Source organism: Rhizobium sp. RSm-3 (assembly GCF_001854685.1).
Taxonomy (GTDB): domain Bacteria; phylum Pseudomonadota; class Alphaproteobacteria; order Rhizobiales; family Rhizobiaceae; genus Rhizobium; species Rhizobium ecuadorense.
In genome coordinates this window covers 1-225,624 of record NZ_MAWZ01000035.1, presented here as the reverse complement: position 1 = coordinate 225,624, position 225,624 = coordinate 1, and the positions used below count along the sequence as shown (strand labels likewise).

Genomic DNA, 225,624 nt, shown 5'->3' with positions numbered 1-225,624 from the left:
GTCTCGTCAACCAGTTCAGCGATCTTATCGTGGAACTCGCGCTTGCGGCCGGAACGACCGCCGACAAGCTCCGTCTCGTCGTTCTCGGCAGTCCCGGCGTGCTCGATCCGGCCACCGGCCATATCAATGTGGCGCCGAATATTCCCGGCATCGATGCGATAAATCTGCGGCAGGTCTTCAGCGACAGAATGAGCATACCGGTGATCGTCGAAAATGACGTCAATCTGGCGGCGCAAGGCGAGAAATGGCGGGGACACGGTGTCGAGACCGGCAATTTTGCTTTCGTCGCTCTCGGAACCGGCGTCGGCATGGGCATCATCGCCAATGGCGCTCTGTTGCGCGGCGCGCGTGGCGCGGCCGGAGAAATCGCCTACCTTCCGATCGGCGGAGATGCCTTCGATCCCGGCGGGTTTACGCTTGGAACCTTTGAGAGCGCGGTCGGCAGCGTCGCCATGTTACGCCGCTACACCGGTTTCGGCGGGCGCAACGCATCCACCGTGGCCGATCTCTTCGCCGCGTTCAATGCGGGAGATACCAGCGCCGTCGCCGCCATCGAAGAGACGGCGAGGCTGGTGGCGGTCGCCATTGCCGCCATCGGAGCGACTCTCGATCCCGAACTGGTGATCACCGGCGGCAGCATCGGCGCCAGACCGGAACTCGTAGACGCCATCCGGAGGTTCCTGCCGCGCTGCACGCCCTACCCGCCGCGCATCGAGATCAGCCGCTTTGGTAACCGGGCCGCTCTCATGGGAGGTATGGGGATCGCGGTCGAGCGCATGCACGACGATCTGTTCGGCGTGAAATTGAAGGACGCTTGATCGGCTCGCGCCACTTGAGAAGTGCGGTAAATGCGCTAGATTTTCCGCCATGATAACAGCAACGCAGATACGCGGCGCGCGCGCCATGATCGGGATGAGTATCGAAGAGCTTGCCGCCGCAAGCGGCTTGCCCGTGGAGACCGTGACGGCGCTGGAAAACGGCGAATTCGCAGGCGAGCCGCACGCGCTGTTCGATGTGCGCAGCACACTCGAGGCGCACGGGATCATCTTCCTGTCGAGCGGCAATCAGGATGAAGGCGGCCCCGGTATCCGGCTACGCGCGCGCACCATGAGCGACGACGGCATCCGGCCGGAGAATCTCAACGCCGCCAACGACGACTGACGGAACCAATCTGGTGCTTGGCCGTTTCCGCTGTCCTATCAGGTATTTGGGGGCAGTCATTTGAACCGCAGCAATGGTCTCTACGTCATCATCGGCGTACTCGTCGTCGCCGTCATCGGCCTCGGCGCCTATATCTACCGCGAGGAAAACAAGCCGCAGGGGATCGAGATGAGCATCGGCAAGAACGGTGTCTCGATCGAGCAGAACTGAGCGTCAGAGATAGGTCTTGGCGAGATCGGCGAGTTTGCCGCCGTCCTTCACGCCCTGCCTGTAGAGCTGAATGATGACCGCACCGATCCGCTCGGCCTCGGGTGTCGTCCTGGCGAGGCCGCGTTCGTCGCAGACCTTGTCGAGCACCTGGGACAACAGATCGAGATCTTCCGAAAACAACGGCAAATCATGCGGATGAATTGATGATCGTAACATCACGCCGCATTCCCTCCGAGGGCAAACGCATCCACGCTTGCATTGCCGGCCGCCCTCCGCAACCGGCAAAGATGATTATGCGCGAGGGCCCGAACTTTAGCAACTATGCAAATTTCCACAGAACAAAATTCGGGAACAAAATTTCGCCCCGCGCGTTTTAGGCGCGTTTGCAGCAGGAATGAGCGAGTGCAGACGTTGACTGAAATACGCTTTCCCTCCCCGGTCCGGGTCGTTTCTCAAAACCGCAGCCTGATCGTTTCCACCGTTTGGGAAGCCGTCGAATATTTGAAACGATGGCCGAACAAGCGTGGGCGCGACTATCGCGTTGCGCGCCAGCATTGCCTGGATGCGCTCGACGGGCTACGCAGCCCGCGCGCCGCACAGGCTTCTTTCATCACGGCGGCGAAGACGGCGGGATTATTGCTGTGAGATCAGCTGCCGTGGCGGCCGGCGGCGGCGAGCTGCGGGTGAATGGAGCCTTCCATGATCACCTTGGCGGTTACCTCGATCACCTGCTCCTCGGCGAGCTCAGCAAGCGCGAGGGCGACATCGCCCTCCGGCCAGCCAGCCTTAACGGCCTCGTCGGACAAAGCCTGGAATGCGCCGGCGAGGGCTTGTCTGCAAGTGAGATTCTGCTTCATATCCGCCATGCGCTCGCACTAGGCTAATTGTGACAGGGACGTTTTAAGCTATACATATTGGCATGAATACGAAGAGGTTTCACGTTATTTAAATTCGAAATTGGATATTCCACATTCAATCTTGGTATAACCTTAACAAAAAACAACAAATACCGCCTCCTATAATTGGAGCAGCGCCAAAAAGAACTAATAGATTTATTTGAGACCACACCCTCAAGGGGTATTTCATTACGCTCTTTACTGCAAATGGCCGCAGTATCGGAGTCGAAGCAGCGACTGCTTTCCCCCGCCCGACCAGACGAAATCCGAATTGCGGCACGGTTTCATCATCTTCCCTGCACCCTGTCAATCGGCTTCGACATCTACCAAGGCGAGCGCCCGGCGGACATGGTTCATGAGGCAACGGCGCGCCCGGCTGAATGCGCATATCGTCAACAATATCCTCAGCTGCCACGAGCGCCTTCGGCTAATCACTTTAATACCACAACGACACCACACTGCCGTCAAAGTCCGCCGTACGATTGTGCTGCGTATTATTGGGTTGGCGGGCCCACTTCTCCAGGAGCTAAGCTAAAATGTCTATCGAACTAGACGCGACGACCTATGTGCATGCCAAACCAGCGACCGCGCATTCTTATATTTTGCCGGCCGTTGTCGATGTTCTTGAGAACAGTTTTCACCAGGCAAACGAAACGTCTGTCTTCGACCTCGGTTGCGGTGCCGGCGGTGCCGCAGCCGTGCTTGCGGGAAAAGGCTATGATGTCATCGGCGTCGATCCGTCCGAGGACGGCATCGCAAAAGCGCGAACGGCCCACCCCGATCTGCCGCTGGAAATCGGCTCCGGTTACGAAGATCTTTCCAGCCGCTACGGGACCTTCGATGCGGTGATCAGCCTCGAGGTCGTGGAGCACGTTTATGATCCCAAGGCGTTCTCGGCCACCATGTATGATCTGGTAAGGCCCGGCGGCATCGCGGTCATGTCGACGCCTTTTCACGGTTACTGGAAAAATCTGGCCTTGGCCGTAAGCGGAAAGATGGACGACCATTTCATGCCTCTCAAGGACCATGGCCATATCAAATTCTGGTCTCCGGAAACGCTGAGCACGCTGCTGCACGAAACAGGTTTCGAAGACGTCGACTTCGAATATGTCGGGAGGATTCCGCTCCTGGCCAAATCGATGATCGCAATCGCGCAGAAACCGCACTGAAGACCCACCGTTCTCCGCAATGGCCGCCAGAGCGGCCGCCACATGAAACGTGATGTTCTGACTGGATTTCAAGGGGATAAATGGTCGGGGCGACTGGACTCGAACCAGCGACCCCTTGACCCCCAGTCAAGTGCGCTACCGGGCTGCGCTACGCCCCGACCTGCCGAAACGGCTTGCTTCGTTTAGTTTTTCGGCGCGTGCAATGCAAGCGGAAAAAACTCGCCTCCGACAAAAAGGAGGCGGTTTGTCGGATTGATTAGATCGCCGCGAGCTTCAGCTGGCCTTCGGCGGTGTGGCGGGGCTGCCATGACTGGTAGTTGGCGATGGAGAAATGCGGGGTTTCGAAGGGGGTGGCGTGGGTTTCGGTAATGACGGCGACATCGGCACCGGCCGCTTCACCGGCGAGGATGCCGGCGACGGCGTCTTCGAAGACCAGGCATTTCGCGGGATCGACACCGAGGCGGCTGGCGCCGAGCAGATAACCCTCGGGGCTGGGCTTGCCCGATTTGACCTCGCCGCCGCTGACGATGACCTTCGGCATCGGGATGCCGGCGGCTGCCATGCGGCGTCTGGCGAGCTCGATCGGCGCCGAGGTGACGATCGCCCATTTGCCATCTGAAATGGCGGAGAGGAAGCGGATGGCGCCGGGGATTTCAACGATGCCGGAGACATCCTCCATCTCCTCGGCGAGCAGCAGGTCCGCCTCATGGGCCGGGTCGACGCCGGGAAGGCCAAGCCCGCGGATGACGTCGGAAGCGCGGATGCCGTGGATCGTCTTCAAGAAGACTTCCGGTTCGAAGCCATGGCGCCTTGCCCATTCGCTCCAGACGCGTTCGACGACGGCGATGGAATTCAGCAGCGTCCCGTCCATATCGAAAAGGAAGGCGTCATAGGATCTGTCGAGGATATCGTGGAGAGCGGGCACGGGGCGTTTCCTTGCGGGGGCGAGGCCGGGGCGACCCCTGCACAGGCGAGTAGCGGAGAGCGGCCGCGGCGTCAACGTCAGTCGCGACGTCGACGTCAACGCTAGTCGTTGACATCGGGATGGGTGACGTTGCGAACGTCGGCCAGACCGCGGGCGGCGTCGCGGCTGCCGGTCGCGGCAGCAGCTTCGAAGATACGGGTCGCGTCGCCATACATTTTAAGATTGAGGTAGCTATAGCCGCGCAGCACCATCAGGTCGATGCGTTCCTGCTGCAGTTGGGCGCGCTGATCGAGATAGATCAGGGTCTCGCGATAACGCCCGGCGTCGAAGGCCGAAAGCGCACGGTCGGCGAGGATCGCCACCTGGAGCTCGGCAGCGCGCTGCCGGTTCTGCGGTGCCTTGGTGGCGGCCACAGCCGCATTGCTGGAAAGGCCGGCGCGCAGATAGGCAAGGCTCTGGCCGTAGGCTGCGTCTTCACGATCCTTGCGGACGGGGCTCTGCAATGCCGTCTCGAAGGCCGAGATCGCCTCCATCGGCCGGTTGATATCCATCAGGCACCAGCCGCGCGACAGCGCGTTTGCCGGGCTGAGCTGACCCGCATCGATGGTTGTCGAGCAACCGCGCGTCTGGCGTGAACCGCGCTGAACGGTCACCGTCTGCATCGCCGGCCCTGCCGGGCGAACGGCAACATCGGGCGCCGGCTGCAGCGGGGTGCGGCGTTCAGCCGGAAGCGGCTCGGCCGCCGTGGCAGGGCGTTGCGCCGGCTGCGTCGGCTGAACCGGCTGCTGCGGGGCAAGCGTGCCCTTTTCCGGCGGCTGGACGCTCCCATTCGGCATCAGCGAGGCGGTGTCTTCGAGATTGGCGATCCGGGTCGACCGGCCGGCCCAGGCGCGCTGCAGGTCGAGCACGCCCTTGCGGTCGTTCAGCTGCTCGCGGGTGACGGCAAGGCCATAGGCCGACGGCTCGTCATCGGGCTTCCAGGCAAGCGCGGTCTCGAACCAGCGTGCGGCGGTCTGGAACTGGTTGAGCGAGCGGGCATACCAGCCGAACTGCTGCGCCGTCGGCACATATTTTCGGGCGATAATCTCGGCGGCGATGCGATGCAGCACGTCTTCGGCGAGATCGGCCGGCGGCTGCAGCGCCATCAGATTGGCGGTTGCGGCGAGATAGGTGGCGGTCGCATCGTCGGAGTCGGCACGCCAGCGGAACATCACGTCCTCGGCCTCCTCGGGCGCCTTGCGGGCGATCAGCGCCAGCGCCAGCCCCTGCGAAGCCGTCGCCGTATCCTCCTTGGCTCGGGCGGCGCGGAACCACTTCTCCGCCTCGGCATCGTTGTTGCGGCGAAGCTGGTACCAGCCGAGCAGCAGCGCATCCGAGGCAAGCCCCTCGCTGCCGGCGAGTTTTTCGAGGCGGGCGACGTAATCTGGCGCGATGGCGAGCTTCGGATCGTCATTGCCTTCGGCCATGAAGCGCCGCGCGAGATTGTCGCGGATCGCGTCGAATTCCCTGCTGCCGTCGGCAGCAGGCTTCTCCAGCGCCAGCAGCGCCTGCATCGGCTGATAGGCAAGCAGTGTCGAGGCCTTTTCGATCGTCGCCTGCCGCTCGGCCGGATTGGGGCAGTTCTTCAGTATATAGCTGTAGGCGTCCTGGCCACGCTGCACCCTCGCCGTCTGAAGGAAGGCTTCGGCGACACGCCAGAGAACGTCGACCTCGCTGCAGGTGAGCAGGCTCGGCGTTGCGGCGGCGATATCAACCACGGTCGCATATTGCTTGAGGTCCGAAGCGTTGATGAGGCGGGCGCGGGCCTCGGCGACATCGAGCCGGTCGAGCAGATCGGCCGGCGGCTGCCATCCGGCATCGGCTGCCTGACGGTCGGCGACCGCCTTGCGCAGCTCGGCATAACGGCCCTCGGAATAAAGCTGCCACATGGCCTCGAGCTGTTTGTCGCCATTTTGCGGCACGGCGAGCGGATCGGCCGGCGGAACCCAGTTCGGGTAGAGCGCCTGAAGGCGGGAGATCTCGGCCTGCAGGCGCACCTTGTCGCCGCGGCTGGCGAAATAGCGAAGTGCGCTTTCATCGACGGCAGGCTGCTGCGGCGGCGCGGCGGCCTGTTGCGGCGCTATCGGCTCGGACACGATGGGAGGCGTGACCGGTGCCGGCGGAGCCGCCGGCTGAGGTGTAGGTTGGGGCGCAGATTGAGGCGCGGCGGATGGCGGCGCTGCAGGCTGCTCTGCGACGGCATTCGGATCTGAAACATCCGACGCTGGCGGCGGCGAGGAGGTGATTGCCTCGATCTTGTCGGCGACGAGCTGCGCATTGAAGTCGGAATTACCGGCAGGCGCATCAGTCGGCTTGATGCGGCCCATCATCATCAGTTCCGGCGGCGGCTTGCCGGCAGAGCCAAGGCCGAACTTTTCCTGCAGAGCGGCACGGTCCTTCAGCCCGGTGACGAGGCTCGCCACTACCACTGCTGCTGAAACCGCCACGAGAGAAGACTTCACAGACACTCCGGATGCTTCTCCCCGATATAGGCCAGCCCCAGCAGTTGAAGGGTGGACGGATAATAGAGTGCGGGGGCAAACTGCAGCGCCGAGCTTGGCAGCCTGGTCCCATCGACAACACAGGCCACAACATCGTTAACAATTCTATAACCGGGATCCGACAGCACGGTCTTCGGCCGGCCGGTGGTCAGATCGATGATGGCGGGAACGCCGTCTTGCGACATGCCCTTTTGCAGGCGGATGAGCAGCGCCTTGTCGGTGATGCCGCCGCGGGCGAGATAGAGCGGGATGCGGATGGCGTTATATGAGAATTCGGCGTCGAACCCTTCTGCCGGCCGCGGCTTATCCCGCAGGCTCACCCATTCGGCGGGAAGCTTGCGCGGGCCGAATTGCATCGTCTTCAACAGCTCCACGCCGTCGTCCGACAGTTTTTTCCAGGCATCCGACGGAGCGAGTGCCGACATCACCGGGATCGCTTCATAAATCCAGTAGGACGGGTTGACGACCGGACCATCGTCTCGGTCGCTGCCGGTAAAACCTTCGGTTCCCGGCATCAGCAAAGTGCGGCCCTGCGAGCGGCCGACGGTTTCGGCAAGCAGTGCCTGCGCCATGCGGGAGGCGGCGAGGATGTAGTCTTCTCGTTTCCATGCCGTGCCGGCCAGCGCCAGCGCGTAGGCGATCAGCATATCGCCGTCCGTGGCATTGTTGGTGTCGGCCACATGCGGCCTGACGTTCGGATCCCATTTCCAGACGGCCAGTCCGTCGTCGCGCAGCAGCAGCTCGGTGCGGGTAAAATACCAGATCTGCTCAAAATCGGCGGGGCTCGCAGCGAGGTAGGCGAGCAGCAGGCCATAGCCCTGCCCTTCACTGTGGCTGATGTTGCCGTTGCCGTTGTCGACGATGCGGCCGGTCGGATCGAGAAACTTCGCCTTATAGGCCGACCACGCGCCGGCATTGATCATCGCCTGCTGGGCGGTGGCCGGCAGGCCCGGTGCAAGCGCGACCGATGCCGCCAGCAGGAGCGCGCGCCACCGCCTCATTTCGACCGACCCAGCCTTTTGAGCATCTTCGACGTGGTGATGCCGATCAACAGCACGAAGACGACCAGCAGCGAGGCGTAGGAGAGGATATTCGTCGACAACCAATTGGCGGCGATCAGCCGGTAGTTGGCGATCGACCAGGGCGTCGACGGCACGAAATCGAAACGGGTGACCGGTACCGCCTCGATCTTGCCGGTCTTGCCGGAATAGGTGGTGATGTGGCCTGATATCTGCGGCCAGTTCAGCTGCGACGTCAGAACCTCGACCCCTTCCCGCAAGTCCTTCGCCGATGGCGCCGCCACCACGGTCCAGGCCCCGGCTCCCGCCGGGCTGGAACCCTGCCCTACCAGAAGCGAGGCGGTGTTGGGCGGCGTAAAGATTTCCTCGGCGCCCGGCACGAATTGCAGCGAACTGCGGGAAATATCGAAATTGCGCCACAGCCACTCGCGGAACGCGGTCATCCGGCTGCGCAAGACACCGCCGCTGACCTTGGAATTCCATTCCTCGAAGGCCGCATCGGTGTCGACGACGCCCGTCTGCGCATCCGTCACCGGACGCCACGAGGCCTGGCTCGCCGTGGCGATATTCGTTTGCGACAGAGCGGTTGCCGGCATCTGCGAGATGGAACCGATGAAGATGGCGTCACGATCACCGATCGTATTCGGCGAGGCGACGGTTTCCACAGGGATCGGATGGCCGGCCATGATCGCCATCTGGCCAAGCAGGGTGGCGGCGGCCGAAAGCGTGTCGGCATCGACGCGGTCGATGAACAGCGGCGTCGGCTCCGTGGCCCGGCCATAGGGATAAGCGGTGCCGGCCATGGCGGCCAGATTCGGCCGCTGACCGACGCGGGCGAAATCCGGCATGTGCAGCTCGGAAGTGTCGAACAGGGCAAAGCGGGGACTGGCGCCGGCGGTGGCGCCCGGCGCGCAAGCCGCATCGTCCTTGGTCATCAGGATCGCCTCGATCGCCACCGTATTCAGGCCGGGCTTGAAGTGGCGCATCGTCACGCGGATCGGCAGATGACGCAGAATGCCGCCTGCTGTGGTGGTGATCGGCACGGTCGAGGCGATATTGTCGTTGACGTAGATATCGATGTGGCTGCCGGGCAGCACGTTGTCGGTATAGGCGGCGTCGAGCAGCACCTTCGCCTCGCCATAGGCATTGGCATAAAAGTCCGCCGGCACGGCGATATTGAAGCTGGTCCGCAGCCGCCGGCCGGAGAATTCGGTGGTCTTCACGCCGAGCTGAGACAAAGCGATGCTGGTATCGGAAAAGACCAGCGGCGCATTTGGCGCGCTCCAGCGTTCGGTGGTCAGCACGTCGCGGCGGATATCTTCGGATCTGTCCGTCGGTGAGACGATGGTATCGATGGCCGAGGACACCGCCTGCCAGGAGGGGCCGCTGATCAGAAGCACCGGTGAGCCGCTGCGCGGATCGGTGACGAAAGCGGCCAGTGCCGCACTTTCGGCGCCGGGCGGCAGGCCGGGAAAGAGCGGCCGAAGTTCCGCCGCGGTGCCGACGAGCACACTGAGCTTGCCGGCGCCGCCAGCCGGCAGCGAAGCGGTGCTGAAGGCAAAGTTCTGGTTCGGCATGCTGCTCAGCACAGAAAGCCCCTGCGCCAGCCGCAGCAGCGGCCTGGTGGTTCCCGGCTGTTCCAGCGCCGGGACGACGATGTCGAACTCGGTCCTGCCGGCGCCGTCGACACCGATGGCGCGGATCGCATCGGCACTCGCCGGCTCAGCGACCTCGCTGCCGGCAAAGCTCAGATAGGTGCCGGCCGTATCGATATTCGACCATAATTCATAGGTGGACTGGATGCTGCAATCGGTGCGGTGGCGCTGAGCGGCTTCGAAGCTGACGACATTGGCGCCCGGCTGCAGCAGACCTGGCGGAACCTTGAAGGTGACAGCCGACGCGCCGTCCGGCGAGCCGATACGCTGCTGGCCGATCGGGCGATTGTTGAGATAGACGGTCAACGCCGAGGCCTCGGGGGCGACGACGATCGCATTCTGGTAGGCGAAGGTGAAGCTTGCCTGGGCGGCCGCCTGTTCCGGCGTCAGATAAACGGACCATGACCGCCGGTCATATTCACCGTTGAGACCGAGCTTCGAAAAGGGCACGACATAACGGCGGACGCTCTCGGGGCGCTGAGCCGGCGCCGTATCTCTCGCGGCCGCCTGCAGCGCCTGCGGCGGAACGGTAATCGGCGGGGGAACCGGCGCAGGTGCCGAAGCCGGGGCAGGAGCAGGAGCAGGAGTCGCCTGGGGTGCAGGCGCCGGCAATACGGAAACCGGAGGCGTGACGGGAACCGGCGCGGCTGCCGGCGGGGTCGGCGGTGTCAGTCTCGGGGTAACGGAGGCGCCGGGCGGCCGCTCGCCGGACATATCGAAGGGTGCCGTCTGCGCCTGGGCGAAGGCGGAGGCGTTCAGCAGGAAAAGCGAGGCGGCGATGATGCTTCTCATCCGGCGTTGACCTTTGCCGCCTGCTGCTGGGCTTCGCGCTCCGGCCGCATGCTGCGGAAGAAATAAACGAGGCCGCGGCTGGTCTGATAAAGCGCCGTGCCGAGGAACCAGATGGTGCCGCGGATCAGGCCGGGATTGCGGCGGCGCGAGGCCTGGAACTCGGTCCACTGGCCTGAGTTGGCAAACATCAGGTCGGCGATCAGGCGATGGTCGAGCGCGCTTTTCGGCACGTACTGGCAGCCGACATTGCTGATGTCGCCTGACGGCTCGATGTTGCGAACGATCAGCGGCAGGGTTTCCAGTTCCGCGCCGCTATAGGGCCGGAAGCGGATTTCGCCAACAGCACCGACCAGCATCTCGTCGAGCTGCTTGTTGAAGATGTGAAGCCTGGCGCCATGGACGGAGACGTCCTCGATCGAAGCAGCATACCACTTGCCGTTGGCGCCGAATTCGCAGCGCCGGTTGACGCGGACGCGGCGGGACAAGGCGCGCTCGCCGCGCTCCGACACCACACCGAGCGCGCAGCCGGCCATGATCAGGTTGATGAGGTTCCAGCCGCCGACGACGAGTGTGACGTCGGCCTTATAGGGCTCGGCATAGATCCTGTAGATGGTGATGACGAGCGCGATGATCTGCACCGCAAAGATGACGAAGAACGGCCGGCTGATCTCCGACAGGCGGCTGACGGCGATCGATTCGTCCTTGGCGGTGACCTTGAAGGTCGGCTTCCTCGGATTGAGCATGACGGAGATGACAGCCGGCAGCAGATGCACGGTCTGGACATATTCGTAGAGCTCGGAAATCCATGGCCAGCGGAACGACCCGTAGAGGTAGTTCTGCATCATCAGGTTCACCAGCATGTAGGCAAGCGTATAGGCGAGGAACTCGCCGCCCGACGCGGTGAAGATTTCCAGATCGAAGAACAGGTAGAAGAGCGGCGCAAACAGGAAGATCGTGCGCGGGAACGGGAAGAGCCAGAAAAGCGTGGAGGACATGTAGCAGAGACGCTGCGGGATCGACAGGCCGCGCTTCAGCAGCGGGAAGCGGAAGCGCAGGATCTGCATCATGCCCTGCGCCCAGCGGCTGCGCTGGCCGATGAAGCTTGCGAAGGTGGCGGGCTGCAGACCGGCGATCAGCGGCTTGTCGACATAGATGCTGTTCCAGCCGGCGCCGTGCAGCGCTAAGGCCGTCTCGCAATCCTCGGTGATGCTGATGCCGGAAAAGCCGTTCTGGGAGTCGAGCGCCCTGCGGCTCAGAACCGCGGCCGAGCCGCAGAAGAAGGCGGCGTTCCATTTATCGAGGCCGCGCTGGATGATGCCATAGAACATTTCGTTCTCGCTCGGCATCTTGTCGAAGGTGCGCAGATTGCGCTCCAGCGGATCGGGATTGATGAAGAAGTGCGGGGTCTGGACGAGGAAGAGCTTCGGGTCGTCTTCGAAGTAACCGACGGTCTCGAGCAGGAAATCGCGGGCCGGCGCGTGATCGGCGTCGAAGACGGCGATGAGTTCGCCGGTCGAGTGTTTCATGCCGTTGTTGAGATTGCCGGCCTTGGCGTGTTCGTTGCGGTCGCGCGTGAGGTAATGGACGTCGAGATCCTGGCAGAGCTGCTTCAGCTCGATATGGCGGGCAGCGGCGGCCTGGGCCTCGAGCAGTTTGCCGGAATTGCGCTTCTGCAAGGTGCCGCCGTCGTCGAGCAGCCAGACATGCAGCTTCTCGGCCGGGTAATCCATCGCCTTGGCGGCCGCCAGCGTATTGCCGAGAAGCCCGGCGTCTTCGTTATAGGACGGCACGAAGACATCGACATGCGGCAAACGCCCGGGATTGGCGGCACGCGAGGGGCGCGACGGCAGCGGTGTGGCGACGATGAACAGGCTGAGCGCCAGCATGGCGACGCTGTACATTTCGGCGAGATAGAGCAGCAGGCCGGGAATGAAATTCTCAAGCTGGTTGACAGGCGGCAGCGTGTTGGTGGTGCGCCAGTAAACGTAGCGCAGCACGATCGAGGTGCCGAAGGCGAGCGCCACCAGGCGCCATGTCCCCTCGCCCTTCAAGACCTTGATCAGCGCCATCACCGTCACGACCGTGATGCTGGTGATGAGCTGGGTCTGCAAATTGACCGGCAGCGTGATCAGCACGATCATGCAGAGCGAAACCACGGCCCATATGAAGACACTGCGGGCTTTGCGCATCGACGTTCCTTCGAAATTGCTCAACCGAGGCGCCGTTCGGCACTTCGGGCATGCTCACTAGAACAGGCATGACGTCGTCCGAAAACCGCTCACACTTTTCGGCATCATGCTCTATCTCCGGCAGGCGGCCGTCATGACCGCGTCGCCTATGCAGTCCGGCGACGGCACGGTGACGCCGATCGCCCTTGCGGATTGTTCAACCGGCTGTTCGGGCGGGGCTGCCGCATCCGGCATAACCCTCGCCTGCGGCGCTTCGCCGGGCAGCGGCACGCGCGGGCCGATGGGCGCGGGCATCGGCGCGGCACCCTGTGCCGGTTGCGAAGCGCTGCGGGCGGGAGCTACCCGCGGCCGGGTGACAATGGCAGGTGCAGGTTCATAGCCGATCGGCATCGGGCTGGCGCGGTAGCCGCCCTGGTCAGGATAGATCGGCTCGCCGGTGCGCCCGAGCGCGGCATCGGCGGGCGGCGGATTGCCGTAAGGGTTCCAGATCTCCCCGTCGAAGGCGCCCGATATGGTATAGCCATAGACGATGCCGAGCAGCTGACGCTCGCTGGCGTTGGCGTCGCAGAGACGCAGGCGCAGCTGGATCATACCGAAATTGCGCGCCTGGGTGTTGGCGTTGACGCTCGAGCGAATCTGCTGCCAGGCATAAATGCAGGTGTCGCCGGCACGGCTGCGGCCGGCGGCATAACCGAAGGGGCCATAGCTGTTCTGCAGGAAGGTCGCCGACGTCGCCATCGGCACGCCGGGGGCCGAGCGCGCCACTTCGCGGGCGATGCCGCTCTCGTTGATCATGCTGAAGCCGGCATTGCCGGTGCCGGGGTTGGCCCCGGACGCGCCGAAGAACTGAACCTTCAGGAAGTTCTGGCCGGCGACGGAGGATGAGGTAAACAAGGAGACCGTCTGCTCGACGCCGTTGCCACGCTTGCGCTCGACGACGCTGACGATCGACGGGCCACCCGGCGGCGGCAGGACCAGCGCCTTTTCAGGCGCCACGGTCTCCGGCCCGGAGGGCTGGCGCACACCGCCTGTCGAGGTGCAGCCGGCCATCATGCCCACTACGGCCACCAGCGATATCGTCTTCCGCAAACGCATGTTTCGAGCCGCCGCAATCGTCTTTCCAGATATCCATTCGCAAACCGAAACGCGACGGACCTTCGAATCAACGACCACGCGGCCGTTCACAGGGTATAAATCGCCAACATGGTTAACGAACGGTAAACACCCGCGGCCCCTGACGAACGCGCACCGACAGTGATTCGAACAGATCAACCGTATGGTGCATAAATTGATATAGCAACACTTCCATTGCGCTCATGGCGCGCAGCCTTGAACGCGGGAGCGGGAACTATGCCCCATGGCCGGCGTTGCCTTGATGTCTCAGGTTAAAAAGGAGAACATCCCATGCGCAAGATCATGATGGCTGCGGCCGCCATGCTGACGATCAGCTCCGCCGCCTTCGCGCAGAGCACCGTCATCATCACCGATCCCGCCCCGACCGGCTCCGTCGTGCTGCCGGGCGAAGTTCGCACCTATGTGATGGAGCAAAACACGCCGTCCGTCGTCTATGAAGGCGATATCGCCGTCGGCGCGACGCTGCCCGATACCGTCGAAATACATACGGTGCCGAATATAGACGGCTATGGCTATACCGTCGTCAATGAGCGGCGCGTCATCGTCGAACCGAAGACGCACCGCGTGATCCAGGTCCTGGAATAGGGCCATCAGAAACAGTGGACGTGCGGCCGCCTGGCACAGGATGGCCCGGTTAAAGGAGCGGCTTCACGTCCTCTCGTCTTCCATTCTCGCCGGCACATTCAGAAGTTCGCGGATCTTGTGGGCGAGCTGCTCCAGGCTAAAGGGCTTGGCAAGCAGGGAGACGCCGTGATCGAGCACCCCGTTATGGACGATGGCATTGCGGGTATAGCCGGTGGTGTAGAGGATCCGGATCGCCGGCCATTTTTCCTGGACGATATCGGCAAGCTGGCGCCCGCTCATTTGCGGCATGACGATATCGGTGAAGATCAGGTCGACCTCCCGATTTTCTTCCAGAACGAGAAGAGCCTCCATGCCGCTTGCCGCCTGCAACACGGTGTAACCGAGTTCATGCAGGCTTTCGGCGGTCATGATGCGGACGTTCTCATCATCCTCCACTACCAGGATCGTATCGTTGACGCTGCCCTGAGGGATGGGCTTGGCGCCTGAGGCACTCAGCCTGGCGTCCGTCGCGCCGACATGACGGGGCAGATAGATCTTCACCGTCGTGCCCCTGTCGATCTCCGAATAGATCTTGATGTGGCCGCCGCTCTGCTTGATGTAGCCGTAAACCTGGCTGAGGCCGAGACCGGTGCCCTTGCCGGGTCCCTTGGTCGTGTAGAACGGGTCGAATGCCCGCTCGATCACGTCGGGCGACATGCCGGTGCCGGTGTCGGTCATGCTGATCATCACATATTGGCCGGCTTCGACCTCCGAATGCATGCGGGAATATCGCTCGTCGAGTTCAGTATTGGCGGTCTCGACGGTGAGATTGCCGCCGCCAGGCATGGCGTCGCGGGCGTTGACGGCAAGGTTCAGGATGGCGTTCTCAAGCTGGCTCAAATCGGCAAAGCTCGGCCAGAGGCCGCCGGCCAGCACTGTCTCGATCCGGATCTGCTCGCCGAGTGTACGCCGCAGCAGTTCCGACATGCCGCCGACCAGCTTGTTGAGGTCGATCACTTCAGGGGCGAGCGGCTGCTGACGCGAAAAAGCGAGAAGACGGGCGGTCAGGACCGCGGCCCTCTGGGCGCCGTCTTTGGCATTCTGGATGGAGTTCAGCAGGCGGGGATCCTCCTGTCCGGTCATCCGCCGCTGGGCGAGATCGAGATTGCCGATGATGATCGCCAGCATATTGTTGAAATCATGAGCGACGCCGCCCGTGAGCTGGCCGATCGTCTCCATCTTCTGCAACTGACGCACCTGCGCCTGCGCGGAAGCATTCTCTTCCATCTCGTGCCTGAGTTCGGCGGTACGCTGGACCACCGTCTGTTCAAGGCGGGTGTTGAAACTGTTAAGCTCCTCGCGGAGGCGGCTCTGCCGACCATGCGCGATGATGATCATTTCCATCAGGCCGATGATGATCACCGCATTGATGAGATAGGTTGAAAGCCCAACCCATTGGCCGGCGCTGACCGGCCAGAAGATATCTTGCGGCTCGACGAAAAACTGCTGGACGATGAAAGCGGCCAGTATCGCTGCGACGAAGCCCGGCCCCGCGCCGCCTATGAAACTCGCCAGCAATATCGCCGGAAGGAAGCTCAGGAAGGGAAAGCCGGAGAGATAGTCGCTGACGGCAAGCCTCAGAAGAAACGTCAGGCCCACGAAGGCAACGGCCAGCGGATATGTATAACCCGGCCTATGACGCAGCCAATCCGTGGCGCTCAGCAAATCCATTCCAGACCCCTCCTTACGGCATCGCGTCTTTTCAGACCTGCAAAGAACGCCGTAACACTTTGAATCACTGCATAGTTTTATCCTAAAATCGAATCCGATTTAAGAATTATGCAGTCGCCGTTGCGCAGACGGCATCTCAGCTTTTACACATCGAATTTCACCCGGCAATATGCTGTTTCTCGCACTGCCGGGCACGACGTCTTGACGAGCCGTGCCAGGAGTCCACATAAATCCGCATGCCCGGCAAGGGGAAATGGGTGGACGGGAACATGAAAGACATATTCATCGTCGAAGACGACGCGCTGATTGCCATGCTGCTCGAGGACATGCTCGCCGATCTCGGCTACCGGGTTTGCGCCAGCGCGCCCGATCTGGAACGGGCGCTGGCCGCCGCCAGGGACACGGAATTCGACGCTGCGATTCTCGACGTCTCGCTTGCAGGGCAGAGCTCGCTGCCGGTTGCAAAACTGCTCGACGAACGCGGCAAACCCTATGTCTACGCGACGGGATATGGCGCGCCTCCTGCCGGCAGCAGCCCAAGCACATTGCCCGTGCTGCAAAAACCCTTCCAGCTCAGCGAACTCGAACAGACGATGAAGCGGCTTACCGAAGCCTGATGCCCGTTGCCGGAAGCGTGCCGCGGTTCCGGGACAACCATAAGAGTTCCGGTCAGCGCACCTGATCGAGCAGACGCTTGCATTCCAGCAGGTCGTAGAGCGCCTCCTGCAGCAATGCCCTGTCTTCCTTGCCGACGCTCGACTTGCCGATCGAGACTTCCTGTTCGTCCTCGCCAGCCACAAAATTGAAGAAGCGGCGGGTAATCGGCGGCTTGGCGCGGCCGACAATCTGATCTTCGTCGGCCATGCCGACGCGTGGTTCCCCGGCACTCGTCTCCTGAACGCCCGATGCAAGCGCCTCGACGCTGGCGAGATCGCCGTGGCCAACCGAGATGACGAACTTGTTGCCGTTGGTTTTCAGAAGCTTCTGCACACCCTTGATCGTATAGCCGTGATCATAGAGCAAATGCCGGATACCCTTGAGGAGATCCACATCCTCGGGCCGGTAGTAGCGACGGCCGCCGCCGCGCTTCATCGGCTTTATCTGCGGGAAACGCGTCTCCCAGAAGCGCAGCACATGCTGCGGCAGATCAAGATCGTCTGCGACTTCGCTAATGGTGCGAAAGGCATCGGGGCTCTTGTCCAACGTCATACTGCTACGCGACCTCGCGGCTCGATCTTACGGCGACTCATCATATTTCAACGGTTTGGCGCCGACAATTCAAGTCATGTCTCGACGTTGCGCACAACGCAGGACAGTGCGAAGGGAAAAAAGCCGTTCAGAAACGGCAAGCCGATGATCAGGAGGCCGGATTCTGCGGCTTCAGCTTGACCTTGCGAGACACATGCGCCTTGAGGATGCGCGTCTTCAGCACGTTCGACGCCTTGAAAGTCATGACCCGGCGGGGAGAAATCGGAACCTCTTCGCCAGTCTTCGGATTGCGGCCGATCCGCTCGTTCTTGTCGCGCACCTGGAAAGTGGCGAAGGAGGACAGCTTGACGGTTTCACCGCGCACGATGGCGTTGCAAACTTCGTCGATGACGGTTTCCACAAGTTCCGCAGATTCGGTCCGGGAAAGCCCGACCTTTCGGAAAACGGATTCCGCCAGGTCTGCTCGCGTCACTGTTTTTCCGGTCATGGTTTCCCCGCCCATTACAAATATTTTGTGAAATCGCGCAAAGAGTATTTGTCTTGCGCCTTACGGTCAAGCTCTTGTTCGCCGTCAGTTTTTTTTGGATTCGTGGTTACCAGCGCAGCAGAACGGCGCCCCAGGTGAAACCGCCGCCCATCGCTTCGAGCATCACCAGGTCGCCCTTCTTGATGCGGCCGTCGCCGGCAGCGGTCGCGAGCGCGAGCGGGATCGAGGCCGCCGAGGTATTGCCGTGCAGATCCACGGTGACGACGACCTTCGCCGCATCGATGTTCAGCTTCTTGGCCGAGCCGTCGATGATGCGCCGATTGGCCTGATGCGGCACCAGCCAGTCGAGGTCCTCGGCGGTGGTGCCTGTGGAATCGAAGGCAGCCTGAATGACATCGGTAATCATGCCGACGGCGTATTTGAAGACCTCGCGGCCTTCCATGCGCAGCTTGCCGACGGTGCCCGTCGTCGACGGTCCGCCATCGACATAGAGCTTTTCCTTGTGCGAGCCATCGGAACGCAGATGCGCGGTCAGCACGCCGCGATCGGCAACGGTGCCCTCGCCTTCGGCCGCTTCGAGCACGATCGCGCCGGCGCCGTCACCGAACAGCACGCAGGTGGTGCGGTCGTTCCAGTCGAGAATGCGTGAAAAGGTTTCAGCGCCGATGACGAGAACGCGCTTGGCAAGCCCGCCGCGGATATAGGCATCCGCCGTCGTGACCGCATAGACGAAACCGGTGCAGACGGCCTGAACGTCGAAGGCGAAGCCGTGGCTCATGCCGAGGCGGTTCTGGATATTGACCGAGGTTGCCGGAAAGGTGTTATCCGGCGTCGATGTGGCGCAGATGATCATATCGATATCGGCGGGCGTCAGTCCGCCATTGGCAAGGGCGGCACGCGCGGCGGCCTCCCCCAGCGAGGCCGTCGTCTCGTCATCACCGGCGACATAACGCTGGCGGATGCCGGTGCGCTGGACGATCCATTCGTCCGACGTGTCGACGATCGCCTCCATGTCACCATTGGTCATCACGCGCTTCGGAAGTGCGGCTCCGAACCCGCGAACCACTGAACGGATCATATTCGATTGAACCCCATTGCTCATGCAGCTTCCGGGCCCATCGGGGGCAGCCGCTTGGCATGATATTTCTTAAGATCGTTTTCTATTTTCTGATTGAGGCCGTTCTTGGCCATATCATAGCCGACTTCGATGGCCGCTGCGATGCCTTCGGCATTCGCCCCGCCATGGCTCTTGATGACAATGCCGTTCAGGCCGAGAAACACGCCACCATTGACCTTGCTCGGATCGAGCTTCTCGCGAAGCAGGTCGAAGGCGCTTTTTGCAAAGAGGTAGCCGATGCGGGCAAGCAGCGTGCGCGACATGGCGGCACGCAGATATTCGGCGATCTGCTTGGCGGTGCCTTCGGCGGTCTTCAAAGCGATATTGCCTGAGAACCCTTCGGTGACGACGACGTCGACCGTGCCCTTGCCAAGGTCGTTGCCCTCGACGAAGCCGGAATATTCGAGCGAATCGATGTTCGCCTCGCGCAGCAGCCGGCCGGCCTCCTTGACCTCTTCCTGGCCTTTCATCTCCTCGACGCCGACATTCAGAAGGCCGATCGTCGGACGCTCGACCTCGAACAGCGCCCGCGCCATGGCGCCGCCCATCAGGGCGAAATCCATCAACTGCTGCGCATCGGCGCCGATCGTCGCGCCGACATCGAGCACGATGCTCTCACCCTTCAGCGTCGGCCAGATCGCCGCGATCGCCGGGCGCTCGATATTGGCCATGGTGCGCAGACAGAACTTCGCCATCGCCATCAGCGCCCCGGTATTGCCGGCCGAGACCGCGACATCGGCCTCCCCGGTCTTCACCGCCTCGATCGAGCGCCACATGGTGGAGATATAACGGCCGCGGCGCAGCGCCTGGCTCGGCTTCTCACCCATGCTGACGGCAAGCTCGCAATCGTGAAAAAGCGATTTTTCCTTGAGTTTCGGAAATTTTGCGAGAACCGGATCGCACTGTTCCTTGAGACCGTAGAAAACGAAGAAAATATCCGGATGCCGGTCCAGCGCCTTGGCGGCGCCTGGGATGACAACCTGGGGACCAAAGTCGCCACCCATGAGGTCGAGAGATATTCTGATCACGCGTCCCTGATCCTTCTTTTCGCCGAGGGCGAAATTTCGGCCAAAATACCGGTTTTGGCGTCGCTTACAACTGAATTATGTCAAATGCCAGAGGCGCTTCAGTCCTTTTTCCAATCCTTGAGGGCAGCGAAAGCCGAGGGCTTTTTGTCGTCCTCGCCGCTATCCTCGATATGGCCTGCGAATTCGATGCCCCCCTTGCGCGGATAGGGATCGATCGCAAGAGCGGCGAATTCGACAACCACCTCGCCGGCATCGATCGTATCGCCGACAAAGGTTTCGGGCAGATCGGGACCGTCGGGATCGAGCAGCATCTCGCCGGCATCATTGCCGGCCTGACGGGCAAGCTTGGAACCTTCAGGCACGAAGATCTGCTCGAAGCTCTCGTCGATGGCGGATTCGACCGGCTCCAGCGTCACGACGCAGGACTGGACGATTTTCGCCTTCACGCGGCCCTTGATGCGCACGCCGTCGCGCTTCCAGCGGGCAATCTGCAGATCGGCGCTGAGATCGTCGACGGAGACGACGTTCCAGCTCTCGGCAAGCGCCTTCAATTCGCTGGCGTCGGCCTCGACATGAACCTCGACGGGATTGGCCGAGATATGGCCGACCTTGACGTGATAGGAGAAGGGAACATCGTCCCGATGGCTCTTCATGATTTCCTCCTTAAGCAACTGGCGGGAGCGTTGCCGAACCGGTGGCGATCTCCTCTTCGGCGAGAGCCGACAGATGCGATTCCGCGGCGATCATCCAGCTTGCGAGGCCGGACATATCGGCCGGCGCCGGGCTTTCCGGATAGATATTGCGCGTGAGCGCCAGGGCCAGCGCTTCGGTATCACCCGTGTCCATCGCCTTCGAATAGGCTTCGAGCCGGCCGTAAAACATGCCGGCGAGCTTCTTCATGCGCTTCGGCACGCTGTTATCGCCAATGCCGAGTTCGCGGATCGAATAGTCGATATCCTGGAAGAAGGCGTCGACAATCTCCTGGGCGATCTCCTGGCCGCTCACGGCGGAGCTGCGCGTGCGGCGGAAAAACAGAATCATGGCGATCGACAGCATCTCGAAACGGCCCATGACCGTATCCGGCACATTGAGCCGCTCATAGATCTCCGGCATGCGCGCGGCCGCCGTCAGCAGCGCATATTGCCTGTCGACGATTGCCTGATTGTTGTTTTTCCTACGGAACAGCCCGAAGATCATTGTTTTTTCCGGAAATGCCTCATTCTTCACGCCGGCTGGCCTCTGGCCTTGTTGCATGATTTCGAAAGCTGGTTTACCGAAGCAGGCGCGAATTGCAATGCTGATCGTGGCCAGTTTCGGGACGACGCCCTCGATGCGTCAGCGAAGCGAATTCGGGATATTCGACCCGGAATGGCCACAATGGTTTTGCAGGAGGTAAAGCGTGCAAGGCCCCAAATGGCTGCTATCGACACTCAAGGGAGTAGATGTCGTTGAAGAAACGGTATTTCAAGTCTGACGTGAAATTCTTCAGCAGTGCGGCCATTGCCTTTATAATCGCCTCCACCACAGCTCTTTCCGGTTGCCAGACCAGCACCGTGCTCAATGGCGGATACGTCGCCGATCAGCAATCGCTGAACCTCGTTCCTGAGGGATCCAGTCGCGAGCAGGTGCTGCTTTCGCTCGGCACCCCGTCGACGACCGCGACCTTCGACGGCGAAGTCTTTTATTACATCTCGCAGCGGCGCACGCGTGCGGTCGCCTTCCAGAAGCTGAAGGTCGTCGACCAGAGCGTTCTGGCGGTCTATTTCGACAAGGACGGCGTCGTCAGCCGCCGCGCCAATTATGCGCTGCAGGACGGCAAGGTGTTCGACACGATCGGACGCGTCACGCCGACCGGCGGCAAGGAACTCACCTTCCTGCAGCAGATGCTATCCGGCGGCAGCGCTGCAAGTGCTGCCCGCAGCCTGTTCGGCGGCGGCGCCGGCGGCACACCGCAGAATCCGAGCAGCCTGCGCTGATCGGCTGCAGCGCCGCGCGCCATCCGAGACGCGCAAAGGACGCTGTCACTCTTTGAATCTACGCATCGGCCCGATGCGTTAGAGACCTCCAATAAAAAACCCGCCTTCCGGCGGGTTTTTTATTGGTCAGGGTATGGCACCGCGGCGAACCGCTGTGCCTGGATGTATCAACCGGCGAGAACGGCGAGCAGCAGCAACGCGACGATGTTGGTGATCTTGATCGCCGGGTTGACGGCAGGGCCGGCGGTATCCTTGTAGGGATCGCCGACGGTATCGCCGGTGACGGAAGCCTTGTGCGCATCCGAACCCTTCATGTGACGCACGCCGTCCTTGTCGACGAAGCCGTCCTCGAAGCTCTTCTTGGCATTATCCCAGGCGCCGCCGCCCGATGTCATCGAGATGGCGACGAAGAGACCGTTGATGATGACGCCGAGCAGCGATGCGCCAAGCGCGGCGAAGGCCGAGGCCTTGGAGCCGGAGATGAGCAGCACGCCGAAATAAACGACGATCGGGGCCAGCACCGGCAGCAGCGACGGCACCAGCATTTCGCGGATGGCGGCCTTGGTCAGAAGGTCGACGGCCTTGCCGTAGTCCGGCTTGTCCGTGCCCTGCATGATGCCCGGCTTCTCCTTGAACTGACGGCGCACCTCTTCAACGATCGAGCCGGCGGCGCGGCCGACGGCCGTCATGGCGATGCCGCCGAAGAGATAGGGGATCAGGCCGCCGAACAGCAGGCCGGCGACGACATAGGGGTTCGACAATTCGAACGAGATTTCGCCGATATTGGCGAAATAGGGATATTGGTCGCCATGGGCCGCGAAATACCTCAGGTCGTTGGCGTAGGCGGCAAAGAGCACCAGCGCGCCGAGACCGGCCGAGCCGATCGCGTAGCCCTTGGTGACAGCCTTGGTGGTGTTGCCGACGGCGTCGAGCGCGTCGGTCGACTTGCGCACCTCAGGCGGCAGATGCGACATTTCGGCGATGCCGCCGGCATTGTCGGTGACCGGGCCGAAGGCGTCGAGAGCGACGATCATGCCGGCAAGGCCGAGCATGGCGGTGACCGCGATGCCGGTGCCGAACAGGCCGCCGAGCTGATAGGTGGCAAGAATGCCGCCGACGATGACGATGGCCGGCAGGGCGGTCGATTCCAGCGAGACCGCCAGGCCCTGGATGACGTTGGTGCCGTGACCGGTCACCGACGACTGGGCGATCGACACGACCGGACGCTTGCCGGTGCCGGTGTAGTATTCGGTGATGACGACGATCAGCGCGGTGACGACGAGGCCGACAAGGCCGCAGACGAAGAGGTTCGTGCCGGTCACGTCGGCGCCGGCGACGGTGCCGAGCGAGCCCCAGCCAACCGTCAGCGAGGTGGCGGCGCCGAGACCGACGATCGACAGCAGGCCGGTGACGATGAGCCCCTTGTAGAGAGCGCCCATGATCGAGCCGTTCGAGCCGAGCTTGACGAAGAAGGTGCCGATGATCGAGGTGATGATGCAGGCGCCGCAGATCGCCAGCGGATAGATCATCGCGGACTGGAGGATCGGTGCGCCGGCAAAGAAGATAGCAGCGAGAACCATGGTGGCGACGACGGAGACCGCATAGGTCTCGAAGAGGTCGGCGGCCATGCCGGCGCAGTCGCCGACATTGTCGCCGACGTTATCGGCAATCGTTGCCGGATTGCGCGGATCGTCCTCGGGAATGCCGGCTTCCACCTTGCCGACGAGGTCGCCGCCGACATCGGCGCCCTTGGTGAAGATGCCGCCACCAAGACGGGCGAAGATCGAGATCAGCGAAGCGCCGAAGCCGAGCGACACCAGCGCATCGATGACTTCGCGCGAACCGCTCTCATGGCCAAGGCCAAAGGTCAAAATGGTATAGTAGATGGAGACGCCGAGCAGGGCGAGGCCGGCCACCAGCATGCCGGTGATCGCACCAGACTTGAAGGCGATGTCGAGACCGGCGGAGAGGCTGGCGGAAGCCGCCTGGGCGGTGCGCACATTGGCGCGGACGGAGACGTGCATGCCGATGAAACCGGCAGCCCCGGAAAGCACGGCACCTATCAGAAAGCCGATGGCGGCCGTGGCGGAAAGAAGCAGCCAGGCTGCGATGAAAACAACGACGCCAACGAGGGCAATGGTTCTGTACTGGCGCGTCAGATAGGCTTGGGCGCCTTCGCGGATATAGCCCGCGATCTCCTGCATGCGGCTATTGCCCTGATCGGCGGCAAGCACCGACCGGGTTGCCCAGGCGGCATAGACCACCGAGAGCAGACCGCATGCGATTACGCATAAAAGAATCGTCATTTCGCTCTTTCCTCCCATAGGCCGGAGATCACTCCTCCTCCGGCAGATACGCCGCCGAATCGCCTTCCTCTCCACAGAAATGCCACAGCTAAGCGGTGCGGAGATTGCGTGGTCGATCACGTGGCGTCAAGACCGCAACCGGCGAAAACCGTTGCAGTGCGAAGAAAGACTTAGGGAGATTGTTTGGCGGCTAAAGACTTACTTCTTCGTCTCGCCGCGAACCTGCTTGGCAATGCGGTCGAGCACCGCATTGACGAGCTTCGGCTCGTCGTCGTCGAAGAAGGCCTGGGCGATCTCGACATATTCGGTAACGATGACCGCCACGGGCACGTCCTTGCGGTCGGTGATCTCGAAGACGCCGGCGCGCAGAATGGCGCGCACGGTACTGTCGAGGCGCGACAAGGCCCAATCATCCTGCAGGGCTGCGGCAATCAGCGGATCGAGACGGGTCTGATCGCGCACGACGCCGGAAACGATCGAACGGAACCAGCCGGCATCGGCCTTCAGATAGGTCGCGCCGTCGAGTTCCTGGCCAAGACGGTGCGCCTCGTATTCGGCGACGATTTCCAAAACGCCGGTGCCGCCGACATCCATCTGATAAAGTGCCTGAACGGCAGCAAGACGGGCAGCGCCCCGCTGGTTTGCAGTCTTGACCGGCCGTTCCGTCTTGTCGTCGTTCATTCTTTATGCACCCAGTTTCTGCTTCAGCTCGATCATCGTCAGAGCCGCGCGGGCGGCAAATCCGCCCTTGTCCTTGTCCGAGCGGCGCGCACGCGCCCATGCCTGTTCGTCATTTTCGACGGTCAGAATGCCGTTGCCGATGGCAAGCGACTCGCTGACCGCAAGATCCATCAATGCGCGCGAGGATTCGTTCGACACGATATCGAAGTGATAGGTCTCGCCGCGAATGACCATGCCAAGGGCGACATAGCCATCATAATGCGTTCCGCCATTGTCGTCTCCATCGAGCGACATGGCAATCGCCGCCGGAATTTCCAGTGCGCCGGGAACGGTGACGACCTCGAAGGTGGCGCCGGCCTGTTCCAATGCGAAGGTCGCGCCTTCGAGCAGGGCGTCGGCCATGTCGTCGTAGAAGCGGGCCTCAACGATCAAAATATGGGGAGCGGTCTCTCTCGGCATGGTTCACCTTCGTTTTGTGGGGCGTTTTCCACTCGGCAGCCCGCGGTCAAAACATGCCTTCACCAGAATGGCAAGCACTTTCGCCCGATGCCGCAGCACCAAAGAGGAAATATCCGCAAGGGGATAGCCGCGCCACGACCGCACCGCTCGGCAGGCCTTTCGAACCAGTTTTTCCGCATGCCTGGAAAACGGCAATTCGAAGGCGGATTTCATGAACAATTCTTAATGGGTTTTCAGTGACTTAACCTATTGAATCGCGCGGAGAAGAACGCCAATTCCATGTCGTGACAGACGATCCCCTGCAACGACAGCCGACCGTCAAAGCAGATGAAAGGATATAATCATGAACCGCGTTGTCACTATCACCCTCGCTGCAGCCCTCTCCTCCCTCGCATTTGCCGGCGTCAGCCGGGCCGAAAGCCTCGGGATGAATACTGCCCAGGGCATCGAGCAGACACTCCGGACCTTCCACGGCAGTGATTTCAACGTCGAGCAGGTCCATAACTGGCGCAATCTCGACGACGAGAGCACCGGGCCGCGCTCGGCGCCGGAACGTTCCGGCCAGGCCGTTCATGCCATCCAGGCCTCGATCGACGCCAACAGGTCGCTGGCCCATCGGCTCAACAACGAGGGCGTCGACGTCCGCAACATCGTCAATGCCGAACAGGCAGCCGACGGAAGCCTGACCTTCTACGTCCGCTGACGCTTCAGCGCATCGCGTCCCTTTCGGTGCGCGGCGCTCAAAGCATGGGCGGCGGTCTCCTCTCCGCCCATGCTTTTCTCCGCCTATGCCTTTCTCCGCTTATGTCGGCGATTTTCCAGAAAACCATTGAATTTTCACAGGCGATGATGGTTTCTCTTCCTGCAACAGGAGGACATCATGGCCAGGGAATCGAAGGCGGTGATCAATATCGCCGATCTCAAGCTCGACCACTGGCAACAGGGCGCGCTCTATGAAAGCCTCGACACTTCGTTCGGCACCCTTCTCGGCCTGACCGGCCTCGGCGTCAGCTACAACGAGGTGCCGCCGGGCAAATCCGGCTGCCCCTTCCACAATCATCATGTCGAAGACGAGCTTTTCTACGTGATATCGGGCACCGGCGAATACCGCTTCGGCGACGAGCGCCATCCGATCGGGGCGGGAGACGTGCTCGGCGCCCCGTCCGGCGGGCCGGAGACGGCGCACCAGATCATCAACACAGGCACGGCTCCGCTCGTCTATCTCGGCATCTCGACGATGGCGAAGACCGAGATCGTCGAATACCCCGATTCCGGAAAGTTTCTCGCCAAGACCAACAGGGGCGATAGCAAACCTCAACGCTTCCGCCATATCGGCCGGCCGGAAAGCGATCTCGACTATTGGGACGGCGAGCCCGGCGCCTGAAGGACCCGATATGACCGACATTCCAACTCTCGAAACCGAGCGGCTGACGCTCCGCCCTCACCGCCTCGACGATTTCGAGGCACATGCGGGACTCTGGGCGGACGAGCATGTGGTTCGCTTCATCAGCGGCATCCCCTCGACGCGCGAGCAGAGCTGGAGCCGCATGCTGCGGATTGCCGGCATGTGGCATCATATGGGCTTCGGCTTTCTCGCAATCGAGGAAAAGGCGAGCGGCCGGTTCATCGGCGAAGCGGGATTCATGGAATCGCGCCGCGAGATGGAACCGTCGATCGAGGGAACGATGGAACTCGGCTGGGCGCTGATGCCCACAGCGCATGGCCGCGGTTATGCCACCGAGGCGCTGACCGCGCTGATCGGCTGGGCGGAGCGCTATTTCCCGGGGAAGCCGATGCGCTGCATCATCAACCCGGAGAACCAGGCTTCGCTCAGGGTCGCAGCCAAACTCGGTTTTCGCGAAACCACGCGCACGCAGTATAGCGGCGAGATCATTCAGTTTTCGCGGTAGGGAATGCCGCCAAGGGGCAGCGTGGCGCAGAGCGTCCACCGCACCGGCCCGATGCTCGTGGAATGCGGAGTTGCGAATGCCCGAGGGCGCGCTACTTTCTTTACATCAGCGCTTCTTCGATTTGTGCAATTCTTGCTCCAAGCTGAGGGAACGAATTCTGCCAGTACCGGTAGATATTCAGCAGGTTGCGATATGAGGTAGGCAGGTCGCTTGCCGGCAAATAGCCTTTTTCAAACGCAAAATTTAGCACGTCCTCATAGTAAGTGATTGCATAGATGAACTTCCAGTTGACCTGCGGGTTCGAGGTGGCGTTCTCATGGCGCCTGAAATAGGAAAGCGGTGTAGGATGAATGACGAAATCGCCGAGCTGCGCCAGTTCCACCCAGGCTGACAAATCAATCAAGCCAGGAAAGAGATCGCCTTCCATCTTATACAATCGGAATTGACCATTGCTATCGAATGCGTCCTCCTTCCGAAATAAAGCCGTTGTGTACTCTCCAACCAAATTGACGTGGTTGAGAGCCGTCAACCGCAAGAAGTCGTCGCCAGAAACGATCTTGAGGCTATCTCCGGAAGCGTTGAAGTGGTTGATGAAGCCGGTAGTGTGATTTTTCCCGTCAATCAAATAACGAGGAGAAAACGAAAGGCGCGTGTTTCTTTCCTTTGTCGACTCTAGCGCCTCTAGCAGGAACTGTATGCAGAAAGGGTGTAGCACGTCGTCATCAAATAAGAATTTGATGTATTCGCCGCTCGCAATTTCTACCAGTCTGCGCACATTGCTTTCGGGACCGGGATTCGGATTGCGGCTGTATTGGACAAACCCGTCGTAGTTCCTGCAGATCGCTTGAATTTCATCAGTCGGACAATCATCCGACACCAGAATTTCGACATCGGTGAAGCTTTGAGCTAACGCGCTTCGCAGGCACAGTTCGAAATAGTCGGCCTTGTATGCGGGAATACAGATCGATACGCGCGGCATCGGACATCCTTGGAATTCAGAAGTTGAGTTCGGGTAAAGCGCAGCCTATTGCGCTCGGCCGGCTTCACACATGAGAAAGATGCTGGCGCAAAGATCCGGATAGACTTGCCCCAGCTGATAGCAACCCTCCAGATATTCACTGGAAATGATGTCCGTCTGAAGTAAGCGATCCCACTGGAAATTTGCCAGAGCTTTGAAGAAAACGCCGGACCGATGCACAACGTTCAATCCAGCCAATCTTGCATCGCGCTCCAGGGTATCCAGTGAATATGTGATGCGGTGACCATGCTCCGCTTCCGCTTTCGTGATTGCGGAATTATGGCTTATCAAACCCATTTTGACAGCGATCTGGCGGGACGGGGCATTCGCATTCGGGCATACCAGGAAGAGCCTGCCCCCATCCGATAGCCATTCGTCATTGATGCGCTTCAGCACGCCTACCGGATCGTCCAAATGCTCGAGAACATGAGTCAGCAGGACATTGTCATAGCGCTTGGGAAGCTTCGCGTCTTCGAACACGTCATTGATAAATGTCAGGCCGTCGCCAAGTTCGTTCTGCGCGACAGCTATTGCCTCATCGGAGGCTTCTACACAGGTGATATCGTCGAAATAGGGAACAATCCTTTTCGTGAAATCGCCCCGGAAACTTCCGAGTTCAAGCAGGCTTCCCGAGCGGAAAAAGGGCATGAAAGACTTCAGCATATAATGATGCATGACGTCAAAATCGAAGTTGTATGCGTAGCGATGATCACTAGCATCCTTGATTTCACTATTATAATCGCGCTTCTTCTCAGCCATCTTCTACCCCAAATCTCGCTTCATCGTCAGCATTGACTGTTCGCTATCCAGCACCACGAACCCATATCTGCGATAGACAGCGACGGCGGTCGTGTTTTTCGCCTCGACCTCGAGGCGTATCGTTTCAAACCTCTTCTGCCTGGCCAAAGCCATGCTCCGCTCAAGCAACGCTCCCGCTATCCCCCTGCCGCGCCATTCTTCAAACACACTTAGATTCGTAATGAATGCCGATGTCTGTTGGGGATCGTTGCAATATATGGCCAGAAGCCCGATCAACCTACCGTCAGACCACGCCTCAAAGCGCTCGGCATTGAGCAGGATTTTTAACGCATAAGCGTCGATGTCCACGCGTGCGCGAAGCCCCTCGGCGAAAACGGTTCCGCATTCATTCAAGTGGTAGGCGATGTCGCTTGCCGAAGCGAGGTTGTGGCCCCAATCCGGCGTCATGCAGCACGTTCCAATATTGCAGCGCCGAATCCATGCCGGCCAAACTGGTTTCCGTTATAGAGTATGTAAATTGACCCATCCGCCTCAAAGACGTGTGGATAGCACAACATGTCGGAATCCCATTCGCCGTCCGTTCCTTCAATCCCCAATTCAAGGTCATCGCGTGACCAGTTGATCAGATCGTGGGAATAGGCGTGGCCGATTTGATAGCCGCGTTTCCTGTTAGTGCGAAAATCCGACGATTGCCGATAGCAGAAGAACATATGATAGCGATCACCGATCCGGATGACGGTCGGCAGAGCTTGGCTCTCGTCGGCACCAAGCCGATCCGATATGATTTGCCTGCCTTCCTCCTTCTGCCAATTGATGCCGTCTGGCGAGGTCGCATGACCAATTTTATAGGTGCGATCCGGAGGCGCGCCCGGGGAGTATTCTTTCCACCCAGTCCCGAAAATGTACCACATGTGAAAGATGCCATCGATGAACTTCACAAAGCCGTCGCCGACCAGGCACGGCTCGTTGAGAGACGCCGACAAAACCGGCCCATCGCCGATCCTCTTGAACGTCATCCCGTCGTCGTCACTGAGGGCAAGCCCAATTGCGGTATCGACCGAGACCGCAACCCTTCGATTCCAGCCGCATGTGTAACCGTAGATCTTCCCTTCGTGTCGCAACACATTCATCGGGAAGATGCCATGCTCGTCAAAGCAACCGAGTTTGCCGAGTTCAATAACCGGCCTGTCGGAAACGCGAATGGCCCGCTCGAGAGTCTTATCCATATCGACGAAAGCGACATGGCTGAGATATTTGCCGTTCACGTCAGTTGCGCGCGTTGAGAAGTAGATTCTTATAAAGTCATCGAAAACGAGCGCCTGGGGCGACTGCGCAAACTCGACACAGCCTGCGGGCAGATGATGCTGCGTGGGATCAAATATCTTGCCCAGTTTCTTCCATCGCATCTTGGTCATGCGTCACCGAGCTTTCCGTCGAGAACAGCAAGGCCGAAGCCGTTGCGCCCGACCTGATTGCCGAGATAGGCCATATAGGTCTTGCCATCCAACTCGAAGACATGCGGGTAGCTAACCATCTCATCATCCCACCCTGTGTCGGACACTGTCAGCCCCGCTTTGCTATCGTCACGTTGCCAGTTGACCAGATCGTTGCTCGAGGCGTAGCCGATCCGGTATCCTTTTTCCTTGCCGCGATAGTTCGTGCTGTGGCGATAGCAGAAGAACATGTGGTAGCGTCCCCCGGCAAAGATCACATCGGGGCTCGCCTGTGCCTCATCGGCCTCGACGACAGATTCGATCAAATCTCTGTTCGCCTTCGTCCAGTGCACGCCATCTTCAGAGGTGGCTAGACGGATTTTGTACACAGGCTCCGCACGCCCATCGGCCATGATCCACTTCGAACCAGAGATATAGAACAGATACCACCGGTCGTTAAAACGCCGAATCTTGGGACCACTCAGGACGAAGGGTTCATCCGGCGAGTATGGCACGACGGGTCCGCAGCCCGCCTTAGAGAAGGTCCGGCCTTCGTCCGTGCTCAAGGCCAATCCTATACCGACGTTGAAAGGCACGGATTCGCATCGCGTCCAGCCGGCATAGTAAGCGCGTATGAGATCGCCATCCCTCGCTACGGAGATCGGATAAGTACCAAATTGATCGAACTCGCCGAGACCGCCCAATTCCAGGACCGGGCGTTCGCTGATCCGTATGATCTTAAACAAGTCGGCCCTATCCACGTCAACATAAGCAGAATGCGAGACATATTGCCCGGCCTGATCTGCTGGTGGGCGGCAGGAAAAGTATATTCGCACAAAATCGTCGAAAAGCAGCGTTGCGGGCGCTTGAGCAAACTCCTTAAGCCACGGACGATCAGTCACCTCCTGCGGTGTAAAAACCTTGCCTAACTTCTTCCATTTGAACATTGCTTCACCGATATCTTCTTCTTGGCAGACCGCCGAAAGGAAACACTTGTCCGCATCTAAGGTTGAATGAGCTCATACGCACCCAGCATATTCCCCTGAATCTCTTCCACCGAATTGAACATGATGACATCCACCATTGACAGCCAGGGCACGAAATCAGCGCCGAACTGAGAATATTCCACACACTTCGACTTGATGAATTTCAGCTCTATACCGCGCGCAGCAAACGCGTCTTGAGAGTAAAGTTCCATCCCCCCTATTGCATTCACATAGACCTCCGCGCCCGCTGTTTCGCAAAGTGCCAAAACCTTTTCCTGGGCCTTGAGATCGTGATTTATCGCTATTTCAGAGGAAACGGCGAAGTCCGTCCTAATGCCAAGGTAGCCGCAAATTTCTCTGATTGAGTTGAAAATATAGAAAAAAAGATTGTCGTCCGGGAAGCCTATCGCCTGCTCGATCACCGGGAAAGCACGGGAAAAAAATGGCGCACGTCGATAAGCGCCTTGAATTTGATTCAGCAGCTTGTTGCGGTCGAAGTCTGGCGACAGGCTGCGTTCGCACACGTCTAAACTATCCGGCGCGGCCTTCAGCGGCAGAGAGAATGTGGCGTCCCGGCCGTCACGCAACATGCGGTTTCGGTTAATCCAGCCTTTTTTCGTGTATTTGATATTGTCGTAGACGATGAATTTATCGACCGCACTGATCAGCTGAAAGTAGCCAATGTAAGGAAAGAAATACGGCTGCATAATAGCCAGTTTCATTTCATCCATCCCTAAGAAGCAATGATCGCGCAGACCTTGTCGACGATCTCCATTTCCATATCGGGATAGATGGGAAGGCAGAGCACCTGTTGTGCGGCTTCGGTTGCGACCGGCAGATTCGCGGGCTGCGCGGAAGGCAGGCTGCGGTACATCGAAAAGCTTGAGATCAGCGGATAGAAATAACGGCGCGGATGAATGCCGTTTTCCTTCAGAAGCTCATAGAGCCCATCGCGTGAAATGGGATAGCCAGGGCGTACGAGGATCGGGAAATAAGAGAAATTGGAAACCGTCTCGCCGGAACGGTCCAGACATTCTATGCCCGCAACGCCGCGGAGCCGCTCACGGTATGCAGCATCGATGATCTCACGCTTTTCGAGTACGAAGTTGATGTATTTCAGCTGCAACAGGCCGAGCGCAGCGTTGAATTCGCTCATCTTGCCGTTCGTGCCTGGCGCCACCACGGTCACTTCATCGACGTAACCGAAATTCTTCAGCTGGTCGATGCGGGTCTTCGTCTTGACATCAGGGCAGATGATGGCCCCGCCCTCGAATGTGTTGAAAACCTTCGTCGCATGGAAACTGAGGATAGAGAGGTCGCCGTGATTGAGAACGCTTCCCCGTTCGTCTTCCACGCCGAAGGCATGGGCGGCATCATAGATGACCTTGAGATTGTAGAGATCGGCGATCTTCTGGATCGCATCGACGTCGCAAGGGTGGCCGTAGCAATGCACCGGCATGATCGCCGTCGTCTGCTGCGTGATCGCTGCCTCGATCTTCGCTGGATCGAGATTGAGCGTCACCGGATCGATGTCGACGAAGACGGGCTTTAAGCCGTTCCAGAGAAGCGAATGCGAAGTGGCCACGAAGGAATAAGGCGTGGTGATGACTTCGCCGGTGACGCGGAGGGCCTGAAGCGCCGTCAGCAACGCAACGGTGGCGTTCGAAAACAGGCTGATGTGCTTCACGCCGAGATGGCTGCAGAGCTCCTGCTCCAGTTGCTCGTGGAAAGGCCCGCCATTGGTCAGGATGCGATTGTTCCAGATAGCTTCCAGCGAAGGAATGAATTCTTCGAGCGGCGGCAGGCTGGGCTTCGTTACATAGATCTTTTCGTTTTTCATGACGCCGTCCAAAGTTGGGCACTAGCACGCAATTGGCCTGGCGCGAACATCACGGCTTAACCTGTTCCCAGGCTGACCAGCGAAATTCCTGCCCAACAGTGTGGCGCAAGCTTCACGTCCAATAGTCGACACCAGAACCAGCCCGAATGCCGTTTCGTGAATCACGAAAACGGTAGCCATGCGCGAAGGACGACGCCTTGACGATCAATCAGCCCATTTCTTCTTTGCCGGCCGGTCTTCCTGATCTGGCGCTTCTCACGGAGAAAGCGGCCGGCACGGGATCCGTCATTATCTATCAGCCTTACCTCGATGCTTCGCAACGCAGCCAGCTCGACGCGGCGGCCATGCCGTTGGACATCTCGTTCAATACGCAGGCGACGACCCGCGAATACGAACTCTTTCTCACGCTGCATCAGCATCATGAGGCGATCGGTCTCGGCGACGACGTGTTCTGGGGGCTGCTTTCGAGCAAATTCGAGATGAAGTCGGTGACGAGCTTCCCGTCCTTCGTCACGGAAGCGGAAAAGGCCAGGGAGGAAGGTGCGGACGCCTATCTTTACAATCCGCTGATCGGCCACGCGGCGATCTACAGCAACGTCTGGGAACATTCGCTGCTTGGCGGTCATCCCGGCATGGAGCCGATCTTCCTGCATCTCCAGGAGCTCGGCTATCCGATCGCGCCGCCGCAGGACAAGATTGCCTTCCTGTTCTGCAACTATTTCTGCGGCAACCGGAAATTCTGGTCCGGCTATTTCGCCTTTTGCGAACGCATTCTCGAATCGCTGGAAAACCAGGCGCGCGCCGGCACGGCGGCGGGCAACGCCTATTCCGGTACGGCTCACTACTCACGCGATGCCAACGCGAAGATGCGCCCCTTCGTGATTGAGCGTCTGCTCGGCCTTTATGTTCAGCAGGCTATCGCCTCCGGATTGAAGATCGCCGCCTTCGTGCCGACCCTTGCCGATTTCGAATGGAAGTTCGGTGTCCGCCTCGGCCGGATGCTGCATGGCCTCTTCGCCGCCAAGGAAGCCTTTCTGCGGAGCCGTGAAGATGCTCTCCTGACCGCGTGGCAGCAAGGCCGCCAGCCGCTCATCAAGCAGCCGCATCTGATCTGGGGGGCCGATGATCCGCCCGCCTGGATGCCGCGCGGCCAGTTTATTGGCGGCCGCGAATTGACGCGCGCCTATGCTGCGCAGGCTTCCGGCGCCTCTCCGGTGCCGCAGCAGCCGGTAAGGACGGAAAGGCCCGCTATACCGGCCGCGCCGAAAATCGAGCAGCCGCTCGGCAACCTGTTGCAGCCCTTTGCCGGCGGATGGCAGGCACACAAGGACCGTCATTGCATCTGGATCGTGACGCCGGAAAACTACAATCACAGCCACGCCTTCGACGAAGTCGCGCTCGGCCTGCAGGGCGCCTTCGAGGAACTCGGCGGCTCGGCGCCGATTACCCGCGACATGAACGCATTCGCCGGCCGTGCACCGATCATCTACGGCGGCAACCTTCTCGCGCCCGAAGTCGTCAGCCATCTGCCGAAGGACAGCGTCGTCATCAATCTCGAGCAGGTGTCCGAAGAAAGCAGTTGGATCAATTCGCGTTACACCTCGATCCTGAAGTCACTTCCGGTTCTCGACTACAGCCCGCGCAACCGGCAAAATCTCGCCGCCAAGGGCATCGATCACGCCGGCGTGCTCGAAATCGGCTATAGCCGCTGCCTTAGCCAGATAAGTCACGCCGCCGTCAAAGATATCGACGTGCTCTTCTACGGCTCGATGAACGAACGCCGCCACCATATTCTGAAGACGCTGAAGGACGGCGGGCTCAAGGTCGCGCATCTCTTCAACATCTATGGTGCGGAACGCGATGCGGCGATTGCGCGCTCCAAGATCGTGATCAACATCCATCATTATGCGAGCGGCGTCTTCGAGATCGTGCGCATTTCCTATCTGCTCGCCAATCGCGTCTGCGTGCTGACGGAAGGCGACATCCGCGATCCGGACCTCCAGCCCTTCATCGGCGGCTTGGCAATCGAGCCCTATGACGACATGATCGAGCGCTGCTACAAGCTGATCGCAGATGCCGACGAGCGCGATGCCATTGCCGCAGCAGGTCTTGCCGCCATGCGGAGCCGCTCGCAGGCGGACATGCTGATGAGCGTCATGAAGGCGGGCGCCTGATGAAGGCCACAGAAAAGGTACGTCATGCGCATTGAGACCGCGGCCATCGAGGGCATCGTTGCAATCACCCCGCCACGCTTCGGCGATCACCGCGGCTACTTTTCCGAGGTCTTCAAGGATGCCTGGTTCCGGGAAAATGTGGCCGACGTCACATTCATCCAGGACAATGAATCGCTCTCGGCGCAGGCCGGCACCGTCCGCGGGCTGCATTTCCAGATCCCACCCTTCGCACAGGGCAAGCTGGTGCGCTGCCTTGCCGGCCGGATCATGGATGTCGTCGTCGATATCCGCGTGGGATCACCGAGCTTCGGCAAATGGCTCTCTCAGGAGCTCTCGCCGGAGACCGGCATGCAGCTCTGGATACCGGCCGGTTTCGCACACGGTTTCGCAACGATCGAGCCGAACAGCGTCATCAGCTACAAGGTAACCGCGCCCTACAGCCCGCAGCATGATCGGGGCATCGCATGGAACGATCCGGCGATCGGCATTCGCTGGCCCTTCGATGAGAGAGAGATGGTATCATCAGACAAGGACAAGACACTGCCGCGGCTCGCCGATCTGCCAGGCCATTTTTCCTATACAACACAGCAACCCCAGGATTGATCGACGATGCGCATACTGGTCACGGGCGGAGCGGGTTTCATCGGATCGGCATTGGTGCGCCATCTCGTCAGCGAGATCGGCGCCGAGGTGCTGAATGTCGACACGCTGACCTATGCCGGCAATCTGGAATCGCTGAAATCCGTCGAAGTGGCGCCGAATTATCAATTCCTGCGCGCCGACATCTGCGACAGCGCCGGGATGCAGGAAGCATTCGCGTCCTTCCGTCCGGACATTGTCATGCATCTCGCGGCAGAGAGCCATGTCGACCGCTCGATCTCGGGCGCGGCCGATTTCATTCAGACCAATATCGTCGGAACATTCAGCCTGCTGGATGCCGCACGGCACTATTGGGATGGGCTTGACGCTCGCCGCAAGAGCGCCTTCCGCTTTCTGCATGTCTCGACGGACGAGGTCTACGGCTCGCTCGGCGACGAAGGCCTCTTCGAGGAGACGACGCCTTACGATCCGTCCTCGCCCTACTCCGCCTCCAAGGCTGCGAGCGACCATCTGGCGATCGCCTGGCACCGCACCTACGGCCTGCCCGTCGTCGTCTCCAATTGCTCCAACAATTACGGCCCGTTCCATTTCCCGGAAAAGCTCATTCCGCTGATGATCCTGAACGCACTGGAGGGTAAGCCTCTTCCGGTTTACGGCAATGGCGTGAATGTCCGCGACTGGCTCTATGTCGAAGACCACGCCCGCGCGCTCTTCACGATCGCATCCAGAGGGCGCCCTGGCGAAAAATACAATGTGGGCGGCCGCAATGAGCGCAGGAATATCGATGTCGTTCATCGCATCTGCGCTATTCTCGACGGCGTCTACAGTGACAAGGCACCGCATGCGCGTCTGATCACCAATGTCACGGACCGCCCCGGACACGACGCACGCTATGCGATCGATGCCTCGAAACTGGAAGGCGAACTCGGCTGGAAGGCGCAAGAGACCTTCGAAACCGGCATCGAGAAGACCGTGCACTGGTATTTGGAAAACGAATGGTGGTGGAGGCCGCTGCGCGAAAAAGTCTACTCCGGCGAACGCCTCGGCGTTGTCAAGGGGCGATAGGATGCGCATTGCCGTCACCGGCAAACAGGGCCAGGTCGTTCAGTCGCTGCTCAGACGCGGCGGCGAAACGGGCGTCGAAATCAGCGCGGTCGGGCGCCCGGAAATGGACCTCGCGAATCCTGCAAGCATCGCAGCCGCCTTCTCGGCCCTGCGCCCGGATGTGATCGTCTCGGCCGCCGCCTATACGGCGGTCGACAAGGCCGAGAGCGAAGCCGAGCTTGTTTTTGCCGTCAACGCAGCGGGTGCCGGGGCGGTTGCCGAGGCTGCCGCGCGGATCGGGGTCCCGGTCATCCACATCTCGACCGACTACGTCTTCAGCGGCGACAAGGCCTCCCCCTATTCCGAAGAGGATGCGACGGCGCCGATCTCCGTCTACGGACGCTCAAAGCTCGCTGGCGAGACGGCCGTCGCGGCGGCGAACCCGAACCACGTCATCTTGCGCACCGCCTGGGTCTACTCGCCCTTTGGCACCAATTTCCTGAAAACCATGCTGCGGCTTGCCGAGACGCGCGATCATCTTCGCGTTGTCGCCGATCAGACAGGATGCCCGACTTCGGCACTCGACATCGCCGACGCGATTCTTGCGATCGCAACCCGTGTTGCAGCGGACCCCGCGCCATCACTCCGCGGCACCTTTCACCTGACCGGCAGCGGCGAAGCAAGCTGGGCCGATTTCGCCGAAGAGATATTCGCGGAGCTTTCTAAATCCGGCGGCAAAAACGTCGGCGTCGAGCGCATCCCGACGGCGGACTATCCGACACCGGCGAAGCGTCCCGCCAATTCCCGTCTCAACGGCGACAAGCTCGCCAGGACATATGGAATCCGGCTCCCCGAGTGGAAGCAGTCTATGACAATTGTCATGCAAGACCTTTTGAACAAGGGTCTTTAAGGAGATGGGCATGAAGGGCATTATTCTCGCCGGCGGCACCGGCACGCGTCTGCATCCGATCACGCAGGCGATCTCGAAACAGTTGATGCCGGTCTACGACAAGCCGATGATCTACTATCCGCTGACGACGCTCATGCTCGCCGGCATCAGGGAGTTGATGATCATCACCACGCCTCACGACGTCGAAGCCTTCAAGCGCCTTCTCGGCGACGGCTCGCAATGGGGAATTTCGCTGAGCTATGCCGTACAGGCGAGCCCGGACGGTCTCGCCCAGGCCTTCATCATCGGCGCCGACTTCGTGCATGGCGACAGCTCGGCACTCGTTCTCGGCGACAATATCTTCTACGGGCACGGACTGCCGGAAATCATGAAATCCGGCACGGGTCGGCGGGAAGGCGCGACGGTGTTCGCCTATCACGTCACCGATCCGGAACGCTATGGCGTCGTCGGCTTTGATGAAAAGATGAATGCGCTGTCGATCGAAGAGAAACCGAAAGAGCCGAAATCGAACTGGGCGGTGACCGGCCTCTATTTCTACGACCAGCAGGTGGTCGATATCGCCGCCAATCTGAAGCCGTCACCGCGCGGCGAATTGGAAATCACCGATGTCAACCGCACCTATCTCGAACGCGGCCAGCTTTTCGTGGAACTGATGGGCCGGGGCTATGCCTGGCTCGACACCGGCACGCCTGATAGCCTGCACGATGCCGCCGCTTTCGTCAGCACGCTGGAAAAACGCCAGGGCTTCAAGATCGCCTGCCCCGAAGAAGTCGCCTGGCGCATGGGCTACATCTCGCAGGGCGACCTCGCCAAGCTCGCGGAGAAGCTCGGCAAAAGTGCCTACGGCCAGTATCTGAGGAAGCTATCCCCGGATTGGTGAGATATCTGGCCGACGCGCCCCCTGGAAACCGGTACAGGTTTTCGATTCAGGCGCTCGGGAATTCGGCCAGCCGGGCGGCGTAACGCGCCATGGTGTCGACTTCGAAATTGACGAAATCACCGGCCTTGCGCTCTCCCCAGGTGGTGACCTCGAGCGTGTGGCGGATGAGCAGGACGTCGAAATCCGTGCCGTCGACCGCGTTGACGGTCAGCGAGGTGCCGTCAAGCGCGATCGATCCCTTGGGGGCGACGAATTTCGCCAAATGTTCAGGCGCCCGCAGGCGGTAACGGGTGGCGTCGCCCTCCGATGTTACCGAGAGGATTTCCGCCTTGCCGTCGACATGGCCGGAAACGATGTGGCCGCCGAGTTCATCGCCGATTTTCAGCGACCGTTCGAGATTGATGCGGCTGCCTTCCCGCCAGGTGCCGATCGTCGTCAGCCGCAGCGCCTCTTCCCAGGCCTCGACCTCGAACCAGCGGCCGTTGCTGCCTTCGTCAGGAAGCGCGGTGACGGTGAGACAAATTCCGGCATGCGAGATCGAGGCGCCCATGTCGATCGTCGTGGGATCATAGGCGGTGGCGACCCGCAGCCGGATGCCTTCCTTCAGCGGGGAAACGGATTCGACCGTGCCGACATCCGTGACTATTCCGGTAAACATCAAAGCCCTCTTTCGTATTCGTCCAGGCGATCTTCGCCGAACATCTGCGTGCCCGTATGGACAAAACCCGATGGTATGTCGGTTATCTCAAGCGGCGATTCAATACCGCCCTCGCCGATCACGACAGGCGCCTGGTAAAGCTGGATGCGATCGACGAGGCCAGCCTCGAGGAAAAGCCGCGCCGTCTTGGCGCCGCCTTCGACCAGAAGCGAGGAAATACCACGTGTTGCCAAGGCCGGCAGCAGGATTTCCGGATGATAGGGATTGCAGTAGACGATCTCGACACCGGCGGCTTCGAGAGCGGTGCGGCGGGATTCGAGGTCCGAGCGAGTGGGCGGGGCACCCCCCTCTGACCCTGACGGCGAAATCTCCTCACTCGCCACCACGATGACAGGCACCTCCCGCGCGGTCGCAACCAGCTTGCTGGTCAGCGGCAAGGCCAGCAACGGATCGAGCACGATGCGGATTGGCGACTGCGCCTCCAGACCTGGTGTCCGCACCGTCAGCAGCGGATCATCCGATATCGCCGTGCCGATGCCGACGAGGATCGCGTCGGTTTCGGCGCGCAGCGCCTGAACCTCGGCGCGGGCCTCCGGGCCGGTGATCGCCACCTGTCCCGCCCCCTCGCGGCCAATCATGCCGTCGGCGGAAACGGCAAGTTTGAGAGTCACATAAGGCCGGTTCTTCGTCTGGCGGGTGAGGTAGCCGGCCAGTGAACGCCGGCCTTCCGCCTCCAACACGCCGGCATCCACCTCAATGCCGGCTTCCCGCAGCATGGCGATCCCGCGGCCGGAGACGCGCGGATCGGGATCGGTGACGCTGATGACGACGCGGGCCACGCCAGAGGCGATCAGCGCCTCGGAGCAGGGCGGCGTCTTGCCGTGATGCGAGCAGGGTTCGAGCGTCACATAGGCGGTGGCGCCGCGGGAAAGTTCTCCTGCCTCGGCGAGCGCCTGCGTCTCGGCATGCGGGCGGCCGCCGACGGCGGTGATCGCCTGGCCGACGACGACGCCGTCCTTGACGATCAGGCAGCCGACGGACGGGTTGGTGGCGGTGCGGCCGAGATGCCGGCGCGACAGGCGGATCGCCGCCGCCATGAAACTCTCGTCATGCGGCGTGACGCTCATGGCTCACCTGTCCAGCGGGTCGCGGGCGATCTTGGCGTTGATTTCGGAAATGACCTTCTCGAAATCCTCGGCAAGCGAGAAATCCCGATAGACCGAGGCGTAGCGCACGAAGCCGACATCGTCGAGGCTCTTCATGGCTTCGAGCACCTGCAGCCCGATCTGCTCGGAAGAGATTTCGGTCTCGCCGGAGCTTTCAAGCCGGCGGACGATGCCGGAGACGGCACGCTCGATGCGGTCACGCTCGACAGGCCGTTTGCGCAGCGCCACTTCGAAGGAGCGTACCAGTTTGTCGCGATCGAAGGGCACCTTGCGGCCAGTCTTCTTGATGACCATCAGCTCGCGCAGCTGCACGCGCTCGAAGGTCGTAAAGCGGCCGCCGCAATCCGGACAGATACGCCGCCGGCGGATGGACGTGTTGTCCTCCGCCGGGCGCGAATCTTTGACCTGAGTATCTTCCGAACCGCAATAGGGGCAGCGCATCGCTACTCCTTATCCCATGTAGTCATACATTGGGAAGCGGTCTGTGAGGTTGACCACCTTGCCGCGCACGGCGGCTTCGACGGCGGCATTGCCTTCATCCGAGTTGGCGACCTTCAGGCCGTCGAGAACCTCGACGATGAGATTGCCGATTTCGCGGAATTCGGCTTCCTTGAAGCCGCGGGTCGTGCCGGCCGGCGCGCCGAGGCGCACGCCGGAGGTGACGAAGGGCTTTTCCGGGTCGAAGGGAATGCCGTTCTTGTTGCAGGTGACGTAGGCGCGGCCGAGAGCTGCCTCGGCGCGCTTGCCGGTGGCGTTCTTCTTGCGCAGGTCGACCAGCATCAGATGGTTGTCGGTGCCGCCGGAGACGACATCGAGGCCACCAGCGATCAGCGTTTCGGCCAGCGCCTTGGCGTTCTTGACGACCTGAGCGGCGTAGTCCTTGAATTCCGGCTGCAGCGCCTCACCGAAGGCGACGGCCTTGGCGGCGATGATGTGCATCAGCGGACCACCCTGCAGGCCCGGGAAGACGGCCGAATTGAACTTCTTGGCCAGATCCTCCTCATTGGTGAGGATGACGCCGCCGCGCGGGCCGCGCAGCGACTTGTGGGTCGTGGTCGTCGCGACATGGCAATGCGGGAACGGCGACGGATGCTGGCCACCGGCAACGAGGCCGGCGATGTGAGCCATGTCGACCATCAGATAGGCGCCGACCGAGTCGGCGATTTCGCGGAAACGCTTCCAGTCCCAGATGCGGGAATAGGCGGTACCGCCGGCGATGATGAGCTTCGGCTTGTGCTCTTCGGCCTTGCGGGCGACGTCATCCATGTCGAGCAGGTTGTCGCCTTCGCGCACGCCGTAGGAGACGACGTTGAACCACTTGCCGGACATGTTGACCGGCGAACCATGGGTGAGGTGGCCGCCTGAATTCAGGTCGAGACCCATGAAGGTGTCGCCCGGCTGCAGCAGCGCCAGGAACACGGCCTGGTTCATCTGCGAGCCGGAATTCGGCTGGACGTTGGCGAAATTCACACCGAACAGCTTCTTGGCGCGCTCGATCGCCAGCTCCTCGGCGATATCGACGAACTGGCAGCCGCCGTAATAACGCTTGCCGGGATAACCCTCGGCATATTTGTTGGTCATGATGGAGCCCTGGGCTTCCAGCACGGCGCGGGAGACGATGTTCTCGGAAGCGATCAGTTCGATCTCGTGCCGTTGGCGACCGAGTTCCTTTCCGATCGCGCCGAAAATCTCAGGATCGACGTCCGCAAGCGAGCGATTGAAGAAGGATTCGGTGGAAGCATTGGTCATGGGCGGGCTCCTCAACTGGAATGCGCTGAGGTATTATCCTTCCCCTGTGGCAAGGGCAATACGAAGAACGACATTTGCTGAGCAAAGCGCGCGCTCCCATCATTTTGCGACAGCGCGGCACCGGTAATTGAGAACTACGTTACCGAGCGCCCCCCCAGGGCATAAAAAAACCGCGCCGGGAAGGCGCGGTTTGAAGATGCGATGCACACGTCGCCGCTTATTGGACCGGCTGTTCCATGCCGGCCGTGGTATCGAGCGCCAGCTCGGCATTGCCGTCCATCTGGTAAATGTCGTCGCGGAACTGGACGATGCCGTCGGGCATGCCCCAGGCGGAGATGTAGACGAAATAGACCGGAACTTCCGTGCCGAGTTTGATCGGCGTGTTGACGCCGGTTGCGATCACCTGCTCCATCTGCTGGCGGTTCCAGCCGGGGGTCTCGCGCAAGAGCCAGTTCGACAAGTCGCGCACGTTCTGGACGCGGACGCAGCCAGAGGATTCGAAGCGCATCAGCTTGTTGAACAGGCCCTGCTGCGGCGTGTCGTGCATGTACTCGCCGTTCTTGTTGTAGAAATTGATCTTCGTCGAGGCCATAGCGTTGGTCTTGCCGGGGTCCTGGCGGAACATCAGGTTCGGCGCCTCGCCGTTCCAGTCGATGGTCTCGGGGGCAACTTCGTTGCCCTTGCCGTCGATCAGGCGGATGGCGTTCTTTTCGAGATAGGTCGGATCCTTGCGCATCAGCGGCATGATATCCTTTTCGACGATCGAGCGCGGCGAGGTCCAGTAGGGGTTGAGGATGACCTCGTAGATCTTCGAATTGACGAGATGTGTCGGACGGCTGAGACGGCCGACAACCGCGGTGTGGCGCGTCGCGACAGTGCCATCCTCGACAGCCTCGACATAGGCAGCCGGGATGTTGACCATCACGTGGCGGCGGCCGAGATCCTCGGGGAACGTCTGCAAGCGGATGATGTTGGTGTTCAGCTGCTGCAGGCGGACATCGGCGGGGATATTCATCGCCTTCAGCGTGAATTCGCCGAGCACACCATCGGACGGCAGGCCGTGGCGGGCCTGGAAGCGCTTGACGGCGCCGTCGACATAGGAATCGAAGGCACTCGACATGCCGGCCTCGCGCGGCAGGTCGCCGGTGATCGCCAGGCGCTGGCGCAGCGCCTGGACTGCGGGATGGCTGACGCCGAGCTGCAGCTTCTGGTCACCGGGATTGACTTCAGGCCAGCCGCCGGCAGCCGCGATCTGCTGATACTGCATGACCGCCTGCTGGGCGCTGGCGAGCGATTGGGGACCAAGGATCGGCGTGTTGGAAACGACGGCGCTTGCCGTGCGCGAAGCCGCCTTGGCGTCAAACTGGTCGTCCCAGTTGCCGCGGCGCGGCGCATTGATCAGCGTATCGATCGCCGATTGCGCGAAGGCCGGCGCGGCAATCGCGCTTACGCCAACCGTTGCCGCGGACGCAAGGAAAGCGCGGCGCGAGAGAGCTTCATTTCCGTTTTTCTTCGACATAGTCCCAACCACTGAATGCGGCGATAAAGAGAAGCCGCGGCTCTTTGCGATATCACTGCGCCTTAGCGCAGATCTCTGTGCATTTGTTGTCCCGGCACATCAAAACTTTCCGCTTGCCCCATCACAAGTTTGCGATGCGACAGCCTGACAATTTTGATCGGTCCATTGAAAGCGCCGGTTGTTAAGCCTTCCGCTGCCACACCAATATGGCCAATTCGTGTTGCCGGGCTGGAAGACAGTCTGCCGGCTAACGGAAACACGACACAACGAACCATATGACGGGCTAAACCGTGCCGGTTAATAACGGCTAAAAAACGGCTTGGATACGGGAGATAATGCTTGGGCCGCCTTGCGTTGCAAAGATGCCACGCAGTGCCAACGGCAAAACCGGACGCGCAGGGACACGTCCGGTTTTCTGCAACCCTGATGGAGGTCAGTGGTCTTAGAGGCGATACATGATCGAGTCGTTCCAGAAGCGGTCGAGGCGCTGGAGCAGCTTGTTCATCTGGGTGAACTCGTCGGTGCCGATGCCGCCGACCTTGTCGATCGAGGTGATGTGGCGTTCGTAGAGTTTGGCGACCGTTTCGGCGATGTCCTGGCCGGTTTCGGTCAGGCTGATGCGGACCGAGCGGCGGTCGATGCGCGAGCGCTGGTGGTTGATGAAGCCGAGGTCGACCAGCTTCTTGACGTTGTAGGAAACGTTGGAGCCGAGATAGTAACCGCGAGAGCGCAGCTCGCCGGCGGTCAGCTCGGAATTGCCGATGTTGAAAAGGAGCAGCGCCTGGATGGCGTTGACGTCGCTGCGGCCCTGACGGTCGAACTCGTCCTTGATGACGTCGAGAAGACGACGGTGAAGACGTTCAACAAGATGAAGGGATTCCATGTAAAGATCACGGATGCCCTGGTCCTGCTGGTCACGGAAATTCGATACCGCCTGCGGCTTGATTTTCGTATTCATATTGACTGCCTCACTGTTTGTTTGGCGGTGTCGTTTTCTTCCCGCCTTGAGTGAGACCCTATCGAATACATATAAAATTCGACTTAAACCGCAGGCTTAACGGAGCCTTACTGGAAACCCCACGTTGTCTCAGGGTAAATCAACACTTACCTGGCGGCGGTGGCGGCGCTTTTCCAGCCAGAGCAGCAGGCGGAAAATCCAGTAGACCACGGCGACGATCAGATGCAGCAGGATGATCAGCTTGTTGGGGCCGAAAATATCCGGCAGCAGGCCATACATCAGGATTTGTCCGCCGGCGGCCAGCACCCAGATGACCGGCCCCCAGGAGACGGTCAGCCAGAGGCCGAGGGAAGCGACGGGAAAAAGCACGGCAAGACTGGTGCTCGCCACCTTCCACGGCAAGCTCAAAAGATCGAAGCGGCCGGCGCCGACCAGCGAATAGCCGACGAGCATCGCCCAATATTGCAGGCCGAACCAGAAGCAGGATACGGCCACCAGTCTCAGGAAGAGAATGAAGAGAATGTCGGCCAGTGTGCGTTTCGGTATCGTCGGGGAATCGGTTTCCATGGCGCAAACATCGGTTGGGGATCGTATCGTTACAAGCAGTTTTTCCGCCGCGGCCAATCGCCCGGTTTGGATTTTCAAGGCGCCATGATAATGAGCGCTCCGATAAATGGAATGGGCTCGGGATCAATATCATGCAGGACAGGACGCATCTCGTCGACGACATCACCGGCCATCGCCGCATGCGCCGCAACCGCAAGGCGGACTGGACGCGCCGGCTGGTGCAGGAAAACCGGCTGACGGTCGACGACCTGATCTGGCCGATCTTCATCGTGCCGGGTTCCGGCATCGTCGATCCGATCCAGGCCATGCCCGGCGTCAACCGCATGAGCATCGACAAGGCTGTCGAAGCGGCGCGCGAAGCGGCCGGCCTCGGCATTCCGGCTCTCGCCACCTTTCCGAATATCGAGATGGAACTGCGCGACGAGACCGGCTCGAACAGCCTCGAAGCCAACAATCTGATCAATCAGGCGACAGCGGCGATCAAGAAGGCGGTGCCGAACATCGGCGTCATCACCGATGTGGCGCTCGATCCCTTCACCAGCCATGGCCATGACGGCATCTTGAGAGACGGCGAGATCGTCAACGACGAGACGGTCGATCAGGTGGCGCGCGCCGCGGTGATGCAGGCGGATGCCGGCGCTGACATCATTGCGCCGTCGGAGATGATGGACGGACGCATCGGCGCGATCCGCATGGCGCTCGATGCCGCCGGCCACCAGGGCGTCGGCATCATGAGCTATGCGACGAAATTCGCCTCCGCCTTCTATGGCCCCTATCGCGAGGCGATCTCGACCGGCGGGCTGCTGAAAGGCGACAAGAAGACCTATTATATCGACCCGGCCAACGGCACCGAGGCGATCCGCGATGCGGCCCTCGACGTCGAGGAAGGCGCCGACATGCTGATGGTCAAGCCCGGCCTGCCCTATCTCGATATCTGCTGGCGGATGAAGGAAGCCTTCGGCCTGCCGACGTTCGCCTACCAGGTTTCCGGCGAATATTCGCAGATCAAGGCGGCGGCGATGAACGGCTGGATCGACGGCGAGCGGGCGATGCTCGAAACGCTGCTGTCGTTCAAGCGGGCGGGATGCGACGGCATCCTCACCTATTTCGCGGTCGAAGTGGCGAAAATCCTCAGCAAACGGTGATTGCGAGCATGATGCCGAAAAGTGTATGCGGTTTTCGGGTGACGTCGTGCTCTATTTCTTCGATTTAGATGCCGATGTTTCAGGCCGATCCCGCCTGAAACATCCGCATCCAGGAAGAATTATTGTATTTTGTCCTGCCGATACCATATCAGCGGCATCGCTTTTCCGCAGGAGATTGAGATGAGCTACAACCCCAATCCGCTTTATGCCGCACCGGAGGACTGGCGCGCCTATAGCGGCGTGTTGAGCCGCCGTGTCTTCGCCTTCATCCTCGATTATCTTATCGTGCTGCTGCTCTGCATCCCCGCCGGGATCGTGCTGTTCTTTCTGTCGATCGTCACGCTCGGGCTCGGCTTCCTGCTCTACCCTGCCCTCTTCGTCATCGTCGCCGGCATCTATTTCGGCCTGACCGTCGGCGGGCGGAGCCAGGCCTCGCTCGGCATGCGCGCGATGGGCATCGCCATCGTGCGCGTCGACGGCCGGCCGATGGACTTCCTGACGGCGATCGTGCATCTGGCGCTGTTCTGGATCCTCAACTCGGTGCTGACGCCGCTCATTCTGCTTGCCGGCCTGTTCACCGAGCGCAGCCGTCTCATCCACGACCTGCTGGTCGGGACAGCGACGGTTCGCACGGCCTGAACGTTGGACCGAAACCGCGGCTAAACCCTTAAGCGGAGACGAAATAAAGTCTCCGCTTTCTCTTTGCCCGGGGGCGCCGGCGCTCCATATCTAAAATTAGAAGACCGAAATGAAGGGCGAGAACCGCCCCGCTGTTGACGTTTTTTATTCTTAGGTCATGCTGTCAAGAAACAGCACAGTCTCGACAAGGAAATTTCCGCGACAGATGAATACGCAGACAACGCCATCCCCGCAGTTTTATCTGACGGCTCCGGCTGCGTGTCCGTATCTGCCGCATGAGATGGAGCGTAAGGTATTCACCCATCTGGTCGGCCCGCGCGCCGCCGAGATGAACGACATCCTGACCCAGGGCGGTTTCCGCCGCTCGCAGAATATCGCCTACCGCCCAGCCTGCGAATCCTGTCGCGCCTGCGTTTCCGTGCGTATTCTCGCCCAGGAATTCGAGCCGACGAAATCGATGAAGCGGGTGCTTGCCGCCAATTCCGACGTCATCGCCACCGAATTCACCGCCCAGCCTTCCAGCGAGCAATATTCGCTTTTCCGGCGCTATCTCGATTATCGCCACCAGCAGGGCGGCATGTCCGACATGACCGTGCTCGACTATGCGATCATGGTCGAGGACACCCATGTGAACACGCGAATCGTCGAGTATCGCCGGCGTGAAGAAGGCTCCGGGCTGGAGCAGCGGCCGAAAGGCGAACTGCTTGCCGCCGCGCTGACCGACACGATGAGCGACGGGCTGTCGATGGTCTATTCCTACTTCAATCCCGATATCGAGCGGCGATCACTCGGCACCTTCATGATTCTCGACCATGTCAGGCGCACGAAAGCGCTCGGCCTGCCGCATGTCTACCTCGGCTACTGGGTTCAAGGGTCGCGAAAGATGGACTACAAGACACGCTTCCAGCCACAGGAGCATCTGACCCCGCGCGGCTGGGAACGTTTCGATCCCTCATCCATGCCTCAAAGCCCCCACGACTAATGTTCCCCACCGCTCTTTCCGATCATCGGAAGGGCCTGCTGCTGACGGCGATCGGCGGGCTGGCGCTTTCCATGGACATCCCGCTCGTCCGCCTGGGCGGCGGGGACGTCTGGTCGATCCTGGGAATACGAAGCGCAGCCACGGTTCTCGCCACGCTCGTCATCCTTGGCGCAATGCGCCTTGCCTCGGGCAAATGGCCAATCCTCGTTCCGGGGCGGCCCGGCTTGCTCGCCGGTCTGCTCTACGGCCTCTCCTCCCTCACCTTCGTGCTCGCGATCTTCAACACGACCACGGCCAATGTCGTCTTCATTGTCGCCTTCAACCCGATGTTCGGGGCGCTTCTTTCTTGGATTTTCCTCAAGGAGAAGCCGCAGGCCGCAACGCTGATCGCCATGTTCTTCATGATCCTCGGCGTCGGACTGATCGTGCGCGAAGGGCTTTCCAGCGGGCATTTTTTCGGCGATGCCATGGCGCTTCTCAGCGCGCTTATTCTTGCCGCAGCCATCACGATCGGGCGTGCCTCGCGCCGGGAAATGGGCTTCGTGCCGCTGCTAGCCGCCATCCTGCCGGCCGCGCTCGGTCTCGCGCAAGCTCTGCCCTCAGGGCTTTCCATCGCCCATCCCGGCTGGATCCTCTTGAATGGCGCCATCGTGATGCCCGTCGCCTTCTGGTGCCTTGCGACCGGGCCGCGTTACCTCTCCGCCCCTGAAGTCGGCATGTTCTACCTGCTTGAAACCGTGCTCGCTCCGATCTGGGTCTGGCTGATCTTTTCGGAAACGCCGGCGACGATGACACTCGTCGGCGGCGGCATCCTGGTGGCGGCGATCGCCGGGCATTGCTTCTGGATGGTGCGGGGAAGCAGGATCAGGCCATTGGCGGAATAGGCGTTGTCGCCTGCTTACCACCAGGGGATACTCCGTTCTGACACAGAGGACGAAGCGATGAACGTTGCAATCCGCAAGATCGGTCATTCCGAGGGGATTATTATCCCTAAGGAAGTTCTGGCCCGTCTTGGATTGAAGACGGGTGATTCACTGGAACTGAAGCTGCAAAACGGCGGCATCAATATGAAGCCGGTCAATGAGAATTTCCCTCGTCAGCTGGAAGCGGCACGAAATTTCGTAGACAAGTACAAGGTCGCGTTGAAAAAGCTGGCGGAATAAAGCGGTTCAAATTTCATCGAAAGGCGGGGCCGCTTCAAAGTCTTGACGCGACCCGCTTCCTCCGCGATTTCAGCGTACCGCTCAGCCCGTAGGCTTCAGCTGCTGCTGTTCCAGCTCGCGGCCAAGTCCTTCGACCACGTGCGCCCAGCCTTGCCGGGTCTTCTCCTCATGTTCGGCCCATTCGGCGCACATTTCGTGGGTCAGCGTCAGGCGGCTGCCGCCGGCGAGAGGCTCGATGTCGATTTCGACGCGGTCGCAATTGTGGTCGTGGTCCTCGACGGAAAAGCTGAAGACCATGCGCTGCGGGCGCTTCAGCTCCAGGAAGACGCCCTGGTGAAAGGCGTCGCCGGTGGGGCGGCGGTCGACGATGAAGAAACGGCCGCCGACATGCGGATCGATATCGGCGCGGATGACATGACCGTCATCGGTGGCAAACAGGAAGCGGCGGGCGATTTCAGGGTTGAGCCAGGCGTCGTACACGACAGCAGGCGGCACCCTGTAGGTGTGGCTGACATGCAATTTGATGGTGCTGGCGGGCATCGATTTTCCTCCGGTAACGGCGCCTTCTCCAAGCGCACGAGCCATAGCCGTTCCATCCGCCCGCGGACCGGCCTTCTCTTCTTTTGGGTAACAGCAATGAGATAGAGAAGTTCCAGCGCCCGCCAAGAGACGGGCGCGGAATTTTTATGCCTGTCGTTATCCCCGAACCGCTACACACGGCCGGACGAATGCCTTAGCCGGCGAATTTACCGCTGCGCGGAAAGCCCTTCGGCACGGTGCGGCCGGCGGTGGCGCGGTCGGACAGCCATTCGGCGAGCTCGTCCTTGTTCTTCGTGAAGGTGCGGCCGGCGCTGTCTTCCCAGACGAGGCCGTCCGATATCGCGAAGCAGCGGACGTCGGAAATGCCGCCATCTTTGTAGCGCTGCAGACGCACGCCCTTGCCGCGCGACATTTCCGGCACCTGCGCTAAGGGAAAGACCAGCAGCTTGCGGTTTTCGCCGACGACGGCGACATGATCGCCGCTGACAGTCACGAGCAGTTGCGTCTCCTCGGGCAGCGCCACGTTCATGATCTGCTTGCCCTTGCGGGTATTGGCGACCAGCTCGACCTCCGGAACGACGAAGCCATTGCCGGCTGTGGAGACGATCAGCTGCTTGCGCGAGGGATCGTGGACGAAGGCGGTCAGCACTGCCTGGTCGTTATCCATGTCGACGATGATGCGCAGCGGCTCGCCGTGGCCGCGGCCGCCCGGCAGCTTGTCGCCGCCAAGCGTGAAGGCCTTGCCGCCTGTGGTGACGATCAGGATCTTGTCCGTCGTCTGCGCCGGGAAGGCCACCTTCAGACCATCGCCTTCCTTGAAGGTCAGCGTCGCGGTGTCGGCAATATGGCCCTTCAGCGCGCGGATCCAGCCCTTTTCGGATATGACGACAGTGATCGGCTCCTTCTCGATCATCGCCTGCTGGATGGCTTCCTCGTCGGCTTCAGGCGCGTCGGCAAACTGGGTGCGGCGGCGGCCGACCTCGGTCGCCTTGGCGAATTTCTTCTTCACCTCGCCGATTTCCCAGGCGACCGTCTGCCACTGCTTGTCGTCGGAGGCAAGCAGCGCTTCGATCTCGCCCTTTTCCTTGGTGAGTTCGTCGAATTCCTTGCGGATCTCGAACTCTTCGAGCTTGCGCAAGGCGCGCAGCCGCATGTTGAGGATCGCCTCGACCTGAATATCGGTGAGATCCCAGCGCGCCATCATCACAGGCTTCGGCTCATCCTCCTCGCGGATGATCCTGATCACCTCGTCGATGTTGAGATAAGCGATCAGCAGGCCACCGAGGATTTCGAGGCGCCTTTCGATCGCCGCCAAGCGGAAGCGCGAGCGGCGCTGCAGCACCTCGCGGCGGTGATCCAGCCACTCCTTCAGCACTTCGTTCAGCGCCATGACCCGCGGGATGCGGCCCATGGAGAGCACGTTCATGTTCAGCGGGAAGCGGCTTTCCAGCTCCGTCAGCTTGAACATCGATTCCATCAGGATCGTCGGATCGACGCTGCGGGTCTTCGGCACCAGGACGACACGGATGTCCTCGGCCGATTCGTCGCGGATGTCTTCCAGAAGCGGCAGCTTGCGGGCAATCAGCAGCTCGGCGATCTTTTCGATCAGCCGCGACTTCTGCACCTGGAAGGGAATTTCGGTGATGACAATCTGGTAGCCGCCGCGGCCGAGATCCTCGGTCTGCCATTTCGCCCGCACGCGGAAACCGCCGCGGCCGGTGCGGTAGCTCTCGATGATGCTGTCGCGGCTGTCGATGATGATGCCGCCTGTGGGGAAATCCGGGCCGGGAATGAATTCGACGAGCTTTTCGACCGTCGCATCCGGATGTTTGATCAGATGCAGCGCGGCGTCACAAAGCTCGTGGGCATTGTGCGACGGGATCGAGGTCGCCATGCCGACGGCAATTCCGGAAGAGCCGTTGGCGAGCAGGTTCGGGAAGGCGCCGGGAAGGACGGTCGGCTCGGAATTCGATTCATCGTAGGTGTCGCGGAAATCGACGGCATCCTGATCGATGCCTTCGAGCAGCAATTCGGAGACTGCCGTCATCTTCGATTCGGTGTAACGCATGGCGGCGGGGCTGTCGCCGTCGATATTGCCGAAATTGCCCTGGCCGTTGACTAGCGTGTAGCGCTGCGAGAAGTCCTGGGCGAGACGGGCAAGCGCGTCATAGATCGACTGGTCGCCGTGCGGATGGTAGTTACCCATCACCTCGCCGACGATCTTGGCGCATTTCCTGAAGGCCGATGTCGGCCTCAGCCCCATCTCGTTCATCGCGTAGACGATGCGGCGATGGACGGGCTTCAGCCCGTCGCGCACGTCAGGCAGAGCGCGGTGCATGATGGTCGACAGCGCATAGGCGAGATAGCGCTGTTCGAGCGCCGCCTTGAGGTCGACCGGTTGGATGTTGTCGTCGTCTCCGCCGGAAGGCGGCAAAATCTCTTGTCCCATAGGTTCTGACTAGCCCAGAAGTGGCTGGCGGGCAAGGAATCCAGGCCATTGCAGCTGTGGATGAAGTCTTGGCACCGACATCAAAGGATGAGACAAACGTGCGGCCGCAATTTGGACTTCGTTTGCCGTTCCTTTCAACGGAAATTTAGAAGTCCGCAAATATAAAGCAGGCCCAATCCGTAGTAGCGTAACTGCAGATTTCCAACCGCCACACGCCACCAGAGGAATCACCCCATGAACATTTACCGGACAACGCGGCTGATGCTGTCGGGCGCCGCCTTTTTCTCGCTCGCCGGCTCGGCTTTCGCTCTCGACGGCACCGATCTCTTGAAGAAGATCAATGCCGCCTATGCCGCCCAGGGTGGGACGATTGCGGCTGAAAGCGTCGATATCGACGGCACGACCGTCACGTTGAAGAATGTGACCGTCAAGCCGACCGGCAGCGAAAGCCTGCCCATCGGCGAAATCACGCTTTCCGGCGTCGAAGAAGACGAGGATGGCGGCTATTACATCGAGGAAGCGGCCTTCCCCGACATCAACAAGACGCAGGACGGCGTCACCGTGACGGCGCAGGAGCTGACGCTCGGCGGCATCTCCGTGCCGGCAACGCCGGGCGGCGACACGCTCGACACCATGATGCTCTACGAAACCGCGCATATTGGCCCGGTGAAGGTGGTCAAGGACGGTGCGGAAGTGTTCTCGCTGCTCGAAAGCAACATGAACCTGACGCTGCGCGAAGACGAATCGGGCTTCGATTTCGACGGCGCCTTCAAAAGCATGAAGGCCGATCTCACCAAGACCGAGGATGCGCAGAGCAAGGATGCGATCGAAAAGCTCGCCCTGCAGCATGTCCAGGGCGACATCACCATGAAGGGCGCTTGGGAACTCGCCCCCGGCACGGTCGACATTTCGGAATTGGCCTTCGACTTCACCAACGTCGGCAAGCTGAACCTCGGCTTCAAGATTTCGGGCTACACGATGGCCTTCATGAAATCGATGCAGGATGCGATGAAGGAATCCGAAACCAACCCGAACAAGGAGCAGTCGCAGCAGGCGCTCGGCCTCGCCATGCTCGGCCTGATGCAGCAGCTTTCCTTCGAGGCGGCGCAGGTGCGTTTCGACGATGCCTCGATCACCAAGCGCGCGCTTGATTATGCCGGCTCGCAGCAGAACATGTCGGGCAAGCAGATGGCGGATTCGCTGAAGGCGATGACGCCGATCATGCTGGCGCAGCTCAACATCCCGGAACTGCAGAACGCAGTTTCGGCTGCCGTCAACACCTTCCTCGACGACCCGAAGAGCCTGACCGTCAAGGCCGCCCCTGAAAAGCCGGTGCCGTTCCCGACGATCGTCGGCGCCGCCATGGGCGCTCCGAACACGCTGCCGCAGGTGCTCGGCGTCAAGGTTTCGGCCAACGACTGATCGCTTCAATGTGACGACGAAAGGCCCGGCAGCGTGTGACTGACCCCATTAGCTGGTGTCAGCCACGATCTGCCGGGCCTTTCCGTTTCAGATGCGGTGGCGGGCGACTTCGGCAATGGCGAAGCTTGCAATCTCAAGCAATTCCTCAAGCGATGCGCCGTCCCTCGCCTGCACCGACATGCCCTGGACGATCGCGCCGAGGAACCGCGCCAGTGCCCGAGGGTTCGTCTCGGCTCTGATGTCGCCCTCGCGGATGCCGCGCTCGATCCTTTCCGCATAGGCCTCCAGCGACCGACGGCGCAGCGCCGCGACATGGTCGGCAATAACCTCGTTCTCGCTGGCGCAGTTCAGCACAGCCGTCGAGATCATGCAGCCTTTCGGATGTTCCGGCGCCGAAAATCGCGCGGCCGAGCCCCGCAATATCCGCTCGAAGGCGGCGACGGTATCGATCGGCTCGCCGAGCGCGGACGAGGTATCGGCGCCCAGCGCTCGATATTGCTCCAGCGCCGCACGATAGAGATCGGCTTTCGAATTGAATGCGGCATAGAGGCTTTGCGGCGTGATGCCCATGGCCGCCGTCAGATCGGCGATCGAGGCGCCCTCGTATCCATGCGCCCAGAAGGTCTCGCGGGCGGCCGACAGAACCGTCTCACGGTCGAAGGCCGGGGGGCGGCCACGGCGGCGAGCGGAAGGATTCTTTACGTCGGTACTATTTTTCACAGTGATCACTCTAGAAATACGAGGCGGCTTGCTATATTCAGGAACGGTCATTGTGATTATAGAAGGTTTAATCTGATGAGTCTTCCCCTCGAAAAGACAGAGGCCGACAGGCATTCATCCCTTGGCGCGGCTATTGACGCGGCAATCACACATGCGCTCGACGAAAAGCGGTTGGTCGGCACGGTCGTGCTCGTCGCCCGCGACGGAGACATCATCCACCGCCGCGCAGCCGGCCTTGCCGACCGCGAAAACGGCCTGGCAATGCGCGAGAATACGATCTTCAGGCTTGCCTCCATCACCAAGCCTATCGTCACCATCGCCGCGATGCGGCTCGTCGAGCAGGCAAGGATAGGCCTCGACGACGCGGTGACCAGATGGCTGCCGGAATTCCGGCCAAAGCTGTCCGACGGCAGCGAAGCCACCATTCGCATCCGCCACCTGCTGACCCATACGTCAGGCCTCGGCTACAGCTTCTCCGAAGAGGACGGCGGCCCCTATATCAACGCCGGCATATCCGACGGCCTCGACCAGCCGGGACTGCGGCTCGCCGAAAATCTCAAGCGGATCGCCAGCGTGCCGCTGCGTTTCGCGCCAGGCAGCGACTGGCAATATTCCCTTGCCATGGATGTTCTCGGCGGCATCATCGAGGCGGAAACCGGCGTGCAGTTGGCTGAGGCCGTTGCCGAACTGGTGACAAGACCGCTCGGGCTTGCCGACACGGCCTTTTCGGTTCGCGACCGAAGGCGGCTCGCCGCCGCCTATATGGACGCTTCGCCGGAACCAGTGCTCATGGGTGAGAATGCAACGGTGATGTCGCTGATGGGTCCTATCCGCTTCGCGCCGAACCGCATCTTCGAACCCGCCTCCTATCATTCGGGCGGTGCCGGCATGGCGGGCACGGCAGCTGACGTCCTCGCCGTTCTCGAAACCATACGGAGAGGCGGCGCACCGCTGCTCTCCAGCGAAACCGTACGGATGATGACGACCGATCAGGCCGGCGGCCTTCGCCAGCAGCACGAACCCGGCTCCGGTTTCGGCGTCGGCTGGTCTGTCATCACCGATCCTGCTGAAGCTGGCGTCCCCTTCCCCAGTGGCACGTTGAAATGGGGCGGCGTCTACGGCCATAGCTGGTTCATCGATCCGGTGAACCAGCTCACCGTCGTCGCCCTGACGAACACGACGCTGGAGGGCATGTGGGGTAAGTTCACGCTCGATCTGCGCGAGGCGATCTACGCGGCCTTGTGAACGACAGCAAAAAGCCCGACGATTTGAACTGCACCCGAAAGTTGGGCACCAACTTTCGGGGCAGTTCAGAGGTCGCCCGGCTTCTTTAGGTTCAAATCAGACGAACTCAGTCCTTCTTGACCGGCGGGATCGGCCGGATCGAGAGTTCGCGCAGTTGCGTCGGCGTTGCCGGGCTCGGCGCACCCATCAGCAGATCCTGGGCCTGCTGGTTCATCGGGAAGAGCGAGATTTCGCGCAGGTTCTTCGCGCCGACGAGCAGCATGACGATACGGTCGATGCCGAAGGCAGCGCCGCCATGCGGCGGTGCGCCGTACTGGAAGGCGCGGTAGAGGCCGCCGAAACGATCCTCGACGTCCTGCTGGCTGAGACCGACCTTCTCGAAGGCGGCGACCATGGTTTCCGGCGACTGGTTGCGGATCGAGCCCGAGGCGATTTCGAAGCCGTTGCAGACGGCATCGTACTGGAAAGCCTTGATCGTCAGGGGATCCTGGTTCTGCAGCGCGTCAAGGCCGCCCTGCGGCATCGAGAACGGGTTGTGCGCGAAGTCGACCTTCTTCTCTTCCTCGCTCCACTCGAAGAAGGGGAAGTCGACGATCCAGCACAGCTCGAAGCGGTCGCGGTCGACGAGGTTCAATTCTTCGCCGGCCTTGGTGCGGGCCTCGCCAGCAAACTTGTAGAATTTTTCCGGCTCGCCGGCGACGAAGAAGCAGGCGTCGCCATCGCCGAGACCGAGCTGGGCGCGGATCGCATCGGTGCGCTCCTCGCCGATGTTCTTGGCAAGGGGGCCTGCGCCTTCGAGCTTGTCGTTCTCGCTGCGCCAGAAAATGTAGCCGAGGCCCGGCTGGCCCTGACTCTGCGCCCAGGCGTTCATGCGGTCGCAGAAGGCGCGCGAGCCACCGGTCTTTGCCGGGATCGCCCAGATCTGCACCTTCGGGTTGGAGGCGATCATGCCGGCGAAGACCTTGAAGCCGGAGCCGGCGAAATGCTCGGTCACCGCTTCCATGACGATCGGGTTGCGCAGGTCCGGCTTGTCCGAACCATATTTGCGGATCGCCTCATCATAGGGGATGCGCGGCCATTCCTTGGTGACCGGCTTGCCTTCGGCAAACTCCTCGAACACGCTTGTCATCAGCGGGCCCATTGTGTCCCAGACGTCCTCCTGGGTGACGAAGCTCATTTCGAGGTCGAGCTGGTAGAATTCGCCCGGCAGGCGGTCGGCGCGCGGGTCTTCGTCACGGAAGCACGGCGCGATCTGGAAGTAGCGGTCGAAGCCGGCAACCATCAGCAGCTGCTTGTACTGCTGCGGTGCCTGCGGCAGCGCGTAGAAGGTGCCGGGATGGATGCGCGAGGGCACGAGGAAGTCGCGCGCGCCTTCCGGCGAGGAGGCCGTCAGGATCGGCGTGCTATATTCGGTGAAGCCGACATCGCCCATTTCGCGGCGCATCGCCGAGATCACCTGAGTGCGCTTGACGATGTTCCGGTGCAGCGTTTCGCGGCGAAGATCGAGGAAACGATACTTGAGGCGGACATCCTCGGGATAATCCGGCTCGCCGAAAACCGGCAGCGGCAATTCCTTGGCGGCGGAGAGCACTTCGATCTCCTGGGCGTAGAGTTCGATCTCGCCGGTTGCCATCGTCTTGTTGACGGTGTCTTCGGTGCGAGCCTTGACCAGGCCGTCGATACGGATCACCCATTCGCCGCGCACGGTCTCGGCCATCTTGAAGGCCGGGCTGTCCGGATCTGCGACGACCTGGGTGATACCATAATGGTCGCGAAGGTCGATAAAGAGAACGCCGCCATGGTCGCGGACGCGATGGACCCAGCCGGAGATACGGACGGTCGAGCCGACATCCGTCTTGCGGAGGGCGGCGCATGTGTGGCTGCGATAGCGATGCATGATCTCAAATCCTGGAATGTGGCTTAAGACGGCAGCAAGGGTTCAAAGACCCTCAAGCGCCGACAAGAAAATCGGGCGGAAAAGCGCATGGACGCTCCGATTTGTCAAGGCTTGGCGCGCGCCGCCCGCGCGTTTGGCACGCGTTTATGGCGAGGCTGGGGCCTGTATGCTGCGGCAGTTTGGCCGCGCTTCCCGTATTGATGAAGGAGCCGGTCAACTTTAAAAGGATCGGCATTCTCACTGTGGAGCGCCCCGCATGCCTCTCCTGACCCGCCGCAACCTTCTCAAGGCATCCGCCGTCGCGGGCGCCTATGGCGTCGGAATCGGCATTGCCGGCAAATTCGGGCCTGCGGAGGCAGCACCCGAGCCGCAGCTGCTGACGGCGGTCAAGACCGAGGCGATGCTGACCGAGGCGGGACCCACCCGGGATATCATGAGTTGGGGCCATGACGGCATGCCGCCGGTTCTCCGGATGACAAGGGGGCGCCCTTACGCCGCGCGGCTGAAAAACGGGCTCGACGAGCCGACGACGATCCACTGGCACGGGCTTCGTATCGACAACCGCATGGACGGCGTGCCCTTCATGACGCAGCCCTATATCTATACCGGCGACAGCTTCGACTATGCCTTCACGCCGCCCGATGCCGGCACGTTCTGGTATCATCCGCATTGCAATACGCTGACGCAGATGGGGCACGGCATGACCGGCGTCATCGTCGTCGAAGATCCGGCCGATCCTCACTTCGATGCGGAGGTGGTGCTGAACCTGCGCGACTGGCGGCTTGGCGGCGACGGGCAGTTCATCGCCGCTTTCCGGCCGCGTGACGCCGCCAAATCCGGCACCTACGGCACCGTGCGCACCGCCAACTGGCATCAGGAGCCGCAATATGACGCGCCGGCCGGCGGGCTGGTGCGGCTGCGCATCGCCGTGACCGACGTGACGCGGATCTTCTCGCTGAAGGTGGAAGGTGCGGTTGCAACCGTCATCGCAATCGACGGCAATCCGGTGCCGAAGCGTTTCCCCCTCGATCTGCTGCAGATCGGGCCAGGACAGCGGCTCGATCTTGCCGTGCGCATGCCGGATGGAGAAGGCACAGTCGCGACACTCGAGGATATTCGCGGCACCATGCCGAAGACGATCGCCAGTCTGCGCGCCACCGGATCGTCGCTGAAGCGCGAGATCGGCGATCTCGGGCCGCTTGCCGAAAATCCGGTTGAAAAGGCCGATCTTTCCACAGCCGAGCAGATCCCGCTGGTGCTGAGCGCCACCGCCGAGAGTGCCGCGGTCGACAGCATCTGCGGCACGCTCGGCTTCAGTTTCTGGGCGATCAACAAGGTGCCGTGGCCGGGCGACACGCCCGACCCGACGGCGCCACTTGCGGAACTGAAGCTCGGCAAGAGCTACGTCTTCAATCTGGAGAATGTCACGCCGCATGCGCATCCGATCCATCTGCACGGGATGAGCTTCACGGTGATCTCCTCCTCGACGCGGGAGGTGATGCCGTTGGTGTCGGACACCTATCTCATCCAGCCGGACGAGAAGGTACAGCTCGCCTTCGTCGCCGACAATCCCGGCGACTGGCTGCTGCATTGCCATATCATCGAGCACCAGAAGACCGGGATGACCAGCTACGTCAGAGTGAGCTGAGGCGGCCTTTGCCGCAGTTCGGACGTAATTCTTAGCCAGCAATGCGCGAAGCTTATGCTGTTGTATTGACATATCGAAGCGAAAGGAGAAGGAAGGTTCAACCGACCTTTTCCTTGCGAATGAAATGATATGATCGAAACCACCGCCGATTTGGCGGCCGCCTGCAAAGAGCTGGCCAAGTCCGACTTCATCACCATCGACACCGAATTCCTGCGCGAGACGACCTTCTGGCCGGAGCTTTGCCTGATCCAGATGGCAAGCCCGACGACCGAAGTGCTCGTCGATCCGCTGGCCAAAGGCATCGATCTCGCCCCCTTCTTCGAGCTGATGGCCGATCCGAAGGTGCTGAAGGTCTTTCACGCGGCCCGCCAGGACATCGAAATCATCTTCAATCGCGGCAATCTCATCCCGCATCCGATCTTCGACACGCAGGTCGCCGCGATGGTCTGCGGCTTCGGCGACAGCGTCTCCTATGATCAGCTGGTCAGCCGCATCAAGAACGTCCATATCGACAAGTCGTCGCGCTTCACCGACTGGAGCCGCCGGCCGCTCTCCGACAAACAGCTGGAATATGCGCTGGCCGACGTCACCCACCTGCGCGACGTCTATCTGTCGCTGAAGGCGGAACTCGATCGCGAGGGCCGCACCTCCTGGCTCTCCGAAGAGATGGACATTCTCGAGGCGCGCGAAACCTACGACCTGCATCCCGACGATGCATGGCAGCGGCTGAAGATGCGCCTGCGCAAGCCGCAGGAGCTGGCGATCCTGAAATATGTCGCCGCCTGGCGCGAACGCGAGGCCCGCGCCCGCAACGTGCCCCGTTCGCGGGTTCTGAAGGACGATGCGATCTACGAGGTCGCCCAGCAGCAGCCCAAGGATACCGAAGCGCTTGGCCGTCTGCGCACCATTCCGAAAGGCTGGGAGCGCTCGACCTCCGGCGCTGCCGTCATCGAAGCCGTCAATGCGGCGCTCGCTCTTCCGAAGGCCGATATGCCACATGTGCCGCGCCAGGCGCAGGCGCCCGAAGGGGCCGCTGCCGCCGTCGAACTCTTGAAGGTGTTGTTGAAGCTGATTTCGGAAAAACACGGCGTGGCGCCGAAGGTGATCGCCAACAGCGAGGATCTCGACAGGATCGCCGCTGAGGGCGAGAAGGCCGAAGTCTCTGCCCTGCACGGCTGGCGGCGCGATCTTTTCGGCGAGCCGGCGCTGCAGCTGATCCAGGGTCAGATCGCTCTGCGCTTCGTCGGCCGCAAGGTCGAAACCGTCAGCCTCTGAGACGGCTGCATATCAAAGCTTAGCCGTCACGGCTAAGCCATTGCTTTGTTTTAGGCTACTACCTTATCTCTCTAGTATTGGGGCCTGATAAATCCCCAGGCAGCAGGCTCGAGGTAATCACGAGGTGGTTGCATTTCATCCATGCTCACAGGCCGGCGCGTTAACGCCACTATTTTGAATATCTCGCCGTCACCCCAGCCGGACCAGTGTTCATCAATCAGCGGTATACCGTCCGAAGTCAGACATTGCATCAGACCTGCATCAGCGGAATCTGGTGTCCGGTTATACCATGCGCAGTCTTCGCCGAGCAGCCGATCCTGTTTTTTCATGTCGACCATCCCGGACACCATGTCAAATCTCTTGGAGAATGGCCCAGGATTCGAGGAGGAGCGGATAGCTTCGAACCTGCGCTCACCCTTGGATGCGGAATATTGGAGCCCTTGGTCTTCGAGTTCGTTCCAGACGGTGATCAGGATTGATCCATCCTCGCCGTCACGCTGTCGGAGCCACCAGGGATAGTGACGTAACAGCCTCTCCTCGGATCTGTGGCTGACCAGCTTCGCCTCAAAGTCTCCAGCATTTGGAGTGTAATCGTCATAGCTTGGCAATGGTTTGAGCCAGGTACCGGCTTCAAAAAGCTGCATAGATGGTCGTACCGCCGCCCCCGGCACAGGCCCGCGCTGCAGTTCAACCAACCGCGTCTCGGACATCACCTCTCGACTGGAGAAAAGTACTTTCGTCGCGACCTCTATTCCGTCGCCGGTCAGGCAAGTTAACCAAACAGGCCCGGACCCGTCCTTATTCATTTTCCGAACAATCTCCCGCCAACGACACTGCTCACCGCCGATGGCCTCGACATCATCGGTTTCCTTGACCTCCATGATGCCGTTATAGTCCTGAGACGGCTCGACCTGCCTGACCTCGATTGAAGAGATCTCACCATTCTTCCTGGATGCCCTCAGAACAACGTTCTTGAAGAAGTGTCCGTAATAAATGTTCGTTTCTCCGCGTCTGTCCTCTTCAACATGCGTCCAGCCGTTGTGATGTTGGACGACCCGTTGGCGGCCCCCTTTGTCATTATAGGTATCACGCACGATCATCTTTGCGGAATAGTCGGGCACATCAGGACTGGCGAAAAACGGAACCCCGCTTGCATGTGCGGAGCCAGCCGCGATCGTGATCACTGAGAAAACCATCAATCTGTACATGATACTCCTGTGCAGGAAGGCGCCCACAACTATTGATAGCAATACGGCGAAGGCCTGAGATTGACAAGGTGTTTGCAGAGGCAATCACGTGGCCCAACAAAGTCGGCGAATTGGCTTCGGAACAAGCGCCGCCGCCTCTAAAAGACGCGTGGTGCTGCAGTTCGAATTCGCTTGACGGTTTTTTCCGGCCTGAAACAATGGCAGGAAGAAACATCACGGCGCAGAGGCGGCATGCGGGAAATATCTCCGACACAGAATTGGATCCTGATCACGATCGTCCTTGCGGCCAGCGGCGTCGTCTATGACCTGATGTTCTATTCCGATCAGACGCCCGTTATCGGCGCCATCTTCGCGCTGTTCATCGGCATGCCGATCATCGCCTTCGAACGCAAGGTGCTGTTTCGCGGGCTCTACAGGCGCATCCAGAAGCTGCCGACTTTCGCCTTCATCATCACCGAGCTGGTGATCTACGAGATCCTGATGAGTATCGGCTTTGCCTGCGGCGGTCTGCTGCTTTGGTCGGTCGGCATGCTGAAGCCGCCGTCGCTCCTCGATCTCGTCATCATGCCGTATGAGGTCTTCTTCTATGCGCTTGCCGTCTGCTCGGCGATGATCTTCATTCTGCGCGTGCGGGAACTGCTCGGCCGCGAGGTATTCCTGAGCATGCTGGTCAGCCGCTACCGCAATCCGGTTCGGGAAGAGCGTGTCTTTCTGTTCATCGATCTCGTCGATTCGACGGCTTTTGCCGAAAAACACGGCGACCTTCGCGCGCAGCAGCTGCTGAGTTCGCTGTTTGCGACCTTCGCCGAGCCGGTCCGGCGCCACAAGGGCATGATCAACGACTATGTCGGCGATGCGGCGATCATCACCTGGCCGCTTGCCCGCGGCGTCAAGAATGCGCGCTGCGTGCGCTGCATCTTCGATATCCTCGCCGATATCGAAGCCAATGCCGCCGGCTGGCGGAAAAGCTATGGGCAGGTGCCGAAGCTGCGGGCCGCGCTTCACGGCGGCGAGATCATCACAGCCGAAATCGGCGTCGATCATCACAAGATCAGCTATTTCGGCGATACGGTAAACACCACCGCCCGGCTGGAAACGCTCTGCCGCAGCCTGAACCGGCCGGTGCTGATCTCCTCCGAGCTTGCCCGACGCATGGAGTTTCCCGACGATATCGCTTGCGAGGATCTTGGCACCCATGCCGTCAAGGGACGCGGCCAGGCGCTGGGTGTCATGGCGCTTTCCTCACGCGCGGTGACCGTGCTGAACACGCCCGCAGTCATCCTGCACGGCTGAGCAACCGCTTTTACCGCCCGTCACCAAAGCTTCACCCAACCGTCAATTCGCTGACACGGAAGCCCTGCTAAGCGGAAGCCATTGGCATCCGTTCCATGGGGATATTATGAAGAACGTCCTTTTTGCTTCCGTATCGCTTTTCATCCTGATGGCCGCATCCGCTTCGGCCGACCAGCAGCAGTTTCCGGCCAAGCTTGCCGGCCAGGCGATCCTGCCTGCCAACACGATGGTTCCGGCGCCGGCCGACGCCCCTGAATTCCTCAAGCATTCCGGCAAGTTCACGACGGCGGACCGCAAGCGCACCGAAGCGCTCGGCACGGTTCCCGGCAAGGACGGTGCCCGCGTCACCGATCTGAAGCTCCCCTTCGACGGTCAGGCGATCCAGGGTTTCTCCGGCATCAAGACGATGGCTGACGGCACCTTCTGGACGCTGACGGACAACGGCTTCGGCTCGAAGGCCAATTCCTCCGACGCCATGCTCTTCCTGCACCAGATGAAGTTCGACTGGGCGGCCAACAAGGCTGAGGTCGTCAAGAACCTCTTCCTCTCCGATCCGAACAAGATCGCCCCCTTCCCGATCGTGCTGGAAGGCACCGATACGCGCTACCTCACCGGCGCCGACTTCGACATCGAATCGATCCAGCCGGTGGCCGACGGTTTCTGGCTCGGCGACGAATTTGGCCCCTATATCCTGAAAATCGATACCCAAGGCCAGCTGACCGACGTCATCGCGACGACGCTCGATGGCAAGCCAGTGCTTTCGCCCGACAATCCGCTGATCCAGCTCCCGGGCAACCCGGCTGCGAAGATACCGGTCTTCAATCTGAAGCGCTCCGGCGGCTTCGAAGGCCTCGCCATGTCGAAGGACGGCACCAAGCTCTACGGCCTGCTCGAGGGCGCCATCTACAAGGATGACGGCCAGATGGAATCGGTCGACGGCCATACCGCCGTCCGCGTCATCGAATTCGACGTCGCCGCCGAGAAATGGACGGGCCGCAGCTGGCTCTATCCATTCGAAGACAAGGGTGTATCGATCGGCGACTTCAACATGCTCGACGACACGACCGCTCTCGTCATCGAGCGCGACAGCGGCGCCGGTACCAAGGACAAGGCCTGCGCCGACCCGAAGCAGCCGAAGCCGGATTGTTTCGAGGCGCCGGCCGAACTGAAGCGCGTCTACAAGATCGAATTCAACGACGCCAATGTCGGCAAGGCCGTCCGCAAGATCGGCTATATCGACCTTTTGAATATCCAGGACCCCGACAATAAGAAGAAGGCCGGAGCCAAGGACGGCGTCTACGACATGCCCTTCGTGACGATCGAAAACGTCGACCGCGTCGACGCCACCCACATCATCATCGGCAACGACAACAACCTGCCCTTCTCCGCCGGCCGCGCCGTCGACAAGGCTGATAATAACGAGTTCAGCCTGCTTGAGGTTGGGGAGTTTTTGAGCGCGAAGTGATTTGGGTTTGATGTGATATGGAGGGGCGGTGCGCGAGTGCCGCCCTTTTTCGTTTGGTTTGGTGGGCACATCGTACGATATGCCGTGCCAGCCCCCTCTGCCCTGCCGGGCATCTCCCCCACAGGTGGGGAGATCACAAGTGGCTTGGCCTTACCCACGCCTCTACCGTTTCGTCGCGCTGCCACGGCAGTTGTTTTGGGAAACCGGTGCGCCCAGCCGATCTACCCACCTGTGGGGAGATGGCCGGCAGGCCAGAGGGGGCCGGCACGGCACAACGCCTCCCGCAGACTACTCGAACAAAAACGCCAGCCTCTTGTTCGTCAGCCTCGACAGCTGCTGCAATCGCCCGTCCAGGCGTTCGCCGGCGAAATCGCGGTATTCGGGGGGCACGACGAATTCGAGGTCGAAGTCTGGGCTCGACGACTTGCGGAAGGTCAGGTTTTTGACGATGCCGGGCATCGAGGCCGAGAAGAGATAGACGACGCGCAGCATGCCGCCGAGCAGCTTGGCGCGGTCGATGAGCTGCGGCGTGGCGATCTGCGCCAGCGGGCCGGTGGCGCCGTCGTCGTGCAGGCCCTCGAAACGGTAGTAATTGGTCAGCGCGATGAAGGCGCGGCCGGGATGGCTGATGCCGACGAAGGAAGAGTGGGCGATGACGTTCAGCGCCTGCAGGCCGCGATAATCTGGATGGGCGCGCCAGCTGATATCGGCGAGCAGACAGGCGGCCTGGCGATAGCGGCTTTCCTCTTCGGTTTCCTGGATGCCGAAGAGGGGCATCATGCGGCCGGTCCATTCCGCCAGCTCGCGGGCATGCTCGGGCGAACGGGCACGCAGGATCGCCAGTTCGCCGGCGGCGGCAAGCAGCGGATCGAGGCGGCGCTCGCCCTCCGACAGCAGCGAATAGAGATATCCCTCGCGCACACCCTGCGCCGAGAAGGAAATCACCGACGGCTTCATCGCGCTCAGCACTTCCTTCATGGCGACGGCGCCGAAGGGCAGCAGCGAGCGGCGATGTTTGGATACGGCCTGCAGCGCCGGTTCCTTGGAATCGCGCGCGGTCACCACCTGTTCGAGGAACAGCATCATCGCTTCGAGCGAGACCTCATAACCCTGCATCATATGCAGCGGATAATGCGTCATCTCCATATGCAGCTTGGCGATGTTTCGCCAGGTGCCGCCGACGGCGTAGAAGGTGCGCCCCTCGCCTTTCGACAGCAGCTTTGCCGTCTTCACCTGCTTGCGGGCAAAGGTGCGGGCCTTGGAGAGCGAGCCGCCGGCATATTCCGACAGGCGCAGGCCGCCGAGCGGCAGGGTGATGCCCTTGCCGAACTCCTTGCCCTTGATATCGATCAATTCAAGCGAGCCGCCGCCGAGATCGCCGGCGATCCCATCGGGATTGAAGAAGCCGCTGATGATGCCGAGCGAGGCGAATTTCGCTTCCTCCTCGCCCGAGAGCACGCGGACCTTGCGGCCGAGGATGGTTTCCGCCTGATGGATGAAATCAGGACCGTTGCTCGCCTCGCGCGCGGCGGCCGTCGCCAATACATACATGGTGGCGGCGCGCGCCTGGTCGGACAGGGCTTTGAAACGATGCAGCGACGCCAAAGCCCTGCCGACGCTGGCTTCATCCATTTTGCCGGTCAGGGCTATGCCCCTGCCGAGGCCGCAGAGAACCTTTTCGTTGAAGAGGACGGTTGGAGAACGGGACATGCCTTCATAGACGACAAGACGAATGGAATTCGATCCAATATCGACGACGGAGACCGGGGCGATCCCCGGAAGGCGCCCCTGGGCTTCAGATTCAACCATCTAGGTCCAGTTTTACTTGTTGTTGCGGCCTTCGAGCAGGCCGGCGATCAGCTTCGGCGCACTGGACTTCAGAGCTTCACCACGGCCCGACAGGCTCGGATTGGTCATGAAATACTGCTGCGCATTGAACGGTTCCTCGCCTCTGCGCACTTCCATGCGCCGGGACGTACCGTCGGGCAATATCTCGTAGCTTTGTTGATTGTCAATCACGTTGCCGAGCATAATCTGTGACAAGACCTGCTCGTGAACGGTCGGATTCGTCAGCGGAACCATTGTCTCGACGCGGCGATCGAGATTTCTCGGCATCATGTCGGCCGAACCGATGTAAACCAGCGCCTTGTCGGACGGCAGGCCATGGCCGTTGCCGAAGCAGAAAATGCGGCTGTGTTCGAGGAAGCGGCCGATGATCGACTTGACGCGGATCTTTTCGGAAAGGCCGGGCACCTGTGGGCGCAGGCAGCAGATGCCGCGCACGACGAGATCGATTTCAACGCCGGCATGGCTGGCGCGATAGAGCGCGTCGATGATGTCGGGGTCGACAAGCGAGTTCATCTTCATCCAGATTGCGGCCGGAGCGCCGTTCCGGGCATGCTGAATTTCTTCCTCGATGTGGCGCAGGATGCGCGGGCGCATCGTATAGGGCGAAATCGCAAGCTGCATGCCCTGTTCCGGCTCGCCGTAGCCGGTGATGAAATTGAAGATGTTCGCCATATCGTGGGCGATGACCGGATTGCAGGTAAAATAGGACAGGTCGGTGTAGATCTTCGCGGTGATCGGGTGGTAGTTGCCGGTTCCGAGGTGGCAATAGGTCCGGAGCTTACCTTCCTCGCGGCGGACGACCATCGACATCTTGGCGTGGGTCTTGAGCTCGATGAAGCCGAACACGACCTGCACGCCGGCGCGCTCGAGATCGCGCGCCCAGCGGATGTTCGCCTCTTCGTCGAAGCGGGCCTTGAGCTCGACCAGCGCCGTCACCGACTTGCCGGCTTCGGCGGCGTCGACCAGCGCACGCACGATGGGGCTGTCGTTGGAGGTTCGGTAAAGCGTCTGCTTTATCGCCAGGACGTCAGGATCGCGCGCAGCCTGGAGAAGGAACTGGACCACCACGTCGAAGGATTCATAGGGGTGATGGACGACCATGTCCTTTTCGCGGATGGCGGCGAAGCAGTCGCCGGCATGTTCGCGGACGCGCTCGGGAAATCGCGCATTGTAGGACGGAAACCTGAGATCTTCGCGCGGCGCCTTGGTGATCTCGGACAGAGTATTCAGCGCCAGAAGGCCCGGCAGAACGGCGACGCGATTGTCAGGGATATTCAGCGCCTGAACGACGAACTGGCGCAGCGAGGCCGGCATTTCCGAGTCGGTCTCGATGCGGATGACCTTGCCGCGGCGGCGGCGCTTCAGCGCGGTTTCAAAGAAGCGGACGAGATCCTCGGCCTCTTCCTCGACTTCGATATCGCTGTCGCGGATGACACGGAAGGTACCGGAGCCCTGCACCTCGTAACCCGGGTAAAGCCGATGGATGAAGATGTTGGCGACATCCTCAAGCGTGATGTAGCGGATGGTGTTTCCATCGTCCGGCAGACGGACGAAGCGATCGAGCGCCGGCGGCAGACGCAAGAGCGCCGTCATCGGCTCGCGGCCGTTCTTGCTGACGAGCTGCAGGCCGATCGAGAAGCCGAGATTCGGAATGAACGGGAACGGATGGGCCGGATCGATCGACAATGGCGTCAGAACCGGAAAAATCGCCTGTTCGAATTCGGTGGCCAGCCACTGGCGGTCGGCATCGCTCAAGGCGCCGGGGCGCACGATCAGGATGTCTTCCTTGGCGAGATATTGCTGCAGCACGGCGAGCGAGGCCTGCTGCTCCATCTGCAGATGGTCGATCTCCTGCAGAATCGAATCGAGCTGCTCGGCTGGCGTCTTGCCGTCGGGGCTGCGGATGACGATGTTCTGGCGCACCTGGCCCTCGAGGCCGGCGACGCGCACCATGAAGAATTCATCGAGGTTGGCGGCCGAGATCGACAGGAAGCGAACGCGCTCGAGCAGCGGATGCTCGGTATTCAGCGTTTCTTCCAGGACACGGCGGTTGAACTGCAGCCAGGAGAATTCTCGGTTGATGAAGCGCTCGGGGCTTTTGAGCAGCTCTTCCAGCGGGGGAGTGTTGTCGTTGGTTTCCGGAGTGAGTTCCTGATGCTCTGCGACTGCACTGTCCATGGTCCACCCCGTTCTCAATCGCCGAAGGCAATTATATCAGTTTCACGACGGAACTGTGACAGTCAATCGGCCGGCTCCGAATTTCCCAATTCATTCAATACTTCGGCAGCCATAGACCGGGTGATTTTCGTACCCCGCGACAGGGCGAGCCGGTCCAGCCTTTCGACGATCGTCTGGGCGGCATTCAGCGACCGCTCCATCCGGTTGACGATATAGAGCACGAGTTTGTCATCTATATAAAGCTGGCGGTCGGCGAAGAGCTTGACGATCACCTGCGACAGCAACGCCTCGTCGGGCTCACCGATCTCGACGACGGTCGCAGCTTTCAGGCGAGAACGCAGATCCGGCAGCAAAACCGGCCAGGAGATCGGCCAGAGACGGCTTGTTATCAACAGGCTGGTGCCGTTTTCGCGCACGCTGTTGATGACGTGGAAGAGCGCATTGTCGTCGAAGCCGAGGCGGTCGGCATCCTCGAACAGCACCGGGCCGGCGGCGGCGGCAATTGCGGCGTCCGAGCCAAGCTCGGGATGGATGTCGACAGCGCCGCTCAATTCCCGCCAGATGCGGGCGAGATGCGATTTTCCCGAACCGACCGGGCCGGCGAGCACGACGACCGGCGACGGCCATGCGGGCCAGGCATCGACGATCGAAACGGCGGCGGCGAGACGCTCCGAGATCAGGAGGTCGTCGCGCCCGCTTGCGGCATCGTGCGAAAAGACCAGCGGCAGCTGCTCTCCGGCCTTGCGCTTCGGATCAGCGTTCTTCACGTCATTCATTGGAAACTGATTTCGTCTTCCGGGCGCGGTCGCCTGATGACCCGCCAAAATAAAGATCGCTCTGAAGGTAGCGTGAAAGCGCGAAACGAACAAGGACGCCGACGGCGGCAGCCGCCGGTACGGCGACCAGAAGACCGACGAAACCGAAGAGCGCCCCGAAGGCAAACAGCGCAAACATCAGCCAGACCGGGTGCAGTCCGACGCTGGAGCCGACGAGCTTCGGCTGCAGGATGTTGCCCTCCAGGAACTGGCCGCTGAAGAAAACGACGAGCACCAGGCCGATCCAGGGATAATCCGGCCAGAACTGGACGATCGCCACGCCGACGGCGAGAACGAGGCCAACCAGCGAGCCGACATAGGGAATGAAGCTGATCATGCCGGCAAAGAGCCCGATCAGCAGGCCGAAATTCAGCCCGACAAGGGAGAGGCCGGCGGCATAATAAATGCCGAGGATGAGGCAGAGCGAGCCCTGGCCGCGGATGAAGCCGGCGATCGCCTGATCGATCTCGCTGGCGATCTGGCGGACGTCGCTGATATAATCGCGCGGGATCCACTGATCGACCTTGTCGACCATGCGGTCCCAATCGAGCAGGATATAGAAGGCGACGACGGGGGTGACGACGAGCAGCGATATGACGTCGACGATCGCCTTGCCGGAATTCCAGATCTGCGCGAAGAGCCCGGTCAGGAAGCCCATGCCTTCGGAAAGGATGCCGGAGAAATTGTCCTTGAGCGTGCCGGCCTGGCTCCTGACCCAGTCCGGCAGCAGCGAGTTTTTCGAATTGTCGATGAACTGCTGCAGTTGGCTGATATAACCCGGCAGCCGCTCGGCGAAATCGTTGAACTGGCTGACGAGCACGGGAATGAGGATCATCAGTGCCAGCGCGAAGGTGATCACGAAGGCGATCAGGATGACAACCGTCGCCATCATGCGGCTTAGGCCCAGACGCTCCAGCCGATCGGCCACCGGATCGAGGAAATAAGCGATCGCCATGCCGGCGATGAAGGGCAGCAGGATGGAGCTGAAGACATAGAGAAAGACGATGAAGAAGACGAGCACGATCAGCCAGAAGAAAATCTGACGCTTGAGACTGTTGCCGCTGACTTGCTGTGGCATCGCTTCCCCGCTGATCGCTTTCCGCCGCCAAACGCCGCATGCGAACCGACGCGGCCATTCAGCACATAGGATGCAGGCGCAAAGATGGTCAACCCTGTCGCGCCAAATCGCGGAAAGGCTCGATGAAGACGCGGGAAATTGGAGGCTTTTGCCATGCGACGCTTGCATAAAGGCCCCTGTCATGCAATTGCGACCGGCAGATGACGCGGCGCGTCCGCCGCCTGAAATAGCCATCGGAGACCAGCATGAGCCAGTCTGGGAAAAACGGCCTGACCTACAGCGATGCGGGCGTCGACATCGATGCCGGCAACCTCCTCGTCGAGAAGATCAAACCCGCGGTGCGCTCGACCCGGCGTCCCGGCGCCGACGGCGAGATCGGCGGCTTCGGCGGGCTCTTCGATCTCAAGGCCGCCGGCTTTACCGACCCGGTTCTGGTCGCCGCCAATGACGGCGTCGGCACCAAGCTGAAGATTGCCATCGATGCCGATTATCACGACACCGTCGGCGTCGACCTCGTCGCCATGTGCGTCAATGATCTCGTTGTCCAGGGCGCCGAGCCGCTGTTCTTCCTCGATTATTTCGCCACCGGCAAGCTCGACCCCGACCAGGGCGCGGCAATCGTCGGCGGCATTGCCGCCGGCTGCCGGCAGGCCGGCTGCGCGCTGATCGGCGGCGAGACGGCCGAAATGCCCGGCATGTATTCCTCCGGCGACTACGACCTCGCCGGCTTTGCCGTCGGTGCTGCCGAACGCGGCAAGCTGCTGCCCTCCGGCGATATTGCCGAGGGTGACGTGATCCTCGGGCTTGCCTCCTCCGGCGTCCATTCCAACGGCTTCTCGCTGGTGCGCAAGATCGTCGAACTCTCCGGCCTCGGCTGGGATGCGCCGGCGCCATTCGCCGAAGGCAAGAAGCTCGGCGAAGCCCTGCTCGAGCCGACCCGCATCTATGTGAAGCCGCTGCTGAAGGCGATCCGCGAGACCGGCGCCATCAAGGCGCTGGCTCACATCACCGGCGGCGGCTTTCCTGAGAATATTCCGCGTGTGCTGCCGAAGCATCTGGCGGCCGAGATCGATCTCGCCGCCGTCAAGGTTCCCAGTGTGTTTTCGTGGCTCGCCAGGACGGGCGGCGTCGAAACCAAGGAGATGCTGCGCACCTTCAACTGCGGCGTCGGCATGATCGCCGTCGTCGCCGGCGAGAATGTCGCGGCCGTTTCCGCCGCCCTCGAAGCCGAGGGCGAGACCGTCGTCACACTCGGCCGCATGATCGCCCGTGACGAGGGTGCCGCCGGCACGGTCTATAAGGGCACGCTTGCCATATGAGCGCGAAGCGCAAACGCGTCGTCGTCCTGATATCCGGCGGCGGCTCCAACATGATGGCGCTGGTCGCGGCGGCCAAGGCCGTCGACTATCCGGCCGAAATCGTCGGGGTAATCTCCGACAAGGCCGAGGCTGGCGGGCTTGCCAAGGCGGCTGCCGAAGGCATCGCCACCTACGCCTTTCCCCGCAAGGATTATGCCAGCAAGGAAGCGCATGAGGCGGCGATCTTTTCCGCACTCGATGAGCTTTCCCCCGACATCCTCTGCCTCGCCGGCTATATGCGACTGCTGACCGCGACCTTCATCCAGCGTTATGAAGGCCGCATGCTCAACATCCACCCTTCCCTGCTGCCGCTGTTTCCTGGCCTGCACACCCATCAGCGCGCCATCGACGCCGGCATGCGCATCGCCGGCTGCACCGTGCATTTCGTCACCGAAGGCATGGACGAAGGGCCGGTCATCGGCCAGGCCGCCGTCCCGGTTCTCACAGGCGACACGGCCGAAAGCCTCGCGGCGCGCGTGCTCACCGTCGAGCATCAGATCTACAAACAGGCGCTGCGGCTCTTTGCCGAGGGCCACGTCACGATGCAAGGCGGCAAGGCCATCGGTGCCGAGGCTTCGGCCACTGCGCCTAAAGCCCAGCTGATTTCGCTGATCGGCGACCGGGCCTAATTTAGTTCAGAGAAAACTTGCGGCTTAGATAAGCACGAACAGGTCTGTCGAACTGCGTGTGTAGAAAATGAGCCCCAGCAACAGCAGCCAAGAGCGTGCAGCTCACGGCGATCGGCAATGGAATAAAGCTGTTTGTGACGTTTTGGAATTGAGAGCCAAGTTGAATAACAGGCAAATGGACGGTGTAAAGAGGATAAGACAATTGTCCAAGGTAGGCCGCGAATGGCTGCTCCTCACTCTGCGGCACTGCAGCCGCTAGCGCCACCACGATTGGAATAATGACGGCGATGCAGACGAAATCGTAGATGTCGCGTGGGGCGGCGAACGGCAAAAATAAAACAGCGATCAGGACGAAAAGCGGGATTTGACGTCGTACAGCGGGGATCCGCTGAATGATTTGCCAGCGGAAAATGAGAATACCGGCAAGGAACGAAAAGCCGGCCCTGACGAACCCTTCAAAGAACGTTCGCCAGTTCCCAAATCCAACGGGCCCGATAGTGCCTTCGATCGAAACAATTGCGAAAAGCGCCGCCGCCAACAACGCGAGAGCCGCTATCTCATGCCAAAAATGAATTCTTAGGCGAGCAACCGATCCGTAAATCATGCCAGCCACCATTTCAAAAAAGATGGACCAAAGCGGATTGTTGATCGCGAACGCCTCCTGCCCCAGCAAAAAGCCCGCGGGCAACAGGAGTAACGCGCCGACCGCAAGAATCGAAACATCAGCGAGAGAAATCCCTGGCGCGTAAGCGACTTGCAACGCGACAACGCCCAAGCCAACACCGACCACGATCATGGGATAAAGCCGCACCATACGTTTCAGGAGGAACGCCGGGCTTCGCAGAGCGCCCGACCTCAGTTTCTGATCGTACGCATTTGCGAGCACGAAGCCGCTCAGGCAAAGAAAGAAATCCACGGCCAGATAGGCGTGGGAATTGAGATTGAAGCCAAAAACCTGGCTGGCGTGCAAGAGAGCCACCGATATTGCAGCAATGCCTCGAAGCTCATCCAGAAAGATGAAATGCGGCTTCACCCCGTATTCCCAATTGGCGAGATACAAGGCATCGCTAGGACCAGGGTCCGTTGCGCCGTCTTCATGTCCGGTAATAACAACCAGAGCGGTGGCGCTTATAAAAGGCTCCTTAGCATCCTCACTCAACATGTGGAGTTCCGAAACCTGGGTATGGGACAATAACCGACATTCAGCCTAAAACTCTGCTGAGCCTCGAAGAGTGAGCCCCTTCGAATAGCGGCGCACAGCGACCCAAGTGAAAACCTCGAAGGTTATGATGGCGAAAAGCGCCAGGATGACGCCGGCGGCATAGGCGTTGGAGCGGGCTTGGTCCACCAGAGGTAAGGCAACCCATACTGCATATGTGATCTGCACCAAAACGAATATCGAAAATAAAACAAAGAATAAATTTAGTATTCGCAGATCCAAGACCACAATGTTGAACGCGTAAAATCCAACGACCACTGTTCCACTCAGCCAGAAAAGTAACGCGATAGCATCTACCACGCCGAGCGGACCATTCCCCGTCACATAGTCGGATACGCCCCAAACCCACGAAAATGCGCTGCAGATAGCGAAAATCTTCCAGCCCATGATTTTCTCCTTTGAGTTGATAATACCCATGGAGGTTGAACTATCTATCGCAGCGGCCGCTAAAGTTTTAATAACGTTGAGATATCGCGCTGCTGGCACAGGGTGTCAGCACATCAGGGTCAATGCCCGCCATCACAGCCCTGGATCTCGCGACAATAGGAGAACCGGAGTGATCCCTTTGGCCAGCCTACACCGTCAGACTGGTCGACCCCACCGGAGTCGGACGGGGATCGCACACCTAGACGAATTCAAGTTCTGATCCAGCTAAGCCGCAAGCGCCCGCAATGGATGCAACGTGCCGTCGCTGTAGACGAAGCGGCCGGCGCGGAAGGTGGCGCGGATGCGATGGACTTCACCCGGTTCGACCGCCACCAGATCGGCGCGCTGGCCGATGGCGATTTCGCCGCGATCCAGAAGGCCGGCGGAGCGGGCGGCATTGCCGGTCGCCATGGCGACGGCGGAGGGCAAGCCGCCTTCCACCATGTCGGCGAGCTTGAAGATGCCGGGCACGAAGGCGGCCGGGTGATAGTCGGCGGCGATGACGCTCAAGAGGCCGGCCCTGGCGGCATCGAGGGCGCTGAGGTTGCCCGACATCGACTGGCCGCGCAGCGCATTCGGCGCGCCCATCAGCGTCCAGAGGCCACGGCGGCGGGCCTCTTCCGCGGCGGGCGCCGTCACCGGGAACTCGCTGATGGTGACGCCGAGATCGTGCATTTCGGCGACTTTCTCGACACTGTCATCATCATGCGAGGCAAGCGACAGCTTGTGCTTCAGCGACAGCGCGACGATCTCCTTCAGCTTGGCCCCGATCTCAGGATTGCTGCGCATGGCGATACGCTTGGCGACGATCTCGGCGGCCATTTCCTCGGAGATGGCGCGGCGCTCGGAAATGCTGAGGATGTAGCTTTGCAGGTTGTTGTACTGGCCCTGGCCCGGCGTGTGGTCGGTGAGCGAAACCATGTCGATCTGATCGGCATTGAGCAGGCGCTCGAGTGCGGCAGCGGCGCCGACATTGGTGATTTCGTAGCGGGCGTGGACGCGGTGGTCGATCAGCAGATCATCGCGCAGGCGGTTGATGCCCTCGATCACCGCCGAGGTGGTCTCCAGCGAGCGGACGTGGCCATAGACGCTTTCGGTGGCGAAGGAGACGGCTGCAAAGGCCGTGGTGACACCGGCGGCGGCCAGCTTCTTGTCGAGCTCGTGGATGCCGAAATCGATCGGCATCGTCGCGTTCGGGCGCGGCGCGATCTCGCGCTCGATCATGTCGCCGTGGAGATCGACAAAGCCCGGCATCAGCAACCGCCCGCCGCCATCGATGGCAGCCGCAGCGACCGGCGCCGGCCTGATCTCGGCGATGGCGCCGTCTTCAACCCGCACGGAACCTTCACTCACCACCTCGTTTGGGAGAACGAGGGTGAAATTGCTGAGCCACATGGGCTTTCTCCTGACCGCATCGATGATTGACAGACCGCAGCGGATAGAACCGCTTCGTGACAAACGTATGAACTTTTGGAACGCCAGAACCGCAATACCGAAACCGTCTTGAGCCCAACCCGGCGGGTTGCCCGAGACCGCTCACCCGCTATCGAAGCTTATTCCTGTTCAACAAGGCCCATTGCAGCAGCATGATCGTCTTGGCGTCGAAGATCTCGCCGTTTTCGATCATTTGGGCTGCCTCATCGAGCGGGACTTCGAGAACCTCGATATCCTCGTGCTCCTCGTCCAGGCCGCCGCCTTCCGCCACGCGGTCGGCGATGTCGATCAGCGAGACGAAGAAGTGGACGACTTCGGTGATGGCGCCGGGCGACGTATAGCATTTGAACAGGAAACGCGCATCGCGCAGGTGGTAACCGGTTTCCTCCATCGCCTCGCGGCGGATCGCCTGTTCGGGATGATCGTCATCGAGGAGGCCGGCCGGCACCTCCATCATCCAGGCGGGATCGCCGTTCAGATGGACGGGAAGGCGCAACTGGCGGACGAGAATGACGAGATCGCGTTGCGGATCATAAAGCAGGATGCAGGCGGCGGGCGTGCAGTGGTAGACCTCCCGCTTCAAGCGTTGGGTCGCGCCCTTGCGGTCGATATAGTCGAGCAGATAGCTGCTAAGCTTTGTCCAACCATTCGACAGCGTTTCCGCGCTGACGATCTTCACGCGTGATTTCGGCTGCATCATGCTGCGTCCTTGCGAATCCAGACCTTATTATCGTGCACGGCCGCCCCGCCATAGGGCGCGACCGGGTCGGCGCCTGTGAGGACATTGATACCCTCGCCGTCGATATGCGCCTTGTTCGGCCAGAGGCCCTCGGCGATCAGCACGCCAGGCTTCACGTCGGTGGTGATGCGGGCGTGGATGCGCAGATCGCCGCGGCTGTTGCCGATTCGGACGAGATCGCCATGGGCGATGCCGTTGGCTTCGGCGTCGGCCGGATTGATCATCACCTCAGGACGGCCCTCCTTCTGACGCGAGGTCTTGGTCTCGGCGAAGCTTGAATTCAAGAAATTGCGGGCGGGCGAGGTGGCGAGGCGGAAGGGATGCCCGGGATCGGCGACTTCGATGACATCGACCTGATCGGGGAAAACCGGAAGCTCGGCATGCGGCCCGAGCAGGCCGATCGCCGCCGGCGGTTTGTTCGGCGCCGGCTGATCGATCCAGTCCGGGCGGAAATGGAATTTGCCGTCGGGATGGGCAAAGCCGTTCAGGAAATGCGCCTCCTCGAAGGCCGGCTGGCGATCGAACCATTTGTGTTCGAGGAAATGGTCGTAACCCGGTAGGCCACTCGATTCGAGCACGCGGTCGACCATCTCGCGAGCAGAAAAGCCGAAGCCCGGTCGATCGGCGACGCCCAGGCGTTTGGCCAGTTCCTCGATGACGAAAAGATTGGTGCGCACGCTGGGCGGCGGCTCGACCAGCTTCGGCCCGAGCAGGATATGGTTCTGGCCGCCGGCCCGGTAGATGTCGTCATGCTCGACGAACATGGTCGCGGGGATGACGATATCGGCAATCTCGGCCGTTTCGGTCATGAATTGCTCATGCACGGCGACGAAAAGGTCGTCGCGGGCAAAGCCGCGTTTGACGAGGCGCTGCTCGGGGGCGATGTTTGCCGGATTGGTATTCTGGATCAGCATCGCCGTCACCGGACCGCGATGGCGCAAAGCCACCGCATCGCCGGTCAGTACCCGGCCGATCTGCGACTGATCGAGCATGCGGATATCGGCATCCTTCATCGACCGGCCGGTCACCTCCGCATTGTTCATGCGGAAGATGTCGCTGTTCGAATGGAAGGCGCCGCCGCCCTCATACTGCCAGGAGCCGAGAACGGTGGCGACCGAGGCGGCCGCATGCATGGCGACCGCGCCGTTGCGCTGGCGGGTGAAGCCGTAGCCGAGGCGGAAGTACGTCTTCTTCGTCGTGCCGACGAGGCGGGCGAAGGCTTCGATCTCCTCGACCGAGAGGCCGGTGATATCGGCGGCCCATTGCGGCGTCCTGGTTTTCAGATGGGCTTCGAGGCCGGCGGGATCGTCGGCATATCGTGCCATGTAGTCACGGTCGGCATGGCCGTCGCGGAAGGCGATATGCATGACGGCGCAGGCGAGTGCCGCGTCGGTGCCCGGCCTGACGATCAAGGCCATGTCGGCCTGCTTCATCGTCGGATTGTCGTAGATGTCGATGACGACGATCTTGGCGCCGCGCTCCTTGCGCGACTTGATGGCGTGGGTCATCACGTTGACCTGGGTCGAAACCGCATTGGTGCCCCAGATGACGACGCAATCGGTGCGGCCCATCTCGCGCGGATCGGGGCCGCGCAGCGTGCCGGTCGCCACGGTGAATCCGGTCCAGGCGGGGTTGGTGCAGATCGAGGAGAAGAAGCCGGAATAGCGCTTGGCGTGACGCAGGCGATCGATCGAATCGCGCTGCACCCAGCCCATGGTGCCGGCGTAGAAATAGGGCCAGATCGCCTCGCTGCCGTCCTTTGCCTCGGCCTTCACGAAGGCTTCGGCGATCTCATCCAGTGCATCGTCCCAGGAAATCTGCTGCCACTGCCCTGCCCCCTTGGCCCCGGCGCGGCGCAAGGGATGCATCAGGCGATCGGGATGATAGAGCCGCTCGGCATAACGGGCGACTTTGGCGCAGATGACGCCGGAGGTGTAGGAGTGATCATTGGCACCGCGCACGCGGCCGATACGGCCGTCCTCGGATATGTCGACCTCCAGCGCGCAGGTGGAGGGACAGTCGTGCGGACAGGCCGTGTGGCCTACCCTGGTGTCCGGCTTCGGGGATTTGGCGTGGATGGGGGTCGCAATGTTCATGGCATTTGTATATTCCAAGCCTTGCACGGCCAAAAGCCACAAAACTTTCCCATGACGCGAATTCATACGGACATCAGCGAAAATGAACTACCGCCACATCTATCATGCGGGCAATTTTGCCGATGTGCTGAAACATGCCGTGCTGGCGCGGTTGATCCGCTATATGCAGAAAAAGGATGGGGCGTTCCGGGTGCTCGACACGCATGCCGGCATCGGGCTCTACGATCTCTCCTCCGAGGAAGCGCAGAAAACCGGCGAGTGGCTCGACGGCATCGGCAAGCTAATGGAGGCCGATCTCGGACCTCAGGTTTCCGAACTGCTGGAGCCCTACCTGACAGCCATCCGCGAACTCAACCCTGAGGGCGGCGTCCGTTTCTATCCCGGATCGCCGAAACTGGCGCGCCTGCTGTTCCGGCCGCAGGACCGGCTGTCGGCGATGGAACTGCATCCCGAGGATTTTGTCAGGCTGCACCGGCTGTTCGAAGGCGATCACCACGCCCGCATCACCGAGCTCGACGGCTGGCTGGCGCTCGGCGCGCATCTGCCGCCGAAGGAGAAGCGCGGCATCGTGCTCGTCGATCCGCCTTTCGAGGAAGAGGACGAATATCAGCGTCTGACCGAGGGGCTGGAAAAGGCCTATCGCCGTTTTCCCGGCGGTACCTATTGCCTGTGGTATCCGCTGAAAAAGGGCGCGCCGATCAAGGAATTCCACGAGAGGCTGCAGGCGCTCGACATTCCGAAGATGCTTTGCGCCGAACTTTCCGTTCGCAGCGACCGCGGCATCACCGGATTGACGGGCTCAGGCCTCGTCATCGTCAACCCGCCCTTCACCCTGAAGGACGAGTTGCACCAAATGCTGCCGGCGCTGAAGGACCATCTGGCGCAGGACCGTTTCGCCTCGCACCGGGCCTTCTGGCTGCGCGGCGAGACCAAGGCGGTCAAGGACGATTGACCCGTTAACTAGAGCGCCGCGCGTCCGACAGGACGCGCTAAGGACGCTCTAGAATCCTTGGATTGCGCATAATCCTTTCCGAAAATCGATTCCGATTTTCGGGGTTATGCGCTAGCGTCGGGAATAGTCCGCCGCAGTTTCACAAACTCATCAGGTATCCCATGAAGCTCCTTTGGTCGCCGCCCTCCCCCTATTCCAGCAAGGTGCGGATGGCCGCGCATTTCCTGGACATCGATTTGAACGCCATCCGGGTCGACACCAATACCGCGCCGGCGATGCTGGTGGAGAACAATCCGCTCGGCAAGATCCCGACGCTGCTGACCGATGACGACGCCTCGGTCTTCGACAGCGTGGCGATCATGCATTTCTTCGACCGGCTGGCGAAGGGCAAGCTCTATCCTTCGAAGAAGGGCAAACGCACGGATGCGGACGTCCTGGAATCACTCTGCGACGGCATCTGCGATTGCCTGCTGGCGATCATGTATGAGCGGCGTTTTCGCGATGAGGAAAAGATCCATCAGCCCTGGATCGACCGGCAATGGAAGAAGGTGATGAGCGGGCTTGCGCATCTCAACGCCAAGCCGCCGAAACTGGGCAAGAAACTCAACGGCGGGCATTTTGCCCTGGCCGCGACGCTCGGCTATCTCGATCTGCGCTTCAAGGGCCAGTGGGAAGCCGATCATGCGCCGCTGATCGACTGGCTGGCGCAATTCGAAAAGAAATTCCCCGCCTATCAGCAACTCAAGACCCAGGCCTGAGCGCCTGGCAACGACAAGCAAGCAGCAAAAAGCCGGGCGACGTGCCCGGCTTTTCCATGCTTGGATAATTCTGTTCTTAGAACTTGACGCCGATACCGAGCTTGACGCTGTTCTCGTCGTAACCGCGCGAGAAGCTGCCGGAGTCGAGGTCGTAATCCTTGCTCTGGTAGTCGGTGTAGCGATATTCCAGGCGCGTCGTGATGTTGTTGGTCACGAAGGCTTCGACACCGGCGCCGACCGTATAGCCGTAGTTCGTCTTGCTTTCGTCCGAAGTGCCGTCGGAAACCTTGACGTTGCCGAGGGCAAGACCGGCCGTGCCGTAGAGCAGGAAGGGGTTCATGTCGTAGCCGACGCGGCCACGGACGGAGCCGTTCCAGCCATACTTGTTCTTGACGCCGCCCGAGGAAACGTCGTCGCCGCTGTAGCCGAGATCGGATTCAACGCCATAAACGATCTGGCCCTGCTGCCAGTTGTAGCCGGTGAAGACCTGGCCGCCGAAACCATAAGTGTGGCGGTCGGAACCGAAGTCACCCATGTTGTAGGTGCCGGCGCCGCCGAGGTAAAAACCTTCCCAGCTGCCGGCCGGCTTGACCGGAGCGTCCTGGGCGACCGGTGCTTCCGGAACCTGGTCGACGGCATCGGCCGCCTGAGCTGCCGAGACGCCCGCAATTGCAAAAACGGAGGCCATGAGGCCAGCAATGAGTACACGCATACTTAGTCTCCTTTCAGTCCCGCACCGCTTGTCATCTGTCTATCAGTGAAGCATTGGCGGGATATTGCCAGATGTCCCTTCCGGATCGAGACTGAAATTGGAACTCAAATGCGGATTTGAAAGAGCCAAATTGTGATATCATTGTGGCTGCCACATGGCCGAAATTCGATGTTGCTTCGAAGCAACATACAATTCATTAACCTTACTGAAGGGTTAAACTGAAAATACTTAATTTAAGAAATCGCATTCTTAAATAATACATAGAATATCCCGACCTTGGATGCAACCGCAATGGCCTATTTATATAATCTCCGCCCGCCCCTATATAGTCGGCAGACAGACTCGCGGGATTAGAAGGCAGGATTTTGAACCACAAAAGACTTCGCTCGGCCCTTGTAACAGGGGCTGCTAAAAGAATAGGCCGGGCAATCGCCGAAGACCTTGCTGCAAATGGCTTTTCCGTTGCGATTCACGCGAACGGCTCCCTCCGTGAAGCCGAAGAGTTGGCGGCGGAATTGCGGCAGAAGGGATTTCGGGCGATCGCGCTCAAGGCCGACCTTACCAATATCGGCGCAACCGGCGAGCTCGTGAAAAGAGCGTCGGAAGCTCTCGGGCCGATCGACCTGCTCGTCAACAACGCCTCTATTTTTCACCAGGATTCGGCCCGCAGTTTCGATGCACAGGCATGGTCGCAGCATTTCGACATCCATGTGCGGGCGCCGTCGATCCTTGCCGCAGCCTTTGCCGAACAACTGCCCGATGATGCGACCGGGCTGATCGTCAACATCATCGACCAGCGGGTCTGGGCGCTCAATCCCGGCTTCTATTCCTATACGCTGTCGAAGGCCGCACTCTGGACGGCGACACAGACGATGGCGCAGAGCTTTGCGCCGAAGCTGCGCGTCAACGCCATCGGCCCCGGTCCGACGGTGCGCAGCGCGCGGCAATCGGAAGAGGACTTCCAGGCTCAGATCGACGGGCTTATCATGAAAGCGGGGCCGGGATTCGGCGAGTTCGGACAGACGATTCGCTTTCTCTTCGACACGCCCTCGATCACCGGCCAGATGATTGCCCTCGACGGCGGCCAGCACCTCGCCTGGCAGACGCCCGATGTGGCGGAGATTACGGAATGAACGGACGAAAGCTGCCGGATGGCGGCGTTCTCTACGACGATACGGATGAGAGCGAAGACGAGATCGAGGTGGAAGGCGACGTTTCCGCCGCTGCGCCGCTTGCGGCTGCGGTCGACTGGAACGCCGGCAGCCTCAACGAGACCGGACTCATCGGCGCCGAACTGATCGGTGAATTCGTCAAGCGGCTGCCGAACAGCCCCGGCGTCTACCGCATGTTCAATGCCGAAGGCGACGTGCTCTATGTCGGCAAGGCGCGGAGCCTGAAGAAACGTGTCGGCAATTACGCCGTCGGCCGGGTGCATTCCAACCGCATCGCCCAGATGGTGCGCCAGACGGCGAACATGGAATTCGTGACGACGCGCACGGAAACCGAAGCGCTGCTGCTGGAAGCGAATCTGATCAAGCGCTTGCGGCCGCGCTTTAACGTGCTGCTGCGCGACGACAAGTCCTTTCCCTATATTCTCATCACCGGGGATCACCGGGCGCCGGCCATTTTCAAGCATCGCGGCGCGCGGGCCAGAAAGGGCGATTATTTCGGACCCTTCGCTTCGGCCGGCGCGGTCGGGCGCACGATCAATTCGCTGCAGCGCGCCTTCTTGATCCGCACCTGCACCGACAGCGTCTTCGAAACGCGCACGCGACCCTGTCTGCTCTACCAGATCAAGCGCTGTTCCGGGCCGTGCACCCACGAGGTCAGCGACGGGGGATACAGCGAACTGGTGCAGGAGGCGAAGGACTTCCTCTCCGGCAAGAGCCAGAAGGTGAAGTCGCATATGGCCGAGGCGATGAACCAGGCGGCCGAGGATCTCGACTTCGAGCGGGCGGCGATCTATCGCGACCGCCTGGCGGCACTTTCGCATGTGCAGAGCCATCAGGGCATCAATCCGGCCGGCGTCGAGGAGGCTGACGTTTTCGCCATCCATCATGAAGGCGGCGTCTCCTGCATTCAGGTGTTCTTCTTCCGCACCGGCCAGAACTGGGGCAACCGCGCCTATTTCCCCAAGGCCGATCCGCAGCTTTCCGGCGCCGAAGTGCTGAATGCCTTCCTCGCGCAATTCTACGACGACAAGCCGGTGCCGAAGCAGATCATGCTGTCGGAAACGATCGAGGAAATGGAACTGCTCGCAGCAGCCCTCGGCGAAAAAGCCGGCCACAAGGTTTCGATCCTGGTGCCGCAGCGCGGCGAGAAGCGCGATCTGGTCGACCATGTCGTCGGCAATGCCCGCGAGGCGCATGGGCGCAAGCTTGCCGAAACCGCGTCGCAGTCGCGGCTGCTCGAAGGTTTCAAGGACACGTTCGGGCTTGCCTACGCGCCGCAGCGCATCGAGATCTACGACAACTCCCATATCATGGGCACCAATGCCGTCGGCGGCATGGTGGTCGCGGGGCCGGAAGGTTTCGTCAAGAACCAGTACCGCAAGTTCAACATCAAATCGACCGACATCACGCCCGGCGACGACTTCGGCATGATGAAGGAGGTGATGACGCGGCGCTTCTCGCGGCTGATCAAGGAGGAAGGCATTCCCGACCGGACGGCGCAGGCGGGCGCTGCCGACGCCGCCGACATGCCGTTCCCGGCCTGGCCGGATGTGATCCTCATCGACGGCGGCCAGGGGCAGATGACCGCGGTGCGCGCCATCCTGACCGAGCTCGGCATCACCGACAGCGTGACGGCGATCGGCATCGCCAAAGGCGTCGACCGCGATGCCGGGCGCGAGCGCTTCTTCCCGCCGGGACGCGAGAGTTTCACCCTGCCGCCGCGCGATCCGGTGCTCTATTTCGTCCAGCGCATGCGCGACGAGGCGCATCGTTTCGCCATCGGCTCGCACCGGGCCCGGCGCAAGAAGGAAATGGTCAAGAACCCGCTCGACGAGATCGGCGGCATCGGCCCGTCGCGCAAGCGTGCGCTGCTTCAGCATTTCGGCACGGCGAAAGCGGTTTCGCGCGCCGCCCTCTCCGACCTGATGGCGGTGGAAGGCATCTCCGAAGCCGTCGCCAGGCAGGTCTACAACCATTTCCACGACGACGCCGCGAAATAACCGGCGTCCGTCGCAAATTCCACGCAAAGGCAGTGAAAAGACAGAAAGAATGTTGACGGTCCGCGGTCAAAGCCGTCATCTACCGCATCGGCCCGAAAATCGGACTCGATTATCAGGAAAGTACGATGCGTCGGTTCAAAGTGTTACAGCGTCCTGAAAAGACGCGCGGCGCTGTAGCGGTGCATCCATTCAGAGAAACGATCCCATGGCATCGCGTGCGTACAGCATCCCCAACCTTCTGACCTACGGCCGCATCCTGGCCGTGCCGCTGATCGTTCTCTGCTTCTTCATCGAAGGCAGGCTTTCGATCAGCAACACGGCGCGCTGGGTGGCGCTGTGGATCTTCGTCATCGCCTCGATCACCGATTTCCTCGACGGCTATCTCGCGCGCATCTGGAACCAGACGTCGAATATCGGCCGCATGCTCGATCCGATCGCCGACAAGCTGCTGGTCGCCTCGATCCTGCTTCTGGTCGCAGCCGACCAGACCATCGCCGGCTGGTCGATCTGGGCAGCGATCACCATTCTCTGCCGCGAGATCCTGGTGTCCGGCCTGCGCGAATATCTGGCGGCGCTGAAGGTCAGCGTGCCGGTGACGCGGATCGCCAAGTGGAAGACGACGCTGCAGCTCGTTGCCATCGCCTTCCTGCTCGCGGGACCCGCCGGCGACGAGATTTTCCCCTATACGACGCAGACCGGCATCGCGCTGCTGTGGATCGCCGCACTGCTGACCATCTATACCGGCTATGATTATTTCCGCGCCGGGCTGAAACATATCGTGGACGATGAAGAATGACGCGGCTTGTCTATTTCGCATGGGTGCGCGAACGCATCGGCAAGGGTGAGGAGGAGATCGACCTTCCCTCCTCCGTCGTCACCGTTGCGGATCTTCTGAATCATTTGAAGACGCTGGGCGAAGAATATGAGGCCGCACTTCAATATCCCGAGGTAATCAGGGTGGCGCTCGACATGGAGCATGTCGAGCATGACGAGCCGATTTCGGGCGCGCGGGAGATTGGGATTTTTCCGCCGATGACGGGGGGGTGAGCGAGATGAGGTCGGGCGCGGCATGCTCCCCCTTCTCCCCTCGGGGAGAAGGTGCCCGAAGGGCGGATGAGGGGGCCGCCGGGAACAAGGCTGCCCTTCGCTTGCGCTCAGTGCGTTCGCGGCTTTTGCCGCTCACCCCCCTCATCTGTCCTTCGGACATCTTCTCCCCGCTGGGGAGAAGGGGGAGGTTGCATTGACCCTCCCCCCCACCATCCGCGTCCAGCGTGAAGACTTCGACCTGCAGACCGAGGTCGACCGCCTCTCCAAGGGCAAACCCGGCGTCGGCGCCATCGTCACCTTCTCCGGCCTCTGCCGCGATGACGGCGGCACGCTCGCAGCGCTCGAACTCGAACATTACCCCGGCATGGCCGAAGCCGAGATGACCCGGATCGGCGAACTCGCCATTACACGTTTCGGGCTGCTAGGGCTGACCGCCATCCATCGTTACGGCAAGCTCGCCGTCGGCGAGAATATCGTGCTCGTCGTCGCGGCCGCGCCGCACCGGCAGGCGGCGTTCGACGGCGCCAATTTCGTCATGGATTTCCTGAAAACCGCGGCCCCCTTCTGGAAGAAGGAGCACGGTACGGATGGCGCCGCCGGCGACTGGGTCTCGGCGAAAGACGCCGACGATGCGGCGCGCGACAAGTGGAAATGACTGGCTACGTCTAAAGAACCACGCGCTCCCTGCGGCTCATGACCAGCAATAGGACGAGCAGCGAGAAGATGACGAGATCGCGCCAGACGAAGGGGCCATAGGCGCCCCAGAGGGTTTCGACCACGGCGAGCCCGGCAGCACCGCCGGCTGAGCGCAGCGGGTCGGAATAGCCGCCGACGGCTGATATCAGCAGCACTTTCAGCCCGAACATCAGGCCGGCGCCAAAATCCATCGAGCCGTAATAGAAGGTGGCGAGGATGCCGCAGATTGTGGCGACGAGGGCGGCTGCCGCATAAGCGACGAGAAAAACGCGGTCGGCGCTGGTGCCGCAGAGTTCGGCGGCCAGCGGATCGTCGGTGACGGCGCGCCAGATGCGGCCCCAGGCCGTGCGCCTGAGGATCAGCGTGCCCATAGCGACGATGGCTGCCATCAGCGCCGTGTCGATCAGTTGGATATAAGTCAGCGTCACCTTGAACGGGCCGTCGCTCCAGAAGACGACCGCGCCGTTCAGGAACGGCGGCAGCCAGATGGCGCGGGTATCGGCGGCAAGCCGGGCAGTTTCCATCAGCACGATCATGATACCGAGGGCTGCGACGATCACCGTATTCGGCGATTTGCTGACCAGCGGCAGCATGATCGAGCGGCCGATCCACAGGCCCGCTGCCAGCGAATAGACGATCGCAGCGCCGGCGCCGACGGCAAGGGCCGCCGGCAGCACCAGCCAGAAGCGGTTGAAGGCAAGCTCGGTGAAGAGCAGCAGGATCTGGCCGGAGAAGGCGAAGATCGCTCCATAGGTGATGTCGGCCCGCTTCATCACCCCGAAGGCGACGGCATAGCCGAAGGCGAGAGCGGCATAAAGGGCCGCAAGCGGAACCGCATTCGCCAGTTGCTGCAGAAGGTAGGCCATTCCATGCACTCCGCTTCAGCAAAATTATAACTGGTAAAACCCATTTCACCAGTTATAATTTCATCATGAGCTTTTCCTGGACCCCTCACCGCTTTGCCGGCGGCGCACTGGCGCTCGATGTCGCCAACAGCGTCGTCCTGCGCGACGATGCAACGCGGCGGATCGACCGCTTCGCGGTCAGGGACCAGATGCGGGACTTTCCGCGCGCCGCTGCCGAATTCTGCGCCGAACGGGCTCTCTTCGGCGATATCGCGCCGGTGGCGGCGGAAAACGAAACGGATTTCATCGCGCTGCGGGAAGCAATCGACCGCTATTTCCGCCAGCGTATACTGGATGGCGGCGACGACCAATTGCTGGCCGGACTGCTGGACGCGCTGGCGAAGGTGCTGCGCGAGGCAGGCCCCAGCAGCTTGGCCGCTGCGACCGCCCATTCGGTGCTGCGGCTGATCGCCATGCCGGATCCGGAGCGGATGAAGATCTGCAGCAATTGCGGCTGGCTGTTCATCGACCGCAGCAAGAACAGAAGCCGCGCCTGGTGCGACATGGCGGTCTGCGGCAACCGCGCCAAGGCGAACCGGCACTACCGCCGCAAGAAGGAGGAAATTCCATGAGGAAACATCTGATCCTGACGGCAGCAACAATCGGCCTGCTGCTGTCAGCCTGCCAGCGCCAGGCTGAAAACCTGGTCGAGGTCACCGGCCATCTCTTCGTCTTCAACTATCGGGTGGCGAGCGCCACCTATCTGCTGACGCTGAAGAAGACCGGTCCCATTCCCGACGGTTCTCTCATCATCGCCGAATTCGAAAATCCTCAAGGCGGCGCGCCGCTGGTGCTGAACCAGAAGATCTATCCGATCGACAACAAGATCGCGCTGCAGAGCGAAAACCTGCACTGCGTGCGCAAGGACCGGCCCTATTCCGTCAGTGTCCGGCTGGTCGACAAGGACGGCAAGGTGCTGCAGGAATTGAAGACCGAATTCCGCTCCGACCTCGATCAGACCGTGCTGCCGAGCAAGCCGCTCGTCGTCGGCGCGCTTTACGACAAGAATCCTGAGGTCTTCAAGCCTGACGGCAGCGTCGATTTCTCGAACACCGACAAGTGCCCGGCATAGATGTCAGGCATAGAAAAAGCCGGGGCGAGGCCCCGGCTTTCGAGAGTCAATTCAAGGCATTGCGAGCCAATGCCGAAGCGTGGCCTCAGCCGACGACTTCGGTATCGGAGAACCAGTACTTGATTTCCTGGGCAGCCGTCTCAGGAGCATCCGAACCGTGAACGGAGTTTTCGCCGATCGACAGGGCGTGAACCTTGCGGATCGTGCCTTCGTCGGCGTTTGCCGGGTTGGTCGCGCCCATGATTTCGCGGTTCTTGAGGATGGCGCCTTCGCCTTCCAGAACCTGAACGACGGTCGGGCCGGAGGTCATGCCTTCGACGAGTTCGCCGAAGAAGGGACGATCCTTGTGAACGGCGTAGAAGCCTTCGGCTTCGCGGCGGCTCATCCAGACGCGCTTGGAGGCGACGACGCGCAGGCCGGCATCTTCGAGCATCTTGGTGATGGCGCCCGTCAGGTTGCGCTTGGTTGCATCCGGCTTGATCATCGAGAAGGTGCGTTCAATCGCCATAGTCAAATCCTCTGTTTTCTCGGGAAAAGTGGGCGGTCTTTACCCGCCCCAACGCCCGAAAACAAGGGGTCGGCGGCAATTTCACGCCGCTGTCACAGTCCGGCGCGGGTTTGGCGACGATCGAGACATCTTGTAGCTGTAGCGCGCAAATTCGAATGACACTTCGCGCAAGATCGAATGGCAACAGAAACTGCCGCGCCCTGAGGGTTATGTAAGGGCGGTGCCGAACTTCCGCTAAAAGCGAATGCAGCCTCAGATAACCTCATATTCCAGCCAGGCATTCGCTGAAAGACCCGCTGTCGAAATCATTTTCTTCTTAGGTTGCTGGATACAACTAATGGCCTCTAGGACAGTGTGAAGCAAGGTTTAACCTGGCTGACCATTTTTGGTCTCTTTCCATGACCAACGTTACCTGCGATTTACGAGCATTTCACAAGCTGTTACTCGGTGCGCTGGGGTTGCGAGGTGCTTGGGGGGCGAAAAGTGTCGTATTCGCAGGAAATCGATAAGCTTCTGACTGCTATTGCTGCAGAAGGAGGCCGTGTTACTGGTATCGGTCTTGCAGATGATGACGTCGTCAAAGCGGCAGCAGATCTCGGATTGATAGATGTTGCCACCGGCGATGCGTGGACCCTCGTCGATACCGTATCGCTCACGCCTCGGCAGCGCTTGGAAATGGGCCTGCCGCCCATCGTTCGAAAGCCTTCCATTTTCGCTTCGGCAGCAAACGCGATCGTATCGTTGGTAGGCCGTGTCTTCGGAAAACCTAGCCCGCTACGCTAACTCCCAGATCCGCGTTGATGATGTGGCGGCACCTGAACGTCAATTAAACACAGCCACCGCAGCAATTTCACGCCGCTGTCATAGTCCGGCCGCGGCTTTCATGGAGATCGAGGCAGCGTTCGAACCAGGCCAGGACGGGATCGTCGGCTGCCAGCATGGCGAGACCGGTGCAGACGCGCAGCCATTGCAGCGCGCCGAAGACGATATAATCGGCAAAGAGCGGTGTCTGCCCGCCGATGAAGGGCTGAAATTTCAGCATGTGCCGGAGCGGCTCCAGCTTGGCGCCGAAGGCGACCTTCTCCGCCTCGCTGTCGGCAGCAACGGCGTCAAACGATTTGCCGAGACGAGCTTCCCGGCTTTGGCGGAAATAGGCCTTGTCCCCTTCGTCGAGGATCGCATGGATGTCGAGAAGGGCAATGCGGGTGATCGCCGGATGGATGATCATCTGCGAATAGCCCTCGACCAGGCGCGACAGCGCCTTGCCGCCCTCGCCGCCAAACAGCGACGGCCGCTCGGGATAGGCCTCTTCCAGATAGAGGGCGATGGCGAAACTGTCGGGGATCAGCCGGCCGTTGTCGTCGAGCACGGGCAGAGTCGGCGAGACACCGCCGCCGATTTCGCCGATGCGGGCGTAGGTCGTCGGAATCTCCTCGAAAGCGAGCCCCTTATGCGCCAGCGCCATCACCGCCTTCCAGCAATGGGGCGAGAAGAGGTGCTGCTTGTCGGCGCCGCACAGGGAATAGAGGGCTCTGGTCATGGCAGTCCTTTCGAGATCGAAGCGCTGCGCATTCCACGACAGAAAACGGCTGCGATCAAATCAGGAAATTTCATGGCCCCATCACTCGGATTTCTCGGGAAACTGGCTAGACTGCCGCAATCACGACAGGGGGACCGAATGCTCCGACATTACAGGATGTTTGCCGCCTATAACCGCTGGGCCAACGCCCAGATCTACGCTGCGGCGGCCGAGCTCAGCGACGCCGAATTCCGCAGCGACCGCGGCGCCTTTTTCGGGTCACTGCACCGCACGCTCAATCATCTGCTCGTCGCCGACCGGATATGGATGAAGCGCTTCACCGGCACCGGCGAGGCGCCGGCGACACTGGATGCCGTTCTCTATGAAGAACTGGATGCGCTTGCCGTGGCACGCAGCGCGGAGGACGAGCGGATCATTGCCTGGACGGGCATGCTTGACGAGGCAAGCCTTGCCGCCGACTTCACCTATGTGCCGGTGACGCAGCCGATCGAAATCACCCAGCCATTGCAGCCGGCGCTTGCGCATCTCTTCAACCACCAGACCCATCATCGCGGCCAGTGCCACATGACGCTGACGGCGCTCGGCAAGCCGAGCCTCAGCCTCGATCTCATCTATTTCCTGCGCAGCGAGGGCCGCGAGTGGATGTGAGGCAGCCTGCGTCATCAAGACCGCATTAACCGCCTTTGCCGGTTTCGCCGCGAATCCAGGGCTTTCCGCCCCAAAATTCAACCTCTTTTAAAGCCTTGCAGGCATAGCGGAATGAAGGGAAAAGCCGGGCTGCGAGGGATTGTCATGCAGAATGCAAGCGCAAACACTTTGGTGCCGCGCGAGGCGGCGCACCCGACGCCTATGGCCGACATTCAGAGGATCGCCCAGCACCTGGCGCGGCTGAACGTTGCGGCGCTGCCGCGCAACTACGAACTCTTTCATGAGGCGATCATCGGGCTCAATGCCGGTCTTGCCCAGGATATCGCAGCACTCGGGCCGCAGCCGCAACAGGCGATGCTCGACGAACTCGGATTGAAATACCGCCTTGTCGGCCATTGCGGTCTGGCCGGCGAGACGTCGCGCAACGAGGCGAGCCGGATGCTGCGCGAGGTGGCGAAGAGGCTTGCCGAGGGGCTGCGGCACAAAGACGCCTTTGCGCGCGCCTGCGGTACGATCCTGAAATCGGTTTCCGGCAACGACAACCAGAGCCTTGCCGCCTTCCTCGGCGAGGTCGATTATCTCTCCGCCTCGCTGGCCACGGTGCTGTCGGCGGAAACGGAGATCGCGGCTAAGCTGCAGGACGACATCAAGAGGCTGGAAACGCTGGAGCGCGGCATTTCGGCGATGCAGTCGGCCGCCGTCGCCGACCGGATCACCGGACTTCCGAACCGCATCGCGCTGCACCGCGAGATCGCCGATCTCTATGAGCGCGAAGAAGGTTTCGCCGGCAGCGCGCTTGTTATGGTCGACATCGACAATTTCACCGATCTCAACGACAGATACGACACCCAGGCCGGCAACAAGCTCTTGAAGAAGCTCGCAGCCCTCTTCCGCAAATCGGTCAAGAAGAACGACTTCGTCGCCCGCACCGAGGCGGACGAATTCGCTTTCCTGTTTGCCAATGTCGGCATGCAGGATGCGATGACGATCGCCGAGCGCCTTCGTGCTTCCGTCGATGACAATCTGGTCTTCGCGACCTCCGACAGGGCCGATCGCGGCAGGCTGACCATCTCGGTCGGCGTCGCACTCAGCACGGACGCGGCAACGCCCGGACAGTTGCAGGCCAATGCCCGCGTGGCGCTTCTCGCCGCGCAGACGAACCCCCGCCAGCCGGTGCAGGCTTTCGGCCACTGAAGGCGCGGACAGCGCGCCGCCGGACGGACAAGCAAGCTTGCCGTGGGACAAGCAAGCTTGCCGTGGGACAAGCAAGCTTGTCAGCGCACAAGCAAGCTTGGCGTAGGGATAAGTGCTCTTGCCTTGGCGGGCGCTTTCAGCCAAAACGCCGGCCATGATCACGCTCACCGATATTTCCGCCCGCATTGCCGGGCGCCTGCTTCTCGACAATGCCAGCATTTCGCTGCCTTCGGGCACGAAGGCGGGGCTGGTCGGGCGCAACGGCGCCGGCAAGTCCACGCTGTTTCGCGTCATTACCGGCGACCTCGGCTCGGAGACCGGATCGGTGTCGATCCCCAAGGCGGCGCGCATCGGCCAGGTGGCGCAGGAAGCACCGGCGACCGAGCAATCCCTGATCGAGATCGTGCTTTCAGCCGACAAGGAACGCGCGGCCCTCGTGGCCGAGGCGGAAACGGCGACCGATCCGCACCGCATCGCCGAAATCCAGATGCGCCTTGTCGATATCGACGCGCATTCGGCCGAGGCGCGCGCCGCGAGCATTCTTGCCGGCCTCGGCTTCGACCAGGCGGCGCAAGCCCGCCCCGCCTCTTCCTTCTCAGGCGGCTGGCGCATGCGCGTGGCGCTTGCCGCCGTGCTGTTTTCCGAGCCGGACCTGCTGCTGCTCGACGAACCCACAAACTATCTCGACCTCGAAGGCACGTTGTGGCTGGAAGACTATGTCCGCCGCTATCCGCACACCGTCATCATCATCAGCCACGACCGCGACCTCCTGAACAACGCAGTCAACGCAATCGTCCATCTCGACCAGAAGAAGCTGACCTTCTATCGCGGCGGCTACGACCAGTTCGAGCGGCAGAAAGCGGAAGCCGACGAGCTGCAGACCAAGGCCAAGGCCAAGAACGATGCGGCGCGCAAACATCTGCAGGGCTTCATCGACCGGTTCAAGGCCAAGGCTTCCAAGGCCCGGCAGGCGCAATCGCGCGTCAAGGCGCTCGAGCGCATGGGAACGGTTGCCGCTGTCATCGAGGACCACGTACAGCCGATCACCTTTCCCGAGCCGGAAAAGCAGCCGGCCTCGCCGATCGTTGCGATCCAGAGCGGCGCCGTCGGCTACGAGCCCGGCAATCCGATCCTGAAGAACCTCAACCTGCGCATCGACAATGACGACCGCATCGCCCTGCTCGGCTCGAACGGCAACGGCAAATCGACCTTCGCCAAATTCATCTCCGGCCGGCTTGCGCCGGAAAGCGGCGAAGTGAAGCTGGCGCCGAGCCTGAAGATCGGTTTCTTCGCCCAGCATCAGCTCGACGACCTCATTCCCGAGCAATCGCCGGTCGAGCATGTGCGCCGGCTGATGCCCGGCGCGCCGGAGCCCAAGGTGCGCGCCCGCGTCGCCCAGATGGGGCTTGCCACAGAGAAGATGGCGACCGCCGCCAAGGATCTTTCCGGCGGTGAAAAAGCCCGGCTGCTGATGGGGCTCGCCGCCTTCAATGCGCCCAACCTGCTGATCCTCGACGAACCGACGAACCATCTCGATATCGACAGCCGCCGGGCGCTGATCGAGGCGCTGAACGATTACGAAGGCGCCGTCATTCTGATCTCGCATGATCGCCATCTGATCGAGGCGACGGTCGACCGGCTGTGGCTGGTCAATGGCGGAACGGTGACGACCTTCGAAGGCGACATGGACGAATACCGCGACCTGATCGTCACATCCGGTAAAAAAAAAGAAGAAAAGCTGCAGCTGACTGAGGATGCAACGTCGAAGGCCGACCAGCGCAAGCTCAATGCCGAACGTCGCGCCTCGCTGACGCCGCTCAAGAAAAAGATCAACGAAATCGAATCCTTGACGGCGAAGCTGGAGAAACAGATTCAGGCGCTTGACGCGGAACTTGCAGATCCCGCCCTTTACGAAAAGACGCCCGCCAAGGCGGCCGAGAAAGCAAAGCAGCGCGGCGAGGCTGCGGCCAAGCTGGCTGCCGCCGAGGAAGACTGGCTGATGCTTTCGGCCGAATACGAAGAAGCCATGGCGGGATAGCCACATCCTTAGAGCATGATGTCGCCCGAAAACCGCTGACACTTTTCGGCATCATGCTCCGTCCAAAGCGTGGCGAAGTGCCGCGCATCGGCACAATTCCGGCCACCATCAACCAATCGTTAACCATAATTCGAAAGGTTGTCTCAACATTCGTTACCGATTTGTTGAGCCCTTTCGATGTATCGCTTTTTCATTCTGTCCTGCATGGCCCTCACGGCCACCCTGTCCGCCTGCAGCACCACCAAACAGGCTCCGGATACATCGATCAAGACCTCCTCGGTAATTGCGCCCGCGGAGCGGAAACTCACCTATGCCGGCGACGATGCGCCGCCGCGCATGACCGGCTGGCACCATCTGGCCGGACGGACGCTGGAGGTCTCCTCGCTCGGCGATCTCAAGCTGCAGGACAAGGAAGTGATCCTGAGCTTCGACGACGGCCCGATCCCCGGCCGGACCGACAAGGTGCTGGCAATCCTCGACCAGTTCGGCGTCAAGGGCGCCTTCATGATGGTCGGCGAAATGGCCGAAATGCATCCGACGCTGGCCCGCAAGGTCGCCGAGGACGGCAACACGATCGGCAGCCACACCTATGACCACGCCGATCTGACTTCGCTTGATTTCGACGCGGCGATGGCCGAGGTGATCAAAGGCGAATTGGCGGTGACCAAGGCGACGGGAACCGACGTCTCCTTCTTCCGCTTCCCCTATCTTGCCGAAAGCCACAGGCTGCGTGCCGCCATCGCCATGCGGGATCTGGTGGTCATGGATGTCGATATCGACAGCAAGGACTATTTCGCCATCACGCCGGCCTCCGTGACGCAGCGGACGATGGACCTGCTGCACAAGCGCGGCCGCGGCATCATCCTGATGCATGACATCCACAAACGCACGGCAACGATGCTGCCGACCCTGCTCTCGGAACTCGAAGCCGAAGGCTACAAGGTGGTGACGCTGAAGTTCAAGAAGACGCAGGCGCCGAACAATCTCGTCGCCTCGGCCGATTTCGTGACCACGCGTTAGACGAGAGGCCAATCAACGGCGTCTCGCGCGGAGGATTTTTCAAAGGTCGCAGGTATTTGAAAAAATAAAATCTATAAAAACGATCGTGATAGTGATCTTTTCGAGAAAGAACGTTCCTTCTCTCACCGGTCACCGATGCCTTTCAAAACTGCCCAATTGTCGACCCGCGGAAGAATAATCGATGCGATCAGCGACCTTTTCTACCGGCGCGGCACCTATCTGGTCGGCATCGACGAAATCGTACGGGAATTAAAAATCGCCCGCGCCACTCTCTACCGTCATTTCGACGGCAAAGAGGGTCTCATCGTCACCTATCTCAGTCACCGCCATGCCTTGGTCAGCGATCGGCTGGAGCAACTGGTCGCTGGCAAAAGCGGTGCGTCGGCCATTTTTGCGATCTTCGACAGCCTGGCCGACAAGACACGCAGCGAAAGCTTCCGGGGCTGCGCCTTCCTCATTGCGGTGACCGAAAACCCCGGCTCGGCAGCGATCCAGGACGTGGCGCGCATGCATAAGGTCTTTCTTCGCGAACTCTTCGGGCGGCTTGTCCAGCAAGGCCCGACACACGACGAGGTCAGCGAGCAATTGCTTGTTGTCTACGAAGGGGCGCTTGCCGCATCGGTCCTGCGACCGGAAGCGAGGGCGGCGGAGATTGGCCGAAAGGCGGTCGCGGCTCTTCTTCATGCCGGCGGTTTCAGTGCATCCGGAGACGAGGCATGAGCGAGATCATCCCGGAAGCGGCCACCTCATCGCCGGCCTTTTCGATGTCATCCGGCTCTCTCTTTTCCATCCCTGTCTTTCCTTCCTTCGTTTCGTAATGGAGCTCAAACATGTCACATAAAATTCTGCCAAAGGCGCTTTTCGCCGTGTCGATTTCGCTGCTGGCCGCAACGCAGGCATTCGCGGACGCCACGCTTGATCGCATTAAAGCCCGCGGCACCCTCACCGTCGGCGTCATCCTGTCCGGCGCGCCGTTCGGCTATATCGATCCGACGTCGCAAACGCAGAAGGGATACAATCTCGATATCGCCAAAGCGCTGGCCGACGATCTCGGCGTCAAACTCGAGACCGTCACCGTCACGCCGCCGAACCGGGTGCAGTTTCTCCAGCAGGGCAAGGTCGATATTCTGATTGCCAACATGCAATACACCGAAGATCGCGCCAAAATCCTCGACTGGGTGCCAACGCCGTACGACCGCAGCGGCGGTGCCGCCGTCGGACGCAAGGACAGCGGCCTGAAGGATTGGGCAGATCTCAAGGGAAAGCCGGTCTGCGTTTCGCAAGGGTCGAACTACACCCAGCCGCTGATCGAAAAATACGGCGCCGAGGTAAAAGGCCTGCCGAGCCAGCCGGAGTCGCTGCTGGCGCTGCAGGGGGGCAATTGCGTGGTCGCGGTGCATGTCGGCGCAACCCTTGGCCTGCTGCTGCAGGATCGCCCTGAGGACTGGAAGGACTACGCCATTCTCTTCCCGACGGAACTGATCCCGTCCGATTCCGTCATCTGGGTTCGAAAAGGCGAAAAGGAAACGGCCGAGGTACTCGATAAGACGATCCGGCAGCTTCATACCTCCGGAAAGCTGCTGGAGTTTGCCAAGGCGAACAGGCTCAGCAACACCGAATATCTCGAGCAGGAGCGCAACACCCTGTCAGCCAGCAAATAAGACGGCGCGCGCACTGGTAGATCGACATGTGGAATAGCGGCATAACCAGCCTGTTTGTCGACCTGACGAACAGGCTCGGCCTGAATTACGAGTTTCTGGCAACCGGCTACGAGGCTGAGATATGGCGTGACGGTTTCATAACCACGCTCTATCTGATCGCCTTACTGATCCCGGTCAGCCTGATTGCCGGACTGCTGTTTGCTGCCTGCCTGACATCAGGCAGGCTCTGGCTCTCGGCGCCGGTGCGCGCCTTCGTGGAGATCACCCGAAACACGCCGACGCTGGTGCAACTGATGTTCAGCTTCCTCGTCCTCAATACCTTCGTGTCGAACCTTGTCGGCGGCGCGCAGAACAATCCGTTGACGCCGTTCTTCTGGGTGGTGGCGGTGGTCGGGCTGCACATTGCCGCCTTGCATGCCGAGGCGATCCGCGCCGGCATCGAAGCGGTTCCGGCCTCGACCGTGGAAGCGGCGCGCGGCATCGGCTTCAGCAAGCTGCAGATCCTTCGTTACGTCGAAATTCCCCTGGCGTTCCGGGCGTCGCTGCCGGCGATGATCAACAACCTCATCAACCTGGTGAAACTGACGACGGTGGGCAATGCGATCGCGGTCAGCGAGATTACCTATGCCTCGATCATGGTGTGGACACAGCGCGACAATGTGTTGTCGTTGATGATCGTCATCCTGCTGTTCTTCAGCATCATCAATCTCGTCATCGCCCGCGTCGGCCTGTGGGTGGAACGCAAGCTCGCCGTTCCGGGATATGGCCTATGACGACGGTGGCGCTTTCCGAGCCGCGCAAGAGCGGCCACCTGCTGCGCAATATCGGCTTCGCAGCACTCCCGGCCGTCATTCTCCTTTGGTCGCTGGCCGATCTCACCCTGGGGCGCGAACTGGCGGAGTGGATCCCGTATCTCGCCTCCGGTTTCCTGATGAACGTCGTCATCAGCCTCAGCGCGATGACACTCGGAACAATGGTCGGAATCATATTCGGCATTCTTCAACTGGTGCCCTACAGGCCGGTGCGCTACCCGGTCGTCGCCTATGTGCAGGCCTTCCGCAATGCCCCGCATCTCGTGCTGATTTTCGCCACGACTTACATCTTTCCCTTCGAGATCGTCGTGTTCGGCAATTACCTGCCCTTCCCCGACTGGCTGAAGGCGGTGATCGGGCTTGCCATACCGGCCAGCGCCTATGTGGCCGAAATCACCCGTGGCGCCATCCTTTCCATCCCGACCACGCAATGGGAAGCGGCAAAAGGGCTTGGTTTTTCTCGCAGCCAAGCGCTGCGCTGGATCATTCTACCGCAATGCCTGCGGCGCTCGCTGCCGCCATGGATGAACATATTGGCCTCCATCACCATGGGCACGTCGCTTGCCTCGCTGGTCGGCGTGCATGAACTCTTACATGCGGCAACCGATGCCAGCACGGCGGTGCGCCGGCTCGATTTCACGATCATCGCCTATATCGTGGTGATGGCCGCCTTTTTCACGCTTTGCTACCCGATCGCCCGCCTGACCCGACGCCTCGAGCGGCGCTTCAACGCGGCCTCCAGGATTTGAGACGATGAACGCAAAAAGCGACGACACGATCGTGCGACTGGAAGACGTGCACCTTTCCTTCGGTCAGACCGAGGTGCTGAGGGGCATCGAACTGACCGTCAACAGAGGCAATGCGGTTTCCATCATCGGCCCATCCGGCTCGGGAAAGTCGACGATCCTGCGCTGCATCAACGCACTGGTGACGCCGCAGCGCGGCCGCATCACGGTCGGCGGCACCCGCGTCGACCAGCTGGCCACGGAAAGCGAGCGCATTGCGCTGCGCAAGCGCGTCGGCATCGTCTTTCAGCAATATAATCTTTTTCCTCACCTGACGGTTCTGGACAATATCGTGTTGGCCCCGACCCGCATCCTCGGCGTCGCGCGGGACAAGGCAGAAAAACTTGCGCGCGAACTGCTTGAAAAGGTGCGGCTCTCCGAAAAAGCAGGCGCCTATCCCGGCCAGCTTTCCGGCGGCCAGCAACAGCGCGTGGCGATTGCCCGCGCGCTGGCGATGAAGCCGGAACTGGTGCTGTTCGACGAAGTGACCTCGGCGCTCGACCCCGAGACTGTCGGCGAAGTGCTGTGGGTGATCCGCGACCTCATCCGCGACGGCATGACCAGCATCCTGGTGACCCATGAAATGCGCTTCGCCGAGGAGATCAGCGACACCGTCGTCTTCACCGAGAACGGACGCATCGTCGATCACGGCTCCCCCGAAGAAATATTCCATACGTTCGACAATCCCCGTATCCGCCAATTCGTCGGCGGCCTAGCCGGCGGGCGCGGAATGGAGCGCGGCGAAGGCATCTAGGATATTGTCATGACGAGAACATTCGCACCGCTAACCTCGGCATTCGCGCAGGCGATCATCTCCTCGGACCCGTCGAAGGATCCCGCGGCGATGGACGCGGCCCGCCTGGCGATCATCGATTTTCTCGCCTGCGCGATTGCCGGCGCCCGCGACAAGACGACCGGCCTTCTGGCCGATGCCGTCGGCGCCGATCTGCCGGGTGAGGCGATCCTGATTGGAAGCCCGCGCCGAACCGATCCGCTGGCGGCTGCGGTCGTCAACGGCTATGCCGGTCATGTGCTCGACTATGACGACGTGCATGCAAGCGTACGTGGCCATCCAACGACGGTGATCGTTCCGGCGCTGCTGGCGTTGGCCGCCGGGCGCGCGTTTTCCGCGGAGGCGCTGGTCGCCTCCTATATCGTCGGGCTCGAAGCCATGGCGCGGCTGGGATTGTCGCTCGGCTCGAAACACTACGAGAAGGGTTTCCATGCCACGGCAACGCTCGGCACGATGGGCGCGGCAGCCGCAATTGCCCATCTCAAGCGCGCCTCTGCGGACGAGACCACCATTGCACTGGGCCTTGCAGCAACGCAGTCCTCCGGCCTGCGGCTGCAGTTCGGCAAGGACGCCAAACCATTTCATGCCGGCATGGCGGCGCGATCCGGTCTGTTGTCGGCGCGATTGGCTGCGGCGGGTTTTGGCGGCGCGTCCGATTTTCTCGACAATCCGGTCGGCTTCCATTCGGTTTTTGCCTTCGGCGCGGAACGCCTGTCCGCCTTGACCGAGAACTGGGGCTCACCCTGGCAGATCGTCGCGCCCGGGCTGACGCTGAAGGCCTATCCCTGCTGCACCGCCAGCCATCCGGTCGCTTCTCTCGGCATCGACCTCAACCGCGAAGGCCTGCGCGCAGACGCAATCGAGCGCATCACCTTCACCTATCCCCCCGGTGCCGATGCAGCCTTGGTGGTGAGCGAGCCCACCAACGGGATCGAGGCCCGCTTCAGCCCGGAATATGTGTTCGCGGCGGCCCTGATCGACGGCGCCTTGCGGCTCGATCACTTTGACGGGCAGCCGGTCGAGCCACGTCTGATGGCGCTCGCCAAGCGCACCGGCCGCCGCCATGACGAGGCCGCGCCGCGCATGTCGAGCGATCCACAGACCCGCTTCGTGATCGTCGATATCGCGCTTGCCGACGGCAGCACGATACAGCGCCGTTTCGACGGCCTGCCGGGGCTGACCAATCCGACGGAAAAATTTCGTGGCGCGACCGGTCGTCATCAGGCCTTCGCCGACATCCCCTCGCTCGTCCGGACAATGCACAGCACCGCCGACCTTGCCCAACTCCTGGCGCTGCTCAACCAAGACGCCGCCCAAGACCTCGTTTGACGAAAGATTTTGCCATGACCCGCAAGAGAGAAATCCATCTGGGCCTGTTCCTGCAAGGGGCAGGCCACCACGTATCCGGCTGGCGTCATCCTAACGCCGAGGCGGGAAGCGAGAATTTCAACCTGTTGAAGCGCGTGTCTGAGATCGCTGAAGCGGCGAAATTCGATATGGTCTTCCTGGCCGATGGATTGACCAGCGGCATCGATGCGCATCCCTCGACGATCGCCCGTTTCGAACCGCTGACGCTGCTTTCGGCGCTGGCCGTGGTGACCGACAAGATCGGCCTGGCGGCAACGGCTTCGACGACCTACGGCGAGCCCTACCACACCGCCCGCGCCTTCGCCTCGATCGACCATCTGAGCCATGGCCGCGCCGCCTGGAATATCGTCACGACCTCCTATGCCCGCACGGCGAACAATTTCTCCAAAGCCCATCCCGAGCATGACGAGCGCTACGCCGTGGCCGAGGAATTTGTCGACGTCGTGCGCGGGCTCTGGGACAGCTGGGACGACGATGCCTTCGTCAAGGACAAGCAGAGCGGCGTCTACGCCGACCCGGCCAAGCTCCGTGTCCTCGATCACAAGGGCAAGTATTTCTCCGTCAAGGGTCCGCTGAATATTCCGCGTGCACCGCAGGGCCGCCCGATCCTGATCCAGGCCGGCTCGTCCGGACCGGGCCAGGATCTTGCCGCCCGCACCGCCGACGTGGTGTTCACCGCGCAGCAGAGCCTCGAAGAGGCGCAGGCTTTTTACAGAAGCCTCAAGGAGCGTGTCGCTCGTTTCGGGCGCCAGCCGGACGACGTCGCCGTCATGCCTGGTTTTCTGCCGGTAATCGGCCGCACGGCCAAGGAAGCCGCGGACAAACTTGCAGAACTCGACAGGTGGACGGACATCAAAAGCGCCATGCCGCTTCTGGAAGAACGCATCGGCCACAGCCTGGCCGAATACGATCTCGACGGCCCCCTGCCCGATCTGCCGATCTCAGATCAGTTGCGCAGCCGCGCCGAACTGCTGACGGCGCTGGCAAGGCGCGAGGATCTGACCATCCGGCAGCTGGCGCTGCGCGTCGCCGCCGGCCGCGGCCATCATATCGTCCTTGGCACGCCGGTCGAAATCGCCGACAGGATGCAGCAATGGTTCGACAGCCGCGCCGCCGATGGCTTCAACGTCATGCCGCCCTTCTTCCCCGGAGGCCTGGAAGACTTCACGCAGCTGGTGGTGCCGATCCTGCAGGAGCGCGGCCTGTTCCGCAGGGAATATGGCGGCTCAACCCTTCGCGAGCATCTCGGCCTGACGCGGCCTGCGCCAATTTCGCCCTAACTCTGCGAAATATTGGCTCCTGCACAATTCAAAATGCTACAGCGTCTGAAAAGACGCGAAACAGGAGCCGGCAGGTCAGCTATGAACCTTCATCTCGAAACGGACGACGATCCGCGCACCCGCCAGTTCATCGACGGATATAACCGGGTTTCGGACGCGGCACTCAGAACAGCTGAATTCGCCCGGGATCGCGATGCGATCAAGGCGCTGATCGAGCGGCAGGACCGGCTGATCGTGCCGATACGCCGCGGCGGCTGGCTGTTCGATTTCCGGCAGAGCAAGGACAATCCGCTCGGCGTCTGGCTCCGTCTGCCTGAAGACCAGGAGCCGCGGCCGGATGCCGATTGGGAGCCGGTCTTCGATCTCGATGCCTTCTGCGTCAGTGAAGGCAAGCGCTGGAACTGGCGCGGCGCCGTCACCTGCCCGTGGGAGCCGACCCGGGTGCTGCTCACCCTTTCGGACGGCGGCTCCGATCTTCTCCGACTGCTCGAATTCGACGCCGAGAGCAAACAGATCGTCGAGGGCGGTTTCGATACGCCGGCCGCACGATCGCATGCCAACTGGCTGAGCCGCGACGAGATCTGCTATTTCGGCTCCATCGACCGATTTTCGGCGACCCGTTCCGGATGGCCGCGCGTCGGGCGGCGATTGAAGCGCGGCCAGCGGCCGGAAGAGGCCGCGATCATGTTCGAAGCCGCCGACGAGGACGTCTATGCCTCCAAACTCGTCATCGACCCCGCCCAGTCGGGCGCTTCGGCGCATGCGGGCGTGATCGACATTTTCGTCGCCGCCCATGAGATCGGCGTGGCCAGCGCCTTCCTGACCGCCGACGACGGCACGCAGCGGCGCATCGATCTGCCCAAGGAATCGGACTTTCAGTTCAATCGCGATCACTGCCTCTGGCGGGCAAAGACCGATGAACGCGTGCCCACCGGCAGCCTGGTGCTGCAGCGCTTCAATCCGGGCTCGGAGACAGATCCGCTCGGGCCGGAGCGGATCCTGTTTCAGCCTGGCGAGGGCCAGTCGATCTCGCAGCTGATGCTGATGCGCGAGTGGTGCGTCTTCATCATCTCCGATCGGCTGCGCCCGCGTCTGATGGTGCTTGATCTGACGAAGCCCGATGCCGAACAGCGCGAGATCGCGCTGCCGGCGGACATGCAGACGGCTCATTTCAGGCCGCTCTATGCGGATCTGCATCTTGGCGACGATACGCTCTGCATCATCGGCCAGGGCTTCCTGCAGCCTCCGGCCTGTTACCGACTCGAGCTGTCGGACCGCAGCAAGCAGGCCGAGCCGATTTTCATCGCCGCGGCACCCAGCTATTTCGATGCGACCGGCATGTCGTCCGAACTGCTGGAGGCGGTTTCCGAGGACGGAACCAGGGTTGCCTATCGGCTGGTCCTGCCGAAGCAATGGACCAAGGGCGCGCTGCCGGTGCTGCTTTACGGCTATGGTGGCTTCGATGTTTCGCTGTCGCCAACCTATTCCGGCGTGACAGGACGCTGGCTGGAGCAGGGCGGCGCCTATGTGCAGGCCTATATCCGCGGCGGCGGCGAATTCGGGCCCGACTGGTATCGCAGCGCCAAGCGGCAGGGGCGAGACAGGGCGTTTGCCGATTTCGTCGCCATCGCCCGCGATCTTGTCGCCCGCGGCTACACCGTGCCGTCGCGGATCGCCTGCCAGGGCGGCAGCAATGGCGGCCTGCTGACCGGCGTGATGCTGACGCGTTACCCGGACGATTTCGGCGCCGTCTGGTGCCAGGTGCCAGTGCTCGACATGACACGCTTCCACCTGTTCAGCGCCGGGCAGGCCTGGATGGACGAATATGGCGATCCGGAGATATCAGCGGACAGGGATTTCATGCTCGGCTACTCGCCGCTTCACAATGTCAGGCCGGCGACCGAGAGCAGCTACCCGCCGATCTATATCGAAAGCTCGGCCAATGACGACCGGGTGCATCCCTCGCATGCGCGCCGCTTCGCCGCGCGGCTGGAGGAAGCCGGACACCGGCCGCTCTTCCATGAATTCGGCTCGGGCGGGCATGGCGGCGACGGCAATTCCGAGGAGCGCGCCGCCCGCGCGGCCATGGGTTACAGCTTCCTTCGCCAAACTATCATGCGGTAAGACGGGCCATCATGCGGTAGGATAGAATAGAATGAAGGGGGAGAGCTTGTCGGCGCTCTCCTTTCTGCTAAAAGAAGCGCAATAAATCATACTTTTTACAGGCTCGAGCGAAACCATGTCTCCTATCAACCTCGCCATCGTCGGCGTCGGCAAGATCGTCCGCGACCAGCACCTCCCTTCCATCGCCAAGAACGCCGATTTCAAGCTCGTCGCCACGGCAAGCCGTCATGGCACGGTCGAAGGCATCAACAGCTATACGACGATCGAGGCGATGCTCGACGCCGAGCCATCGATCGATGCGGTGTCGCTCTGCATGCCGCCGCAGTATCGCTACGAAGCGGCTTATAAGGCGCTCGTCGCCGGCAAGCACGTCTTCCTGGAAAAGCCGCCCGGCGCAACGCTCAGCGAAGTCGCCGATCTCGAGGCGCTTGCGAGCCAGCAGGGCGCGTCGCTGTTTGCCAGCTGGCATTCGCGCTATGCGCCGGCCGTCGAGGCCGCCAAGGCGTTTCTGGCTTCGACAACGATCAAAAGCGTGCATGTGATCTGGAAAGAAGATGTACGCCACTGGCATCCGAACCAGGACTGGATCTGGCAGGCCGGCGGCCTCGGCGTTTTCGATCCCGGCATCAACGCGCTGTCGATCGTCACCCATATCCTGCCGCGACCGATCTTCATCACTGAGGCCGTGCTCGAATTTCCTGAAAACCGCGATGCGCCCATCGCGTCCGACATTCGTTTCCGCGATGCCGGCGGCCTGCCGGTTCATGCCGAATTCGACTGGCGCCAGACCGGCAAGCAGAGCTGGGACATCGTCGCGGAGACGGCGGCTGGCCAGATGGTTCTCGCCGAAGGCGGCGCCAAGCTTTCCATCGACGGCACGCTGACCTTTGCCGAGCCGGAGCAGGAATATCCCTCCCTCTACCGCCGCTTTGCCGAAATCATCAAAGCCGGCACCTCCGATGTGGATCTGGCGCCGCTGCGCCACGTCGCCGACGCCTTCATGCTCGGCAAGCGGAAATTCGTGGACGCGTTCCACGACTGAGCCATTGGCGGCTTTGGGACGCCATCTTGGACTTTTGCAGGCTTATGACAGTTGTTTCGGGGGCTCCGCATGAGCAGCAAGACCCGCCGCAAGGGTCAGGTTTTTCGTAGGCTGACAATCGGCGCCCTCCTGGCGCCGGTTCTCGGCATCGCCGCATGTTCGGACGAACAGCCCGTCATGCCTGCCGATGCGCCGGGCATTTCCCGATCGGAGGAATATTCGTTCGGTTTGGCGACCCAGGCGCAGGACTGGCGAGCGGCCAGAACGGTGCTGGACCAGCTGGAAGCCCAGTTCGGCCAGAAATCCATGCGCATCCTGGCGCGCAATCTCGACAGCGCCGCCGATCCCCAGATCCTCAAAGCTCATTATGCCGAACGCCTGGCGGGCTGGACGGAAATGCCGCTGAACATTTTGCCGAGCGGGCATGGGCTTTTGCGTTCGTCAGTCCGAATGGAGATCGGGTTTTGGCCGTGGAGGCACTCAAAGCCTCGGAAAGTGCCGGGGGAATCGTGCCGCTCAATATCCTCACCAATCTCGACGACGACAAAGGCTTGACGCGGTAACGCGCCACCGCCGCGGTGACACGCTCAAGCCTTCTTCTCCCACCGCCCTTCCGGCGTCTGTTGCCAATAGGTGAGGTTATGCCCCTCGCCTTTCAGCTTCTTCCATTGCGCCCGGGCGGCCTCCAGTTGCGCCTGGTCGTGGCCGTCGAACATGAAGACAACGCGCTCATAGGCATCGACCGGCGGCGGCTCGGCGCCGTCGATGATGAAACGCACGGTCGCAGCATTGGCATTGCCTGGGGTCACCGTCAAAAGCACGGGCTGGCTTTCGGCGAAATCGCCCTCGTCGGTGCCGTGCGGCAGAAAACTCTCCTCGCGAAACGTCCAGAGATGCGCGTCGAGAGCATCGCGCCGCGCCGGCTCACGCGTCTGGACGGCGACGCGCCAGCCGCGCTCGACACTTTTGTCGATCAGCGGCGGAAGCGCGTCTTCCAGCCTGGTTTCGGTCAGATGATAAAAGAGAACGTCCGTCATCAGGCTTCATAATGGGCGCGAACGAGCTCGTCGAGCAGGCGCACGCCGAAACCGGAACCCCAGGACTGGTTGATCTCGTCCTGCGGCGAGCCCATCGCCGTGCCGGCGATGTCGAGATGCGCCCAGGGCGTGTCCTGTACGAAGCGCTTGATGAAATGCGCCGCGGTGATCGAGCCGGCCTGCCGGCCGCCGGTATTCTTCATGTCGGCGAACTTGCTGTCGATCAGCTTGTCGTAATCCTTGCCGAGCGGCATGCGCCAGAGCTTCTCGTTTGTGGAAAGGCCGGCTGCCGTCAGCTGGGCGGAAAGCTGGTCGTCATTGGAGAACAGGCCGGCATGCCCACTGCCGAGCGCCACGACGATGGCGCCGGTCAGCGTGGCGAGATTGATCATGAACTGCGGCTTGAAACGATCGTTGCAGTACCAGAGGGCATCGCAGAGCACGAGGCGGCCTTCGGCATCGGTATTGATCACCTCGATCGTCTGGCCGGACATCGAAGTGACGATATCGCCAGGACGCTGGGCGTTGCCGTCAGGCATGTTCTCGACCAGGCCGATGACGCCGACGGCGTTGACGGCGGCCTTGCGGGCGGCGAGCACATGCATGAGGCCGGTGACGGCTGCCGCACCCCCCATATCGCCCTTCATGTCCTCCATGCCGGCGGCCGGCTTGATCGAAATGCCGCCGGTATCGAAGACGACACCCTTGCCGATGAAGGCGATGGGACGATCCTTGGCTTTGCCGCCTTTCCACTGCATGACCGCCAGGCGCGGCGGGCGCACGGAGCCCTGGGCAACGCCGAGAAGGGCGCCCATGCCGAAACGGCGCATTTCCTTCTCGGTCAGGATGTCGACTTCGACGCCGAGCTTTTCCAGCTCCTTCGCCTTGGCGGCGAATTCGACGGGGCCGAGCACGTTCGGCGGTTCGTTGACGAGGTCACGGGCAAGATTGACGCCGCCGGCAATGGCTTCGGAATCGGAAAACGCCTTCTTGGCGCCGGCCGGATCGGCGGTGACGATCGTCACCTTCACGGATTTCCCCGCCTTTTCCTCGTCGTCGCTCTTCTTCGTCTTGTAGCTATCGAAACTATAGGCGCGCAGCAGCATGCCGAGCGCGAAATCGGCGGCTGCCCGCACGCTCGTCTGAAGGCCAGGCACGTCGATGAACACGGCAGCCTTGTCGGTATTCTTGATTTTCGCTGCCGCACTGCCGCCGGCCTTCAGCCAGTCATGGGCGGTGAGGTCGGCGGCCTTGCCGAGCCCGATGACGACGATGCGCTCGACGGATGCGCCTTCCGGGGCGACGATATCGAGCGCGCTCATGGATTTCGCGGAGAATCTGGAGATCCTGGCGGCCTTGGCGATCACGCCCGCCGGATCGACTGTTTCGGCGCCGGCAGCGCTGTCGGCTTCGCCGGTCTTCAGCAGGATCGCCAGGCCGCCGGTGAGCTTTACCGATTTTGAAAATGAGATTTCGAACTTTGCTGACATGTCTTCTCCGCAGGGATTCTTTGAAATCCGTTCCCGGCGGATAATTTCGCGTTTGGCGGGTCTGTCAATGGCTTGCGACAATTGTTATGGTCGCCCACGGCCATCACGGCCCTCATGTTTTCGTCAGTTTCATAGATATTCGCGTTGACAGTTTTTTCGAAAAATCGCCCGCGGGGGCCAGTAGTCCGCCTGCCTAAAACGACTTTCGGTGCATTCATGCTGTTGTTCTGGGTGTGGTGGGCGCTGCTTGCCGTCTTCCGCGCCTTTCCCGGGATAGACATCTATTTTTCCCAGCTTTTTTTTCTGGCCACGGATTGCGATCCGACGGCAGCGGCCGGAAGCATCTGCGGCGGCTTTCCTTATCGCGACTCGGGGAACTTCGACCTGCTGCGCACCATCTTCTTCCGCCTGCCCTATGTGGTGGCCATCGTGATGGTGTGGAAATTCATCGAATGCTACCAGCAGCATGGCGCGACCTTCAAGGCCGAACGGGCGCGCAAGCTGAAAGTGGCGTTGGGAACGCTGCTGATCGGACCGGTGCTGCTCGTCAATGTCGTGCTGAAGGAACATTGGGGCCGGCCGCGGCCGATACAGACGGACATTTTCGGCGGCGCGCTGCATTTCGTCGAGGCCGGTTCGCTTGCCGGAAAATGCGTTTCGAACTGTTCGTTCATCTCTGGCGAGGCCGCGAGCGCCGGCTGGCTTTTCTGTTTGCTGCTTTTCGTGCCGAAATCCTTGCGGTATGCGGTGGCAGCACCCCTGGCGGCGATCTCTATTCTGACGCCTGCGATGCGGCTATCCTTCGGCGCGCACTACCTTTCCGACGTCGTTCTCGGATGGCTTTCCTCGCTTGTCGTCTTCGCCGCGTTGCTGGCGTTAACCGAGTCGCAACAGCATCAAAAAAATTCTGAAAATTGAATGAATTTTTGACACCAGCTTGTCGCAATACGGCGACAAAGAGCGTAGAGGGTTTCTCCTGCAAAGCCGTTTGGGCGTGCAGGTGCTTTCAAGGGCAGGCATGAAATTACTCGAGACATACATATTGCGGCGCGTCGGCCAGATGTTTCTCGTGGCGCTCCTGCCCGTTCTGGCGATCATCTGGACGACTCAGGTTCTGCAGCGAATCAACCTGGTCACCGACAGCGGCCAGTCGATCGGTTCGTTCGCCAAGCTCGCGACGATGATCCTGCCGTCGATCATTCCTGTTGTCCTGCCCTTCGCCCTCGTCATCGCCATCACCCAGACGCTGACGACGATGAACAACGATTCCGAGCTGACCGTCATCGACGCGGCCGGGGCGCGGCGCAGCGTGCTGATCCGCCCGATCCTGCTGCTTGCCGCCGTCGTCAGCCTCTTTTCCTTCTTCGTCGATAACGTCGTCGAGCCGCGCGCAAAGACCGTCGTGCGCCAGATGATCGCCGAGACCTATGCCGACCTGCTCTCTTCGGTGATCGAAGAGAAGACCTTCCGCAAGCTTGATGAAGGCCTTTATGTGCAGATCTCGAAGCGGATGGCCGGCCGCATGCTGAAGGGCCTTTTCGTCGCCGACGAGCGCGACCCGGCCTACGAGCTGATCTATTATGCGAAGGAAGGCGCCGTCGACGATACGGGCACGACGCTGATCATGCATCAGGGCGAAGTGCACCGCAAAACGCCGGACGGCAACGTCTCGGTGATCAATTTCGATTCCTACTCCTTCGACCTCTCCGATATGACCGAGAATCGCGGCCAGGCGACGCTGCGCGCCAGCGACCGTGACCTGTGGTTCCTGATCAATCCGGACCCGGCCGACAAGGACTATACGATCCGGCCGCAGAGCTATCGCGCCGAACTGCATCGGCGGCTGACGGACTGGGTCCTGCCTGTCGTCTTCGCGCTGTTTTCGCTGGCGATTGCCGGCGATGCGCGCTCGCACCGCGAAGCGCGGCTGCATCCGATGGTGAGCGCCCTCGCCTATGCCTTCGCGCTCAGATGGGCGGCCTTCTACGCGGCCAATCAGATCGACACCGACCCTGAATATATCGTCGTTCTCTATGCCATACCGATCGTCAGCAGCATCGTCTCGATCGTCTTCCTCGGCCTGCACAAACGACTGGCCATGCCTTCGTTCGTTCGCGACCGGATGTCGTCTTTCTGGAGACGGATGCAGGAAAGGCTGCTTGCGGCTACCGGCAGGACCGGCAGGGATGCCGCCCAATGATGTTCGGGACATTGTCGCGTTATTTCTTTCGCCGCTACCTGGTGACGATGGGCTGGTTCCTGATCGGCGTCTCGGCGATTTCCTTCCTTCTCGATTTCAGCGAGACGGCGGGCCGCATGTCCGGCCTGCCCGGCTATACGATCGGCGGCGGCATCCTGATGACCGCCGTGCGCCTGCCCCTCATCCTGCAGCAGACGGTCCCCTTCATCGCGCTGTTCGTCGGCATGACGGTGCTGATCGGGCTCAACCGCAAATATGAGCTCGTCGTCACGCGTGCAGCCGGCATTTCGGTCTGGCAGTTCATGTCCCCCTTCATCGCCGGCTCGCTGCTGCTCGGCATACTGACGATGACGGCGCTCAACCCGCTTGCCGCCTGGGGACAGCGCCAGGCGCTGCTCGTCGAATCCGACTGGCGCGGCGAGAACGCGGTTCTGCGCAAGGCGCCGCAGATTCCGTGGCTGCGCCAGATCAGCGGCCGGGACGACGTCATCATCGGCGCCCACACGGTTCAGGAGAACGGAACCAAGCTGATCGACGCCGTGCTGATCCATTTCGATTCAAGCGGTCAGGTCATTCTGAGACAGGATGCCGCGACGGCGAAATTGGAAGATGGTTACTGGCAACTTAACAACGTTGTAGAGCGCAAGCCTGGCGAAATCCCCGTGCGTAAAGCTTCGGTTCAACTTCGCACCAATCTGAAACAGGACTTCGTCCAGGAGCGGCTGACGGCGCCGGAAACAATTGGTTTCTTTGACCTTTCCAACCGCATTGCCGCAGCCAAATCCTTCGGTATCTCGACCAAGGCGCTGGAGACGCAATTCAACTCTTTGTTGTCCCAGCCACTGCTGCTGGTGGCGATGACTTTCATTGCTGCAACAGTGTCCCTAAAATTTAGCCGGTTCAACCAATCCCGCTCCGTGATTCTGGGTGGCATCCTTTCGGGCTTCGTGCTTTATGTCATCACCGTGCTTGTAAAGGCATTCGGAAGCAGTGGAGTCGTGCCCCCCTTCGTGGCGACGTGGATACCGGTGGTCGTCGCGCTGGCCTTGGGTGCGACTATTCTGCTTCATCAGGAGGACGGCTAGTGGCGGCAGGCGACCGCAAGTATTTTAGTAAACAGTTGGTTGCCCTGCTTGTCAGTGCGGCTTCATGTTCCTATTTCGGCAGCGCTCCGGCCTCCTACGGCCAGGCCAGCGCGCCCGAACAAAATATAGCGAAGAAGATTCCTGAAGAGGCCAAGCTTCTGCTTTCGGCCAATGAACTCGTCTATAACCGTGACGCCGACCTGGTGTCGGCGGTCGGTGGCGTGCAGATCAATTATGGCGGCTATAAAATGGTCGCGCAGAAGGTCGAGTACAATCAGAAGACCGGCCGGATGATGGCGCTCGGCAATGTCGAGATGGTCAGCCCGGACGGCAACCGCATCTATGCCGACAACCTAGACGTGACCGACAATTTCGCCGACGGGTTCCTGAACTCACTGCGCATCGAAACCTCCGACAATACGCGTATCGTCGCCGAAAGCGGCCAGCGTGTCGGCGGCACGATGATGATTCTCAATAAGGGCGTCTACACCGCCTGCCTTCCCTGCGCCGAAGACCCGAAGCGTGCGCCTTTCTGGCAGGTCAAGGCCAAGCGCGTGATCCAGAACGGCGTGACCCACACGATCCGTCTGGAAAGTGCGCGCTTCGAGCTGCTCGGCTATCCGATCGCCTTCCTGCCGTTCATCGAGGTCCCCGACAATACGGTGAAGCGCAAGTCGGGCTTTCTCTTCCCGACGATGAGCCTGTCGCAGAATCTCGGTTTCGGTCTTTCAATTCCTTATTATTACGTGATCTCGCCGAGCATGGACGCGACGGTCACCACCACCGGCTACACCGCCCAGGGCTTCCTCGTCGAAGGCGAATTCCGCCAGCGCTTCGAAAACGGCACACATATTCTGCGCGTCGCCGGCATTGACCAGGCAAAGCCGGACAATTTCAGCTCCGGCACCAGCGATGCCGAAGCCGGTCAGCGTGCCATGGTTGCCTCGAAGGCCGAATTCCGCATCAATCCGCGCTGGACGTTCGGCTGGGACGTCATGGTGCAGAGCGACAACAATTTCTCGAAAACCTACAAGCTGCGGGATTTCACCGGCACGGATCGCACGAACCAGATCTACCTGACGGGACTTGGGAAACGCAATTATTTCGATATGCGGGCGTTCTATTTCGACGTCCAGGATGCCGATCGGAAGAACACGGCCGAAAAGCAGCAGGCGATCGTCTATCCGTCGCTCGACTACCACTATGTGGCGCCGCAGCCGCTTGCCGGCGGCGAATTGTCGGCCGATGTCAACCTGACGAATATTTCGCGCACCCATGACGACTTCTATACCGTCGATGGCTTCGACCGCTTCCGCGGCCTGAAGGGACAGACCTCGCGCCTGACGGCCGAACTGCAGTGGAAGCGCACTTATGTTACGCCGACCGGCTTGGTGATCACGCCGCTTCTGGCCGCGCGCGGCGATGCTTTCGCGCTCAACATGGACAGTCCGGTCAATGCCAACGGCGTTCCCTATGCCGGCAACTACCTCGACGACAATTCCGCCACCCGCTCGATGTTCACCGCCGGGCTGGAGCTGCGCTATCCGATCCTGATGACGACGGAGAACAGCACCCATATTCTCGAACCGATCGCGCAGATCTATGCCCGCCCCGACGAGCAGCTCGCCGGCCGGCTGCCGAACGAGGATGCGCAGAGCTTCGTCTTCGACGCCACCTCGCTGTTCGATCGCGATAAATTCTCGGGCTACGATCGCGTCGAAGGCGGCACCCGCGCCAATGTCGGCATCCAGTATACCGGGACGTTCGACAGCGGCTACAAACTGCACGGCATCTTCGGACAATCCTATCAGATTGCCGGCCAGAACTCCTTTGCGACCGATGATCTCGTCAATGTCGGTGCGGATTCCGGCCTGGAGACCGACCGCTCCGATTATGTCGGCCTTGGCGGCGTCGAAACGCCGTACGGCGTTTCCGTCGCGGCCTCCTACCGCCTCGACGAGAAGGATTTCGAGTTCCGCCGCGGCGACCTGACGACAGCCTACCAGAACGACACCTTCCAGACACAGGTGACCTACACCCATCTCAGCGCCCAGCCGGCCTATGGCTTCGCCGAGGACAACGACGAGATTCAGACCAGCAGCAAAGTCAAGTTCAAGGATTACTGGTCGATCTTCGGCGGCATCGCCTGGGATCTGAACAATGATGTGCTCAGCCGCCGGACGCTCGGTCTCTCCTATGAGGATGAATGCACGATCTTCACGATCGCCTATACCGATACCCGGGACTCCGACGATGAGTCGGCCAGCGACTGGACGATTGGTGCAAGGCTGACCTTCCGGACGCTCGGCGACATCAAGATCGGTACAAACACCCTTGAGTGACAGGCGGCCGGCGCAAACATGGCCTAAAGCCATTCTTTCGCCGTATGCCTATGCAGGACATTGCCGCCAGTCGATATCTGAGGCATAGGGGTTTCGCCGCGTGTCTCGCACTGTGGTAAAAAACGCCGCGAACAACGTTTCGCGGCGCTATCGGGAGGTCAACAGATGATTGACGCGAAAAAAGCCATAACCAAGTTCCTCGCCGGGGCGGCGCTTGCCTTGCTGACGGGTGTCGCCGCTCCAGCATTTGCCGCAAGCGAGGTCAAGGCCGTGGTGAACGGCACCGCCATCACCAGCGGCGACGTCGCCAAACGCCAGGCCTTCCTGCGCCTGCAGCATACCAAGGCCGATGCCAAGGCTGCCGAGGAGCAATTGATCGACGAGGCGCTCAAGCGGCAGGAGGTCTCCCGTGTCCATATGTCGGTTTCGCAGCAGGACGTCGATGCCTCTTTCGCGCGCTTTTCGGCCGGCAACAAACTTTCCGTCGCGCAGATGTCGCAGATCCTCGATCGCGCCGGCGTCGGCGTCGACCATTTCAAGGGTTTCATCGCCGTGCAGATGAGCTGGCCGCGGGTCGTCAACGCGCGCTACGGTTCAACCTCGCGGCTGTCGAACTATGACCTCGTCTCGCGCATGATGCAGAACAACAAGCAGAAGCCGGTGACGACCGAATATATGCTGCAGCAGATCATCTTCGTCATTCCGCAGGCCAAGCGCAACGCCATCACCGGCAAGCGCAAGGGTGAAGCCGAGGCGTCGCGCTCGAAATTTCCGGGCTGCGACCAGGCAAAGGTCTTTGCCGCGACGATGCGTGACGTTTCCGTGCGCGATCTCGGCCGTATGCTCGCCCCCGAAATCCCGCCGGATTGGAAGCCGCTGGTCGAACAGGCCAAAGGCAATACGACAGGGACTCGCGTCACCGACAAGGGCGTCGAATATCTGGCGATCTGCAGCCAGCGCCAGGTTTCCGACGACCAGGCGGCAGAGATGGTCTTCCGCCAGGAAGATATCGGCAAGTCCAAGGCTGACAAGGACGCCAGCCCGGAAAACGAAAACAGCAAAAAGTATCTGGATGAACTGCGCAAAAAGGCGCAGATCGCCTATCGTTGATCTACGATGACGATACCGTTTTCGCGACCGCTTGCGCTGAGCCAGGGCGACCCCGCCGGCATCGGGCCGGATATTACGCTGATGGCCTGGCTCCGGCGGCGCGAACTCGGGTTGCCGCCTTTCTTCCTGATCGGCGATCCCGATGTCTTGGCGTTGAGAGCCCGCCAGCTCAACCTTTCGGTTTCGATCCGCGAGACGGATAAAGCCGGCGAGGCTGCCGGCATATTTGCCGACGCGCTGCCGGTCATGACGGTGCCCGCCGGCATCGAGGTGGTGGCCGGCGAACCGCATGCGGCAACGGCGAAGGGCACGATCGCGGCAATCGAGAAAGCCGTGTCGCTTGTCATCGACGGCGAGGCACTCGCGGTCGTTACCAACCCAATCGCCAAATCCGTGCTCTACGAGGCCGGCTTCCGGTTTCCCGGCCATACTGAATTTCTCGCCGATCTCGCCGGCAGAGCGACCGGCAGCCCGGTGACGCCTGTCATGATGCTGTCGGGGCCGAAGCTTCGGGCTATTCCCGTCACCATCCACATTCCGGTCCGGGACGTGCCGCAGGCGCTGACCGGCGACCTGATCGTGGAAACCTGCCGGATCGCTCATGAAGACCTGAGACAGCGTTTCGGCATCGAGGCGCCGCGGCTCGCCGTTGCCGGCCTCAACCCACATGCGGGCGAAGGCGGGACGATAGGCAGGGAGGACGAGGATGTCATCCGCCCGGCGATCGAGCGCCTACGTGACGAGGGCATCGATGCGATCGGCCCCCTGCCCGCCGACACGATGTTCCATGACGAGGCGCGGGCGCGATACGATGTCGCCATCTGCATGTATCACGATCAGGCGCTGATCCCGGCCAAAGCGCTCGGTTTCGACGACAGCGTCAACGTCACGCTCGGCCTTCCTTTCGTACGCACCTCGCCCGATCACGGCACCGCTTTCGGCATTGCCGGCAAGGGTTTGGCGCGCGGGCAGAGCCTGGTTGCGGCGCTGAAGCTCGCCGCCCAACTCGGCCGTACAACGGAAAGCCGCCGCTGATGGCAGCACTTGATGGCCTGCCGCCGCTTCGCGACGTCATACAGCGTCACGGGCTCGATGCGCGCAAGGCGCTCGGGCAGAACTTCCTGCTCGACCTCAACCTGACGCAGAAGATCGCCCGCACGGCGGGCGCGCTTGAAGAAGCGACCGTCTTCGAGGTCGGTCCCGGCCCGGGCGGACTGACGCGAGCAATCCTGGCGCTCGGCGCTAAAAAGGTTATCGCCGTCGAGCGGGATACACGCTGCCTGCCGGCGCTCGCCGAGATCGCCGATCATTATCCCGGCCGCCTGGAGGTGATCGAAGGCGATGCGCTGAAGACCGATTTCGAGGCCTTGGCGCCGGAAGGCCCGATCAAGATCATTGCCAACCTGCCCTACAATGTCGGCACGCAGCTTCTGGTCAACTGGCTGTTGCCGAAGGCCTGGCCGCCCTTCTGGCAGTCGCTGACGCTGATGTTTCAGAAGGAAGTCGGCGAGCGTATCGTCGCCTCGGAAGACGACGACCATTACGGCCGGCTCGGCGTGCTCTGCGGCTGGCGGACGCAAGCGCGCATGGCCTTCGACGTGCCGCCGCAAGCCTTCACGCCGCCGCCGAAGGTAACCTCGACGGTCGTGCATCTGATGCCCCGGGAAAACCCCATTCCCTGCGCCGTTGCCAATCTGGAAAGAGTGACGCAGGCGGCCTTCGGCCAGCGCCGCAAGATGCTGCGCCAGAGCCTCAAACCACTCGGCGGCGAGAGACTGCTCGTCAAGGCCGGGATTGATCCGGCCCGGCGGGCGGAGACCCTGTCGGTCGAGGAATTCTGCCTTCTGGCAAACAGTCTTTAGAGCGACGGCGTCTCTTCCAGCAGCTCGCGGACGAAATCGAACATCCCATGGCGGCGGTCGCGGCGCAGGCGTTCGGCCCTGACGATCGACTGGACGGCGTCGAAAGCGGCATTGAGGTCGTCGTTGACGATGACATAGTCATATTCGCGCCAGTGGGCGATCTCGGCGCGGCTGTTGGCCAGACGCGTCTGGATGACCTCCTCGGAATCCTCGGCGCGGCGGTGCAGCCGCGACTGCAGCTCGGTCATGGTCGGCGGCAGCACGAAGATCGAAACCACGTCGGCCGACATCTTCTCCTGCAACTGCTGGGCACCCTGCCAGTCGATGTCGAACAGCATGTCGCGGCCCTCGGCCATGGCTTGCTCCACAGGCTCGCGCGGCGTGCCGTAGAAATTGCCATGCACCTCCGCCGATTCGAGCAGCGCATCGCTGTCGCGCATCCGCTCGAACTCGCGCACACTCTTGAAGTGGTAATGCACATCCTCGACTTCGCTCGGGCGGCGCTGGCGCGTGGTGACGCTGACGGAGAGGCCGATTTGCCTGTCCTGCTCCAGCAGCGTGCGCGCGATGGTGGACTTGCCGGCGCCCGACGGCGACGAGATGACGAGCATCAGACCGCGGCGGGCGATCTGCACGGGCGAGGATTTCGCCGGTTTCATGTCTTACTCCAAATTCTGGACCTGCTCGCGGAACTGGTCGATCACGACTTTCAACTCGATGCCGGCGGCGGTGACCGCCGAGGCATTCGACTTCGAGCAGATGGTATTCGATTCGCGGTTAAATTCCTGTGCAAGGAAGTCCAGCCGGCGGCCGGCAGGGCCATCTTTCACCAAGAGATCGCGTGCTGCGGCAACGTGCGCCTTCAGACGATCGATTTCTTCGCGCAGATCCGCCTTGGTCGCCAGCAGTGCGGCTTCTGCATGCAGCCGGTCGCGGTCGAGCGCGGCCATGCCGTCCATCAGCAAGGCGACCTGCGCGGCAAGCCGCGCGGCGATCTCCTGCGGCGAGCGTGAAGGATCAGCCTCGATCGTCCGCGTCAGGCCTTCGATCGTCGTCACATGGTCGAGGAGAATGCGGGTCAGCGCCGAGCCTTCCTGTTCGCGCATGGCCCGGAGATCGGCAAGTGCTGCCAACAGGCCGGCAGTGATATCGGCGTCACGGGCGGCGAGTGCTTCCTCGCCATCCTCGCCTTCGCGAAACTCCACGATGCCCCGTACCAGAAGCAGCGTATCGAGCTTCAGCGGCGCCGGATCGATCACGCCGTCCAATTGCTCGCGCATCGCAAGCACCGCTAAGAGCGCCTGCCTGTTCAGCACGGCCTCGAAGCGGTTCTCGTCGGCAGTGACGGACAGCGATGCCTGCAGGTTGCCGCGGCTGAAGCTTTCGCCGGCAATGCGGCGGACCTCCGCCTCCATGCGTTCGAGGCCGGGCGGCAGGCGCAGCCGCAGGTCGAGGCCCTTGCCGTTGACCGAGCGCAGTTCCCATGCCCAGCGCCAGCGGCCGCTCGTTCCCTCGCGCCGCGCAAAACCGGTCATGGACTGCAAAGCCATACGAGCCTCCAGAAGCTATCAATTGATCTTCTTTTTCTTCGGCGGCGCAACGGCAGCGCCGTCATCGGCAGGCTGCTCGTCAGGCTGGCCGTCGACTGCGATGTTCGGGTCCGAGCCCTTGTCGGCTTCGAGCTTGCGCCAGCGCTTGACGTTGGCATTGTGCTCCTCGAGCGTCGCCGCGAAAACATGGCCGCCGGTGCCGTCGGCGACGAAATAAAGGTCCTGGGTCTTCCAGGGATTGGCGACGGCCTCAAGCGCATCCTTGCCCGGATTGGCGATCGGCGTCGGCGGCAGCCCCTTGATGACATAGGTATTATAGGGCGTTTCCCGCTTCAGGTCCGACTGGTAGATCGGCCGGTCGGCCGGTTTGCCGTCGCCGCCGAAGAGGCCGTAGATGATCGTCGGGTCGGACTGCAGGCGCATGCCCTTGCCCAGCCGGTTCAGGAAAACCGAGGCGACATGGGCGCGTTCGTCGGCAACGCCGGTTTCCTTTTCGACGATCGACGCGAGCGTCACGAATTCTTCCTTGGACCGCAGCGGCAGCGAGGCGTCGCGCTTGTCCCAGATCTGATCGACGATTTTCTGCTGTGCCGCCGCCATCTGCTGGATGATCTCCGAGCGCTTGGTGCCGCGCGAAAATTTGTAGGTATCCGGGCGCAGGCTGCCCTCTTCAGGCAGGGCGGCCGGCAGATCGCCTTCCAGCACCTGATCCTCCAGCATGCGGTTGAACATCTGGCGGACCGTCAGGCCCTCGGGGAAGGAAACGGAATAGAGAATGGATTTGCCCGATTTCAGAAGCTCCATGATATCGCTCATGGAGGCTCTGGCCTTGATCTCATATTCACCGGCCTTCAGGCTCTCGCCGGCAGACAGATGCGTTGCCGTGAGATAGCGGAAGATCCGGGCATCGCTGATGATCGCATTGCGCTCGAGGTTCGTGGCAATTTCGGCGAGGCCAGCGCCATTGCGGATGATGAAATTGGTATTGGTCTGCAGCGGACCGGGATTCCGATAGGTCGAGGTGGCGTAGTAGAAGCCGATGACGGCGACGACGCAGACCAGCACCGCCATCGTCATGATGAAGTTCAGGAAAAGAACGACCTGGCCGCGGGCTTTCTTGGATCGCTTCGGCGGCTCCGGAACACGCTCTGGACGCAGGGCTTCGCTCGGCGACTTCGGGATGATCGGTCCCTTCTGCGCTTGCCGGCCGTTCTCGCCCTGCGGGGTATCGTTGCTCTGGTTCGTCGTATCGCTCACCGGCAATCCTCTAAAACTTGACCCTCACTTCGCTATTTCGCGAAGCAATGCGGCAAAAGCAGGTTCTGCCGCCGTTCAACGGCGCCGCCGCCGGTCGTTATGCGCCCGCACGCCCTGCTGCGCAATGCAGAGGAACGGCCGTCGCGGCGCAAGGGACATTCATTGCGCCGCGCGGGCTGTTATTGCGCGTAACGGCGCAGGACGAGCGACGCGTTCGTGCCGCCGAATCCGAACGAGTTGGACAGCGCCACATTGATTTCTCGCTCACGCGCCTTGTGCGGCACAAGATCGATCGCCGTCTCGCGTTCGGGATTGTCGAGATTGAGCGTCGGCGGCGCAATATTGTCGCGAATGGCAAGCGTGGTGAAGATCGCCTCGATCGCGCCGGCAGCACCGAGAAGGTGCCCGGTCGCCGACTTGGTCGAGGACATGGAGATCTTCGACGCCGCATTGCCGACCAGCCGCTCGACGGCGCCGAGCTCGATCGTGTCGGCCATGGTCGAGGTGCCGTGGGCGTTGATATAGTCGATATCGGCCGGCGTCAGGCCGGCGCGCTTCAGCGCCATCGCCATGCAGCGGCCGGCGCCCTCGCCGTCTTCGGACGGCGCGGTGATGTGATAGGCATCGCCCGACAGGCCGTAGCCGACGATTTCGGCATAGATCCTGGCGCCGCGCGCCTGGGCGTGTTCCAGTTCCTCGAGCACGACGATGCCGGCGCCCTCGCCCATGACGAAGCCGTCGCGGTCGCGGTCATAAGGGCGCGAGGCCTTCTGCGGATCGTCATTGTGCTGGGTCGACAGCGCCTTGCAGGCGGCAAAGCCGGCGAGCGAAATGCGGCTGACCGGGGATTCCGTGCCGCCGGCGACCATGACGTCGGCGTCACCCAGCGCGATCAGCCGCGCGGCATCGCCAATCGCATGCGCGCCCGTCGAGCAGGCGGTGACGACCGAATGGTTGGGGCCGCGCAGCTTGTGGCGGATCGAGACCTGGCCGGAGACGAGGTTGATCAGGCGGCCGGGGATGAAGAAGGGGGAGATGCGGCGCGGGCCCTTGTCGCGCAGGGTGTAGCCCGCCTCGACAATGCCTTCGATGCCGCCGATGCCGGAGCCGATCAGCACGCCGGTGGCGATCTGGTCCTCATCGGTCTCGGGATGCCAGCCGGCATCGGCAAGCGCCATGTCGGCGGCGGCCATGCCGTAGATGATGAAGGGATCGACCTTGCGCTGCTCTTTCGGCTCCATCCACTGATCGACATTGAAGGTGCCGTCGGTGCCGTCGCCGATGGGAATACGGCAGGCGATCTTGGCGGGAAGGTCGTCGACCTCGAATTCGGTGACGAGGCGGGCGCCGTTCTGGCCGGCAAGCAGCCGCGACCACGTCACCTCGGTTCCGCATCCCAAGGGTGACACCATGCCGGTACCGGTTATGACGACACGTCTCATCGCGTGCTTCCCCCCGTCTCTTATGTTCTATGGAGAAATAGGCCGAAAAGAAAAGGGCAGACTCCAGGCCCGCCCTTTCTCAAACTTACAGGATCAGGCCTGGGCCTTCTCGATAAACTTCACGGCATCGCCGACCGTCAGGATCGAGTCGGCGGCGTCGTCGGGAATTTCAACGCCGAATTCTTCTTCGAATGCCATGACAAGTTCGACCGTGTCGAGCGAGTCGGCGCCCAGATCGTCGATAAAGCTGGCGCTCTCGACGACCTTGTCGGCATCGACGCCAAGATGATCAATAACAATTTTCTTTACGCGTTCTGCGATATCGCTCATGTCGGTTTCCTCGACCTTATGTCCTGATCGGAATGCCGTTGCGGCACCCCTACCCTGTTTCAGCCTGCGATGTTTTCAGACATCCTCGGCAAACTCGTTTACCCGGCTTCAGAGATGTCCCAGGCTTGCAAAAAGCTCGCCGGTCCGTCTGCTTTCTCGGGACGACTGTTGACAGTCATGGCCCGCTTAACATGCTTTAGGTCCGCCGCAAAGCGAGAAAATCAACGGTTCGTGATTGCTCAACATGCTATTGGCGGAATTACTCCCATGCCGGCGGTTTGTCGTTTCAGATCATCGCCATGCCGCCGTTTACGTGCAGCGTCTGGCCCGTCATATAGGCAGCCTCGGAGGACGCAAGATAAGCGACCGCCGAAGCAACCTCGCCGCCCGTGCCCATGCGCTTCATCGGGATCGCTCCCATGATCGCTTCCTTCTGCTTGTCGTTCAGCTTGCCGGTCATGGCGCTTTCGATGAAGCCGGGCGCCACGCAGTTGACCGTCACGTTGCGGGTGGCGATTTCCTGGGCCAGCGACTTGGTGAAGCCGATCATGCCTGCCTTGGAGGCGCAGTAATTGGCCTGGCCCGGATTGCCGGTGACGCCGACGACGGAGGTGATGTTGATGATGCGGCCATAGCGGCGGCGCATCATCGGATGTGTCAATTCGCGCGTCAGGCGGAAGGTCGAGGTCAAGTTCACTTCGAGAACGGCGTCCCAATCCTCGTCGCTCATGCGCACGAACAGGCCGTCCTTGGTGATGCCGGCATTGTTGACGAGGATATCGACGCCTTCGAGTTCGGCTTCGGCCTTCTGGCCGAGCGCCTTGACTTCATCGCGGTCGGAGAGGTTTGCCGGAAAGATCTTGACGCGCTCGCCAAGATCGGCCGCCAGCGCTTCCAGCTTCTCAACGCGGGTGCCGTGCAGGCCAACGATGGCGCCCTGCTTATGAAGAAGGCGAGCGATTTCCTCGCCGATACCGCCCGATGCGCCGGTGACGAGAGCCTTGCGGCCGGAAAGATCGAACATGGAAACGTTCCTTATATCTCTGGAAATCTCTGGAAATACCAATCAGGCCATGAGGGCGGCAACAGTCGCGTCGATATCGGCCGGGCCGTTGACGGAGATGCCGTTAATCGTCTTGTCGATGCGCCGCGCAAGGCCGGTGAGCACCTTGCCGGAACCGAGTTCATAAAGCGTCGTGACGCCATTGCCAGCGAACCATTCCACGGTCTCGCGCCAGCGGACCTGACCGGTCACCTGCTCGACCAGCAGGCTGGCGATTTCGTCGGCACCCGTCACCGGGGCGGCGCGGACATTGGCGATCAGAGGCACGACCGGATCGGATTTGGCAACCGTTGCCAGTGCCGCGCGCATGGCCTCGGCGGCAGGCGCCATCAGCTTGGAATGGAAGGGAGCGGAAACCGGCAGCAGGATGGCGCGCTTGGCGCCCTTGTCGGTCGCCAGGCCGGCGGCCTTTTCGACGGCCGCCTTCTCGCCCGAGATGACGATCTGGCCGCCGCCATTGTCGTTGGCGATCTGGCAGGCGCCGGTCGCAGCAGCCTCTTCGCAAACGGCGGCGACGTCGGCATGTTCGAGGCCGATGATCGCCGCCATGGCGCCGACGCCGACGGGGACGGCCGCCTGCATGGCATTGCCGCGGATGCGCAGCAATCGGGCCGTGTCAGCGAGCGAAAAGGTGCCGGCGGCGCAAAGGGCCGAATATTCGCCGAGCGAGTGGCCGGCGACATAGGCGACCTTGGACTTCAGATCCAGTCCCTTGGCCTCAAGAATGCGGATGACGGCGATCGAGACGGCCATCAGCGCCGGCTGGGCGTTCGCCGTCAGGGTCAACGTATCCTCGGGACCGTTGAACATGACGTCCGAAAGCTTTTCACCGAGCGCCTCATCGACCTCGTCGAAAACGGCGCGGGCTTCGGCGAAATTCTCGGCGAGTTCCTTGCCCATGCCGACGGCCTGACTGCCCTGACCGGGAAAAGTGAAAGCAATGGTCATTTTCATGTCCCTGATTGCGCCCCTCGAGGCTGTTTTGCCTCCAATTGACATTCTTTCCGGCAGAGTCAAGTGGCGGCTCATTCTCCGCAAAGCCTTTCGCACCGGCACAAAAGCGAGGTTTTTGCTCTTGCGCTCGGCCAAATCCGGCCTAGATTTGCCCGGTCCTCCCCAAGGCTTCAGCTCTCTCCCAAGGTTTTCTCATGAAGTACAATTCACTCGGCCGCACCGGCATTTCCGTTTCAGAAATCTGCCTTGGCACCATGACCTGGGGTTCGCAGAACAGCGAAACCGACGCCCATGCACAGATGGATTACGCCGTCGATAAGGGCGTCAATTTCTTCGATACCGCCGAACTCTACCCGACCACCCCGGTTTCGCCGGAAACACAGGGCTGGACCGAAGACTATATCGGCACCTGGTTCGAAAAGACCGGCAAGCGCGGCGATATCGTACTCGCCACCAAGGTCGCAGGCCGCGGCCGCGACTATATACGCGGCGGCGAAGGCGCCGACGCAAAGAATATCCGGCTGGCGCTCGAGGCCAGCCTGACGCGGCTGAAAACGGATTATATCGACCTCTACCAGATCCACTGGCCGAACCGCGGCCATTTCCATTTCCGCCAGAACTGGAGCTACAATCCCTTCAACCAGGACCGCGACAAGGCCGTCGCCAATATGCTCGACATCCTGGAAACGCTCGGCGCACTGGTGAAGGAAGGCAAGATCCGGGCGATCGGCCTTTCCAACGAAACCACCTGGGGCATCCAGAAATACCTGACGCTGTCAGAGCAGAAGAGCCTGCCGCGCGTTGCCAGCGTCCAGAACGAATACAATCTGCTCTACCGCCATTTCGACCTCGATCTCGCCGAGCTTTCGCATCACGAGGATGTCGGGCTGCTCGCCTATTCGCCGCTCGCCGGCGGCATCCTCACGGGAAAATATGTCGGTGGCGCCAGGCCGAAGGGGTCGCGCGGCTCGATCAACCACGATATCGGCGGCCGCCTGCAGCCGCTGCAGGAGCCGGCGACCAAAGCCTATATGGAGATCGCGGCCAGATATGGTCTCGACCCTGCGGCCATGGCGCTCGCCTTCTGCCTGTCCAGGCCCTTCATGGCCTCGGCCATCATCGGCGCAACCTCGATGGAGCAGTTGAAAGTCGATATCGGCGCGGCCGACCTGACGCTTTCAGACGAGGTGCTGGCGGAGATCGCCAAGGTGCATCGGCAGTATCCACTGCCGCTCTGATCCTGTTCCTTTCGTCCAGCCCGACGCTGCCAATCGGTCTGCGTCGGGCTCGAATCTCGATTAGGGTTGCCTTTCCCCGAAAAATCCGTATAAGCCGCGCTGTTCGTTAACCCGGTCTTCTGGCTGGTGGCTGAACGGAGGGCCGGTTTCCTCGGAAATCGTTCGGAACGCAAGCGTTCCAGCCTCCCGTGTCTCCGCTCTCGACCGTCTCGGAAACGCTTTCTTGCCTGGGTCCGCCCAATCAGGAGCAGTCGTTGAGGCTTAGCCGCCGAATATCGGGTTGAACCAAACGCAAGAAAGGCAAAGCTGTCATGGCTCTTTATGAACATGTATTCCTTGCCCGGCAGGATATTTCCGCCCAGCAGGTCGATGCCCTCGTAGAACAGTACAAGGGTGTGATCGAAGCTAACGGCGGTAAAGTCGGGCGTATCGAGAACTGGGGCCTCAAGTCCCTCACCTACCGCATCAAGAAGAACCGCAAGGCGCACTACGCCCTGATGGACATCGATGCACCGGCTGCTGCCGTCCAGGAAATGGAACGTCAGATGCGCATCAGCGAAGACGTTCTTCGCTACATGACGATCGCCGTCGAGAAGCATGAAGAAGGTCCGTCTGCCATGATGCAGAAGCGCGACCGCGACGACCGTCCGCGCGAAGGCGGCCGTGGCCCGCGTGAAGGCGGCTTCGGCGATCGTGACCGCGGCCCGCGTCCGCCGCGTGAAGGTGGCTTCGGCGACCGTGAAGACCGTCCGCGCCGTCCGCGCGAAGACCGCGTATAAGGGAGATCCAAGATATGTCTGAAACTTCCTCCGCTCCGGTCCGCCGCCCGTTCCATCGCCGCCGCAAGACCTGCCCCTTCTCCGGCGCCAACGCGCCGCGGATCGACTACAAGGACGTTCGTCTGCTGCAGCGCTACATTTCCGAGCGCGGCAAGATCGTTCCGTCGCGCATCACGGCCGTTTCCCAGAAGAAGCAGCGCGAACTCGCCCAGGCGATCAAGCGCGCCCGTTTCCTCGGCCTGCTGCCCTACGTCGTAGCCTGATAGGATATGTGACCCCCGGATTGCTGATCCGGGGGTTGCCTCCCTTCCGCGATGGGCGCGGATCGGAACTCTAAAAACCCATGTTGAGACGTTTCTGAATTCGATTCAGCAACATCCTCTAACTGCTTGATGAAGCAGGACAGCGACCTTGAACCGACCGAATCTTAAAACGCTGCTGATCGGCGCACTCGCCGGATTGACCGCCTTCCTGCTGATGCTGGGCGCGAGCATGCAGCCGTCGTTTTTCAGCGCGCTGCTCTATACGGCCTCGGCGCTGCCGATTCTGATCGTCGGGCTCGGCTGGGGCAATGCCGCGGCAATCGCCGCCGTCGTCACGGCAGCGGCGCTCGGCGCGGCTATCATTTCCCCCTCTTTCGCGCTGATCATGACGCTGGTGACGCTCTTGCCGGCCGGCTGGCTCAGCCATCTCGCCAATCTGGCGCGGCCCGCTTCCGAACTCGGCGGCCCGGATCATCTGCTTGCCTGGTATCCGCTCTCCGATATCCTGCTGCATCTCTGCGGCCTGGTGACGCTCGCCGTCATCGTCATCGGCGTGATGATCGGCTATGGGCCTGCGATCACCGACCAGATCGTCGATCTCCTGATCGCCTCGGTCAAGGAACAGCAGCCGGAATTCATGCCTGATCCGGCGGCGACGGCGCAGACCAAATCGCTGATCGTGCTGATGCTGCCGGCCGTGCAGGGCGGCATGTGGGTCTCTATGCTGTTTGCCGCCTATTATTTTGCCGTGCGCATCGTCGCAGCCTCCGGCCGCGGCCTTCGCCCGCGCGAGGACATTCCCTCGTCGCTGCGCATGAACCGCAACTCGATCTTCATCTTCCTCGCCGGGCTTGCCGCCTGCTTCTTCGGCGGCGTGCCGGCGCTGGTCGGCGCGACGGTGATCGGCACCTTCGGCGCCGGCTTCATGCTTTCCGGTTTCGCCTCGCTGCATTTCCGCACGCGCGGCAAGGACTGGCGCCTGCCGGCCCTCATCCTCAGCTACCTGGCCTCGATGCTCATGCTGCTGCCAGCTTTCCTCATCCTCGTCCTCGGTCTCAGCGATACGCGCAAGGCGATCGCGCTGACCCCGACGAAAGATGCTGATGCCCCCAAACAATCCGACACGAAAATCTGAGACACAGAAAGGTAAAAGAAAATGGAAGTCATCCTTCTCGAACGCATCTCCAAGCTCGGCCAGATGGGCGAAACCGTAAAGGTTCGCGACGGCTTTGCCCGCAACTACCTGCTGCCGCTCGGCAAGGCGCTGCGCGCCAACGCCGCCAACAAGACCCGCTTCGAGGCCGAGCGCGCGACGCTCGAAGCCCGCAACCTCGAGCGCAAGTCGGAAGCCCAGAAGGTCGCCGACGTTCTCGACGGCAAGTCGTTCATCGTCGTGCGCTCCGCCGGCGAAACCGGCCAGCTCTACGGCTCGGTCGCTGCCCGTGACGTCGTCGAAATTCTCGCCGCCGAAGGCTTCAACATCGGCCGCAACCAGGTTCACCTGAACACGCCGATCAAGGCGATCGGCCTGCACAAGGTCGAGCTGCAGCTGCATGCCGAAGTCGAAATTCACGTCGAGCTGAACGTTGCCCGTTCCGCCGAAGAGGCAGAGCGCCAGGCCAAGGGTGAAGAACTCACCTCGGTCGACGCCATCTACGGTGTCGACGAAGACGCTCTGCGTCCTGAGGATTTCTTCGATCCGGAAGCCGACGGCGTCGACGAAGACGAAGCATAATTTCGCCGGAGCGATCCGCGTGAGGAAAGCCCGGCCTTAGCGCCGGGCTTTTTCGTTGGGGATGGTCCGGATGTTTTTGCTGCGTGCCCTATGGCGTCGCGCTAAAATAACCTTCTCCGAACGGATGGGCTGAGTCGGCGCCATGCCGTGTCGTGCGGGTGACACTGCCAGTATTTCTCCTGTGTGTCGTCCAGGACTGTGGAGAAGTCGAACAACGTGCACAGCGTTCAGGATTTCAGCGAAGCGGGCGCCTGCTCCTCTCGCAGCCTCTTGATTTTCGCGTCCGGAATTGCAAATCCGGAGCTGGAAAAAGACAGAACGGATGATGATGAACGACGCCGCTCGAAAGATTGCAGCTGTTGCTCCCTCTGAGCAGCATTATCGCGAAGCACCCAACAATATCGAAGCCGAGCAGGCGCTTCTGGGTGCCATCCTGATGAACAACGACGCCTATTACCGGGTGTCGGACTTCCTGAAGCCGATCCATCTCTATGAACCGCTGCACCGGAAGATCTTCGAGGTTGCCGGCGATATCATCCGCATGGGCAAGATCGCCAATCCGGTCACGATCAAGACCTTCCTGAAGGCCGACGAAAAGGTCGGCGACATGACGGTTTCGCAATATCTGGCGAGCCTCGTCAGCAATGCCGTCACCGTCATCAATGCCGAGGATTACGGCCGGGCGATCTACGACCTGGCGCTGCGCCGGGCGCTGATCACCATCGGCGAGGATGTCGTCAACATCGCCTACGACGCGCCGCTCGACATGCCGCCGCAGTCGCAGATCGAGGATACCGAACGCCGCCTCTTCGAACTGGCGGAAAACGGCCGCTACGACGGCGGCTTCCAGGCCTTCAACGATGCGGTTGCGCTGGCGATCGACATGGCGGCCGTCGCCAAGGAACGCGATGGCGGCCTTTCCGGCATTTCCACCGGCATCCATTCGCTGGATTCCAAGATGGGCGGCCTGCAGCGTTCGGACTTGATCGTCCTTGCCGGACGCCCCGGCATGGGCAAGACCTCGCTTGCCACAAATATCGCCTACAATATCGCCGCCGCCTACGAGGGCGAAGTCCAGCCGGACGGCAGCATGAAGGCGAAGAATGGCGGCGTCGTCGGCTTCTATTCGCTCGAAATGTCGTCGGAACAGCTTGCCACCCGTATCATCTCCGAGCAGACGGAAGTCTCCTCTTCGAAGATCCGCCGCGGCGACATCAACGATGCCGATTTCGAAAAGCTCGTCGCCTGCTCGATGATGATGCAGAAGGTGCCGCTCTACATCGACCAGACCGGCGGTATCTCGATCGCCCAGCTTTCGGCGCGCGCACGCCGTCTCAAGCGTCAGCGCGGCCTCGACGTGCTGGTGGTCGACTACATCCAGCTGATGACCGGCTCGGGAAAATCCAGCGACAACCGCGTGCAGGAAATCACCCAGATCACCACCGGCCTGAAGGCACTGGGCAAGGAACTCAACGTTCCGATCATCGCCCTGTCGCAGCTCTCGCGTCAGGTCGAAAGCCGCGACGACAAGCGGCCGCAGCTTTCCGACCTTCGCGAATCCGGCTCGATCGAGCAGGACGCCGACGTCGTGCTCTTCGTGTTCCGCGAGGAATATTACGTCAAGAACCAGGAGCCGCGCGACATCAACGATCCGAAATATCCGGAATGGGAAGCGCTGTTCGACAAGGTGAAGGGCACGGCCGATGTTATCATCGCCAAGCAGCGTCACGGGCCGACAGGCACGGTGAAGCTCGCCTTCCAGTCGGAATTCACCCGCTTCGCCGATCTCGCCGATCCTTCCTTCACTCACTACGAGGAACATTGACGCGGTTTCCCGCATCAATTCCTTAGAGGCCGACAGCCCGTAGCAGCGCAACCGTTATGACGCCAATGGCGACGCTCACCAGCATCGGCAGACGACGCGCGGCGATTGCCGTTGCCGCGCAGGCCAGGCTCTCCGCCCAGCCCGCCGCAAAGGCGGTCGGAGCGATGACCGCCATCAGCACGGCCGGCGGAATGGCCTCGATCGCCGTTCTCCGCCGCTCATTCATCTCGACATGACGGATCAACAGCAGGCCGCTGACGCGGGTGAGCACCGTTGAGGCGGCCATGGCGAGGATGGCGATCATGATGTTGAGATCGAAGGTCATGCCGCCTGCTCCCGCGCCCTGCCCTGCCATAGGGCCGTTGCCAGCCCGGCCAGAGCGCCGGCGGCGATATACCAGACGCCCGGCACGAAGTGGTGGACCGCAACGGATGCGGCGGCACTTGCCGCAAGGACGGCGCCGGTTTCCGGCCCCTTCCAGAAGCCCATGACAAGCACGACGAAAACCGCCGGAAAGGCGAAGTCGAGGCCAATGACGGCAGGATTGCCGAGAAAGGCACCGAGCACCGCGCCCGCCAGCGAAGAGCCGACCCAAGTGAGGTAAAAGGGCGTGACGATGCCGGCATACCAGGCCGGTGTCAGCCGCGTGGCTCCAGCACGGAATTCCGCCATGGCCCATAGCTCGTCTGCGAGGAAGAGCATGGCGATATACCGTTTGACGCCGGAGAAGGACTGCATCTTCGTGCCGATCGACGCGCTCATCAGCACGTGGCGGATATTGACCAGCAGGGCTGCAAAGCCGACACCGATCCAGCTTGCCGGATGGGTCCAGATGTCCATGGCGACGAATTGCGAACCGCCCGCAAAGACAAGCGCGCTCATCAGCGTCGTTTCCAGCGGGGAAAGCCCCTTGGTGGCCGCGACCGCGCCGAACACCAGGCCGATCGGCAACACGGCGACAACAAGCGGAAAAATGGCGCGCATTCCGGCAAGAAATTCGCCGGATGGCCGGCTGTGCTGCAACATGGGACCCTCCCGATTAAGATCGCGGAGGATTAGCCCAGCCCGCCATGGCCGTATTGAACGAAAGTGATCAGCCGGTGCGGAATTGGCAGGGGGTTACGCCGGTGCGTGCCTTGAAGTGCCTGGTGAAATGCGCCTGATCGGCAAAACCGCATTCGAGCGCAATATCGGCCGGCATAAGCCCCTGCCGCAGCAGTCGGCGGGCCACCTGAACACGCCGATCCGTCAGAAAAGCGTGCGGGGTGATGTGATATTCCTTGCGGAAGGCACGGATGAGGTGCGCGCGGCTCAAACCCGCCACTCCGGCCAGTTCCTCGAGACCGACATCGCTGTCGAAGTTCTCGATGAGGTATTCGCGGGCGCGGGCCACCGCGCTTCGTTCCTGCGTATCGACAGGAACGATGATTGCGCTGCCGTGACGCGCAAAGATCGCTGCCAGCACGGAAAACATTCCCTCATCGGATTCCAGCGCGCCCGCCCCGCTCTCAAGCGTTCGATGGGCGGCGTGAAAGGCATTGGCGAGCTGTGGATCGCGTGGAAGCCCGCCGGAGAAAGAGGGCGTCGCATGGAAGGCCTTGCAGGTGACATCCTCCAGAATATCGACGAACAGTTTCATGTCGGGATAGATCATCCGGTAGCGGTAGCCCTCGCCGCCCGGAGCACCATCATGGATGACGCCGGGATCGATGAGATAAAGGTCGCCCGGGCCGGTTTCCTCTTTCCTGCCGCTGAGAGTGGCGATCTGGGTGCCGCTTTCGATCGCGCCGATGCTGAACGTATCGTGCGCGTGCGGCGCGTATTCGTGCGTCAGGAAAGTGGCGCTCAAGCACTCCATATCGCGGAAGCGGCCATCCCGCCAGAAGCGAGCCGTTTCCACGTTGGCAAGTGGCATGGCGTCTGCCGCCTCTTTCTGCGATACGTTCTGCATCCCCCAAGATTATCGCGGAAGCCTGCACGCGTCTTGAACAAAAGTGATCCTAAGACGGGCAAAGGGTGGTATGTGACCGCCTGTGCTTTCCCTTGGCCACAATGCTCTCTAGACTGGCCTAGGCGATTTCCTTCCATTAGTTCACGGCGATTCATGACAGATTTTCCCATCCCCTTTGAAGATGACGATCTTTTTGCTTCCGCCGGCCTGCGGCTGACCGTCGATCTGACTGCGCTGACGGAGAACTGGCGCGACATGGCGCGCCGCTCCGGTGGCGCGCGCGCCGCAGCCGTCGTCAAGGCGGATGCCTACGGCATGGGCATCGAGGATGCCGGTGAAGCGCTCTATATGGCGGGCGCCCGGGATTTCTTCGTTGCCACAGTCGATGAGGGCGTCACGCTTCGGCTTTATGCGCCCGAGGCGCGCATCTTCGTACTCTCGGGCATATGGCCGGGCACCGAGCGGCGCTTCTTCGAAAACGATCTGGTGCCGGTGATTTCCTCAGACGAGCAGCTCGCCTTCTGGATGGCGGTGCTTGCCGATTACGGCGATTACCCCTGCGCGCTGCATGTCGATACCGGCTTCAACCGGCTCGGACTGCACATGGACGATGCGATTGCGCTCGCCGACGACGTTTCGCGGCCGGCGAGCTTTGCGCCGGTGCTGGTCATGAGCCACCTCGCCTGCGGCGACGAGCCCAGCCACGCGATGAACCGGCGGCAGCTCGAATCATTCCACAGGGTTAGCGCCGCTTATGAAGGCATCGATTCAAGCCTTGCCGCCTCGGCCGGCATTTTCCTCGGCGAGGATTATCACTTCGACCTGACCCGTCCCGGCATCGCGCTCTATGGCGGCGAAGCGGTCTGCGGCCTCGCCAATCCGATGCGGCCGGTGGCGACTGCGGAAGCGCGCATCATCCAGGTGCGCAGCGTCGAGGCCGGCGAGACCGTCAGCTATGGGCGGGCGCTGCAGCTTGGCCGCAAAAGCCGGCTGGCGATCGCTTCGGCCGGGTATGCCGACGGCTACATGCGCGGCCTGTCTAGCGGCGGCGTGCCGCTGCGCCAGGCGGTGCCGCAGGGCGGGCAAGGCTTCATCGCCGGGCACAGAGTGCCGGTTGCCGGCCGGATCAGCATGGATCTGACGATCTTCGACATCACCGACCTGCCCGACAACGCCGTGCGCGCCGGCGATTATGTCGAGCTGTTCGGAAAGAACATGGCCCTTGATGACGTGGCGCGGGCGGCGGGCACGATCGGATACGAGATCCTGACCAGCATGGGGCTGCGCCACGAACGGCGCTATGTCGCCGACGAGGAATAGCTTCCCCGTCAGCGGCTGCTGAGCGCAAGGCGGACACCGAGCGCCAGCAAAAGCGCGCCGAGGCCACGATCGAGCCATAGCCCGATTTTTTGATTATGCCTGAGCGCATCGGCAAGGCGCCCTCCGAGAAGGACGAGCGGCGGCTCGATAAAGGCGGCGACGGCGATGATGAGCCCGCCATGCAGCATGAGCTGGGCCCATGCCGGCCCTGCCCCTTCGACGACGAATTGCGGCAGGAAGGCCAGGAAGAAAATCGCCACCTTCGGATTGAGCAGCGACACCAGGATTCCCTGCCGGTAGATCTTCGACGCCGGCAACCTTTCACCGGCAGCCTTTATCAGGCCATTGCCGCCGCCGGCGCGCAGAGCCTGGACTCCCAGCCAGACGAGATAGGCGGCGCCGACCCATTTGACCGCGGAGAAGGCGACGGAAGAAGCGGCGAGCACGGCGGAAAGACCGAGCGCCGCCATCAGAACATGCAGGCAGGCGCCGGACCAGATGCCGAACAGCGCGGAAAAACCGGCGCGTTTGCCGCCTCTCATCGTGTGACCGAGGATGAAGGCGATGTCGGGGCCGGGCGACAGATTGAGCAGGACCGCGGCCGAGAGAAATGCAAACCAGTGCGCAAGCGAATAATCGAACATTTTCCACCGTTCAGGATGAGCAGAGGCAAAGCATAGACACGGGAGGCGCTGATGGGAAAATCATTAGTTTTGATCCGTCGCGATAGCCATTATCTCAGGCACGACAATGATTCGATGAAGCGCACGTCTGCTTCACTCGAGACCCCGGACTGAAAGAGTATTTGATGGCCAAGGCCAGGACACAATTCATCTGCCAGAGCTGCGGCACGGTTCATAGCCGCTGGGCGGGCAAATGCGAGAATTGCGGCGAGTGGAACACCATCGTCGAAGAAGACCCGATGGGCGGGATCGGCTCCGGCCCCGGCAAGACGCCGAAGAAGGGCCGGCCGGTGGCGCTGACGGCGCTGTCGGGTGAGATCGAGGAGGCGCCGCGCATCCATACCGCCATGTCGGAGCTCGACCGGGCGCTCGGCGGCGGCTTCGTGCGCGGGTCGGCAGTGCTGATCGGCGGCGATCCCGGTATCGGCAAATCGACGCTGCTGATGCAGGCCGCCGCCGCCCTTGCGCGGCGCGGCCACAAGATCATCTACGTCTCCGGCGAAGAGGCGGTAGCCCAGGTCCGACTGCGGGCGCAGCGCCTTGCGGCGGCCGATACCGATGTGATGCTGGCGGCGGAAACCAATGTCGAGGATATTCTGGCGACGCTTGCCGAGGGCAAGCGGCCGGACCTCGTCATCATCGATTCCATCCAGACGCTGTGGAGCGAACTTGCCGAATCCGCGCCGGGAACGGTGACGCAGGTGCGCACCGGCGTGCAGGCGATGATCCGCTTCGCCAAGCAGACTGGCGCCGCCATGGTGCTGGTCGGGCATGTGACCAAGGACGGGCAGATCGCCGGCCCGCGCGTCGTCGAACACATGGTCGACGCCGTGCTCTATTTCGAGGGCGATCGCGGCCATCACTACCGCATCCTGCGCACGGTCAAGAACCGCTTCGGCCCGACCGACGAGATCGGCGTTTTCGAAATGTCGGACAGAGGACTGCGCGAGGTCGCCAACCCCTCCGAACTCTTCCTCGGCGAGCGCAATGAGAAATCGCCGGGTGCAGCGGTCTTTGCCGGCATGGAGGGCACGCGTCCGGTGCTGGTCGAAGTCCAGGCGCTGGTGGCCCCGACCTCGCTCGGCACGCCCAGGCGCGCCGTAGTCGGCTGGGATTCGGCCCGGCTGTCGATGATCCTGGCGGTGCTCGAAGCCCATTGCGGCGTCAGGCTCGGCCAGCACGACGTCTATCTCAACGTCGCCGGCGGTTACCGCATCTCGGAACCGGCGGCCGATCTCGCCGTCGCCTCGGCGCTCGTTTCCTCGCTTGCCGGTATTGCCCTTCCTGCCGATTGCGTCTATTTCGGCGAAGTCAGCCTGTCGGGCGCCATCCGGCCGGTTGCGCACACCGCCCAGCGCCTCAAGGAAGCCGAGAAGCTGGGCTTTTCCGCAGCATTGCTTCCGTCCGCCTCCGCCGAACTGCCGAAGGGTTCCGGCGGACGCTGGAGCGAGGTCGAAAGCCTGCCGGATCTGGTCGCGCGCATCGCCGGGTCGAAGGGGGCGTTGCGTGTGGAAGACGAGGTTTGATCCTTTCATTGCCAAGATTGGTGATGATATAGGAGGCACACGATAAGGCACGACACGGCCGCCAAGCGGCAGTCCTGGAGTTGAATTTACATGCCCATTACGATTTTCGACGGTATTGTCATCGGCGTCGTGCTCTTCTCCGCCGTGCTGGCGATGGTCCGCGGCTTTTCGCGCGAGATCCTCTCGATCGCGAGCTGGGGTGGATCGGCGGCGGCGGCCTATTACCTCTATCCGTACCTGCTGCCCTATGCGAAGAAATACACCGATGACGACCGCATCGCGATCGTCGGTTCGGCAGCGGTCGTCTTCCTGATCGCGCTCATCGTCATCTCCTTCATCACCATGAAGATCGCCGATTTCATCATCGACAGCCGCGTGGGGGCGCTCGACCGCACGCTCGGCTTCCTGTTCGGGGCTGCGCGCGGCGTGCTGCTGCTGGTCGTCGCCGTCGCTTTCTGGAACTGGCTGGTCGATGTCGACCACCGCCCGGCCTGGGTCAACGAAGCGAAGTCGAAGCCCTTCCTGGATTCGATGGTCGTGAAGCTGAAATCGGTTCTGCCGGAGCAATTTGCCCAGATGATACCGGCAAGCATCCGTGATAAGCTTCAGCCGCCGGCACAGGGCGGCGCTGAAGGCACCAATCCGCCGACCGGTGACCAGGCTCCGGCGGAAGACGCACCGACAGCGCCTGCACAGCAGCCGGCGAATTGACACAGTGTTCAAGAGCTTGACCCGCCTTCCGGCAATTGCCATTTGAGCGGGACGAAATGAGGGGTCCGGCCGGGCATTCCAGCTCCGCCGGGCTTCAGTTATTTCTGGAAAATGCCGATCCATTCTTGTGAGAGCAGAGGCCCGCAGAAATGAACCAGTCCCATTCCTTCCCGACCGACGATCCGCTCGACGGAGACACGCTGCATGAAGAATGCGGCGTTTTCGGAATTCTGGGACATCCCGATGCCGCCACACTGACGGCTCTCGGCCTGCATGCCCTGCAGCACCGCGGACAGGAAGCGGCCGGCATCGTCTCCTTCGACGGCAAGCGCTTCTACCAGGAGCGCCATATGGGCCTCGTCGGCGATCACTATACCAACCCGATGACGCTCGCCCGCCTGCCCGGCAGCATGTCGATCGGCCATACGCGCTACTCGACGACAGGCGAAGTGGCGATGCGCAACGTGCAGCCGCTCTTTGCCGAACTCGAGGAAGGCGGCATCGCCATTGCCCATAACGGCAACTTCACCAACGGCCTGACGCTGCGCCGCCAGATCATCGCGACCGGCGCCATCTGTCAGTCGACCTCCGATACCGAAGTCGTCCTCCACCTCATCGCCCGCTCCCGCCATGCCTCCACATCCGACCGCTTCATCGATGCCATCCGCCAGATGGAAGGCGGCTATTCGATGCTCGCCATGACGCGCACCAAGCTGATTGCCGCGCGCGACCCCACAGGCATCCGGCCGCTCGTGATGGGCGAACTCGACGGCAAGCCGATCTTCTGCTCGGAAACCTGCGCACTCGACATCATCGGCGCCAAGTTCATCCGCGACGTGGAGAACGGCGAAGTCGTCATCTGCGAAATCCAGCCCGACGGCTCGATCAGCATCGATGCGCGCAAGCCCGGCAAGCCGCAGCCGGAGCGCCTCTGCCTGTTCGAATACGTCTATTTCGCCCGGCCGGACTCGGTCGTCGGCGGCCGCAACGTCTATACGACCCGCAAGAACATGGGCATGAACCTCGCCAAGGAATCGCCCGTCGAGGCCGACGTGGTCGTGCCGGTGCCTGATGGCGGCACGCCGGCAGCGCTCGGCTACGCACAGGAAAGCGGCATTCCCTTCGAATACGGCATCATCCGCAACCATTATGTCGGCCGCACCTTCATCGAGCCGACCCAGCAGATCCGCGCCTTCGGCGTCAAGCTGAAGCATTCGGCCAACCGGGCGATGATCGAAGGCAAGCGTGTGGTGCTGGTCGATGATTCCATCGTGCGCGGCACGACCTCTCTCAAGATCGTGCAGATGATCCGTGAGGCCGGCGCGCGCGAAGTCCATCTGCGCGTTGGCAGCCCGATGATCTTCTTCCCCGACTTCTACGGCATCGACACCCCCGATGCCGAAAAGCTCTTGGCCAACCAGTATGCCGATGTCGAAGCCATGGCCAAATATATCGGCGCGGATTCGCTTGCCTTCCTGTCGATCAACGGGCTTTACCGCGCCGTTGGCGGCGAGGACCGCAATCCGGCCCGCCCGCAATTCACCGACCATTACTTCACCGGTGACTATCCGACCCGCCTGCTCGACAAGAACGGCGAGTCGATGGGCAACAAGCTTTCGATGCTTGCCAGCAACGGCTGAGCCGCCGCTGCTTCCACCTTCCTTCCGAGGGGCTGTTGCGCCCCTCGCTTTCGCAAGCAAATCCGGAACCGGGGCAGATGAACATCAATCTTGAGGGCAGGATCGCGCTCGTTACCGGCGCGTCGCGCGGCATCGGCTATTTCACGGCGCTGGAACTCGCCAAAGCCGGCGCCCATGTCATCGCCTGCGCCCGCACGGTCGGCGGGCTCGAGGATCTGGACGATGCGATCAAGGCGATCGGCGGCACGGCGACGCTGGTGCCCTTCGATCTGGCCGATATGAATGCGATCGACGCACTCGGCGGCTCGATCTTCGAGCGCTGGGGCAAACTCGATATCCTCGTCGCCAATGCCGGCGTGCTCGGGGTCATTTCCCCGATCGGCCATATCGAGGCGAAGGTGTTCGAAAAGGTGATGGCCATCAACGTCACCGCGACATGGCGGCTGATCCGCTCGGTCGACCCGCTGCTCGCCCGCTCGGATGCCGGCCGTGCCGTCATCCTGTCCTCGGGCGCGGCCCACAAGTGCCGGCCCTTCTGGGGCGCCTATTCCGCGTCCAAGGCTGCCGTCGAGGCGCTGGCTCGCACCTGGGCCGGCGAGAGCCAATCGACGCCGCTGCGCATCACCAGCGTCGATCCGGGCGCGACCCGCACCGCGATGCGGGCGCAGGCCGTACCGGGCGAAGATCCGCAGACGCTGCCCCACCCTTCCGAGGTCGCCAAGGCGATCCTGCCGCTCGTCGGTCCCGGGGTGACCGAGACGGGCAAGCTGTTCATCGTGCGGGAAAACAAGCTCGTCGATTACCGGCTGCCGGAGTAAGCCAGAATCTCACTTGGCTGCAACGGCCGGGAACAGATATGCGAAGCCTGTCTCCGACGGGCAGAGCGCATTGAGATCCACTGCTCCCTGAATGCCGTCGACAGTGCCGTTGTCGGCAAATTGCCAGATCGACCAGCGACTGCAGCCTTCCTGTGCCGGCTCCTTGAATACGCTCCGCAGCCAAAGGTAATGGTCGGGGAAGCGGGCTTCATTGCCCTTCAGATATTGATCGTAGAACTCCTGGGTGACGTAAAAGATCGGCTTTTCCGGAAGGGCACCTTTCAGCCCGGTGAAGAAGGCGTTCACTTCAGTCGCCATTTCCTCGACTGTCGGGACCTTGCTGCAATTGCCGACAAACTCCAGATCGACAGTGATGGGCAGGGTTCCCGGCTGCTTCGGCACGGTCGCCAGGACATTCTGCGCCTGGTCCTTACCCGGGCGGCAGAAGGTGAAGAAATGATAAGCGCCCCTGACCATTCCGGCGTCGCCGGCGCGCTGCCAGTTGTCGGCAAATCTGGAATCCTTGTGATCCCCGCCTTCGGTTGCCTTGATGATCGCGAACCGGACATTCGGCTGCGAAGCCACCGTCTTCCAATCGATATCACCCTGGTGATGGCTGACATCGATGCCCTGGATCGGATAGCGGCTTAAGGATGGATTGTTGAAGCGAAACATGCCGAAATCGTACGCCAGATATGCAGCCAATGCGACTGCCAGAATTGCAGTCGCTGCGATCGTCCCCCGAACCAAGCTTCTCACGCATTTCCCCCTGTTTTCAGTCGCTTCCCAACTCCCTATAAACGATTTGTGCCGCGAAAATGGCCGACTGAGCGTGCCGCCGGATCGTTCGTCGCCCCTCTTGACCAAACTTCATTCCCACGCCATAAAACGCGGCATGAAAACGGTTGTCTGCATTATCTGCGGAAAGATTATTCGCTAGCGCAAGCGCTGGCCCGGCCGTTTTCGTCTCCCAAATAGTCAAGATGCGAAACGCCCCGGCCCGCCGGTTGCGATATTTTTTCTGATTGTGCTTATGGGAGAGTGGAATGGGCGGCATGCCGGAACTGAAGCTGTACAACACGCTGACGCGGGAGAAAGCGGTCTTTGCGCCGATCGATCCCGACAATGTCCGCATGTATGTCTGCGGCCCGACCGTCTATGATTTCGCCCATATCGGCAATGCCCGCCCGGTCATCGTCTTCGACGTGCTGTTCCGGCTGCTGCGTCACATCTATGGCGAGGATCACGTCACCTATGCCCGCAACATCACCGACGTCGACGACAAGATCAATGCGCGGGCGCTGAGAGATCATCCGGGCCTGGCGCTCAACGAAGCGATCCGCGCGGTCACCGAAAAGACCGAGACGCAGTTTCACGCCGATGTCGCCGAACTCGGCTGCCTGGAGCCTGACGTCGAGCCGCGGGCGACCGACAATATCGTTGAGATGACCGAGATCATCGAGAAGCTGATCGCCAACGGCCATGCCTATGTCGCAGCCGGCGAAGTGCTGTTCGACACCAAATCCATGGCGGATTACGGCCAGCTTTCGAAGCGCCCGCTCGATGAGCAGCAGGCCGGCGCCCGCGTCGCCGTCGATGCACACAAGAAGAACCCCGGCGATTTCGTGCTCTGGAAACTGTCGAGCCACAACGAACCCGGCTGGGAGAGCCCTTGGGGCCGCGGCCGGCCGGGCTGGCATATCGAATGCTCGGCAATGAGCCGGCGTTATCTCGGCGATATCTTCGACATTCATGGCGGCGGGCTGGACCTGATCTTCCCGCATCATGAAAACGAGATCGCCCAGTCGCGTTGCGCCCATGGCACCGAAGTGATGGCAAATGTCTGGATGCATAACGGCTTCGTGCAGGTCGAAGGCCGCAAGATGTCGAAATCCGAAGGCAATTTCGTCACCATCCACGACCTGCTGCACACAGAGGTTTTCGGCGGCCGCAAATGGCCGGGCGAAGTGCTGCGCCTTGCCATGCTGATGACGCATTACCGCGAGCCGATCGATTTCTCGATCAAGCGGCTGGAAGAGGCCGAACGCCTGCTCGCCAAGTGGCCGGCAACGGAACCCGGCGATGCCAAGCCGGACGAGGCCGTGCTAAATGCGCTGGCCGACGACCTCAATACGGTGGCGGCTGTGCAGGCCCTGCATGCGCTGGCGCAGGCTGCCCATACCGATGCCGCCGTCGGCGCCACCTTCGCCGCAACGGCTTCCCTCCTAGGGGTGCTGCCGAAGAAGGCCGAAATCGATGAAGCCGTCGCCGCAGCGGTCGATGCGCTGGTCGCCATGCGTCTCGAAATGCTGAAGGCGAAGAATTTTGCCGAGGCCGACAAGATCCGCGACGAGCTGACCGCGAAAGGCATCCAGCTGAAGGACGGCAAGGATGCGGCGACCGGCGAGCGGGTGACGACGTGGGAGGTCAAGCGATAGGATGGGTTGGGTGGCAAGAGATACCCCCCTCTGCCCTGCCGGGCATCTCCCCCACAAGGGGGGAGATCGGCAAGACGCGCTGGCTTGCCAAGATATCGACCGCGCGCCAAGTGGCTTCGGCCGTCTGAGGCGTTTGATCAGGGCGAGCGGCCGCTCCTATCCGATCTCCCCCCTTGTGGGGGAGATGCCTGGCAGGGCAGAGGGGGGTGCCGCCGCAGCCTCGTCACATCATAGCGAAAGGCAAGCCATGCCGCATGCACCAGTTCCGCCGCAACGGCGGGCGAACGCCCGGCGCATGCGCAAAGCTCTGACCGATGCGGAGTTGAAACTTTGGAACGAGCTTCGCGCCCATCGCCTGATGGGCCTCAGCTTCCGCCGACAAGTGCCGATCGCCGGTTATATCGTTGACTTCGCATGCCCCGCCCATCGCCTTATCGTCGAGATAGACGGCTCGCAGCACGCCCTCGCCTCGAACATCTCTTACGATGAGATCCGGACTCGACGTCTCCAAACGGACGGCTGGACGGTCCTGCGCTTTTGGAACGATGACATCCTCCGGGATATCGACAACGTGTGCACCCACATCATCCGCACCATCGGAAAGGACCTGCCATGACCACCTATACCGGCGGCTGCCAGTGTGGTGCGGTGCGCTTTCGCGTCAGCGGCGAGCTCAAGGATTCGTCGATCTGTCATTGCCGCATGTGCCAGAAGGCGTTCGGGGCCTATTATGCGCCGCTGGTCTCGGTACGCGGCGCCGATTTCGAATGGACGCGCGGAGAGCGGAAAAAGTTCCGCTCTTCCAATTTCGTCGAGCGCGGCTTCTGCGGCGATTGCGGCACGCCGCTCTCCTACGAGGCACCTGACGGGGTTGCGATTGCCGCAGGCGCCTTCGACGATCCCTCGGCGCTTCCGCCGGTGGTGCAATTCGGCATCGAGGGCAAGATCGGCTTCGTCGATCACCTGCATGAATTGCCCGGACACCGGACGGAGGAGGATGCGCAAGCCGCCCCCTTCGTGCTCGACCTCGTCTCCTACCAGCATCCCGATCATGAGACACAGGCATGGCCAGCCAAGGAGTTGAGATGACCGCGCAGACGAACACAAACGGCGGGTGCCAGTGCGGGGCGGTGCGTTACCGCGCCGAAGGCGAACTCGGTTATCCCCATCTTTGCCATTGCCGTATGTGCCAGAAGGCGGCCGGCAATTATTTCATGCCGCTTGGCGGCGTGATGCACAGCAATTTGACCCTGACGCGCGGCGCGCCGAAATGGTTCCAGTCCTCGGATCTGGTGCGACGCGGTTTCTGCGGCGATTGCGGCACGCCACTGTTCTATGACATTCCGGGGACGGATTTCATCAACATCACGCTCGGCTCACTGGACGATCCCGACGCGGTCAAACCGGTGATGCAATCGAACACCGGCCGCAGGATGTCCTGGTTTCACGCGCTCCCCAGCCTGCCGGTGGAACCGGAGCCCGAAACGCCCGACCGCGAGGACGCGATTGCGGCAAGCAACCATCAGCATCCCGACCACGACACGAAAAACTGGCCCCCTGGAGAAAGCTCATGACGGACAGGATAAGAACAGGAGGCTGCCAGTGCGGCGCCGTGCGCTTCCGCATCTCGGGCAAGTTGGGGCGACCCTCGATCTGCCATTGCCGCATGTGCCAGAAACAGTTCGGCGGCTTCTTCTCCGCGCTCGTCACCGCACCCGAGGACGGGATGGAATGGACGCGCGGCGCGCCGAGCTATTTCCAGTCCTCGGTCAATATCGACCGCGGCTTCTGCAGCAATTGCGGCACGCCGATGACCTATCGCCATCCTGGTGGCCTGGAGCTTGCAATCGGTACTTTCGACGACCGCAGCGATCTGGCACCGCTGATCCAGGTGAATTACGAGGCCCGCCTGCCCTGGGTCGAGGAGATCTTCGAGGCGCCGGTGCTGAAGGATCAGGATTTCTATGCACGGCAGGAGGCGATCATCTCCTTCCAGCATCCCGATCACGATACTTCAGTCTGGCCAGCGAAAGGCGTGAAAATATGACCGAAATTCTGCGCACGCTCTATCCCGAAATCGAAGCCTATGCCTCCGGCCATCTCGATGTCGGCGACGGCCATGTGATCTACTGGGAGCGGTCGGGAACGCCTGGCGCCAAGCCCGCCGTCTTTCTGCATGGCGGCCCCGGCGGCGGCTTCTCGCCCGCTCATCGCCGGCTTTTCGATCCGGCCCTCTACGACGTCATGCTGTTCGACCAGCGCGGCTGCGGCAGGTCGACGCCGCATGCGGAACTCAATGCCAACACGACCTGGCACCTCGTCGCCGATATCGAGCGTCTGCGCGAGATGGCCGGTGTCGAGAGCTGGCAGGTGTTCGGCGGCTCCTGGGGCTCGACGCTGGCGCTCGCCTATGCAGAGGCGCATCCGGAGCGCGTCTCCGAACTCATCCTGCGCGGCATCTATACGCTGACCAAGGCCGAGCTCGACTGGTACTATCAGTTCGGCGTCTCGGAAATGTTCCCGGACAAATGGGAGCGTTTCATCGCGCCCATTCCGCCGGAGGAGCGGCATGAGATGATGCATGCCTATCATCGCCGCCTGACGCATGAAGACCGGAGCGTGCGCCTTGCCGCCGCGCAGGCCTGGAGCATCTGGGAGGGCGAAACGATCACGCTGCTGCCCGAACCTTCGACGAGCGGCAAGTTCGAGGAACCGGAATTCGCCTATGCATTCGCCCGCATCGAGAACCATTTCTTCGTCAATGCCGGCTGGATGGACGAGGGACAGCTGATCCGCGATGCCGACAGACTGAAGGATATTCCCGGCGTCATCGTGCATGGCCGCTATGATATGCCCTGCCCGGCCAAATATGCCTGGCTCCTGCACAAGGCCTGGCCGAAGGCGGAGTTTCACCTGATCGAGGGTGCGGGCCATGCCTATTCGGAGCCCGGCATTCTCGACCAACTGATCCGGGCGACGGACAAGTTTGCCGGGAAGATAAACTGATTGTTTGAGGTAGCCCCTCACCCTAGCCCTCTCCCCGCGCGCGGGGAGAGGGACGAGCTCTGCAGTACGGCGCGGCATATCCCTTCTCCCCGTCGGAACGGGGAGAAGGTGGCGGCAGCCGGATGAGGGGCAGCATCCGCATTCCAACAACACCCGCCTGCCGGGAGGAAACGACATGAAAGAACGCATCTACCTCTTCGACACGACGCTCCGGGACGGGCAGCAGACGCCCGGCATCGATTTCTCGGTCGAGGATAAGATTGCGATCGCCGCGCTGCTGGACGAATTCGGCATCGATTACGTCGAGGGCGGCTATCCCGGCGCCAATCCGACCGACACGGCCTTTTTCAGCGAGAAGCGCACCAGCCAGGCCAGCTTCGTCGCCTTCGGCATGACGAAGCGGGCGGGCGTTTCTGTCTCCAACGATCCCGGCATTGCCGGGCTGCTGCAGGCGAAATCCGACGCCATCTGTTTCGTCGCCAAGAGCTGGGACTATCATGTCGCGGTAGCACTCGGCTGCACCAACGAAGAAAACCTCGAAAGCATCGCCGAAAGCGTCAAGGCGGCGGTCGGCGCCGGCAAGGAGGCGATCGTCGACTGCGAGCATTTCTTCGACGGCTTCAAGGCCAATCCGGCCTATGCGCTTGCCTGTGCCAAGACCGCCTATGAGAGCGGCGCGCGCTGGGTGGTGCTCTGCGACACCAATGGCGGCACGCAGCCGCCGGAGGTCCGCGCCATCGTCGAGGCGGTAATCGCCTCAGGCGTTCCCGGCCGCTGTCTCGGCATCCATGCCCATAACGACACCGGCCAGGCCGTCGCCAACTCACTGGCTGCCGTCGAAGCCGGCGTCCGGCAGATCCAGGGCACGCTGAACGGCATCGGCGAGCGCTGCGGCAATGCCAATCTGGTAACGCTGATCCCGACATTGGCGCTGAAGAGCGCCTATAACACACGCTTCGAAACGGCGATCGACGAAGAGCGGCTGCTCAACCTCACCCGGCTCTCGCATGCCTTCGACGAGCTGCTCAACCGCTCGCCCGATCACCAGATGCCCTATGTCGGCGCTTCCGCCTTCGCCACCAAGGCCGGCATCCATGCATCGGCGCTGCTCAAGGATCCGCGGACCTATGAACATGTGCCGCCTGAGAGCGTCGGCAATTTCCGCAAGGTCATGGTCTCGGACCAGGGCGGCAAGGCGAATTTCATCAATGCGCTGAAGCGGCGCGGCATTACGGTAGCCAAGGACGATCCGAAGCTCGATCTGCTGATCTCGATCGTCAAGGAACGTGAATCCATCGGTTATGCCTATGAGGGCGCGGATGCGAGCTTCGAGCTGCTCGCGCACCGCACGCTCGGCACGATCCCTGAGTTTTTCACCATCGAAGGCTTCCGGGTGATGATCGAGCGGCGCTTCGACAGTCTTGGCCGCGTGAAGATCGTCTCGGAGGCGGTGGTCAAGATCACCATCGACGGCCAGACTCTGATGTCGGTTGCCGATGCCGAAGGCCCGGTCAACGCGCTCGATCTGGCGCTGCGCAAGGATTTCGGCAAATACCAGCACGAGATCGACGATCTGGTGCTCGCCGATTTCAAGGTGCGTATCCTCAATGGCGGCACGGCGGCGATCACCCGGGTGCTGATCGAATCCACCGACAGCGACGGCGTGCGCTGGTGGACGGTCGGCGTTTCGGAGAACATCATCGACGCCTCGTTCCAGGCGCTGATGGATTCCGTCATCTACAAGCTGATGAAGAACCGGCAGCTCGCCGGCAAGATCGCGGCGGAATAATCTGTTCCGCCGGTTCGGCTAACCGCGGGCAAACGCCGCCAGCGTCTCGCCCGTCATCCGATAGCGGATCCATTCCTTCTGCGGCTCCGCGCCAATCGCCTCGTAGACACGGATCGAGGGTTCGTTCCAGTCGAGCACGCTCCATTCGAAGCGGCCGCAACCCTTCTCCAGCGCGATCTGCGCCAGGCGCCGCAAAAGCGCCTTGCCGGCGCCCGAACCGCGCGCGTCCGGTGTTACGTAGAGATCTTCCAGATAAAGGCCGTTCTTCGCTTGCCAGGTCGAATAGCTGAAGAAATAAACCGCCATGCCGATGGCTTGACCCTCGCGTTCGCAGATCAGCGCATGCGTGACTGAACCGTCGCCGAAGATTGCCGCACGCGTGCTCTCCTCGGTCGCCTCGACCTCGTGGATCGCCTTTTCATAATCGGCCAATTCGCGGACAAATCGCAGGATCGTTGCCGCGTCTGAAGGCGTTGCCGGGCGTACGGTAAGGGTCATGTGAGAGGCTCCTGATCTGGCGCTTGGCGTTCCAGATGAAAGAACCTGCCGGGCCTGTCAACTGAATGCGCAGATCATCAGCGGTTTGCGAGTTTGTTCCCTCGATTGGTCCCGCCTGTCGCCTGCCCGCGGCAGTCTGGAACAGGATTCGGATTTTTGGAGGCCGATACCAGCCTTTGCCGCTATCATCCGTTCATTCTTCCCCTATCCGCTTCAAATCCTCTTAGCCTTTATTCAATGAAATGAATTGGCCTATTCACGGCGCTTAAGCTAGGCCGGATCAGAAGAAGAACAAAGATGGAAACAGCCCGATGTCGACCGATGCAACCGTTCCCTTGGCCAAGAACGAAGACAGTCCGCGCGGTTTCGCCTTCGCGCTGACGGCCTATCTGCTCTGGGGCTTCCTGCCGATCTACATGAAGGCGGTGGCGCATATCTCGCCAGCCGAGGTGATCGCCCACCGCATCGTCTGGTCGCTGCCGCTGGCCGGCATCGTGCTGATCGTGCTCGGGCGCACCAATGATATAGCGACGGCGTTGCGCTCGCCGCGCATGCTGGCAATGGCGGCGCTGACCGCCTCGCTGATCACCGTCAACTGGGGCACCTATGTCTGGGCGATCGGCGCCGGCCATTCGCTCGACGCAGCACTCGGCTATTTCATCAATCCGCTGTTCAGCATCTTCCTCGGCGCGGTGCTCCTCAAGGAGAAGCTGCAGCCGCTGCAGATCGCGGCGATCGCTCTGGCAGCGCTTGCCGTCGCCATTCTTGCATTCGATAGCGGCGGCATTCCGTGGGTGGCGCTGACGCTGGCAATCAGTTGGGGTTTTTATGCCTTGCTCCGCAAGACGCTGCCGCTCGGGCCGAACCAGGGCTTCTTCCTCGAAGTGCTGATCCTCAGCGGGCCTGCCCTTCTCTATATCCTCTATCTCGAATTCGGCAGCGGCCAGGGCCATCTCTACCGCACCGGCCTTGCCGACACGACGCTGCTGCTCGGCTGCGGCGTCATCACCGCCGTGCCGCTGATGATCTATGCCAATGGCGCCAAGCTGCTGAAGCTCTCGACGATCGGCATCATGCAGTATATCGCGCCGACGATGATCTTCCTGATCGCGGTCTTTATCTTTCACGAGCCGCTCGGCACGGCGCGCATGATCGCCTTCCCGCTGATCTGGGCGGGGCTGTTCCTCTATAGCTGGTCGATGCTGAAGGGAAGCCGCGGAAGGATGTAGCGTCCCAAACCCGACCAACTTGGCTCAAAGCCAGGATAGCAGAGCCGTGCGGAAAAGGATTCCAGCCAATGCGCTGAATACTGCGACGCCTGCTACCGAGCGAAGCGTCGGCACCGAAGCAATAAGAATGGAGAGGCCGGGAAGGTCGAGAGGGTTTAGCAGAAATGCGGATCCGTGAATGATTTTCTCTGGTGGAAGACTCAGTTCGTTGTGGGCGTCAATTAACAGCGTGACCGTTGCGCTCGCTCCTGCCAGGCATTTTGTGAGGAAGAACAGGACATCCTGCTGCGAGGCGCCGAGCAGCTGAAGCAGTGGCTGCGCAACGGACGTGAAGGCCGAAAGTGCGCCTGTGCTTTTGGTTAGCCTTACCAGAGCAAGTGAGATCACGAGCACCGGCAGGATCGAAGCAACCACGCCAATGGCATCTGCGCCACCGCGATTGATCGCGGCCAGGAGATTGCGCCTGACGACGAGGTGGTCATCCGCCCTGTCGCAGGAACAGTTCTTTCCAGGAGAGGAACGGCGACCAACGATCCAACCGGCCAGAGTGGACGCAACGAGCGCTCCGCAAATGCCGTTTATTATGATCAAGCCGGGATCGACACCGAGGCTTGCCAGCGGAAAACTGGCATTCGCCGGCGCCGCCGCAAGCACCGCGGCAAAGGCGGCGGCCATAAATTTCTCGGATGTTCTTTTATGCGCCATCAGCGTCAGGGCGGCGATCGGGGCAGCCGAACTTACGAGGCTGAGCTGGATGATTGCCAAAACCCCAAAACCGTCCAGACCGAAAGGTCTGAACAGCGGGTTTACCTTGCCGGCGATTAATCGCAGTGCGCTCACGTTTTCGAGGTAGCGCATCAGCGAAAATGTCACGATCATGAGAGGCAGAAAGGTGAATACCGCGATGTCGACGGCACTTCGTCCGGCATCCAGTATGGCAGTGATCAGAATTGTCATAGGCACGAATGGCTCGATGGCCGGCGAATGCGCGGCCGGCTTGATGGAGGAAGCAGGCTCCGGATCCGATGCCGGAGTTCCTTCGTTCAGACGCTATTCCGGTTTGAAAGCTTCATCGAAGAAGCGGACGATCTCGGAATAGGCCTGCATGCGGTGGCTCTCCATAAGGGCGAGATGTGTCGCCTCCCCGATTTCCACCCATCGCCTGTAGGAGGCGCCGGTCAGTTGCTCGAAATAGCCCCGCGCCAGATCGAGCGGAACGTCGATGTCCCATTCGCCGTGCAACAGCAGCACCGGCGCGCGAATCTCGCCCGGTTGATAATATGGGATTCCAGCTCGCCAGTAGGTGCGGATGTCTTGGATCGGCCCGTTGGTGGCGCGGAGTTTACCTTGCTCCCTGTCGCCTTGCGACGTCTCCTCCGAGAGCGTCAATTCGGACCAAAGATCGAACCAGCCCTCGGGCACCAGACGTTCACGCGCGTATTCTGGTGCGGTGCCCAGCCAACGCGCCAGGGCCGCATTGACGGGAACAAGCCTGTAGGAGCCGAGGGCACCGCCCTGGTCGATGGGGATGGGAACGTCACTCAGCCATTGCGGCGCGAGCAGCGCGAGCTTGACGACCTTGTCGGCGTTGCGAGCAGCATATGCGCCGGCCACGGTACCGCCCCACGACATTGCGAAGACGTTGACAGCCTTCAGGCCCCGAAGTCGAAGCACGAAGTCGACAGCCGTTGCGAAGTCGGCGACGCCGGTGTCGGTGGAGACAAGCGGCGGGTTTGCATCGGCCTCCGCCTGCATTTCCGGTGGGCGGGTCGATTTTCCATACCCCCGGACATCGACCGCAAAGACGTCGAACCCTCGATGAGCCAGAAAGTCGATGAAGGACATTCCATTGAAGGGAACGTCGTAAAGACTTCCGGACGAGAAGGTCGCTCCATGCACCATTACGATAGTTTTCTCCGCAAGAAAGACTTTGTGGTCCTTCCTTCGCTTATTGCGCAGATAAAGCTTGATGCCCTCGGTTCCGCTATCGACGTAATGCTCGTCGAATACGACCTGGCTGGCGTCAAAAACTGAAGACGCGAACTCGTTGTTAGACATAGGACCACCTGAATTTTTCGCCGTCGCGGGTGACATAACCAGCAGAAGAACCGGGGAAATGCGTGGAGAAGTACATGGCGCGATTATCGGCGGCGAGTTCGAGGATGCGCCGTCTGGACCGCGCAGCTCGATCGTGGAATTCGCAGAAGACCGTGTTGAGGTCGGGCCGTTCCACCTGGATTGGATGGTGCATGACATCGCCGGCGAAGATTGCCGCTTCATTGTCCGCCTCCAGCACAACGGACATATGGCCGATGCTGTGCCCAGGCGTCGGTAAGAAGGTGAATCGATCGAGGAAAGGAGCGCCTGCGTCGTCGATGAAATCGGCAAGCCCCGCCTCGATCACGGGCCTTACGCTGTCTTCATAGACGCCGAAACTGGGAATGTTGACGTCGTTGTGACTCGCCGTCGACGCGTAATATTCCTGCTCGGCGCGCGGGAAGACGTAGCGGGCGTTTTTGAAAGTCGGGATCCATCTTCCGTCCTGAAGGACGGTATTCCAGCCGGAGTGATCGACGTGGAGATGGGTATTTATGACGAAGTCGACGTCTTCGGGCTCGACACCCGCGTGACGCAGCCTATCCAGAAACGGAATGGTCTGATGATGGAAGCCGGAATTGCGCGGTCTTTCCTTGTCGTTACCCGAACCGGTATCGATGAGGATGACGTGGTCGGGCGTGGTAACAAGCCAGCTATGGATGCTCACTATAAGGGCATCGCGGCCCTCGTCCATATCGATGGTGGAAAGCCGCGGCTCGACCGCCTTGATCTCCTCAGGTCCGGCAGCCGGGTAGAGGAAAGAGGGCGGAACGTTGTGCAGATACTGCTCCTGCACCTTTCTCACTGTCACGCCGGCAATACGATATTCCTTTCCAAGATTGCTCATGGAACTTCCTTTCGAGTTGAACTGGAACCGGGACAGCGCTGTCTGATGGCTATGGACAGTAGGAAAAATTCATGCAACGATCAAATCGATGAACGAAATTGTCTCCATCGATCATTTCAATTTGTGGTGTTTCGACCTCAATCTGCTGGTCGCGTTCGATGCGCTCATGAAGGAGCGGAGCGTGACGAAAGCTGCTGTTCGCCTGAAAATCCAGCAGCCCGCCATGAGCCATAATCTCGGCACTCTTCGGACATTGCTTCAGGACGAGCTTTTTGTGCGTGTCGGCCAGGTCATGCAGCCGACCCATCGGGCGTTGCGTTTCGCCGAAGCCGTAGAGCAGATACTCAGCCGCACGCAGCAGGCGATCGTAACGCCGGTAGTCTTCGAGCCCAATCAGGCCGAGCAGATATTCCGCATCGGCTTTTCCAGCGAGCTTGAGGTGCTGCTCGTGCCGCGCCTCGCCGCTATTTTGAACGAAACGGCCCCCGGTATCAAAGTGCTTGCGCGAGCGGTCAACCCCGAACTGGTCCACAAGCTTATGGACGACAATGTAATCGACCTCGGCGTCGGTTGCTACGATGACGGCAGCAACAGACATCGGCGGAGCCTACTGTTCGAGCAATCGCTGATGTGTTGTTACAATCCTAAACTTCTCGATCTTCCTGAAACTTTGGACCGCGATAGCTATGTGGGGCTGAAGCATGCACTCGTTTCCCAAAAGGACGCGATCGAAGGCTGCATCGATGATGCGTTGAAGCGGATCAAGGTGCGACTGGACGTGTCGGTGGCAGCGCCGGAATTCCTGACCGTGCTTACTGCTGTCCTCGAAGCGCCCCTGATCGCGACCCTGCCGACAAGGATCGTGAAGCGGTATGCCGGCCTTTTCGGCTTGGCGACCGCCGAGGTTCCCCTCGATTTAACGGTGAGTCCGATATCGATGGTTTGGTCGGCGGCAAGCGAGAATGATCCCGCCAATCAATGGATGCGATCTCAGGTGGCTCGGCTTGTTTCGGCCTACAGCTGAATATGCCGCCACAGGGCTGGGCAGTCCGGGCTCTTGCCCACCTACATCTTCGAGATCACCTCGTCCTCGCCGTCGCGATCGGCGGCGAGTTGGGCGGCCTGGGCCATGATTGCCGGAATGATGCCGGAGATCTCGTCGACGACGAGCGGCTGCACCCGGTGGGCGGTGTGCAGGAAGCCCTCTTCGGTCATGTGGCGCATCAGTTCCATCATCGGATCCCAGAAACCGTTGACGTTGGCAAAGACCATCGGCTTTTCGTGGCGGCCGAGCTGCGCCCAGGTCATGATCTCGACGATCTCCTCCAGCGTGCCGATGCCGCCGGGCAGCGCGACGAAAGCATCGGAACGCTCGAACATCGTATGTTTGCGCGCATGCATGTCAGGGGTTACAATAAGCTCGTTGAGCTGACCGAGCGAGTGGCGAGTCGCTTCCATATCGATCAGGAATTCGGGGATGATGCCCGTGACCTGACCGCCGCCTGAAAGCGTGCCGCTTGCAACCGCGCCCATGATGCCTTTGGTACCCCCGCCATAGACGAGGCGCAGGCCGTATTCGGCGATCTCTCGTCCGAGAGCACGCCCGGCCGCCATGTGGGAGGGATCGCGTCCCGGCCTTGAGCCGCAGTAAACGCAGATGGATCGAATCGATACAGATTGGTCGGTCATGGGGGCAAACAACTATTCCATTTCAATGCAGTCAAGAAAATTGACTGAAAAGCAGCGTCGCGAGCTTGCCGAATTGCTTTGAATGCTTGTGAAAAGCAACGGGAATCGCTAGCAATTTCGGTTACTACGGCAAATTGCCGCCTGGGGAGACATAATGATGAAGAACCGTGCCGGCTTGCTGGCCCTTGCAGTGCTCGCAATTGCAATCCTACTGATGGTGTTTGTCGTCATGCCGCGCATCGGCGGCGATGCAGCCAAGGTCGGCGACGCTATCAACCAGGCGAGCACGGAGCTCAAGGACACGGTTAACGAGTCGGCAAAGACATCGCGCCCCGCTGCAGCGGACGCGGCTTCCGTCGCCGACAAGGTGGGCCGCCTTTCGGCGGAGGCAGGCGTGTCGCTCACCGAACTTAAGGCGCTGTTTGCCGACGGCAAGGGCCCCGCCGACGATGTTTTCACCGCCGCCAAGACCAAGGCCGTCGATGCACTGACCGCGCTTGCCGGTTTCGCCATTCCCGAGGGCCTCGATCCGGCGACCCAGACACTTGCCACGAAAGCCAAGGACGGCGGCGCGAAGGCGCTCGCCATTGTCCAGTCGCTGCCGGAGAACATCACCGATGCGCTTGCCGCGATCGCCAAGGCCGAGGCTGCGCTGACCGGTGCGCCTGAGCCTGGGGCGAGCACGGCGGCGAATGCCGGCCCGAAGCTTCCCGCCTTCGACGTTTTGCGCGTCGAGCCCGACGGCTCGACGGTGATTGCCGGCTCCGCCCAACCGAACGGCAAGCTCGAAGTGCTTGACGGCGAAAAGGTCGTGACGACAGCCAATGTCGATGCCAGCGGCGATTTCGCCGCCGTTCTCGACGATCCGCTGGCCGCCGGCGACCACCAGCTCGTGCTCAAGTTTACCGGCAAGGACGGCACGACCACGCTTTCCGAAGAAGTCGCGACCATCTCCGTGCCGAAAGACGGCAACGGCGCCAACCTGCTCGCCATGGTCTCCAAACCCGGCGCGGCAAGCCGCATCATCACCGCGCCGAAGGCCGGCACCGAAGTCGCCGATGCCTCCAACCCGACGGTTCCGGCCGCCGACAACCCGGCAACGGGCCAAGGTTCGACCGGGTCTGCCGCTACCGGCGAGTTGGCGCTGCAGACGCCTAATGTCACCGACCCCGCCTCCGGCGCTGCGACTGCGCCGGCCATTCCAGGCGCCGCCGAACCCGACAAGTCGAATGCGCCCGATGTGATGGTCAATGCCGTCGAGATCGAGGGCAACAAGATTTTCATTGCCGGCACGGCGCGCGCCCACGCCAAGGTCCTCGGCTATGCCGACGACAGCCTTGTCGGCCAGGACACCGCCGGCTCCGACGGCCATTTCGTCATCGACGGTGTGGTGGCGCTCTCGGTCGGCGATCATAAGATCCGCGTCGATGTCGTCGATCCCGCCGGCAAGGTGATCGTGCGTGCGGCGGTGAATTTCAATCGCCCGGCGGGCGACCAGGTGCGGGTCGCCGCGCAATCCGTCCCCGCCGACGCAAACGGCGGCTCCTCGATGGTGCCGCTCGACGAAGCTGAGCTCGGCAAGCGCAAGGCCGAGGCCGGCAAGGCCTTCGGCCTGCTGAAGGGGCTGTTTGCCGACGGCAAGCTGCCCGGCGCCGAACAGCTTGCGGCGGCGCGCTCGGCAACCGAATTCGCTCTGCGCTCGGTCGCAGATTTCCGTCCGGGGGCCGATGCGCCTGAAACCTTCAAGCAAGCCTCCGGCGCTGCCTCGCAAACCGCGACCAGCGCGTTAAAGGTGCTGCAGGCCTTGCCGAAGGACGCAAAGTCCGTCGGCGCAGGCCTCGACGGACTGGGGGCGATCATCGCCGAACTTTCCGCATCCCCCGCGCCGGCCGCGCCTGATGCAAACGACGCGGCAGGCAACCAGCCGAAAACGATCGAACAGGCGCCTCTGACGGCAAACAACGCGGCTGTCATCATCCGCCGCGGCGACACGCTGTGGCAGATTTCGCGCCGCACCTATGGTCTCGGCGTTCGGTACACGACGATCTACATCGCCAACGAGGACAAGATCATCGATCCGGATCGCATCCGCCCCGGCCAAATCTTCGGCCTGCCGAAGGATGCGCTGCCGAATGCCGAGGAACTGCACCGCAAACGCCTGTCCAACCGGCACCTCTAAGCGCCAAACAACATGACGAGGCCGGGCGGGCTAACCGCCCGGCCTGTCTTTTCCTGAACCCGGTATTTGTTGTATTCGTCCGCCCGGTATCCTATCTGGCGGTGGCGGGGAGAGCGCTTTGGGCACATCCCGGTTTCGCGCTCTTGCCCGCATCGAAGCGCGGCAATCGCCGCAAGCCCATCCGGGCTGGAGACAAGCATGGCAAACGGCAAGACAGTCTCGGAATCCAACCTGCTGCGCACGCTTCTCAACCTCTGGCCCTATATGTGGCCGGCCGGACGGCCCGACCTCAAGATGCGCGTCGTCTGGGCCTCGGTGTTCCTGCTGATTTCCAAATTCGTGCTGCTGCTCGTCCCCTATTTCTTCAAGTGGTCGACCGATGCGCTGAACGGCAGGATGGATCTGGCCGGCTCGGTGCCGCCGCTGCTTGCCGGCGCCATCGCCCTTGTCATCGCCTACAACATCACCCGCCTGATCCAGCTCGGCCTCAACCAGTTGCGCGACGCGCTGTTTGCCAGCGTCGGGCAGCATGCAGTGCGCCAGCTGGCCTACAGGACCTTCGTGCATATGCATGAGCTGTCGCTGCGCTTCCATCTCGAGCGCAAGACCGGCGGCCTCTCGCGCATCATCGAGCGCGGCACCAAGGGCATCGAGACGATCGTGCGTTTCACGATCCTCAATTCTGTCCCGACCGTCATCGAATTCCTGCTGACGGCGGTGATCTTCTGGTGGGGTTACGGCTTCTCCTATCTCGCCGTTACCGCCTTCACCGTCTGGGCCTATATCTGGTTCACTATCCGCGCATCCGACTGGCGCATCGCCATCCGCCGGTCGATGAACGACAGCGATACCGACGCCAACACCAAGGCGATCGATTCCCTCCTCAATTTCGAGACCGTCAAATATTTCGGCAACGAAGAGATGGAAGCAAAGCGCTTCGACAAATCGATGGAGCGCTACGAGAAGGCGGCGACCGATGTCTGGACCTCGCTCGGCTGGCTGAACTTCGGCCAAGGCGTCATCTTCGGCATCGGCACGACGATCATGCTGGTGTTGTCGGCGCTGGCGGTGCAGCGCGGCGAGCAGACGGTCGGCGATTTCGTGTTCGTCAATTCGATGCTGTTGCAGCTTTCCGCGCCGCTCAACTTCATCGGCTTCGTCTACCGAGAAATCCGTCAAGGCTTGACCGATATCGAGCAGATGTTCGATCTCCTGGAGGTCAAGGCAGAAGTCAAGGACGCGCCCGATGCAGCCGAGCTTCTAATCGGCCAGGGCGCGATCGCCTTCAAGAATGTGCATTTTGCCTACGACCCGGCCCGTCCGATCCTGAAGGGCATTTCCTTCGAGGTCCCAGCCGGCAAGACGGTTGCCGTCGTCGGCCCTTCGGGGGCCGGAAAATCGACGCTGTCGCGCCTGCTCTATCGTTTCTACGATATCCAGAGCGGCGCCATCACCGTCGATGGCCAGGATATCCGCACGGTGACGCAGAAGAGTCTGCGCTCAGTGATCGGCATGGTGCCGCAGGATACCGTGCTCTTCAACGACACGGTCGCCTATAACATCCGCTACGGCCGGACATCGGCGAACGACGGCGAGGTCTTTGCGGCAGCCGAGGTGGCGCAGATCGCCCATTTCATCGAAATGCTGCCCGAGGGGTTCGAAACCAAGGTCGGCGAGCGCGGGCTCAAGCTTTCGGGCGGCGAGAAGCAGCGGGTGGCGATCGCCCGCACCATCCTCAAGGCACCGCCGATCCTGATCCTCGACGAGGCGACATCGGCGCTCGACACGACGACGGAAAGGGAAATCCAGACGGCGCTCGACGTGGTGTCAAAGAACCGGACGACGCTGGTTATCGCCCACCGGCTGTCGACTGTCATCGGCGCCGACGAAATCATCGTGCTGAAAAGCGGTGAGATTGCCGAACGCGGGACGCATGCCGCCCTGCTCGAACAGAACGGTCTCTACGCCTCGATGTGGAACCGCCAGCGCGAAGCGACACAGGCGGAGGAACATCTGAAGCATGTGCGCGAAAGCGACGACCTGGGCGTGATCACGCGGCTTGCGCCGGCAAGCTGAGCCGGGAGCGACACCGGCCAAGCTTTTGTTGTTCAGAACCCCGGCGTCGGAACCAGGGCCGGGGCCACAGCATTGCCCCGGAGACGGTTTTTCGCTAACCAGCAAAAAACGACAACGCAAGGAGACCGGCAGCATGAGCCTGTTCAACACGGTTCGCAACACGATCGTCCCCGTGCATAAGGAGGGCTATCCCTTCGTTGCCGCCTTCTTCGTCGCGTCGCTGATCCTGGGCTGGATCTTCAAGCCGCTCTTCTGGATCGGCATGATCTTCACGCTGTGGTGCGCCTATTTCTTCCGTGATCCCGAACGTGTGACCCCGCAGGACGACGATCTGGTGATCTCTCCGGCTGACGGCAAGGTCTCGGCGATCCAGATGGTGACCCCGCCGGCCGAACTCAATCTCGGCTCCGAGCCGATGCTGCGCATCTCGGTGTTCATGAACGTCTTCAATTGCCATGTGAACCGGGCACCGATGCGCGGCCGCATCGTCAGCATCAATTACCGCTCGGGCAGCTTCGTCAACGCCGAGCTCGACAAGGCGAGCGAGGACAATGAACGCAACGGGCTGGTGATCGAAACCCGGCACGGCCAGATCGGTGTCGTCCAGATCGCCGGCCTCGTGGCACGGCGCATCCTCTGCTGGGCAAACCCCAACGAACCGGTGGATGCCGGCGAGCGCTTCGGGCTGATCCGTTTCGGCTCCCGGCTCGACGTGTTCCTGCCGGCTGGTGCTGCGCCACGCGTCTCGCTCGGCCAGGTAGCGATTGCCGGGGAAACTGTCATCGCCGAATTCGCCTCCGCCAAGGGTCCCGTCATCAGCCGCCGCAGCTAAACTCCAGGTCCAGATTGGAACGCGATATGGAAACGCCCTTTCCGCCTTTCGAGCCCAATGGTCCGGATGATTCTGCCCGCGGCCCGCGTCTGCGTGAGATCCCGCTCCGTCTCGTCTTTCCGAACCTCATCACCATTCTGGCGATCTGCGCCGGGCTGACCGGCATCCGGCTGGCTTTCGAGAACCGTTACGAGCTCGCCGTCTCCATGGTACTGGTCGCCGCCTTCCTCGATGGCATCGACGGGCGCGTGGCCCGGCTGATGAAGGCAACTTCGAAGTTCGGCGCGCAAATGGATTCGCTTGCCGATATCGTCAATTTCGGCGTCGCCCCCGCCCTCGTCGTCTATGTGTTCGCGCTCGACCAGGCGCGCTCGCTCGGCTGGATCGCCGCGCTGATTTATGCGATCGCCGCCGGCCTTCGGCTTGCCCGCTTCAACGTCATGGCCGAACGCGAGAACAAGGCGAGCTGGCAATCGGAATATTTCGTCGGCGTGCCGGCGCCGGCCGGCGCCATGCTGGTGCTGCTGCCGGTCTATCTCGGCTTCCTCGGCCTGGCGACGGACCGCACCTTCGCCTATGTCTCGTCGATCTACACCGTCGTCATCGCCTTCCTGCTGATCAGCCGGCTGCCGGTCTGGTCGGGCAAATCGGAAGGCAACCGGCTGCGGCGCGATCTCGTGCTGCCGATGATGCTCGGCGTCGTGCTCTATGTGGCTCTGCTGATGAGCTACACCTGGGAAGTGATGGTCTTTACCGTTGCCGCCTACCTCGTATCGCTTCCCTTCGGCGCGCGGAAATGGCGGCGGAAATACGGGACGCTGACGATCGAGGAACCCGGCGTCGGCGACGACGATATCGGCCGGCACATCTGACGCGGGCGCATTTCCCGATCTCTTCGCGTGATCGGCATGCTTCTCTCGTCACTTCCCGCCTTCAGAGCCGCTGCGCGCTTTTCCCCGGAAAAGCGGTCGTGCACTTTTACTGGAACTGCTCTCTTCAGTAAGTATTAACCAACGTAGGCTTCAGTTAAGCCTCGCGAATTATGGTGCGCGTTTACAAATCCTGATAGGCCGCGACGCCATTTTGTCGCTATTTGTGACCAAACATCAAACTACAAAATACCCTGGGAAGAACCACGTAGGAGAGTATCGTGACTTCGAAGAAGAGCAACAGCGGCGAACAACAGACGGCCAAGCCCGACCTCGCCGCCAACTATCGCCCCGTCGGCCTCAAGGCTGTTGCAGCGGCATCGCTGATGGCCAAGCACAAGCCGGCCAGCGTCAAGAAATCCGCCTAAAACGTCGGCACGACCAAGGAAGAGCGACGGATAGTGTTCAGAAGAAACTGAGCTGGCCGTCGCCAGGCCTCTGCTTTTCCGGAGCCTTCAGCGGCTTTTCGACGACCACCGGGTGCTGCAGGTCGGGACCCATATTGGCGACCTTGTTGACCTTGTCGGAGACCGGGATGGCCTCGAAAAAATCCTCCTGAACCGGCCGCATCAGGTCCACCACTTCGCGCGGTTCCTGCGTCTTGCAATCCAGCCAGCGCGAAAAATCTTCAGGCTTGATAATGACGGGCATGCGATCGTGAATCGCCGATATGCCCGAATTGGCCGATGTCGTCAGAATCGCACCGGTATCGACCTCGGAACCATCCGCCGAGGACCACGTCTCCATCAGCCCGGCAAAGGCGACGATCCCGCCCTGACGCGGCCTGATCCAATAGGCTTGCGGCGGCTCGCCGCTTTCTTTGGACGGGCGATGCCATTCATAGAAGCCGGAGGCCGGGATGAGCACGCGGCGATGACGCATGGCTGCCCGGAAGGAGGCCTTGCCGATCGAGGTCTCTGAGCGGGCGTTGATCAGCAGCGGGAAGTCCCTCGGATCCTTGACCCAGGCCGGCGTGAGACCCCACCGCACCAGCACGGCGCGCCGATCGGCCAGGTTGCTTCCCTGCTCCCTCCCCTCGCCCGATATGACGACGAGGATCGGCTGCGTCGGCGCGATGTTGTAGCGCGCCGGAAAATCGTCGAGATCGAGACCGGAGAAAAATTCGCGCAGGTCGGCGCTGGAGCTTGTCAGGGCGAAACGTCCACACATCGGCTTGTCTTTGCACCCGGCTTGAGTCCGGTCAAGGCGCGTCAGCCTCTCGGCCCGAAGAGGATCATGCTCGTTCCCGCAAGGCAGATCAGCGCCCCGCCGATATCGTAGCGATCGGGCACGCGGCTTTCCACCAGCCACAGCCAGAGCAGTGAAGCCAGAATGTAGATGCCGCCATAGGCTGCGAAGGTGCGGCCGGCGGCCTCGCTCGGCACCAGCGTCAGAAGCCAGGCGAAAAGCGCCAGCGAGACCATGCCAGGCGCCAGCCACCAGACGGGCTTTTCAAGCTTCAGCCACGCCCAGAAGGCGAAGCAGCCGGCAATCTCGAAGACGGCGGCAAAGGCATAAATGATGTAGGTCACCAAAGCTCCTTTCGAGCCATCGCATTTCTTCAGCGATAGTCATCGGGTAAGATGGGCCATCACAGCAAGAGCCATCTCATGATCCCCACCGTCAAAGCCGCCTCCTCCGCCATTCTCGAACGGGATGGACGATTCCTTCTGGTATTGCGGCGCAATCCGCCTTCCGCCGACATGCATGCCTTTCCCGGCGGGCGAGCCGAACCTGATGAAACGCCGGAGCAAACGGCGCTGCGCGAATTCCGCGAGGAAACCGGCATTTCGGTGCGCAATCCACAGCTGTTTTCGACCTATGACCTGAAGACCCATGCGGCTGATGGCAGCCTCAGCAGCCATTTCTTCCTGTCGGTCTTTCGTGTCGAGGCAGATGGCGATGTGGTGGCGGAAGCCGCCGACGATGCGGCCGCCGTCGGCTGGTATACGCTGGAGGAAATCCGGCGATTGCCGGTGCCGCAGAGCGTTCTCGAATGCGCGGAGCGGCTTTCGGGCGGCGAATAGACGTGGAAATTCTCAAGCGCGCCTTGTTGCCGTCATGCTCAAGGTATCAACTGGGAGCATGATTCCCGTTCGACGCGTTTTCCTTTCCCTGCTCGTGCTCGCCGGCCCCACCATGGCGCAAGGCAAGAGCACGCCGCCTCCACGCGACGAGGAGATTGCGCCGCCGCCTGCCGTGACCGTGCCCTATGACGACAAGCTGGCGCGGCTCGCCGAGGTGTTGGGTTCGGTGCATTATTTGAGAACACTCTGCAAGGCGGCGGATGGTGACGGGTGGCGAAACGGCATGCAGCAACTGCTCGATTCGGAGACCGGCAACGAGCCGCAGCGCAAGGAAAAGCTGACCGCAGCCTTCAATCGCGGCTACCGCGCATTCGCCTCCGTCTATACGGATTGCACCGCAGCGGCCATCGTGGCAGAAGAGCGCTACCGTAACGAAGGTGCAACACTCGCCACAGAAATTACCTCGCGTTTTGGAAATTAACGTTTAATTAACCTGTTTTCGCATGTGGACGTGTCGTTTTGGGAAAAGGCTGTTAGTGTTGTTAACGGTGCAGTAAGACATGAGAAGTTCTGAGGAAAAGACAATGGAAGCAAGCCTCAACGAGATCGACGACATGATCGTCCACGAAAAGATGCAGGCGGCTCTGGAGTACCAGAACGAGGCTTGGGCCGACGGCATGGCCGACGGAATCGAGACCGAGATCATCGCTGATGCCGCTATTGCGCATGCCCTGCGCGAGACGATCAGATTGCATGGGGAAAGCAGCGCCGAAGCCCTGCTGGATTCGCTGCGCGAACGCATGCTTGCCGGCGAATTCTCCGCGAACCGCACCCTGCAATAATTATTATCAGAGAGTTTGATGCGCGCCGGTAAAGAGAAAGTTTCGCGGATTCCGCTCGCGCCGGTGCTGTTTGCGTTCAGCCTCGCTGCCGGCAATATCTTCCTCGCGCCGGCAGCCTACGCGCTTTCCGAACTGCACAAGATCCCCGGCCAGGCGGCCAACGACGCGCCGGCCGCGCCCGGAAGCGCTCAGGGACAGAGCCAGCCGCAGGGCGGCACCGCTCCCAGCGTTCCGATGGCCGATCCGCTGGTCAACAGCCAGAACAATCAGGGTGTCGACAAGACGCCGGGCGCCCAGGATGCTTCCAAGCCCGCCGAGGTGATCTACGACATCAGCAAGGTGCCCGAGCCGGTACGCAAGATGCGCGAGCAGATCGTCGAGGCGGCCGCCTCCGGCGATCTCGAACGGCTGCGGCCGTTGATGGGGACCGGCACCGAGCAGACGCAGGTGACTGTCGGCGAGCCCACGGAAGATCCGATTGGTACGCTGAAGGATCTTTCGGGAGATCCCGATGGAGACGAGATCCTCGCCATCATGCTCGACATCGTCTCGACCGGCTTCGTGCATGTCGGCCAGGGTACGGCAGACGAGATGTATGTCTGGCCCTATTTCGCCGAAAAAGACCTGAAATCGCTGACGCCGCCGGAGCGCGTCGAACTGCTGCGCATCGTCACGGCCGGCGATCTTTCCGACATGCAGGAATTCGGCGGATATAATTTCTACCGCCTCGGCATTACGCCTCAGGGCAAATGGAAATTCTTCACGGCGGGCGATTGAAACCCACCTCGCTTTCACCTCTCGCCTTTCGCATGGGGCGCTTGCGATCCACCTTGTGAAGACATACCTCTGAGCGATGACCAACGCGACAGGTTCCGCCATGCCAGCCGTATTCCTGAAAGACCGCTCGCTGCTCTCGATCAGCGGCGCGGAAGCCCAATCCTTCCTGCAGAACCTGATCACCACCGATATCATCTCGCTTGCGCCAGACGAGGCGCGGCCCGGGGCCTTGCTGACACCGCAGGGCAAGATCCTGTTCGACTTCATGATCTGGCAGGACGGCGACGGCTATACGATCGAAACCGATGCCGGCCAGCGCGATGGCCTGTTGAAGCGGCTGACGATGTACAAGCTGCGCGCCGCCGTCACGCTCGCGGCCCGCGCCGAAGAGGGTGTCACCGTTTGCTGGGGCGAAGCCGCCGAGGATGTTTTGGACGGCCAAGGCGTCCGGGACAGCCGTTTCGCCAAGGCCGGCATTACATTGACCCGCAGGGCGGGACGGCACGGCGATGGCGCTGAGGCGCTCTACGACGCGCTGCGTATCGGCCACGGCATCGTCACGTCAGGATCGGATTTCGCCCTGCAGGACGCCTTTCCGCACGACGTGCTGATGGATTTCAATGGCGGCCTCTCCTTCAGGAAAGGCTGCTATGTCGGCCAGGAGGTCGTTTCGCGCATGCAGCACCGCGGCACGGCGCGCCGGCGCGTCGTCACGGTGTCCGCCGCGACGGCTCTGCCGGCGACCGGGACGGAGATCACCGCCGCCGGCAAGCCTGTAGGGACGCTCGGTTCGGTCGACGGCGATCATGGACTGGCGATCGTGCGTATCGATCGCGCCGGCGCGGCAATGGCCGCAGGCACGCCGCTGCTCGCCGGCGAAACACCCGTTTCCCTCGTCCTGCCGGAATGGTCCGGCCTCGTCTTTCCCACGAGCACCGACGAGGCCAGCGCGTGACGACGAAGGCTCCGCGGGCTTGGCAACGCATGCTGTCCGGGCGCAGGCTCGACCTGCTCGACCCCTCGCCGCTCGATGTCGAACTGATCGACATCGCCCATGGGCTGGCGCGTGTCGCCCGCTGGAACGGCCAGACATCCGGCGATCATGCTTTTTCGGTGGCGCAGCACAGCCTCGTGGTCGAAGACATTTTCCGCCGCTTCAACCATGCGTCCCCGCAGGAGTGTCTGATGGCGCTGCTGCATGATGCGCCCGAATATGTCATCGGCGATATGATCTCGCCGTTCAAATCGGTGGTCGGCGGCGGCTACAAGACGGTGGAAAAACGGCTGGAAGCCGCCGTGCACCTGCGCTTCGGCCTGCCGCCGCATCCCTCGCGCGACCTCAAGGACCGAATCAAGAAGGCCGATACGATCGCCGCCTATTTCGAGGCGACGGTGCTGGCCGGCTTCACACCCGCCGAGGCGCAGAAATTCTTCGGCCAGCCGCGCGGCATCAGCAGGGAGATGCTGATGATCGAGCCGCTGCCGGCGGTCGAAGCGCAGCGGCTGTTCTGCGAGCGCTTCGCGGCGATCGAGGCCGCGCGGGAGATGGTGTCGTGAGCTTCATCGTCGTCTCGCCGCTGTCGCGCATCGCGGAAATGGCCGTGCGCCACAAGGCGCGCGACATGATCAGCCTGATCGCCAAGGAGCAGGCCTTTCACCGGCCGGGCGTGATCGCGGCCGACCGTCATCTGACGCTTGCGATGAACGACATCACCTTCAAGGGCACCGGCGGTCTGGTGGCGCCCGACGAAACGCATGTGCAGCGGATTATCGACTTTGCCGCATCGTGGCGGCAGGAGACGCCGCTGCTCATCCATTGCTGGATGGGCGTGTCGCGATCGCCGGCGGCAGCCCTGATCGCCGCACTTTCGCTCGCACCGGATCAGAGCGACGAACAGCTTGCCGGCCGGCTGCGGGCGGCCTCGCCTTTCGCGACGCCGAATGCCCGGCTGATCGAGATCGGCGACGCGCTGCTTAACCGCGGCGGCCGGCTGGTCGCGGCGGTGCGGGCGATCGGACGCGGTGCCGATGCCGACGGCAACGCACCCTTCGTGCTTGCGATCGCCGACGCCGCCTGCGGTTGACGCTGCTGCCATCTGCTCCATCTAGCCCCCGACCACCTACAATCGACAGGGCCAGATCATGCAACAACAGGCAGCCGACGTCCTTCTCGCCACGCAAACGGCGCTCAGCCAGGCGAGCGCGCTGGCGGTGCAATATTCCTTCTCCGTCCTCGGGGCCGTGATCCTGCTCGTGCTCGGCTGGGCGCTCGCCGGTTTTGCCAGCCGCTGGGCCTATGAAGGCCTGTCTCGCGTCCATGGCATCGACGAGACGCTGGCGCGTTTCTTCACCAATGTGCTGCGCTACGCGCTGCTCATTCTGGTGTTCATCACCGTGCTCGGCCAGTTCGGCGTCCAGACCGCCTCGATCATCGCGGCCCTCGGCGCAGCCGGCCTCGCGATCGGGCTGGCGCTGCAAGGAACGCTGCAGAATATCGCCGCCGGCATCATGCTGCTGATCCTCAGGCCCTTCCGGGTCGGGGAATACATCGAGACCAGCAGCGTGGCCGGTACAGTGCGCGAAATCGGATTGTTTGCGACCGAACTCAGGACCGCCGACGGGCTCTACCGGCTAGCGCCGAATTCGACGCTCTGGAACACGCCGATTACCAATTTCAGCCGCGAGGCGACGCGGCGGAACGAGCTGAAGGTCAAGGTGGAGGATGACATCGACCAGGCGATGCAGACACTGATGGGCCTTGCCAAAGCCGATCCCCGGGTGCTGAGGTCACCGGAACCAAGCGTCTTCATCGACAGCCCCGGCGACGGCCCGATCTTCGTGACGCTGCGCTATTGGACAAAGACCGGTGACTGGTGGACGGTCAGCCGCGACATGGCAAAACGCGTCAAACTTGCCTTCGACGAGAACAATCCGACCGTGGTGCCGGCATCGAACGCCGTGCCGGCAAAGGCGTCCAACGGCAGGGCGGCGGCCGAAAAGGCGGCCCTGAGCCGACAATGAGCCGGCAATGAGACATTGATCCCTGAACTTATGCAGCAGACTATTGAATGACGCCGCAGGACAGTCTTTCCCCGGCATCACCGGAGGGCTGGCTGCGATAATCATCCGAATTGGCGTGCACCATCAATGCGCGGCCGCGAATGCCGTCGGTCTTGCCGTCGAGGGTGACCATGCTGTCGAAGACCTGGGCTCTGAGCACACCGTCCTGACCGACATATTGATTGGGCATATCGCCGGCGTGCGGCCCCTTGGCGGCAAGGATGCCGTGCTCGGCCTTCTCGGGGTTGAAGTGACCGCCGGCCGACTCGTGATGGGTCGCGGCGTCGCATCGGCCGGTCTCGTGAATATGGAAGGCCACCCATTTATTCGCCGGCAGTCCCGATATCTCGACCTCGATCAAGACACCGCCGCTGGCGGCAGCCGTCAGTTGCGCGCGTCCGTCCTCCTTGCCGTCCTTGCCGACGAAATTGGCGATCGCCGTCTGTTTGTCCTGGGCGCCCGCCGGGAATGCAGCGGCAAGCAGGCTCAGCACGGCGATGGTGCACATGGCTTTCATGGAGATCTCCTTCCGTCCGGTTGTCCTTCTGAACGTATCAACCCGGAAGGTGTTCCTGATTTCGAGCGCCGCGCGTCCGACAGAGGGCGCTCAGGACGCTCCATCCCTTGGAAGTGGCCCATAGCGCAGGGAGCGCAGGACTGGAAAAGCCGGCCAAACTGCCGACTTGCAGAATCACCAGATTCGGAAGCGGCTCAGGCGGCCGTGTTGAAGTCGAACTGGCCGTAGGTGTTGCGGTAGAGATCGTCCGGCTGATCGCCTGAGGTCGGCGCGGTTTGCTGCAACGGATAGGGAACGGCGATACTGGCTGCCATGCCGCTGTCACGAGAATCCATCATCAGCGCAATCAGGCTGCCGGAAAATTTCGGTTGCGTCTCGCTGGTATTGTCCTCGTCCAGGAGCTCCTTGATGATGCCGGGCTTCTCATCGGCGGCGCGTTCGCCGCGGCTGAGGACGCCGTCGCCATTGGAATCAAGCCGCGAGAGCGTCGCCAGATATGCATATGAGGTGTCGGAAACGGATGTGGTGCTGGTCATACAAACCTCCATTCACCGCCTTTTGCCGGTGGTGTTTGTACGCAATACGAACGTGGAAAATCACTGATTGACTCGCTGGTTAAACTGATTTGCGCGGTGCGTCAATAAGTTGTTAACTTCTCATTAACGATGATTGACAACAGTTAACGGAACGGCCTGAGGCTGACCATCCGCCTGCGCCGGAAGAAGAGGCTTTGTCGTATTTCAGCGATTTTTCACATATAAAACAAACGTCTAACGACGCGACTCCACCGCTGCACTGCAACCGAATATTAATCCCGCCCGTCCAGAATGAGCGTCTCACGATACCACTTGGACGTTTAGTTTATGAAAAATCAATTTAACGGTCACTTTTCGAAGAGTTTTCAATGCAATGAGGTACGTCAATCAGCTGACGGCGACCGTGGCCGTCGCAGCCGCCCCGCAAGAGCCCCCACATGAAAGCTGAAGCGCTCTTCTGGCAGCAATGCAGCCAGGCGGTCATGGCCGATGGATCGGTCGATGCGCAGCGTCTTATGGAGCTTGTGATTGCGACCTATCGGGTCCACGAAAGCGACTATGACGAGATCGAGAGAAGCGCGGAAACGCTGCTGCGCGAGAACCATACGCTGAGAGGCAATATGTCGGCCCTCAGTCAGGCATTCGACGGACAGCAGAGGCTCTTCGAAATCATCCTCAACAACCTGCCGCTCGGTCTCAGCGTCTTCGACGCAGATCAGCGGCTGACGCTTTCCAACATTCGCTTCGGTCAGCTCTTCGGCCTGACGCAAGGCGATGTCACTCCCGGCGTCACAATCGACGACCTCATCGACAAGATGCGCGGTGCGGAGGGCACCAGCGCCAGGCCCGGCCGGCGGGGCGGGCGACACTCCTCCGCCGCCGCAAACAGCAGCAGTATCCGTCGGCGCGAATGGCTGATGGACGACGGCCGCATCATCCAGAGCATGGTGACCATCCTTGCCGACGGCAGCAACATCGCCATTCATGCCGATATTACCGAGGATCGAGAGGCGGCCGAGCGCATCACTTATCTCGCCCACCACGACCCGCTGACCGGTCTTCCGAACCGCATCCATTTCCGCCAGCAGGTCGATGCGGCGCTCGCAGCGCGCAAACCGGACGAGCAGATCGCCCTCGTTCATCTCAACCTCGACCGGTTCAAATCGATCAACAACATGATGGGCGTATCCGCCGGCGACAAGATCCTGCAGCAGGTCGCCGAGCGTATCCGGGCTTCGGCCGGTTCGGAAAACACCCTGGCGCGCCTGGGTTCGGACGAATTCGCCATACTGCAGACGGGCAAGCAGCAGCCGTGGAATGTGACGGCGTTGGCCGAGCAGATCCGCCGCGAGCTTTGCGATCTCTTCCTGCACCGCGAAAAACAGCTGGAGCTCAGCGTCTCGATGGGGATTGCAGTCGCCCCGGGGGATGGCGCTGAAACCGATATCCTGCTGAAACATGCCGGCGTGGCGCTGTCGCACGCCAAGGCAGACGGGCGCAAGCGCGAGCGTTTCTTCGCCGGCGAGATGGAAGCGCAGATGCAGCTCCGCCACGCGCTCGAGGCAGACCTCAGAGCAGCCGTCGAGAAGGAGGAATTCGAGCTGCATTACCAGCCGCTCTATGACCTGTCGCAACGGCGCATCTGCGGCTTCGAGGCGCTGATCCGCTGGAACCACCCGATCCGCGGCCGTGTTGCGCCGATGGATTTCATTCCGCTCGCCGAAGAGGTCGGCCTCATCGTCGAGATCGGCCGCTGGGTTTTGCGCCAGGCCTGCAACGATGCAGCGCAATGGCCTGACGGCATCAAAGTCGCCGTCAACGTTTCGGCGATCCAATTCAGTAACAGCGACCTGACTGAGGACGTCAGCGAGGCTCTTGCCGCCGCTGCGGTGTCACCGTCGCGGCTTGAGCTCGAAATCACCGAGAGCGTGCTGATGGAAAATCTCAGCGAGGTGCTGCCGATCCTGCATGCGCTGAAGGAGCGCGGCATCCGCATCTCGATGGATGATTTCGGCACCGGCTATTCCTCGCTGAGCTATCTCTCGAGCTTCCCCTTCGACAAGATCAAGATCGACAAATCCTTCGTCAACGACATCGCCGACAACAAGGAGGCGCATGCAATCATGCACGCGATCATCCTGCTCGGCGATGCGCTCGGCATGCGCGTCACCGTCGAAGGCGTCGAAACCGCCGCGCAGCTGGCGCTGCTCGAATCCGAGGAATGCGACGAGATCCAAGGCTATCACATCAGCCCGCCGAGACCCGCTCTTGATGTGCCCCATCTCCTTTCCCTGCCGACGAACGGCGGCGAGACGTATCTTCCGAGGTGCTGAATCGGCTTCAATTGCGACTCGCACGGCAAGCCGCTACATAATCGGCAACGGTTCCCGAGCCTTCGTTGTCGCGTGCTTCGACCGAGATGAAATTCCGTACCCGCTTCCGCTCCGATGTTCCATCGACGGAAGACAATCTTCCTCACAACAGGTGGCGCAATGTTCGAGGCCGAAGCATTCTCCCCTCATGAAACGCTCGCCGCGGCGCTGATCGCACACGCGGCCGATGGCGACGACGGCTCGCACGACCTTTCACATATCCTGCGCGTCTTCCGGAACGCCATGCGCATCCATGCTGGAGAAGGCGGCGACGGGCGGGTTCTTGCCGCTTCCGTGCTGTTGCACGACTGCGTCGCCGTCGAGAAGAATTCGCCGTTGCGGGCAAAAGCATCGGCGTTGGCGGCGCAAAAGGCATCGGCGATCCTGTCAGAGCTCGGCTGGTCCGAGGCGGATATCGACGCTGCGGCTCACGCCATCACCGCGCATAGTTTCTCGGCCGGGGTGGCGCCGCAGACGCTGGAGGCAAAGATCCTACAGGACGCCGACCGGCTGGATGCGATCGGCATGATCGGCGCCGCACGCTGCTTCTATATTGCCGGGCGACTGGGATCCGGGCTCTACGATCCGTTCGACCCGGCGGCGGCGGAGCGCCCGCTCGACGACAAGCGCTATGCGATCGACCATTTCCGGACGAAGCTGTTCAAACTGGCGGACGGGTTCCAGACCGAGACCGGCCGCAGGCTGGCGGCCGATCGCGACAAAAGCCTGCGCGACTTTCTCCAGGCATTCATGGACGAGATCTAGAACAGGCCTCAGATCTCAATCCGACTCGGCCTAAAATCATCCTGTTCTGGGAGAACGGCATGCGTATCAGCGACCTCTTTATCTATCCCCTCAAAAGTGCCCGTGGAATTGCCCTGCCTTCGGCCGACATCGACGCCTATGGGCTTCCCGGCGACCGGCGGGCGATGATCACTGATCCCAACGGACACTTCATCACCCAGCGCGAATTGCCGGACCTCGCGCGCATCGAGGTCCGGCCGGAGCCCGGCGCTTTTCGGCTGCTGATGCAGGGAAGGCAGGACATATCGGTGCCGCCGCCTCGGCCTGAAAACCGCATGGATGTGAGCGTGTGGAAATCGACCGTCAGCGCCGCCGTCGCCGATCCCGAAAGCAACCGGCAGCTTTCCCAATGGCTCGGCCGCGAGGTGCGGCTGGTCTTCTTCGACGGCCAGGCCCGGCGGACGGCGAATGCCGAATGGGCCGGCGAAGGCACGCCCGTCACCTTTACCGACGGCTATCAGATCCTGGTGACGACGACCGGTTCGCTGACAGCGTTGAACGCCGACCTCGCCGCCCATGGCGAAGGCAGCGTCGGCATGGAACGCTTCCGGCCGAACATCGTCATCGATATCGACGAGGCCTGGCCGGAGGACCGCTGGGCGGCGATCGAGATCGCCGGCATCCGCTTCGATCTCGTCAAACCCTGCTCGCGCTGCATCATGACGACGCAGGACCAGCTGACCGGTTCACGCGAGGGGCCGAACCCGATGCCATCAATGGGCCGCATCCGCATGTCCGCCGACCGGCGCGTGCCGGGCCCGCTCTTCGGCTGGAACGTCACCCCGCGCGGCAACGGCAGGATCACGATCGGCGACACCGTCCGCGTCGTCGAAGAGAGGCCGGAAGGCTGGGCACTGAAGGCTCGCGCGCGGAGCTAGGTCGAATTGGGCAATGTTGGCTGGACCACGCCTTTTTCCACGCACGCTGCAACGTTCTCCCTCATTCCTGTGCCTGTCACAGGAATGAGGGCGGCGTGGGTTGCGCCGGCCCCGCCCCTCACACGCGATCGAGCGCCACGTCGATCTCCGCCATGACATCAGCCGATAACGGCCCTTTCTCCAGCGCCCCGGCATTTTCCTCCACCTGCGCGACGGTGCGGAAGCCTGGAATGGGGAAGGTGCGCGGCGACTTTGCCCATAGCCAGGCGAGAGCGCCTTGCGTCAGCGTGCGGCCACCTGAGCTCAGGAGATCGCGGACGGCATCGAGCCTTGCGGCAAATTCCGGGGCCATGCGGCCGTCCTTGAAATAGACCATCCAGTCGAGCGCCGCGCCGCGTACATCCTTGGCGCCCACCGCCTTATCGGCGGTGAACTTGCCGGTCAAAAGCCCCATGGCCAGCGGACCGCGATTGATCGAGATCAGGCCTTTCCCCTCGATCACCGCGATCATCTCGGGCACCGGCTCGAAGACGTTCATCGTATGCTGCACGGAGACATAGCCCTGGCGGCCGGCATGGCGGACGGCGCGGTCGGGAAAATCGGTACTCCAGCCGAACGCATCAATCTTGCCTTCGGCACGCAGCGCCTCCAGCGTATCGAAGACGGCATCCGATTGTTCCAGCGGAAAATCATTGAGATGGAATTGCAGGAGATCGAGGCGGTCGCGCTTGAGGCGGCGCAGCGAGGTTTCGACCGAACGGCGGATGAAGGCCCCGTCGGCGAAGGCACCGGTTGCCTGCTTGGTTTGCGGGTCGGTGGCGAAGCCGAACTTGGTGGCAACGACAATATCATCACGATTGCCGATCGCCCGGCCGAGCACCTCTTCGGAATGGCCGGCGCCGTAATTCGAGGCCGTGTCGAAGAAGCGGATGCCGAGTTCGATGGCGCGGCCGATCGCTTCGACGGATTCATTATCGTCGACCTCCCCCCAGCCGAGCGGCGTGTCGCCGGCGTAGAAAGGACCGCCGATCGCCCAGCATCCCATGCCGAGACGCGGAATTTCGCGGCCGTTCCAGAGGGTGATCGTCGTCGGGGATGCGGTCTTGGTCAGCATGATATCCTCCTTGGCTGGCAATCCTCCAAGACATAGGAAGGGCTCGTGAGTGGGTAAACCGCCAAATCCGGAGGATGTTTTGCACCGGTAAAAAACCGAGATCAGGCAGAAATATCATTCGGGCCGGAAAGCGTCCGCAAGGCGGGATTGAGCGCCTTGAGCGCCGCCTGAACGAAGCCGTCGCGGGCTGCCGCGGCCTCGATGCCGCGCGGTTCATAGACGTGGCGATGCAGAAAGAACCCCGTCAGACGGAATGCAGCCGCGAGACTATCGAAGTCGGCCGCATAGTTGCCTTCGACACCGAGAAACGGCGGCAGTAGCAACATCTTGTCCGCCCAGGGGGCACCGGCGCTGCGGCTGACGGCGCGGCCGGATTTCGGCGAGACGTAGACGAGATCGGAACGGGCGCCAGTCGCGGCGCATTCGGCCAGATCGAGGCCGAAGCCGAGATCGTTCAGCACTGCAAGTTCGAAACGCACGAAGAGTTCGCCGGCATCGGCCGGGTTGTGCAGGTGATCAAGGATAACCTCCAGCGCATCGAAGAGGTGCGGATGCGGGTCACGCTCGGGCAGCAGCCGCAGCAGCGCGCCCATCGCCTGAACGCCGTAGACGGCGGTCGCCGTTTCCATCAGGCGGGCGGCGCGCAACGTCACCGGCTCGACGCGGAATTCGCCGAGATGTTCGTCCAACCTGGCGCGCCAGATGACCTCTACGGCATTGCCGGCCTGCAGCACCGGCTGCATGGCGCGCGACCGGCCGGAGCGCACCAGGCCGAGATGGCGACCGCGGTCACGCGTCATCACCTCGGCGATGACGCTCGTCTCGCCGTGGCGCTTGACGCCCAGGATGATCGCATGGTCCTGCCACTGCATCGAAAGAAATCCTTACGGCCGACGAATCCACTCTAGAGCATAACCCCGAAAATCGGAAAGGTCTGGCTGCTATTGATGGACCGGATCAGGCGACAGCCGGGAAAAGCCTCAGCAGGAATTCACGCATCGCCGTCTCGTCGAAAGGCTTCACCAGAAGCGGAATGTGCTGCAAGTCCGGGGGGAAATCGCCGGTATCGGAATAGCCGCTGACGAAGCCGAAGGGAATGCTAAGGTCGAGAAGATGACGGGCAAATCCGAAGCTCATGCCCTCGCCGAGATTGACGTCGAGAAGGGCGCAATCATATGTCTCCGCAACGATGGCAGCCCTCGCCTGCTCCACGCTGCCGACGATATCGATATTCTCGACGCTGGCCAGGCGCAGCATATCCTCCGCCTCCATCGCGATGATCAGACTGTCTTCAAGAACCAGAACACGGATTGCGCTCATGATTCCCTGCCCTCCGTCGGGCAACTGTCGCAGCGCCCCGGCCGTTTCGCCAACATCATTGCCCTCCGGTGCCCCGCATGGCACGCTATCGGTGAATTCCGCCACCATGTCTGAATAAACCATTTTGCCCGGCCTATAAGAATCAAATCGGAGGAAGATGACGGCCGACCTTATTTTCTCAAATGCTAATGCGCATTTAAAAAAGACATAAGAGCGAGGCTAGATGAAGGGCCGTTTGCCCTCTCCGAGCCCTTCCCAACCGGAAATGGCCAGCAATTCCTCGCCGTTCAGCACCTCGCAGCCGCGCTCCTGCCAGCGGATCAATCCGCGTTCACCGAGCTTTTTCAGGGTCTTGTTGGTGTGGACGATGGAAAGGCCGAGCGTGTCGGCAATGTGCTGCTGGGTGATCGGGATGAATTTGCGGCCGTTGAAGAGACCAAGTTGCCTGCCGCGCTCGAAGAGGAAAGCCAGCAGGTAGGCTGCTCTTTCCAGCGCCGTTCGGCGGCCGATGCTCAACAGATGCTCATCCAGAATGCGCTCCTCGCGCGCGGCGATCCAGGTGATGTCGAAGGCGAGAGAGGGGTGCTTGTTATAGAGCGTCATCAGCCGGTCGCGCTCGAAGACGCAGAGGGAAACCGGTGACAGCGCTTCGACGGAATGCTGCATCTCGCCGGCGATGGTTCCTTGCAGGCCGATCAGATCGCCCGGCATGATATAATTCAGAATCTGGCGGCGTCCATCCTCCAGCATCTTGTAGCGAAAGCCCCAGCCGGAAAGCACCGTGAAGAGATGAGCGCTATGTGCGCCCTCGACAAGGATAGTGGAGCCGGCATCGACGGCAAGTTCACCCCTCTTGAAATGGGAGACGAATTCCAGCTCATCGCGGCTGAACTCCCTGAAATGCGGCAACGGCCGCAAAGGACATTGCTCACAAGGAGTCTTGAAAGAGTGGATGCGTTTCGACGTTGCCATACCTGCCCTCGCGGTCATGCAAACCGGCCGCCCCTCATCGACGCACCGTCGAGCAAGAAATGCGCAAAGGCATGGGTTCGTTCCGCAACGAAGCTGGTTTTTTCCAAGGAAACAAAGGGCTGGCGCTTACCCGATGAAATTCTTGCCACGCCTAAAGCGCGTCGCGATCTTTCAGATTCGCTTCTCGCGCTTTAGCTCTTTGTTTGCGCGCATGTCGTTGCCGCAAAACCGCTCCACACTTTTGCACGACATGCTTTGTTGGTGCGCATGTCGGTGCCGCAAAACCGCTCCACACTTTTGCGCGACATGCTTTATTTCGGGAAATCGAGACCCATTTCGCGGAACCGCTCGGGATCGTCACCCCAATTCTCGCGAACCTTGACGAACAGGAAGAGATGGACCGGCTGCTCGAGGATCTCCGACAATTCCTTGCGGGACGCCGTCGAGATCGCCTTGATGGTTTCACCACCCTTGCCGAGCGCGATCTTCTTCTGGCTGTCGCGCTCGAGATAGATCACCTGCTCGATACGCACCGAGCCGTCCTTGCGCTCTTCCCATTTTTCCGTTTCGACATGCGAGGCGTAGGGAAGCTCCTGGTGCAGCCGCAGGAACAGCTTCTCGCGGGTGATTTCGGCAGCGAGCTGGCGCATCGGCAGATCGGAGATCTGGTCTTCCGGATAGTACCACGGCCCCTCGGGAAGTGTGGCGGCGAGATATTCCATGACATCGTCGCAGCCTGAGCCGTTTTCGGCCGATATCATGAAGGTGCGTTCGAAAGCGATCTTCTCGTTGGCGGCGGCCGCGAGTGCCAGCAGATCCTCGCGGTTGACGCGGTCGATCTTGTTGAGCAGCAGGATCTTCGGTTGCCGAACCTCCTTGAGGCCTTCGAGGATGGCTTCGGCATCGCCGCGCAGGCCGCGCTCGCTGTCGATCAGCAGCACGATCAGATCGGCATCCTTGGCGCCGCCCCAGGCCGAGGTCACCATGGCGCGGTCGAGCCGGCGGCGCGGCTTGAAGATACCGGGTGTATCCATGAAGACGATCTGGGCGTTGTCGTGGATCGCGATGCCGCGGACGATGGCGCGCGTCGTCTGCACCTTATGGCTAACGATTGAGACCTTGGCGCCGACAAGGCGGTTCACCAGCGTCGACTTGCCGGCGTTGGTCGGCCCGATCAGCGCGACGAAGCCCGAATGTGTCGGACCATGGGTTTCTGCAGCAGCTTCGGCCGCGATATCTTCTTCTTGTGTCATTGTCCCGTCAGTTTCCGGCAGACGATTGCTGCCAAATGCCTTCGCGCTCAAGCATCTTCGTCGCCGCAACCTGTTCGGCGGCGCGCTTCGACCGCTCTACGCCGGTTTCCGGCTTTATGCCAGCAACTTCCACCGTCACCTTGAAGCGCGGATCATGATCCGGTCCGCTGCGTTCATCAACCCGGTAGTTGGGCGTGACGCCGAATTTCGCGTGCGACCATTCCTGCAGCTCGGTCTTGGCGTCGCGCTTGGCGCCATCGGCCCGGACCGCCCTGCCCTGCCAGTAGCGCAGGATGAAGCGGCGGGCCACTTCGAGGCCGCCGTCGAGATAGATCGCGGCGATCAGGCTTTCGACGACGTCGGCACGCACGTTCATCATGCGCTTGCCGGTCAATTTCTTCACGTCGGCGCCGGTGCGGATATAGAGGTGAAGATTGAGTTCGTCGGCGACCGCAGCGCAAGTTTCGGCGCTGACCAGTTGGTTGAGGCGAACCGAGAGTTCGCCCTCCCCCGCCGCGCCGAAGGTGCGGAACAGAAGCTCGGCGATGCAGAGCCCAAGCACCCTGTCGCCGAGGAATTCCAGCCGTTCGTAATTGCCGCCCTTCTCAGTGCGGGCGCTGGCATGGGTCAGCGCCCGATCCAAGCGTTCCTCTTCGGCGAAGTCATGACCGATCAGGCCTTCAAGCTTTGCGCGGTCGGCCGCAGAAAGCGTCGGCGCCTTGCTCATTCAACAACCTTGAAGAGGCGATCCCAACGCATGTTCGTCGGCCACTTCCAGATTTCGCGGAAGGAGGTGTCGTTGCCGAGCGAGAAGAAGATGACGCTGGCGCGGCCGACAAGATTTTCGGCCGGCACGAAGCCGACGTCGAAGCGGCTGTCGGCCGAGTTGTCGCGGTTGTCGCCTACCATGAAATAGTGGTCTTCCGGCACGATGAACTCGCGGGTGTTATCACCGCGCGATGCCGGAGACGAATCGAGTGTGTCATAGGTCTTGCCGTTGTCGAGCGTCTCGCGGAACACCGGCACATCCGCGCCCGGATCGAGCTTGTAATCCGAGGTGAAGGCGCCGTCCGGCACCTTCGGTACCGGCTTGCCGTTGACGTAGAGAACGCCCTCCTTCATCTGAATGCGGTCGCCCGGCAAGCCGATGCAGCGCTTGATGTAATCGATGTCAGGGTTCGGCGGGAAGCGGAAAACGACGATATCGCCGCGCTTCGGAGCGGAGCCGAAAATGCGGCCGCTGAAGATATCAGGCGATAAGGGCAGCGAATATTTCGAATAACCATAGGCGAACTTATTGACGAAGATGTAGTCGCCGACGAGCAGCGTCGGCATCATCGAACCGGACGGGATGGTAAAGGGCTGGAACAGCACCGTTCGGATCACCATCGCCAAAATCAGCGCCTGGATGATGACTTTGATATTTTCCCAGAGGGCGTTCGGCTTGGCTTCGACTTTTTCGGACACGCAGTCTTATTCCTTCAAGACGCCGCGGCGGCGCAATTCTTCTGTCGTTCTCTCTAGCGGCTTCGGCCGATTGCGGCAATGGCGACAACGTCAAAAGCGACGAGAGGTCGCGATCAACGCTCCCGAGGTTCCGATCAGAGGCTCTCGGGTAACGCCTCGATAATCACGAAGGCCTGCGCCAAGGGATAATCATCCGTTATTGTCAAATGAATGGCGGGCCTATGGCCCGCGGGCAGCATCGATTCGAGGATCAGGGCGGCAGCACCCGACAAAACCATGGTCGGCTTGCCGCTCGGCAGGTTGACGACGCCCATATCCTTCCAGAAGACGCCCTGGGCGATGCCGGTGCCGAGCGCCTTGGAACAGGCCTCCTTGGCGGCGAAACGCTTGGCATAGGAGGCTCCACGATTTGCCCGGCGGTCGGAACGCGCGCGCTCGATCTCGGTGAAGCAGCGATGGGTAAAGCGCTCGCCGAAGCGCTCGATGGATTTCTCGACCCGGCGAATGTCGATCAGATCGCTGCCAATGCCGATGATCATGCCGGAACCTTCCGTCGCTTAGGATTTCTTGACCGGGTTCATACGCTCGGCATTTCGCCGGCCGGGCCGGCCAGACGCAGTCGCGCCCGCTCCAGCAGCCGTGTGTGGCGGCGCGTCTGAAAACCCTTCACGGTGTAGAATGTCAGTGCGTAAAGCGCAACGGAGGTGACGATTGCCGGCGGAATGGCGCCGACGAGCATCGGCTCCAGCACAGGCCTCCATAATTCAGTGAAGTTCAGCTTATGAAAGAGGGCTGCGAGATCAACCGTCTGACCGGCCAGCTGATCCTCACGACTCAACAGCAGATGCCCGATCTCCCAGGTGATGCCCCAGATGAAGGGATAGGTCAGCGGATTGCCGAAGGCCGCGCAACCGAGGGCGGCGGCCACCATGCTGCCGGAGAGGAAATAGGTGATGACGAAGGCCATGACGAAATGCACGCCGATGAAGGGCGTCCACGAGACGAAGACGCCCGCAGCGACGCCGGCCGCAACCGCGTGCGGCGAAGCGCTCAGGCGCAGGATGCGCATTGTCAGGTAACGGAGCGGGCGAAGGAAACCTTTGCGGGGCCATAGAAGCTCTCGCATCTTTTCCTTGAATCCCGCAGGCTTGCGACGGCGAAACAACATGGCCGGTATTTAGTGCAGCGCACATGACCATGACAAGAGCGGCAAATGATACCGCGGAAAAAACATCTCATCCTCTCAGCAGAGAGGAGCTTTTTCATACCGAGGGGCGTCCGTCATGCATAACGTCCCTCACTCGTCTCAAGTATTAAATTCAGTATCAGCGCGTGCGGAACAGACCGCGGTCGACCTGGCGCTGACGAAACTCGAGATCGATACGATCGAGCGAGCCATTGAGATAGGCCATTTCACGTTCCTGCGTGGTCGGAGCGCGGAAGGCGCGAGCGATTTTCCTGATAGGATCAAACATTGTCTTGTCTCATCTTCTGTTTGCGTTTCGATGACCAGAAGATAGGCCCGGCACGGGTTAATTACTACAGCCGCAACATGGAGACAGCCATGCGCGCAGTGCATGGCGTGCCTTTTTGGCGAACTAATTCGATCGTAAAGCGATCATAAAATGTGCAATTTTGCACTGAACCGTCTGAGGGCTTAACAAAAGCTTACTCGTAGAGCCGCCGGACCGTAGCAATGCAATCCAGTTCCTTCATCTGGGCGAGCAGTTGATTGAGCTGACGCAGGTCCCAGACCTCCACCTCGAGCATCATTTCGGTGAAATCCGCCGCGACCCGCACCGTATTCAGCAAACGGATATTGACGTCGAGGCCCGCAACCGTCTGGGCGACCTTGGCAAGCGTGCCGGGCTCATTCAACCCGTTCACCATGATGCGCGCCATGAAACGCGACTTGTTGGCTTCGTCGAGATCCCAGCGGACATCGATCCAGCGGTCGGGCTGATCGTCGAAGCGCTGCAGGCTCGGCGACTGGATCGGGTAGATGGTGATGCCCTTGCCCTGGTCCATAATGCCGACGATGCGATCGCCGGGCACGGCGCCGGTTGAGGCGAACTTGACGTCGACATTGCCGGAGAGGCCGCGGATCGGCCCGATATCGGCGTCAGTGTCGGCTTCCGAAGGACCGCCATCGACCCCTGCCTTGGTCTTGCCGGGGATCTTGAAGATCATGCCGGCCGCACTGCGGACGTTGAACCAGCCGTCGTCGCCGGAGGGCCTCACGGTGACGCGCTCATCCTGATGGTCGGGATAGACCGCGCGCAGGACGTCGAGCGAAGACATCTCGCCGCGCCCGACGGCAGCGATCGCGTCCTCGACCTCCTTCTGACCGAGGCGGTGCAGCGCTGGCTTCATCGCCTCGCGGGAGAAAATCTTTCCGGCCCTGTCGAAGGTGCGCTCAAGAATGCGGTGGCCGAGACCGGCATATTGCTTGCGGATCGCCATGCGGGTGGCGCGGCGGATGGCGGCGCGCGCCTTGCCGGTAACGACGATCTCCTCCCAGGCGGCCGGCGGGACCTGCACGCCGGAGCGGATGATCTCGACCTCGTCGCCATTGGCAAGCCGTGTCACCAGCGGCATGATGCGGCCGTTGATCTTGGCGCCCACGGTGGTGTCGCCGATATTGGTGTGCACCGCATAGGCGAAATCGATCGGAGTGGCGCCGCGCGGCAGAGCAATCAGCTTGCCCTTCGGCGTGAAACAGAAGACCTGGTCCTGGAAGAGCTCGAGCTTGGTGTGCTCGAGGAATTCTTCCGGACTGTCGCCTTCGGCCAGCGCCTCGATCGTGTGGCGCAGCCACGAATAGGCATTGGATTCGCGCGAGAGGATGTCGCCGTCGGCATTGGTGGCGCCGTCCTTATAGAGTGTATGGGCAGCAATGCCGAATTCGGCGATCTCATGCATGCGCTTGGTGCGGATCTGCAGCTCGATGCGCTGGCTGGAGGGGCCGACGATCGTGGTGTGCAGCGAGCGGTAATCGTTTTGCTTCGGCGTCGAAATATAGTCCTTGAAACGGCCGGGCACGACGCGCCAGCGGGTATGGACGATGCCGAGCGCCCGATAGCAGGACGGAATGTCCTCGACGATCAAACGGAAACCGTAGACATCGGAAAGCTGCTCGAAGGAAAGCGACTTCGACTGCATCTTGCGGAAGACCGAATAGGGCTTCTTCTGCCGGCCCTTGACATAGGCGCTCGTCAGGCCGCTTGCGACCAGCAGGTCACGCAGCTCGGCCTCGATCTTCTTGACGATGCCCTCGTTGCGCTTCGAAAGCTCCTCCAGCCTTTTGGTGACGGTGTCGTAGGCTTCCGGGTTCATATGCATGAAGGAAAGCTCTTCGAGCTCCTCGCGCATATCCTGCATGCCCATGCGACCGGCAAGCGGCGCATAGATTTCCATCGTCTCCTCGGAGATTCGGGCCCGCTTGTCGGCCGACATATGATCGAGAGTGCGCATGTTGTGCAGGCGATCGGCAAGCTTGACGAGCAGCACGCGCACATCGTCGGAAATGGCGAGCAGCAGCTTGCGCAGGTTTTCCGCCTGCTTGGCCTTCTTGGTGACAAGATCGAGTTTCTTGATCTTGGTCAGGCCCTCGACCAGGCGGCCGATATCCTCGCCGAAGAGTTCGTCGATCTCGGCGCGCGTCGCCGTGGTATCCTCGATCGTATCGTGCAGCAGCGCGACCGCGATCGTCGATTCATCGAGGTGCATGTCGGTGAGGATCGCGGCGACTTCGAGCGGATGCGAAATATAGGGATCGCCGCTCGCCCGCTTTTGCTGGCCATGCTTCTGCATGGCGTAGACATAGGCTTTGTTCAGCAGTGCTTCATTGGCATCGGGCTTGTATTGCTGAACCCGCTCCACGAGCTCGTACTGCCGCATCATTCCAAAGCCACTCCGGTAAAAATAAAAGCGCGCCAATCAACGATTGGCGCACACATGGGCAATAATATGCCTAAGCAATAAAGGCGCAAGATTGACGATTGGTAATCATCGCTCTTTCGCATCGCATGAAACTTTTCCCCGTTCGCATACGACCGGGATCAGTCTGCGCGCTTAGTAGTCGTCGCTCTTTTCCGGCGGCACCAGGCCCTCGATGCCGGCAAGCAGCTCCTCTTCCGACATCTGGTCGAAAGTGATCGTTTCAGGCAGATCGTCCTGCTCTTCGCTGTCGGCTGCGGCGACACCGCCGGCGGCGATCATGCTGGCCGGATCGGGCTCGGGCTCGTCGACTTCGACATGCTTCTGCAGCGAATGGATCAGATCTTCCTTGAGGTCATCGGGCGAAAGCGTCTCGTCGGCAATTTCGCGCAGGGCGACGACCGGGTTCTTGTCGTTGTCGCGATCGATAGTGATCGAGGCGCCCTGGGAAATCAGCCGGGCGCGGTGGCTGGCGAGCAGAACCAGCTCGAAGCGGTTCTCCACCTTGTCGATGCAATCTTCAACTGTGACACGGGCCATTGCCTGTCCTTTACGGTCGTCATTTCGGGATTAGCACGCCCGATACAATTAAAACCGGGCAAATACAAGTTTTTCATTCCAGCTCCCCTCGTCTTTATCCGCGGCTGAACTAAATTTCCATGGAGAATGTCACAATTCCACCTATGGTTGCTTGGAATATGCCGAATCGTGCCCTAAATCTTTCATATATGAATAATTGTTAAAGTATGGATCAGAGCAAAATCAAAGCACAACATATTGATTTTATTGAATTTTTGTCCTGCAGATTTCGATTGCTCTCATTGGATTGGTAAGCGATGTTTGACCCACGCGAAAAAATTGCACTCTTCATTGACGGCGCCAACCTTTACGCTGCATCCAAGAGCCTCGGTTTCGACATAGATTACCGCAAGCTCTTGAAAGCATTCCAGAAACGCGGCTATCTCCTGCGCGCCTACTATTACACCGCGCTGATCGAGGATCAGGAATATTCGTCGATCCGGCCGCTGATCGACTGGCTCGACTATAATGGCTACAAGGTCGTCACCAAGCCCGCCAAGGAATTCACAGATTCCATGGGACGCCGAAAGATCAAGGGCAACATGGACATCGAGCTTGCGATCGACGCCATGGAACAGTCCGAAACGGTCGATCATCTCGTCATCTTCTCGGGCGACGGCGACTTCACCAACCTGGTCGAGGCGCTACAGCGCAGAGGCCGCAAGGTCTCGGTGATCTCGACGATGGCGACGCAGCCGCCGATGATCGCCGACGACCTGCGACGCCAGGCCGACCACTTCATCGATCTCTTGTCCTTGAAGGCCGAAATCGGTCGCGACCCTGCGGAACGGGCGCCGCGCCAGGTCGAAGTCGTCGCCCCGGCCAGCGACTTCCAAGAATGATCCGGAAACGGCAATTACTGCCCAAGCGGCGTGGTCAGCCGTTATCCTTCAGCAGGCGGCTCTTTTGCCGGTTCCAATCGCGTTCCTTCTCGGACTCGCGCTTGTCATGCAGTTTCTTGCCCTTGGCGAGCGCCAGTTCCATCTTCGCCCGACCGCGGTCGTTGAAATAGATCTTCAGCGGGATCAGCGTCATGCCCTCGCGGTTGACGGCAGAGCGCAGGCGATGGATTTCACGGCCCGACAAAAGCAGCTTGCGGCGCCGGCGCGGTTCGTGATTGAAGCGGTTCGCCTGCAGATATTCCGGCAGGTAGGAGTTGATCAGCCAGATCTCGCCGCCCTCATCCGACGCATAGGATTCGGCGATATTGGCCTTGCCCTCACGCAGCGATTTGACCTCCGTGCCCATCAGCACGAGACCGGCCTCGTAGGTATCGATGATTTCGTAGTTGAAGCGGGCCTTGCGGTTTTCGGCCACGACCTTGTTCACCACGCGCTGGCTGCCTTTGGGGGCCATAACAATATCCCTTCGAGATGCGCGACAAGCCGCGCCCTCATTGCTTGCCCTCTATGTAGGGGAACGACCCGGCCTTGTGAAGACGGCCGGTCTCCTCAGTTCAGCAGCCCGGCATGGCGTAGCGCCGCGTCGATCGCCGCTTCCGTTGCAGGCTCCAGCGTCGACAGCAGCGGCGAGCGGACGTTGCGGCTCATGCGGCCGAGCTTGGAGAGCCCGTATTTGGCGCCGCAAAGACCGGGCTCCAGGAAGATCGCCTTGTGCAACGGCATCAGCCGATCCTGATATTCCAGCGCGCTGGCATAGTCGCCTTTCAGCGTCGCCGCCTGGAAATCGGCGCAGAGGCGCGGGGCGACATTGGCCGTGACCGAAATACAGCCGACGCCGCCATGGGCGTTGAAGCCGAGCGCCGTCGCGTCCTCGCCGGACAATTGCCGGAAATCCTTGCCGCAGGTGATGCGCTGTTCGGAGACGCGCTCGATCTTGCCCGTCGCATCCTTGACGCCGACGATATTGCCATGCGCCTTGGCAAGCGCACCCATCGTTTCCGGCGTCATGTCGACCACCGAGCGGCCCGGGATATTGTAGATATAGATCGGCAGATCGACGGCCTCGGCAATCGCTGAGAAATGCGCGATCAAGCCTTTCTGGGTCGGCTTGTTGTAATAAGGAGTGACGACCAGAACGGCGTCGGCGCCGACCTTTTCGGCATGCTGGGCAAGCTCGATCGCCTCACCTGTATTGTTCGAGCCGGCGCCGGCCATGACGGGAACGCGTTTTGCAGCGACCTCGATGCACAGTTCCACGACCCGCTTGTGCTCGGCATGCGACAGCGTCGGGGATTCGCCCGTCGTGCCGACAGGAACGAGACCACTGCTGCCTTCCCTGATCTGCCAGTCGACATGCGCGGCGAAGCTGTCTTCGTCGATCAGTCCGGCATCGGTGAAGGGGGTGACGAGGGCGGGAATGGACCCATTGAACATGCAAAGCTCCTCACGACCAAATCCTTGCTTCGGCCGCATTCCATGAATATTTTGCGCACCATAGAGCGCCGAAATCATCGCGACAAGCGCGTAGAGTTCGGTTTAGGGCAAATTCCGATAGCAGATGTGAATGAATTTTACCTGGTACGGTAAGGTTTCGTTAAGATGCCTCTAGCCAAATGGCAGGGCGTGTTTTCGTTGCGAGATCCCGGATGAAGAAAGCTGTCCTGATTCTGTCCGCCTTCGGCTTCATTGCCGCCGCGTGGAGCAGTGTAGCGTCGCCGCTTCCGGGCGAGAGCACGCCCGTGCCCGGCGTCAAGCCGCTCGGCTTCATTCCCGAAACAGCCATACCGGAATCGCTCACAACAGGCGCCATTCCGCGCAATCCGGCAATCGCGCCTGTTAACAGCGACCTGAAAGCCGGCCTCGATGCGCTTTCCGACAAGGACCCACGGCTGGCACTGTCGATCCGCGACAATATGCCCGACGGTACGCTTGATCGCCATATCCTCACCTGGGCGATCGCCGTTTCCGGCTTGAAGGGCGTTCCCTCCTATGAAATCGCCAGCGCTGCGCAGGAGCTCAAGAGCTGGCCGGGCCTTTCGCGGCTGCGCGCCTATTCCGAACGCGCGCTCTATGACGAAAACCCCGCTCCATCCGCCGTGCTTGCCGCCTTCGGCGATACCGCGCCCGAGACGATGCAGGGCGCCGTCATCCTCGGCCGGGCATTGGTTGCAACCGGCAAGCAGGCGCAGGCGGCAAAATATATCCGTAAGGTCTGGCGCGGAGAGGCTCTCGACAAAGCGACCGAGGACAAGATCCTCATCGAATTCTCAGCGCTGTTGACGCCGGCCGACCATAAGGCGCGGATGGACTATCTGATGTATCGCGGCCGGGTGGCGCAGGCCAAGCGCTTCGGCGACATGGGCCAGGCGCAGTCGCTCTACAAGGCCTGGGCTGCCGTCGACGCCAAAGCCGGCAATGCCGGCGCGCTGCTCGACGCCGTCGATGCCAGATGGCGCAGCGATGCGGGCCTGCTGTTTGCGCGGATCGAATATCTGCGCAAGCAGGACAAATATGCCGAGGCGGCAGCACTGCTGGAGCAGATGCCGCCCGAGCGCAGCGAGCTCGTCAATTCCGGCGAGTGGTGGAACGAGCAGCGCATCGTCAGCCGTGGTCTCGTCGACCAGGGACAGTTCAAGCCTGCCTATCGCATCGTCGCAAACTACGCCGCAACGAGCCCGACCGATATCGTCGAGGCTGAATTCCATGCCGGATGGTATGCGCTGCGCGGCCTGCAGGACCCGACGACTGCGGAAAAACACTTCCGCAAGATTCTGCAGACATCGAACGGGCCGATCTCGGTTTCACGCGCCTGGTATTGGCTGGGACGAGCAGCGGAGGCCGGCGGCCCTGGCACATCCAGCGAATTCTATGCGAAGGCTGCGACTTTTCCCGGCACCTTCTACGGCCAGCTCGCGGCGGAACGGCTGGGGCGAAAGACACTGAACGTGACTTATCCCTCGCCGAGCACGGCCGACCGGCAACGCTTCCAAGCCCGCGAAGCCGTGCAGGCGATCGCCCGGCTGGAGGCCGCCGGCCATGGATGGCGGGCCGACATTCTCTATCTCGCGCTCGCCGATCAGTTGCAGAGCCCCGGCGAACTGGCTGTGCTTGCGGCACAGGCCGAGCAATCCGGCGATCATCATCTGTCGCTGCAGATCGGCAAGACCGCCTATGGACGCGGCATCGATGTCGCAGCGCTCGCCTTTCCGGTCGGCGTCATCCCGGCGAACGCCAATATTTCAGGCTCCGGCAAGGCGCTCGCCTATGCCATCGCCCGGCAGGAAAGCGCCTTCAACCCGGCCGCCGTTTCAGCGGCGAACGCACGCGGCCTGCTGCAGCTTCTGCCGGGGACGGCCCAGGCGGTGGCCAAGCGCCACAACATCACCTATTCGAAAGACAAGCTGACGGCCGATGCCGGCTATAACGCGACCCTTGGCGCGCATTATCTCGGCGAACAGATCGACGCCTTCGGCGGCTCCTATATCCTCACCTTCATCGCCTATAATGCCGGGCCGAAGCGGGTACCGGAATGGATCGGCCGCTACGGCGATCCGCGCGGCAGATCGATCGACGAGATCGTCGACTGGATCGAGCGCATCCCCTTCCCCGAAACCCGCAACTACGTGCAGCGGGTGATGGAGAATTACGAGGTCTACAAGGCCCGCCTTGGCCAGCCCACCGATATCGAACGTGACCTCATCGGCGGACGCAGCGCCTCCTGAAGCCGTTTGGCGCGGCTCGAAAAGCAGGCTACATCTTCGGGATCAACAACTCTCGAGGGATGCGATGCCGGATACGGATACAAGCGGTTTCCAGGAGCGATTTTACACATCTCCCGATGGGCTGACGCTTTATGCCCGCGACTATCGGCCGGGCGAGACGGCGACCGCGGGACGGCTGCCGGTCATCTGCCTGCCCGGTCTGACCCGCAATACGCGGGATTTTCATCCGCTGGCGTTGCTTCTCTCCCGGGACATGACAGCACCGCGCCGGGTCATCGCACTCGATTCGCGCGGGCGGGGAAACTCGGCCTGGGATGAGAACAAGGCGAACTACAATCTGGCCGTCGAGGCCGGCGACGTCGTTACCGCCTGCGCGGCCCTCGGCGTCGAGCGGGCGATCTTCATCGGCACGTCCCGAGGTGGGCTGATCCTGCATCTGATCGCGGCGACACGGCCGGATCTTCTCGAGGCCGTCATCCTTAACGATATCGGACCCGTGGTCGAGGCCGAAGGGCTGGCAAGGATCCGCGATTATCTCAACAACGGCAGAAGGCCTGAGGACTGGACCACTGCGGCCGATATATTGAAGGAAAATCACGGCGCGTCGTTTACCGCGCTGGAGGAGGAAGACTGGCGCGAGATGGCGCTTGCCCTTTATCGCGACGTCGGCGGAAGACCGGTCGCCGATTTCGATCCGGCGATCGCAGAGGCGCTGAAATCGGTCGATCTCAGCCAGCCGCTACCCGATCTCTGGGCGCAATTCGAAAGGTTGAACCGGTTTCCGCTGATGCTGATCCGCGGCGAAAATTCGTCTCTGCTCTCAAAGCAGATTGCCGACGAAATGGCCCGCCGGCATCCACGCTTGATCCTGCATGCTGCCGAAGGACAAGGGCACGCGCCGCTTCTACATCACAGCGATATCCCCACAGCCATTCGAGCTTTTCTCGCCTCTTGCCGATAAAAGGCGCCGCCTCAATTTGATTCAGGCGATGCGCTTTCGCCCCTTGCATTTATGGATTTCGTTATCCCGGAACCGCTGCCCATTTCCGGGCGATATGCATTGGCCTCATGGAAGCCGGCGAGCTGGCAGACGGTGCGATCCCTCAATGCAAAAAAGCCCGGCTCGAGAGCCGGGCTTTCCTGATTGACCGAAGTCAGATCAGATTAGAACGAGCGCTGCAGGCGGAAGTAGCCCGTCGTGGAGTCGTCGCCATCATCCGGATCGAGGTACTGAACCGAAGCCTTGGCGTAGAAGTTGTCGACGATCTGGTAATCAACCGTCAGACCGACCTTCCAAGCATCGCCGAGACCGTCGAAGTCATCCGGAACAGCCTTGCCACCGCCGAAGTAGTTGCCGTAGTACTGAACGGCCGGGGTGATCTTCAGCTTGTCGGTTGCCTTGATGGCGTATTCGGCAGCAACAGCCCACTCAGCCGAAGAGTAGTAGGAGTTCGGGCCGGTGGAGTATACGCCAGCGAGGCCGAGCGTGCCGGGACCGATGTCAACCGTACCCATTGCACGGATAGCGCCGTCGTCATTGTCGACGTCGTAGCCGGCAGTAACCTGGTAGCTGAATGCACCGGCCTTGCCGCCGAGACCAACGGCGACGCCAACGTTGTTGGCTTCTTCGCCAGCCTTGTAAACGCCGTCTTCCAGTTCATCAACGCTGATGCCAGCGTAGAAATCGGAGGTTTCGTACTGATAACGGATGGAGTTATGCAGCGTTACGACAGAACCGATATCGTCGGTTTCGCCGGAGAGGCCGTCGTCCCACCAGCTGTAGAACAGACCAGCGCGGAAGCCGGCGATGTCAAGGTAAGCGGAGTCGAGCTTGGAGGTCTGGTCGGTGGCATTGTCAGCATTGAACTGCATGACGATAACGCCGGTCAGCGGACCATACTCGGTGTCGCTCTTGGCCGTGAACTGAACCTGACCGCGGGTAACGGCATCCCAGTCCGAATCACCGCCGACGTCTTCGCCAACGTTAACCTGGAAACGGATGTAGCCGTTGATCTTGAGGCAGGTTTCGGTGCCCGGGATGTAGAAGTAGCCGGTGCCGTAAGCGTCGCAGACGCGGACGTATTCAACCGGTTCCGGCTCGGCAGCAACGATAGCGTCAGCAGCCTGAGCACCGGAAACTACTGCGAGAGCAGCAGCGGAGCCGAGAAGAAGGCTCTTGATGTTCATAAATGACCTCCAATTCAAAGTTTCGTTCGGGTTTGGGATCTTTCGCTGAGCAGCGTTCCCTGCCCCATTCCCGTGTTGCAAGAAGTGGACGATCAGTCGCCCTTGCTTCCGACGCTGAAAATACAAGACGGAAGCCGTCACGCAATCACCAACTTACTCGGATGGGGGGTTTCAGGAAGCCTTCCCGACTTCCTGTTGCTCAAAGGACACAAGTCGGGCAGCCGGCCCTGATTTCCTTTATGCTTTGTTAAGAAAACCTTGGTTTTGCGGCAGCTTAGGTCGGACCAACAGTGATCTGGACATGAGCTGCGCAACATATTTGGAACGCTTTTTTGACGAAATCCTGATGCCGGACGAGATATCGCCACTGCGGCAAGCGTAACCAGACATGCACGGATTCGGTTTCGTTGCGTGTCGGGGCATGCAAGCGGGCGATGATTCCCCGCTGGCGATTCTCACTCTCGAGGCGGAGCGATTCTCTTATTGCGCGATCGCAAGGCATGACCGCCCAGCGATCACGAGACATTAAGTCGCCTAAGCGGAAATGGCTTTCCGCGTGAATTGAACTGAGCTAGGAAAAATCAAGATGGCGGAGAAGATGGGATTCGAACCCACGATACGCTTTTGACGTATACTCCCTTAGCAGGGGAGCGCCTTCGACCACTCGGCCACCTCTCCGGTGCGGCCTAACTATGGTGACCGGTCTGTGAATGCAAGGGTTTTTTCAGGTTTCACCAGAAGAAATGCAGTGAGCGGTATTTCAGCCGGTTGCGCAAACCGACCGCATTTCCCGGCGCGATCAGCGGATTTTGATCGCGCTTCGTTCCCTTCGACGACGAAGCGGAGTTTTGCCGCCCGGAGTCGACAGGATTGGCGTTGCCGCCGGCGATTCTGCGACGGGTGGGTGTCCGGCTCAGCCGAGCAGGCGCTTGAGATCGGCGGAAAAGTCGGCGAGAATCGATCTGTCGGGGTTGATCCCGGATTCCAGCAGCTTTTTGCCGGTTACATAGGCTTTGGCGTCGTTGATGGCATCGACGGCAATCAGCAGGCCTTCCCTGAAATACCAGATAGAATGGGCCCCTTCGCGGGCGCCGGGGCGCAGCAGCGTTTCGTCGTAACCGAGATTGAAGCCGGCGATCTGCAGCTTGACATCATACTGATCGGACCAGAACCACGGCTTCGGATCATACGGCTCGCTGCCGCCGGCAATGACGGCTGCCGCCGCTTCGGCCTGGTCAACGGCGTTCTGCACCGATTCGAGCCTGATGCGGCCACCCTGCCAGGGAAGGGCGGCGCAATCGCCGGCGGCAAAGATCGCCGGATCGGAGGTGCGAGCGAATTCGTCGACGACAATGCCGTTGGCGACGTCGAGGCCGGCTTCCTTGGCGAGCTGGTCATTCGGCACGACGCCGATGCCGACGACGGCAAAGTCGATGTCGATGACCGATCCGTCGGAAAGCGCGGCGCCAGTGACGCGGCCATCCTTGCCGACCAGATGCTTGAGCCCTGTTTTCTCGCGGATCACCACGTCGTGGGACTGATGGATCCCGCGCATGATGTCGGCGGTCTCCTTCGCCGCGACGCGCTGCAGGATGCGGTCGGCCATCTCGATGACGGTGACCTCAAGGCCGCGGTAGCGGGCAACGGCTGCCGCCTCGAGGCCGATATAACCGCCGCCGATGATGAGGACACGGCGACCAGGGCGCATTTCGTCGGCGAGCAGATCGGCATCGCGCTTGTCGCGGGCGACATAGACGCCGTCGAGATCGCCGCCGATTGCGGCCGGCAGCCGGCGCGGCGTCGAGCCGGTGGCGAGCGCCAGCGTACCATAGTCGAGAACGGAGCCGTCCTGCAGCAGAACCTGCTTGCTGTCCGGCTTGATCTGCTCGGCCCAGGTGGAGAGGCGAAGGTCGACGTCATTGTCGCCGTACCAGTGCTCGTCGCGGAACAGCAAACGGTCGAAGGTCATTTCGCCGAGCAGGTATTTCTTCGAAAGCGGCGGGCGCTGATAGGGCGCGACGTCTTCTGCGCCGATAAGGGTGATCGGGCGCGTGTCCTTCAAGGCACGCAGCTTAGCCGCCAATGCGAAACCAGCCTGCCCCGCGCCGATGATCACCAGTCTATCCGTCACGATCTCACTCCTGAAACGAGGCCCGACACTCATGCCAAGGCCTACCCCCTGCCCTATGCGCCGTCAACGGAAAGCGGCTTCTTACCTTCAGCCGATCTCGATCCAGCGACGCTCGTGGAAGGACTGTGCCATGGCATGCACCGACTTCTCTATCCTGAGACCGTCTTTAAATGTCACGATCGACGACGGCTCGCCCGATATTGCCCGGATCAGCTCGCGGCATTCGATGATCTTCAGATCGTTGAAGCCGAGGCCGTGGCCGGGCGCCGGGATGAAACGATCATAAGGCCGATGGGCCGGTGCCGCCAGTATCTTGCGGAAACCTTGTTCGGAGCCGCGACCCTCGGCCTGATAAAGTTCGAATTCGTTCATCCGCTCCTGATCGTAGACGATCGAGCCCTTCGAACCGTAAATCTGCAGAGCGATGCGGCCCTTTCGGCCCCAGGCGGCGCGATTGGCCATCAACACGGCGGAGACGCCGCCGCCAAGCCGCATCAGCACATTGGCGGCATCGTGATTTTCGACGGCGCGGCGGCCGCCTTCGCGCAGCGGGCGGTCGGCATAGGGCTTCACCATGTCCGTTATGACGGCTTCGACATGGCCGAAGAGATACCAGAGCAGCGACAGCGGGTGCACGGCGAAATCGTCGAGCGCGCCGTAGCCGGCGGACAGCTCGCTCTTCCAATAGAAGAAGACATCGGGATCGGCCATGAAATCCTCGTCCATCTCGACACGGATATGGTTGATCGTGCCGATGGCGCCCTCACTGATCAGCATCTTGATGTGCCGCATGACGGGATTCTGGATATAGTTATAGCCAAGGGCGGCAACCTTGCCGGAACGTTCCGCCGTTTCCAGCATGCGCTCGGCGTCGGCATAGGCCGGCGCCATCGGCTTTTCGCACCAGACGTGTTTGCCGGCTTCAAGCGCTGCAATCGCCATATCGGCATGAAATTGGTTGGGTGTGGTGACGGAGACGATGTCGACCTCGGGGTCGGCGATCAGCGCCCGCCAGTCGGCCGTCGCCTTCTCGAAGCCGAACTCGCCGGCCCGCGCCTGAGCCAGCCCGGCATTGGTTTCGGCAAGATGGACGAGACGCGGACGCTCGACGTCGCCGAATACCGTCTTCACCGCATTCCAGGCCAGCGCATGGCACTTGCCCATATAGCCGGTGCCGATCAAACCGATGCCGAGTGCCTTCATTTCCGTCTCCTCCGAAGCTGTGCGGGGATTTTTGGAATATTTGGATCATTTTGACAAGAGACCCATCCACGGTCATCGGGACGATTTTTCGCAAGAACTGTCTAAATCCCTTGATTTACAGGCGATTAAAAACAATTAGGCGCGCAGTTTGAAATCGTCTATGCTCCGCAATATGGAATATTTGTTTCATCTCGTGAGCCGAAAGCATGGATAACGATCCCCAGAGGCAGGCGCGTGTGCCGCGCGATTTCGAAAGCCTGCGCAGCACCATCATCGAGCGCAAGGCGAGCATGCCGAAGCGGCTGGCGCAGGTTGCCGCCTTCGCGCTCGGTAATCCCGACGAGATCGCCTTCGGCACGACGGCGAGCATCGCGGCCGCCTCCGACGTCCAGCCTTCGACGCTGGTGCGCCTGGCGCACCATCTGGGTTACGAAGGCTTTTCCGACCTGCAGAGCATCTTCCGCGAAAGATTGCGCGACCGGACGCTGAGCTATGAAGAGCGGCTCGTCACGCTGGAGCAGGCGAGCGGCGACGACGAGGACGCCAATCTGCTCTCCGGCTTCATCGCCGCGGCCAGCCAGTCGGTCAACCGGCTGGCGGCGACGGTGCAGAGCGATACGTTCACCAAAGCCGTGGATATCCTTGCCGCCGCCGAGACGATCTATCTGATCGCCAAACGGCGGTCTTATCCGCTGACGGCCCACATGACCTATGCTTTTTCCAAACTCGCCATCCGCCACCAGATCGTCGCCTCGCCGAACGGCGTCGATCCTGAAATGGTGCAGTTCGCAACACCGAAGGATGCGGCGATCGCCGCGAGCTTCTCGCCCTATGCGGCCGACAGTCTCAGCCAGAGCCAGGAGCTTGCCGACCGCGGCGTCCCTGTCATTGCGATCACCGATTCGGCCTTCTCGCCGCTTGCCGCCTGCGCCACGCACTGGTTCGAGGTGGCAGAAGCCGATTTCGCCGGCTTCCGTTCGCTTTCGGCCTCGATGGCGCTCACCATGGCACTGCCGGTGGCGATCGCCGAACGGCGGCGCAAGCGTCAGCATCCAAAAGCTGGAAAAGCGAAAATGGAATAAACATTCCGAATTGACAAAATAACGGAACCGATGTTTCATTATTCACAAATTCGCAGGCACTGAAAGCCGCGCAAAATCTAGCGGGAGGACATCATGGTACAATCGAATCCGAGCTCACAGCCGGAGCCGGCGCTTGATGTAATCACAATCGGCCGCTCCTCGGTCGATCTTTACGGCCAGCAGATCGGTTCGCGATTGGAGGATATCGCCTCCTTCGCCAAATCCGTCGGCGGCTGCCCGGCCAATATCGCCATCGGCACGGCGCGACTCGGCCTCAAATCCGGCCTCATCACCCGCGTCGGCGACGAGCAGATGGGGCGTTTCATCCGCGAGCAGTCGGCGCGCGAAGGTGTGGCAACAGACGGGATCGTCACTGACAAGGAGCGTCTGACGGCGCTGGTGCTGCTTGCGGTCGAGGCCGAGGGCGTGTCGCCGATGATCTTCTATCGCTCCGACTGCGCCGACATGGCGCTCGATGAAGGCGATATCGACGAGAATTTCATCAAATCGTCACGCGCCGTCCTGGTTTCCGGCACGCATTTTTCGAGGCCGAATACCGAGGCCGCGCAACGCAAGGCGATCCGCATCGCCAAGGCGAACGGCCGCAAGGTGATCTTCGACATCGACTACCGGCCGAACCTCTGGGGCCTTGCCGGCCACGCGGAAGGCTTCGAGCGCTACGTGAAATCCGACCGGGTCTCCTCGAAGATGAAGGAGACGCTGCCGGATTGCGATCTCATCGTCGGCACCGAAGAGGAAATCCTGATCGCTTCCGGCGCCGACGACGTGCTCGGCGCGCTGAAGGAGATTCGCCGCCTGTCGCCGGCGACGATCGTGCTCAAGCGCGGCGCCATGGGCTGCATCGTCTATGACGGGCCGATCGCCGACGACCTCGAAGCCGGCATCGTCGGCGAGGGTTTCCCGATCGAAGTCTTCAACGTGCTCGGCGCCGGCGATGCCTTCATGTCCGGCTTCCTGCGCGGCTTCCTGCGCGACGAGCCGCTGAAGACCTGCGCCACCTGGGCCAATGCCTGCGGCGCCTTCGCCGTTTCCCGCCTGCTGTGTTCGCCGGAATATCCAACCTGGGCGGAACTCGATTTCTTCCTGAAGACCGGCAGCCAGCATCGGGCGCTGCGCAAGGACGAGGCGATCAACCATATCCACTGGGCATCGACCCGGCGCGGCGACATTCCGCTGCTGATGGCGCTGGCGATCGACCACCGTTCGCAGCTGGTCAGCGTCGCCGACGAACTCGGCATCGGCCATGAGAAGATCGTCGCCTTCAAGCGGCTGGCGGTCTCGGCGGCGGCGCGGGTTTCGAACGGCCGCGACGGCTACGGCATGCTGATCGACGAACGTTTCGGCCGCGACGCCTTCTTCGACGCGGCGACGAAGAATTTCTCCTGGATCGGCCGGCCGGTGGAACTGCCGGGTTCGAAGCCGCTGCGCTTCGAATTCAGCCAGGATATCGGCTCGCAGCTGGTGGAATGGCCGCTCGGCCATTGCATCAAGTGCCTGTGCTTCTATCATCCCGACGATCCGGCCGAATTGAAGAGCGAGCAGCAGGAGAAGCTACGCACGCTGTTCGAAGCGGCCCGCAAGGTCGGGCGAGAGCTGCTGGTGGAGATCATCGCCGGCAAGAACGGGCCGCTTAGCGACGATACGATCGCGATCGCGCTGGAAGAGCTCTATGCGCTCGGCATCAAGCCGGACTGGTGGAAGCTGGAGCCGCAGGCATCGAGCGAAGCCTGGAAGAAGATCGATGCGGTGATCGCCAAAAATGATCCATGGTGCCGCGGTATCGTGCTGCTCGGGCTCGAGGCGCCCGCCGAGGAGCTGATATCCTGCTTCGAGGCGACGCTGGCCGCCCCTTCCGTGAAGGGCTTTGCCGTTGGCCGGACGATCTTTGCCGATGCAGCGCGCGCCTGGCTTTCGGGCAGCATGAATGACGAGGAGGCGATCGCAGACATGGCCGGCCGTTTCCGGCAATTGACGGAAGCCTGGCTGAAGACGCGTGGGCTTCAGTAGGATATAAATTAGACCCCTCCCCAACCCCTCCCCACAAGGGGGAGGGACTTAAGTTGAGGCATCGCTTTACGCCACAAACGAGCTGTCTTGCGGACGCAAGGTTGCGGTGAAATGCGGCGAGCCCCACGAGTTAGCCCCTCCCCCTTGTGGGGAGGGGTTGGGGAGGGGAAACCAACGAGAGCGAAGATTGCGGGAGGCCCCGATGGGCAAGACGATTCGGTTGACGATGGCGCAGGCCGTCGCGCATTTCCTCAAAAAGCAGATGACTGTTGTCGACGGCAAGAAGGTGCCGATCTTCGGCGGTGTCTGGGCGATCTTCGGCCACGGCAACGTCGCCGGCATTGGCGAGGCGCTTTATCAGGTACGTGGCGAACTGACGACCTATCGCGCCCACAACGAACAGGGCATGGCGCATGCCGCCATCGCCTATGCCAAGGCGAATTTCCGCACGCGCTTCATGGCCTGCACCACCTCGATCGGTCCCGGCGCGCTGAACATGGTGACCGCCGCCGGTGTCGCGCATGTCAACCGCATTCCCGTTCTCTTCCTGCCGGGCGACGTCTTCGCCAATCGCGCACCGGATCCGGTGCTGCAGCAGATCGAGGATTTCGGCGACGGCACGGTATCGGCCAATGACGCCTTCCGTCCGGTTTCGCGCTATTTCGACCGGATCACCCGGCCCGAGCAGATCATTTCGGCGCTGAAGCGTGCCATGCAGGTACTGACCGACCCGCTGGATTGCGGCCCGGTGACCTTGTCGCTCTGCCAGGACGTTCAGGCGGAGGCCTATGACTATCCGGAAAGCCTGTTCGATGAAAAAATCTGGGCGACCCGCCGGCCGCAGCCGGATGCGGACGAGTTGGCCAATGCCATCGCGTTGATCAAGGCGTCGCAGAAGCCGGTGATCGTCGCCGGCGGCGGCGTGCTGTATTCGCAGGCGACGAAGGAGCTGACCGCTTTTGCCGAGACCCACGCCATTCCCGTCGTCGTCACCCAGGCCGGCAAGTCGTCGATCAACGAGACCCACCCGCTGGCGCTCGGCTCGGTCGGCGTCACCGGCACGTCGGCGGCGAATGCGATCGCTGAGGAGACGGATCTGGTCATCGCCGTCGGCACGCGCTGCCAGGATTTCACCACCGGCTCCTGGGCGCTGTTCAAGAACGACAGCCTCAAAATGATCGGGCTCAACATCGCCGCCTATGACGCGGTGAAGCATGACAGCCATCCTGTTGTGGCCGATGCCCGCGAAGGGCTGAAGGCGCTTACGGCGGGCCTTTCCGGCTGGAAGGCGCCGGCAGCACTGGCCGAGAAGGCCGCGGCCGAGAAGAAGATCTGGATGGAAGCTGCCGCCAAGGCCATGGCGACGACCAATGCCGCCCTTCCCTCCGACGCCCAGGTGATCGGCGCGGTGGCGCGCACCATCGGCGGCGAAAATACGACGGTTCTCTGCGCCGCCGGCGGTCTTCCCGGCGAATTGCATAAGCTCTGGCCGGCGACGGCGCCAGGCAGCTATCACATGGAATATGGCTTTTCCTGCATGGGCTACGAGATCGCCGGCGGGCTCGGCGCCAAGATGGCGCATCCCGAACGCGAGGTCGTCGTCATGGTCGGCGACGGTTCCTACATGATGATGAACTCCGAGATCGCCACCTCGGTCATGCTCGGCCTCAAGCTCAACATCGTCGTGCTCGACAATCGCGGCTATGGCTGCATCAACCGATTGCAGATGGGAACCGGCGGCGCCAACTTCAACAATCTGCTCAAGGACTCCTATCACGAGGTGATGCCGGAAATCGATTTCCGTGCGCATGCCGAAAGCATGGGGGCCATCGCCGTCAAGGTCAGCTCGATCGCCGAGCTCGAGCAGGCGATCGCCGATTCGAAGAAGAACGACCGCACCTCGGTCTTCCTCATCGACACCGATCCGCTGATCACAACGGAAGCCGGCGGCCACTGGTGGGATGTCGCGGTGCCGGAGGTCAGCCCGCGCGAACAGGTCAACGAAGCGCGCAAGGGTTACGTCGAAGCGCGCGCTGCCCAGCGCATCGGCTGATTCGACTGCTGTCATTTTTCCGGAGGAGCGACCCACTCTTCCGCACTATTTTTAAGGAGACTATAGATGAAGGCCAAACTCGGCATGTCGCCCATCGCGTGGTGGAACGACGATCTTCCGGAACTCAGCGACGATGTGTCCCTCGAGGAATGCCTGCGGCAATCGCGCGGCGCCGGTTTCACCGGCATGGAACAGGGCCGCCGTTTCCCTGGCAATCCGGAGGAAATGCTGCCCATTCTGCGCGCCGCCGATGTGACGCTGTGCGGCGGCTGGTTCTCCGGCACGCTTGTCAATGAGGAGCTTGCCGCCAACAAAGACCGCATCGCTCCGATGATCGAGCTGTTCAAGGCGGTCAATGCGCCGTGCATCGTCTATGGCGAAGTCGGCCGCTCCATCCAGGGCGACCGTTCCAAGCCGCTCGCCACCAAGCCGCGCCTTTCCGACGACGAGATGAAAGCCTATGGGCGCCGCGTCACCGAGTTCGGCGAATGGTGCGCCGAGCAGGGCATGCCGCTCTCCTACCACCACCATATGGCAGCCGTCGTCGAAACCGAGCCGGAACTCGACGCCTTCATGCGCTCTTCGGGTGCAGGCATTCCGCTGCTGCTCGATGCCGGACATCTCGCCTTTGCCGGCGGCGATGTGCTACGCGCCATCGGGAACCACCACGCCCGCATCAATCACGTCCACGTCAAGGATATCCGTAAGTCCGTGGTCGACGGGCTCGACCGCAGCCGTCAGTCCTTCCTCGACGCGGTGGCGCTCGGCGCCTTCACGGTACCGGGCGACGGCTCGCTTGATTTCGGCGCCATCGTCCAGCGGCTTGCCGACCACGGCTATGAAGGCTGGTTCGTCGTCGAGGCCGAACAGGATCCGCGCAAGGCGCCGCCGCAGAAAATGGCCGAGATCGGCCATGCCGAATTGATGCGGGTGATGACGGCCGCGGGCTATACGGTGGAGACCGAAGGTTTTCCCAAGGGATAACGGAAAAGAAAACCCCTCCCCAACCCCTCCCCACAAGGGGGAGGGACTTAACTTGAGGCACCGCCCTGCTCCAGACAGCCGCCACCTTGCGAAAGGAACGCCGCAATATGGGTGAGACAGCGCCGCAGATTAAGCCCCTCCCCCTTGTGGGGAGGGGTTTGGGGAGGGGAATTTCAATGTACGAGGAGAACCACCTATGCCAAACCTCAAGGTCAAACCATCCGGCACGCAGGGCCGTGTCACGCATGTCACGCCTGAGAATGCCGGCTGGACCTATGTCGGCTTCGATCTGCACCGGATAAAGCCGGGCGAGACGGTTTCGGGAGAGACCAGCGACCGCGAAGTCTGCCTCGTCTGGGTCACCGGCAAGGGCAAGGCGTCGGCCGGCACCCGGGATTTCGGCACGCTCGGCGGCCGCATGACCCCGTTCGAAGGCGCGCCGCATGCGCTCTATATTCCGACGGAATCGACCTGGTCGGTCACGGCGGAGACCGATCTGGAACTCGCTGTCTGCTCGGCCCCCGGTGGCGGCACTTATCAGGCGAAGGAGATTCCGCCCGGCACGCATCCGCAAGTGACGCGCGGCAAGGGCACGAATGTGCGCTACGTCAACAATATCATGCCTGAGGACGACAGCTCGGCGCATTCGCTGCTGGTCGTCGAGGTGATCACGCCGGGCGGCCACACCTCCTCCTATCCGCCGCACAAGCACGACCAGGACGACCTGCCGAACGAGAGCTTCCTGGAAGAGACCTATTATCATCGCCTCAACCCGCCGCAGGGTTTCGGTTTCCAGCGCGTCTATACCGACGATCGCTCGCTCGACGAAGCAATGGCGATCGAGGACGGCGACGTGACGCTGGTGCCGAAGGGCTACCATCCTTGCGCAGCAACGCACGGCTACGATCTCTACTACCTCAACGTCATGGCCGGGCCGAAGCGAATCTGGAAATTCCACAATGCGGCCGAGCACGAATGGCTGCTGAAAGCATAAGCGCGCCTGCGAATCGCTAAATAATCTGACAGCGCCAAGCCATTGCTGATGGTTCACTGCCTCCATCCGACAAGGATGGAGGATCATCATGCATAGCTCGAATATCCCCATATCAGGCAGCAACCGCCGTTCTTCGCATCATAGGCCGCCTGGGACGGAATAGATGCCTGACAAAGCCGCGCTCATTGGCGCGGCTTTGTCATCTCACGCAGGCAGAAGTCCGTAGCGCCAGCCGCGACGTTTTGCATTCTGAGACAGCACCAGCAAGGCGAGGGCGACCATGCCTGCCTCGGCAAAGACCGGCACCATCCAGATCCCCTGCTCGCCGAAGATAAAGGGCAGCAGGAAGGTGAGCGGCAGGGTGAGCAGATAGGGCCGCGACAGGCCGAAGATCGCCGCACGCGGCGCATCGCCGATCGATTGGAAATAGGACGACAGGATCAGCATCTGCCCGAAGAGAAAATAGGCGCCGATCGTCCAGGGCAGAATTCGCCCGACCTCGGCGACAATGGCGGGATCAGCGACGAAGACCGCGCCAAGGCGGCCGGCCAACAGTTCGACGGTGATTTCCACCAGGGGGCAATAGACGAGCGCCGCAAGCATGGCCATCCGCAGGCTGCGGCCGACGCGAGGCCCGAGGCCGGCACCATGATTGTTGCCGGCGATCGTCTGCAGCGCGATGCTGAGGCCAAGCAGCGGCAGATAGGTGAAGGTCATGATCCGGGTGATGATGCCGTAGGCGGCAACCGTCGCGACACGATCATGGGTGCTCCAGAGCGCGACGTTGACGAGAATGGCGGCTGATGCCAGCGATATGCCGATGAAGCCGAGGCTCATCGGGGCGCCGAAGGCGACGATGCCGCGCCATTCGGCAGGTGCGAATCCTCGATAGGGCCTGAGTGCCGTCGACCGGCGCCAGCGATAGGTCAGCACGGCGGTAAGACAGACGAATTGCGATGCGATGGAGCCGGCCACCGAACCCAACACGCCCCAATGCATCACCGCCATGAACAGCCAGTTGGCGAGGATGTTGAGCAGCGAGGCCGACAGCGTGACCAGCGTCATGAATCCGATCCTGCCTTCGCAGCGCAATCCGTCGAGATGCAGCGACAGGAAAAAGCTCACCGGCGCGAAGGCGATCATCGCGCCCATGAACAGCATGGCGCCATCGGCTATCGCAGCCGTGCCGGCACCGGCGTCGATGATCTGCCGGCCGAGGGTCCAGAAGAGGATGTTGAGGATCAGAGTGACGGCCAGCGCCAGCGTGTGGGCGCCTGTGAATACCCTGCCCGCGCCCTGACTATCACCAGCACCAAGCCGGCGGGCGAGAATGCTCGCCATGCCGTTCGAGACCAGCGATTGCAAAGCGATCAGTAGCATCAGCCCCGGAAAGATCAGGCTGACGGCAGAGAGCGCGTCGGGGCCGACATAGGTGCCGAGGAAATAGGCGTCGACGATGGTGAAGAGGCCGTTGACGGTGGTGATCGCGACGATCGGCGCCGCCGTTCTGAGGAAAACGGCCGGCAGCCAGCCGGTGAGGAAGATATTGCCTTCTAAAGGATCGGTCATGGGGAAATCCGTGCGATATCGGGCGAGGTCCGATCCGGGTTTAAAACACCCGGATTCAGACGGCCGCAAAGGGAATCGGAGGCAATTTAGAGATCGAGCACCAGATGCGGCACGCCGTTCGAGGTCTTCCTCGGCGAGACGCCATCGGCATCGATCTGCGCATTCACACGCCGGCGAAAGGCTGAAAAGCTCTCGAAGGTGACGACATCCACCGGCTCGTCGAAATGGATGGTGATCCTATGGAGATCGCCGCCCGGCAGGGCCGAGAGCGAGAGGATTTCGCCGGTGAACGGCTGATTGAGATAACGGCCGCGAATATGGGCGCCGACGAAAAGAGGCGTCTTCGCAGCCGCATTGGGTTTTGCCGCCAGCGCCGCGAGCGTATTCCAGTCGCGTGCGCCGTGCTGGCGGGCAATCATTTCGAGCGCCGCACTGTGGGTCAGCGCGGTGCCGCGTTCATTCATCGCCTGGCGCAGGCGCTTGGCCTGGGCCTTCAATTCGTCAATGGCAGGATAGGTGGTCGTCATGGAGTGAGCCTTCGCAAGGCATGCTCTTCGACTGTGGATGGGAGCTCGCATTACCGCCAGTCAGCATGCACAAAGGGCCGTGACCATGATCGCGAGGGCTTCACCATGAATTTTCATCCGCGAGCGGCCGGTGCCTCGAACCGGCCTTTGTATGCGCGAAGGCCGCCGACATGTCAAGAATGGCGCATATGCACTTGAGATGAGGATATTTGGGGAATGAGCAAATATGGGGCAAATCTGCATGAAATCGGTGCGATTTTCCCGCAAATATTCAATCTTATCGATGTTCTTCAGCAACCGTCAGCATTCTTCAGCTAATAATCCTGTGGTAGAACAAGCGGAGGCTAAAAGGGCCTTTCAGATGCACCTCGACACAGAACACCCCAAGCCCGAACGTGCTTACAGGGAATTCAATCTCGACAGGCCGGGCAACATCATCTTCGTCGGCCATCATCTCAGCACCGGAACGCAGGTGCGCTGCCTGATCCGCACGATCACGCTCGCCGGCGCACTGCTCGAAGTCAGCCCGAACCTGGAAATGCCGAGCCATTTCTTCCTCGAAATCCTCGGCATTCATGACGAGATCGGCGCGACCATGGTCAAGCGCGAAGGCGAATGGGTGACGGTCAGCTTCAACATGCTGCTCAATCCGGAATTCCTGCACCACGTGCTGCGGCTGAGCTTCGAAACCTGAGGGTTTTTGCGATCCGCGAATCATCGCGGCGCAGTCTCCTCGTCTCGCCTCTTCTCGAGGCCAGATACGTCATGATCGGAATGATCCAGAGAAGTCCGCGCCATTCCCGGCCATCGAGCGGATCGGCCATGGGATCGCGGCGCATGCGGCGATTGCGGGACTCGACTTCCTCGAAGAGAACAACCCAGTTGAGAAGCATTGCTTCATCCTCCATCTATTGGCTGGAGCACTTGAGCTAAGCCTTCACGCCCCTGCGATGTAGAGGCGCTGGGGAAAGGGGGTTTTCATCCATGAAAGATGCGAGCTGGGACGACCTGCAGCTTTTCTTCCATGTCGCGACCGGCGGGGGGCTCTCGGCCGCGGCCGCGCGCACCGGGCTCAGCGCGCCGACGATCGGCCGGCGCATGCTGGCGCTTGAACGGGTAACCGGCCGGTCGCTGTTCAGCCGCGGCCCCACCGGTTATCTGCTCGCCAGAGATGGGCAGGAATTGCTCGACCGCGTGCGGCTGATGCAGGATGCGGCGCGGGCAATCGCCGACTGGCGCGGCGAGGTTCTGACGCTGCCGATCGTCTCGACGGCCGCCGACAGCTGGACCTCGCGCTTCATCGCCGATCATCTGGCCAGCGTCTGGACGCCGAAAGACAGCTTCCGCATGTGCTACAAGACCTGCGATGCGAGCGTCGATTTCACCTACCGCGAGGCGCATATCGCCGTTGGCCACAGCCGGCCGGACAGCGGTAACGTCGCAATCCGCCGCTCGGTCAAGGTGGCGCATGCGGCTTACCAGGCGGCGGATTACGACGAAGCCAACTGCAACTGGATCTCGCTCGGCACCGATACTGCCGTCACCCCGGCAGACAAATGGACATTCGAACAGCCGGATTATTGGATCACCAGTTGGACGAATACGCCGCATATGCTCTTTCATCTGATCCGCGGGGGCGCCGGTCGTGGCGTCCTCCCCTGTTTCATCGGCGATCAGGACCGCAAGCTCGTCCGCGCCGGGCCTCTCATCGACGAACTGACCTATGACATGTGGATCGTTGCGCATGATGACGAGCGGCAACGGCCGGAGGTGAGGATCGTCATAGACCGTCTGGCGGCGCTGTTTGCCGATCATGAGGAGCTATTTGCTGGAGCGAGGCCGTCGATCTGACACGAAAACGCGGGCCGTAAAGACCCGCGTCCCGTCATTCAAAGTGTACAGGGTCCTTTGCGCGCCGAGACGCGCGGCGCTGTCGATAGGCTTCTATCAGTTCAGGCGGCGAGATGCCGCTCGATCTCTTCGACCGGCATATTGGTATAGTCCTTCGTCACCTCAGCGGTGATCGCGGCCTGCGTATCGGCGCGGAGTGCCGGCCGCAATGTGCCGAGCGCTTTCGGCGGCGCAACGATAACGATGCGATGGGCACTCTTTTCCTGCACCAGCGCGTCGAGCTTTTCCGCCACCTGTTTGAGAAATTCGGCTTCGGCCTGATCCTGCCAGCTGGTTTCCTCGACAGCGCTGCGGCTGAAGCCGTCTGCCGCATGGGTCCGGCCGGGTTTATCGGCGCCAATCTCGCGATCCGGCGCGTTCGGCTGCGTCAGGGTTTCCAGCACCTTCAGGTTCATCAGCTGGGCATCGCCGGCATTCTGCATGATCAGAGCCTTGGCTCCATCGCAGACCACAACCCATGATTCCCAAGGGATTTTGACGTTGGTCATTTTCAACTCCTCGCGTCGTCGTTCGAAGCGCGCCGTGCTTCATCGATCAAAGCAGAACGCCCGGCACTTGAAAGAGTTCGGGAAAAATTGCGCCGAAATCGGATGCGGCGATCGGGGCGGCTCTTCCGCGTCAAAGAGGCGGTTTGCGGATTGCCGATGAAAACAGCGCCGATCGCCTATGCCGGCCGCGTCCCGATAAGGAACATCGAGGCGTCCCGCTTGGGAACAATGTTTGAACTCGTTAAAATTGTAATTTTATATTTGACGAATGCGCAAAACATTCATGTGACCTTAGTTGGGATCAAGATCAGGTTGCTCGAGATCAACCCCAAATGCGTCCTGACTGACGGAGAATGTGAATGTCTATGCTCCGCGCCACACACCTTGCCACGGTCAAGTCCGCCGTCTATGACCTGCGCTGGGAAGAATTCAGCGTCAAGCGGCCAGCCCGCATCGTCGCCGTCCGGCCGTGCCTTACCGGCGTCTCGATGCGCAGCGCCGAGATCATCGATATCTCCCAGGGCGGCGCCACGTTTATCGTGTCGACCACGGCCGGCCTGCCGAAACATTATTATCTCAACATTCTGGGCCTCGCCTACCGGATCGGCTGTGCGGAGGTCTACCGGCACAAGGAACGCATCGGGGTGCGGTTCATCAACATCATGGACCCCGAGGTTCTGCGCCGCGTCGTCCGCACCGATTTCCTTGTCGGCAACATGGAAGCAATCGCCGCCCGGCGGGCGCCGATCTTCCGTGCGTGAATAGCCCGACAACCAAATCGTTGCAGAAATAATCTTGCTTGCGTCGGCGGTGCCCGGGCCTATTGTTGCGCCGATCGTCAATATATCCGGGAAACCGCCTTCGCATGTCCGCCTTTTCGCGCTTCACGCCTCTTGCCGGCGCCCTGCCCTCCACAGTTCCTTTCGTCGGCCCCGAAGCGATCGAGCGCCAGCGCGGGTTTGCCGTTTCGGCACGCATCGGCGCCAATGAGAACGGCTTCGGCCCCGCCCCTTCGGTGTTTGCAGCGATGCGCGAGGAGGCCGGCAATATCTGGAAATACAATGACCCGGAGAATTTCGCGCTCCGGCAAGCGCTTGCCGCCCATCTCGGCATATCCCCCGCCAATATCGCCATCGGCAGCGGCATCGACGAATTGCTCGGCCAGATCGTCCGGCTGGTGATCGAGCCCGGCGCGCCCGTCGTCACCTCGCTCGGCGCCTATCCGACCTTCAATTTCCATGTCGCCGGCTTCGGCGGCCGGCTGGTGACCGTTCCCTATGCCAATGACCGCGAGGATCTCGACGGGTTGCTCGATGCCGTAAAGCGCGAGAATGCGCCGCTCGTCTATTTCGCCAATCCCGACAATCCGATGGGAAGCTGGTGGGATGCCGACAGGATCGTCGCTTTCGCCCGGGCGCTGCCGGAGACGACAATGATGGTGCTCGACGAGGCCTATAGCGAGACCGGTCCGGCAGGGGCGCTGCCGTCGATCACCTCGCTGATCGAACTGCCGAACATCGTTCGCACCCGCACCTTCTCCAAGGCCTATGGACTGGCCGGCTCACGCACCGGCTACGTGATCTCGACGGCCGGCACGGCTGAAGCTTTCGACAAGATCCGCAATCATTTCGGCATGAACCGGCTGGCGACGGCGGCGGCGCTCGCCGCCCTCAAGGACCAGGCCTATCTCGCCGAGGTGGTCGGGAAAATCCAGGCGGCGCGGGAGCGGATCGGCGGCATTGCCCGGGCAAACGGGTTTGAGCCCCTGCCCTCGGCGACGAATTTCGTGGCGATCGATACCGGCCGCGACGGCACCTATGCGCGGGCGATCGTCGACGGGCTGATGGAACGCGGCGTCTTCATCCGCATGCCCGGCGTGGCGCCGCTCAATCGCTGCATTCGCGTCAGCGTCGGGCCGGAGGCGGATATGGCGCTTCTCGAAAACGCGCTGCCGGGGGTGCTGAAACAGATCGGCTGATGGAGCATGATGCCGAAAACTGTCGGCGGTTTCTCATGAGATCATGCTCTCACTCTTTTATGTCCAATAGAAAGAACCGCGCCCGGTGGAGGTATCCGGCCGCGGTTCCCTTCTCCTGGCGTCGGGCCTGTTTGAAGCGCCCGCCAGTCCCTCTTTCCGAGGTTGTTATTGCTGCTTTTGTCGATCGATCGGAGACGGTCTCAGTGGACCGTCATCCACTCGCGGGCGGCGCGCAGCGCTGCCACGATCTGCATCTTGTCCATGGCGGCGGCCACATCCGCACGAAGCTCGGCGGCGCGGTCGTTGCCCTTGATTGCGGCGATGTTCAGCCATTTGTGGGCTGCGACCAGATCGACTTCGCAGCCGCGGCCGGTCGCATACATCAGACCCATATCACAGAAGACATCGGCGCTGTTGTCGCCACCCATGGTGGCCGTTTCAGCATTGTGCATTTCAAAGCGTGCCATCGGTTTTATCCCTGTTAGCCTGTTTATGACTTACCCTGTTTTACCTCCGGGCATTGCCGTCTATTGCGGCTTGCGGCCCTTGCGGTCCGGCGGGTTTGCCCCGCTCGTTTGATGGCTTCACTATGCCGAACGGCTTTCAAAAAACGCCTAAAATGCATGATTAATTCTAGACAAACAAAGTGCAAATGCTTGGTAAATTTGGGTTTTTGTTAAACATCAGATGCCTTGCGGCTAAAGGATTTTCGCTCGAATTTTACGAAAGATTCAGATCTGAAAATAAAGGGATCGTTCATCATGAAATCAGCAGCCGATATTTTGAAAGGCCGCCGGATGCGGTTTTCTCACCCCTTTTCCGCCCCTAAAGCTCGTCGCATCGAATTTGATTCATGCAACGAGCTTTAGCTCATGTCGTATCCCGGAACCGCGGCACACTTCCGGGCGACATGCATTGGCATGGAAAATGACCGCGCATATTTACCTTTACGTTCGCGTCAGTTAATTTCGCGCCCGATCAGGGACATCATGGAGGAAAAGATGATCCGCAGCTTCGTTCTCGCCAGCGCCGTCGCTATGATCGCAGGCATCGCCCATGCCGAAGAGCCGATCGTCGGCAGCTGGAAGACGGCGGCCGGCGAGACGGCGGTGATCGCGTCGTGCGGCGGCAGCTATTGCGTGACGCTGAAGACCGGCAAATATGCCGGCCGGAAGATCGGCACGCTTGCGGGAACCGGCGGCAGCTATGCCGGCGAGATCACCGACCCGGCCGCCGACAAGACCTATAGCGGCTCGGGCAAGATCTCCGGCAATTCGCTGAGAATGCAGGGCTGCGTGATGAAGATCCTCTGCAAGTCACAGACCTGGACGCGGCTCTAAGCGCATAAGGCAGCTGGAAAACGATCATCAAACGCGGGGCCCTCTGCCGCTTCGGCCGGACGGCCCGGCCAAGCCGAGCGCGTTGAGCCTGGCCTGGCGAACCAGTGTAAATTCTCTGCCAACCCGCTCCGAGCCTGTCCGGCAAGCTGAACGCTGGATGAACCGGTATCTCAGCACTCATTCAGCCGCGCCATGGCAAAACTCTTGTCACGATAGAGTTGCGTATCGGGGGAACGGCGATGGACATGTATATTCTGGCAAGACGGTTCAGCATCATCACGCTGTTTGCGGCGATCTTCGCGATCACGTTTTCGGCGGTGGTGGTGCACAATGGCGGCGGTGGCGCACAGTCGCATTTCGGCGCGAGCTATACCTGCCTGGAGAAAAACGGCACCTTCTGCGCGCCATCGGTGCAGTGAGCGGTATCCGACACCAAAAAGGATAAAATAATCGGATTCCGCCGGCGCGCGTCGTTTGCTTGTCAAAAACAACTCTCTATAATGCGTCATGAACAAACGAATCTCCCCCTTGTCGCCGCTCGACATCTCCTCGCCTCCTCCTTTCCAGCCTCAGAGCTTTGATGATCCGGCCAAGGCCGTGGAAGCGCTGACGGCGCTTTACGAGCGCAATACGGCGTTCCTGATCAAGAGCTTCACCGAGCTGGCACAGGGCGCTCCGATCTCCTCGCGCTACCGTGCTTTCTATCCGCAGGTCAGCATCGAGACGACAAGCTTCGGCCACGTCGATTCGCGCCTTTCCTACGGCCATGTCACGGCGCCGGGTATCTATACGACGACAGTCACTCGGCCGAAGCTTTTCAAGCATTATTTGAAGGAGCAACTGGCGCTGCTGGTGAAGAGCCACAATGTTCCGGTCATCGTCTCGGAATCGACGACGCCGATTCCCCTGCACTTCGCCTTTGGCGAGGGTGCGCATGTGGAAGCATCGGCCTCCGCCTTCATCGACATTCCGATGCGCGATATCTTCGACACGCCAGACCTCAACACCACCGACGACGAGATCGCCAACGGCGAATATATCCCGCCGCCGGGAGAGCCCTCGCCGCTTGCGCCATTCACCGCGCAGCGCATCGACTATTCGCTCGCCCGCCTGTCGCATTATACGGCGACGCATGCCGAGCATTTCCAGAATTTCGTGCTGTTCACCAACTACCAGTTCTATATCGACGAATTCTGCAGTTGGGCGCGCAAGCTGATGGCGGAAGGCGGCGACGGCTATACCGCCTTCGTCGAGCCCGGCAACATCCTCACCCCGCCCGGCTCAAGCGTGCCGGAAACGGATGCGGCACTGACCCGCCTCCCGCAAATGCCGGCCTACCATCTGAAGAAGAAGGGCCATGCCGGGATCACCATGATCAATATCGGCGTCGGCCCCTCCAACGCCAAGACGATCACCGACCATGTCGCGGTGCTGCGCCCGCATGCCTGGCTGATGCTCGGCCACTGCGCCGGGCTTCGCAACAGCCAGCGGCTCGGCGATTATGTGCTCGCCCATGCCTATATGCGCGAAGACCATGTGCTTGACGATGACCTGCCGGTCTGGGTGCCGATTCCGGCGCTCGCCGAAGTGCAGGTGGCGCTGGAGGCCGCCGTTGCCGAAATCACCGGCTACGAGGGCTTCGAACTCAAACGCATCATGCGCACCGGCACGGTCGGCACGATCGACAACCGCAACTGGGAACTGCGCGACCAGCGCGGGCCGGTGAAGCGGCTTTCCCAGGCGCGCGCCATCGCGCTCGACATGGAATCGGCAACGATTGCCGCCAACGGCTTTCGCTTCCGCGTGCCCTACGGCACACTGCTCTGCGTCTCCGACAAGCCGCTGCACGGCGAATTGAAGCTGCCAGGCATGGCGACGGCCTTCTACCGCACGCAGGTCAACCAGCATCTGCAGATCGGCATCCGCGCCGTGCAGAAGCTGGCCGCCATGCCGAAGGAAGCGCTGCATTCGCGCAAACTGCGCAGCTTCTTCGAAACGGCCTTCCAATAGGCCGTTTCCTCATCTGCCTGCCACGGCAGACGCCGAGCCATCCGCAAGCGTTTGCGGCGTGCCGGCGGCAAGGTTCAGCCCTGCTATCAGCAGGGTGAAGGCAAGGAACGCGAAGGCGGTGCGCTGGAGAATCTTCAGCCCATCGCTTTCGAGGAACTCCGGCGCGCGCTTCTCATGACGGCGTGCCCAAATCTGGCTTGCCAGCGCGATTTCAAGAATGCTCATTTCAGTTCTCCTCGACAGGTTTCAGTGAAGCCTTGTCGAGTGCTGCCTTGCCGTTTCGACAGCCGACCCGCCAAAAAGTTTTTTTGGGGCGCGATGTCGAAATGCGCGAAGCTCGATCGTCCAGGGTTATGGAAAGACGCAAGGAGAGCGTTCGCGATGAAATATCTCTGTCAGGTGTGGTTCGACGGCGCGATGCTCGGCGCCATGACGAAAGAGCAAAAGACCGAACTCGGTGCGAATTCGCTGAATTACGACAAGGACCTCGCCGAAAGCGGGAATATGATCGTGGCCGAGGCACTGCAGCCGCCGGCATCGGCGGTGACGGTCCGGGTGCGTAGCGGCGAGCTGTCGGTAACGGACGGTCCCTTCATCGAGACCAAGGAGGCGCTCGGCGGCTTCATCCTAGTCGAGGCCAAGGACCTCAACGATGCGATCCGCATCGCCGCCGGCATCCCGCTTGCCAAGCTCGGCGCGATCGAGGTGCGGCCTATCCACGAATTCGCAGCTCAATGAGGAGGTACCGATGAAGTTTCTATGCCAAATCTGGTTCGACACTGAGAAAAGCAAACTGGTCCCTCAGACCGAATGGGATGCGCTCACGCAGGAGTGCATCGTCAGCGACGACCACTGGCGTGACAGCGGTCACATGCTGAGCGCGCTGGCGCTTTATGAACCTGAGCGAGCCGTAACGCTCCGCGTTCGCAACGGCACTGTCGCCGCTACAGATGGGCCCTTCGCCGAAATCAAGGAGCATCTCGGCGGGTTCGTGGTGATCGAGGCCAAGGACATAGAAGAGGCGAAAGCGATCATTTCCACCTTCCCGATCCTCAAATATGCGTCGATCGAAATCAGGCCCGCCTATTCGATCAAGGATGGGAGATAGCCATGCGCTTCGTCTGCCTCATCTATAATTCCGCCGATATGGATGGCACGCTCAGTCAGGCCGAGGGCGACGAGCTCGTGAGGGCGCATTTCCAGTATGACGAGGAGCTTCAGCGCAAAGGCATCATGATCCATTCCGATGCATTGGAAGGTCCCGACAGCGCCTCGGTCCTGAGAGTGCGCCATGGCATTCTGTCTTCGACCGACGGCCCTTACGTCGAGACCAAGGAACATCTGGCTGGCATCTACATCATCGAGGCAGCCGATCTCGAAGAGGCGCGCAAGGTCGTCGCGGGAATTCCAAGCGTCCGCGTCGGATCGGTCGAATTGCGTCCGGTGAGGCTGCTCACCCTGCCGGAGTGAGGATCGCCCGTTGGGACAGGTAATCGAAGATATCTACAGGCAGCATTCGCGCCGGGTGCTGGCGACGCTGATCCGCCTGCTCGGCGATTTCGACCGGGCTGAGGAAGCGCTCCACGAAGCCTTTGCCGCGGCCGCGCGGACATGGCCGACCGACGGCGTTCCCGGCAATCCTTTCGCCTGGCTGGTCTCGGCGGGCCGTTTCAGGGCGATCGATACGATCCGGCGCCGGGCGCGCTTCGACGCCTCGCAGCAGCATATCGAGGACAGCCTTTACACGGTCGACGACACGGAGATCGGCGAGATGGAACCGATCGAGGACGACATGCTGCGGTTGATCTTCACCTGCTGCCATCCCGCTATTCCCGCCGACGCGCAGATGGCGATGGCGCTTCGGGAAATCTGCGGGCTGACCACTGAAGAAATCGCCCATGCCTTCCTCGTGCCGGCGCCGACGGTCGCCCAGCGGATCGTGCGCGCCAAGGGCAGGATCCGGGCGGAAAAAATCCCCTACGAGGTGCCTGACCGCGAGGCGCTGCCTCAGCGGCTGGACCGAGTGCTGCACATTATCTACCTCGTCTTCAATGAAGGTTATTCGGCCTCTTCGGGGGAGGACGTGGTCCGCGCCGACCTGAGCGCGGAGGCGATACGTCTGGCGCGGCTGCTCCTGGCGCTGCTGCCGCATCCCGATGTTTCAGGCCTGCTGGCACTGATGCTGCTGCAGGATTCCCGCCGCAGCGCCCGCAGCGGTCAGGACGGAAAGCTGGTGCTGCTTGCCGATCAGAACCGCTCGCTTTGGGACCGCGCCAAGATCTCGGAGGGCCTGGCACTGCTTGCCGAGGCGATGCGGACGGGAGAGATCGGCACCTATACGGTGCAGGCGGCGATCGCCGCCGAACATGCGAAAGTGTCGACCGCCGAGGAAACCGACTGGAAGCGGATTGCTTTCTATTACGATCTGCTTCTGGCGGCTCAGCCCTCGTCGATTGTCGAACTCAACCGGGCCGTGGCGATCGCGATGGCGGAGGGGCCGGCGAAGGGGCTGGAACTGATCGATGCCATTCTCGGACGCGGCGAGCTCACGGCCTATCACCTCGCCCATTCGGCGCGCGCCGATTTTCTGCGCCGCCTCGGCCGGAGGCAGGAGGCGATCGCGGCTTATGAAATCGCGCTGTCGCTCTGCCGGCAGGAGCCGGAGCGGGCTTTTCTCAGAAAGCGGATTTCAAAGCTTGCCGCGACGTCCGAGCGGCAGTGAGATCGCCGTGCCCGTCAGCGCCGAGACGATGATCAGCAGGTGGGCATTGACGCTCGCCTGTGCCAGCGCGGCTAGCGCCAGCCGCTCGCTCGATGCGCCCAAGGCAATGGCGCCGGCGGTGATGCCGGCCGGATAGGTGCCGACGCCGCCCGGCGCATGGACCGGCAGGACGGAAGAGAGCTCGCCGCCGAGCGCACCGCCGAAGCTTGCCGCCATCGGCAGCACGCCCATCAGGCCGAGCGCCCAGGCAAGCACCATGACCTTCACCAGCCAGTTGACGATGGTCATCGCCCAGGCGCGGGAAAAAGCGAGGGCATCGAGCGGCAAGCCGTTTTCGATCTCGGCGACGAATTTCTGCGCCTTTTCCGGCAGCAGCCTGGCGGCGAGGCGCAACAGCGGCTTGCGAGCGGCGAAAGCTGCGACCGGCAACAGCAGAAAGCCCGTCCAGAGCGACCAGGCAACAATAGGATCGGCGGCGGCGACGGCAAAACCGATGCCGGCGGCGGCGACAAGCGCGTGCAGGTCGAGCAGTCGCATGACCAGGAGTGCCGAGGTTCCGCGTGTCAGCGGAATGCCGAACTCCGTGCGCATCAGCAGCGGAAAGCTGGTCTCGCCGGCGCGGAAGGGCAGCATGATGTTCAACAGGTTGTGGATCTGCGTGACGCGAAAAAGCACCGCGAACCGGCCGGCCGTCTCCTTCGGAAAATAGTCATAGATGCGCCAGGTGCGCAGGAAATAGGTACTCGTCAACAGCACCAGCGCGCCGATCACCGGGCCGGCGCCGACATCGGCCCACTGCCGGATAATGACAGGCCAACCCCAGAACCATTGGATGAAGAGCGCATAGGCTGCGACGATAACGACCGTCAGCACCGTCATGCGATTGCGCATAAACCAGGATTGCCGGCTTTCAACGATCGAACTCTTCATGTAGTAGGCATTCCTCGCTTGGCGTCGGCATCGGCCCCGTTCGCCAGGCCTTTTAGGAGAAATGACGGTTGCGCACAACGGCGGAGTTGATGGGCGAAGGCGGCGAACCCGCTTCCCCGCCGACGATCCGAGCGCTGACCGGTAAATCACACGCCTCGCCGGCTTGACGTGGAGATCGATGTTGGAGCGGATTACCAGAAGCATTCCGAGCGCAAGCCTTTTTCTGGCAGCCTATTTCCTGCTCAATATCGCGCTCCGCATCGCCTTGCCTCATACGCTCGATCTCGACGAGGCCGAGCAATCCTTCTATTCGCAATACCTGCTTGCCGGCTACGGCCCGCAGCCGCCGTTCTACAACTGGATCCAATATGCCATCGTTTCGGTGACCGGCATATCGATGTGGGTGCTCTCGGTTCCCAAGAACATCATTCTCTTCGGCTGCTATGTCTTCTACGGGCTTGCCGCCCGCGAGGTGCTGAAGAACCGTTCGCTCGCAGCCGTCGCCATGCTGAGCCTGATTACCCTGCCGCAGGTGGGTTTGATGGCGCAACGCGAATTGACCCATACCGTCGCGCTGCTGTTTGCGACCTCGCTCTTCCTCTTCGGTTTTTTCCGCACGCTGCGCCAGCCGTCGATGACAAGCTTCCTGGTTATCGGCATCGCCACCGGCATCGGGCTGATCGCGAAATATAATTTCGTCATCCTGCCGGCTGCAGCACTCATTGCCGTGCTGCCGGATCGGGAATGGCGCAGCCGTCTCATCGACTGGCGTTTGCTGCCGGCGATCATCATCGGCATTCTGATCGTGCTGCCGCATGCGCTCTGGCTGCCCGACAATCTCGCGAGCGCCTCTCAGCCGACGCTGGAGCGGATGACCGCCGAAGATCTGGCGCCGGCCGGCATTCCCCGCATCGGGCAAGGACTATTATCCCTCTTCATCGCCGTTCTCGGCTTCGTCGCATTGCCGATCGTTCTCGTCGCAGCCGCCTTCCGGCGGGATTTCTTTCGCGCGCTCTCCTCGTCCAGCCCGATGATCCGGGTGATCGAGCGGATGATGGTCGTCAGTCTGATCGCTTTCGTCGGCGTGGTCCTTTTTGCCGGCGCGAGCGATATTCACGAGCGCTGGCTCGACCCCTGCCTGCTCGTCCTGCCGATCTATCTGTTCCTGAAACTGAAAACCGCAGGCCTCGATCTTTCCGCCGGCCTTGCGCGCTTCCGGCCCGTGGTGCCGGTCTTCATGGTCGTGATCCTGTCGATCCTTCTCTTCCGGATCATCGGCATTCAATACATCGGCACCTATACGAGAACGAACGTGCCCTTTGCCGGCTACGTCGCCGAACTGACCGCCGCCCGCAAGCCGGTTCTCATCGTGGCCGGAACCAAGTTCGTGGCCGGCAATATGCGGCTTGCATTACCCGATGTTCCGGTGGTGATACCGTTCTTCCCGGGTCCCGGGGTCCCCGAATTTGCGACGGCGAAGGGGCCGGTGCTGGTTATCTGGCGCGGCGAGACCGCAGATGACCCGACCATTTCCCCCGGTTTTGCGAATGATCTGGTGAAATCGGGCATTCATCTGCAGGAGTTGAAGACGCTGACGCTGCCCTATCTCTTCGGTGACGGCAAACGCAGTTTCTCCATCGGTTATTCCTGGGTGGAGGGCGGCGCGAAATAGCGTTCCGGCAGCACAGCCGATTGCGGGGAAACCGGCATTGTCCGCTGGCAACCGGTGGACAGTTCATGTACTAGCCTTCCGGAAACGCGGCGGCGGCAGTAAAGATTGCCAGGCCGTCCGGCCTTTTGGAGATGACAGTTGCAGACAACCGTAGAGCCCATGCGCGGTACGAATGATCCGGTACAATCGCTCGAGCTGTCGCTGGTCGTGCCGATTTTCAACGAAGAGGAAAGCGTCGGCCCGCTCATCGAGCGTGTCATGGCTGCGATGGCCGCCTATCCCCATCGTTGGGAGCTGATCCTCGTCGACGACGGCAGCACGGATGCGACGCTCGTCAACGCCCGCACGTTCGTCGGACGCGAAGGGCTGACGCTGAGGATCGTCGAGCTGCAGCGCAATTTCGGCCAGACCGCCGCCATGCAGGCCGGTATCGACACCGCCCAGGGCCGGCTGATCGCAACGATGGACGGCGACCTGCAGAACGATCCGAAGGACATTCCTGCGATGGTCGCCGAATTGGAACGGCGCGAACTCGACCTCCTTGTGGGATGGCGCAAGAACCGCAAGGATGGTCTGTTCCTGCGCAAGATCCCCTCCTGGTGCGCCAATTACCTGATCGGCCGTATCACCGGCGTCAAGCTGCACGATTACGGCTGCAGCCTGAAGATCTACCGTGCCTCGATCATCAAGCAGGTGAAGCTGATGGGCGAAATGCACCGCTTCATCCCGGCCTGGGTGGCTGGTGTCGTCCCGAGCTCGCGCATCGGCGAGATGGCCGTCACCCACCATGCCCGCGAGCACGGCGTTTCGAAATACGGTATCTCGCGCACCTTCCGCGTCATCCTCGACCTGCTGTCGGTGATGTTCTTCATGCGCTACAAGGCGCGGCCCGGGCACTTCTTCGGCTCGCTGGGTCTTGGCCTCGGCGCGGTCGCCATGCTGATCCTCCTCTATCTCGGCTTCGACAAGTTCATCATGGGCAACGATATCGGCACGCGCCCGATGCTGATGGTCGGCGTCGTGCTGCTGCTGTCATCGGTGCAGATGATCACCACCGGCATCCTGGCGGAGATGATCGCGCGCACCTATTACCGCGACGACGCCTCGCCGAATTATATCGTGCGGCAGATCTTCGACGATCGAAGCCGAGCCTAAGCCGGCAGCACGATGCTGGAGCGCGCGACGAGGACGATCAAAACCGCGGGTCTGCTGCTTGCGGCCTATTTCGTGCTCAACATCGTGCTGCGCATCGCGCTTCCGCATTCGCTGGAGCTCGACGAGGCCGAGCAATCCTTCTTCTCGCAATATCTGCTGGCGGGCTACGGCCCGCAGCCGCCCTTCTACAACTGGATGCAATATGCCGTCGTTTCAGTGACCGGCATGTCGATCGGCGCGCTGATCGTGCCGAAGAACATCCTGCTGTTCCTCTCCTATCTCTTTTATGGCCTTGCCGGGCGGCGTGTACTGAAGGACGAGGCGCTTGCCGCCGTCGCCATGCTGTCGCTGATCACCCTGCCCCAGGTCTCCTATATGGCCCAGCAGGATCTGACCCATACGACGGCACTGCTCTTTGCCAGTTCGCTGTTTCTCTACGGCTTTTTCCGCACGCTCGATCGACCGGATATCGGCAGCTATCTCCTGCTCGGGCTTGCCACAGGCATCGGGCTGATCTCGAAATATAATTTCGCGCTGATGCCGGCCGCCGCCTTGATCGCCATCCTGCCGGATGCCGAATGGCGGCGCAGGGCGCTCGACTGGCGCATGCTGGCGGCGATCGCCGTTGCGCTCGTCATCGTCCTGCCGCACGCGATCTGGCTACGGGACAATCTCGCATTCGCCTCCTCCGATACTCTGGTCAAGATGGCCGCCGGCAACGAACCGGCCGGCATCGCGCGAGCCGGCAAAGGCTTCATCGCCTTTGTCGTCGCCATCATCGCCTTTGCGGCGCTGCCGGTCGCCATCTTCGCCGCCACCTTCCGCCGGGATTTTGTCCGTGCCTTTTCGGCCGGAAGCCGCTGGACCGGGATGATGGAGCGGATGATGCTCTCAAGCCTTGCCGGCATCGTTCTCATCGTCCTCTTCACCGGCTCCACCACCGTGCGCGAGCGCTGGCTCGACCCGTTCCTGCTGGTGCTGCCGATCTATTTCCTGGCAAAGATGCAGGCTGCCGGCATCGACCCTTCCGCCGGGCTGCGCCGCCTCAGGCCGGTGCTGCCGGTGCTGATGGCCTGCGTGCTCATCGCACTCGGCCTGCGTGTCGTCGGCGCCGGGCTGATCGGCGTCTACGCCAGGCCGAACGTGCCGATGGCGGGGCTTTCCCGCGAGATGACGCGACAAGGGGAGCCGGCGCTGGTGATCGCCTCGGACACCTATGTCGGCGGAAACATGCGGCTGCAATTTCCCGGCGTGCCCGTGGTGATCCCGGATTTCCCGGCACCGGGCATTCCCGCCTTTGCCGAGGCGAAGGGGCCGGTGCTGATCGTCTGGCGCGGCAAGAAGACGGCGACGGCCGCGGATGCGATCATGCCGGAGCGGTTTTCATCGGCGCTGACGGCGGCTGATATCGTGCCGCAGGAGATCGGCTCGTTGTCGCTTCCCTATTATTTCGGCCGCCAGGGCGACAATTTCGCGCTCGGCTACGCCTGGGTTCGGCGGGAGAGATAGATGACCGAGACCAACAGCCGCGACATCCGCTGGATTTTCGTCCTGCTGGCCGCCTATTTCGTGCTTCAGATCGGCGTGCGGCTGGCAACCTCGCATTCGCTCGATCTCGACGAGGCCGAACAGGCCTTCCGCTCGCAATGGCTTGCCGCCGGTTACGGCCCGCAGCCACCCTTCTACAACTGGCTGCAATATACCGTCTTCCAATTTACTGGCGTCTCGCTTGCCGCGCTTTCTCTCGTAAAGAACCTTCTGCTGTTCATTTCCTACCTGCTCTACGGTCTGACCGCGCGTCTTCTCCTGCGCGACAAGGCGCTGGTGGCGATATCAACACTCGGGCTGCTGACGATCCCGCAGATGGCTTTCGAAATGCAGCGCGACCTCACCCACACCGTCGCCGTGTTCTTCGCGGCCAGCATCTTCTTCTACGGCTTCATCCGCAGCCTGAAGCAGCCGAGCCTTGCCTCCTATCTGGTCGCCGGCATCGGCATCGGTTTCGGCCTGCTGGCCAAATATAATTTCGCGATCCTGCCGGCGGCAGCGCTGATTGCCGCGCTGGCGGACGCGCGCCTGCGGGAGCGGATCTTCGACCGGCGGCTGGTGCTGACGGCTGTCGTGGCGCTCGTCATCGTCCTGCCGCATCTCTTTTGGCTGAAGGACAATCTCGATTTCGCCACCGCCCGCACGCTGGAGAAGATGACCGCGAGCGGCGATGCGAGCTATCTCATGCAGGTCACCATGGGGGTCAGCTCACTTGCTCTCGCCACCATCAGCTTTGCCGGATTGACGGTGGCGGTCTTTGCCATCGTCTTCGGCAAGGGCCTTCGTCCGGCGCTGACTGCCGGCTCGGAATGGACGCGGCTCATCGAGCGGATGATGCTGGTCTTCCTCATCGGCATTCTGTTTCTGATCGTCTTCGGCGGTGCGGCCGGCATCAAGGATCGCTGGCTGGTGCCGATGCTCTTCATCCTGCCGCTCTATTTCTGCCTGAAGATCGAGGCCGCCGGTGTCACGACAGGCCGGGCTTTCCGGCGTTTCATGATCGCCGTCGCCATCATCATGATCGGCGTGCCGGCCGCCCTCTATGGCAGTGTCGCCACCGCACGCTTCACCGGCCATTACGAACGATTGAACAGGCCCTATGCCACGATGCTGGAAAACCTGCGCAAACAGGCCGAGCCGGCGGCAATCCTTGCCGGCGACAGCCTGCTTGCCGGCAATCTCAGGCAGGATATTCCCGGCGTGCCGGTCCTCTCCGTCGATTATCCCGGCTTCCACCCGGATCTTGCCGGCGGGCGCCCACTTCTCCTCGTCTGGCTGATACCGCCGAAGGGGGGCAACGAAGCGCTTCCGCCTGATATGGCTCAATGGCTCCAAGTCAATCTCGGCGCCTCCGCGCCTGAGGGATTGGTGATTGACGTGCCCTATTTCTATCAGCGCGGCGAGGACCACTATCGTTTCGGCTATGCCTGGGTCGGCCAGCCTTGAGCTCAACATCAGGCGCATTGCCTTTGGCAAGATAGCCTCCCCCGATGCGGTCGGTATTGCAAAAGTATTGTATTTTGCCACATATTAAAGGGTAAGGAGTCATCACATGGCACGCGCAAAGACTTTTTCCCTTGGCGATACCTATGACGGGATACTATCGGATCTTGTCCGGAATGGCCGGTTCGGCACAGAAACTGAAGCCGTGCGGGCCGGCATCCGTATGCTCGCCGACCACGAACTGAAAATAGAGGCGCTGCGCAGGGACATTCAGACGGCCGACTCCGAGATTGAAGCCGGTCTCGGCAAGGAATACGCAACCGGCGCGGATATCCTCGAAGACGTCATGAACGAAAGCTAAGGCCATTCAACCGAAGCGCCTGATTATCGCGCCATCCGCCATCAAGGATCTACGCAATATCCGGCGCTATATCGCCGAGAGCAGCCCCTATTGCGCGCGGGAGTTTCTGGATGACCTGACCGCAAAGATCGCGTGGATCGCCGAAGTGGACTTCACCGGATCTCCTCGCGACCACATCGCGGAAGGCGTGCGCGGCCTGCCATACCGGAACCGCTGTATCTACTATCGCTCCTATCACGACCGCATCGTGATCCTACGCGTGAAACACGGCGCGGAGGATATCAAGCCACAGGATTTCGATTTCTAGGCCCGAGGAATTCCCTGGACAACAAGCCGCTACGATCATTTCCGTCGTCGGAACCGGCTCTGCCTATGCCCAGGTCGACCGGTCGCTCCAAGCGAAATCACGATTTCAGCTCCTTCCAGGCCAAGTCCAGCGCCAGCCTGGTAATCCTTGCCATCTCATCCACCTCGGCATGGCTGATCACAAGCGGTGGCGAGGCGAGCATGCGGTCGCCGGTGGCGCGCAGCACGAGGCCGTTGGCGAGCGCATGGTTGCGCACCAGCGCACCGACCCGATCGGGCTTGTCATAACGCGTGCGCGTGCTCTTGTCGGCGGCCAGCTGCAGGGCGCCCATCAGGCCGATGCTGACGGCCTCGCCGACCAGATCGTGATCGGCGAGGGCTGCCCAGGCCTTGCCGAAATAGGGGCCGATATCATCACGCACGCGTTCGACCAGCTTCTCCTCCTCGATGATGCGCAGGTTTTCGAGGGCGGCGGCCGCGCAGACCGGATGGCCGGAATAGGTGAAGCCGTGATTGAACTCGCCGACCTCGTTGATCAGCACATCGGCGATGCGGTTGCTGACCAGAACGCCGCCGATCGGCAGGTAGCCGGAGGACAGCCCCTTGGCGATCGGCGCCAGATCGGGCTCGACGCCGAAATGCTGGTGGCCGAACCAGGCGCCCAACCGGCCGAAACCGCAGATCACCTCGTCGGTTACCAGCAGGATATTGCGCGCCTTGCAGATACGGGCGATCTCCGGCCAGTAGGTCTCCGGCGGAATGATGACGCCGGCAGCGCCCTGCACCGGCTCGGCGACGAAGGCGGCGACATTCTCCTCGCCGAGCTCGTCAATCTTCGCTTCGAGTTCGCGGGCGACCTTGAGGCCGAATTCATCAGGCGAGAGATCGCCGCCCTCGCCGTACCAATAGGGTTGGCCGATATGGACGATGCCTGATATCGGCAGGTCGCCCTGCTCGTGCATGTATTTCATGCCGCCGAGGCTGGCACCGGCGACGGTCGAGCCGTGATAACCGTTCTTTCTCGCAATCACGATCTTCTTCGACGGTTTGCCGACGGCGCTCCAGTAGACGCGGGCCATGCGGAACCAGGTGTCGTTCGCCTCCGAGCCGGAGCCGGTGAAGAAGATATGATTGAAACGCTCACCGGCATGGGAGGTGACCTTTTGGGCCAGCAGCGTCGCCGGCGCCGAGCTCGTGCCGAAGAAGGTATTGTAATAGGGGAGTTCGTTCATCTGCCTTGCGACGGCCTCGGTGATCTCCCGGCGGCCATAACCGATATTGACGCACCAGAGGCCGGCGAAACCATCGAGATATTTCCTGCCGTGGTTGTCGAAGATATGGACGCCCTCGCCGCGCTGGATGATACGCGTGCCATCGGCATTCAGCTTCTTCATGTCGGCGAAGGGATGCAGGTGATGCGCGGCGTCGATCGCGGCAAGGTTCGAGGGTGGGGAAGTATCGGGCATAAGGTGAGGACCCTCGCGGATTGAAAGGCTGCTATCGATGGGATAGGAGCTTGGCCTTGTCCCGGAGGATTTTCAAGGTCATGGCGAGCGACAGGATGGACGGCAAGGCCGAGGGCGGCGACCCGCGTTTCGAAATCCTGATCGTCGGCATGAACGGCGAGCTGCGCGGCAAGCAGCTTCCTTCAGGCGCAGAAGACAAGATCTGGGCCGGCGACATCCGCCTGCCGACATCGACGCAGTCGCTTGACATCTGGGGCGACGACAATGACGACATTACCGGCCTGTCGCTGACGATCGGCGATCCTGATGGCAAGGTCATCCCCGACCGGCGCAGCCTGGCGCCGATGCCCTGGGCGCCGGAGGGCTCGATGCAGGTGCTTGCCACCATGCATGAATTCGACGGCAGCCCGAGCTTCATGGATCCGCGCGCCATCCTCGCATCGGTGGTGGAGCGCTATGCGGTACTCGGCCTGACGCCAGTGGTGGCCACCGAGCTGGAATTCTACGTGATGTCGGGCGACTGGCGCGAAACCGGCCGCCCCTCCCCGCCGGAAAGCCTTACCTATCGCGGCGAACCGAACGGTTTTCAGCTCTATGACATGAGCGCCGTCGATGCGCTCGACGGCTATCTCGGGACGCTGAGGACCTATGCGAAGGCGCAAGGACTGCCGGCGGATGCGACGACGGCGGAGTTCGGCCCGGGCCAGTTCGAAGTCAATCTCATGCACCGACCCGATGCGCTGGCCGCCGCCGACGATTGCCTCTACCTCAAGCGCATCGCCGAGCAGGCGGCGCGCCGCCACGGGCTGAAATCGACCTGCATGGCAAAACCCTATTCCGATCATGCCGGTTCCGGCCTGCATGTGCATGCGAGCATCATCGACGCCCAAGGCCGCAACATCCTAGATGCCAAAGGCGGCGCGCCGACGCTGTTGAAATCGGTCACGGCAGGCCTGCTCGACAGCATGCGGGAAGCGCAGTTGGTCTTTGCCCCCTTCGCCAATTCCTACCGCCGCTTCCAGCCGGGCTCGTTCGCACCAGTCGATCTGACCTGGGGCAGCGGCCATCGCGGCACGGCGATCCGCATACCCGATAAGGACGGGCCGGCCGCCCGCATCGAGCACCGCGTCGCCGGCGCCGATGCCAATCCCTACCTGTTGCTCGCGGCGATCCTCGGCGGCATGCTCCTCGGCCTCGACGGCGAACTCGACCCCGGCGAAGAAACGACGCCCTCGTTTACGCCTGCGAATACGGCGCGGCTGACACATGATTTCCTCAGCGCCGTCGAGACCTTCCGCGCCTCACCCTTCATCGCCGATATCTTCGGCGCACGCTACCAGGCGCTTTATGGCGACACCAAGCGCAAGGAAGCGCTGGCGCATCTGCGCGCGGTTTCAGATTTCGACTACCGCACTTATCTGCCGCGGCTCTGAAGCTTATGCCGCAGCCGACTTACGCAGCCGGCTCGCGTCGTTCGGCCGCATCGACCTGAGCGGCGAGACCCTGCTTGACGAGAACCTTCAATTCGCCCGGATGCAGCCGGATCGAGACGTCGCGCTGGAGCGGCAACAGCTCGCCATCCATCACACAATTGGCCTTGGAGCGCAGTTTCGGGAAATGCAGGTGCACCTCGGCCGGGTGCATCACCATGACATCGGCATTTTCGCGGACCTTGCCGCGCAGCATGTCGATGGCGAGGCGGGCGACGCCGACGGGTTTCAGCGGATTTGCCGTATAGAAGCCAAGTTCGCCGCTTGTCAGATTGTCGGCGTATAGCAGCGCGTTCTCGCCGAAGGGATTGTTGGAGACGGAGATTGCCGACACCCGGCGGCGCTCGCGCATGCCGGCCGCTTCGAATTCGACCTCGAATTCCGGCGGGTTGAAGATGACGCCCAGGGCTGCCTTTGTGCTCGCCCGGATTTTGCCTAGCCTGGAGCGATAGCTGTAGGCGTTGCGGTAACGCACCATGCGGGCATGCAGGCCAGCGGAAAACTGGTGGATGAAGGGCCGGCCGTTGGCGCTGGCGATATCGACATTATCGATCTCGCCTGATGCAAGCACATCGAGCGCCTGCCAGATATCGAGCGGCACGCGCAGCGAGCGGGCAAAGAGGTTCATCGTGCCGGCCGGCACGACACCAAGGGCAATGCCGTTTTTCCAGGCGATCGATGCCGCCGCCGAAATCGTGCCGTCGCCGCCGCCGGCGACGATGCCGTCGATATCGTCGCGCTTGGCCGCCCGCTCCATGGCGGGAATGATCTCCTTGCCGGAGAAGACGATGGCGTCGAAATCGTGCCCTGCTTCGCGGAATGCCTCCTCCGCCCTCTTTTCGTAGGCCAGCATGTCGGTGGTCCTGAAGGTGCCGCCGTCGCGATTGAAAAAGCCTACAAGCTTCATGAGGGCTCCCGTCCCTGGCGCGGAAATGCTCCTGCCTTTGCCCTGAGATGGTTGCGGCATTGGCGATTTCAAGCGCATCCACCTTTCCGCCAGAATATCAGAAATGCAAATATTGCAACGGACATATGCACATAGCAGGACGCTGCACTGCGAAAAATGCACTCGACGCCCGATGGTACATCAGGGATAGATCACATATCGGAGAGATCGTCTCCACCTCCCGCCATATCCACGATCGCCTCGCGGCCGCGCTTGCGCCGCAGGCCATTGCCAAGCAGAAAACCGTCTCGAGGAGCTCTCATGAGTGAGATCGCCATCAATGATTCCATCGGTAGCCAGGATGAAGGGCTGCCGTCGGCAACGACAGTGGCGCTGGTCCAACTGGCGCTCGCCTGCGGCGGCTTCGGTATCGGCACCGGTGAATTCGCGATCATGGGACTATTGCCGAATGTCGCCGACACTTTCTCGGTGACGACGCCGCAGGCCGGCTATGTGATCAGCGCCTATGCGCTCGGCGTCGTCGTGGGGGCGCCCGTCATTGCCGTGCTCGCCGCCAAGATGGCGCGCCGCACGCTGCTCCTGACACTGATGCTGGTCTTTGCCGTCGGAAATATATCAAGCGCCATGGCGCCGACCTTCGAATCCTTCACCTTCCTGCGCTTCGTTACCGGACTGCCGCACGGCGCCTATTTCGGCGTCGCCGCCCTGGTCGCCGCCTCGATGGTGCCGATACACCGCCGCGCCCGTGCCGTCGGCCGCGTCATGCTCGGCCTCACCGTCGCGACTCTTCTCGGCACGCCGCTGACGACATTCTTCGGCCAGTCGCTCGACTGGCAGGTGGCGTTCTGGTCGGTCGGCATCGTCGGCCTGCTGACGGTGGCGCTGATCTGGTTCTACGTTCCCAAGGACAAGGTTTCCGAAGGGGCAAGCTTCCTGCGCGAACTCGGCGCCTTCCGCCGGCCGCAGGTGTGGCTGACGCTCGGCATCGCCGCCGTCGGCTATGGCGGCATGTTTGCGATGTTCAGCTATATCGCCTCGACGACCACTCAAGTGGCGATGCTGCCGGAAACGGCCGTTCCGATCATGCTGGTGCTTTTCGGCGTCGGCATGAATGCCGGCAATTTCATCGGTTCGTGGCTCGCCGACAAATCGCTGCTCGGCACGATCGGCGGCTCGCTCGTCTATAATATCGCCGTGCTGACCACCTTCTCGCTGACCGCCGCCAATCCCTATATGCTCGGCCTCTCGGTCTTCCTGGTCGGCTGCGGTTTTGCCGCAGGCCCGGCGCTGCAGACACGGCTGATGGATGTCGCCGCCGATGCGCAGACGCTTGCGGCCGCTTCCAACCATTCCGCCTTCAACATCGCCAATGCGATCGGCGCCTGGCTCGGCGGTCTCGTCATCGCCTGGGGCTACGGTTTTGCGGCAACCGGTTATGTCGGCGCGGCACTGTCTTTCCTCGGCCTCTTTGTCTTCGCAGCCTCCGTGCGGCTGGAGCGCCGCAGCCGGAGCACGCAGGCCGCGTAAAGCATCTCCACCCGCAATGCGCGGGGGTGCGACATTCTGGCGTTAAGCATTTACCCCGCTTGACTTTTTTTTCGTGCGGGACCACCTAGCATTCACGTGGACGGCACTCGTCTTCCACGGATTTCAACGGAGCCATCTTAACGATGCCAAGCGACAGTAGCAGTCGATTGCCCTTGCCGTACGCGGCCCTCGTGCGCTGACCGACTCCTGTCGGCTCGCCCGTTCGGGACGCTACGGCGGATCGACGGAAAGGCGAGCCTCAAATGAATATCAATCGCTTCCCTCTTCGGGCAGGCCATGCCGCCCGTGCCTTCATCAACAACAGCCGCGGCGCAACGATCGCCGAACGCGTCGATGCGTTGAACGCGCTGACCATCCAGGATGCCGGCCGCGTGCTGTCAGGCATGCCGCTCGACTATGCCGTCAACATCCTCGACCGGCCGGAGCTGCGCAACGCCGCGCAGATCCTGGCGCTGATCAGTGCCGAGGATGCCGCACGGCTGCTGCACGGCATGTCCAACGACCGTGTCGCCGACGTGCTGCTCGAACTCGACGGCGAGACCCGCGCCCGGCTGTTTTCCAGCCTCGACGAGCCGGTGCGCATCGCGATCCAGCACCTGATGGGCTATCCGCCGCGCACCGCCGGCGGCATCATGACGACGGAGTTCGTCAGCGTGCCCGACAGCTGGACGGTTGCCCAGACACTCGACCATGTGCGCCAGGTCGAACGCTCGCGCGAGACCGTCTACGCCATCTATGTGCTCGACGAGGTCAGCCATGCGCTTATGCATGTGGTGACGCTGCGCCGCCTCATCACCGGCGAGCCGGAGGCTTCCATCCTCTCGGTGGCGCAGAAGGGCACGCCGGTTTCGGCCGATCCGCTGATGAAGCAGGAGGATGTCGCCCGGCTGATCCGCAAGCACGACCTGCTCGCCCTGCCGGTCACCGACGAACATGGGCAGGTGCTCGGCATCGTCACCGTCGACGACGTGATCGACACGATGATCTCAGACACGACGGAAGCCGCCCAGAGGTTCGGCGGCATGGAGGCGCTCGGCCAGCCCTATATGAAGATCGGCTTTGCCGGCATGATCCGCAAGCGCGCCGGCTGGCTCGCCGCCCTCTTCCTCGGCGAGATGCTGACGGCAAGCGCCATGCAGCATTTCGAAGGCGAGCTGGAAAAGGCCGTGGTGCTGACGCTGTTCATCCCGCTGATCATGAGCTCGGGCGGCAATTCCGGTTCGCAGGCGACGTCGCTGATCATCCGGGCCCTGGCGCTCGGCGAGCTGAAGCTGTCGGACTGGTGGAAAGTGCTATTGCGCGAACTTCCCACAGGCATCGTGCTCGGCGCGATCCTCGGCCTCGTCGGCTTCATCCGCATCGTCTTCTGGCAGTCGGCCGGGCTCTATGACTACGGTCCGCACTGGCAGATGGTCGCCGTCACGGTGTTTGCCGCCCTGATCGGGATCGTCACCTTCGGCTCGATCTGCGGCTCGATGCTGCCCTTTCTGCTGCAGAAGCTGCGGCTCGATCCGGCCAGCGCCTCGGCCCCCTTCGTCGCCACGCTGGTCGACGTCACGGGGCTCGTCATTTACTTCTCGGTGGCGCTGCTCATCCTCAGCGGCACGCTGCTTTAGCACCCAAGACCCCTCCCCAACCCCTCCCCACAAGGGGGAGGGGCTTAAACTGCCGCACCCCGCATCCCCAATATTGACCCTTGATGGGGAGCGAGACGGTGCCCAGATTAGTCCCTCCCCCTTGTGGGGAGGGGTTTTATTAGCGAGAAAAACTATTGGGAAATTATCGTCCCTCGGGCAGCTTCAGCGGCCCATGCGTCTTGATGCTGCGGATGGCGAAGTTCGAGCGGATGTCACTGACATTCGGCAGGGTCAACAGCGTTTCGGTCAGAAGCCGTTCATAGGCGGCGAGGTCCTCCACCACCACTTCGGCGAGGAAATCGGCGGTGCCCGAAATCAGAAAACAGGAGACGATCTCGGGGATGGCGAGCAGCGCCTTCTGCTGCACCTCGGAATTCTCGCGGCTGTGATGGACGACCTTGAATTCGACGAAGACGGTCAGGCCGAGGCCGACTTCCTTGCGGTCGATATCGGCGGTGTAACCGCGGATGATGCCGGAGCGCTCGAGATTGCGGATGCGGCGCAGGCAGGGCGACGGCGAGAGGTTCACCTTCTCGGCAATTTCGACATTGGTGGCTCGCGCATCCTCCTGCAGGCACTTCAGGATGGCAATATCGAATTTATCGAGATTTGGCATTTTCGCGATTCCTGTCGGCATCAATTGGCAGAAGATTGCGCATAGCATGATTTCTGAGCCAGAGATAGCAAGGACATGCCCTGCCCTCCTGATCTAATCTTTTCCTCGACCGGAAGGCTCCGGATGAAGGAAGGGACAGGACGATGACCACCATTGCATTTACCAACGACAAGTCGCCATCGCAGGCACTGGGTTATACCGGCGGCACCGTGACCGTGCTGATCTGGGCGACATGGTTTCTTGTTACCCGCCACAGCGCCGCAACGCCGCTCGGCTCGATCGATATCGGGCTGATCCGCTTCGGCATTCCGGCGCTGGTGCTTTCGCCGGTCTGGCTGAAGACCGGATTGCTGCCGAAGACCGTGCCGCTGCATCTGCTGGCGATCATGGTGTCCGGTTCGGGTGCCGCTTTCTTCCTGCTGACCACGCTGGCAATCCATTCGACGCCGGCCGCCTCCTCCGGCATTCTGCTGGGCGGCTCGATGCCGCTCGCCGCGGCGCTGATCGGCATTACGCTGTTTGGCGAAAGACCTGATACCACCCGCATCGCCGGGCTCGTCGCGATCGTCGCCGGCGTGCTGATCCTGCTCACCCACAGCCTTGCGGACGCCTCGCTGCCATGGACGAGCTTCCTGCTGCTGCCGGCCGGTGCCGTTCTGTGGGCGAGCTATACACATGCCTTCCGCCGCTCCGGCCTGACGGCCGTGCAGGCGAGCGCGCTGATTGCCGTCTGGTCCTTCCTGATCATGGGCGCGCTTGCCCTCATCTTCGGCATCTCGCTGCCGCAGGCGCCTCTTCCGGAAATCGGCCTGCAGGTGCTGAGCCAAGGCATTCTTTCCGGCCTCGTCGCCATGGTCGCCTACGGCACCGCCGTCAGAACCCTCGGCGGGACGCAGGCCGCCGCCTTCACGGCGCTGACGCCGGTACTGGCAACGCTCGGCGGCGGCTTGCTGCTTGGCGAGGCGGTCGGCCTGACGGAAATCAGCGCCGCCGTGATTACCGGCTTCGGCGTTGCGCTCTCCACCGGGATCGCCGCGCAGCGCCGCTGACCGCCAGCCGGGGCCGACAAAAGCCGAAAGCCGCCGTCAGCCATCGCTGCGGCGGCTTTTTCAATGAAGGTGATTTTGCCAGCTCAAGCCTGGATGACGACGACCCTGGCGCCGACTTCGACGCGGCTGTAGAGATCGATCACGTCGTGGTTCATCATGCGGATGCAACCGCTCGACATGGCAAGACCGATCGATTGCGGCTGGTTGGTGCCATGAATGCGGAAATGCGTGTCGCCGCCGCCGCGATAGAGATACATCGCCCGTGCGCCGAGCGGGTTGTTCGGGCCGCCCGGCATGCCGCCGGCGAGCTTGCGATAACGCTCTTCGCGGGCTTGCATGTTTTCGGTGGGCGTCCAACTCGGCCACTCGGCCTTGCGGCCGATATAGGCGTTGCCGGCAAAGGCCAGCCCCTCGCGGCCGACGCCGACGCCGTAGCGCACTGCCCTGTTGTCACCGAGGACGTAGTAGGCGCGCCGTGCCGGGGTATCGACGACGATCGTGCCCGCCGCATGGGTGGTTTCATAGGCCACTTCCTGACGGCGAAGCTCCGGCTTGATCTTGTCGATCGGCACCTGCTTCAATGGGAATTTTTCATCCGGAAGTGCGGCGTAATTCGTCTGGCTGTTCAGACCGGTCGAGGAGCAGCCGGCGACAAAAAGCGGCAGAGCGATCAGGAAGCCCCGGCGGGAGATCGTCATGAATGTGTCCTTAGTGCGTCAACATGATGTCGCAAGCTAAGGAAGTTATGGTTAACGAACGGCTAACGGCGGCCCGCTGCAAGCGATCACGAAGGCGTCAGCACGTAAAAATTGTCGGCGGCGGAGATAATCCGCCTCACATATTCGGATAGACCGGCCCCTCGCCGCCCTGCGGCGGCACCCAGTTGATGTTCTGGTTGGGGTCCTTGATGTCGCAGGTCTTGCAGTGGACG

General features: G+C 61.5%; 227 protein-coding genes, 2 tRNA genes and 1 pseudogene (1 of these 230 only partly in view). 125 read left to right on the top strand and 105 right to left on the bottom strand.

The window, feature by feature from the left end; translation table 11 throughout:
- The 3 genes in view from BBJ66_RS23995 to BBJ66_RS35050 are tightly spaced (at most 60 nt apart) and all read left to right on the top strand, a layout consistent with a single transcriptional unit that may run on beyond the window.
- Positions 1-818 carry the 3' portion of an ROK family transcriptional regulator gene (locus tag BBJ66_RS23995; RefSeq protein ID WP_071090381.1) on the top strand. The gene continues 364 nt to the left of window position 1, outside the view, so 818 of the gene's 1,182 nt are visible here — the last part of the coding sequence; the start codon falls outside the window, past its left edge; the stop codon is at positions 816-818.
- A gap of 49 nt (positions 819-867) precedes the next feature.
- Complete coding sequence (locus BBJ66_RS23990; protein WP_049734013.1) at positions 868-1,161, top strand: helix-turn-helix domain-containing protein; 294 nt, start codon at positions 868-870, stop codon at positions 1,159-1,161.
- 60 nt (positions 1,162-1,221) lie between these two features.
- Positions 1,222-1,371, top strand: a complete 150-nt coding sequence (locus BBJ66_RS35050) for a hypothetical protein (RefSeq protein ID WP_167347793.1) — start codon at positions 1,222-1,224, stop codon at positions 1,369-1,371.
- A 3-nt stretch (positions 1,372-1,374) separates the two neighbouring features.
- Here the strand turns inward: BBJ66_RS35050 and BBJ66_RS23985 are convergent, their stop codons facing one another.
- Positions 1,375-1,587: a hypothetical protein gene (locus BBJ66_RS23985; RefSeq protein ID WP_029872887.1), complete on the bottom strand. Its 213-nt coding sequence runs from the start codon at positions 1,585-1,587 to the stop codon at positions 1,375-1,377.
- Between the two features lie 195 nt (positions 1,588-1,782).
- On the opposite strand from BBJ66_RS23985, the gene BBJ66_RS23980 reads away from it, so the two are divergent.
- Complete coding sequence (locus tag BBJ66_RS23980; protein WP_049734145.1) at positions 1,783-2,016, top strand: DUF982 domain-containing protein; 234 nt, start codon at positions 1,783-1,785, stop codon at positions 2,014-2,016.
- Positions 2,017-2,018: 2 nt separating this feature from the next.
- Here the strand turns inward: BBJ66_RS23980 and BBJ66_RS23975 are convergent, their stop codons facing one another.
- Entirely contained in the window at positions 2,019-2,237 is a 219-nt protein-coding gene (locus BBJ66_RS23975) for a hypothetical protein (protein ID WP_049734011.1), read from the bottom strand.
- 566 nt (positions 2,238-2,803) lie between these two features.
- Between BBJ66_RS23975 and BBJ66_RS23970 the strand changes: the two genes are divergently transcribed.
- Positions 2,804-3,436 (top strand): class I SAM-dependent methyltransferase, encoded by a 633-nt coding sequence (locus BBJ66_RS23970; RefSeq protein ID WP_049734010.1) that lies wholly within the window; start codon positions 2,804-2,806, stop codon positions 3,434-3,436.
- Positions 3,437-3,517: 81 nt separating this feature from the next.
- Here the strand turns inward: BBJ66_RS23970 and BBJ66_RS23965 are convergent.
- The 7 genes from BBJ66_RS23965 to bcsN all read right to left on the bottom strand — a co-directional run bounded on the left by BBJ66_RS23965 (position 3,518) and on the right by bcsN (position 13,651).
- Positions 3,518-3,594: transfer RNA gene (locus tag BBJ66_RS23965), tRNA-Pro, on the bottom strand.
- Positions 3,595-3,692: 98 nt separating this feature from the next.
- Positions 3,693-4,361: an HAD family hydrolase gene (locus BBJ66_RS23960; protein ID WP_049734009.1), complete on the bottom strand. Its 669-nt coding sequence runs from the start codon at positions 4,359-4,361 to the stop codon at positions 3,693-3,695.
- Positions 4,362-4,462: 101 nt separating this feature from the next.
- Positions 4,463-6,862: a cellulose synthase gene (locus tag BBJ66_RS23955; protein WP_071090379.1), complete on the bottom strand. Its 2,400-nt coding sequence runs from the start codon at positions 6,860-6,862 to the stop codon at positions 4,463-4,465.
- The gene (locus BBJ66_RS23950) at positions 6,859-7,902 is read right to left on the bottom strand and encodes a glycosyl hydrolase family 8 (RefSeq protein ID WP_071090376.1); all 1,044 of its coding nucleotides are present in this window, start codon (positions 7,900-7,902) and stop codon (positions 6,859-6,861) included. The genes BBJ66_RS23955 and BBJ66_RS23950 overlap by 4 nt, the downstream gene beginning before the upstream one ends.
- Positions 7,899-10,367 (bottom strand): cellulose biosynthesis cyclic di-GMP-binding regulatory protein BcsB, encoded by a 2,469-nt coding sequence (locus BBJ66_RS23945; RefSeq protein WP_071090372.1) that lies wholly within the window; start codon positions 10,365-10,367, stop codon positions 7,899-7,901. Before BBJ66_RS23945 ends, BBJ66_RS23950 begins: the two co-directional genes overlap by 4 nt.
- Positions 10,364-12,556 carry a UDP-forming cellulose synthase catalytic subunit gene (bcsA, locus tag BBJ66_RS23940; protein WP_049734144.1) on the bottom strand — a complete coding sequence of 731 codons (2,193 nt, stop codon included), beginning with the start codon at positions 12,554-12,556 and terminating at the stop codon, positions 10,364-10,366. Before bcsA ends, BBJ66_RS23945 begins: the two co-directional genes overlap by 4 nt.
- 111 nt (positions 12,557-12,667) lie before the next feature.
- The gene (bcsN, locus tag BBJ66_RS23935) at positions 12,668-13,651 is read right to left on the bottom strand and encodes a cellulose biosynthesis protein BcsN (RefSeq protein ID WP_071090369.1); all 984 of its coding nucleotides are present in this window, start codon (positions 13,649-13,651) and stop codon (positions 12,668-12,670) included.
- Positions 13,652-13,960: 309 nt separating this feature from the next.
- On the opposite strand from bcsN, the gene BBJ66_RS23930 reads away from it, so the two are divergent.
- Positions 13,961-14,275, top strand: coding sequence for a DUF1236 domain-containing protein (locus BBJ66_RS23930; RefSeq protein ID WP_071090366.1), 315 nt, complete (start codon positions 13,961-13,963; stop codon positions 14,273-14,275).
- Positions 14,276-14,338: 63 nt separating this feature from the next.
- On the opposite strand, the gene BBJ66_RS23925 is transcribed toward BBJ66_RS23930, so the two are convergent.
- Positions 14,339-15,985 carry an ATP-binding protein gene (locus BBJ66_RS23925; protein WP_071090363.1) on the bottom strand — a complete coding sequence of 549 codons (1,647 nt, stop codon included), beginning with the start codon at positions 15,983-15,985 and terminating at the stop codon, positions 14,339-14,341.
- A 269-nt stretch (positions 15,986-16,254) separates the two neighbouring features.
- Between BBJ66_RS23925 and BBJ66_RS23920 the strand changes: the two genes are divergently transcribed.
- Entirely contained in the window at positions 16,255-16,602 is a 348-nt protein-coding gene (locus tag BBJ66_RS23920; RefSeq protein ID WP_049734002.1) for a response regulator, read from the top strand.
- 52 nt (positions 16,603-16,654) lie between these two features.
- Here the strand turns inward: BBJ66_RS23920 and BBJ66_RS23915 are convergent, their stop codons facing one another.
- From BBJ66_RS23915 to BBJ66_RS23890, 6 genes are all read right to left on the bottom strand, one after another.
- Positions 16,655-17,194: a MerR family transcriptional regulator gene (locus tag BBJ66_RS23915; RefSeq protein ID WP_049734001.1), complete on the bottom strand. Its 540-nt coding sequence runs from the start codon at positions 17,192-17,194 to the stop codon at positions 16,655-16,657.
- 148 nt (positions 17,195-17,342) lie between these two features.
- Positions 17,343-17,681 (bottom strand): integration host factor subunit alpha, encoded by a 339-nt coding sequence (locus tag BBJ66_RS23910; protein ID WP_003574027.1) that lies wholly within the window; start codon positions 17,679-17,681, stop codon positions 17,343-17,345.
- A 106-nt stretch (positions 17,682-17,787) separates the two neighbouring features.
- Complete coding sequence (locus BBJ66_RS23905) at positions 17,788-18,759, bottom strand: beta-ketoacyl-ACP synthase III (RefSeq protein ID WP_049734143.1); 972 nt, start codon at positions 18,757-18,759, stop codon at positions 17,788-17,790.
- A gap of 20 nt (positions 18,760-18,779) precedes the next feature.
- Complete coding sequence (gene plsX / locus BBJ66_RS23900) at positions 18,780-19,826, bottom strand: phosphate acyltransferase PlsX (protein WP_049734000.1); 1,047 nt, start codon at positions 19,824-19,826, stop codon at positions 18,780-18,782.
- 98 nt (positions 19,827-19,924) lie between these two features.
- A complete protein-coding gene (locus BBJ66_RS23895; RefSeq protein ID WP_071090360.1) occupies positions 19,925-20,479 on the bottom strand; it encodes a YceD family protein in 555 nt (184 codons plus the stop codon).
- A gap of 10 nt (positions 20,480-20,489) precedes the next feature.
- Positions 20,490-21,080: a ubiquinol-cytochrome C chaperone family protein gene (locus BBJ66_RS23890; protein ID WP_082336853.1), complete on the bottom strand. Its 591-nt coding sequence runs from the start codon at positions 21,078-21,080 to the stop codon at positions 20,490-20,492.
- Positions 21,081-21,268: 188 nt separating this feature from the next.
- Between BBJ66_RS23890 and BBJ66_RS23885 the strand changes: the two genes are divergently transcribed.
- Entirely contained in the window at positions 21,269-21,802 is a 534-nt protein-coding gene (locus BBJ66_RS23885) for an outer membrane protein assembly factor BamE (protein WP_007626276.1), read from the top strand.
- 167 nt (positions 21,803-21,969) lie between these two features.
- Here the strand turns inward: BBJ66_RS23885 and BBJ66_RS23880 are convergent, their stop codons facing one another.
- From BBJ66_RS23880 to BBJ66_RS34635, 4 genes are all read right to left on the bottom strand, one after another.
- Positions 21,970-24,108, bottom strand: coding sequence for a sodium-translocating pyrophosphatase (locus BBJ66_RS23880; RefSeq protein ID WP_049733997.1), 2,139 nt, complete (start codon positions 24,106-24,108; stop codon positions 21,970-21,972).
- A gap of 198 nt (positions 24,109-24,306) precedes the next feature.
- A complete protein-coding gene (gene nusB / locus BBJ66_RS23875) occupies positions 24,307-24,789 on the bottom strand; it encodes a transcription antitermination factor NusB (protein WP_003587419.1) in 483 nt (160 codons plus the stop codon).
- 3 nt (positions 24,790-24,792) lie between these two features.
- The gene (gene ribH, locus BBJ66_RS23870; protein WP_003574043.1) at positions 24,793-25,248 is read right to left on the bottom strand and encodes a 6,7-dimethyl-8-ribityllumazine synthase; all 456 of its coding nucleotides are present in this window, start codon (positions 25,246-25,248) and stop codon (positions 24,793-24,795) included.
- A 3-nt stretch (positions 25,249-25,251) separates the two neighbouring features.
- Positions 25,252-25,461: a hypothetical protein gene (locus BBJ66_RS34635; RefSeq protein ID WP_128146107.1), complete on the bottom strand. Its 210-nt coding sequence runs from the start codon at positions 25,459-25,461 to the stop codon at positions 25,252-25,254.
- Between the two features lie 130 nt (positions 25,462-25,591).
- Between BBJ66_RS34635 and BBJ66_RS23865 the strand changes: the two genes are divergently transcribed.
- From BBJ66_RS23865 to BBJ66_RS23855, 3 genes are all read left to right on the top strand, one after another.
- The gene (locus BBJ66_RS23865; protein WP_071090357.1) at positions 25,592-25,951 is read left to right on the top strand and encodes a hypothetical protein; all 360 of its coding nucleotides are present in this window, start codon (positions 25,592-25,594) and stop codon (positions 25,949-25,951) included.
- Between the two features lie 177 nt (positions 25,952-26,128).
- On the top strand, positions 26,129-26,632 hold the full coding sequence (locus BBJ66_RS23860; RefSeq protein WP_071090354.1) for a cupin domain-containing protein: 504 nt from the start codon (positions 26,129-26,131) through the stop codon (positions 26,630-26,632).
- 10 nt (positions 26,633-26,642) lie between these two features.
- Positions 26,643-27,158, top strand: coding sequence for a GNAT family N-acetyltransferase (locus BBJ66_RS23855; protein WP_071090351.1), 516 nt, complete (start codon positions 26,643-26,645; stop codon positions 27,156-27,158).
- Between the two features lie 100 nt (positions 27,159-27,258).
- Here the strand turns inward: BBJ66_RS23855 and BBJ66_RS23850 are convergent, their stop codons facing one another.
- Genes BBJ66_RS23850 through BBJ66_RS23820 form a run of 7 tightly spaced genes read right to left on the bottom strand, consistent with a single transcriptional unit; the run spans position 27,259 to position 33,194 of the window.
- Positions 27,259-28,137 (bottom strand): glycosyltransferase family 2 protein, encoded by an 879-nt coding sequence (locus BBJ66_RS23850; RefSeq protein ID WP_071090348.1) that lies wholly within the window; start codon positions 28,135-28,137, stop codon positions 27,259-27,261.
- 45 nt (positions 28,138-28,182) lie between these two features.
- Positions 28,183-28,935, bottom strand: a complete 753-nt coding sequence (locus BBJ66_RS23845; RefSeq protein ID WP_071090345.1) for a class I SAM-dependent methyltransferase — start codon at positions 28,933-28,935, stop codon at positions 28,183-28,185.
- A gap of 3 nt (positions 28,936-28,938) precedes the next feature.
- Positions 28,939-29,382, bottom strand: coding sequence for a GNAT family N-acetyltransferase (locus tag BBJ66_RS23840; protein WP_071090342.1), 444 nt, complete (start codon positions 29,380-29,382; stop codon positions 28,939-28,941).
- A complete protein-coding gene (locus tag BBJ66_RS23835; RefSeq protein WP_071090339.1) occupies positions 29,379-30,350 on the bottom strand; it encodes a hypothetical protein in 972 nt (323 codons plus the stop codon). The genes BBJ66_RS23840 and BBJ66_RS23835 overlap by 4 nt, the downstream gene beginning before the upstream one ends.
- Positions 30,347-31,315, bottom strand: coding sequence for an exo-alpha-sialidase (locus BBJ66_RS23830; protein WP_071090336.1), 969 nt, complete (start codon positions 31,313-31,315; stop codon positions 30,347-30,349). The genes BBJ66_RS23835 and BBJ66_RS23830 overlap by 4 nt, the downstream gene beginning before the upstream one ends.
- Before the next feature lie 56 nt (positions 31,316-31,371).
- Positions 31,372-32,076: a WbqC family protein gene (locus BBJ66_RS23825; RefSeq protein ID WP_071090333.1), complete on the bottom strand. Its 705-nt coding sequence runs from the start codon at positions 32,074-32,076 to the stop codon at positions 31,372-31,374.
- Positions 32,077-32,087: 11 nt separating this feature from the next.
- Positions 32,088-33,194 (bottom strand): DegT/DnrJ/EryC1/StrS family aminotransferase, encoded by a 1,107-nt coding sequence (locus tag BBJ66_RS23820; protein WP_071090330.1) that lies wholly within the window; start codon positions 33,192-33,194, stop codon positions 32,088-32,090.
- A 197-nt stretch (positions 33,195-33,391) separates the two neighbouring features.
- Between BBJ66_RS23820 and BBJ66_RS23815 the strand changes: the two genes are divergently transcribed.
- The 5 genes from BBJ66_RS23815 to rfbA are packed head-to-tail and all read left to right on the top strand — an operon-like array spanning position 33,392 to position 38,802.
- The gene (locus BBJ66_RS23815) at positions 33,392-35,368 is read left to right on the top strand and encodes a hypothetical protein (RefSeq protein WP_071090326.1); all 1,977 of its coding nucleotides are present in this window, start codon (positions 33,392-33,394) and stop codon (positions 35,366-35,368) included.
- A gap of 24 nt (positions 35,369-35,392) precedes the next feature.
- Positions 35,393-35,971, top strand: coding sequence for a dTDP-4-dehydrorhamnose 3,5-epimerase (gene rfbC, locus BBJ66_RS23810; RefSeq protein ID WP_071090323.1), 579 nt, complete (start codon positions 35,393-35,395; stop codon positions 35,969-35,971).
- A gap of 6 nt (positions 35,972-35,977) precedes the next feature.
- The gene (rfbB, locus tag BBJ66_RS23805; protein WP_071090320.1) at positions 35,978-37,033 is read left to right on the top strand and encodes a dTDP-glucose 4,6-dehydratase; all 1,056 of its coding nucleotides are present in this window, start codon (positions 35,978-35,980) and stop codon (positions 37,031-37,033) included.
- A 1-nt stretch (position 37,034) separates the two neighbouring features.
- Positions 37,035-37,922 (top strand): dTDP-4-dehydrorhamnose reductase, encoded by an 888-nt coding sequence (gene rfbD, locus BBJ66_RS23800; RefSeq protein ID WP_071090317.1) that lies wholly within the window; start codon positions 37,035-37,037, stop codon positions 37,920-37,922.
- 10 nt (positions 37,923-37,932) lie between these two features.
- Entirely contained in the window at positions 37,933-38,802 is an 870-nt protein-coding gene (gene rfbA / locus BBJ66_RS23795) for a glucose-1-phosphate thymidylyltransferase RfbA (protein ID WP_071090314.1), read from the top strand.
- Positions 38,803-38,848: 46 nt separating this feature from the next.
- Here the strand turns inward: rfbA and BBJ66_RS23790 are convergent, their stop codons facing one another.
- The 7 genes from BBJ66_RS23790 to BBJ66_RS23760 form a co-directional block, all read right to left on the bottom strand.
- The gene (locus tag BBJ66_RS23790; protein ID WP_071090311.1) at positions 38,849-39,460 is read right to left on the bottom strand and encodes a riboflavin synthase; all 612 of its coding nucleotides are present in this window, start codon (positions 39,458-39,460) and stop codon (positions 38,849-38,851) included.
- The gene (ribD, locus tag BBJ66_RS23785) at positions 39,460-40,587 is read right to left on the bottom strand and encodes a bifunctional diaminohydroxyphosphoribosylaminopyrimidine deaminase/5-amino-6-(5-phosphoribosylamino)uracil reductase RibD (RefSeq protein ID WP_071090308.1); all 1,128 of its coding nucleotides are present in this window, start codon (positions 40,585-40,587) and stop codon (positions 39,460-39,462) included. The genes BBJ66_RS23790 and ribD overlap by 1 nt, the downstream gene beginning before the upstream one ends.
- Positions 40,588-40,590: 3 nt before the next feature.
- Positions 40,591-41,067: a transcriptional regulator NrdR gene (nrdR, locus tag BBJ66_RS23780; RefSeq protein ID WP_003547190.1), complete on the bottom strand. Its 477-nt coding sequence runs from the start codon at positions 41,065-41,067 to the stop codon at positions 40,591-40,593.
- Positions 41,068-41,076: 9 nt separating this feature from the next.
- Complete coding sequence (gene glyA / locus BBJ66_RS23775) at positions 41,077-42,375, bottom strand: serine hydroxymethyltransferase (RefSeq protein WP_049733980.1); 1,299 nt, start codon at positions 42,373-42,375, stop codon at positions 41,077-41,079.
- A gap of 217 nt (positions 42,376-42,592) precedes the next feature.
- Positions 42,593-43,894 carry a L,D-transpeptidase family protein gene (locus BBJ66_RS23770; protein WP_049733979.1) on the bottom strand — a complete coding sequence of 434 codons (1,302 nt, stop codon included), beginning with the start codon at positions 43,892-43,894 and terminating at the stop codon, positions 42,593-42,595.
- A 442-nt stretch (positions 43,895-44,336) separates the two neighbouring features.
- Entirely contained in the window at positions 44,337-44,852 is a 516-nt protein-coding gene (gene ldtR, locus BBJ66_RS23765; protein WP_003574072.1) for a transcriptional regulator LdtR, read from the bottom strand.
- 129 nt (positions 44,853-44,981) lie between these two features.
- Entirely contained in the window at positions 44,982-45,419 is a 438-nt protein-coding gene (locus BBJ66_RS23760; protein ID WP_049733978.1) for a DUF6163 family protein, read from the bottom strand.
- A 131-nt stretch (positions 45,420-45,550) separates the two neighbouring features.
- Between BBJ66_RS23760 and hemB the strand changes: the two genes are divergently transcribed.
- From hemB to BBJ66_RS23735, 5 genes are all read left to right on the top strand, one after another.
- Positions 45,551-46,564 carry a porphobilinogen synthase gene (gene hemB / locus BBJ66_RS23755; RefSeq protein ID WP_071090305.1) on the top strand — a complete coding sequence of 338 codons (1,014 nt, stop codon included), beginning with the start codon at positions 45,551-45,553 and terminating at the stop codon, positions 46,562-46,564.
- A 180-nt stretch (positions 46,565-46,744) separates the two neighbouring features.
- Positions 46,745-47,203, top strand: a complete 459-nt coding sequence (locus BBJ66_RS23750) for an RDD family protein (protein WP_003574079.1) — start codon at positions 46,745-46,747, stop codon at positions 47,201-47,203.
- 205 nt (positions 47,204-47,408) lie between these two features.
- The gene (locus BBJ66_RS23745; protein WP_049733976.1) at positions 47,409-48,185 is read left to right on the top strand and encodes an arginyltransferase; all 777 of its coding nucleotides are present in this window, start codon (positions 47,409-47,411) and stop codon (positions 48,183-48,185) included.
- Complete coding sequence (locus BBJ66_RS23740) at positions 48,185-49,069, top strand: DMT family transporter (protein WP_071090302.1); 885 nt, start codon at positions 48,185-48,187, stop codon at positions 49,067-49,069. The genes BBJ66_RS23745 and BBJ66_RS23740 overlap by 1 nt, the downstream gene beginning before the upstream one ends.
- A gap of 57 nt (positions 49,070-49,126) precedes the next feature.
- Positions 49,127-49,348 carry an AbrB/MazE/SpoVT family DNA-binding domain-containing protein gene (locus BBJ66_RS23735; RefSeq protein ID WP_071090590.1) on the top strand — a complete coding sequence of 74 codons (222 nt, stop codon included), beginning with the start codon at positions 49,127-49,129 and terminating at the stop codon, positions 49,346-49,348.
- 81 nt (positions 49,349-49,429) lie between these two features.
- Here BBJ66_RS23735 and BBJ66_RS23730 read toward each other — a convergent pair whose 3' ends face one another.
- Both BBJ66_RS23730 and parC read right to left on the bottom strand, forming a co-directional pair.
- Positions 49,430-49,888 (bottom strand): SRPBCC family protein, encoded by a 459-nt coding sequence (locus BBJ66_RS23730; RefSeq protein ID WP_049733974.1) that lies wholly within the window; start codon positions 49,886-49,888, stop codon positions 49,430-49,432.
- Positions 49,889-50,081: 193 nt separating this feature from the next.
- Positions 50,082-52,337, bottom strand: coding sequence for a DNA topoisomerase IV subunit A (parC, locus tag BBJ66_RS23725; RefSeq protein WP_071090299.1), 2,256 nt, complete (start codon positions 52,335-52,337; stop codon positions 50,082-50,084).
- Positions 52,338-52,571: 234 nt separating this feature from the next.
- Between parC and BBJ66_RS23720 the strand changes: the two genes are divergently transcribed.
- Positions 52,572-53,759 carry a hypothetical protein gene (locus BBJ66_RS23720; RefSeq protein ID WP_071090296.1) on the top strand — a complete coding sequence of 396 codons (1,188 nt, stop codon included), beginning with the start codon at positions 52,572-52,574 and terminating at the stop codon, positions 53,757-53,759.
- An 87-nt stretch (positions 53,760-53,846) separates the two neighbouring features.
- Here BBJ66_RS23720 and BBJ66_RS23715 read toward each other — a convergent pair whose 3' ends face one another.
- The gene (locus tag BBJ66_RS23715) at positions 53,847-54,488 is read right to left on the bottom strand and encodes a TetR/AcrR family transcriptional regulator (protein WP_083335611.1); all 642 of its coding nucleotides are present in this window, start codon (positions 54,486-54,488) and stop codon (positions 53,847-53,849) included.
- Between the two features lie 66 nt (positions 54,489-54,554).
- Here BBJ66_RS23715 and BBJ66_RS23710 point away from each other — a divergent pair, with 66 nt between their 5' ends.
- A complete protein-coding gene (locus BBJ66_RS23710; protein ID WP_071090293.1) occupies positions 54,555-55,724 on the top strand; it encodes a serine hydrolase domain-containing protein in 1,170 nt (389 codons plus the stop codon).
- Between the two features lie 106 nt (positions 55,725-55,830).
- Here BBJ66_RS23710 and aspS read toward each other — a convergent pair whose 3' ends face one another.
- On the bottom strand, positions 55,831-57,621 hold the full coding sequence (gene aspS, locus BBJ66_RS23705; protein WP_049733970.1) for an aspartate--tRNA ligase: 1,791 nt from the start codon (positions 57,619-57,621) through the stop codon (positions 55,831-55,833).
- 256 nt (positions 57,622-57,877) lie between these two features.
- Between aspS and BBJ66_RS23700 the strand changes: the two genes are divergently transcribed.
- Together BBJ66_RS23700 and rnd are read left to right on the top strand one after the other, a co-directional pair.
- Positions 57,878-59,269, top strand: a complete 1,392-nt coding sequence (locus BBJ66_RS23700) for a multicopper oxidase family protein (protein WP_071090290.1) — start codon at positions 57,878-57,880, stop codon at positions 59,267-59,269.
- A 129-nt stretch (positions 59,270-59,398) separates the two neighbouring features.
- Entirely contained in the window at positions 59,399-60,544 is a 1,146-nt protein-coding gene (gene rnd, locus BBJ66_RS23695) for a ribonuclease D (RefSeq protein WP_071090286.1), read from the top strand.
- A gap of 71 nt (positions 60,545-60,615) precedes the next feature.
- On the opposite strand, the gene BBJ66_RS23690 is transcribed toward rnd, so the two are convergent.
- Positions 60,616-61,752, bottom strand: coding sequence for a hypothetical protein (locus BBJ66_RS23690; RefSeq protein WP_071090283.1), 1,137 nt, complete (start codon positions 61,750-61,752; stop codon positions 60,616-60,618).
- Between the two features lie 231 nt (positions 61,753-61,983).
- Here BBJ66_RS23690 and BBJ66_RS23685 point away from each other — a divergent pair, with 231 nt between their 5' ends.
- The gene (locus tag BBJ66_RS23685) at positions 61,984-63,045 is read left to right on the top strand and encodes an adenylate/guanylate cyclase domain-containing protein (protein ID WP_049733967.1); all 1,062 of its coding nucleotides are present in this window, start codon (positions 61,984-61,986) and stop codon (positions 63,043-63,045) included.
- 106 nt (positions 63,046-63,151) lie between these two features.
- A complete protein-coding gene (locus tag BBJ66_RS23680) occupies positions 63,152-64,510 on the top strand; it encodes an esterase-like activity of phytase family protein (protein ID WP_071090280.1) in 1,359 nt (452 codons plus the stop codon).
- Positions 64,511-64,798: 288 nt separating this feature from the next.
- On the opposite strand, the gene ppx is transcribed toward BBJ66_RS23680, so the two are convergent.
- The 4 genes from ppx to BBJ66_RS23660 form a co-directional block, all read right to left on the bottom strand.
- The gene (gene ppx, locus BBJ66_RS23675; RefSeq protein ID WP_071090277.1) at positions 64,799-66,319 is read right to left on the bottom strand and encodes an exopolyphosphatase; all 1,521 of its coding nucleotides are present in this window, start codon (positions 66,317-66,319) and stop codon (positions 64,799-64,801) included.
- Positions 66,320-66,331: 12 nt separating this feature from the next.
- Positions 66,332-68,536, bottom strand: a complete 2,205-nt coding sequence (locus BBJ66_RS23670; protein ID WP_049733964.1) for an RNA degradosome polyphosphate kinase — start codon at positions 68,534-68,536, stop codon at positions 66,332-66,334.
- Between the two features lie 62 nt (positions 68,537-68,598).
- Entirely contained in the window at positions 68,599-69,312 is a 714-nt protein-coding gene (gene hdaA, locus BBJ66_RS23665) for a DnaA regulatory inactivator HdaA (protein WP_071090274.1), read from the bottom strand.
- Positions 69,305-70,429, bottom strand: coding sequence for an AI-2E family transporter (locus BBJ66_RS23660; RefSeq protein WP_071090271.1), 1,125 nt, complete (start codon positions 70,427-70,429; stop codon positions 69,305-69,307). Before BBJ66_RS23660 ends, hdaA begins: the two co-directional genes overlap by 8 nt.
- Positions 70,430-70,674: 245 nt before the next feature.
- Here BBJ66_RS23660 and purM point away from each other — a divergent pair, with 245 nt between their 5' ends.
- Complete coding sequence (gene purM / locus BBJ66_RS23655; RefSeq protein ID WP_071090268.1) at positions 70,675-71,748, top strand: phosphoribosylformylglycinamidine cyclo-ligase; 1,074 nt, start codon at positions 70,675-70,677, stop codon at positions 71,746-71,748.
- On the top strand, positions 71,745-72,416 hold the full coding sequence (gene purN / locus BBJ66_RS23650) for a phosphoribosylglycinamide formyltransferase (RefSeq protein WP_071090265.1): 672 nt from the start codon (positions 71,745-71,747) through the stop codon (positions 72,414-72,416). Before purM ends, purN begins: the two co-directional genes overlap by 4 nt.
- 1 nt (position 72,417) lies before the next feature.
- On the opposite strand, the gene BBJ66_RS23645 is transcribed toward purN, so the two are convergent.
- The 5 genes from BBJ66_RS23645 to BBJ66_RS23625 form a co-directional block, all read right to left on the bottom strand.
- Positions 72,418-73,578, bottom strand: a complete 1,161-nt coding sequence (locus BBJ66_RS23645) for an acyltransferase family protein (RefSeq protein WP_083335610.1) — start codon at positions 73,576-73,578, stop codon at positions 72,418-72,420.
- Positions 73,579-73,623: 45 nt separating this feature from the next.
- A complete protein-coding gene (locus tag BBJ66_RS23640) occupies positions 73,624-74,022 on the bottom strand; it encodes a hypothetical protein (RefSeq protein WP_049733959.1) in 399 nt (132 codons plus the stop codon).
- Between the two features lie 264 nt (positions 74,023-74,286).
- A complete protein-coding gene (locus BBJ66_RS23635; RefSeq protein WP_071090262.1) occupies positions 74,287-75,456 on the bottom strand; it encodes an alpha-D-ribose 1-methylphosphonate 5-triphosphate diphosphatase in 1,170 nt (389 codons plus the stop codon).
- 148 nt (positions 75,457-75,604) lie between these two features.
- Entirely contained in the window at positions 75,605-76,195 is a 591-nt protein-coding gene (locus BBJ66_RS23630) for an NUDIX domain-containing protein (RefSeq protein ID WP_071090259.1), read from the bottom strand.
- Positions 76,192-78,396 (bottom strand): molybdopterin-containing oxidoreductase family protein, encoded by a 2,205-nt coding sequence (locus BBJ66_RS23625; RefSeq protein WP_071090256.1) that lies wholly within the window; start codon positions 78,394-78,396, stop codon positions 76,192-76,194. The genes BBJ66_RS23630 and BBJ66_RS23625 overlap by 4 nt, the downstream gene beginning before the upstream one ends.
- A gap of 16 nt (positions 78,397-78,412) precedes the next feature.
- Here BBJ66_RS23625 and BBJ66_RS23620 point away from each other — a divergent pair, with 16 nt between their 5' ends.
- Positions 78,413-79,282, top strand: coding sequence for a 23S rRNA (adenine(2030)-N(6))-methyltransferase RlmJ (locus BBJ66_RS23620; protein ID WP_071090253.1), 870 nt, complete (start codon positions 78,413-78,415; stop codon positions 79,280-79,282).
- 161 nt (positions 79,283-79,443) lie between these two features.
- A complete protein-coding gene (locus BBJ66_RS23615) occupies positions 79,444-80,040 on the top strand; it encodes a glutathione S-transferase family protein (RefSeq protein WP_071090250.1) in 597 nt (198 codons plus the stop codon).
- 76 nt (positions 80,041-80,116) lie between these two features.
- Here the strand turns inward: BBJ66_RS23615 and BBJ66_RS23610 are convergent, their stop codons facing one another.
- Positions 80,117-80,752 carry an outer membrane protein gene (locus BBJ66_RS23610; RefSeq protein WP_049733954.1) on the bottom strand — a complete coding sequence of 212 codons (636 nt, stop codon included), beginning with the start codon at positions 80,750-80,752 and terminating at the stop codon, positions 80,117-80,119.
- 365 nt (positions 80,753-81,117) lie between these two features.
- Between BBJ66_RS23610 and BBJ66_RS23605 the strand changes: the two genes are divergently transcribed.
- The 5 genes from BBJ66_RS23605 to BBJ66_RS23585 all read left to right on the top strand — a co-directional run bounded on the left by BBJ66_RS23605 (position 81,118) and on the right by BBJ66_RS23585 (position 85,626).
- Positions 81,118-81,885, top strand: coding sequence for an SDR family oxidoreductase (locus BBJ66_RS23605; protein WP_071090247.1), 768 nt, complete (start codon positions 81,118-81,120; stop codon positions 81,883-81,885).
- Positions 81,882-83,924 (top strand): excinuclease ABC subunit UvrC, encoded by a 2,043-nt coding sequence (gene uvrC / locus BBJ66_RS23600; RefSeq protein ID WP_071090244.1) that lies wholly within the window; start codon positions 81,882-81,884, stop codon positions 83,922-83,924. The genes BBJ66_RS23605 and uvrC overlap by 4 nt, the downstream gene beginning before the upstream one ends.
- 205 nt (positions 83,925-84,129) lie before the next feature.
- Positions 84,130-84,720 (top strand): CDP-diacylglycerol--glycerol-3-phosphate 3-phosphatidyltransferase, encoded by a 591-nt coding sequence (pgsA, locus tag BBJ66_RS23595; RefSeq protein WP_003587473.1) that lies wholly within the window; start codon positions 84,130-84,132, stop codon positions 84,718-84,720.
- Positions 84,717-84,971 carry a molybdopterin converting factor subunit 1 gene (moaD, locus tag BBJ66_RS23590; RefSeq protein WP_009992132.1) on the top strand — a complete coding sequence of 85 codons (255 nt, stop codon included), beginning with the start codon at positions 84,717-84,719 and terminating at the stop codon, positions 84,969-84,971. The genes pgsA and moaD overlap by 4 nt, the downstream gene beginning before the upstream one ends.
- Before the next feature lie 193 nt (positions 84,972-85,164).
- Positions 85,165-85,626: a molybdenum cofactor biosynthesis protein MoaE gene (locus BBJ66_RS23585; RefSeq protein ID WP_071090240.1), complete on the top strand. Its 462-nt coding sequence runs from the start codon at positions 85,165-85,167 to the stop codon at positions 85,624-85,626.
- Between the two features lie 10 nt (positions 85,627-85,636).
- Here BBJ66_RS23585 and BBJ66_RS23580 read toward each other — a convergent pair whose 3' ends face one another.
- Positions 85,637-86,533 (bottom strand): branched-chain amino acid ABC transporter permease, encoded by an 897-nt coding sequence (locus BBJ66_RS23580; protein ID WP_071090237.1) that lies wholly within the window; start codon positions 86,531-86,533, stop codon positions 85,637-85,639.
- Between the two features lie 65 nt (positions 86,534-86,598).
- Here BBJ66_RS23580 and BBJ66_RS23575 point away from each other — a divergent pair, with 65 nt between their 5' ends.
- Both BBJ66_RS23575 and BBJ66_RS23570 read left to right on the top strand, forming a co-directional pair.
- A complete protein-coding gene (locus BBJ66_RS23575) occupies positions 86,599-87,144 on the top strand; it encodes a CGNR zinc finger domain-containing protein (protein WP_071090234.1) in 546 nt (181 codons plus the stop codon).
- Positions 87,141-87,644, top strand: a complete 504-nt coding sequence (locus BBJ66_RS23570; protein ID WP_049733948.1) for a hypothetical protein — start codon at positions 87,141-87,143, stop codon at positions 87,642-87,644. Before BBJ66_RS23575 ends, BBJ66_RS23570 begins: the two co-directional genes overlap by 4 nt.
- Positions 87,645-87,729: 85 nt before the next feature.
- Here the strand turns inward: BBJ66_RS23570 and ndk are convergent, their stop codons facing one another.
- Entirely contained in the window at positions 87,730-88,152 is a 423-nt protein-coding gene (ndk, locus tag BBJ66_RS23565) for a nucleoside-diphosphate kinase (protein ID WP_003574140.1), read from the bottom strand.
- 483 nt (positions 88,153-88,635) lie between these two features.
- Here ndk and BBJ66_RS34630 point away from each other — a divergent pair, with 483 nt between their 5' ends.
- Positions 88,636-88,935 carry a hypothetical protein gene (locus BBJ66_RS34630; RefSeq protein ID WP_128146108.1) on the top strand — a complete coding sequence of 100 codons (300 nt, stop codon included), beginning with the start codon at positions 88,636-88,638 and terminating at the stop codon, positions 88,933-88,935.
- Positions 88,936-89,002: 67 nt separating this feature from the next.
- Here BBJ66_RS34630 and BBJ66_RS23560 read toward each other — a convergent pair whose 3' ends face one another.
- The gene (locus BBJ66_RS23560) at positions 89,003-89,692 is read right to left on the bottom strand and encodes a glutathione S-transferase family protein (RefSeq protein WP_049733947.1); all 690 of its coding nucleotides are present in this window, start codon (positions 89,690-89,692) and stop codon (positions 89,003-89,005) included.
- Between the two features lie 138 nt (positions 89,693-89,830).
- Here BBJ66_RS23560 and BBJ66_RS23555 point away from each other — a divergent pair, with 138 nt between their 5' ends.
- The 14 genes and pseudogenes from BBJ66_RS23555 to BBJ66_RS23490 all read left to right on the top strand — a co-directional run bounded on the left by BBJ66_RS23555 (position 89,831) and on the right by BBJ66_RS23490 (position 105,020).
- Positions 89,831-90,340 carry a DinB family protein gene (locus BBJ66_RS23555; RefSeq protein ID WP_049733946.1) on the top strand — a complete coding sequence of 170 codons (510 nt, stop codon included), beginning with the start codon at positions 89,831-89,833 and terminating at the stop codon, positions 90,338-90,340.
- A gap of 144 nt (positions 90,341-90,484) precedes the next feature.
- Positions 90,485-91,534, top strand: a complete 1,050-nt coding sequence (locus tag BBJ66_RS23550) for a GGDEF domain-containing protein (RefSeq protein WP_071090231.1) — start codon at positions 90,485-90,487, stop codon at positions 91,532-91,534.
- A 154-nt stretch (positions 91,535-91,688) separates the two neighbouring features.
- Positions 91,689-93,572 carry an ABC-F family ATP-binding cassette domain-containing protein gene (locus BBJ66_RS23545; protein WP_071090581.1) on the top strand — a complete coding sequence of 628 codons (1,884 nt, stop codon included), beginning with the start codon at positions 91,689-91,691 and terminating at the stop codon, positions 93,570-93,572.
- 177 nt (positions 93,573-93,749) lie between these two features.
- Positions 93,750-94,592 carry a polysaccharide deacetylase family protein gene (locus BBJ66_RS23540; protein WP_071090228.1) on the top strand — a complete coding sequence of 281 codons (843 nt, stop codon included), beginning with the start codon at positions 93,750-93,752 and terminating at the stop codon, positions 94,590-94,592.
- 135 nt (positions 94,593-94,727) lie between these two features.
- Positions 94,728-95,312 (top strand): TetR/AcrR family transcriptional regulator, encoded by a 585-nt coding sequence (locus tag BBJ66_RS23535; RefSeq protein ID WP_071090225.1) that lies wholly within the window; start codon positions 94,728-94,730, stop codon positions 95,310-95,312.
- Between the two features lie 110 nt (positions 95,313-95,422).
- On the top strand, positions 95,423-96,253 hold the full coding sequence (locus tag BBJ66_RS23530; RefSeq protein WP_071090222.1) for a transporter substrate-binding domain-containing protein: 831 nt from the start codon (positions 95,423-95,425) through the stop codon (positions 96,251-96,253).
- Between the two features lie 26 nt (positions 96,254-96,279).
- Entirely contained in the window at positions 96,280-97,026 is a 747-nt protein-coding gene (locus BBJ66_RS23525) for an amino acid ABC transporter permease (protein WP_049733941.1), read from the top strand.
- Positions 97,023-97,814 (top strand): amino acid ABC transporter permease, encoded by a 792-nt coding sequence (locus tag BBJ66_RS23520; protein ID WP_049733940.1) that lies wholly within the window; start codon positions 97,023-97,025, stop codon positions 97,812-97,814. The genes BBJ66_RS23525 and BBJ66_RS23520 overlap by 4 nt, the downstream gene beginning before the upstream one ends.
- Before the next feature lie 4 nt (positions 97,815-97,818).
- Positions 97,819-98,604: an amino acid ABC transporter ATP-binding protein gene (locus BBJ66_RS23515; protein WP_049733939.1), complete on the top strand. Its 786-nt coding sequence runs from the start codon at positions 97,819-97,821 to the stop codon at positions 98,602-98,604.
- A 9-nt stretch (positions 98,605-98,613) separates the two neighbouring features.
- On the top strand, positions 98,614-99,972 hold the full coding sequence (locus BBJ66_RS23510) for an MmgE/PrpD family protein (protein WP_071090219.1): 1,359 nt from the start codon (positions 98,614-98,616) through the stop codon (positions 99,970-99,972).
- 14 nt (positions 99,973-99,986) lie between these two features.
- Positions 99,987-101,291: an LLM class flavin-dependent oxidoreductase gene (locus BBJ66_RS23505; protein WP_071090216.1), complete on the top strand. Its 1,305-nt coding sequence runs from the start codon at positions 99,987-99,989 to the stop codon at positions 101,289-101,291.
- Between the two features lie 81 nt (positions 101,292-101,372).
- Positions 101,373-103,415, top strand: coding sequence for a prolyl oligopeptidase family serine peptidase (locus tag BBJ66_RS23500; RefSeq protein ID WP_071090214.1), 2,043 nt, complete (start codon positions 101,373-101,375; stop codon positions 103,413-103,415).
- A 115-nt stretch (positions 103,416-103,530) separates the two neighbouring features.
- Positions 103,531-104,457 (top strand): Gfo/Idh/MocA family protein, encoded by a 927-nt coding sequence (locus BBJ66_RS23495; RefSeq protein ID WP_071090211.1) that lies wholly within the window; start codon positions 103,531-103,533, stop codon positions 104,455-104,457.
- 69 nt (positions 104,458-104,526) lie between these two features.
- Positions 104,527-105,020, top strand: a pseudogene (locus BBJ66_RS23490) (hypothetical protein).
- Positions 105,021-105,044: 24 nt separating this feature from the next.
- Here BBJ66_RS23490 and BBJ66_RS23485 read toward each other — a convergent pair.
- Both BBJ66_RS23485 and BBJ66_RS23480 read right to left on the bottom strand, forming a co-directional pair.
- Positions 105,045-105,494 (bottom strand): DNA polymerase III subunit chi, encoded by a 450-nt coding sequence (locus BBJ66_RS23485; RefSeq protein ID WP_071090208.1) that lies wholly within the window; start codon positions 105,492-105,494, stop codon positions 105,045-105,047.
- A complete protein-coding gene (locus BBJ66_RS23480) occupies positions 105,494-106,984 on the bottom strand; it encodes a leucyl aminopeptidase (protein WP_049733933.1) in 1,491 nt (496 codons plus the stop codon). The genes BBJ66_RS23485 and BBJ66_RS23480 overlap by 1 nt, the downstream gene beginning before the upstream one ends.
- A 144-nt stretch (positions 106,985-107,128) precedes the next feature.
- Between BBJ66_RS23480 and BBJ66_RS23475 the strand changes: the two genes are divergently transcribed.
- The 7 genes from BBJ66_RS23475 (at position 107,129) to rsmA (ending at position 115,583) form a co-directional block, all read left to right on the top strand.
- A complete protein-coding gene (locus BBJ66_RS23475; protein WP_049733932.1) occupies positions 107,129-107,902 on the top strand; it encodes a phosphatase PAP2 family protein in 774 nt (257 codons plus the stop codon).
- 100 nt (positions 107,903-108,002) lie between these two features.
- A complete protein-coding gene (gene lptF / locus BBJ66_RS23470) occupies positions 108,003-109,184 on the top strand; it encodes an LPS export ABC transporter permease LptF (protein ID WP_071090578.1) in 1,182 nt (393 codons plus the stop codon).
- Entirely contained in the window at positions 109,181-110,269 is a 1,089-nt protein-coding gene (gene lptG / locus BBJ66_RS23465; protein WP_071090205.1) for an LPS export ABC transporter permease LptG, read from the top strand. The genes lptF and lptG overlap by 4 nt, the downstream gene beginning before the upstream one ends.
- A complete protein-coding gene (locus BBJ66_RS23460; protein WP_071090202.1) occupies positions 110,269-112,611 on the top strand; it encodes an LPS-assembly protein LptD in 2,343 nt (780 codons plus the stop codon). Before lptG ends, BBJ66_RS23460 begins: the two co-directional genes overlap by 1 nt.
- A gap of 165 nt (positions 112,612-112,776) precedes the next feature.
- A complete protein-coding gene (locus BBJ66_RS23455; RefSeq protein ID WP_049733929.1) occupies positions 112,777-113,721 on the top strand; it encodes a peptidylprolyl isomerase in 945 nt (314 codons plus the stop codon).
- Positions 113,722-113,727: 6 nt separating this feature from the next.
- Positions 113,728-114,756: a 4-hydroxythreonine-4-phosphate dehydrogenase PdxA gene (gene pdxA, locus BBJ66_RS23450; protein ID WP_071090199.1), complete on the top strand. Its 1,029-nt coding sequence runs from the start codon at positions 113,728-113,730 to the stop codon at positions 114,754-114,756.
- A complete protein-coding gene (gene rsmA / locus BBJ66_RS23445; protein ID WP_049733927.1) occupies positions 114,756-115,583 on the top strand; it encodes a 16S rRNA (adenine(1518)-N(6)/adenine(1519)-N(6))-dimethyltransferase RsmA in 828 nt (275 codons plus the stop codon). Before pdxA ends, rsmA begins: the two co-directional genes overlap by 1 nt.
- Here the strand turns inward: rsmA and gmk are convergent.
- The 7 genes from gmk to fabD all read right to left on the bottom strand — a co-directional run bounded on the left by gmk (position 115,580) and on the right by fabD (position 122,173).
- Complete coding sequence (gmk, locus tag BBJ66_RS23440; RefSeq protein WP_049733926.1) at positions 115,580-116,242, bottom strand: guanylate kinase; 663 nt, start codon at positions 116,240-116,242, stop codon at positions 115,580-115,582. The genes rsmA and gmk overlap by 4 nt on opposite strands.
- A gap of 3 nt (positions 116,243-116,245) precedes the next feature.
- The gene (locus BBJ66_RS23435; protein WP_071090195.1) at positions 116,246-117,133 is read right to left on the bottom strand and encodes a YicC/YloC family endoribonuclease; all 888 of its coding nucleotides are present in this window, start codon (positions 117,131-117,133) and stop codon (positions 116,246-116,248) included.
- 18 nt (positions 117,134-117,151) lie between these two features.
- Positions 117,152-118,390, bottom strand: a complete 1,239-nt coding sequence (gene mltG / locus BBJ66_RS23430) for an endolytic transglycosylase MltG (RefSeq protein ID WP_071090192.1) — start codon at positions 118,388-118,390, stop codon at positions 117,152-117,154.
- Positions 118,391-118,569: 179 nt separating this feature from the next.
- Positions 118,570-119,832 carry a beta-ketoacyl-ACP synthase II gene (gene fabF / locus BBJ66_RS23425; RefSeq protein ID WP_071090190.1) on the bottom strand — a complete coding sequence of 421 codons (1,263 nt, stop codon included), beginning with the start codon at positions 119,830-119,832 and terminating at the stop codon, positions 118,570-118,572.
- A gap of 93 nt (positions 119,833-119,925) precedes the next feature.
- On the bottom strand, positions 119,926-120,162 hold the full coding sequence (locus tag BBJ66_RS23420; protein WP_003547058.1) for an acyl carrier protein: 237 nt from the start codon (positions 120,160-120,162) through the stop codon (positions 119,926-119,928).
- A gap of 286 nt (positions 120,163-120,448) precedes the next feature.
- The gene (gene fabG, locus BBJ66_RS23415) at positions 120,449-121,186 is read right to left on the bottom strand and encodes a 3-oxoacyl-[acyl-carrier-protein] reductase (protein ID WP_003578339.1); all 738 of its coding nucleotides are present in this window, start codon (positions 121,184-121,186) and stop codon (positions 120,449-120,451) included.
- 42 nt (positions 121,187-121,228) lie between these two features.
- Positions 121,229-122,173, bottom strand: coding sequence for an ACP S-malonyltransferase (gene fabD / locus BBJ66_RS23410; protein WP_071090575.1), 945 nt, complete (start codon positions 122,171-122,173; stop codon positions 121,229-121,231).
- Between the two features lie 200 nt (positions 122,174-122,373).
- On the opposite strand from fabD, the gene BBJ66_RS23405 reads away from it, so the two are divergent.
- The 6 genes from BBJ66_RS23405 to BBJ66_RS23380 all read left to right on the top strand — a co-directional run bounded on the left by BBJ66_RS23405 (position 122,374) and on the right by BBJ66_RS23380 (position 128,019).
- Complete coding sequence (locus BBJ66_RS23405; protein WP_071090187.1) at positions 122,374-123,417, top strand: aldo/keto reductase; 1,044 nt, start codon at positions 122,374-122,376, stop codon at positions 123,415-123,417.
- A 311-nt stretch (positions 123,418-123,728) separates the two neighbouring features.
- Positions 123,729-124,196 (top strand): 30S ribosomal protein S6, encoded by a 468-nt coding sequence (gene rpsF, locus BBJ66_RS23400; RefSeq protein ID WP_003574183.1) that lies wholly within the window; start codon positions 123,729-123,731, stop codon positions 124,194-124,196.
- 14 nt (positions 124,197-124,210) lie between these two features.
- Entirely contained in the window at positions 124,211-124,459 is a 249-nt protein-coding gene (gene rpsR, locus BBJ66_RS23395; protein WP_003547038.1) for a 30S ribosomal protein S18, read from the top strand.
- A 148-nt stretch (positions 124,460-124,607) separates the two neighbouring features.
- Positions 124,608-125,594 carry a DUF2232 domain-containing protein gene (locus BBJ66_RS23390; RefSeq protein WP_049733921.1) on the top strand — a complete coding sequence of 329 codons (987 nt, stop codon included), beginning with the start codon at positions 124,608-124,610 and terminating at the stop codon, positions 125,592-125,594.
- Between the two features lie 21 nt (positions 125,595-125,615).
- Positions 125,616-126,194 carry a 50S ribosomal protein L9 gene (rplI, locus tag BBJ66_RS23385; RefSeq protein ID WP_049733920.1) on the top strand — a complete coding sequence of 193 codons (579 nt, stop codon included), beginning with the start codon at positions 125,616-125,618 and terminating at the stop codon, positions 126,192-126,194.
- 328 nt (positions 126,195-126,522) lie between these two features.
- Entirely contained in the window at positions 126,523-128,019 is a 1,497-nt protein-coding gene (locus tag BBJ66_RS23380) for a replicative DNA helicase (RefSeq protein WP_071090573.1), read from the top strand.
- Positions 128,020-128,041: 22 nt separating this feature from the next.
- Here the strand turns inward: BBJ66_RS23380 and BBJ66_RS23375 are convergent, their stop codons facing one another.
- From BBJ66_RS23375 to BBJ66_RS23365, 3 genes are all read right to left on the bottom strand, one after another.
- Positions 128,042-128,344 (bottom strand): AzlD family protein, encoded by a 303-nt coding sequence (locus BBJ66_RS23375; RefSeq protein WP_071090184.1) that lies wholly within the window; start codon positions 128,342-128,344, stop codon positions 128,042-128,044.
- Entirely contained in the window at positions 128,341-129,045 is a 705-nt protein-coding gene (locus BBJ66_RS23370) for an AzlC family ABC transporter permease (RefSeq protein ID WP_071090181.1), read from the bottom strand. The genes BBJ66_RS23375 and BBJ66_RS23370 overlap by 4 nt, the downstream gene beginning before the upstream one ends.
- A gap of 67 nt (positions 129,046-129,112) precedes the next feature.
- On the bottom strand, positions 129,113-129,934 hold the full coding sequence (locus BBJ66_RS23365) for an AraC family transcriptional regulator (RefSeq protein ID WP_071090569.1): 822 nt from the start codon (positions 129,932-129,934) through the stop codon (positions 129,113-129,115).
- A gap of 189 nt (positions 129,935-130,123) precedes the next feature.
- On the opposite strand from BBJ66_RS23365, the gene alr reads away from it, so the two are divergent.
- Positions 130,124-131,290, top strand: coding sequence for an alanine racemase (gene alr, locus BBJ66_RS23360; RefSeq protein WP_071090178.1), 1,167 nt, complete (start codon positions 130,124-130,126; stop codon positions 131,288-131,290).
- Positions 131,291-131,298: 8 nt separating this feature from the next.
- On the opposite strand, the gene BBJ66_RS23355 is transcribed toward alr, so the two are convergent.
- The gene (locus BBJ66_RS23355) at positions 131,299-131,934 is read right to left on the bottom strand and encodes a LysE family translocator (protein WP_071090175.1); all 636 of its coding nucleotides are present in this window, start codon (positions 131,932-131,934) and stop codon (positions 131,299-131,301) included.
- A 164-nt stretch (positions 131,935-132,098) separates the two neighbouring features.
- Between BBJ66_RS23355 and radA the strand changes: the two genes are divergently transcribed.
- The 4 genes from radA (at position 132,099) to BBJ66_RS23335 (ending at position 136,668) form a co-directional block, all read left to right on the top strand.
- Positions 132,099-133,499 (top strand): DNA repair protein RadA, encoded by a 1,401-nt coding sequence (gene radA, locus BBJ66_RS23350; protein ID WP_049733915.1) that lies wholly within the window; start codon positions 132,099-132,101, stop codon positions 133,497-133,499.
- Positions 133,500-133,589: 90 nt separating this feature from the next.
- A complete protein-coding gene (locus tag BBJ66_RS23345) occupies positions 133,590-134,210 on the top strand; it encodes a CvpA family protein (RefSeq protein ID WP_049733914.1) in 621 nt (206 codons plus the stop codon).
- A gap of 149 nt (positions 134,211-134,359) precedes the next feature.
- A complete protein-coding gene (purF, locus tag BBJ66_RS23340; protein ID WP_071090172.1) occupies positions 134,360-135,850 on the top strand; it encodes an amidophosphoribosyltransferase in 1,491 nt (496 codons plus the stop codon).
- 77 nt (positions 135,851-135,927) lie between these two features.
- Entirely contained in the window at positions 135,928-136,668 is a 741-nt protein-coding gene (locus tag BBJ66_RS23335) for an SDR family NAD(P)-dependent oxidoreductase (protein ID WP_071090170.1), read from the top strand.
- A 9-nt stretch (positions 136,669-136,677) separates the two neighbouring features.
- Here BBJ66_RS23335 and BBJ66_RS23330 read toward each other — a convergent pair whose 3' ends face one another.
- Positions 136,678-137,427 carry a glycoside hydrolase family 25 protein gene (locus BBJ66_RS23330; RefSeq protein ID WP_071090167.1) on the bottom strand — a complete coding sequence of 250 codons (750 nt, stop codon included), beginning with the start codon at positions 137,425-137,427 and terminating at the stop codon, positions 136,678-136,680.
- A gap of 287 nt (positions 137,428-137,714) precedes the next feature.
- Here BBJ66_RS23330 and cysS point away from each other — a divergent pair, with 287 nt between their 5' ends.
- The 7 genes from cysS to cimA all read left to right on the top strand — a co-directional run bounded on the left by cysS (position 137,715) and on the right by cimA (position 143,901).
- Positions 137,715-139,106, top strand: coding sequence for a cysteine--tRNA ligase (cysS, locus tag BBJ66_RS23325; protein WP_071090164.1), 1,392 nt, complete (start codon positions 137,715-137,717; stop codon positions 139,104-139,106).
- Positions 139,107-139,353: 247 nt separating this feature from the next.
- A complete protein-coding gene (locus BBJ66_RS23320) occupies positions 139,354-139,722 on the top strand; it encodes an endonuclease domain-containing protein (RefSeq protein WP_071090566.1) in 369 nt (122 codons plus the stop codon).
- Positions 139,719-140,195, top strand: coding sequence for a GFA family protein (locus tag BBJ66_RS23315; RefSeq protein ID WP_071090161.1), 477 nt, complete (start codon positions 139,719-139,721; stop codon positions 140,193-140,195). Before BBJ66_RS23320 ends, BBJ66_RS23315 begins: the two co-directional genes overlap by 4 nt.
- The gene (locus BBJ66_RS23310; protein ID WP_406550027.1) at positions 140,171-140,680 is read left to right on the top strand and encodes a GFA family protein; all 510 of its coding nucleotides are present in this window, start codon (positions 140,171-140,173) and stop codon (positions 140,678-140,680) included. The genes BBJ66_RS23315 and BBJ66_RS23310 overlap by 25 nt, the downstream gene beginning before the upstream one ends.
- Positions 140,677-141,153 carry a GFA family protein gene (locus tag BBJ66_RS23305; protein WP_049733907.1) on the top strand — a complete coding sequence of 159 codons (477 nt, stop codon included), beginning with the start codon at positions 140,677-140,679 and terminating at the stop codon, positions 141,151-141,153. Before BBJ66_RS23310 ends, BBJ66_RS23305 begins: the two co-directional genes overlap by 4 nt.
- The gene (pip, locus tag BBJ66_RS23300) at positions 141,150-142,112 is read left to right on the top strand and encodes a prolyl aminopeptidase (RefSeq protein WP_071090155.1); all 963 of its coding nucleotides are present in this window, start codon (positions 141,150-141,152) and stop codon (positions 142,110-142,112) included. Before BBJ66_RS23305 ends, pip begins: the two co-directional genes overlap by 4 nt.
- 175 nt (positions 142,113-142,287) lie before the next feature.
- Complete coding sequence (cimA, locus tag BBJ66_RS23295) at positions 142,288-143,901, top strand: citramalate synthase (protein WP_071090152.1); 1,614 nt, start codon at positions 142,288-142,290, stop codon at positions 143,899-143,901.
- A gap of 18 nt (positions 143,902-143,919) precedes the next feature.
- Here the strand turns inward: cimA and BBJ66_RS23290 are convergent, their stop codons facing one another.
- Entirely contained in the window at positions 143,920-144,399 is a 480-nt protein-coding gene (locus BBJ66_RS23290; RefSeq protein WP_049733904.1) for a GNAT family N-acetyltransferase, read from the bottom strand.
- A 311-nt stretch (positions 144,400-144,710) separates the two neighbouring features.
- Between BBJ66_RS23290 and rarD the strand changes: the two genes are divergently transcribed.
- Complete coding sequence (gene rarD, locus BBJ66_RS23285) at positions 144,711-145,628, top strand: EamA family transporter RarD (protein WP_071090149.1); 918 nt, start codon at positions 144,711-144,713, stop codon at positions 145,626-145,628.
- Between the two features lie 24 nt (positions 145,629-145,652).
- Here the strand turns inward: rarD and BBJ66_RS23280 are convergent, their stop codons facing one another.
- The 3 genes from BBJ66_RS23280 to BBJ66_RS23270 all read right to left on the bottom strand — a co-directional run bounded on the left by BBJ66_RS23280 (position 145,653) and on the right by BBJ66_RS23270 (position 148,572).
- A complete protein-coding gene (locus tag BBJ66_RS23280; protein WP_071090146.1) occupies positions 145,653-146,585 on the bottom strand; it encodes a hypothetical protein in 933 nt (310 codons plus the stop codon).
- A 93-nt stretch (positions 146,586-146,678) separates the two neighbouring features.
- A complete protein-coding gene (locus BBJ66_RS23275; RefSeq protein WP_049733901.1) occupies positions 146,679-147,686 on the bottom strand; it encodes an alpha/beta hydrolase in 1,008 nt (335 codons plus the stop codon).
- Entirely contained in the window at positions 147,679-148,572 is an 894-nt protein-coding gene (locus BBJ66_RS23270) for an MBL fold metallo-hydrolase (RefSeq protein ID WP_049733900.1), read from the bottom strand. The genes BBJ66_RS23275 and BBJ66_RS23270 overlap by 8 nt, the downstream gene beginning before the upstream one ends.
- An 88-nt stretch (positions 148,573-148,660) precedes the next feature.
- On the opposite strand from BBJ66_RS23270, the gene BBJ66_RS23265 reads away from it, so the two are divergent.
- The gene (locus BBJ66_RS23265; protein WP_071090143.1) at positions 148,661-149,596 is read left to right on the top strand and encodes a LysR family transcriptional regulator; all 936 of its coding nucleotides are present in this window, start codon (positions 148,661-148,663) and stop codon (positions 149,594-149,596) included.
- A gap of 41 nt (positions 149,597-149,637) precedes the next feature.
- Here the strand turns inward: BBJ66_RS23265 and BBJ66_RS23260 are convergent, their stop codons facing one another.
- Positions 149,638-150,261 carry a TIGR00730 family Rossman fold protein gene (locus tag BBJ66_RS23260; RefSeq protein ID WP_083335609.1) on the bottom strand — a complete coding sequence of 208 codons (624 nt, stop codon included), beginning with the start codon at positions 150,259-150,261 and terminating at the stop codon, positions 149,638-149,640.
- 154 nt (positions 150,262-150,415) lie between these two features.
- On the opposite strand from BBJ66_RS23260, the gene BBJ66_RS23255 reads away from it, so the two are divergent.
- From BBJ66_RS23255 to BBJ66_RS35045, 5 genes are all read left to right on the top strand, one after another.
- A complete protein-coding gene (locus BBJ66_RS23255) occupies positions 150,416-152,440 on the top strand; it encodes a LysM peptidoglycan-binding domain-containing protein (protein ID WP_071090137.1) in 2,025 nt (674 codons plus the stop codon).
- A 198-nt stretch (positions 152,441-152,638) separates the two neighbouring features.
- Positions 152,639-154,516 (top strand): ABCB family ABC transporter ATP-binding protein/permease, encoded by a 1,878-nt coding sequence (locus BBJ66_RS23245; RefSeq protein ID WP_071090131.1) that lies wholly within the window; start codon positions 152,639-152,641, stop codon positions 154,514-154,516.
- Entirely contained in the window at positions 154,500-155,348 is an 849-nt protein-coding gene (locus BBJ66_RS23240) for a phosphatidylserine decarboxylase (RefSeq protein WP_338012723.1), read from the top strand. The genes BBJ66_RS23245 and BBJ66_RS23240 overlap by 17 nt, the downstream gene beginning before the upstream one ends.
- Positions 155,349-155,374: 26 nt before the next feature.
- On the top strand, positions 155,375-156,220 hold the full coding sequence (pssA, locus tag BBJ66_RS23235) for a CDP-diacylglycerol--serine O-phosphatidyltransferase (RefSeq protein ID WP_049733894.1): 846 nt from the start codon (positions 155,375-155,377) through the stop codon (positions 156,218-156,220).
- Positions 156,221-156,498: 278 nt separating this feature from the next.
- Complete coding sequence (locus tag BBJ66_RS35045; RefSeq protein WP_167347791.1) at positions 156,499-156,645, top strand: hypothetical protein; 147 nt, start codon at positions 156,499-156,501, stop codon at positions 156,643-156,645.
- Between the two features lie 37 nt (positions 156,646-156,682).
- On the opposite strand, the gene BBJ66_RS23230 is transcribed toward BBJ66_RS35045, so the two are convergent.
- A complete protein-coding gene (locus BBJ66_RS23230; protein ID WP_071090128.1) occupies positions 156,683-157,447 on the bottom strand; it encodes an SOS response-associated peptidase in 765 nt (254 codons plus the stop codon).
- A gap of 41 nt (positions 157,448-157,488) precedes the next feature.
- Positions 157,489-157,809 carry a YnfA family protein gene (locus BBJ66_RS23225; RefSeq protein ID WP_049734129.1) on the bottom strand — a complete coding sequence of 107 codons (321 nt, stop codon included), beginning with the start codon at positions 157,807-157,809 and terminating at the stop codon, positions 157,489-157,491.
- A 78-nt stretch (positions 157,810-157,887) separates the two neighbouring features.
- Between BBJ66_RS23225 and BBJ66_RS23220 the strand changes: the two genes are divergently transcribed.
- The 8 genes from BBJ66_RS23220 to BBJ66_RS23185 all read left to right on the top strand — a co-directional run bounded on the left by BBJ66_RS23220 (position 157,888) and on the right by BBJ66_RS23185 (position 162,944).
- The gene (locus BBJ66_RS23220) at positions 157,888-158,304 is read left to right on the top strand and encodes an NUDIX hydrolase (RefSeq protein WP_071090563.1); all 417 of its coding nucleotides are present in this window, start codon (positions 157,888-157,890) and stop codon (positions 158,302-158,304) included.
- A gap of 34 nt (positions 158,305-158,338) precedes the next feature.
- A complete protein-coding gene (locus tag BBJ66_RS23215; protein WP_071090126.1) occupies positions 158,339-158,785 on the top strand; it encodes a TIGR02301 family protein in 447 nt (148 codons plus the stop codon).
- Positions 158,786-158,888: 103 nt separating this feature from the next.
- Complete coding sequence (locus BBJ66_RS23210) at positions 158,889-159,146, top strand: hypothetical protein (protein WP_003574226.1); 258 nt, start codon at positions 158,889-158,891, stop codon at positions 159,144-159,146.
- Positions 159,147-159,164: 18 nt separating this feature from the next.
- Positions 159,165-159,923: a hypothetical protein gene (locus BBJ66_RS23205; protein WP_049733892.1), complete on the top strand. Its 759-nt coding sequence runs from the start codon at positions 159,165-159,167 to the stop codon at positions 159,921-159,923.
- A gap of 100 nt (positions 159,924-160,023) precedes the next feature.
- The gene (gene ygfZ, locus BBJ66_RS23200) at positions 160,024-160,878 is read left to right on the top strand and encodes a CAF17-like 4Fe-4S cluster assembly/insertion protein YgfZ (protein WP_071090560.1); all 855 of its coding nucleotides are present in this window, start codon (positions 160,024-160,026) and stop codon (positions 160,876-160,878) included.
- Between the two features lie 29 nt (positions 160,879-160,907).
- Positions 160,908-161,480 (top strand): YfbR-like 5'-deoxynucleotidase, encoded by a 573-nt coding sequence (locus BBJ66_RS23195; protein ID WP_071090123.1) that lies wholly within the window; start codon positions 160,908-160,910, stop codon positions 161,478-161,480.
- Entirely contained in the window at positions 161,477-162,007 is a 531-nt protein-coding gene (locus BBJ66_RS23190; protein ID WP_071090120.1) for a tyrosine phosphatase family protein, read from the top strand. Before BBJ66_RS23195 ends, BBJ66_RS23190 begins: the two co-directional genes overlap by 4 nt.
- Before the next feature lie 58 nt (positions 162,008-162,065).
- The gene (locus tag BBJ66_RS23185) at positions 162,066-162,944 is read left to right on the top strand and encodes a mechanosensitive ion channel family protein (protein ID WP_071090117.1); all 879 of its coding nucleotides are present in this window, start codon (positions 162,066-162,068) and stop codon (positions 162,942-162,944) included.
- A 40-nt stretch (positions 162,945-162,984) separates the two neighbouring features.
- Here the strand turns inward: BBJ66_RS23185 and BBJ66_RS23180 are convergent, their stop codons facing one another.
- Positions 162,985-163,500 (bottom strand): superoxide dismutase family protein, encoded by a 516-nt coding sequence (locus tag BBJ66_RS23180; protein WP_049733889.1) that lies wholly within the window; start codon positions 163,498-163,500, stop codon positions 162,985-162,987.
- A gap of 194 nt (positions 163,501-163,694) precedes the next feature.
- The gene (locus tag BBJ66_RS23175; protein ID WP_049733888.1) at positions 163,695-164,036 is read right to left on the bottom strand and encodes a hypothetical protein; all 342 of its coding nucleotides are present in this window, start codon (positions 164,034-164,036) and stop codon (positions 163,695-163,697) included.
- A gap of 437 nt (positions 164,037-164,473) precedes the next feature.
- Between BBJ66_RS23175 and BBJ66_RS23170 the strand changes: the two genes are divergently transcribed.
- The 3 genes from BBJ66_RS23170 to BBJ66_RS23160 all read left to right on the top strand — a co-directional run bounded on the left by BBJ66_RS23170 (position 164,474) and on the right by BBJ66_RS23160 (position 168,090).
- Positions 164,474-166,369 (top strand): putative bifunctional diguanylate cyclase/phosphodiesterase, encoded by a 1,896-nt coding sequence (locus BBJ66_RS23170; protein ID WP_071090114.1) that lies wholly within the window; start codon positions 164,474-164,476, stop codon positions 166,367-166,369.
- 159 nt (positions 166,370-166,528) lie between these two features.
- On the top strand, positions 166,529-167,173 hold the full coding sequence (locus BBJ66_RS23165) for an HD domain-containing protein (RefSeq protein ID WP_049733886.1): 645 nt from the start codon (positions 166,529-166,531) through the stop codon (positions 167,171-167,173).
- Between the two features lie 59 nt (positions 167,174-167,232).
- Complete coding sequence (locus tag BBJ66_RS23160) at positions 167,233-168,090, top strand: MOSC domain-containing protein (protein ID WP_071090111.1); 858 nt, start codon at positions 167,233-167,235, stop codon at positions 168,088-168,090.
- Positions 168,091-168,208: 118 nt separating this feature from the next.
- Here the strand turns inward: BBJ66_RS23160 and BBJ66_RS23155 are convergent, their stop codons facing one another.
- From BBJ66_RS23155 to rpoZ, 12 genes are all read right to left on the bottom strand, one after another.
- Positions 168,209-169,204 (bottom strand): aldo/keto reductase, encoded by a 996-nt coding sequence (locus tag BBJ66_RS23155; RefSeq protein WP_071090108.1) that lies wholly within the window; start codon positions 169,202-169,204, stop codon positions 168,209-168,211.
- Positions 169,205-169,305: 101 nt separating this feature from the next.
- The gene (gene recO, locus BBJ66_RS23150; RefSeq protein ID WP_049733883.1) at positions 169,306-170,076 is read right to left on the bottom strand and encodes a DNA repair protein RecO; all 771 of its coding nucleotides are present in this window, start codon (positions 170,074-170,076) and stop codon (positions 169,306-169,308) included.
- An 85-nt stretch (positions 170,077-170,161) separates the two neighbouring features.
- Positions 170,162-170,647 carry a response regulator gene (locus BBJ66_RS23145; RefSeq protein ID WP_071090104.1) on the bottom strand — a complete coding sequence of 162 codons (486 nt, stop codon included), beginning with the start codon at positions 170,645-170,647 and terminating at the stop codon, positions 170,162-170,164.
- A gap of 96 nt (positions 170,648-170,743) precedes the next feature.
- Positions 170,744-171,496, bottom strand: a complete 753-nt coding sequence (locus tag BBJ66_RS23140) for a Crp/Fnr family transcriptional regulator (protein WP_049733881.1) — start codon at positions 171,494-171,496, stop codon at positions 170,744-170,746.
- Between the two features lie 311 nt (positions 171,497-171,807).
- Positions 171,808-172,749: a GTPase Era gene (gene era / locus BBJ66_RS23135; RefSeq protein WP_071090101.1), complete on the bottom strand. Its 942-nt coding sequence runs from the start codon at positions 172,747-172,749 to the stop codon at positions 171,808-171,810.
- Between the two features lie 7 nt (positions 172,750-172,756).
- Positions 172,757-173,476 carry a ribonuclease III gene (gene rnc / locus BBJ66_RS23130; protein WP_049733879.1) on the bottom strand — a complete coding sequence of 240 codons (720 nt, stop codon included), beginning with the start codon at positions 173,474-173,476 and terminating at the stop codon, positions 172,757-172,759.
- Entirely contained in the window at positions 173,473-174,216 is a 744-nt protein-coding gene (lepB, locus tag BBJ66_RS23125; protein WP_049733878.1) for a signal peptidase I, read from the bottom strand. Before lepB ends, rnc begins: the two co-directional genes overlap by 4 nt.
- Before the next feature lie 134 nt (positions 174,217-174,350).
- Entirely contained in the window at positions 174,351-174,755 is a 405-nt protein-coding gene (gene acpS / locus BBJ66_RS23120; protein WP_071090098.1) for a holo-ACP synthase, read from the bottom strand.
- Between the two features lie 38 nt (positions 174,756-174,793).
- Positions 174,794-175,384, bottom strand: a complete 591-nt coding sequence (locus BBJ66_RS23115; protein ID WP_071090095.1) for a DUF2062 domain-containing protein — start codon at positions 175,382-175,384, stop codon at positions 174,794-174,796.
- 157 nt (positions 175,385-175,541) lie between these two features.
- Positions 175,542-175,691, bottom strand: coding sequence for a DUF3563 family protein (locus tag BBJ66_RS23110; protein WP_071090092.1), 150 nt, complete (start codon positions 175,689-175,691; stop codon positions 175,542-175,544).
- A gap of 193 nt (positions 175,692-175,884) precedes the next feature.
- A complete protein-coding gene (locus BBJ66_RS23105) occupies positions 175,885-178,119 on the bottom strand; it encodes a RelA/SpoT family protein (RefSeq protein ID WP_071090089.1) in 2,235 nt (744 codons plus the stop codon).
- A gap of 171 nt (positions 178,120-178,290) precedes the next feature.
- Positions 178,291-178,695, bottom strand: coding sequence for a DNA-directed RNA polymerase subunit omega (gene rpoZ / locus BBJ66_RS23100; RefSeq protein WP_003574261.1), 405 nt, complete (start codon positions 178,693-178,695; stop codon positions 178,291-178,293).
- 296 nt (positions 178,696-178,991) lie between these two features.
- Here rpoZ and BBJ66_RS23095 point away from each other — a divergent pair, with 296 nt between their 5' ends.
- The gene (locus BBJ66_RS23095) at positions 178,992-179,576 is read left to right on the top strand and encodes a LabA-like NYN domain-containing protein (RefSeq protein ID WP_049733874.1); all 585 of its coding nucleotides are present in this window, start codon (positions 178,992-178,994) and stop codon (positions 179,574-179,576) included.
- Positions 179,577-179,610: 34 nt separating this feature from the next.
- Here BBJ66_RS23095 and smpB read toward each other — a convergent pair whose 3' ends face one another.
- Positions 179,611-180,090: an SsrA-binding protein SmpB gene (gene smpB, locus BBJ66_RS23090; protein ID WP_012557117.1), complete on the bottom strand. Its 480-nt coding sequence runs from the start codon at positions 180,088-180,090 to the stop codon at positions 179,611-179,613.
- 95 nt (positions 180,091-180,185) lie between these two features.
- Entirely contained in the window at positions 180,186-181,070 is an 885-nt protein-coding gene (gene dapA / locus BBJ66_RS23085; RefSeq protein ID WP_049733873.1) for a 4-hydroxy-tetrahydrodipicolinate synthase, read from the bottom strand.
- A 212-nt stretch (positions 181,071-181,282) separates the two neighbouring features.
- On the opposite strand from dapA, the gene BBJ66_RS23080 reads away from it, so the two are divergent.
- Both BBJ66_RS23080 and BBJ66_RS23075 read left to right on the top strand, forming a co-directional pair.
- Positions 181,283-183,358 (top strand): lytic transglycosylase domain-containing protein, encoded by a 2,076-nt coding sequence (locus BBJ66_RS23080; protein ID WP_071090086.1) that lies wholly within the window; start codon positions 181,283-181,285, stop codon positions 183,356-183,358.
- A gap of 64 nt (positions 183,359-183,422) precedes the next feature.
- Positions 183,423-184,319: an alpha/beta fold hydrolase gene (locus tag BBJ66_RS23075; protein WP_071090083.1), complete on the top strand. Its 897-nt coding sequence runs from the start codon at positions 183,423-183,425 to the stop codon at positions 184,317-184,319.
- Between the two features lie 203 nt (positions 184,320-184,522).
- Here the strand turns inward: BBJ66_RS23075 and BBJ66_RS23070 are convergent, their stop codons facing one another.
- From BBJ66_RS23070 to BBJ66_RS23055, 4 genes are all read right to left on the bottom strand, one after another.
- On the bottom strand, positions 184,523-185,545 hold the full coding sequence (locus BBJ66_RS23070; protein ID WP_064837861.1) for a porin: 1,023 nt from the start codon (positions 185,543-185,545) through the stop codon (positions 184,523-184,525).
- 587 nt (positions 185,546-186,132) lie between these two features.
- Positions 186,133-186,223 (bottom strand) — tRNA-Ser (locus BBJ66_RS23065).
- Between the two features lie 235 nt (positions 186,224-186,458).
- Positions 186,459-187,676, bottom strand: a complete 1,218-nt coding sequence (locus BBJ66_RS23060; RefSeq protein ID WP_071090081.1) for an NAD(P)/FAD-dependent oxidoreductase — start codon at positions 187,674-187,676, stop codon at positions 186,459-186,461.
- An 87-nt stretch (positions 187,677-187,763) separates the two neighbouring features.
- Entirely contained in the window at positions 187,764-188,879 is a 1,116-nt protein-coding gene (locus BBJ66_RS23055) for a Gfo/Idh/MocA family protein (RefSeq protein WP_071090078.1), read from the bottom strand.
- Positions 188,880-189,085: 206 nt separating this feature from the next.
- On the opposite strand from BBJ66_RS23055, the gene BBJ66_RS23050 reads away from it, so the two are divergent.
- The 5 genes from BBJ66_RS23050 (at position 189,086) to iolB (ending at position 196,020) form a co-directional block, all read left to right on the top strand.
- Positions 189,086-189,961, top strand: coding sequence for a MurR/RpiR family transcriptional regulator (locus tag BBJ66_RS23050; protein WP_071090075.1), 876 nt, complete (start codon positions 189,086-189,088; stop codon positions 189,959-189,961).
- Positions 189,962-190,054: 93 nt separating this feature from the next.
- Complete coding sequence (locus tag BBJ66_RS23045; RefSeq protein ID WP_071090072.1) at positions 190,055-191,989, top strand: bifunctional 5-dehydro-2-deoxygluconokinase/5-dehydro-2-deoxyphosphogluconate aldolase; 1,935 nt, start codon at positions 190,055-190,057, stop codon at positions 191,987-191,989.
- A 202-nt stretch (positions 191,990-192,191) separates the two neighbouring features.
- Positions 192,192-194,042, top strand: coding sequence for a 3D-(3,5/4)-trihydroxycyclohexane-1,2-dione acylhydrolase (decyclizing) (gene iolD, locus BBJ66_RS23040; protein ID WP_071090069.1), 1,851 nt, complete (start codon positions 192,192-192,194; stop codon positions 194,040-194,042).
- A 66-nt stretch (positions 194,043-194,108) separates the two neighbouring features.
- On the top strand, positions 194,109-195,026 hold the full coding sequence (gene iolE, locus BBJ66_RS23035; RefSeq protein ID WP_071090067.1) for a myo-inosose-2 dehydratase: 918 nt from the start codon (positions 194,109-194,111) through the stop codon (positions 195,024-195,026).
- Positions 195,027-195,222: 196 nt separating this feature from the next.
- The gene (iolB, locus tag BBJ66_RS23030; protein ID WP_071090064.1) at positions 195,223-196,020 is read left to right on the top strand and encodes a 5-deoxy-glucuronate isomerase; all 798 of its coding nucleotides are present in this window, start codon (positions 195,223-195,225) and stop codon (positions 196,018-196,020) included.
- A 204-nt stretch (positions 196,021-196,224) separates the two neighbouring features.
- On the opposite strand, the gene BBJ66_RS23025 is transcribed toward iolB, so the two are convergent.
- Positions 196,225-197,589, bottom strand: coding sequence for an MATE family efflux transporter (locus tag BBJ66_RS23025; RefSeq protein WP_071090060.1), 1,365 nt, complete (start codon positions 197,587-197,589; stop codon positions 196,225-196,227).
- 86 nt (positions 197,590-197,675) lie between these two features.
- Positions 197,676-198,116: a glyoxalase superfamily protein gene (locus BBJ66_RS23020; protein ID WP_049733850.1), complete on the bottom strand. Its 441-nt coding sequence runs from the start codon at positions 198,114-198,116 to the stop codon at positions 197,676-197,678.
- A gap of 361 nt (positions 198,117-198,477) precedes the next feature.
- Here BBJ66_RS23020 and BBJ66_RS23015 point away from each other — a divergent pair, with 361 nt between their 5' ends.
- Positions 198,478-198,810, top strand: coding sequence for a hypothetical protein (locus tag BBJ66_RS23015; protein WP_049733849.1), 333 nt, complete (start codon positions 198,478-198,480; stop codon positions 198,808-198,810).
- Here BBJ66_RS23015 and BBJ66_RS35475 read toward each other — a convergent pair.
- On the bottom strand, positions 198,761-199,009 hold the full coding sequence (locus BBJ66_RS35475) for a hypothetical protein (protein ID WP_083335608.1): 249 nt from the start codon (positions 199,007-199,009) through the stop codon (positions 198,761-198,763). The two genes, BBJ66_RS23015 and BBJ66_RS35475, sit on opposite strands and share 50 nt — an antisense overlap.
- Before the next feature lie 91 nt (positions 199,010-199,100).
- Between BBJ66_RS35475 and BBJ66_RS23010 the strand changes: the two genes are divergently transcribed.
- Entirely contained in the window at positions 199,101-199,967 is an 867-nt protein-coding gene (locus tag BBJ66_RS23010; protein WP_071090057.1) for a LysR family transcriptional regulator, read from the top strand.
- Positions 199,968-200,068: 101 nt separating this feature from the next.
- Here BBJ66_RS23010 and BBJ66_RS23005 read toward each other — a convergent pair whose 3' ends face one another.
- Positions 200,069-200,515, bottom strand: a complete 447-nt coding sequence (locus tag BBJ66_RS23005) for a baeRF12 domain-containing protein (RefSeq protein ID WP_071090054.1) — start codon at positions 200,513-200,515, stop codon at positions 200,069-200,071.
- A 359-nt stretch (positions 200,516-200,874) separates the two neighbouring features.
- On the opposite strand from BBJ66_RS23005, the gene BBJ66_RS23000 reads away from it, so the two are divergent.
- Together BBJ66_RS23000 and BBJ66_RS22995 are read left to right on the top strand one after the other, a co-directional pair.
- On the top strand, positions 200,875-201,276 hold the full coding sequence (locus BBJ66_RS23000; RefSeq protein WP_003569234.1) for a pilus protein PilZ: 402 nt from the start codon (positions 200,875-200,877) through the stop codon (positions 201,274-201,276).
- Positions 201,277-201,380: 104 nt separating this feature from the next.
- A complete protein-coding gene (locus BBJ66_RS22995) occupies positions 201,381-202,493 on the top strand; it encodes a pyridoxal phosphate-dependent aminotransferase (protein ID WP_071090052.1) in 1,113 nt (370 codons plus the stop codon).
- Positions 202,494-202,693: 200 nt separating this feature from the next.
- Here the strand turns inward: BBJ66_RS22995 and BBJ66_RS22990 are convergent, their stop codons facing one another.
- Positions 202,694-202,960 carry an SEL1-like repeat protein gene (locus tag BBJ66_RS22990; RefSeq protein ID WP_071090049.1) on the bottom strand — a complete coding sequence of 89 codons (267 nt, stop codon included), beginning with the start codon at positions 202,958-202,960 and terminating at the stop codon, positions 202,694-202,696.
- A 534-nt stretch (positions 202,961-203,494) separates the two neighbouring features.
- Between BBJ66_RS22990 and BBJ66_RS22985 the strand changes: the two genes are divergently transcribed.
- The 3 genes from BBJ66_RS22985 to BBJ66_RS22975 all read left to right on the top strand — a co-directional run bounded on the left by BBJ66_RS22985 (position 203,495) and on the right by BBJ66_RS22975 (position 205,843).
- Complete coding sequence (locus BBJ66_RS22985) at positions 203,495-203,833, top strand: DUF2147 domain-containing protein (protein WP_071090557.1); 339 nt, start codon at positions 203,495-203,497, stop codon at positions 203,831-203,833.
- Positions 203,834-204,072: 239 nt separating this feature from the next.
- The gene (locus tag BBJ66_RS22980; RefSeq protein WP_037093780.1) at positions 204,073-204,252 is read left to right on the top strand and encodes a hypothetical protein; all 180 of its coding nucleotides are present in this window, start codon (positions 204,073-204,075) and stop codon (positions 204,250-204,252) included.
- A gap of 88 nt (positions 204,253-204,340) precedes the next feature.
- Positions 204,341-205,843, top strand: a complete 1,503-nt coding sequence (locus BBJ66_RS22975; protein WP_071090046.1) for an AMP nucleosidase — start codon at positions 204,341-204,343, stop codon at positions 205,841-205,843.
- A gap of 9 nt (positions 205,844-205,852) precedes the next feature.
- Here the strand turns inward: BBJ66_RS22975 and BBJ66_RS22970 are convergent, their stop codons facing one another.
- On the bottom strand, positions 205,853-206,068 hold the full coding sequence (locus BBJ66_RS22970; protein ID WP_049733841.1) for a hypothetical protein: 216 nt from the start codon (positions 206,066-206,068) through the stop codon (positions 205,853-205,855).
- Positions 206,069-206,224: 156 nt separating this feature from the next.
- Between BBJ66_RS22970 and BBJ66_RS22965 the strand changes: the two genes are divergently transcribed.
- Genes BBJ66_RS22965 through BBJ66_RS22950 form a run of 4 tightly spaced genes read left to right on the top strand, consistent with a single transcriptional unit; the run spans position 206,225 to position 208,565 of the window.
- A complete protein-coding gene (locus BBJ66_RS22965) occupies positions 206,225-206,581 on the top strand; it encodes a YciI family protein (protein WP_049733840.1) in 357 nt (118 codons plus the stop codon).
- A 10-nt stretch (positions 206,582-206,591) separates the two neighbouring features.
- The gene (locus BBJ66_RS22960) at positions 206,592-206,951 is read left to right on the top strand and encodes a YciI family protein (RefSeq protein ID WP_049733839.1); all 360 of its coding nucleotides are present in this window, start codon (positions 206,592-206,594) and stop codon (positions 206,949-206,951) included.
- A gap of 2 nt (positions 206,952-206,953) precedes the next feature.
- Positions 206,954-207,313, top strand: a complete 360-nt coding sequence (locus BBJ66_RS22955; RefSeq protein WP_003587635.1) for a YciI family protein — start codon at positions 206,954-206,956, stop codon at positions 207,311-207,313.
- A 10-nt stretch (positions 207,314-207,323) separates the two neighbouring features.
- Positions 207,324-208,565: an RNA polymerase sigma factor gene (locus BBJ66_RS22950; protein ID WP_049733838.1), complete on the top strand. Its 1,242-nt coding sequence runs from the start codon at positions 207,324-207,326 to the stop codon at positions 208,563-208,565.
- Here the strand turns inward: BBJ66_RS22950 and BBJ66_RS22945 are convergent.
- Entirely contained in the window at positions 208,533-209,495 is a 963-nt protein-coding gene (locus BBJ66_RS22945; protein ID WP_049733837.1) for a lysylphosphatidylglycerol synthase domain-containing protein, read from the bottom strand. The two genes, BBJ66_RS22950 and BBJ66_RS22945, sit on opposite strands and share 33 nt — an antisense overlap.
- A gap of 178 nt (positions 209,496-209,673) precedes the next feature.
- On the opposite strand from BBJ66_RS22945, the gene BBJ66_RS22940 reads away from it, so the two are divergent.
- The 6 genes from BBJ66_RS22940 (at position 209,674) to BBJ66_RS22915 (ending at position 215,981) form a co-directional block, all read left to right on the top strand.
- Complete coding sequence (locus tag BBJ66_RS22940; protein WP_049733836.1) at positions 209,674-211,167, top strand: ArnT family glycosyltransferase; 1,494 nt, start codon at positions 209,674-209,676, stop codon at positions 211,165-211,167.
- A 138-nt stretch (positions 211,168-211,305) separates the two neighbouring features.
- On the top strand, positions 211,306-212,322 hold the full coding sequence (locus BBJ66_RS22935; protein WP_071090043.1) for a glycosyltransferase family 2 protein: 1,017 nt from the start codon (positions 211,306-211,308) through the stop codon (positions 212,320-212,322).
- A gap of 12 nt (positions 212,323-212,334) precedes the next feature.
- Complete coding sequence (locus tag BBJ66_RS22930) at positions 212,335-213,831, top strand: glycosyltransferase family 39 protein (protein WP_071090040.1); 1,497 nt, start codon at positions 212,335-212,337, stop codon at positions 213,829-213,831.
- Positions 213,832-215,316: an ArnT family glycosyltransferase gene (locus BBJ66_RS22925; protein ID WP_071090037.1), complete on the top strand. Its 1,485-nt coding sequence runs from the start codon at positions 213,832-213,834 to the stop codon at positions 215,314-215,316.
- 106 nt (positions 215,317-215,422) lie between these two features.
- Positions 215,423-215,674: a ribbon-helix-helix domain-containing protein gene (locus tag BBJ66_RS22920; protein WP_049733832.1), complete on the top strand. Its 252-nt coding sequence runs from the start codon at positions 215,423-215,425 to the stop codon at positions 215,672-215,674.
- Between the two features lie 4 nt (positions 215,675-215,678).
- The gene (locus tag BBJ66_RS22915; RefSeq protein ID WP_083335607.1) at positions 215,679-215,981 is read left to right on the top strand and encodes a type II toxin-antitoxin system RelE/ParE family toxin; all 303 of its coding nucleotides are present in this window, start codon (positions 215,679-215,681) and stop codon (positions 215,979-215,981) included.
- A gap of 97 nt (positions 215,982-216,078) precedes the next feature.
- Here BBJ66_RS22915 and BBJ66_RS22910 read toward each other — a convergent pair whose 3' ends face one another.
- Positions 216,079-217,446, bottom strand: coding sequence for an aspartate aminotransferase family protein (locus tag BBJ66_RS22910; protein WP_049733831.1), 1,368 nt, complete (start codon positions 217,444-217,446; stop codon positions 216,079-216,081).
- A gap of 80 nt (positions 217,447-217,526) precedes the next feature.
- On the opposite strand from BBJ66_RS22910, the gene BBJ66_RS22905 reads away from it, so the two are divergent.
- Positions 217,527-218,879, top strand: coding sequence for a glutamine synthetase family protein (locus tag BBJ66_RS22905; RefSeq protein ID WP_049733830.1), 1,353 nt, complete (start codon positions 217,527-217,529; stop codon positions 218,877-218,879).
- Between the two features lie 19 nt (positions 218,880-218,898).
- Here BBJ66_RS22905 and BBJ66_RS22900 read toward each other — a convergent pair whose 3' ends face one another.
- Positions 218,899-219,843 carry a diacylglycerol/lipid kinase family protein gene (locus BBJ66_RS22900; RefSeq protein WP_049733829.1) on the bottom strand — a complete coding sequence of 315 codons (945 nt, stop codon included), beginning with the start codon at positions 219,841-219,843 and terminating at the stop codon, positions 218,899-218,901.
- 300 nt (positions 219,844-220,143) lie between these two features.
- Here BBJ66_RS22900 and BBJ66_RS22895 point away from each other — a divergent pair, with 300 nt between their 5' ends.
- Both BBJ66_RS22895 and mgtE read left to right on the top strand, forming a co-directional pair.
- The gene (locus BBJ66_RS22895; protein ID WP_071090033.1) at positions 220,144-221,370 is read left to right on the top strand and encodes an MFS transporter; all 1,227 of its coding nucleotides are present in this window, start codon (positions 220,144-220,146) and stop codon (positions 221,368-221,370) included.
- Between the two features lie 263 nt (positions 221,371-221,633).
- The gene (mgtE, locus tag BBJ66_RS22890) at positions 221,634-223,007 is read left to right on the top strand and encodes a magnesium transporter (RefSeq protein WP_071090031.1); all 1,374 of its coding nucleotides are present in this window, start codon (positions 221,634-221,636) and stop codon (positions 223,005-223,007) included.
- Between the two features lie 163 nt (positions 223,008-223,170).
- Here the strand turns inward: mgtE and BBJ66_RS22885 are convergent, their stop codons facing one another.
- Positions 223,171-223,692, bottom strand: a complete 522-nt coding sequence (locus BBJ66_RS22885; protein WP_184343088.1) for an Lrp/AsnC family transcriptional regulator — start codon at positions 223,690-223,692, stop codon at positions 223,171-223,173.
- 95 nt (positions 223,693-223,787) lie between these two features.
- On the opposite strand from BBJ66_RS22885, the gene BBJ66_RS22880 reads away from it, so the two are divergent.
- Positions 223,788-224,693 carry a DMT family transporter gene (locus tag BBJ66_RS22880; RefSeq protein WP_071090025.1) on the top strand — a complete coding sequence of 302 codons (906 nt, stop codon included), beginning with the start codon at positions 223,788-223,790 and terminating at the stop codon, positions 224,691-224,693.
- Between the two features lie 83 nt (positions 224,694-224,776).
- On the opposite strand, the gene BBJ66_RS22875 is transcribed toward BBJ66_RS22880, so the two are convergent.
- Both BBJ66_RS22875 and BBJ66_RS33655 read right to left on the bottom strand, forming a co-directional pair.
- Positions 224,777-225,391 carry a L,D-transpeptidase gene (locus BBJ66_RS22875; protein WP_071090022.1) on the bottom strand — a complete coding sequence of 205 codons (615 nt, stop codon included), beginning with the start codon at positions 225,389-225,391 and terminating at the stop codon, positions 224,777-224,779.
- Between the two features lie 136 nt (positions 225,392-225,527).
- Positions 225,528-225,624 (bottom strand): 4Fe-4S dicluster domain-containing protein (locus tag BBJ66_RS33655; RefSeq protein WP_131819119.1); only part of this gene is annotated, 97 nt, incomplete at its 5' end.

Coding starts and splice junctions, on each gene's coding strand:
- BBJ66_RS22880 (WP_071090025.1), top strand. CDS start 223,788: ATGACCACCATTGCATTTACCAACGACAAGTCGCCATCGCAGGCACTG.
- BBJ66_RS23710 (WP_071090293.1), top strand. CDS start 54,555: ATGAGTCTTCCCCTCGAAAAGACAGAGGCCGACAGGCATTCATCCCTT.
- dapA (WP_049733873.1), bottom strand. CDS start 181,070: ATGTTCAATGGGTCCATTCCCGCCCTCGTCACCCCCTTCACCGATGCC.
- BBJ66_RS23990 (WP_049734013.1), top strand. CDS start 868: ATGATAACAGCAACGCAGATACGCGGCGCGCGCGCCATGATCGGGATG.
- ndk (WP_003574140.1), bottom strand. CDS start 88,152: ATGGCGATTGAACGCACCTTCTCGATGATCAAGCCGGATGCAACCAAG.
- BBJ66_RS22975 (WP_071090046.1), top strand. CDS start 204,341: ATGAACAAACGAATCTCCCCCTTGTCGCCGCTCGACATCTCCTCGCCT.
- BBJ66_RS23540 (WP_071090228.1), top strand. CDS start 93,750: ATGTATCGCTTTTTCATTCTGTCCTGCATGGCCCTCACGGCCACCCTG.
- rnc (WP_049733879.1), bottom strand. CDS start 173,476: ATGAGCAAGGCGCCGACGCTTTCTGCGGCCGACCGCGCAAAGCTTGAA.
- BBJ66_RS23005 (WP_071090054.1), bottom strand. CDS start 200,515: ATGACCAACGTCAAAATCCCTTGGGAATCATGGGTTGTGGTCTGCGAT.
- uvrC (WP_071090244.1), top strand. CDS start 81,882: ATGAACGGACGAAAGCTGCCGGATGGCGGCGTTCTCTACGACGATACG.
- pip (WP_071090155.1), top strand. CDS start 141,150: ATGACCGAAATTCTGCGCACGCTCTATCCCGAAATCGAAGCCTATGCC.
- BBJ66_RS23740 (WP_071090302.1), top strand. CDS start 48,185: ATGTTCCCCACCGCTCTTTCCGATCATCGGAAGGGCCTGCTGCTGACG.
- BBJ66_RS23575 (WP_071090234.1), top strand. CDS start 86,599: ATGAGCTTTTCCTGGACCCCTCACCGCTTTGCCGGCGGCGCACTGGCG.
- BBJ66_RS22990 (WP_071090049.1), bottom strand. CDS start 202,960: ATGGCACGCTTTGAAATGCACAATGCTGAAACGGCCACCATGGGTGGC.
- BBJ66_RS23820 (WP_071090330.1), bottom strand. CDS start 33,194: ATGAAAAACGAAAAGATCTATGTAACGAAGCCCAGCCTGCCGCCGCTC.
- BBJ66_RS23750 (WP_003574079.1), top strand. CDS start 46,745: ATGAGCTACAACCCCAATCCGCTTTATGCCGCACCGGAGGACTGGCGC.
- rpoZ (WP_003574261.1), bottom strand. CDS start 178,695: ATGGCCCGTGTCACAGTTGAAGATTGCATCGACAAGGTGGAGAACCGC.
- acpS (WP_071090098.1), bottom strand. CDS start 174,755: ATGATCATCGGCATTGGCAGCGATCTGATCGACATTCGCCGGGTCGAG.
- hdaA (WP_071090274.1), bottom strand. CDS start 69,312: ATGAATGACGTGAAGAACGCTGATCCGAAGCGCAAGGCCGGAGAGCAG.
- BBJ66_RS23345 (WP_049733914.1), top strand. CDS start 133,590: ATGCCCATTACGATTTTCGACGGTATTGTCATCGGCGTCGTGCTCTTC.
- BBJ66_RS23495 (WP_071090211.1), top strand. CDS start 103,531: ATGTCTCCTATCAACCTCGCCATCGTCGGCGTCGGCAAGATCGTCCGC.
- BBJ66_RS23210 (WP_003574226.1), top strand. CDS start 158,889: ATGGAAGCAAGCCTCAACGAGATCGACGACATGATCGTCCACGAAAAG.
- ribD (WP_071090308.1), bottom strand. CDS start 40,587: ATGAGCGTCACGCCGCATGACGAGAGTTTCATGGCGGCGGCGATCCGC.
- BBJ66_RS23170 (WP_071090114.1), top strand. CDS start 164,474: ATGAAAGCTGAAGCGCTCTTCTGGCAGCAATGCAGCCAGGCGGTCATG.
- BBJ66_RS23405 (WP_071090187.1), top strand. CDS start 122,374: ATGAAGTACAATTCACTCGGCCGCACCGGCATTTCCGTTTCAGAAATC.
- BBJ66_RS23380 (WP_071090573.1), top strand. CDS start 126,523: ATGAACGACGCCGCTCGAAAGATTGCAGCTGTTGCTCCCTCTGAGCAG.
- BBJ66_RS23375 (WP_071090184.1), bottom strand. CDS start 128,344: ATGACCTTCGATCTCAACATCATGATCGCCATCCTCGCCATGGCCGCC.
- BBJ66_RS22960 (WP_049733839.1), top strand. CDS start 206,592: ATGAAGTTTCTATGCCAAATCTGGTTCGACACTGAGAAAAGCAAACTG.
- BBJ66_RS23115 (WP_071090095.1), bottom strand. CDS start 175,384: ATGTTGTTTCGCCGTCGCAAGCCTGCGGGATTCAAGGAAAAGATGCGA.
- BBJ66_RS23745 (WP_049733976.1), top strand. CDS start 47,409: ATGAATACGCAGACAACGCCATCCCCGCAGTTTTATCTGACGGCTCCG.
- BBJ66_RS23885 (WP_007626276.1), top strand. CDS start 21,269: ATGTCGTTGAAGAAACGGTATTTCAAGTCTGACGTGAAATTCTTCAGC.
- rplI (WP_049733920.1), top strand. CDS start 125,616: ATGGAAGTCATCCTTCTCGAACGCATCTCCAAGCTCGGCCAGATGGGC.
- BBJ66_RS23865 (WP_071090357.1), top strand. CDS start 25,592: ATGAACCGCGTTGTCACTATCACCCTCGCTGCAGCCCTCTCCTCCCTC.
- BBJ66_RS23165 (WP_049733886.1), top strand. CDS start 166,529: ATGTTCGAGGCCGAAGCATTCTCCCCTCATGAAACGCTCGCCGCGGCG.
- BBJ66_RS23095 (WP_049733874.1), top strand. CDS start 178,992: ATGTTTGACCCACGCGAAAAAATTGCACTCTTCATTGACGGCGCCAAC.
- ribH (WP_003574043.1), bottom strand. CDS start 25,248: ATGCCGAGAGAGACCGCTCCCCATATTTTGATCGTTGAGGCCCGCTTC.
- cysS (WP_071090164.1), top strand. CDS start 137,715: ATGGGCGGCATGCCGGAACTGAAGCTGTACAACACGCTGACGCGGGAG.
- parC (WP_071090299.1), bottom strand. CDS start 52,337: ATGGGACAAGAGATTTTGCCGCCTTCCGGCGGAGACGACGACAACATC.
- rfbB (WP_071090320.1), top strand. CDS start 35,978: ATGCGCATACTGGTCACGGGCGGAGCGGGTTTCATCGGATCGGCATTG.
- BBJ66_RS22910 (WP_049733831.1), bottom strand. CDS start 217,446: ATGCCCGATACTTCCCCACCCTCGAACCTTGCCGCGATCGACGCCGCG.
- iolE (WP_071090067.1), top strand. CDS start 194,109: ATGAAGGCCAAACTCGGCATGTCGCCCATCGCGTGGTGGAACGACGAT.
- rpsR (WP_003547038.1), top strand. CDS start 124,211: ATGTCTGAAACTTCCTCCGCTCCGGTCCGCCGCCCGTTCCATCGCCGC.
- BBJ66_RS23500 (WP_071090214.1), top strand. CDS start 101,373: ATGAACCTTCATCTCGAAACGGACGACGATCCGCGCACCCGCCAGTTC.
- BBJ66_RS35475 (WP_083335608.1), bottom strand. CDS start 199,009: ATGCTTCTCAACTGGGTTGTTCTCTTCGAGGAAGTCGAGTCCCGCAAT.
- BBJ66_RS23570 (WP_049733948.1), top strand. CDS start 87,141: ATGAGGAAACATCTGATCCTGACGGCAGCAACAATCGGCCTGCTGCTG.
- BBJ66_RS23535 (WP_071090225.1), top strand. CDS start 94,728: ATGCCTTTCAAAACTGCCCAATTGTCGACCCGCGGAAGAATAATCGAT.
- BBJ66_RS23245 (WP_071090131.1), top strand. CDS start 152,639: ATGGCAAACGGCAAGACAGTCTCGGAATCCAACCTGCTGCGCACGCTT.
- rarD (WP_071090149.1), top strand. CDS start 144,711: ATGTCGACCGATGCAACCGTTCCCTTGGCCAAGAACGAAGACAGTCCG.
- BBJ66_RS23025 (WP_071090060.1), bottom strand. CDS start 197,589: ATGACCGATCCTTTAGAAGGCAATATCTTCCTCACCGGCTGGCTGCCG.
- BBJ66_RS23610 (WP_049733954.1), bottom strand. CDS start 80,752: ATGCGTGTACTCATTGCTGGCCTCATGGCCTCCGTTTTTGCAATTGCG.
- nrdR (WP_003547190.1), bottom strand. CDS start 41,067: ATGCGCTGCCCCTATTGCGGTTCGGAAGATACTCAGGTCAAAGATTCG.
- BBJ66_RS22995 (WP_071090052.1), top strand. CDS start 201,381: ATGTCCGCCTTTTCGCGCTTCACGCCTCTTGCCGGCGCCCTGCCCTCC.
- BBJ66_RS23080 (WP_071090086.1), top strand. CDS start 181,283: ATGAAGAAAGCTGTCCTGATTCTGTCCGCCTTCGGCTTCATTGCCGCC.
- BBJ66_RS23835 (WP_071090339.1), bottom strand. CDS start 30,350: ATGACCAAGATGCGATGGAAGAAACTGGGCAAGATATTTGATCCCACG.
- BBJ66_RS23895 (WP_071090360.1), bottom strand. CDS start 20,479: ATGAAGAGCCATCGGGACGATGTTCCCTTCTCCTATCACGTCAAGGTC.
- BBJ66_RS23850 (WP_071090348.1), bottom strand. CDS start 28,137: ATGCCGCGCGTATCGATCTGTATTCCCGCATACAAGGCCGACTATTTC.
- BBJ66_RS23890 (WP_082336853.1), bottom strand. CDS start 21,080: ATGCAACAAGGCCAGAGGCCAGCCGGCGTGAAGAATGAGGCATTTCCG.
- moaD (WP_009992132.1), top strand. CDS start 84,717: ATGACGCGGCTTGTCTATTTCGCATGGGTGCGCGAACGCATCGGCAAG.
- rfbC (WP_071090323.1), top strand. CDS start 35,393: ATGCGCATTGAGACCGCGGCCATCGAGGGCATCGTTGCAATCACCCCG.
- BBJ66_RS23670 (WP_049733964.1), bottom strand. CDS start 68,536: ATGGACAGTGCAGTCGCAGAGCATCAGGAACTCACTCCGGAAACCAAC.
- BBJ66_RS23455 (WP_049733929.1), top strand. CDS start 112,777: ATGATTGACGCGAAAAAAGCCATAACCAAGTTCCTCGCCGGGGCGGCG.
- BBJ66_RS22955 (WP_003587635.1), top strand. CDS start 206,954: ATGCGCTTCGTCTGCCTCATCTATAATTCCGCCGATATGGATGGCACG.
- BBJ66_RS23270 (WP_049733900.1), bottom strand. CDS start 148,572: ATGAGCAATCTTGGAAAGGAATATCGTATTGCCGGCGTGACAGTGAGA.
- BBJ66_RS23145 (WP_071090104.1), bottom strand. CDS start 170,647: ATGGTTTATTCAGACATGGTGGCGGAATTCACCGATAGCGTGCCATGC.
- mgtE (WP_071090031.1), top strand. CDS start 221,634: ATGAATATCAATCGCTTCCCTCTTCGGGCAGGCCATGCCGCCCGTGCC.
- BBJ66_RS23365 (WP_071090569.1), bottom strand. CDS start 129,934: ATGCCACTTGCCAACGTGGAAACGGCTCGCTTCTGGCGGGATGGCCGC.
- BBJ66_RS22920 (WP_049733832.1), top strand. CDS start 215,423: ATGGCACGCGCAAAGACTTTTTCCCTTGGCGATACCTATGACGGGATA.
- BBJ66_RS23845 (WP_071090345.1), bottom strand. CDS start 28,935: ATGGCTGAGAAGAAGCGCGATTATAATAGTGAAATCAAGGATGCTAGT.
- BBJ66_RS23690 (WP_071090283.1), bottom strand. CDS start 61,752: ATGTACAGATTGATGGTTTTCTCAGTGATCACGATCGCGGCTGGCTCC.
- rfbA (WP_071090314.1), top strand. CDS start 37,933: ATGAAGGGCATTATTCTCGCCGGCGGCACCGGCACGCGTCTGCATCCG.
- BBJ66_RS23260 (WP_083335609.1), bottom strand. CDS start 150,261: ATGACCGACCAATCTGTATCGATTCGATCCATCTGCGTTTACTGCGGC.
- BBJ66_RS23970 (WP_049734010.1), top strand. CDS start 2,804: ATGTCTATCGAACTAGACGCGACGACCTATGTGCATGCCAAACCAGCG.
- BBJ66_RS23680 (WP_071090280.1), top strand. CDS start 63,152: ATGAAGAACGTCCTTTTTGCTTCCGTATCGCTTTTCATCCTGATGGCC.
- BBJ66_RS23370 (WP_071090181.1), bottom strand. CDS start 129,045: ATGTTGCAGCACAGCCGGCCATCCGGCGAATTTCTTGCCGGAATGCGC.
- rsmA (WP_049733927.1), top strand. CDS start 114,756: ATGGCAGCACTTGATGGCCTGCCGCCGCTTCGCGACGTCATACAGCGT.
- BBJ66_RS23175 (WP_049733888.1), bottom strand. CDS start 164,036: ATGACCAGCACCACATCCGTTTCCGACACCTCATATGCATATCTGGCG.
- recO (WP_049733883.1), bottom strand. CDS start 170,076: ATGCAGTGGCAGGACCATGCGATCATCCTGGGCGTCAAGCGCCACGGC.
- cimA (WP_071090152.1), top strand. CDS start 142,288: ATGAAAGAACGCATCTACCTCTTCGACACGACGCTCCGGGACGGGCAG.
- BBJ66_RS23045 (WP_071090072.1), top strand. CDS start 190,055: ATGGTACAATCGAATCCGAGCTCACAGCCGGAGCCGGCGCTTGATGTA.
- BBJ66_RS22905 (WP_049733830.1), top strand. CDS start 217,527: ATGGCGAGCGACAGGATGGACGGCAAGGCCGAGGGCGGCGACCCGCGT.
- iolD (WP_071090069.1), top strand. CDS start 192,192: ATGGGCAAGACGATTCGGTTGACGATGGCGCAGGCCGTCGCGCATTTC.
- BBJ66_RS23770 (WP_049733979.1), bottom strand. CDS start 43,894: ATGTCGAAGAAAAACGGAAATGAAGCTCTCTCGCGCCGCGCTTTCCTT.
- aspS (WP_049733970.1), bottom strand. CDS start 57,621: ATGCATCGCTATCGCAGCCACACATGCGCCGCCCTCCGCAAGACGGAT.
- BBJ66_RS23355 (WP_071090175.1), bottom strand. CDS start 131,934: ATGTTCGATTATTCGCTTGCGCACTGGTTTGCATTTCTCTCGGCCGCG.
- BBJ66_RS23840 (WP_071090342.1), bottom strand. CDS start 29,382: ATGACGCCGGATTGGGGCCACAACCTCGCTTCGGCAAGCGACATCGCC.
- lptF (WP_071090578.1), top strand. CDS start 108,003: ATGAAATTACTCGAGACATACATATTGCGGCGCGTCGGCCAGATGTTT.
- purN (WP_071090265.1), top strand. CDS start 71,745: ATGAGCGCGAAGCGCAAACGCGTCGTCGTCCTGATATCCGGCGGCGGC.
- glyA (WP_049733980.1), bottom strand. CDS start 42,375: ATGACCAATGCTTCCACCGAATCCTTCTTCAATCGCTCGCTTGCGGAC.
- BBJ66_RS23790 (WP_071090311.1), bottom strand. CDS start 39,460: ATGTTTACCGGAATAGTCACGGATGTCGGCACGGTCGAATCCGTTTCC.
- BBJ66_RS23515 (WP_049733939.1), top strand. CDS start 97,819: ATGAACGCAAAAAGCGACGACACGATCGTGCGACTGGAAGACGTGCAC.
- BBJ66_RS23620 (WP_071090253.1), top strand. CDS start 78,413: ATGAACTACCGCCACATCTATCATGCGGGCAATTTTGCCGATGTGCTG.
- BBJ66_RS23230 (WP_071090128.1), bottom strand. CDS start 157,447: ATGTGTGGACGTTTCGCCCTGACAAGCTCCAGCGCCGACCTGCGCGAA.
- BBJ66_RS23010 (WP_071090057.1), top strand. CDS start 199,101: ATGAAAGATGCGAGCTGGGACGACCTGCAGCTTTTCTTCCATGTCGCG.
- BBJ66_RS23910 (WP_003574027.1), bottom strand. CDS start 17,681: ATGACCGGAAAAACAGTGACGCGAGCAGACCTGGCGGAATCCGTTTTC.
- BBJ66_RS23880 (WP_049733997.1), bottom strand. CDS start 24,108: ATGACGATTCTTTTATGCGTAATCGCATGCGGTCTGCTCTCGGTGGTC.
- BBJ66_RS23640 (WP_049733959.1), bottom strand. CDS start 74,022: ATGGGCTGGAAGATTTTCGCTATCTGCAGCGCATTTTCGTGGGTTTGG.
- BBJ66_RS22895 (WP_071090033.1), top strand. CDS start 220,144: ATGAGTGAGATCGCCATCAATGATTCCATCGGTAGCCAGGATGAAGGG.
- BBJ66_RS23855 (WP_071090351.1), top strand. CDS start 26,643: ATGACCGACATTCCAACTCTCGAAACCGAGCGGCTGACGCTCCGCCCT.
- BBJ66_RS23700 (WP_071090290.1), top strand. CDS start 57,878: ATGCCTCTCCTGACCCGCCGCAACCTTCTCAAGGCATCCGCCGTCGCG.
- purF (WP_071090172.1), top strand. CDS start 134,360: ATGAACCAGTCCCATTCCTTCCCGACCGACGATCCGCTCGACGGAGAC.
- BBJ66_RS23950 (WP_071090376.1), bottom strand. CDS start 7,902: ATGAGGCGGTGGCGCGCGCTCCTGCTGGCGGCATCGGTCGCGCTTGCA.
- BBJ66_RS22980 (WP_037093780.1), top strand. CDS start 204,073: ATGGACATGTATATTCTGGCAAGACGGTTCAGCATCATCACGCTGTTT.
- BBJ66_RS23830 (WP_071090336.1), bottom strand. CDS start 31,315: ATGTTCAAATGGAAGAAGTTAGGCAAGGTTTTTACACCGCAGGAGGTG.
- BBJ66_RS23630 (WP_071090259.1), bottom strand. CDS start 76,195: ATGATGCAGCCGAAATCACGCGTGAAGATCGTCAGCGCGGAAACGCTG.
- bcsA (WP_049734144.1), bottom strand. CDS start 12,556: ATGCGCAAAGCCCGCAGTGTCTTCATATGGGCCGTGGTTTCGCTCTGC.
- BBJ66_RS23860 (WP_071090354.1), top strand. CDS start 26,129: ATGGCCAGGGAATCGAAGGCGGTGATCAATATCGCCGATCTCAAGCTC.
- BBJ66_RS23625 (WP_071090256.1), bottom strand. CDS start 78,396: ATGAATTCGCGTCATGGGAAAGTTTTGTGGCTTTTGGCCGTGCAAGGC.
- BBJ66_RS23070 (WP_064837861.1), bottom strand. CDS start 185,545: ATGAACATCAAGAGCCTTCTTCTCGGCTCCGCTGCTGCTCTCGCAGTA.
- BBJ66_RS23275 (WP_049733901.1), bottom strand. CDS start 147,686: ATGTCTAACAACGAGTTCGCGTCTTCAGTTTTTGACGCCAGCCAGGTC.
- BBJ66_RS23660 (WP_071090271.1), bottom strand. CDS start 70,429: ATGCCACAGCAAGTCAGCGGCAACAGTCTCAAGCGTCAGATTTTCTTC.
- bcsN (WP_071090369.1), bottom strand. CDS start 13,651: ATGCGTTTGCGGAAGACGATATCGCTGGTGGCCGTAGTGGGCATGATG.
- ygfZ (WP_071090560.1), top strand. CDS start 160,024: ATGCCAGCCGTATTCCTGAAAGACCGCTCGCTGCTCTCGATCAGCGGC.
- BBJ66_RS23530 (WP_071090222.1), top strand. CDS start 95,423: ATGTCACATAAAATTCTGCCAAAGGCGCTTTTCGCCGTGTCGATTTCG.
- era (WP_071090101.1), bottom strand. CDS start 172,749: ATGACACAAGAAGAAGATATCGCGGCCGAAGCTGCTGCAGAAACCCAT.
- BBJ66_RS23320 (WP_071090566.1), top strand. CDS start 139,354: ATGCCGCATGCACCAGTTCCGCCGCAACGGCGGGCGAACGCCCGGCGC.
- BBJ66_RS22925 (WP_071090037.1), top strand. CDS start 213,832: ATGACCGAGACCAACAGCCGCGACATCCGCTGGATTTTCGTCCTGCTG.
- purM (WP_071090268.1), top strand. CDS start 70,675: ATGAGCCAGTCTGGGAAAAACGGCCTGACCTACAGCGATGCGGGCGTC.
- BBJ66_RS23730 (WP_049733974.1), bottom strand. CDS start 49,888: ATGCCCGCCAGCACCATCAAATTGCATGTCAGCCACACCTACAGGGTG.
- BBJ66_RS23550 (WP_071090231.1), top strand. CDS start 90,485: ATGCAGAATGCAAGCGCAAACACTTTGGTGCCGCGCGAGGCGGCGCAC.
- fabF (WP_071090190.1), bottom strand. CDS start 119,832: ATGAGACGTGTCGTCATAACCGGTACCGGCATGGTGTCACCCTTGGGA.
- BBJ66_RS23485 (WP_071090208.1), bottom strand. CDS start 105,494: ATGACGGACGTTCTCTTTTATCATCTGACCGAAACCAGGCTGGAAGAC.
- smpB (WP_012557117.1), bottom strand. CDS start 180,090: ATGGCCCCCAAAGGCAGCCAGCGCGTGGTGAACAAGGTCGTGGCCGAA.
- BBJ66_RS23195 (WP_071090123.1), top strand. CDS start 160,908: ATGCTGTCCGGGCGCAGGCTCGACCTGCTCGACCCCTCGCCGCTCGAT.
- BBJ66_RS22900 (WP_049733829.1), bottom strand. CDS start 219,843: ATGAAGCTTGTAGGCTTTTTCAATCGCGACGGCGGCACCTTCAGGACC.
- ldtR (WP_003574072.1), bottom strand. CDS start 44,852: ATGAATACGAAAATCAAGCCGCAGGCGGTATCGAATTTCCGTGACCAG.
- BBJ66_RS23420 (WP_003547058.1), bottom strand. CDS start 120,162: ATGAGCGATATCGCAGAACGCGTAAAGAAAATTGTTATTGATCATCTT.
- BBJ66_RS23760 (WP_049733978.1), bottom strand. CDS start 45,419: ATGGAAACCGATTCCCCGACGATACCGAAACGCACACTGGCCGACATT.
- BBJ66_RS23635 (WP_071090262.1), bottom strand. CDS start 75,456: ATGTGGCTCAGCAATTTCACCCTCGTTCTCCCAAACGAGGTGGTGAGT.
- BBJ66_RS22885 (WP_184343088.1), bottom strand. CDS start 223,692: ATGCTATGCGCAATCTTCTGCCAATTGATGCCGACAGGAATCGCGAAA.
- pgsA (WP_003587473.1), top strand. CDS start 84,130: ATGGCATCGCGTGCGTACAGCATCCCCAACCTTCTGACCTACGGCCGC.
- BBJ66_RS23555 (WP_049733946.1), top strand. CDS start 89,831: ATGCTCCGACATTACAGGATGTTTGCCGCCTATAACCGCTGGGCCAAC.
- BBJ66_RS23315 (WP_071090161.1), top strand. CDS start 139,719: ATGACCACCTATACCGGCGGCTGCCAGTGTGGTGCGGTGCGCTTTCGC.
- BBJ66_RS23615 (WP_071090250.1), top strand. CDS start 79,444: ATGAAGCTCCTTTGGTCGCCGCCCTCCCCCTATTCCAGCAAGGTGCGG.
- BBJ66_RS23020 (WP_049733850.1), bottom strand. CDS start 198,116: ATGACGACCACCTATCCTGCCATTGACGAATTGAAGGCCCAGGCCAAG.
- BBJ66_RS23310 (WP_406550027.1), top strand. CDS start 140,171: ATGGCCAGCCAAGGAGTTGAGATGACCGCGCAGACGAACACAAACGGC.
- BBJ66_RS22965 (WP_049733840.1), top strand. CDS start 206,225: ATGAAATATCTCTGTCAGGTGTGGTTCGACGGCGCGATGCTCGGCGCC.
- BBJ66_RS23580 (WP_071090237.1), bottom strand. CDS start 86,533: ATGGCCTACCTTCTGCAGCAACTGGCGAATGCGGTTCCGCTTGCGGCC.
- BBJ66_RS23435 (WP_071090195.1), bottom strand. CDS start 117,133: ATGGCTTTGCAGTCCATGACCGGTTTTGCGCGGCGCGAGGGAACGAGC.
- BBJ66_RS23055 (WP_071090078.1), bottom strand. CDS start 188,879: ATGAAGGCACTCGGCATCGGTTTGATCGGCACCGGCTATATGGGCAAG.
- BBJ66_RS23290 (WP_049733904.1), bottom strand. CDS start 144,399: ATGACCCTTACCGTACGCCCGGCAACGCCTTCAGACGCGGCAACGATC.
- BBJ66_RS23255 (WP_071090137.1), top strand. CDS start 150,416: ATGATGAAGAACCGTGCCGGCTTGCTGGCCCTTGCAGTGCTCGCAATT.
- BBJ66_RS23205 (WP_049733892.1), top strand. CDS start 159,165: ATGCGCGCCGGTAAAGAGAAAGTTTCGCGGATTCCGCTCGCGCCGGTG.
- pdxA (WP_071090199.1), top strand. CDS start 113,728: ATGACGATACCGTTTTCGCGACCGCTTGCGCTGAGCCAGGGCGACCCC.
- BBJ66_RS22985 (WP_071090557.1), top strand. CDS start 203,495: ATGATCCGCAGCTTCGTTCTCGCCAGCGCCGTCGCTATGATCGCAGGC.
- BBJ66_RS23735 (WP_071090590.1), top strand. CDS start 49,127: ATGAACGTTGCAATCCGCAAGATCGGTCATTCCGAGGGGATTATTATC.
- BBJ66_RS23925 (WP_071090363.1), bottom strand. CDS start 15,985: ATGGATTTGCTGAGCGCCACGGATTGGCTGCGTCATAGGCCGGGTTAT.
- BBJ66_RS23140 (WP_049733881.1), bottom strand. CDS start 171,496: ATGGCAACGTCGAAACGCATCCACTCTTTCAAGACTCCTTGTGAGCAA.
- BBJ66_RS23180 (WP_049733889.1), bottom strand. CDS start 163,500: ATGAAAGCCATGTGCACCATCGCCGTGCTGAGCCTGCTTGCCGCTGCA.
- BBJ66_RS23305 (WP_049733907.1), top strand. CDS start 140,677: ATGACGGACAGGATAAGAACAGGAGGCTGCCAGTGCGGCGCCGTGCGC.
- BBJ66_RS22875 (WP_071090022.1), bottom strand. CDS start 225,391: ATGACGATCTCCCGCCGGGGCTTCCTGATCGCTCTGCCGCTTTTTGTC.
- fabD (WP_071090575.1), bottom strand. CDS start 122,173: ATGACCATTGCTTTCACTTTTCCCGGTCAGGGCAGTCAGGCCGTCGGC.
- pssA (WP_049733894.1), top strand. CDS start 155,375: ATGGAAACGCCCTTTCCGCCTTTCGAGCCCAATGGTCCGGATGATTCT.
- BBJ66_RS34635 (WP_128146107.1), bottom strand. CDS start 25,461: ATGAAATCCGCCTTCGAATTGCCGTTTTCCAGGCATGCGGAAAAACTG.
- fabG (WP_003578339.1), bottom strand. CDS start 121,186: ATGTTCGATCTTTCCGGCCGCAAGGCTCTCGTCACCGGCGCATCGGGC.
- BBJ66_RS22970 (WP_049733841.1), bottom strand. CDS start 206,068: ATGAGCATTCTTGAAATCGCGCTGGCAAGCCAGATTTGGGCACGCCGT.
- BBJ66_RS23720 (WP_071090296.1), top strand. CDS start 52,572: ATGAACATTTACCGGACAACGCGGCTGATGCTGTCGGGCGCCGCCTTT.
- rpsF (WP_003574183.1), top strand. CDS start 123,729: ATGGCTCTTTATGAACATGTATTCCTTGCCCGGCAGGATATTTCCGCC.
- BBJ66_RS23280 (WP_071090146.1), bottom strand. CDS start 146,585: ATGACAATTCTGATCACTGCCATACTGGATGCCGGACGAAGTGCCGTC.
- BBJ66_RS23000 (WP_003569234.1), top strand. CDS start 200,875: ATGTCTATGCTCCGCGCCACACACCTTGCCACGGTCAAGTCCGCCGTC.
- BBJ66_RS23825 (WP_071090333.1), bottom strand. CDS start 32,076: ATGAAACTGGCTATTATGCAGCCGTATTTCTTTCCTTACATTGGCTAC.
- BBJ66_RS23505 (WP_071090216.1), top strand. CDS start 99,987: ATGACCCGCAAGAGAGAAATCCATCTGGGCCTGTTCCTGCAAGGGGCA.
- iolB (WP_071090064.1), top strand. CDS start 195,223: ATGCCAAACCTCAAGGTCAAACCATCCGGCACGCAGGGCCGTGTCACG.
- BBJ66_RS23160 (WP_071090111.1), top strand. CDS start 167,233: ATGCGTATCAGCGACCTCTTTATCTATCCCCTCAAAAGTGCCCGTGGA.
- BBJ66_RS23945 (WP_071090372.1), bottom strand. CDS start 10,367: ATGAGAAGCATCATCGCCGCCTCGCTTTTCCTGCTGAACGCCTCCGCC.
- BBJ66_RS23215 (WP_071090126.1), top strand. CDS start 158,339: ATGCTCAAGGTATCAACTGGGAGCATGATTCCCGTTCGACGCGTTTTC.
- nusB (WP_003587419.1), bottom strand. CDS start 24,789: ATGAACGACGACAAGACGGAACGGCCGGTCAAGACTGCAAACCAGCGG.
- BBJ66_RS22940 (WP_049733836.1), top strand. CDS start 209,674: ATGTTGGAGCGGATTACCAGAAGCATTCCGAGCGCAAGCCTTTTTCTG.
- BBJ66_RS23110 (WP_071090092.1), bottom strand. CDS start 175,691: ATGTTTGATCCTATCAGGAAAATCGCTCGCGCCTTCCGCGCTCCGACC.
- rnd (WP_071090286.1), top strand. CDS start 59,399: ATGATCGAAACCACCGCCGATTTGGCGGCCGCCTGCAAAGAGCTGGCC.
- BBJ66_RS23185 (WP_071090117.1), top strand. CDS start 162,066: ATGCAACAACAGGCAGCCGACGTCCTTCTCGCCACGCAAACGGCGCTC.
- alr (WP_071090178.1), top strand. CDS start 130,124: ATGACAGATTTTCCCATCCCCTTTGAAGATGACGATCTTTTTGCTTCC.
- BBJ66_RS23915 (WP_049734001.1), bottom strand. CDS start 17,194: ATGACGTTGGACAAGAGCCCCGATGCCTTTCGCACCATTAGCGAAGTC.
- BBJ66_RS23975 (WP_049734011.1), bottom strand. CDS start 2,237: ATGGCGGATATGAAGCAGAATCTCACTTGCAGACAAGCCCTCGCCGGC.
- BBJ66_RS23105 (WP_071090089.1), bottom strand. CDS start 178,119: ATGATGCGGCAGTACGAGCTCGTGGAGCGGGTTCAGCAATACAAGCCC.
- hemB (WP_071090305.1), top strand. CDS start 45,551: ATGCAGGACAGGACGCATCTCGTCGACGACATCACCGGCCATCGCCGC.
- gmk (WP_049733926.1), bottom strand. CDS start 116,242: ATGAAACCGGCGAAATCCTCGCCCGTGCAGATCGCCCGCCGCGGTCTG.
- BBJ66_RS23155 (WP_071090108.1), bottom strand. CDS start 169,204: ATGCTGACCAAGACCGCATCCCCGACGACGATCACCCTCTGGAACGGC.
- BBJ66_RS23510 (WP_071090219.1), top strand. CDS start 98,614: ATGACGAGAACATTCGCACCGCTAACCTCGGCATTCGCGCAGGCGATC.
- BBJ66_RS23930 (WP_071090366.1), top strand. CDS start 13,961: ATGCGCAAGATCATGATGGCTGCGGCCGCCATGCTGACGATCAGCTCC.
- BBJ66_RS23335 (WP_071090170.1), top strand. CDS start 135,928: ATGAACATCAATCTTGAGGGCAGGATCGCGCTCGTTACCGGCGCGTCG.
- BBJ66_RS23560 (WP_049733947.1), bottom strand. CDS start 89,692: ATGACCAGAGCCCTCTATTCCCTGTGCGGCGCCGACAAGCAGCACCTC.
- BBJ66_RS23685 (WP_049733967.1), top strand. CDS start 61,984: ATGCGGGAAATATCTCCGACACAGAATTGGATCCTGATCACGATCGTC.
- rfbD (WP_071090317.1), top strand. CDS start 37,035: ATGCGCATTGCCGTCACCGGCAAACAGGGCCAGGTCGTTCAGTCGCTG.
- BBJ66_RS23265 (WP_071090143.1), top strand. CDS start 148,661: ATGAACGAAATTGTCTCCATCGATCATTTCAATTTGTGGTGTTTCGAC.
- BBJ66_RS23645 (WP_083335610.1), bottom strand. CDS start 73,578: ATGTTGAGTGAGGATGCTAAGGAGCCTTTTATAAGCGCCACCGCTCTG.
- BBJ66_RS23920 (WP_049734002.1), top strand. CDS start 16,255: ATGAAAGACATATTCATCGTCGAAGACGACGCGCTGATTGCCATGCTG.
- ppx (WP_071090277.1), bottom strand. CDS start 66,319: ATGGTTGAATCTGAAGCCCAGGGGCGCCTTCCGGGGATCGCCCCGGTC.
- BBJ66_RS23520 (WP_049733940.1), top strand. CDS start 97,023: ATGACGACGGTGGCGCTTTCCGAGCCGCGCAAGAGCGGCCACCTGCTG.
- lptG (WP_071090205.1), top strand. CDS start 109,181: ATGATGTTCGGGACATTGTCGCGTTATTTCTTTCGCCGCTACCTGGTG.
- BBJ66_RS23220 (WP_071090563.1), top strand. CDS start 157,888: ATGATCCCCACCGTCAAAGCCGCCTCCTCCGCCATTCTCGAACGGGAT.
- BBJ66_RS23050 (WP_071090075.1), top strand. CDS start 189,086: ATGGATAACGATCCCCAGAGGCAGGCGCGTGTGCCGCGCGATTTCGAA.
- BBJ66_RS22945 (WP_049733837.1), bottom strand. CDS start 209,495: ATGAAGAGTTCGATCGTTGAAAGCCGGCAATCCTGGTTTATGCGCAAT.
- BBJ66_RS23545 (WP_071090581.1), top strand. CDS start 91,689: ATGATCACGCTCACCGATATTTCCGCCCGCATTGCCGGGCGCCTGCTT.
- BBJ66_RS23905 (WP_049734143.1), bottom strand. CDS start 18,759: ATGATCCGTTCAGTGGTTCGCGGGTTCGGAGCCGCACTTCCGAAGCGC.
- radA (WP_049733915.1), top strand. CDS start 132,099: ATGGCCAAGGCCAGGACACAATTCATCTGCCAGAGCTGCGGCACGGTT.
- BBJ66_RS23525 (WP_049733941.1), top strand. CDS start 96,280: ATGTGGAATAGCGGCATAACCAGCCTGTTTGTCGACCTGACGAACAGG.
- BBJ66_RS23480 (WP_049733933.1), bottom strand. CDS start 106,984: ATGTCAGCAAAGTTCGAAATCTCATTTTCAAAATCGGTAAAGCTCACC.
- BBJ66_RS22930 (WP_071090040.1), top strand. CDS start 212,335: ATGCTGGAGCGCGCGACGAGGACGATCAAAACCGCGGGTCTGCTGCTT.
- BBJ66_RS23015 (WP_049733849.1), top strand. CDS start 198,478: ATGCACCTCGACACAGAACACCCCAAGCCCGAACGTGCTTACAGGGAA.
- BBJ66_RS23985 (WP_029872887.1), bottom strand. CDS start 1,587: ATGTTACGATCATCAATTCATCCGCATGATTTGCCGTTGTTTTCGGAA.
- BBJ66_RS23075 (WP_071090083.1), top strand. CDS start 183,423: ATGCCGGATACGGATACAAGCGGTTTCCAGGAGCGATTTTACACATCT.